This is a genomic window from Lutimaribacter marinistellae (assembly GCF_042648365.1).
GTDB classification, from domain to species: Bacteria; Pseudomonadota; Alphaproteobacteria; order Rhodobacterales; family Rhodobacteraceae; genus Lutimaribacter_A; species Lutimaribacter_A marinistellae.
This window is the reverse complement of record NZ_JBHRXI010000049.1, coordinates 136467-367152: the sequence shown is the minus strand read 5'-3', so window position 1 is coordinate 367152 and position 230686 is coordinate 136467. Positions and strand designations below refer to the sequence as shown.

Below are 230686 nucleotides of genomic sequence, written 5' to 3'. Positions count from 1 at the left end.
AGGGCATGACCATCCGTGCGGGCGTGCGCGAGGCGCAGGAGCGTATCGAGATCGCGCAGTCCTTCCAGAACGCGTTGGGCCAGGTCGGCATCACGCTGGACATCACCGTGGGTACGGCCAAGCAGATCCTGGGCGAGTACCGCGCGCGGGAGCTGGACGTCTACATCGGCGCATGGGGCCCGGATTATCCGGATCCGCATACCAATGCGGGCACCTTTGCCTACAACCCCGACAATTCGGACGAGGCGAATGCCACCGGCCTGCTGGCCTGGCGGAACGCCTGGGATACCGGCGGGCTGACCGACAAGGTGGCCGCCGCCGTGGTTGAAAACGACACCGGCACGCGCACCGAGATGTACCAGGAAATCCAAGCCGAGTTCCGCGAGACCTCGCCCTTCGTGGTGATGTTCCAGCAGATCGAGCAGGCCGGGATGCGCGACAATGTCGAGAACGTGAATTTCGGCGGCGCGACCACCGCGGTCAGCTACTGGCCGATCACCAAGTAAAAGGGCATGGCCAACGTGGACAAAACAGACCGGAGGCGCCTCAGGGCGCCTCTTTCCCCGTGGTTCCGGGGGACGGTGACGACGCTGGGCAGCGTCGCCGTCACCATGCTGGGGCTGCTATTCGTCACCTTCCTGATCGGGCGCGTGATGCCGATCGACCCGGTGCTGGCCATCGTGGGCGAGCGGGCGAGCCAGGAAACCTATGACGCGGTGTACGAGCAGCTGGGCCTCGACAAGCCGCTGCTGGTGCAATTCGCCTATTACCTGTGGGACGTGCTGCATGGCGATTTCGGCGACTCGCTGCTGACCGCCCGCCCGGTTTCCGAGGATATCGCACGCGTTTTTCCCGCCACGCTGGAGCTGGCGACGCTGGGCACGATCCTGGGTGTCGTGCTGGGCGTGCCGCTGGGCGTGATCGCCGCCGTACGGCGCGGCAGCTGGATCGACCAGGTCGCGCGTGTCGTGGCGCTGGTGGGCTATTCGATGCCGATCTTCTGGCTGGGCCTGATGGGCCTGCTGGTGTTCTATGGCATTCTCGGCTGGGTCGGCGGACCGGGCCGGCTGGACATTTTCTATGAAGATATCGTGCCGTCGCGGACGGGGATGATCCTGCTCGACAGCGCGATCGCGGGCGAGTGGGGCGTGTTCCGCAACGCGTTTTCGCATATCGTGCTGCCCGCGACTCTCCTGGGTTATTACTCGCTGGCCTATATCAGCCGGATGACGCGGTCCTTCATGCTGGAGCAATTGAGCGCGGAATACGTCACGACGGCCCGCGTCAAGGGCATGTCGGAACGGGCGGTGGTCTGGGGGCATGCGTTCCGCAACATCCGGGTGCAGTTGATCACGGTGATCGCGCTGAGCTATGCGCAATTGCTGGAAGGCTCGGTTCTGACCGAGATCATCTTTTCCTGGCCGGGCATCGGCAGCTACATCACCACGGCGCTGCTGAGTGCCGACATGAACGCTGTTCTGGGCGGCACGGTGGTCGTCGGGCTGATCTTCATCTGTCTCAACATCCTGTCCGACCTTCTTTACCGTTTCCTGGATCCGAGGGCGAAATGAGCGATATGACATTGCGCCAATGGCTGCTGACCGATGCGCCGACCTCGCGGCGTCATGCGCGGATGGCGAGCTTTTACAAGGGCTGGCTGACGCTGCGCTCGAACACGATGGCGATGATGGGGCTGGGCATCCTCGTGGTGCTGGTACTGGCGGCGCTGTTTGCCCCGGTCATCGCGCCGCATGATCCGTTTGCGCAGGACCTTGGCAACCGTCTGGCCCCGCTGGGCACGCCGGGGCACATCCTGGGCACCGACAGCCTGGGCCGAGACATCCTGAGCCGGCTGATCTATGGCTCGCGCATCACGCTGTACATCGTGGCGCTGGTTGCGCTGCTGGCGCCGGTGGCGGGGCTGCTGGTGGGCACGGTCGCGGGCTATGCGGGCGGCATCGTCGACGCGGTGCTGATGCGGATCACCGATATCTTCCTAGCCTTTCCAAGGCTGGTTCTGGCGCTGGCCTTCGTGGCGGCGCTTGGCGCGGGGATCGAGAACGCGGTTCTGGCGATCTCGCTGACGGCGTGGCCGCCCTATGCGCGGATCGCGCGGGCCGAGACGCTGACCATCCGCTCGGCCGATTACATCAGCGCGGTGCGCCTGCAGGGCGCGGGGCCGATCCGGATCATCACCCGGCATATCTGGCCGCTGTGCATTTCCTCGCTGATCGTGCGGGTGACGCTGGACATGGCGGGCATCATCCTTGCCGCTGCCGGTCTGGGGTTCCTGGGCCTTGGGGCGCAACCGCCGTCGCCCGAATGGGGTGCGATGATTTCCGAGGGGCGGCGCTTCATCCTCGATCACTGGTGGGTGGCGACGATGCCGGGGCTGGCGATCTTTACCGTTTCACTGGCCTTCAACCTGCTGGGCGACGGGCTGCGCGACGTGTTGGACCCGAAGGATGAGGGCAAATGAGCTTGCTGGATGTTGAAAACCTGCGGGTGAAGTTTCCGAACCGTCAGGGCGTGTTCGAGGCGGTGCGCGGCGTGTCGTTTTCGCTGGGAAAAGAACGGCTTGGCATCGTTGGTGAAAGTGGATCGGGCAAGTCGATGACGGGCCGCGCGATCCTGCGGCTGATCCGGCCGCCGGGGATCGTCGAGGCGGATGGCATCCGGCTGGAAGGACGCAACCTGCTGGAGCTGTCCGAGGCCGAGATGCGCAAGGTGCGCGGCGAGCGGATCTCGATGGTGATGCAGGACCCCAAGTTCTCGCTGAACCCGGTGATGCGCGTGGGTGACCAGATCATGGAGGCCTATCTGCTGCACAACCGGTCCTCGAAGGCCGAGGCGCGGCGCAAGGCGATCGAGATGCTGGAGGCGGTGTCGATCCGCGACCCAGAGCGGGTGCTGCGCGCCTATCCGCACGAGGTGTCGGGCGGTATGGGCCAGCGGATCATGATCGCGATGATGCTGATCCCCGATCCGCAGATCCTGATCGCGGACGAGCCGACCTCGGCGCTGGACGTTTCGGTGCAGCGGCAGGTGCTGGGCATCATGGACCGGCTGGTGAAGGAGCGGGGGATGGGGCTGATCTTCATCAGCCACGACCTGAACCTCGTGTCGGAGTTCTGCGACCGGGTGCTCATCATGTATGCGGGCCGGATCGTCGAGACCTGCGCCGCGGACAAGCTGCACGAGGCGACGCATCCCTATACGCAGGGCCTGTTGAACTCGCTGCCGCGCCTGGACGAGCCGAGGCGGCATCTGGAGGTTCTCAAGCGCGATCCGGCCTGGGCCAACGAGACCGCGGCAGAGGAGGGCGGCAAATGAGCGTTGCCTTGCGAATCGAAGGGCTGGACGTTTGGTTCGGCGACGGACGCGACCGGGTCGACGCGGTTCAGGGCGCCGGGTTCGAAGTGGCGACCGGCGAGAGTTTCGGCCTTGTGGGCGAAAGCGGGTCGGGCAAGTCCACCATCCTGCGTGCGATCACCGGGCTGGCGCCGACATGGTCGGGGCTGATCGAGATCGAGGGCAAACGGATCGAGGGTGCGCAGCGCGATCGGGGTTTCTTCAAGACCGTGCAGATGGTGTTCCAGGATCCTTACGCCTCGCTGCACCCGCGCCACACGGTCGACCAGGTCCTGAGCGAGACGCTGTCGCTGCACGGGCTGGGCGATATCGACAAGCGGGTCGTGCGCCTGCTGGACGATGTGGGGCTGGGGTCACGGTTCCGGTTCCGCTATCCGCACCAGCTGTCGGGCGGGCAGCGGCAGCGCGTGGCGATTGCACGCGCGCTGGCGGGTGAGCCGGATATCGTGCTGCTGGACGAACCGACTTCGGCGCTGGATGTGAGTGTGCAGGCCGAGATCCTGAACCTTCTCACCGACCTTCGGGCGGAGCATGGGCTGACTTACTTGATGGTGAGCCATGACCTGCCGGTGATCGGGCACATGTGCGACCGGCTGGCGGTGATGAAGGATGGCCGAATCGTCGAAGTGATGGGCGTCGAGGCACTGCGCCGGGGCGAGGCGCGCGATGCGTATTCGCGCGACCTCCTTGCGGCTTCTGTCGGGGCCTGAGCGTCAGGCGGGCGGGGCCATCGGCCCTGCCTGTTCCACCGCCGCGATATAGCCGGGCTGCTCTTGCAGCCGTTGCCAATAGGCCTGCACCTGCGGATGACCGTCGAGCAGACCCATGCGGTCGAGCATGGCGAGCAGGTACGAGATCTGGATATCGGCCAGCGTCAGGCCGCTGTCGCAGAAGAAAGGCCCGGAGCCGATTTCCTGAGCGATGTAGCCCAGATGCGTGTCGAGCGCTGCCTGTGCCTCTTCGGGGATTTCCTTACCCTGAAAGGCGGGCAGAATCGCGGCCAGCGCCACCTCGGCAAAGGACGCCTCGACATAATCCAGAAGCGATTCGTGGCGCCAGTACGCCTGTGTGCCGCGCGCCGGCTGGTGGCTGTCATCGCCGTATTTCGCAACGAGATAGCGCAGGATCGTGGCCGATTCGGCAATCTTCTGGCCGTCGTCCTCTATCACAGGGGATTTGCCGAGAGGGTGCACGCGGGCCAGCGCCTCGGGCGCGCGAAAGCCCGAGGTGCGTTCGTAATCCACCCGGTTGCAGGGCTGCCCCAGATCGGACAGCAGCCAGAGCACGCGGATGGCGCGGGAATATTGCAGGGCGTGAAGCGTGATCATGGCAGGTACACCGCCTTGGCGTTCACGAATTCTTTCATGCCGAACCCGCCATGTTCGCGGCCATAGCCGGAATCCTTGACGCCGCCGAAGGGCATGTTGGGATCGGCCGCGCCGAAAGAGTTGATGCGCACCATGCCGGTGTCGAATTCGGCGCGGGCCAGTTCGATCGCGCGCTCTTCGTTCTGCGAGAAGATGCCGCCGCCGAGGCCGTAGCGGCTGTCATTCGCGAGGCGCATCGCCTCTTCGTCGTTGCGGGCCCGGATGACGGATGCGACGGGGCCGAAGATCTCGTCGTCATAGGCGGGCATGCCGGGCTTCACATCGCCTAGCACGGTCGCGGGATACCATGCGCCGGGCTTGTCGGGCGCATCGCCGCCGCACAGGAGGGTTGCGCCTGCGGCGAGGCTCTCTTTGACCTGTTCTGCAACCGTGTCGAACTGGTCCTGACTGGAGAGCGGCCCGAGCTTGGTGTCCTGGTCCATGGGGTCGCCCAAAGCGATCTTGTCCATCTGGTTCACGAAGGCCTCGACGAAGGTGTCGTAGACGGCGTCGGTGACGATGAACCGCTTGGCCGAAACGCAGGTCTGGCCATTGTTGTAGAGCCGTCCCATGGTCGAGAATTTGACGGCCGTTTCGATATCGGCGTCGCTGAGCACCAGATAGGCGTCGTTGGAGCCCAGCTCTAGCACGGTCTTTTTCAGCGCGGCAGCGGCCTTGGCGCCGATATGGCGGCCTGCGCCGTCGCTGCCGGTCATGGTGACGCCGCGCACCTTGGGATGCTCGATCAGCTTGTCGCTGGTGTCATGGTCGATGACGATGACCTGAAAGATGTCCTCGGGCAGGCCGGCCTCGACGCAAAGCTCACGCAGGCGCAGGGCGGAGCCGGTGCAGATCTCGGCATGTTTCAGCACGCAGCCATTGCCCGCCATCAGGTTGGCCGCCAGCACGCGGATAGGCTGGTAGAGGGGGAAGTTCCAGGGTTGGATCGAGTAGATCACACCGATGGGCTGATAGGTGACAATGCCGCGCTTGCCCTTGGGGCCGTGGGTGCGCTCCTCGTCGGCCAGAGCCTTGGGACCCTGGTCGGCGGAATATTCGAAGATCTGCGCGCAAAGCTCGACCTCGGTCAGGCCATCCTTGTAGAGCTTGCCGGTCTCGCGCGTCATCAGCTGAGCCAATTCATCTGCACTGTCGCGCAGCTTGGCGGCGATGTTGCGCAGATGCGCGCCGCGTTCGTCATGCGACAGCTTGCGCCAGTCGAGGAAAGCCGCGTGGCAGGCCTCGACCTTTCCGGTCGCCTCGGCTTCGGTCATCTGCTGATAGGTTTCCAGCGTCTCGCCGGTTGCGGGGTTCTTTGTCGTTATCGTGGACATCGGGTTTCCTTTTGCCATTCGCGGGCAAAACGGCCTGTGCGGCGCGATGTTCCAACACAATTTCGAAAACTGTCGTCCTAGGGGATGAGGGACTTGAACCCCCAACCAAAGCGTTATGAGCGCTCTGCTCTAACCAATTGAGCTAATCCCCCAGGAGAGGCCGGCCGGTGGACCCGGCGGCGTCCTCTGCCTATCACGGTGCGCGCCCGCGTCAAGCCTGACCGTTGCATGCGCGCGCGCGATGCACTAACCCGCGCGGGAGCGACAGAGAGGTGGGCGATCCATGACATCGGGGACATCGGGCAAGAACGGCATGACCTATGCCGAGGCAGGGGTCGATATTGACGCGGGAAATGCGCTGGTGGACCGGATCAAGCCGGCGGCCAAGCGCACCGACCGTGCAGGCGTGATGAGCGGGCTGGGCGGGTTCGGCGCGCTGTTCGACCTGAAGGGCGCAGGGTATAGCGACCCGATCCTGGTCGCTGCAACCGACGGTGTCGGAACCAAGCTTCGCATCGCGATCGACACCGGGCTTGTCGACGGCGTGGGCGTGGACCTTGTGGCGATGTGCGTGAACGACCTTGTCTGCCAGGGGGCCGAGCCGCTTTTCTTCCTCGACTATTTCGCGACGGGCAAGCTGGAGACGGACGTGGCCGCACGGATCGTCGAGGGAATCGCCGATGGCTGCGCGGCGTCGGGCTGCGCGCTGATCGGTGGCGAGACGGCCGAGATGCCGGGCATGTACCCGCCGGGCGATTTCGACCTTGCAGGCTTTGCCGTGGGCGCGATGGAGCGTGGTACGGCGCTGCCCGATGGCGTGGGCGAGGGTGACGTGCTGCTTGGGCTGGCCTCGGACGGGCTGCATTCCAACGGCTATTCGCTGGTCCGCCGGCTGGTCGAGCACGCGGGCCTTGGCTGGGACGATGCCAGCCCGTTCGGCGAGGGGCAGGTGGGCGAGGCGCTGCTGGCGCCCACGCGGCTTTATGTGCGCCCGGTCCTGTCCGCGATTCGCGCGGGTGGCGTGCATGGGCTGGCCCATATCACCGGCGGCGGTCTGACCGAGAACCTGCCCCGCGTGTTGCCCGAAGGGCTGGGGGCCGAGATCGATCTTGGCGCGTGGACGCTGCCGCCGGTCTTTGCCTGGATGGCGCAGGTGGGCGGCATCGCCGAGGCCGAGATGCTCAAGACCTTTAATTGCGGGATCGGCATGGTTGTGGTTTGCGCCGCCGATCAGGCCGAGGCGTTGACCGCGCTGCTGGAAGGTGAGGGCGAGACGGTTCATCGCCTTGGCCATGTCGCTGCGGGCGAGGGTGTTCGCTACGCGGGCGCATTGGCGTGAGCCACAAGCGCGTTGCCATCCTGATCTCGGGCGGCGGGTCGAACATGCTGGCCCTGCTGGACAGCATGGTGGGCGACCATCCGGCGCGACCCTGCCTTGTTCTGTCGAACGATCCGGCCGCGGGCGGGCTGGCCAAGGCTGCGGCGCGCGGCGTGCCGGTGGCGGCGGTGGATCACCGGCCCTTCAAGGGCGACAGGGCGGCGTTCGAGGCGGAACTGTTGAAACCGCTCGAAGAGGCGCAGCCCGACATTGTCTGCCTTGCCGGGTTCATGCGGGTTCTGACGGGCGAATTCGTCTCGCGCTTTCAGGGCCGGATGCTGAACATTCACCCCTCTCTCTTGCCGAAGTACCCCGGCCTGCATACCCATTCCCGCGCGCTGGCGGCAGGCGATGCCGAGCATGGTTGCACCGTGCATGAGGTGACCGCGGTGCTGGATGACGGACCGATCCTTGGACAAGCGCGGGTGCCGGTGAAGGCGGGGGACACGCCTGAGGCGTTGGCGGCGCGGGTTCTGGAACAGGAACACCACCTGTACCCGGCCGTGCTGCGACGGTTCGCCGAGGGGCGGCGGGATCCTGTGCACTTGGGGTAACCCCGCGGGCTTTCTTGGGGCGGGTGATTTACTTGTCGGCGGCCTTCGGCCTATGGTTGCGGAACGGACAGTGACGACCTGCGGCAAACGCCGGGCGCCATGACAAGCAAGAACAAGAGCAAGACGCAATCGCCCATATGAAAACAATCACCAAGACCGACGAGCTGGCCGCATTCTGCGAGGCCGCCGCGCATCATCCCTACGTGACCGTGGATACCGAATTCCTACGCGAGCGGACCTATTATTCGAAACTCTGCCTGATCCAGATCGCCCATCCCGGCGGCGGCGAAGACTCGGCCGTGCTGGTCGATCCGCTGGCGGACGGCCTGTCGCTGGATCCGCTTTATGGCCTGTTCCGCGATGAAAGCGTCGTCAAGGTGTTCCACGCCGCGCGGCAGGACCTCGAGATCTTCTGGGTCGAGGCCGGGCTGTTTCCCAAGCCGCTTTTCGACACGCAGGTCGCGGCGATGGTCTGCGGCTTTGGCGAGCAGGTCGGCTATGAGACGCTGGTGCGCAAGATCTGCAAGACCGGCCTCGACAAGACGTCCCGCTTTACTGACTGGTCGCGCCGGCCGCTGACGGATGCGCAGAAGACTTATGCGCTGGCCGATGTCACGCATCTGCGCCAGATCTACGAATATCTTGCGGCGGAACTGGAGAAATCCGGCCGGTCGCATTGGCTGGCCGAGGAGTTGCGGGTCCTGACGAATCCGGAGACCTATGACATCCGGCCCGAAGAGGCGTGGAAGCGGATCAAGACGCGGACCAATTCGGCCAAGTTCCTTGCCGTCGTGCGCGAGCTGGCGCAGTTCCGCGAGAGCTATGCGCAAGAGAACAACGTGCCGCGCAACCGGGTGTTCAAGGATGACGCGCTGATCGAGCTGGCCTCGACCAAGCCACGGACACCCGCCGATCTGGGCGGGTCGCGCCTGCTGTTGCGCGAGGCACGCAAGGGGGCGATTGCCGAAGGGATCCTGGAAGCTGTGACGCGCGGAATCGAATGCCCGCCGGACAAGATGCCCCGGCCCGATACGCGGCGCGACAAGTTGCAGGTGAACCCGGCGCTGGCGGACCTGCTGCGCGTGCTGCTGAAATCCAAGACCGAGAGCGCGGGCGTGGCCGCCAAGCTGATCGCATCGAGCGCGGACCTGGACATGATCGCCGCAGGGGAACGCGATGTGCCAGCGCTGTCGGGCTGGCGCTACGAGGTGTTCGGTGAGGACGCGATGCGGCTGTGCGAGGGCAAGATCGCGTTGGCCGCCAAGGGGCAGAACGTCGCCGTCGTGTTGCTTTAGCGGCGGCGCGTTTCGCGCGCGTTCTGTGCGCCGGAGACGCGGATCGTGGAAATTCCCGCAAGGCTCTGCCGCGAAAGGGTGACGGCGGCCCGGATCGTGCGACTGTTCTGGGTGCCCTGCGGGGTCGGGTCCTCGGGGTAGACGACGCGGAACGTGTAGGCGAGCGTGCCTTCTGCCGCGGTCGGGTCGAGCCGCAATTCGGCATTGAACGCGCCCTGGCGCAGGGCCACGCCGGTGGCGCGGATGATGGCGCCCGAGGGTGTTTGCGCCACTTCCAGCTCGGTGACATTCATGATCGGCTGCGAGCGGTCTTCGGCTTCGGGGCGGCGGAGGAGGTTGGTGCCGGTGCTCTGCGGGATGAGCGGGTTCGTTTCGGCCGAGACGGGAACTGTGTCCACGGGAACCTCGCTGCTGCCGCCGAACCAGTTCGACGGGTTGACCCGCGAGTCGCTCCAGCCACCGCAGGACGAAAGCGCGAATGTCGCCATCAGTAGACCCGTGAAAGCAATGCGCATGGTGTCCTGCCCGTATCCGTTCCTTGTGTCCTTGCCTCGGGTTAGCGCATCAAGACGCGGTTGAAAAGGCGCTTGCGCACTGGACAGGGGGGCGGGTGCGGCATAGGTCACGGGACGACGGCACGCAGATGAAACGGAGACAGCAATGGCCAGCCCTGCCTTTGAGGAAATCGTAGAGGATTTCGAGTTTCTCGACGACTGGGAAGACCGCTATCGCCACGTGATCGAGCAGGGCAAGGCGATGGACCCGCTGGACGAGGCGCTGAAGGTGCCCGCGACAAAGGTCGATGGCTGCGCCAGCCAAGTCTGGCTGCATCCCAAGATCGAGAATGGCGTGTTCCGGTTCGACGGCGATAGCGACGCGATGATCGTGCGCGGGCTGATCGCGGTTCTGCGCAAGCTTTACAACGGGCTGCCGGTGGGCGAGGTGCTCAAGGTCGATGCGCGGGCCGAGTTCGGCCGGCTTGGGCTGAACGATCACCTGTCGGCGCAACGGTCGAACGGGCTGCGCGCGATGATCGAGCGCATCCGGCTTGTCGCCGCGGAAAACGCCTGAACCTTTTACCGGGGCGAGGTCACGCGCGCCCAGCTGGTGAGGGTGGTCTCTAGATCGCCATAGGCGGTGGCGCGCCGTTCGAAGGCCAGACCCAGCTTGTCTGCACAGTCGCGGGCGCGTGCGGTCAGGGCCGGATCGTCCGTCTGGGCGAGGTAGACGAGTTTCTCGTAATTGCCGAAATACATCTCGCGCAGCTGCGGGTGACGGTCGAGGCCGAGCGGTTTCCAGACAAAGGCGTCGAATTGCCGGGCGAGGAAATCGGTGAGGTAGAAGGCCGTCGTTTCATCCTCGGCGCGGGAGGCGAAGAGGTCGTTTCCCTCGAAGAAGGAATAGCAATGCGGCCCGCGCACCATGTCGACGCCGAGCCGTTCGCAGGCCTGTTCCAACAGGCCGCCCGTGCCGCAATCGGCATAGACCACATGGATCGCGTCATATTCGGCACGGTGACGGGTCACGATCTCTTCGACGGCGGCAGGTATCCGTTCGGGGTGGTTATGGAGGATCGCGGGCAGGCAGCGCAGGTCGATATGCGTCCAGCCGTTGCGGGTGCGCAGGTCTAGGATTTCGCGCGCAAGGGCGCCGCAGGCGATCAGCAGGATGCGGCCGCGCCCGTCGGAGATGGTCGTGCCGCTGGTGGTGAGGCTCTGGTCATCGGGAGGTGCGGGGTCGGTCATGATGCACCGTTCTCCCGGGATTGGTGGGGCGCGGTCGGGGCGACCGCGCCGCGGCCCTTGTCAGGTGGCCATCTGGTTGTGCTTGCGCGAGACGAACTGCTTGGCGGTTTCCACCGCGACAGCCGCATCCCGGCAATAGGCATCCGCGCCGATGGCCTTGCCGAATTCCTCGTTCAGCGGCGCGCCGCCGACGAGGACGATATACTCGTCGCGCAGCCCCTGTTCGACCAGCGTGTCGATCACGACCTTCATGTAGGGCATGGTGGTGGTGAGCAGGGCGGACATGCCGAGAATGTCGGGCTGTTCGCTTTCGAGCGCCTCGAGATAATTCTCGACCGGGTTGTTGATGCCGAGGTCGACCACCTCGAAGCCCGCGCCTTCCATCATCATGGAGACGAGGTTCTTGCCGATGTCGTGGATGTCGCCCTTGACGGTGCCGATGACCATCTTGCCGACGCGGGGAGCGCCGGTTTCGGCCAGGAGCGGCTTGAGGATGGCCATGCCGCCCTTCATCGCGTTGGCGGCGAGCAGAACCTCGGGCACGAAGAGGATGCCGTCGCGGAAATCGGCGCCGACGATCGTCATGCCGCCGACCAGCGCCTTGGTCAGGATGTCATAGGGCGCCCAGCCGCGTTCGAGCAGGATGTTGACGCCTTCTTCGATCTCTTCCTTGAGGCCGTCGTAGAGGTCGTCGAACATCTGTTCGACGAGTTCTTCGTCGTTCAACTCGGACAGGATGATGTCTTCTTCTTCCGACATTGGCGCTTTTCCTCAGATTCTTGGCGGGGTTTGTCCCGTCAGGGCCGGTCGTCCCTTCTTTGCGCGAACGTCCGGTTTCGACTGCGTCGATTGCGACACAGACTCGGCTGCAACCGACCTATAGGGGGAAAACGCGCGGATGTGTAATGAGAAATCCGCAGCATGATCTTGGGTTTCGCGCATGTTCCGCCGGTGGTGGCGCGGCGGGATGGATTGCGCGTGTTCCCTGTATGTTCTAGTGTGTCCGTCATGGAGACGAAACCGGCAATCAGGCAGGAGCGGCCGCGCGCACGCGGCGCGCTGAGCAACGCGGCGGGGCGGTTCGACTTGGCGCGTGACGCGGTCGATGACGGTTGGGATCTGCCCGAGGAGGAGGTGCGACTGATGACGGAGGTGCGGGAGGAAGTGGCCCGCAGCATCATCACCTACAACCGGTCGCCGGACCTGCCCTTTGACCGGTCGATCAATCCCTATCGCGGATGCGAGCATGGCTGCGTCTACTGCTTCGCGCGGCCGAGCCATGCCTATCTGGGCCTGTCGCCCGGGCTTGATTTCGAAACCCGGCTGGTGGCGCGCCCGAATGCCGCCGATGTCCTGGCCCGCGAGTTGAGCGCGCGGCGTTACAAGGTTGCCCCGATTGCCATCGGCACCAATACCGACCCCTATCAGCCGATCGAGCGGGACCGGGGCATCATGCGGGCCTGCCTGGAGGTTCTGGCCGCTTTCAACCACCCGGTGGCCATCGTGACCAAGGGGGCGATGGTCGAGCGTGATATCGACATCCTGGCGCCTATGGCTGAAAGGGGGCTGGTGCGGGTGGGTCTGTCGGTCACGACGCTGGACCCCGATCTGGCGCGGCGGATGGAGCCGCGCGCGCCGTCGCCCGCGCGCCGGCTGGCGGCGATCCGGCGGCTGGTGGATGCGGGCATCCCGGTAAGGTTGATGGTCTCGCCGGTCGTGCCGGGACTGACCGACATGGAGATGGAGGCGATCCTTGCCGCGGGGGCCGACGCGGGGGTGGATGCGGCAAGCTGGATCATGCTGCGCCTGCCACGCGAGGTGTCCGGGCTGTGGCAGGAATGGCTGACCGAGCATGCACCGGGCCGCGCCGCCAAGGTGATGGCGCGGCTGCGCGAGATGCATGGAGGGCGGGATTACGACCCCAAATGGGGACACCGGATGCGCGGCGAGGGGGTGTTCGCCGACCTGACCGCCCGGCGTTTTGCGCGGGCCTGTTCACAGCTTGGTCTGGGCAGCGGGTCTGCCCCGCTGCGCTGCGACCTGTTCGCTGTGCCGCCCCGTCCGGGCGATCAGCTATCGCTGTTCTGACCTCAGACCTGGTAGGCGTTCTCGGTCCCGCGCTGGACAAGCATGACGTTGTCGAGGCTGACCGATGCCGCCGCCACGACGGCCGCGGGTTCGCCATTGGCGGTCAGCGTCTGGGTGCCGTCGCCATTGTCGGTCAGGTCGAGCACCGGCTCGTCTTCGCCCGCGTCATAAACGTAGACTAGCGCGTCTTCGCCATCGTCGTAATCATTGATCATAACGACCTCGGTTCCATTGCCGAGCAGGACGAATTCATCCGCGCCCTCGCCACCGGTCGCCTGATCGAGACCGGCGAGGAACAGCACGTCGTCGCCCGCGCCGCCATTGACCTCGTCCGCCTGTTCGTCGCCGGTGATTTCGGGCGAGAGCCCAGCGGGGAGGGTCAGCGGGTCACCGGCCTGAAGGCTGGCACGGGTTGCGGTCAGCTCGTCGAGCGTCAGGCTGCGCGGAAGGTAGTCGCCGGAATAGAGCCGGTCGTCACCATCGCCACCGTCGAGCGTATCGGCGCCTTCGCTGCCGATGACGATGTCGTTTCCATCGCCGCCCGAGACACTGTCATCGCCTTCGTTCGCCTCGACCCAGTCGGTATCGGCGCCACCATCCATGCTGTCGTCGCCCTCGTTGCCGAGCATCAGGTCGATACCCTCTTCGCCCGACAGGCTGTCATCGCCTTCGCCGCCTGCGACGATGTCGTCACCTTCGCCCGCCATGACCGTGTCATCGCCGCCCGCAGCAAGGACATCGTCATCGCCTTCGGCGGTGTCGATGGTTTCGTCGGTCTCATCGCCCTCGACGGTGTCATTGCCGATGAAATCCATGGGCGAGCTGCCCTCGCCATCGGTGTCCTCGGTCATGTCCATATCATCTTCGGTTTCGGATGAACTGCCGGACACGTTGTCCTCGCCATCTGAAACGCCGAGTTCGTAGACGCCGTAAACGGCCAGAGCGCCCAGCAAGCCGAGCAAGTAAATCGGTAACATCTGTCTTCCCCCACTCAATCCGCCGTGGGCCGGGACGATGGAGACAGCAATGGGACAGCATGTCAGGACGCATCGAACCGCAGGCCCGTGTACGGGTACCGGGCGAGCGTAGCACAGTCTTGGCCCTGACGCATGGACCCGCCAGAGCGCGAGAGCGGTTTTTGGGATGCGCAGGAACAGGTTTGCGGAGAAGGCTTTGAAAATTTTAGAAAATCCTGCGGCAGCGTTTCGCAGGTCGCGCGGGGCGGACAGGATGGATGGCGCGTGAGAGTTTCCAGAAGTGAAACAATCCCCATCGGCCACGCCGAAATGTTAAGACCCCGGCCAATCGGTCGGGGTCTGTTCGCAGTCTTCCTGAGAAGACCGAGTCGCCTTAGCGGTCCTCGATGTCGACGTAATCGCGCATGGTCTCGCCGAGATAGAGCTGGCGGGGACGGCCGATCTTGTTCTGCGGGTCCGCGATCATCTCTTTCCACTGGCTGACCCAGCCGACGGTCCGCGACAGGGCGAAGATCGGGGTGAACATCGAGGTCGGGAAGCCCATCGCCTCGAGGATGATGCCCGAGTAGAAATCGACGTTCGGGAACAGCTTCTTGTCGGCGAAATACGGATCCTCGAGCGCCTGCTTTTCCAGCGCCTTGGCGACCTGCAGTTTCGGATTGTCCTCGATCCCCAGCAGATCCAGAACCTCGTCGGCCGACTGCTTCATGACCTTGGCGCGCGGGTCGAAGTTCTTGTAGACGCGGTGGCCAAAGCCCATCAGGCGGAACGGATCGTTCTTGTCCTTGGCGCGGGCGATGAACTCCGGAATGCGGTCGACGCTACCGATCTCTTCGAGCATCTCGAGGCAGGCCTGGTTGGCGCCGCCATGTGCGGGCCCCCAGAGGCAGGCGATGCCGGCCGCGATACAGGCGAAGGGGTTGGCGCCCGAGGACGAGGCCAGACGCACCGTCGATGTCGAGGCGTTCTGCTCGTGATCGGCATGCAGGGTAAAGATCCGGTCCATCGCGCGCGACAGGATCGGGTTGACCTCGTATTCCTCGGCGGGAACGGCAAAGCACATCCGCAGGAAGTTCGACGCATAGTCGAGATCGTTGCGCGGATAGACGAAGGGCTGGCCGATCGAATATTTGTAGGCCCAGGCCGCGATGGTCGGCATCTTGGCGATCAGGCGGATCGAGGCGACCTCGCGCTGCCATTCGTCATTGATATCGGTCGAGTCGTGGTAGAAGGCCGACATGGCGCCGACGACACCGACCATGATGGCCATCGGGTGCGCGTCACGGCGGAATCCGCGGAAGAAATACTGCATCTGTTCGTGCAGCATGGTGTGATGGGTCACACGGGTTTCGAAATCCTCAAGCTCGGCACCGTTGGGCAGGTGACCGTAGAGCAGCAGGAAGCAGACTTCGAGGAAGTGGGACTTCGACGCCAGCTGGTCGATCGGGTAGCCACGGTGCAGAAGCTCGCCCTTTTCACCGTCGATGAAGGTGATGGTGCTGTCGCAGCTTGCCGTCGAGGTGAAGCCGGGATCGTAGGTGAACACGCCCGCGGTGCCATAGAGCTTGCGGATGTCGATCACGTCCGGGCCGGCGGTGGGCGAGAAAATAGGCAGCTCGTATGAATCGCCATCCACGGTCAGCGTGGCTGATTTCTTGCTATCAGTCATTTATGTCCCTTCCTCTTTCGGGCACGGGGAGCGTGGTGCATCCGGAACCGTGCGGGCAGTGCCTGCGCGCGGGGCGCAGGGCGGGTCTTATCCAGGCGGCATGACCCGATCATGAAACCGGGCGGCCTGCTGCCTCAGCCAGCCGGGCGAGGCTTTCTTCGCGCCCCAGCACCAGCATCATGTCGAAGACCGACGGCGTGACCGCACGTCCGGCAAGGGCCGCCCGCAAGGGGCCTGCCAGCTTGCCGAACTTGGTATCCTTCGCCTCGGCGAACGCGTTCAGAGTCTCTTCGAGATCCTGTCGCGTCCAGCTAGCAGTTTGCAACTGCGGCGTCAATTCGCCCAGTATACCATCGGATACCGAAGCGAGGGCCTTGGCGGCCTTGTCGTCGGGTTCAATCGGTCGTTCCGTCAGCACGAAGTGAGCCTTTTCAAGGAGTTCCGGGAAGGTTCGTGCCCGATCCTTGAGGCAATACATCGCACGCTCCAGATCGTCACCTTGCCGTGACGTGAGCGCGGGCAGGCCAGCCGCGGCGCAGTAAGCCCCGATTTCGTGCCGCAGCGCGGCGTCATCGCTAACGGCGATGTGCTGACCGCAGAGATTCTCGAGCTTCTTGAGGTCGAAACGGGCAGGGCTGCGGCCGATCCCGTCAAGGTCGAACCACTCCTGCGCCTGCGCGTCGGTAAAGAACTCGTCATCGCCATGGCTCCAGCCCAACCGCGCAAGGTAATTGCGCATGCCGGCGGCCGGGTAGCCCATCGCCTGGTATTCCTGGGCGCCAAGCGCGCCGTGACGCTTGGAGAGTTTCTTGCCATCGGGGCCGTGGATCAAAGGGATATGCGCCCAGACCGGTACTTCCCACCCCATCGCGTTATAGATAAGCATCTGCCGTGCTGCGTTGTTCAGGTGATCGTCGCCGCGGATCACGTGGGTCACGCCCATGTCGTGATCGTCGACCACCACCGCCAGCATGTAGACCGGCGTGCCGTCAGAGCGCAGCAGGATCATGTCGTCAAGCTGGTCGTTGCGGATGCGCACGTCACCCTGCACCTGGTCGCGGATCACCGTTTCCCCCTCGATCGGGGCCTTGATACGGATCACATGGGGCGCGTCCGGGTGGCTGGCGGGATCGGCGTCGCGCCATGGTGAGCGGAACAGCGTGCTGCGCCCGGCGGCGCGCGCTTCTTCGCGGAAGGCGGCGATTTCCTCCTGCGTCGAGAAACATTTGTAAGCCTTGCCTTCGTCCAGCAACTGGCGGGCGACCTCGGCATGGCGAGGGGCGCGTTCGAATTGCGAGATGACCTCGCCGTCATGGTCGAGACCAAGCCAGCCCATGCCCTGAAGAATGGCCGCCGTCGCCTCGGGCGTGGAGCGTTCACGGTCCGTATCCTCGATCCGGAGCAGGAACTTGCCGCCGCGCCCACGGGCGTACAGCCAGTTGAACAGCGCAGTGCGCGCGCCGCCGATATGCAGGAAGCCGGTGGGCGAAGGCGCGAAACGGGTGACGACCTGGTCGGGCATTGCGTGGATTTACCTTTTGGAAAGGGTGAGCGTTCTACGTTTGGCGCCTGTCTACAGAGGCCGGGGAACCGGGGCAACCATGCAGCTTGTGGCGCGGATCGGGACCGGCCTTCTGGCCCAGCGGGGATACCTGTTTCCTTGGGCGCCGGTTTTCCTCTCGCTGGGGATCGGGGTGTACTTCGCGCTCCGGCAGGAACCGGACATGGGTGCGCTGTGCGGCTTGGGGCTGGCCGCGGGTCTGGGGGCAGGAGCGGCGCTGCGCTGGCCGGGGGCGTTTTCGCCTTTGCTCTGGGCGCTCGCGTTGATGGGTTTCGGGTTCGTCCTCGCGGCGGAACGGGCGCACCGGGTTGGCGGGCCGGTTCTGGGCTTTCGCTATTATGGCCCGGTCGAGGGCCGCGTCGTGGCGCTGGACCGGTCCGCGTCGGACGCGTTGCGCGTCACACTTGACCGGGTGCGCATGGGAGATCTGTCGCCCGAGAAGGTTCCGCGCCGGGTGCGTCTTTCCCTGCACGGACCCGAGGCGCGCCTGGTCCCGGGTGAGCGGGTGATGACCACCGCGCATCTGTCACCGCCGCAAGGACCGGTGGAGCCGGGCGGCTTCGACTTTCGTCGCTACGCGTGGTTCAAATCGATCGGCGCGGTCGGATATACCCGCGTCCCGGTCCTGACAGCCGCAATACCGGAGGGTGGTCTGCGCGTGTTCTCGCTGCGCATTTCGGCGTCGGAACGGATTCGCAGCATCCTGCCGGGGGATGTCGGCGGTTTCGCGGCGGCCGTGACCACCGGTGATCGCAGCGGTGTGGGACAGGCGGCGCTGGAGGCGTTGAGGGCAAGCAACCTGGCGCATTTGCTGGCGATCTCGGGGTTGCACATGGGGCTGCTGACGGGTTTCGTCTTTGCCGCTTTGAGGATCGGGTTTTCCTTGTTTCCGACACTGGCCTTGCGTTTGCCGGTCCGGAAGCTTGCCGCGGTAGGAGCGTTGATCGTCGCTGCGGGGTACCTGGCGCTCTCGGGTGGCAATATCGCGACGGAGCGGGCCTTTGTCATGGTGTCGGTGATGCTGTGCGCCGTCCTGGTCGACCGGCGCGCCATCTCGATGCGGGCGGTCGCAGTCGCCGCGCTGGTGGTGCTGGTTCTGCGGCCCGAGGCGCTGTTGAGTCCCGGTTTCCAGATGTCCTTTGCCGCGACAACGGCGCTGGTGGCTGTGTTCGGCGCGATGCGGGATGCCGAATGGCGGGTCAGCCATGGTTGGCGCGGTGCGGTCTTCGGGTTGGTGATCTCCTCGGCCGTGGCGGGGCTTGCGACGGCGCCGATAGGGGCGGCCCATTTCAATACGCTGTCGCATTTCGGGCTGTTCGCGAACCTGCTTTCCGTGCCGCTGATGGGGTCGATGGTCATCCCGGCGGCGGTTCTGGCGGCGGTGCTGGCGCCCATCGGGTTCGATTGGATCGGACTCGAGATCATGGGGCTGGGCCTGCGCTGGATCCTCGGCGTTGCAGATGTGGTGGCCGGGCTGGACGGAGCGCAGAGCCATGTGGTTGCGCCGGATGCGTGGATTTTGCCGGTCCTGGCGCTGGGGGCGCTCTGGGTCATGTTGTGGCGGGGTCGGCTGCGCTGGATCGGACTGGCGCCTGTGGTCGCTGCCCTGACCTTGTGGCCGCAGGCGGAACGGCCAAGCGTCCTGATCGCGGAAAATGGCGCTCTTGTAGGTGTGATGACCGAGGAGGGGCGGGCGCTGAGCAAGGCGCGCGGCAGCGGGTTTGTCGCCGGTGTCTGGCTGGAGAATGACGGCGATACCGCCGATCAGCCGCGCGCGGCCGCGCGTTGGCCGATGATTGATGACGGTATAGCGAAGATCACGGTGGCGGGCATGGAAATCGTCCATGTCCAGGGAAAACGAGCGGCGCGCGGGCTGACCCACTGCAAGCGAGGCCAGCTGGTTGTCGCGTCGATCCCGCTGTCGTTGGGAGGGGATTGCGACGTGCTGGACCCCAATGCCCTTGACGGGCGGGGCAGTTTTGCACTGGTCGACAAGGGCTGGGTCACGGCGCGTGCGCAGGGTGGCACGCGCCTGTGGAGCCCGCGGGAAAAGCGGGATCAGTAGGTGCGGATCAGCCCGACCAGCCGCCCCTGGATGCGGACCTTGTCCTCGGGGTAGACGCGGGTTTCGTAGGCGGGGTTCGCGGCCTCGAGCGCAATTGAGCCGCCGCGGCGATAATACTTTTTCAGGGTCGCTTCCTGATCTTCGACCAGTGCCACGACGATATCGCCATTGTCGGCAACATCGGTTTCACGGATCACGACGATGTCGCCATCGTTGATCCCGACCTCGATCATCGAGTCGCCCTTGACCTCGAGCGCATAATGCTCGCCCTGGCTGGACACCATCGTGCCGGGCACGGCCACCTGGCGGGAAGCATGGCTGATCGCCTCGATCGGCACACCGGCAGCGATGCGGCCCATCACCGGCAGTTCCAGCGCGTCGATCGTGACCGGCCCGGCATTGGCGGGACGGCCGCCGGCAGGACTATCCGGGCGATCCCCGTCGATGATGCGCGGCTGCACCCCGGTTCCGGCTTCACCGCCAAGGCTCTCGGGCAGTTTGAGGATTTCGATGGCGCGCGCTCGGTGGGCGAGGCGGCGAATGAAACCCCGCTCCTCTAGCGCCGTGATCAGACGGTGGATGCCGGATTTGGAGCGCAGGTCGAGCGCGACCTTCATCTCGTCGAAACTGGGCGGCACACCGTCCGCCTGCAACCGCTTGTGAATGAATTCCAGCAAATCGAGCTGTTTCTTCGTCAGCATTTCAGCACCTTACCGTCCCATGCGTTTACATTTGTTCTACGCATGTTCCTGTTTTGTGTCAACGCCATGCGCGGACAGCTACAACGGTAGGTAGAAAACCGTGTCTCCCGCGTCACGCGGGGGGTCGTTTGGCGGGCGCAGGATCAAGGCATCGGCATCGGCCAGCACGGTCAAGAGCGAGCTGTCCTGGCTGGGAAACGCGGTCAATCCACCAGAACCGATGCAGGCGCGCATGTAGTGCTCGCGCGGGCCGTTCGCGGACAGCGGCTCGGCAAGCTGCCCCTCCTTGAGTTGCGGGTCGGCGGGGACGAAGCCCATCATGCGGCGCAACATGGGAAGAATGAAAATATGGCCGCAAACCATTGAAGATACGGGGTTTCCGGGTAGGCCGACCATGCTGGCGCCGGCAAGGTGGCCCGCCATGAGCGGCTTTCCCGGCCGCATCCGCACCTTGTAAAAAGCGCGGTCCATGCCCAATCCTTCGGCCACCTGCGCCACGAGATCGTGATCGCCAACCGAGGCGCCGCCAATCGTGATCACCAGATCGGCGCCGCGCGCAAGGTTGAGCGCGGTTTCGAGCGAGCTGACGCGGTCGCGGGCGATGGGCAGGATGCGGGTCTGTGCCCCTTCTGCATCGAACAGCGCCTTGAGGCCGAACGTGTTGGACGCGATGATCTGGTCCGGGCCAGGTTCGCCGCCGGGCATCACCAGTTCGTCGCCGGTCGAGATCAGCGCGACTTGCGGGCGGCGCGAAACGGGGACGGCCGGGATGTTCATAGCGGCGAGCAGGGCGATATCGGCGGGGCGCAGGCGACGCGGCGCGCCGATCGTGTCCCCAGCTCTGAAATCGCCGCCAGCGGGGCGGATGTTATCCTTGTCGCCGGGGTCATCGGTTATGGTGATCAGGTTGCCCCTGGCGGTCACATCCTCCTGGATGACGACGAAATCGGCGCCTTCGGGAACCGGCGCGCCGGTGAAGATCCGCACCGCCTGACCGGGACCGACACGACCGGCGAAGCCATGGCCCGCCGCGGATTCGCCCACCAGTTTGAACATGGCGTGAAGCTCTACCTCGGCGCGTTTGACCGCGTAGCCATCCATGGAGGAGGCCGCAAAGGGCGGCTGGTCACGGGTTGCCGAGACGTCCTGTGCCAGAATGCGCCCCGCCGCCTGTGCCAGCGGCACCGTCTCGACCCCGACAGGCGTGGCCAGATCGTAGAGCTTGGCGCGGGCCTCCTCGACCGAGATCATGTCGCCTCGTACCGGCCTGATTTGCCGCCATCCTTCAGGGTGACGCGGATGCCGCCGATTTCCATCGCCTTGTCGGCGGCCTTGACCATGTCATAGACGGTAAGAGCAGCGGTTGAGACGGCGGTGAGCGCCTCCATTTCGACCCCGGTCTGCCCGGTGGTCTTGACGGTCGCCTCGATCCGCACGCCGGGCAGGTCGGGGTCTAGCGTCAGTTCGACGGCGACCTTGGTAACCGGCAGCGGATGGCAAAGCGGAATGAGGTCCGGTGTTTTCTTGGCGCCCATGATGCCCGCAAGCCGCGCCACGGCGAGGACATCGCCCTTCTTGGCGCGCCCCTCGGAAATCAGCGCGAAGGTCTCGGCCGCCATGCGGACATACCCTTCGGCCACGGCCACGCGGGATGTTACCGGCTTGTCCGAGACATCGACCATGTGGGCGTCGCCCTTGGCGTCGAAATGGGTCAGTGCCATCGTGACCTCACATGATGCCCGGAACGAGCGGGTTTTCGAGGATCTTGCGGGTCGCCTCGGTCACGTCGGGCTGGCGCATCAGGGCCTCGCCGATCAGAAAGCAGCGCGCGCCGTACCGGGCGAGGTCGGCCAGATCCTGCGGCGTATTCAGGCCGCTTTCGGAGATCAGGTTGCGATCATGCGGTACCATGCGGGACAGTCTGCGCGTGACGTCGAGTGAGGTCTCGAAGCTGCGCAGATCGCGGTTGTTGATGCCGATCAGAGGGCTTTTCAGGGATTCCGCGCGGTTGACCTCTTCTTGGTCATGCACCTCGATCAGAACGTCCATGTCCCAGTCAAAGGCGGTCTGTTCCAGTTCGGCGGCCTGCTCATCGCTGACCGAGGCGAGGATAATCAGGATGCAGTCGGCGCCCAGAGCGCGCGCCTCGACCACCTGGTAGGGGTCATACATGAAATCCTTGCGCAGGACCGGCAGCGAGCAGGCCGCGCGCGCCTCTGTCAGGAAGCTCTTGTCGCCCTGGAAACTGGGCGCGTCGGTCAGGACCGACAGGCAGGTCGCGCCGCCAGCCTCATAGGCCTGGGCGAGGGTGGCCGGATCGAAATCCTCGCGGATGAGACCCTTGGACGGGCTGGCCTTCTTGATTTCGGTGATCAGGCCGTAGCCCTGTTTCTGGGCCTGAAGCAGCGCCTTGCCGAATGGGCGCACCGGGTCGGCGGCGCGGGCCTCGGCCTCGACCTCGTCCAGCGGCTTGGCGGCCTTGTCGGCTGCGACTTCTTCGAGCTTGTAGGCCTTGATCTTGTCGAGGATGGTGTCGGTCATGCGAAGCCTTGTGTAATGCGGGCGAGAGTTGTGATCTTGTCGCGGGCCTTGCCGCTGTCGATGCTTTCGGAGGCCATGGCCACGCCTTCGCGCAGGTCGGCGGCAGCCTCGGCCACGACAAGCGCCGCGGCAGAGTTGAGCAGCACGGCGTCGCGATAGGCCGAGGGCGCACCGTCAAGCAGCGCACGCAGCGCATCGGCGTTCTGGGCTGGCGTGCCGCCAAGGATGTCCTCGAACGGGTGGACCGGAAGGCCGGCATCCTCGGGATGCAGTTCGACTTCCTTCACCGTTCCATCCTCGAGCGCGGCAACCCAGCTGAGCCCTGCAATGGACAGCTCGTCCGTGCCGTCCGAACCATGCACCAGCCATGCCCGGTCCGAACCAAGAAGACCCAGCGTTTCGGCCATCGGGCGGATCAGATCGCGGCTGAATGCCCCGGACAGCTGCCGTTTGACGCCGGCGGGGTTGGTCAACGGGCCGAGGATGTTGAAGATCGTGCGCGTGCCCAGTTCCTGCCGGGTGGGCATCACATGGGCGGTCGCAGGGTGATGCATCGGTGCCATCATGAAGCAGATGCCGACCTGTTCAAGAACCTTTTCAACCTCTTGCGCGCCGATCATCACGTTGATTCCCATCTGGCCCAACGCGTCGGCGGCACCCGATTTCGAGCTGAGATTGCGGTTGCCGTGCTTGGCCACTGGCACACCTGCGCCCGCGACCACAAAGGCGGTCGCGGTCGAGATGTTGAGCGTACCCTTGCCATCGCCACCGGTTCCGACGATATCCATCGCGCCCTCGGGTGCGCGGACTTTGTTGCATTTCGCCCGCATGACGCCCGCGGCGGCGGCGTATTCGTCGACCGTTTCGCCGCGCGTTCGCAGGGCCATCAGCAGCCCGCCGATCTGGCTGGGCGTGGCTTCACCCGCAAAGAGGATGGAAAAGGCGGCCTCCGCCTCGTCCCGCGTCAGGGATCGGTCGGCTGCGGTGCCGATCAGGGGCTTGAGACGGTCGCTCATGCGGGCACCTTCAATTCGGACAGGAAGTTCTTGAGCAGGTCATGGCCGTGCTGGGAAGCGATGGATTCGGGGTGGAACTGAACCCCGTGAATCGGAAGCTCGCGGTGCTGAAGGCCCATTATCGTCCCATCCTCGAGCTCGGCGGTGATTTCGAGGCATTCCGGCAGGCTCTCGCGGTCGACGATCAGCGAATGATAGCGCGTTGCCTCGAAAGGCGATGGCAGACCGGCAAAGACGCCTTTGCCGTGGTGATGCATCTGGCCCATCTTGCCGTGCACGATCTCGTGGCAGCGCACGACCTTACCGCCAAAGGCCTGGCCGATGGTCTGGTGCCCAAGGCACACACCCAGCACAGGGATGCGTGCCTCGGCTGCGGCATGAGTCAGGTCAAGGCAGATCCCGGCCTGGTCCGGATCACAGGGGCCCGGGCTGAGCAGGATGCCAGCGGGATGCAGGGCCATCGCCTGTTCAACGCTCAGCGCGTCGTTTCTGTGCACCTCCATCTCGGCACCCAGTTCGCCCAGGTAGTGCACGAGGTTATAGGTGAAGGAATCGTAGTTATCTATCAGCAGCAGCATCGCGGCGCCTCGGGTCCATCCGGCATTTCGGGCTGGTGGCGCGTGGCCACGGGAAGGTATATAGTCAGGGCCATACTTGTTCAGGCTTGCGCGGCAGCGTCAAGGGGACGTCCCGAGGGCTGCGTCGCGGGTGTGGCGGACAGGCTATTAACAACAAAAAAACCGAATGGACAGCGAGAGGCAAAAGGCGATGGGCGGATTTCTGGGCGGCGTGCTTGCAGGGCTTGTGGTCGTCGCGGGCGCGGGCGTGTTCTTTTCTCTGACATCGCCGCCGCCGCCGGCGCCGGAAGTTGGCAGCGACACGCCCGAGGCCGAGGCGCCGGAACCGCAACGCGACGGTGCGGCCGACCTGAGCGGTGCCGGTCGCGACGCCGACCTTGTCGAGCTTGCACCGCGCGCCCCCGATCGCGAGGGCGACACCAGCGACAGCCTCGCTGCGCTCGAGGGGGCCGATACCTCGCCGGCCGACAAGCCGCGCGTGGGTCCGGCGACCGGTGCGCTTGACCGTCCGGCCGAGGGGCAGGGCGCCGAGATAGCGGTCGAGACCGATGCGCCCGTCGCGCCACAAGCGCCTGCGGCCGTTCCGGACACGCCCGAGGGCGAGGCGCGGCCCGAAGTCGAGACATCGCAGCCACGCTTGCCCGCAGCCCCCGGTGAACCGCAGGCCGGCAGCGGCTTCGCGGCACCCAGCACCGAGGAGACCGGACCGGCAATCGGGTCGTCGCCCGATACCGCCGTTACACAGGAAGAGGCAGCGGCTGCCAGCGTGCCACAGGCCGAGTCGCAGCCCGAAGTGGATACCAGCCCGGCCCAAGAACCCGCGCCCGCACCGGTAGAGGAGGAAGTGGCCGTTGGGGACGCACCTGCGCCCGAGGCCGCAACCGATGCACCGCGCATGGCGGCGTTGCCACAGGTTGGCGATGACAGCCCGGCCACCACCAGCCCCAGTATCGGGACGCCGGTCGTGCCGCTGACGGAGAGGGGGCGCGCCCCGGAAATCCTGCGTGACCCCGAGGTGAAACCCATCGACGCCCATGCCGCGCCCTTCGAGAATCCCGAAGACAAACCTCTCATGTCGATCCTGCTGATCGATGACCCGGAGTCCCTGGGCGCCGAAGCTTTGGCCGATTTTCCCTATCCGCTGACATTCGCCATCGATCCCGAGGATCCTGCCGCCGCCGAGAAGATGACGCGTCACCGCGCCGCCGGTTTCGAGGTGGCGCTGCTGACCGATCTGCCCGCTGCCGCCACGCCACAGGACGCCGAAACCGCGCTGGCCGTCTGGCTGGACCGACTTCCCGAAACGGTGGCCCTTGTCGAAGGAACAGGCAGCGGGTTTCAGGGCAACCGGGCTCTGTCGGACCAGGTGACGGATATCGCCTCGGGTACGGGGCGCGGGCTGGTGACGCAGGATAGCGGGCTCAATACCGTGCAAAAGCTGGCCGCCCGCGATGGCGTGCCTGCCGCGGTGGTCTTCCGCGATTTCGACGGTGCGGGCCAGACGCCGACCATCATGCGCCGTTTCCTGGACCAGGCCGCGTTCCGCGCCGGGCAGGAGGGGGCGGTGATCATGCTGGGACGCGTGCGGCCCGACACGATCTCGGCGCTGTTGCTCTGGGGATTGCAGGACCGGGCAAGCCGCGTGGCACTGGCCCCGATCTCGGCGGTCCTGACGCGGGACAGCAACGCGGAGTAAGGCGCGCAAGGCGCCCTGCACGGATTTGCCGAGCCCAAGAGTGGGTGACGTTACCGGTTGCCGTCGCCAGTGAAGCGGGCCGCATCCGCCGCGGCCCGACGGATCGCGTTCGATTTGTGCACGGTTTCCATGTATTCGGCCTCGGGGTCGCTGTCATAGACGACGCCGCCGCCTGCCTGGATGTACAGCTTGTGATCCTTGACGATGGCGGTGCGCAAAGCGATGCACATGTCCATGTCGCCGCCCGCGCTGAAGTAGCCGACACCGCCGCCATAAACGCCGCGCTTTTCCGGTTCCAGCTCGTCGATGATTTCCATCGCGCGGACCTTGGGCGCGCCCGATACGGTGCCCGCCGGCATCCCGGCGAAAAAGGCGTCAAGCGCGTCCTTGTCCTCGGCCAGTTCGCCCACGACGTTTGAGACGATGTGCATGACGTGGCTGTAGCGCTCGATGATGAACTGCTCGGTGGGCCGTACCGTGCCGATTTTGGATACGCGCCCGGTATCGTTGCGGCCGAGGTCGAGCAGCATGAGGTGCTCGGCCAATTCCTTTTTATCGGCCAGAAGGTCGGCCTCGTTCGCGCGATCCTCTTCGGGGGTCGCGCCGCGCGGACGGGTCCCGGCGATCGGACGAATCGTGACCTCGCGCCCGAAGACACGCACGAGGATCTCGGGGCTGGCGCCCACGATCTGGAATCCGCCGAAGTTGAAATAGAACATGAAGGGCGACGGGTTGGTGCGCCGCAACGAGCGGTAGAGCGCGAATGGCGGCAGCGGAAAGTCCTGAGTCCATCGCTGCGCGGGAACCACCTGAAAAATGTCGCCTGCGCGGATGTAATCCTTGGCCTTCTCGACCGCTTCCATGTAGCCCTGTTTGGTGAAATTCGACACAGGCTCGGCTACTTCGGCCGCATCGCCGAGGCCGCGGCTTTCGCCGGGCAACGCGCGCTCGAGGTCGCGCACCGCGTCCATGACCCGCTCGGCCGCTTGGGCATAGGCGGCGCGGGCCGACTGCCCGTCGCTGACCCACGCAGGCGAAACCACCGTGACCTCTCCCTTGACGCCGTCGAGCACGGCCACGACCGACGGGCGCAGCATGAGTGCGTCAGGCAGGCCGAGCGGGTCAGGATTCACGTTGGGCAGCTGTTCGACAAGGCGCACCATGTCATAGCCGAGATAGCCGAAGAGACCGGCGGCGGCCTGTGGCAGATCCTGGGGCAGGGCGATGCGGCTTTCGGCCAGCAGCGCGCGCAGGTTGTCCATCGGGTCGCCGGTCTGGGGCTCGAATGCGTCGGGGTCGAACCGCGCGGCGCGGTTGAGCGAAGAGGTCTTGCCGTCGCACCGCCAGATCAGGTCGGGTTTCATCCCGATGATGGAATACCGTCCGCGCACCTCGCCGCCAGTGACCGATTCCAGCATGAAGGCATCGGTCTGTGCGCCGGTAAGCTTCAGCATCAGCGAGACGGGTGTATCGAGATCGGCGGCCAGCCGGGAATAGACCACCTGGTTCTCGCCCGCCTCGTAGGCGCGGGCGAAGCTTTCGAAATCGGGGACGAGCGCCATGTCGGTCCTTTGTCAGAAGTTCGACTGAACCGCGTTCAGCGCCTGCTGGTCGAGCATGGGCTGCGCGCGGCTTTGCGCGGTGCGGGCATAAATGTCGAAGAGGTTCTGTGCCAGCGCCTGGCCCAGCTGTACATCCAGCGCCTGGCGCATCTGTTGCAACTCGTCGGTTTCCGCCGGCGGCAGCACCTCGTCGAGCCTGACGATCAACGCGAGGCCGGGGGCAGGGATCACACGCAGCTCACCCTCTTCCATCTCGAAGATCTCGGCCATGAACCCTTGCGGGACGCCATCCAGAAAGGCGCTGCGCGTCAGGGCGTTCTCGACCTGAACGGGCAGGCCGGTCTCGTTGAAATCACCGGTTTCGGCGAGCGTGCTTCGCAGTGTCTCTGCGCGGTCCACGAGCGCATCGCTGAGGCGCTGCGCTTCGAGCGTGGCGGCAACGGTGTCGCGCGCCGTTTCGAGCGGTTCGGGCCGCGGTTCCAGCTCCTCGTCCAGCCGGATTGCAAAGATCGAACCGTCCTCGAGGAAATCGACCTCGGGGAAGTCGTCAAGCGTGACGGCCTCGGCGGCGCTGCGGAACTCGGCATAGGCGGTGACCCCATCCGAGCTGTCCTCTGTCCAGTCGACCTGTCCCAGCTCCATCGAGGTTTCCTTGGCCAGATCCTCCAGCGTGGCACCACCGGCCAGAAGGTCGTTGATGTCCTCGGCGCGCGCCTCGATCAGGCGGCGGGCCCGTTCGGCGGCAAGCTCGTCACGCAGCTCGTCGGCGACCTGCTCGAACTCGGTGATCTGTTCGGCCAGCACACCATTCACGCGGTATAGCGCCGGACCGAGATCGGAGGGCAGGGGGCCGACCACCTCGCCGACTTCGGCGGCAAAGACACCTTCTGCGGCGTCGCCGAGATCGCGTGCCGTCATATCGCCCATGTCGATATCCGAAAGGTTGAGGCCTCGGTTTTCGACCAGCTGCTCAAAGCTGGAGCCGCCAACCTCGAGCTGGGCCTTGGCACTTTCGGCAGCGTCCTGATCGGCAAACACGAGACGCTCGACAAGGCGGCGGGCGGGCTGGTTGAACTCGGCTTCGCGCTGTTCGTAAAGGCGGCGTACCGACTCTTCGTCAAGTTCCACCTCGTCGATCAGCATCGCGGGCGACAGCAGCGCGTAGGTGATGCGCTTTGTCTGCGGCAGCATGAACCGATCCGTGTTCTCTTCGTAGAACGCCGCAACCTCGGCGTCTGTCGGGGCTGTGATCGGCTCTTCGAGCTGTTCGGCCGTGACCGTCGCCATGGTAAAGCTGCGGCGCGCGCCCACGAATTCCGCCAATGTGTCCGACAGGGTCGAGGGCATGCGCACCCCATCCATCACGGCAGCCTGGATGAGGGTCCGGGCGGATTCCTTGCGCAGATCCTCTTCGAACTCGGTTTCCGAGATACCCGCCTGTTCCAGCTGGAAGCGATAGGATTCGCGGTCGAACTGGCCGTTCGTGCCCTGGAAGGCCGGAATGGAGACGATCTCGCGCTGGAGGTTCTCGTCACCGACGGAGACGCCTAGCTGCCGGACTTCGTTGTCGAGCGAGGCGAGCGCGATCAGCCGGGACAGGGCGATCCGGTCGAGTCCGAGCTCGCGAGCGCGGGTCATCGGCAACGGCTCTCCGATCTGGGCTTCGACGGCGCGGATCTCGCGTTGCAATTCGCGCGCATAGGCATCGACCGAGACCGTCTCGTCGCCCACCTCGGCCACGGTGCGGACGGTTCCCGATAGGTTGACCGCACCGAACCCAGCAAGCCCCAGCATCAATAGACCCATCAGGATCCAGACGAAGGTTTTCGAAAGTGCGTTGACGCGTGCGGCCATGATGCCCCCTTGCCTTCGGCCCGCATTCATCTCGGACCGGGTGTTTTATCGGCGCCCTGTCTACGCTGCGCGCGGACAGGGGGCAAGTTCAGAAGGAGAGGTTTTCGAGCCGCCGGAACAGCGTTTCGATCCCGGCGCGATCAAGATTGGCAAAGGCAACCCGAACCTCGCGCGCGCCACGTGCATCGCCATCGGGCACGAACATCGTGCCGGGCAGCAGAAGGATGCCAGCCTCGGGCACCAACCGGCGCGCCAGCTCATCCGAGGGAATGTCGAAAGGGTGCCGGAAATAGGCGAAATAGGCGCCCAGCCCGAGCAACTCCCACCCCTTTGCTTCGAGTGCCGGCATGCCCTCGGTAATCGCGGCGCGGCGGTCGAGGATCTCGTCCCGCTCGCCGGCCAGCCATTGCGACAGGTTCTGCATCCCCCACAGGGCTGCGAATTGTCCGATCTGGCCGGGGCAGATCGCTACCGTGTCGAGGAACTTCTCGATCTCGGCCAGCAACGCCGGCGAGGTGGCGATGGCGCCGACGCGGTGGCCGGTCAGGCGATAGGCCTTGGAGAAGGAATAGAGGTGGATCAGCGTGTCATCCCAGCCGGGTTGTTGGAACAGGTCATGGGGGGCGCCGCTGCGGCTGTCGAAGTCGCGATAGGTCTCGTCCACGATCAGGCGGATGCCGGTCTCGCGGGCGAGATCGAGGAATGCGCGCACCAGCGCGGCGGGGTATTCGACACCGCCCGGATTGTTCGGCGTCACCAGCGCGATCGCACGCGTCCGGTCCGTGATCAACGCGCGTGCCGCGTCGGGATCTGGCAGAAGATCCGGCCCGGTGGCAAGCGGCACCGCCGAAACGCCCGCCATGTCGAGCCACATTTTATGATTGAAATACCAAGGCGTTGGCAGGATAACTTCATCCTCTTCGCCGGTGATGGCACTGATCGCCGCGGCAAAGGCCTGGTTGCAGCCCGAGGTGATCGCAACCTGCTCCGCCACTACATTCGCGTCGTAATGCGCCGATATCTGCGCCGCGAGTTCGGCACGCAGATCGGAATTGCCGAGGACCGGACCGTAGAGATGCGCGGCGTCCTGCGACATGGTGAAATCCGCCATCGCGCGGCGCATTGCCTCGGGCGGCGGATCGACCGGCGCGGCCTGGCTGACATTGATGAGTGGCCGCTCGGGCGTGAATGTGACGCCCTCAAGCCAGCGGCGCGCCTCCATGACCGGAGGAGCGAAAGTGGTGGCGGTGCGCGTGAGATTCATCGCGGGCATCCTTGTGCCGGAACTATCAGATTGTGCGCCTGCGGCGCGCTCGATCCTGGTGTGGGCGGTCGGCCGCGCGCGATGCTGACCCGTTGTTCAGTCGGTACCGCGATAGGGCTCGACATATTGCAGGGCCATGTCCCAGGGGAAGAAGATCCAGGTGTCCTGGCTGACCTCGGTTATGAAGGTATCAACCATGGGCCGGCCCTTGGGCTTGGCGTAGACCGTCGCGAAATGCGCCTTGGGATACATCTGCCGCACGAGATCCAGTGTCTTGCCACTGTCGACGAGGTCGTCGACGATGAGAATCCCGGTGCCGTCGCCCATCAGTTCGGCATTCGGAGCCTTGAGCACTTCGGCCACGCCCTGCGCCTGATGGTGGTAGGATTTCACGCTGATCGTATCGACGGTGCGGATGTCCAGTTCGCGGCTGACGATCATTGCGGGCGCCATGCCACCCCGCGTGATGGCGACGACCGCGCGCCACCCTCCATCGTCAGGGCCCTGGCCGTCCAGCCGCCAGGCAAGCGCCCGGGCGTCACGATGAATCTGGTCCCAGCTGATGTGGAACCCTTTTTCATGGGGCAGGCGCCCGGTTTCGTTGCCGCTCATGGTTCAACCCTTTTCGATATCGGGTGCGTCGACCGCTTTCATGCCCACGATATGATAGCCGGAATCGACATGCAGGTTCTCTCCGGTCACACCCGAGCTGAGATCGCTCAGAAGGTAGAGCGCCGAGCGGCCGACATCCTCGGTCGTCACGTTGCGGCGCAGGGGCGAGTTCAACTCGTTCCACTTCATTATATAGCGGAAGTCACCGATGCCGCTGGCCGCCAAGGTCTTGAGCGGACCAGCCGAAATGGCGTTCACGCGGATGTTCTTTTTGCCCAGATCCTCGGCGAGATACATCACGCTGGCCTCGAGCGCCGCCTTGGCAACGCCCATGACGTTATAATGCGGAATCACCTGCTCGGCGCCATAATAGGTGAGCGTCACGGCGCTGCCGCCATCGGGCATCATCTTTTCCGCGCGCTGCATGACGGCGGTGAAGGAATAGACCGAGATGTCCATGGTGAGTTTGAAATTCGCACGGCTGGTATCGACATAGCGCCCGCGCAGTTCGGTCTTGTCGGAAAAGCCGATGGCGTGCACGACGAAGTCGAGCTTGCCCCATTCCTTTTCGAGAGCGGCGAACAAGGCGTCGATCGACTCCTCGTCGGCCACGTCGCATGGCAGGACGATCTTGCTGCCCAGTTTTTCGGCCAGCGGGTCGACCCGTTTCTTGAGCGCGTCGCCCTGGTAGGAAAAGGCAAGTTCAGCCCCGGCCTCGGTCAGGGATTTGGCGATTCCCCAGGCGATGGATTTGTCGTTGGCCAGCCCCATGATGAGGCCCCGTTTTCCGGCCATCAACTGATTAGACATGTTCGGATCTCCGCCTGTCGTCGCGTTGTATCGTCGTGGTTTATGCGATTGACCCATGCGCATCAAGCCTGCTGCTCTTGCCGAGGCGCAGGGTGCGGCCTAGGGTTCACAGCGCACACTCACGAGGGACGGGACATGACAGACCGCAGCGGCATTTTTGCCGGCGACGATCCTTTTGCAATTGCACGTACATGGCTGGCCGAGGCCGAAAAGACCGAGCCCAACGATCCAAACGCGATCGCAATGGCCACGGTGGACCCGTCCGGTTTGCCGAACGTGCGTATGGTGCTGCTCAAGGAGATCGAGGACGCGGCATTCGTATTCTATACGAATTACGAAAGCGCGAAGGGCCGCGAGATCGAGGCAGCCGGCAAGGCGGCTTTCGTCATGCACTGGAAATCGCTGCGCCGTCAGATTCGCGTGCGCGGAACGGTGACCCGTGAAGAAGGGCCGCAGGCGGATGCCTATTACAAGTCGCGGTCACTCAAGAGCCGTCTCGGAGCTTGGGCTTCGGCTCAGTCGCGCCCTCTCGACAGCCGCACGACACTGATGGCCGAGGTGGCCAAGGTCACGGCGCAACAGGGTCCCAACCCCTCACGACCGCCGTTCTGGGGCGGGTTCCGCATCACGCCGGTTGAAATCGAATTCTGGGCCGACGGTGCGTTCCGCCTGCATGACAGGTTCGTCTGGCGGCGCGGTTCGGCTGCGGAAAACTGGCGGATCGAGCGGCTGAATCCCTGACATTCACGTCACGTGAAATGCAAGCTGTTGGAAACAATCGTTTTTTAAAGCTTGAACTCTGCCTGCAAAATACTGCACATCAGGAGGCCTGAAACGCAGCCTAATAGCGTGATTGTGACACAGTGCCGAAAGATCTGACCGCGATGAACCGTGTTAAGGGACACGTAAAATGGTTCGACCCCGCCAAGGGCTATGGCTTTGTCATTGCCGATAGCGGGGGAGAGGACATCCTGCTGCACGTGAACGTGCTGCGCAACTTCGGTCAGAGCTCGGTCGCCGACGGCGCCGGGATCGAGATCGTCGTGAACCGGACCGAGCGCGGAGCGCAGGCCGTCGAGGTGTTGACGATCGACCCGCCCGAGCGCGGGGACACTGCGGCGTTGGCCGATTTCGCCGAGCTGGAGCCGGCCCAGATCGAGGCCGCGCCGTTGGAGCCTGCCCGTGTCAAATGGTTCGACAAGGGCAAGGGGTTCGGGTTCGCCAATGTGTTCGGGCGCGACGAAGATGTTTTCCTGCATATCGAAGTGCTGCGCCTGTCGGGCCTTGCCGACCTGCAACCTGGCGAAGCCTTGGCGATCCGCGTGATCGACGGTAAACGGGGACGCATGGCGGTACAGGTTCTGCCCTGGGAGGCCGCGCAAACCAGCTGAGGAGAGCCGCAATGCGCCTGTTGTCGATCGCCCTTGTCCTGTTGTTCACGGCGGGGGTCGCGCAGGCGGAGTGCTCGCCCGAAACGGTGACCATCCGAGACGGCGAGACGGTGCTCAACTTTACCGTCGATGTTGCCGATACCCCGCGCGAGCGGTCGCGCGGCCTGATGTTCGTCGAAGACCTGCCGCGCCAGTCGGGAATGCTGTTCGTCTTCGACCGTCCCCGCGCAGTGACGTTCTGGATGAAGAACACGCTGATCCCGCTCGACATGCTGTTCGTCGACCGGACCGGAGTCGTGCGGCATATCCACCACGAAGCGATTCCCCATGACGAGACCCAGATCGAGGGTGGCGATTCCGTTTTCGCGGTGCTCGAAATCAACGGCGGATTGGCGCGACGCTATAGTTTGACCGTGGGCGCGGAACTGCGCCATCCAGTTTTTTCCGACGGACCGGCTGCTTGGCCCTGTTAGGGCTTTTCAAATCGGATTGCGGTCGCTAGGAAGGCGCACGGTCCGGGGCGTGGCGCAGTCTGGTAGCGCACCTGTTTTGGGTACAGGGGGTCGTGAGTTCGAATCTCGCCGCCCCGACCATCTTCTTCCATCGGTTTTTTCGCCAAAGCGCGGATCTGTCCGCGCGGATGGATTCGTGGGGCCGCTTCGGTTCTGACACAAGATATTGTGGCGCAACTCCCACACTTGTCTTGATCGTCTGGGCCGACAGAGCGCTTTCCGACATTGCGATGGCGACAGGTCTGAACGGTCGAAGTGGCCGACCGACATCGCCGATTCCCCGGGTAATGACGGGTCCACGCAACGCTGGGGATGAACCCACCAGGGGTGTATGGATTTTCGAAACCCGTGCTAAAGCCTGCTGAAAACAAAGGAAAAGGCGTTAACCTTTTCCTCGCTCCCGGTGGGCTGCTCTGGGGATTGCATGTGGAGGAATCGGAGCCGCCGGAGAGCGCAACCACCGCTTGCCATTGGTCAACAAAAAAGAGTCGCGCAGGGGGGTAAAAATTCCGTTGACCTCCTTGGCCGGGATACGCCAGATTGTGTGGGCCGGATGCGCCGATACTAAATCTGGTAGATACGATCAGGTTTCTAACGGCGCGGTTGGGGAAGGCAAAAAGTTTCGAGGAAACCATCAAGATGGGCAGGGTGCGGCCTCGGCTGCGCACAGCTCCGCTGTCTCCAACACGGCCCGCGAGGGCACTCGCATCATGAACGATCCTTCCGGGGTCAACGACCAGGACAGACGCAGGGGCAGCGCAACATGAAGATCGACCGCAAATTCACGAAGGCAGGGCAGGACGCCTATGCGGAACTGGAGTTCGTTTCGGCGACCTCGGAGATTCGCAATCCGGACGGGACCATCGTTTTCCGGCTCGAAGAGATCGAAGTGCCTGCCTCGTGGAGCCAGGTCGCAAGCGATGTCATCGCGCAGAAGTATTTCCGCAAGGCGGGTGTGCCCAGCCGCCTGAAGAAAGTCCGCGAAAAGGACGTGCCCGAGTTTCTGTGGCGCAGCGTGCCGGACGAGGAGGCCGAGATGGGCGGCGAAACCTCGTCCAAGCAGGTCTTTGACCGCCTCGCCGGCGCCTGGGCCTATTGGGGCTGGAAGGGCGGCTATTTCTCGACCGAGGAAGATGCGCGCGCCTATTATGACGAGATGCGCTACATGCTCGCCACGCAGCGCGCCGCGCCGAACTCGCCCCAATGGTTCAATACCGGCCTGCACTGGGCCTATGGCATCGACGGACCCGCGCAGGGCCACCACTATGTCGATTACAAGACCGGCAAGCTCACCAAGTCGAAATCGGCTTACGAGCATCCCCAGCCGCATGCATGCTTCATCCAGGGCGTGCAGGACGACCTGGTGAACGAAGGCGGCATCATGGACCTCTGGGTGCGCGAGGCGCGGCTGTTCAAGTATGGCTCGGGCACCGGCACCAATTTCAGCCATCTGCGCGGCGAGGGAGAGCCCCTGTCCGGCGGTGGCAAATCCTCTGGCCTGATGGGCTTTCTTAAAATCGGTGATCGCGCCGCCGGTGCGATCAAATCAGGCGGGACCACCCGTCGAGCAGCGAAGATGGTGATCGTCGATGCAGATCACCCCGACATCGAAGCCTTCATCCAGTGGAAGGTTCTCGAAGAGCAGAAGGTGGCCTCGATCGTTGCCGGATCGAAGATGCACGAGAAGATGCTGAACGGCATTTTCGAGGCCATCCGCTCTTGGGACGGTGCCGAGGCCGATGCCTATGACCCGGCCGTCAACGACGCTCTGAAAAAGGCGGTTCGCGAAGCCAAGAAGGTGGCAATCCCCGAAACCTACATCAAACGCGTGCTGGATTATGCCAAGCAGGGCCACACCAGCATCGAGTTCCCGACATATGACACCGATTGGGACTCGGAGGCCTACAGCTCGGTTTCGGGCCAGAACTCCAACAACTCCATCCGCGTGACCAACGCGTTCCTGCATGCGGTCGAGAAGGATGCCGACTGGCAGTTAATCAACCGCGTCGACGGACAGGTCGCCAAGACCGTGAAAGCACGCGATCTATGGGAAAAGGTCGGGCACGCCGCCTGGGCCTGTGCCGATCCTGGCATCCAGTTCCACGACACGGTGAACGAGTGGCATACCTGCCCCGAGGATGGCGAGATTCGTGGCTCGAATCCCTGCTCGGAATACATGTTCCTCGACGACACCGCCTGTAACCTGGCCTCGATGAACCTGCTGACCTTCCTCAAGGACGGGAAGTTTCAGGCCGAGGATTACATGCATGCCACCCGGCTGTGGACCCTGACGCTGGAGATCAGCGTGACGATGGCGCAGTTCCCGTCCAAGGAAATCGCGCAACTGTCCTATGATTTCCGCACATTGGGCCTGGGCTATGCCAATATCGGCGGGCTGCTGATGAACATGGGCTATGGCTATGACTCGGATGAGGGACGGGCGCTATGCGGTGCGCTGACCTCGATCATGACGGGCGTGGCCTACGCCACCTCGGCCGAAGTCGCCGGCGAACTGGGACCGTTTGCCGGTTACGAGCGCAACGCCACGCATATGCAGCGCGTCATCCGTAACCATCGCCGCGCAGCGCATGCCGAAACCGACGGGTATGAGCAACTGGCGGTCAAGCCTGTGCCGCTCGACCACGAAAATTGCCCCGACACGCATCTTGTCGACCTCGCCAAGAGCGCATGGGACGAGGCGCTGCGGCTGGGCGAGAAGAACGGATATCGCAACGCGCAGGCAACCGTGATCGCGCCCACCGGCACAATCGGCCTTGTGATGGATTGCGACACCACCGGGATTGAGCCCGATTTCGCGCTGGTGAAGTTCAAGAAGCTCGCAGGTGGCGGCTACTTCAAGATCATCAATCGCTCGGTTCCGGCGGCGCTGGAAAACCTCGGCTATACCTCGGCCCAGATCGAAGAGATCGTGTCTTACGCCGTGGGTCATGGCACCATCGGCAATGCGCCGGGGGTCAACCATACCTCGTTGACCGGTCACGGATTTGGCCCGAACGAACTCGCCAAGGTAGACGCAGCACTGGGATCGGCCTTTGACATCCGCTTCGTCTTCAACCAGTGGACGCTGGGCGAGGAGTTCTGCACTCAGGTTCTGGGCATTCCGCAGGAAAAGCTGAACGACCCGACCTTTGACCTGCTGCGGCATCTGGGCTTTTCGAAGCAGGATATCGACGCGGCCAATGACCATGTCTGCGGAACCATGACGCTGGAAGGCGCGCCGCACCTGAAGGAGGAGCATTACGCGATCTTCGATTGCGCCAATCCCTGCGGGAAAAAGGGCAAGCGGTTCCTGTCGGTCGACAGCCACATTCGCATGATGGCGGCGGCGCAAAGCTTCATCTCGGGTGCCATCTCCAAGACGATCAACATGCCGAATTCGGCCACGATCGAAGATTGCCAGAAGGCCTATGAACTCAGCTGGTCGCTGGGCGTCAAGGCCAACGCGCTCTACCGCGACGGGTCGAAGCTGAGCCAGCCGCTGGCCGCTGCACTGGTCGAGGATGACGACGAAGCCGCCGAGGTTCTGGAAAGCGGATCGGTCCAGGAAAAGGCCGCCGTACTGGCCGAAAAGGTCATCGAGAAAGTGGTGGTCAAGGAACTGATCCGCTCGCATCGCGAGAAGCTGCCGGAACGGCGCAAGGGTTATACGCAAAAGGCCATCGTCGGCGGGCACAAGGTCTATCTGCGGACCGGCGAGTACAAGGATGGCAGCCTTGGCGAGATCTTCATCGACATGCACAAGGAAGGTGCCGGCTTCCGCGCGATGATGAACAATTTCGCCATCGCGGTCTCGGTGGGCCTGCAATATGGCGTACCGCTCGAAGAGTTCGTGGATGCCTTCACCTTCACCAAGTTCGAACCGGCCGGGATGGTTCAGGGCAACGACTCGATCAAGAACGCGACCTCGATCCTCGACTACATCTTCCGGGAACTGGCGGTCTCCTACCTCGACCGGACGGACCTGGCGCATGTGAAACCCGAAGGCGCGACATTCGACGATATCGGCCGCGGCGAAGAAGAAGGCGTGTCGAATGTCAGCGAGGTGAGCGACAGCGCCGCGTCGAAATCGCTGGAAGTGCTCAAGCAGATCAGCTCGACCGGCTACCTGCGCAAGCGTCTGCCGCAGGATCTGGTGGTGCTTCAGGGCGGTATCGATGCCTCCAGCGCGCTGGAAACACTTGTGCCCGAGGTGTCCGTCTCGACCTCGACGACGACCATATCCGCCGCAACCACGTCGATGGACGCCCGCACCAAGGCACGAATGCAGGGCTACGAGGGCGATCCGTGCGGCGAATGCGGAAACTACACGCTGGTGCGCAACGGTACCTGCATGAAATGCAACACCTGCGGGGCGACCAGCGGATGTAGCTGAACAACCGCGCCGGCGATGGCGCGCAGGGGCCGGGAATTCTCTCGGGTGACCGGCCCCGACGAATAGGGTGGGAACGGACTATCGGTTCCTCCCATCCTCACACGGGGCGGGTGCGCTCGTCCCATGCGGCGTCCAGGCCGCAGGCAGAAAACACGGGCAGTCAACGAGGGAGCCTGGACGGCGAGACTGGTTAAGGGGGTCGAACGGCCCCCTTTTTTTCGTGCGCGGGGTCCCGCCGACGGGTGCGAACAGGGATTCAGGCAGCGTCTTGCCGATTTGCGAAAGACACTCGCGCCAAGATCTGCCGCTTTCAGGCTGCACAACCATTGCGGGCGTTGTTTTGCGCATGTGCAAAGCATCCATAGGCTGAACTTGGCTCAAGGCGTTTTGTCTTGCAAAAATGCTCTATTCAAATCGCGAGAGCGGTGCCATCTCATTCTCGTCCGGACAGACAAACCCTCAACACTGGAGTAATCCGATGACATTCACTCGCTTCACCCTCGCCGCCGCAACCGCAGCCCTCGTCGGTTCCGCAGCATGGGCCACCACGGAAGCCGCGGACGCCAATGGCGACGGCATGCTGACGCTGGAGGAAGTGCAGGCCGTTCACGCAGAGATCGACGCGGATGCATTCGCCGAGATGGATACCAATGCCGATGGCATGCTCGACGCCGACGAAATCACGGCTGCCCGCGATGAAGGGCTGATGCCGTCGCAGGAAGGCTGATACGGCCGGATCGGACGCCGCTGCAAACTGCGGCGTCCGATTACTATTTCAAATCAATGGCCTGACGAAGGTTTAAGGCGCCACTCCTCCCACACGAACGGGTAGTTCCAGTCGCATCTGTGAGTGAGTTCGAGATGAGAACGGATCTCGTCCCTTTGTGCTTTCAGATCCGGTGAGAAGAGATGGAACTGGATCTGCAGGCGGTCGATGCGGTCGATCAGGCCCGCCTCGATCAGGGCCGGAAGCAGTTCGTATTCCCCGCCCTCGATGTTCATCTTGGCCAGGCCGACCTTGGTGAGTCCGGCCTCTGCAAAGAAACGCGATGCCGAGATGGTGCGGGCTTCGAAGCTGTGTTCATGCGCGGCGACGGCCGAAGACGCATCGCCCGCATCCGACAGGCGCAGCACGCCATCTTCGTGTGCGAGTGCCGCGTCATGGACGTGAACCCTTGAATTTCCAGCGAATTTTTCGGCGATCTGGCGTGCGAAATCGGGGTGCGGTTCAAACACATGCACGGTGCAGTCGGGACAGGCGGCCAGAATCCGATCTGTCCATTCCCCGCGAAACCCGCCGAAATCCAGCACCGTCGCATCGGGTGGCAGGTCGGAGAAGTCGAAGAGACGGTCGATCGCCTTGTCCTTGCGGAATTGCGTGTATGCCTTGAGGGCCTCGGCTTTCCACGGGTGTCTGAGTTGGTCCAACCAACGTTTCAATGAGGCCATGTTACGCTCCGCTTCTCTTGCCGGTTCTTGTGTAGGCAACCGGTCATTGGCAGGCAAGCCGTGGCGGCACATGCGAATTGACCGTTTTGTACATCGATCCGCCGGGGGATTGACCGTTTTGTACAAGGGGGTACCGATGGGGTTGGGGCGGCGCGCGGCCCCGCCACGGGTCGGGATCGGGCCGCGTCCTGCCGCGACCTGTTCCCGGCTAATGCAGCGGAACACCCTCGACCGTGATGCGGTGCATCAGTCGGCGAAAGCCGTGATAGTCGTTGATCGCCTTGTGCCACGTTGCCCGGTTGTCCCACATGGTGATGTCCCCCTGCTGCCAGCGCACCCGGCACTGGAACTCGGGTTGCCGGCAATGCTCGTAAAGCATGGCCAGGATCGCGTCTGATTCCCCGGGCGTAAGACCCTCGATATGGGTGGTGAAGACCGGGTTCACGAAAAGCCCACGGCGGCCGCTGAGGGGATGGGTGATCACGACGGGATGGCGCGCATCCTGCGTCGCGGCCTCGGCATTGGACAGGCGTCCGCTTCGGGCGGCCTCGCTGTCTTGTGTCGCGGCGCCGAAGGCATGGCGCGACGAATGCATGGCGGTCAGCCCCTCCAGAAACCGGCGCATGACAGGTGAGAGCGCCTCGTATGCGGCGGCCATCGACACGAATAGGGTGTCGCCGCCAAAAGGCGGCATCTCGATGGCGTGCAGGATCGAACCCATGGCCGGCACCTGGTCATAGGAATGGTCTGTGTGCCAGCCCTCGCCAACGGCCTGTTTCTGATCCTTTTCCTTGAGAACCGTCGCGATCTCGGGGTAGCCGTCGACCGGTTTGAAGAAGCGGTTCACGTTGATCGGGCCAAAGCGGCGGGCAAAGGCCAGATGATCGTCCGGCGTGATGGTCTGACCCCGCAGGACAATCACCGCATGTTCCGCGAAAGCGGCCTCGATGTCCGCGAAATCCTCATCCCGGCGCACATCGGCGCCGTGGATTTCCGCGCCCAATCCACCTGTCAACGGTGTGATCTGCATCTCGTCCTCCCACAGCGTGACATGTGAAGGGTAGCAAGGGTTTGGCAGCCGGGAAATCGAATTTGAGCGGGTTGCGGCAGGAACTTCCCCGAGGGCCGGCCTGCGCGTATGTGTCTAGACGCGCTTGAGATCGGTGACCTTGCGCGCGTCATCGGCATTCCCTGTATTCACGGTCGTGGCGGGTTCCATCAACAGAACCTCGCAGATGCCGTCGAGGGCGACGGGACAGTGTTCCACGCCATGCGGCACGATGATGAATTCGCCCTGCTCGATGATCTCGTCGCGGTCGCGAAACTTCATCAACAGGCGCCCCTTGTGAACGAGGAACAACTCGTCCTCGGTCTCGTGGTGGTGCCAGACGAACTCTCCCTCGAACTTTGCCAGCTTGACCATCATGTTGTTGACCTGTCCGGCGATGCGCGGGCTCCAGGTTTCGGTAAACGAGGCAAAGGCGCGATCGAGGTTCTTGGGGGCGTTGGGCGACAGGTGCTGGTTCACCCCGGCCACGTCGCGCTGGATCGAGCGCAGCTGCATCTCGAGCGCGGGGCCGTCGGCGGGATACTCGCCATCGAGCGCGGCGGTTCCGATGGTGAAACCCGCCGCCCCCGAGCGGCGCGCTATCCTGATCTGTTCGCGGGATCCGATGGAACCTGCCATGATCACAGGCTTGTCCACGGCAGTACAGACCGCGGCCATCAGGCCGGTAACGTTCTCGGACGAGCGATAGGCAAGCAGGTCCAGCCCGTGAACCCCGTCGCGCGAGGCCAGATCGATGGCGCTGTCGACCACCTCGTCGATCGAGCCGGTCAGCACGCTGGGGTGGCCTTCGATCCTGCCGGGGAAGGGGAAATAGAGGATGCCGGTGCCTTGCAGCACGGGCAGGACCGCATCGACATTGGTGCCGCCGAGCAGGATGTCGACGCCGATTTCGACCGCGGCCCTGGCGGAGGTCACCTCGCTGTCCCTGTCCAGCGATACCACCTCGAGATAACTTGTCGCGCCCCCGGCCTTGATCGCGGCGTTGAGCTTTTTCAGCCGCTTGAAGGGCAGGCCCACATCCTTGAAGCCGATGTGATGCACCCCGGCGGCGAGGGCCGTTTCTAGGTGCCGTTCGGCCTCTTCGACCGTCTTGTCGTTGCGGGTCAGCATGAAGATGAAACGAAGTCCCATCGGGGTCATTCCTTTTTCCGGGCCGCGATCATTTGTCGGGCGCAGGTGATGGCCGTCAACAGGCTTGCAGCCTCGGCCCTGCCGGTGCTGCACTATCGAAGGCCGGGTCATGATCTGGGCTGGAGCGGAGGAAGGGCAAGCCAAGTGCGATGTTCATGCCATGGTCGAGGACGATGCCCGAGGGGGCGCCCATCTTGATGGCCAGCGGCCTGTTGCTGTCGGGACCGTTGTTCATGCGCCGAACCTACCACGTCGGGACGGGCCATCGATCGATTTGTTCTGACCGGTATTGGTGACATTTGATCACGGGTGAGACGAACGGACATGCCCACCCACGACGATCTGCGCGGCTCGGCTGGGTCCGTGCGGCGGCGACCCACGGGGCCGTAAGCCAGCGCAGCAGCAAGCTGTCGCGGGAGGGATCGACCTATGGGCTGATCCGTCAGCGCAGTCCGGACCTTACCGAAGGCGCGCCGTTTTTCGCCGACTGGTTGGGGGACCCCTTTGCGTCCTTGCGGGCGTAGGGTGGTTCGCACGGGAACAGACCGGGCGCGGCGACGGGGATGACCCTTGCGGCGATCGGTTCGAAATCGGCGCGGAAATGGGCGGTGCTTTTGACAACGACGATCCTTGCCTGCTGCGGCTGCAGACCGAAATGCGTGAACTGCGCGAGGTCGAGGCACTGGTTGCGGATGCTGGTGACCACGACGGTCACGTCGGCCTGCGTATCCTCGACATGCAGAACGCAGGATGGGCCCAGGGTGGCGATACCGCCGCCATACATCGCCCCGCTATAGGCGACGTTGCCATCGCTGATCGTCTGCACCCGGAACCGCCCGGCAAAGGGATGATCGTCGGGCAGGCCCGAGCGCCCGCCGAGCGCGCCCTCGACGATGGCACCCACGCCCGCCGCGTGGGCCTGTTCGGCCAGGAGAGGGTCGTGCATCAGCCCCAGCAGAACCCCCGTGGCGCGCGCGTCGACAAGGGCCCGCAAAAGGCCTGTCGTGTCGGAAGAGGCACCGGCGCCGGGGTTGTCCTGCACATCGGCAAGGATCACGGGTCCGTCGCCTGACATGGTCATCGCCTCGGCCACGGCCTGCGCCGGGCGGGCAAGCGAAGTATCGAACGCATCGCGGGCTGCCTGAAGCCGTTGGAGCGCGGCGTCGGCCTGCGCATCGGCGCGTGCCTGCGACGGGGCATAGGCGAGGACGGACGCGCCGACATCGGGCGTGTCGCCCGCGGTGAAACCGACGGCCATCTCGACATGTTCGTCGGGGTCGTCCGGCAAGGCGGCATAGAGGCCGCGCGCGGGCTCGGCCCCGGTGTTCTGCGCATGCAGTGGGATCAGTATGGAACTGGACCGGAATGCCTTGGCGGGGCGCGAGCCTTTGAGCAGGGGTTGCAGCCGGTGCCAGCAACGGGCGCCGGTTTCGGCCATGTCGAGATGGGGATAGGTTTTGTAGATGCAGATCACATCCGCGAGCTTTGCCATGCGGGCCGAGACGTTGGCATGCATGTCGAGGCTGACGGCGATGGGAAGCGAGGGACCGAGGGCCGCGCGGAGACGCTCCAGCAGGGCGCCTTCGCCATCGGTGTGGCTGTCGGTGATCATCGCGCCGTGCAGGTCGAGAAAGAGCGCGTCGAGCGGTCCGGCACTGCGCAGCCCGTCAAGGATGCGGCCCGCGATCGTGTCGAAGGCCTGATCCGTCACGGGGCCAGACGGCTCGGCCGCGCACCACAGGATCGGGTGTAGCGCTGCGCCTGCCTGCGATGCCGTCGCGGCGAAACCGGCGATGGGAAGGTTCATCCCGCGCGTGCCGGAAATGACGTCGTCCCCGGTCAGCAGCGCGGGCCAGCTGTCGGCCATCTCGAACTCGGCCAGCCCGGCGCGACCGATGCCGAAGCTGTTGGTTTCGTGTTGAAATCCGGCGATGGCAATCCGCGCCATGGCGTATCAGACCGGCGACAGGGCCTGGTCAAGGATCTCGCGCAGCTTGGCGGCGACCACCTCGGGCCTGTGCCGCACGAGCGAGACATGCCCCAGCCCCGGGATTTCGTGAAAGGTGCCGTTGGGGGCGAGATCCGAGACGACCTTGCACATGGAAGGCGCCGTCTGCACGTCCTCGGAGAAGGAGATGACATGGAACGGCACCGGGCAGGTCTTGAGCCCCTCGCGGCAGTCGAAATCGAGGCAGGCCTGCCATTGATCGATGGTGTCCTGCGGGTCGCGGTCGCGGAAGCGTTCGGTATAGCTCTCCTTGATCTGGGCCCAGAGTTGCGGGTCGTGCAGCGCCTTGGCCGGAAAGGCATAGGCGGCGTAATGCGGCGCGAGAAAGTAGTCGGGCAGTTTGATGCCGGCCTTGCGCAAGTCGATTTCGGCCTGCATCCAGTCCCGTGTGAACCCGTCGATATAGGCGGCTGTGCCCATCGGGATGGCAAGGCTGACCTTGTCGGGGAAATCGATGGCTGTGGCCTGCGTGACCAGACCGCCGAGCGACAGCCCGGTCACCACGGCGCGCCCGCCGCAAAAGGCATCGATCACGGCGGCGCAGTCGCGGGCGTAATCCTGCATGCTCCACGGCGGGGGCGGGGCGGTGGTATCGCCCGCGCCACGCGGGTCGTAGGAGATGCAGCGGTACCGGTCAGACAGATGCGCGAATTGCTGCGAATAGGCATCGGCGACCTGGTCGCCGCCGGGCACGAAGACGATATCGGGCCCCGAGCCCTGGATGACGACGCGCATGGTGACGCCGTCATCGGTGGTCAGCGTGTGGAATTCGGCCTTGTCGCCAAAGCCCGGAAATACGGTCATGTCTGTCCTCCTCGGACGGGGTCGTGGGAAACGTGGTTTCCCGGTCTTGGGTCAATCAGGCGTGGGCATGGTCTGCGTCACATGCCGTTTCGCGGGATCGCGAAGGTTCTTTCGCGTTCGAAGATCAGCTCCTCGCCGGACCAGCAGGTGACGCGTGACAGGAGGTGAAACTCGGTCGCCGATGCGGTCTGTTCGGCGAAGCAGTGGATCCTTGCCTGCCAGTCGTCGCGGGTGAAGCTGGCGGTCTGTTCCATCGTCGCCCTTGCCGAAAGCGGGTCGTCGGCGCGGATCGTGTAGCGCCGATCCGAGATGTCGCTGAGCACGGTGCCGATCTCGTCCAGCCGCATGTCCCCCACCGGGCCGAACACGCCGCCGTCGAGGAAGAACCGATGCGTGATCTCTCCGGTGGTCAGGTCGGTGTGGACGGACCGTTCCATTGCACCGTCGCGCACGCGGGTGACGGGGCGCTTGGCGATGGGCTTGTCGGGCTCGGGCAGGGGGCGCAGGGCGGGTGCATCCGTTGCATCGGTCCGGACCGGCAGGTGCAGGGTGGAGGTACCGGGTGCCAGTGTCAGCGTGACCGGTTCCGGCGCGGGCCACAGGATCGGCCAATAGGCCGAGGCGAGTTGTACGACGATGCGGTGACCGGCCAGCACCCGGCAGCCGATGCCGTGAAGCGGCACGGTGATCTGCATCTCTTCGCCGGGGGTCACTGGCGTGGGCGCGGTGTCGCTGTCGCGGTGCGTGAGATTGCAGAATCCCCGGCTCAGCAGGGTTTGCGCGCCATCGGGGGCCTCGTCTATCAGCAGTGCCGCCACGATGCCCTGTGCGCGGTCCGCCGACAGCCGGAGCGTCAGGCGGGCCTGGCCGAGCAGATCCAAAGGCGTGTCGAGCGCCGCGCCCCGGAACTCGAGCGCGCCGCCGGCATCGCCCCTGCAGTCGATCGGCATGTCGCCGGGGATCGCGAAAGAGCACATGTCGCCGCCGGTGGCGCCGAAGCTTTGCGGGGAGCAGATCGAGAGAGCGACCCCGGCCTGTGGCGTGTCGTCCAGCGTTCCGGCGTTCAGGGAGAGTTCTGTCATCGTCACGTTTCGCGACGGCCATGACGGCTCTTCGACCCAGCGGCCTGTGCGCTGTTTGTGCGCGCCGTTCGGGGCGACGCTTTCCTGCATGAAGAAGCGCAGAGGCGGTTCATCCATCAGGCCGGTGTCGACGCCCTTGAGCCAGTGATCCCAGAAGCGGATCGCCTCTGCGACGAAATCGGCCTTGGGTCCGGGAATGCCCTCATGCGGGTAGAGATGCGCCCAGGGCCCCATCATCACCTTGACCGGGCCCTTGAGATGTTCGGCGATGCGAAAGGGCGTGTCGCGGAACAGGTCGGCCCAGCCGCCGAAGAAATAGACCGGGATGTCGACATCGGCATAGGCCTCGCAGATCGAACCGCGGCGCCACATTTCGTCATGGGTTTGATGCTCCAGCCACATGGCAGGCCAGAACTCGGCGCCTTCGAGCCTGCCGCGCCACATGTCCAGCCACCTGTCCGCACCCACGATGGCCGGGTCCGGGGGCATGGCATTGTAGAGTTGCATGATCGAGCCCCACCAGAAATTGTCATTGGCAAGGCAGCCGCCATAGAAATGGATATCTTCGCGCCAGCGATCGTCAGTGCCCATCACCGTGATGATCGCCTTGAGCGCGGGGGGACGGGTCGAGGCGACCTGGAAGGCGTTGTAAGCGCCCCAGCTTTTGCCGAACATGCCGACATTGCCGTCGCACCAGTCCTGTTCCGCGATCCACTGGACCACGGCGTGACCGTCCTGCATCTCTTGGTGGGAATACTCGTCCTCGGCCAGCCCGTCGCTGTCGCCGTAGCCGCGAATGTCGACGCGGATCGAGGCATAGCCCGCCTCGGCGAAGCGGGGATGCATGGATTCGTCGCGCATGCGGGTCCGGTCGCGGCGGCGATAGGGGATGTATTCGAGGATGCAGGGCACCGGGTTGGCACGGGCGCCTTCGGGCAGCCACAGGCGGGCGGCCAGCCGCGCGCCATCGGCCATCGTGATCCAGACGGTTTCGTGTACTTCGATCATGCGGTGGCCTTGCTGACAGGAGGTTTCGCGCCGGGTACGAGCGGAAAGTGGCACGCGACGTCGCCCGAGGGCGGGGGCGTCTGCGCGCACAGGGGCTGCGCCCAGGGGCAGCGGGTGTGGAATTCGCATCCCGAGGGGCGCGACAGAAGCGAGGGCACTTCTGCCGGCAGGGTGATGCGGTCATGCGCCTTGTCTGGGTCCGGTTCGGGATTGGCCGACAGCAAGGCAGCGGTATAGGGATGGCGCGGGGCGGCGAACATGGCCTCGGTCTCGCCGACCTCGACGAAGCGGCCGAGATACATCACCGCCGTGCGGTCGGCCACGTGATGGACCACGTGGAGGTTGTGGGTGATGATGACCATGGCAAGACCAAGACGTTCACGTAGTTCGTTGAGAAGGTTCAGCACCTCACCCTGAACGGAGACGTCGAGCCCGGCGGTCGGCTCGTCCGCGATGATCAGCGCAGGATCAAGGGCGATGGCCCGGGCGACGCCGACGCGCCGGGCCTGCCCGCCGGACAGCTGGTGCGGATAGCGGCTGGCGAAATCAGCCGTCAGCCCGACAAGGGATAGCAGCCGCGCGGCCTCGTCGGTGAGGTTGCGGCCCTCGGCGCCATGAATCCTGTAGGGTTCGGTGATCAGGTCGCCCACGGTCATCCGCGGCGACAGCGAACCCACGGGGTCCTGGAACATCATCGACATGCGTTTGCGGATCGGCTTCATCTGGCCTTTGCCGAGCCCGTCGATGCGCGATCCGTCAAAGACGATCTCGCCGTTGGAGATCTCCTGCAGGCCGTTGATGGCGCGGGCCAGCGTGGTTTTGCCCGAGCCGCTTTCACCGACCAGCGCAAAGGTTTCACCGGGGCGGACGTCGAAGCTGACACCGGCCACGCCGAGAATGGCGCTGCGGGTGGCGAGGCCGCCCACGGGAAAGGACACCTGCACATCGTTGACGGAGAGGATTGGAGCGGTGTTCATGCGTCGACCCCCGTGCCCTCGGCTGCTTGGACAAGGTTGCAGCGGGCGGCATGATCGCGCCCGAGCATCCGTTCCACTTGCGGGCGGTCGCATCCCTCGTGCCGGTCGAGGCAGCGCGCGGCAAAGACACAGCCACTGGGCCTTGCCCGCAGGTCGGGGATTTCGCCCGGAATGGTCGGCAGGATCCTCGTGCGCTGGCTCTGCCTCGCCGGGTCGCAGTCGAGCAGGCGGCGGGTATAGGGGTGGCCCGGGTTCTGGAAGACGTCGCGCACGGTGCCCCGTTCGACCACCTCGCCCGCATACATCACCACCACGTCGTCGCACAGTTCCGCGATCACGCCGAGATGGTGCGAGATGAACATCACCGAGCAGCCGATCTTTTCCTGGAGATCCTTGAGAAGCTCGATCGTGGTGACCTCAAGCGTTGCGTCGAGCGCTGTGGTCGGTTCGTCGGCGATCAAGAGCGCCGGTTCCATCATCAGGGCCATCGCGATGGCGATCCGCTGCTTCATCCCGCCCGAGAACTGGTGCGGATACCGCGCCAGCGCGCTTTCGGCATCGGGGATGCGCACGAGTTTCAGCATCTCGATGGCGCGGGCGGCTTTCTCGGCCTTGGACTGGTCCGAGCGATACTGGATGTTGATCATCTGCTGACCCACCGACAATACCGGGTTGAGCGCGCCCATCGGGTCCTGGAACACCGTCGCGATGCGGGGGCCGCGCAGGTCCTGCATCTGGCGCGGGGACAGGCGTGTCAGGTCCTGGCTGCCCTCGAACAGGATCTGGCCGCTGCGGATTTCGCCATTGTCGGCAAGCAGGCCGAGGATCGCGTTGATCAGGGTGGACTTGCCGCAGCCGGATTCGCCCACGATGCCGACGATCCGGCGTTCGGGAACCTCGAATCCGACCTCCTTCAACGCGTGCAGGGGGCCGTCCTCGGTCGAGAAGAAGACGTTCAGCCCGGATATCGAAAGCGTGCTCATCAGCGTCCTTTCAGGCGCGGGTCGAAGACGTCGCGCAGCGTTTCGCCAAGGAAGGTAAACCCGAGCGTGGTCACGATAATCGGCAGGCCGCCGGCGATGGCGATCCACGGGGTTTCGCGGATCTGGCTGAACCCGTCGTTCAGGATCGAACCCCAGCTTGGTGTCGGCGGGCGCACCCCGAGGCCCAGAAAGCTCATCCCTGCCTCGATCGCGATCACGACGGGGATGTCCATGGAAGCGAGGATCACAAGTGGCCCGATCACGTTGGGCATGATGTGTACGCGCAAAATCCGCGCGGTGGAGGCGCCCATGCTTTGCGCCGCGGTGACGAATTCCGAGGACTTGATGGCGATGGTCTGGGTGCGCACGATCCGCGCATAACCGGGGACGTTCACCAGAACCACCACGATCATCACCGCCGTCAGGGAGGGGCCCACGATGGTGACGAGGGCGAGGGCGAGCATCACGGTCGGAAAGCTTTTCATCGCGTCGAAGAGCAGGATCATCAGGTTGTCGAGCCAGCGCGGCCCGTAGCCGGCGATCAGGCCCAGAACGATCCCGATGGCGAGCGAGATCGCGGTCGAGACCAGCGCGACATAGAGCGCGATCCGGCCGCCGTAGAGAACGCGGGAAAACAGGTCGCGGCCCAGCTGATCGGTGCCCAGCAGGTGGTCGGCGGAGGGCCCGAGGAAGCGGTCGCGCGGGTTGATGCGGGTGGGGTCCCACTGCGTCAGGAAATCGGCAAAGACGGCACCGAACACGACCAGCAGGACGAGGCCGAGTCCGAACACGCCCAGCGGTTCGCGCAAGAGCCGCCGCAGCGAGCGGGCAAACTCGGAAGAATGCCGGACAGGCGGGTTAGAAGTTGCTTCTGACACGGGGGTCCAAGGCTCCGACGATGAGGTCTGCGACGAGGTTCAGCAGAACGAAGATGACGGTTGTGACAAGCACTGCCCCGGTAACGACGGGGAAGTTGCGGGTCAGGATGGCGTCGTAAACCAGCTTGCCCACGCCCGGGCGGGCAAAGACGATCTCGGCGAACACGGCCGAGGACAGCATCTGCCCTATGCCGACGCCGAGAAGCGTGATGGTCGGCAGGATCGCGATGGTCAGTGCGTAACGGTAGGTTATGACGCGATCCGGAAGGCCGAAGGCGCGGGCGGTGCGGATGTGGCTGGCCTCGAGCACCTCGAGCATGGAGGCGCGCACCATCCGGGCAATGTAGCCGACCCACCCCAGGCCCACCGCAAGCGATGGCAGGATCAGGTGCACGAGCTGGTCGCCGATATCGCCGGGCTCGCCCGCGCCAATGGCCGGAAGCCATCTCAGCGTCACGGCAAAGATGAGCAGGGCGTAGATCGCGATGACGAAGGAGGGAACGGCGATGACCGCGACCGACAGGATGCCGACCAGACGGTCCGCAAGGCTGCCGCGGTTGATCGCCGCCCAGCAACCCAGCGGAATTCCCAATGCGACGGACCAGCTGATGCCGCCTGCGATCAGGATCAGGGTATAGGGAAGCTGTTCGAAGACCACGTCGAGCACCGGGCGGCCAGACAGCACCTCTTCTCCGAGGTCTCCGGTCCAGGCACCGCTGAAGAAGTTCCAGAATTGCACCCAGATCGGCTGATCGAGCCCCATCTTGATGCGCAGCGCCTCTTTCATCGCATCCGTGGCGCGCGGGCCGAGGGCGACCGAAGCCGGATCGCCCGGCACCAGGTAGATCATGCAGAACAGCAGGAACATGGCGAGCGACACGATGGCCACGGCCAGCCCCAACCTCTTGACGGCGTAGTTCAGCATCTTGCGGGACCTTCGCAGTTGCAGGGGCGGGCCCGGTGAGGGCCCGCCGGGGTGCCGATCAAGCCGGTTTGAAATCCGACAGCAGGGATTCGCCGTTCGGTTTCAGACCGGGAACGATGCTGTCCTTGTGGATTGCGCCGACGACCTCGTGGGTGAGGAAGACGTAGCAGCCCGACTCGTCCATGAGCGCCTGCATCTTCTTGTAGATCTCGTCGCGCATCGCCGGGTCGGATTCCACGAGACCCTGGTCGTGGAGCTCCTTGTACTCGGCATTGTCGAAACGTTCCCAGTTCCACACGCCGACCTGTTCGGGCGTGAACCATACCGTTGCCCAACTGGGATCGGGCTGCATCGAGAACCGGCTGAGCACCAGCTGAAGGTCCATGAAATAGTCGCCATCCTTGGACCCGAGCGACCAGAAGGTGCCGCTGTCGTTCTGCTTGATCTCGCAGTTCACGCCGATATCGGCGAGGTTGGCCTGGATGACCTGGGCGGCGGTCAGGCGCTCGGACTGGTTCAGGATGTCGAGCGTGACGTTCAGCCCCTCGGCGCCGGCCTCGGCCAAGAGTTCGCGTGCCTTGTCGGGATCGTAGTCGTAGGTCACGCTGTCGCGCGAGCCGGGCAGGCCCGGCGCGATGATGCCGTTGCCCACGGACGCCGCGCCGAAATAGGCCGCGTCGACAACGGTTTCGCGGTCGATGGCATGCTGGATCGCCCGGCGGATGCGCACGTCCTTGAGGGCTTCGTTGTCCTGGTTCATGCCCAGCCAGACATAGGCCAGCGAGGGCTTTTCCAGAACGACGCTGCCCGCAGGCGGGTTTTCCTTGAGACGGGGCAGGGAGGACACGGATGTCCATGTGTAATCAAGGTCGCCCGCCTCGAAGCCGCGTTCGGCGGTGGCGGGGTCTTCGATCGGGATGATGTGGATTTCCTCGAACCCGCCGTGTTCGTGTTTCCAGTCGGGATTGCGCTTGAGAACGGTGCGCTGTTTCGGGACCCATTCGGTCAGCAGGTACTGGCCGGACTGCGCCACCGGGTCGGTGCCGATCTTGCCGCCCAGCTCTTCGACCGCCTTGCGCGACACGATGCAGGAGGCCGGCGTCGGCAGGGTCGTCGTCCACAATGGCACGAACTTGTTCTTGAGGTGGATCAGGCCCGACAGCTTGTCCTTGACCTCGACCTCTTTCAGCGCGGCCCAGTCGCCTGCATAGGGGCTTTCATTCGCGGGGTCGGCGATCCGTTCGATCGAGAACTTGACGTCGTCTGCGGTGACTTCGCCGTAGCCATCGGTAAAGCCCATGCCCTCCTTGAGGGTGAAGGCGATGGTCAGGTCGTCGAGCTGCTCCATCGAGGCCGCGGCGACGGCTTTCCATTCCCACGTGTCGCCGGAAACCGGTTCGATCAGCGGCGGATAGATCGCGCGGATGATGTCATCCTCGGGCAGGGACAGGCGAAAGGCCGGGTCCAGAAGCTGCAGGTCGGAATAGGAGCGGACGGTGAGGATCTTGCCGTCCTGGCTTACCGCCATGTGCGGAAATGCCGTGCTGGCCGCACCGAACGCGGCCGTGCTGGCAAGGAAGGAACGGCGCGTCAGGCCGGAACGTGGTCTTGTTGTCATTGCGGTCTCCCTGGCTTTGTCGACTTGAGTGCTGTCATGTGCCGGTGCGTTTCTTGTTCGCGGCCCGCGCCTTGTCCGGCGGGGTTTCTGTTTCTTCGTGGACCGCGTATTTCGGGATGATGACGGGCGAGTTCACCCAGATCAGGCGAGCAGGCCGGTCGCTCATGTTTCGGGTGCTGTGCAGGATGTCGCCCGGAAAGCTGAAACTGTCGCCGGCGCGGACGGTGATGACCTCGGTCTCGAGCGTCAGAACCAGCTCGCCTTCGAGGACGAGGCCATGCTGCTCGCCGGCGCGGCTGTAGATCTCGTCAGCGACCGCTTCGCTGTGCGGGGCGTATTCGGAAATACCCATGTGGAACGCGCCGCCGAGGGACGAGGACAGGAGTTCGTCGGCATAGCCCGACACCTCGGCCGTTTCACCGTAAAGCAGGTTCAGATTGCGGCGGTTTTCGTGCCGGACGACATAGGTCCTTTCGAGCGGGCCTTCGCCTTCGCGGCGGTTGAAAAACCATTCCTCGGGCACGCCGAGGCCGATGGCGATGCGCGAGATCTTTCCCAGCGTCGGGTTTACGCTGCCGCGTTCGATCGCGCTGAGATGGCTGAGCGAGACACCGGAAGCCTCAGCGAGGTCGGCCAGCGTCATCTGACGGGCCCTGCGCAGTTCGCGCACCTCTGCGCCGAAGGTCGCCATGCTTTCATCCGGCGAAATGTTCGGCTTTTTGGGCTTCTTCGGCGGTTTCACGAATCCCTCCGTGTCATCCTGACGCAGGGGAAGCTTATAGCAATGCAGCCGTTTGAGAAGAAAAATCTTCCAAATTTCCTGTATTCGAAAAATTGACAGGAATTTTCCATTGCTTTCACCAGCGTAGACCGATGCGCAGGGCGTCGTAGATTGCTGCATGGATGTTGCGGGACGAAACCGCATCGCCGATCCGGTAGAGAAGGAAGCCGTCCTTGGGGCCATGCGCGGGGAACAGGTCGCCATCGCCCTGGACCAGCGCGCCATGATCGATTTCGCCGCGATTGCGCGACAATGGCTTGAGATCGAAATACAGATCGTCGAGGGGCAGGATGCCCTGGTTGACGACGACCTGATCGAAACTGCGCGTTTCCTCGTGGTTCGAATAGTCGGTGCCAATGGTCGCGCAGAGCTGGTTGCCGTCGCGCGTGACGCGTTTCAACGTGCGTGCAACCGTGAAAACTGCATCCTTGTCTTGAAGCGCACGCATATAAGGAACGAGGTTCATGCCCATGATTTCAGGCGCAAAACTGCGATCCCGGGTCATTACTTCGACATGGCCGCCCGCTTGCGTCACCACCTCTGCCGCCATGAGCGCAGGGTGGTCGCCCGCATCGTCATAGATCAGGACGCGCCCGGCCGGTTTGGCATCGCCCGAGATCAGGTCCCAGGCCGTGATCGCAAGCTCGTTGCCCGCGTCGAGGATGGTGGTATCGGGCAGGCCGCCGGTCGCGATGACGACCATGTCGGGCGAGAGCGACAGGATATCGTCCCTGTCGGCGAAGACGTTGAACCGAAATTCGACGTCACGCGCGGCGCATTGCGCCATGCGCCAGTCAATGATGCCGATCATCTCGGAACGCCGCCGCGATTGAGCGGTCAGGCGCACCTGTCCGCCGGGATCGGATGCTGCCTCGAATACGGTGACCTGATGGCCGCGCTCGGCCGCCACGCGCGCGGCTTCGAGCCCGCCGGGACCGGCACCTACGACGACGACGCGCTTGGGCGCATCCGAGCGGGGGATTTCATGCGGCAGAGACAGTTCGCGACCGGTCGAGGGGTTGTGAATGCACAGCGCATCCCCCGCCTGGTAGATGCGGTCGAGGCAATAGGTGGCGCCGACACAGGGGCGGATATCGTCCTCGCGCCCCTCGGCGATCTTTTTCACGATCAGCGGATCGGCCATATGCGCGCGGGTCATGCCGACCATGTCCAACAGCCCGGACGAGATAGCATGGCGCGCCGTGGCAACATCGGGAATGCGCGAGGCGTGGAAGGTGGGCATGCCTGTTTCGGCCCGCACCTTGCCCACGAAATCGAGGTGGGGCGCGCTTTTCATGCCCTGCACGGGGATCACGTCGGTCATCGCGGGGTCGGTGTGGATGCGGCCCCGGATCACGTTCAGGAAATCGACCTGTCCCGATGCCTTGAGACGGCGCGCGATCTCGAGCCCTTCATCCTCGGAGATGCCGCCGCTTTCCACCTCGTCCGCGGTATAGCGAACGCCCACGATGAAATCGGGACCGACCCTGTCGCGGATCGCCTGCAGGACATCGAAGCCGAACCGCAGCCGGTGGTCGAGACCGCCACCATAGGGCGGCTCCATCCGGTTGGTCAGCGGCGACCAGAACTGGTCGATCAGATGTCCGTAGGCCTGAAGCTCGATCCCGTCGAGGCCGGCGGCCTGCATGCGTTCGGCGGCATCGGCGTAATCGGTGATGATCCGGGTGATGTCGAAATCTTCGAGCTTTTTCGGAAACGCCCGATGCGCCGGTTCGCGGAAATGCGAGGGCGCGACCGAAGGAAGCCAGTCGCCCTTGTTCCAGCCGGTCCTGCGCCCGAGGTGGGTGAGCTGGATCATCACCGCGCAGCCATGCGCATGGCAGGCATCGGCAAGGCGTTTCATCCATGGCACGACCTCGTCCTTGTAGGCCAGGATGTTGTTGAACACCGGCGGGCTGTCGCGGCTGACCGCGGCCGAGCCTGCCGTCATCGTCAGGGCGACACCGGCCTTGGCGCGGGCTTCGTGATAGGCGCGGTAGCGATCCTTGGGCATCCCGTCTTCGGGGTAGGCCGGTTCGTGCGCCGTGGTCATCACCCGGTTCTTCAGTGTCAGGTGCTTGAGCTGGTAGGGCTGCAGAAGGGGGTCGCTGCTCATCTATTCCGTTCCTCTGCCTGGGGCGTTTTTTGCGAGGCTGCCGTTTTGGGGATGACCACCGGCGAGACCGCCCAGATCAGTTTGCACGTCTTGTCCGAGCGGTTCCGGGCATGGTGCGGGATGCGGGCGTCGAAACTGTAGCTGTCTCCGGGCTTGAGGATCACGGTTTCGTCGCCGATGCGCATCTCCAACTCGCCCTCGAGAACGATCCCGTGGGTTTCGCCCTCGTGGGTCTGCATCCGGTCGTTGGGTGTTTCCGAATGGGGCGCGTAGACCGCGAGACCCATGTAGAACTGCCCGCCGATCGAACTTGACAACAGGCTGTCCTGGTAGCCCAGCGCGCCGGCATCCTCGTCATACAGAACATTGAGGTCGCGCCGGTTCTGGCGCCGCACGACAAAGGCCTGCTCCAGCGGTCCCTTGCCGTTGCGGCGGGCAAAGAACCAGCTTGGCGTGACATCGAGCGCCTGCGCCAGCGTGTTCAGCACGTCGATGGACGGGTTTGCCGCGCCACGTTCGATGGCCGAGATGTGACTGAGCGAGATCCCGGCGATCTTGCTGAGCTGCTTGAGAGTCAGGTCGCGCGCCTTGCGCATTTCGCGTAGCTCGGCCCCAAGCGACGACAGGCTGTGCGCGAGTGCGACAACGTTGTCCGAATCGGTCATGAAACCTCTCTCCGTCAGATGGCACAGCGATGCGGCCAGTGTGCACTCTGTAGAATTTTCCTGTCAAATTCTTTTGTAAGAAAAGTTGTTGCCAAAAATTCTGTAACTCTGTTTGAGTGCGATCAACAGACATCGAAACGACCGTCAGGGGTGAGACTGTGCAAAGCTCTTCGTGCAATGGCCAAACCGGGGTGACGACGACCGAGCATCTTTGGATCGAGATGCCGGATGGCACGCGACTGGCGGCGCGGCTGTGGATGCCCGAGGGTGCCGAGACGGCCGCCGTGCCGGCGATTTTCGAGTACATCCCGTACCGGAAGGCCGACATGGTCCGCGCTCGCGACGAGCGGAACCACCCCTATTTCGCGGCGCATGGCTATGCCTGTCTGCGCGTCGACATGCGCGGGTCCGGAGATAGCGAAGGCCAGATGCCCGACATGTATTCCGAGCACGAGCTGTCCGACGCGCGGCACCTGATCGATTGGATCGCCGCGCAGCCGTGGTGTGACGGAAACGTCGGGATGTTCGGCACCTCGTGGGGAGGAACCGCGTCGTTGCAGGCCAATCTCGACGCGCCCGGCCCGCTGAAGGCCATCATTGCCGTCTGCGCGACGCATGACAGGTACGAAGACGATATTCATCACAAGGGCGGTTGCCTGTTGACGGATACGTTCGAATGGGGCGCGACGCTGCCTGCGATCCTTGGCGCGCCACCCACGCCCAATGTCGGCCCGGACTGGAAGGAGCGGTGGAAAAAGCGTCTAGACAGCCTGAGCTTTCCGGTCGAGGCATGGGTGCGCGAAGAGGCGCGTGGCAACTATTGGCGGCACGGGTCCGTCATTCATCAGGCCGACCGTCTTTCGCGCCCCGTTCTGGCGGTCGGTGGCTGGTCGGACCGCTACTCGAACTCCGTCATGTCACTGGTATCCGCGCGGCCTGACCTGGTCTGGGGCGTGGTCGGGCCATGGGGGCATCATTATCCCGATCATGCCCATCCCGGACCGGGGATCGGATTTCAGCAGCTGGCGCTGGACTGGTGGGACAGCTGGCTGAAACCTGGGCCAAGCGCACCCGACTGGCCGCGCTTGCGCGTCTGGCTGAGGGAGTACGACCCGCCCGCAAACGCGATCGATATCCGCAACGGTCGATGGATCGAGACTGGGCCAGCGGAAACGGTGACACGCCCGCTGACCCTGCATCTGTCGGACGGGACGTTGTCCGAAAAGAGCGCCGGTTCCATAAGGGAAGGGCACATCCCCAGTGACCTGCGCGTTGGCCGGGCATCGGGCGATACCGGGTATTTCGGACGCTTTGGCGGATTGCCCTTGGACCAGCGCGAGGACGATGCGCTGTCGCTGACCTTCGAGACCGCGCCGCTGGAGGAGGACGTCGTTCTTTACGGTGTTGCGACGGCGCAGCTTGTCGTCCGCTCCAGCTCCGCCCTTGGGCAGCTGTGTTTGCGGCTGAACGATGTCACCCCGGATGGGACCTCTGTCCGCGTCGGGCTGTGCGTGCGGAACCTTGCGCTGGATGACGCCCTTGATGCGCCCGAGGTTTTGGCAAAGCCCGAAGACCACACAGTGAACATCCCGTTTCACACCAAGGCCTACAGGTTCGGGAAAGGGCATCGGATACGGCTTTCGGTGACGTCGTCATATTGGCCGATCATCTGGCCATCGCCGGAGGAGGCCACGCTCACCCTGTTGCGCGGTTCGCTGATATTGCCGGTATTCGAGGGCACGCCGGAGAATCTGAAAGCCGACTTTCCCCCGGCACTGGACCTTCCCGTGAAAAAGACACATCGCATCGTGTCGACCCCCGAGCTCCGTCGGTTCCAGAACGAACACCCGCGGGGCGGGTTGCTGAACGGATGGGAGCAGCCCTTTGCCGAGGTATATTGCTCGGAAACCGGCACGGCCTTTGGCTATGCGACCCGCGCGGAGCATGACGTGGTGCGGGGTGATCCCGCCTCGGCCCGGACGAGGTTCGAACACCATGCCCGCTACAGCCGGCCCGACGGTGTCGCCGACATGAAAAGCGCGTTGACCGCGACATGCGATCCCACGTCCTTTTTCCTGAAAGGGACGTTGACCGCGGAGTGGGACGGGGAGAGGATCGCCGAACGAAGCTGGACGGTGTCCATACCGCGCCGGTATGGCTGATCCCGTTTCGGCGACCTTGCCCGGCTGGAGTTGGAGACATGGCAAGACTTGGTTTCATCGGAACGGGGCACATGGCCGGCGCCATGGTCCGGCATCTTGCGCCCAGGGGGCACGAGATCACGGTCACCCATCGCGGGGCAGAGGTTGCACAGGCGCTGGTCACCGAATTCCCTTCAATCACCAAGACCTCTGCCGCCGAAGTGGTCGCGGGGTCGGATATCGTTTTTCTCTGCCTCCGGCCCGAGGTCGCCGCCGAGGCGTTGCAGGATCTGCCTTTCCGCGAGGATCAGCGCATCATTTCGGTCATGGCGGGGATCTCGCGCCAGAGCCTGGCAGAGTGGTGCGCGCCCGCCGCGCAGGTGACCCTGATGCTGCCCATGGAGTTGATCCAGCGCGGGGGATGCCCGATCGTCGTCTGGCCGGAGGCCGAACCGGTCAGGTCACTGTTCGAACCCGAGAACGGCGTTATCGCCGTTGAGAACGAGGCGGACCTGTCGGCATGTTTCGCGGCCACGACGCTCGTTTCGGCCGTTGCCGAGGTGCTGGATGTTGGATCGGGTTGGCTGGGCGAGCGGATCGGGCCGGATGCGGCGCAGGAATTCGTGGGGCGACTGGTGACGGGCATGCTGGACATCCATGCCGACCGGTCCTCTCGCTTTGCGCTTCTGCGCGACAGCCTTGCGACGCCCGGCACGTTGAACATTTCCATGGTGCAGAGGCTGCGCGGCATCGGCCTTGCCGATCATCTGCGCACCGAACTGGACGAGCTGGAGCGTTAGGTGTCCACGCATCGCGGGGCGAGACGCTAGAAGATCGACACGACCCACTTGATGATGACTGCATTGGCCAGGTCGACGAAGAATGCCGAAACCAGCGGAAGGACGATGAAGGCGACGGGCGACGGGCCATAGCGCTGGGTCACGGCCGTCATGTTTGCGATGGCGGTCGGTGTCGCGCCGAGGGCGAAGCCCGCGAACCCAGCCGACAGGACGGCCGCGAAGTAGTCTTTGCCCATCATCCGAAAGACGATCAGGATGATGAAGAGCGTGGCGGCAATCACCTGCAGCAGCATCGTCACGGCAAGGACACTTGCACTGGAGGCCAGTGTCCAGAGCTCCATGCTCATCAACGACATGGCAAGGAAGACCGACAGGCTGAACTCGGAGATCAGGTTCGTCGCGCTGCCGCGCGGGCTGAGTTCGCGTTTCGGGAACAGCAGCGGAAGGACGTTGGTCAGAACGATCCCGCTGATAAGGCAGGGCACGAAGAGTGGAAGCTTGATCCCGGCGGCTTCGAGCGCCTCGAAAACCGAGTATCCGATCGCGATGGCGACGTGAATCCACAGGATGCTCGACATGATCGAAACCTGAGTGATGTCGGAGCCGGTATCGCTTTCGTCACTGGTCGCTGCGGTCGGAACATGCACTGCGGAGGGGGTTTCGGGGACAAGCTTGTTTCTCTGGATGAGAAACCGGGCGATCGGGCCGCCGATGACGCTAGCAAGAATGAGGCCGATCGTTGCGGCGGCAATTCCAAGCTCGGCCGCGCCCTGCACTCCGAAATCGTTCTGGATCGTCGGCCCCCACGCAATCGCCGTACCGTGCCCGCCGATCAGCGACGCAGTGCCAAGCAGGACACTTGCCTGCGGCGCGAGACCGAACAGGCTGGCCCCGATGAGGCCGATGACGTTCTGGACCAGCATGAAGGCGATGGTCAGGCCCAGGAGGATGGCAAGGATCGGCCCGCCCTTTACCAAATCCGAGACGCGGGCGTTGAGGCCGACCGTGGTGAAGAAGTAGACCAGGAGAAAGTCCCGCACGAGCAGGTCATATTCGATTTCGCGCCCGGTCAACCACACGATACCAAGGGCGAAGAGGGCGGCGGCCAATCCACCGCTCACCGGCTCGGGGATGCTGTAGCGCTGAAGAACCGGAAATCGCAGCGTGAGGCGGGCGCCAAGGAAATAGACGACGATCCCGAGCGTGAAGGCGCCGAAACTATCGATCACGATGGGCTCAAGCGGAAGGTCGGCGTTCATGTCATTCCCCTCGATGCGGGTTCTGTCCGGTTGCACTTATTGATCCTAGCAAGGATCACCTGCGGACAGAATGCAACTGCCAGGTTCTTGAACCGGTGGACGGGAAGCACCGCGCAGACGGCGGAGCAGGGCCTGTCCGGCGAGAGGGGCCGGTACGAAGTGTTTGTGCGATGTGGTGAACCGCCATGTGCACAAGACGGATGCAGTGGCGCAGAAAGAGGCCAGAGGCGTCACCCGGACCGAGAGCTGCCAGATGCGATGTCCTTTTCGATCTGTTCGACCAGGGGTTGCATCTTGCATCTTCGAGCGATCTCGACGGCCTCGTGCAGAGTGGCCTTGGCTGCGGCGGTTTGCCCGGTCCGGGTCAAAACCGTTCCAAGCGTGTGGAGCCCGTAGGCCAGGACGCTCTCGTCGCCGGTCTGGCGGGCTTTGGCGATGGCGACGCGGGCCTGATCCTCGGCCTTGCGCATCTCGCCCAGCGCCGCCCAGCAGGCGGCAAGGTGTACCGCTTGCGTGCCACGACCGCCGCTCCCGCTGGTTTCCATGTCCACCGCATGCTGCAGGAGGGGGAGGGCCTCTTCGGGTCGGCCGAGCCGGATCAACGCAAGCCCAAGCGGGGATGCAACCGAGTGGAACCAGGCGAGGTTTTCATCCTCTTTCGTCAGCGACAGGACCGATTGCAACGTGTCGGCAGCCAGTTCGTCACTGCCGTAGCGCAACCAGAACAGCCCTGTGGCGATGCCCGCGAGAATCCGGAAAAACGGCGGGCGATCCTGTGCAAGGTCGTTTTGGCAATCGAGAACTTCGAGTTTCACCTCTTCGAACCGGCCAAGCTCGGCCGCGCACCAGATCAGCCACATGCGCGCGAGGGCATAAGTGACAGGAGACAGGGCAGGATCGGTTTCAGGCCTGTTCCGGAACGCCTCGACCACGGTGTGGGCGGATGCGAAGGCCTGCTCGAACCGACCAAGAGCGGCAAGGATCTGGGCCTGCAGGAACCGCAGTTCGACGGTTTCGTTGTCTTCGCCTTGCGCGCAGTTGTCCGAGACGAGACCGTCGACACGCGCCAGGGCGTCGTGCAGCTGCCCCTGCGCCACGGCATTGCCGATCAAATGACGCCGTACGAGGCGAGACCGTTGGTCATCGCCGATCCGGTCGCAGATCGCCTGCGCCTCGTTCAGGTGTATGTCGATGTCGTGAAACCGCGACTTGGCGAATAGCCCTTCGCGCAGCGTGAGGCGGATGTCGATGGCAAGCTTGTCGACCGCCTCTGTCCGGGTTGGCACGCGGGTCTCTGCCTGCAACGCGTGGCAGAGCATTTCGATACTTTCGGCATAGGCCAGGCGCGCCCCGGCCGTGCGACCTGCCGCGTAGTAGGCGCGGGCGGCCTGTTCGAACAGACCGGCTCGAAGAGCCTGCCGCCCCATCATCGAATTCCGCCCGCGCCCGTGATAGCCGGATTTCAGGAACTCGTAGATCTTGTGATGCAGACGCTGCCGTTCGAGACGCAGTAGGGATCGATACGCCGCTTCGCCCACCACCGGATTGACAAAGGTATAGAGCGTGCTGGGCAGGAAACCGGTTTCGCGCACCAGCCCGCTTTCGATCACGGTGGCGAGCAGGTTCTGCATGTCGTCAGCTCTTATTTCCGTCAGGGCGACAAGCGTGTCGAGGGTTGCCGGCTGCTCGAAAGCGGCGCCGACCTGAAGCAGATACCGAGCACGGTCCGGCAGACGGTCGATCCGCTCTTCGAACAGGTCCGCGACGCTGTCGGGCACGCTCATGCCGCCCGATGTGTCATGGCCGTCAAACGCGCCTTGCCGCTCGGCCATGTGACGGGCGAACTCGGTCAGGAACCGTGGATTGCCTTCGGCGCGGTCCAGAACGCGCTCTAACATCTCAGGGGACACGTCTGAATCGGCCAGGTGGAGCGACAGGAGTTGCCCGGATGTCGGGCGGTCGAACGGCCGCAATTGCATGACCTGACGCACGATGGGTCGGAAATCCGCCATATCCTCGCGTCCGAAGAGGAGCAGCAGCAGGGGGGTGTTTTCCACGATGCTTGCCGCGGCTTTCAGGAAGGTGCGACTGGAGGCGTCGGACCATTGAAAATTGTCGATGGCAATGACCAGAGGTTCTTGCCGGGACAAATTCGTCAGCATCCGTTTCAAGGCTGTCAGGGCCGACAGGCGCCTGTGTTCGACAGTTTGCGGATCGGCCTCGTCGCTTTCCGACAGCAGAAGCCAGTTCACGTCGTCCACATGTTGGGCCAGCCCTTCGTCGAGCTGAACCAGTTTCCGCGCGATGTCCTTTGCGGGGTCGGACCGGTCGCCGGGGTCGATCATCAGAAGCGCCATCACAAGGCGGCGCAGCAGGGCGTTCGGCTCGGCCCGGTCGAGCGACTGGCTGGCGGACAGAGCGACCCGGATGTTGGCGGGTTGCATGTGCTGGCTGAATTCAAGCAGCAGGCGTGTCTTGCCCAGCCCCGCGCCTCCGAGAACCGAAACGATGTCGCCGACCCCGTCCGATAGCTGACGCACGGCGCGGAGGAGGAAATCCATCTCGCGGTCGCGACCGACGAACGGCAATTGCGCGGCTGCTTCCTCGGGCAGCAGGTCATGCGGGTTGCTGCCCACCGAGATCAGCTGAAAGGCGGTGGTACCCTCTAGGGGCCGGACATCGATGGCATGCGCGGCAAGGCGTCGGGTGGCCGCACTGATGAGCGCGGTACCGGGCTGCGCCGCCGCTTCGAGGTGGGCGGCGTTGTTGACGACCTCGCCGATGGCGTCGAGGTTGATGGCCCCGTTCGCCTCGGTCACGTTGACGACCGCGGTCCCCGAACAGAGCCCGACCCGCAGTTGCATCCGGCCGCCATCCGGTGCTTTGAGCTGAGCGGCGGCCGCGAGGACTTCGAGAGCGGCGTGACAGGCGCGATAGGCGTGATCCTCCTGCGCCAAGGGTGCGCCGAAGACGCAGAACATCCCGTCACCCATGACCTTGGCGACAACGCCGCCCGCGGCCTCGATCGCCGGTCGCAGCGCATCGATCGAGCAGGTGAGGAAATTGCTGGCATCCTCGGGGTCGAGACCGGCGACAAGCCGCGTCGATCCCACGATATCCGCAAAAACGACCGTCACATGCTTGCGCGCTTCCCGTGCGGTGCCATTGCTCTGCGTATCGGTCGGGACCGGCCCATTACCTGGCGGTGATGCGTCGACAGGCGCGCCACATCGGTGGCAGAACCGGGCGCCCGGTTGCAGTTCCGTGCGGCAGGCCGCGCATCGCGGAGTCCGCTGTGCCCCGCATCCGGGGCAAAAGCGGGCATCGGCGGGAAGGGCGCTTGCGCAGGATGCGCAGGTTGCGGGGATTTCGGTCTCTGACAAGGCCGTGTCAGGGCGTCAGGTCGAGGGCCTCGACGACCCGCACATACGGGATTTGCGCGGCCTTGTTGACCGCTTCGACATCGGCGGCGCTTTCAGCCTCGAACAGGCACATCGAGCGATCTTCGCCCGGAACGAAGGTGGTGCGGATGTAGCGCACCACGCGACCGTCCTCTGCGAATTGGTTGGAACAATCGATGGCCCGTTTCTGCGCGGCGGCGAGTTGGTCCATCGTGATCCCCTTCAAGTCGCGTTCGACCATGAATACCGACATTTCATCATCCTCCTGCTGACAATCCGGCTGGAGAGAGAGACTAGCAAATCGCGGTTGCGGAAAGAAGCCCGCGACGGGGCGCACGTTGTCACGCGGTCATCCGCCCGCAGTGATCGGCGTTTGCCAAAGAGTGAAAACTTGGGCATTTTTCGCAAATGCAGATGCTGGAGTTCAGCCACGATCCGATACTTGCCGTGATGGCCTGCGCCATGGCCATCGTCGCGGGGTTCACGGGGCTGTCGCTGACCCGCAACATGGCGGCCAAGACCACGTCGCAGCGCAAGATCGCGATTTCGCTGGCCTCTGTCGCGCTGGGGGGCGGCATCTGGTCGATGCATTTCGTGGCGATGCTGGGTCTGCAGATGCCGATCCCTTACTACTATGATGCCGCGATCACGCTGGCCTCGGCCCTGATCGCCATCCTGATCGTTGGCTGTGCCTTGATCCTGTTGCATTTCACAGAGCGCAGCACGCCGATGATCCTGGTCGCGGGCGCGGTGGTGGGGCTGGGCGTGCTGGTTATGCATTATGTCGGCATGGCCGGACTGCAGCTTTGCCGCGCGGTCTACACCGTTCAGGGGGTCGCGTTGTCGTCCGCGGTGGCGATTGCGCTTTGCATGCTGGCGGTGTGGGTGGCCTATCAGCGGCGCACCAACCTGCACATCTTTCTGGCGACGCTGTGCTTCGGTCTGGCTGTCAGTTCGGTTCATTTCCTTGCCATGGCTGGCACCAATTTCGTGGCGGTTCCGCAGCCGGGCGATTTTGGTCCGGCGATGAGCAACGAAACACTGGCCATCGGCGTGATCCTGTCGGGCTTTGTCATCTTCGGGGCGTTCTTGTGGGTGGGGACAACCTATCTCGAAGGGCCGGGCGCGGAAACAACCCCCCAAGATCCGCTGGATGTTCAACCCGTGCCGGTCGACTCGACGCTGCAAATCCCGTGCGAACGAGAGGGGGCCAAGGTTTATGTGTCGCCACGGGAGGTCGCCTTTGTGCGTGCGGACGGACACTATACCCAAGTCTACACCTATAGCGACCGCCTGTTCTGTGCCTGGCCCATCACCGAGGCTGGCAAGCGTCTTTTACCGGCCGGTTTCGTTCAGACCCATCGCAGTTACCTGGTGAACCCGGACAAGGTCGCCCGTTTCGAACGCACTAAGGACAAGGGGCGCTGCACCTTCACCGACACGGATCTTCCGCCTGTTCCGGTCAGCCGATCCAAGCTGAAGGATATCGAGGCGATCCTGTCCGGCCAGATTGGCGCAACTGGTGCGGCATAGGGCGCATTTCGTGCAAAAACCACGAAAACCAATGGAATCCTGAAGCCTGAGCATACTGCGGTATGCACGTTTCTTCCCAGCCAGAACATTACGCAGGGAGGAGCGAGATGATTCCAGCGGCTTTCGAGTATTACCGGCCAAGAGACATTGGTGGGGTGATAGCTCTTCTGGAAGAACATGGAGATGACGCACGCGTCATGGCGGGCGGGCACAGCCTGATCCCGATGATGAAGCTGCGGATGGCGGACGTTGCCCATCTGATCGACTTGCAGGATGTGAGCGGCCTGAACGCGATCGAAGTCGGAAGCGACAGCATCCGCTTCGGCGCGATGGTGACGCAGGCAGAGATCATCGACCATGACGCACTTGCAAGCGCCGCTCCGATCCTGCGCGAGGCGGCATTGCAGATCGCCGACCCGCAGGTGCGTTACATGGGGACCGTCGGGGGCAATGTTGCCAACGGAGATCCCGGCAACGACATGCCGGGCCTGATGCAATGTCTCGACGCCCGGTTCACTCTGGTCGGCCCCGGCGGCGAGCGCAGCGTCGCGGCGCGAGAGTTCTACGAGGCGGCCTACATGACCGCGCGAGAGGACGAGGAGGTGCTGACCGCCATCTCTTTCCCTCTGCCGCGGGGCGGTTACGCCTATGAGAAGCAAAAGCGCAAGATCGGCGATTACGCCACGGCCGCCGCCGCCGTCCAGATCGAAAAGTCGGGCGACACATGCGCCTCGGCCTCGATCGCGATGACGAACCTGAGCGACACGCCCGTGTTTTCATCCGCCGCCGGCGCGGCGCTGGTCGGCACGCAAGTCGATGCCGAGGCCATCAAAGCCGCCGTCAGCGCGATGATGGAGGATATCGACCCGACCGAGGACAACCGGGGCCCGGTCGCTTTCAAGAAACATGTCGCTGGCGTCATCCTGACCCGGGCGATCGAACGCGCCTGGTCGCGGGCCTGACAAGGAGGTCGTCATGCCGAAGAAAATGCACATCACGCTGACGGTGAACGGCAAGGAAGAGGAATTCCTGGCCGAACCGCGCGAGCTGTTGATCTATACCCTTCGTGAACGTCTGGGGATCACCGGCCCGCATATCGGGTGCGAGACCTCGCATTGCGGGGCCTGCACGGTGACCATCGATGGCAAGTCGGTGAAATCCTGTACCATGTTCGCGGCGCAGGCCGACGGCAAGACCGTCACCACGATCGAAGGCATCGGCGCGCCCGACAGCCTGCATCCGTTGCAGGAAGCCTTCAAGGAGCATCATGGCCTGCAATGCGGTTATTGCACGCCGGGCATGATCACCCGCGCGACCAAGCTTCTGGAAGAGAACCCGAACCCGACCGAAGAGGAAATACGCTTTGGCATGGCGGGCAACCTGTGCCGCTGCACCGGCTACCAGAACATTGTCAAATCCATCAAGGCCGCAGCGGCCCAGATGAGCGCAGCCAAGGAGGCGGCAGAATGAAGGACGAAATCGAAAGCCGCGAGGATCGCGTCGCCAACCTGAAAGGCATGGGGTGTTCGCGCAAGCGCGTGGAGGATGCCCGCTTTACCCAGGGCAAGGGCAATTACGTCGACGACATCAAGCTGGACGGCATGCTTTTCGGTGATTTCGTGCGCTCGCCCTATGCCCATGCGCGTGTCGTGAGCATCGACACCGAAGAGGCGCTGAAGGTGCCCGGCGTCCTGGCCGTCCTGACGGCTGCAGACCTGGAGCCGCTTGGGCTGCACTGGATGCCGACGCTGGCCGGTGACAAGCAGATGGTCCTTGCCGATGGCAAGGTGCTCTATCAGGGGCAGGAAGTGGCATTTGTCGTCGCCGAAGACCGTTACGCCGCTGCCGACGGCATCGAGGCGGTCGAGGTCGAGTACGAAGAGCTGCCGGTGATCGTCGATCCGTTTGAATCCCTTAAGTCGGACGTGGTTCTGCGCGAAGACCTGGACCCGAATGCGCCCGGAGCGCACGGCCCGCGCAAGCATCCCAACCACATCTTCACCTGGGAGGCGGGCGACAAGGACGCCACCGAACAGGTCATCAGCGAAGCCGAGGTGGTGGCCGAGGAGATGGTCTATTACCACCGGACACACCCTTGCCCGCTGGAGACCTGCGGCTGCGTGGCGTCGATGGACAAGGTGAACGGCAAGCTGACGCTCTGGGGAACCTTCCAGGCGCCACATGCGATCCGTACCGTCGTCAGCCTGATCTCCGGCATCGAAGAGCACAATATCCGCGTGATCTCGCCCGATATCGGGGGCGGTTTCGGCAACAAGGTGGGGGCCTATCCCGGCTATGTCTGTTCGGTCGTGGCCTCGATCGTGACCGGCAAGCCGGTCAAGTGGATCGAAGACCGGATGGACAACCTGATGACCACGGCCTTTGCCCGCGACTACTGGATGAAGGGCAAGATCTCGGCCACGAAGGAGGGCAGGATCACCGGCCTGTGGTGCCATACCACGGCCGATCACGGCGGGTTCGACGCCTGCGCAGATCCAACCAAGTTCCCGGCCGGGTTCATGAACATCTGTACCGGGTCCTACGACATTCCGACCGCATATCTGGCCGTTGACGGCGTCTATACGAACAAGGCGCCCGGCGGGGTGGCCTATCGCTGTTCGTTCCGGGTGACCGAGGCGGCCTATTTCATCGAACGGATGATCGAGGTCCTTGCGATAGAGCTGAACATGGATGCGGCTGAGTTGCGGCGGATCAACTTCATCAAGGCCGACCAGTTCCCGTACCAGTCCGCGCTGGGGTGGGAATATGACTCGGGCGACTATCATACTGCCTGGGACAAGGCGCTTGCCGCAGTGGGTTACGATGACCTACGGGCCGAACAGGCGCGACGCGTCGAAGAGTTCAAGGCAGGCAAGACGCGCAGGCTGCTGGGTATCGGCCTTACGCATTTCACCGAAATCGTCGGCGCCGGACCGGTGAAGAACTGCGATATTCTCGGGCTGGGAATGTTCGACAGTTGCGAGATACGGATCCATCCGACGGGCTCCGCCATCGCCCGGCTGGGCACCATCTCGCAAGGTCAGGGCCATGCTACTACGTTTGCCCAGATTTTGGCCAGCGAGATCGGTCTGCCGGCCGACAGCATTACCGTGGAGGAGGGCGACACGGACACCGCACCCTATGGATTGGGGACATACGGGTCGCGGTCGACGCCGGTCGCCGGTGCGGCTACGGCGATGGCGGGGCGAAAGATCCGGGCCAAGGCGCAGATGATCGCGGCTTATCTGCTCGAAGTGCATGACGACGACGTCGAATTCGATGTCGACCGGTTCGTCGTAAAGGGCGCGCCCGAGCGGTTCAAGACGATGAAGGAGATCGCCTTTGCCGCGTATAACCAGGCGATACCGGGGATCGAGCCGGGTCTGGAGGCGGTCAGCTATTACGACCCGCCAAACATGACCTATCCGTTCGGGGCCTATATCTGCGTGATGGAAATAGACGTGGATACGGGCGAACATGAAATCCGCCAGTTCTATGCGCTGGACGATTGCGGGACCCGGATCAACCCCATGATCATCGAGGGCCAGGTGCATGGCGGATTGACCGAGGCGCTGGCCATCGCCATGGGACAGGAGATTGCCTATGACGACATGGGCAACGTGAAAACCGGAACGCTGATGGATTTTTTCCTGCCAACCGCGTGGGAGACACCCAACTACACGACCGACCACACCGTCACGCCCAGCCCGCATCATCCGATCGGGGCAAAGGGCGTGGGCGAAAGCCCCAACGTCGGCGGCGTGCCGTGTTTCTCGAATGCCGTGCATGATGCCTTCCGGGCCTTTGGCCTGCGGCAGAGCCATATGCCCCATGATCAGTGGCGGATCTGGAAGACCGCCAACGATCTGGGCCTGCACAGCTAACCGAAAGAGGGGAGGCGCGCGGCAATGCGCGCCTCCGGATCCAGACATGACTTGGACCGATTTACAGACCGCACTGGCCGCCGAAGGCTATGTAGCCTCTGACGACCTGGCGGTAGCGCTGCATCTTGCCCTGACCTTGGGCCGCCCCTTGATGCTGGAGGGTGCAGCAGGCGTCGGCAAGACCGAGGTTGCGCGTACGCTGGCGGCCGCACGCGGCACCCGGCTTATCCGGCTGCAGTGTTACGAGGGACTCGACGCGGCGCAGGCGATCTATGAATGGAACTACCAGCGCCAATTGCTCAGCATCCGGGCCGCCGCCGAGGATGGTCAGACAGGCGAAGCCGTCGAAGAGCGGATATTCTCGCGCGAGTTTCTGTTGGAACGCCCGCTGCTTGCTGCATTGACGCAAGAGGTACCGCCGGTTCTGCTGATCGACGAGATCGACCGCGCCGACGAGGAATTCGAGGCTTACCTGCTGGAGATCCTTGCGGATTACCAGGTCTCCATTCCCGAACTGGGGACGATAACGGCCAAGACGCGGCCCATCGTGATCCTGACATCGAACGGCACGCGAGACCTGTCGGACGCCTTGCGCCGCCGGTGTCTTTATACTCACGTGGATTACCCGGACCGCACCACCGAGTTGAGGATCCTCAAGGCGCGCTGCCCTGAGATCGAAGCGCGACTAGCCGAACAGATCGTGGGGTTCGTTCAGGCATTGCGCAAGGAAGAGTTGGAAAAAACGCCGGGCGTCGCCGAGATGCTGGATTTCGCAGCCGCGCTGATGGGGCTGGGTCTGGCCGATCTGACAGCCGATCCGGCGATCCTTCAGTCGACACTGACGACGCTTCTCAAGACGCAAAGCGATCAGGCAAACATAACGACCGAAGTGGCCCAGCGTATCGCCGGGCGTGCGGCATGAGCAGGGTGACGCGTTTCGCCGGCCGAGACCCCGGGCCCGCTGCGCGCGTCGCCGGTTTCATGGCACATCTGCGCGAAAACGGTTTGCGCCTGGGCGTGGCCGAAGCCGAAGTCGCGCTTGCGGCACTTGGAGCGGTCGAGGCTGCGCAGCCAGAAAACGCGCGTCGCGCCCTGAAAGCGGTCTGTACCGGATGCAAGGCCGATGTCGATATGTTCGACGCCCTGTTCGACAGCTACTGGATGGATGCCGGGCGGGTCCGCACCAGGGTCATGCCGTCACTGTCGGCACCGTCAGGCGACGGTGTGCACTCCTCTCGCGATGCGAAGGGAGAGAGTGCCGCGGGGGCCGGATCTGCAACGGCCCCGGATGGTGGAGAGGGCGACGCCGAAAGCGATGGTGAGGGCAAACTGGTTGCGACCGAGATCCGCAACCTCATGCGCAAGGACCTGCGCGACCTCGTTCGCCCGGAAGAGGTGGCGCAGGCGGAAACGGTGGCTCGCCGCCTGGGTGCGGCGCTGCGCGACCGACGGTCCCGTCGCCGCATTGCCGCGCGCAAGGGCGACAGGATTCATTTCCGCAAGACGATACGGCGGAGCCTCTCGACCGGTGGAGAGCCCTTGCGCCTCTTGCGCAAGCGCCGGCCCGATCGGACCCGCAAGATCGTCGCGCTCTGCGACGTGTCCGGGTCGATGACTGTCTATGCACAGGTTTTCCTAGCCTTTCTTGCCGGTCTGATGCGTGCCGATACCTCAGCGGATGCCTACCTGTTTCATACCCGCCTCGTGCGCATTACCGAAGCCTTGCGGGACAAGGACGCGATGCGTGCCATTGGGCGCATGTCCCTGATGGCCGATGGCTTTGGCGGCGGGTCGAAGATCGGTCCTTCGCTGGGGCGGTTTGCAACGACATATGCCAAGCGCTTTGTCGACGGGCGCAGCGTGGTCCTGATCCTGTCGGATGGCTATGACACCGCGCCACCCGACGAAATCGACGCGGCGCTGGCCAAGCTGAAACAGCGCGGTTGCAAAGTGATCTGGCTCAACCCTCTCAAGGGGTGGGCCGATTATGCCCCGGTCGCCAGCGGAATGGCCGCCGCCCTGCCGCATCTGGACCTCTTTGCCGCAGCAAACACACTGGGCGACCTTGCGGCCCTCGAAGCGGAGTTGACACGCCTATGACCCCTGCAGAGATCCTTCATCAGGACCTGGCGCAGACAGCGCAGGAATTGCGCGCCCGCCAGCAACCGTTTGCCTTTGCAACCATCGTGCGCACGGCCGGGCCGACCGCGGCCAAGCCCGGTGCAAAAGCCCTGTTGAGCGCCGACGGCACGATCGTTCAGGGTTGGCTGGGTGGTGGATGCACGCGCGGCGCTGTCAAGAAAGCCGCACTCGAAGCCCTGCGCAGCGGCGCGCCGCAGCTGGTATCCGTAGCGCCCGAGGATCTTCTGGCCGAAAAGGGCGTCAGTTCCGGCGACACGATCGACGGCACGCGCTTTGCCCGCAACGGCTGCCCGTCGCGCGGCAGCATCGACATTTTCATCGAGCCATGCTTGCCGATGCCGCTGCTGACGGTGATCGGCGCCTCTCCTGTGGCCGAGGCGCTGTCGTCATTGGCTCCGGAGTTCCACTGGTCCGTGGGGTCGGACGTGCCCGCAGACCCCGTGACAAACCAGAACGTCATCATCATCGCCACGCAAGGGCAGGGGGATTTGGCCGCGTTGGAGCGGGCAATCCTGGCCCGCCCGGACCATATCGCCTTTGTCGGGAGCAGGCGAAAATACCGCGCGCTGGCGGAAAAGCTGATCGCCAAGGGCATCGATCAAAAGGAGATCGATGCCGTCCGAGCGCCTGCGGGCTTGGATATCGGCGCGGTGACACCCGAAGAAATCGCCCTGTCGATCCTCGCCGAACTGGTGAAGCTCCGCAGGTCCGAGGTCAAGCGGGAGGGCGAGCGGTGATGCACAAGACAACCCCGACGCCCGCAAAGGCCGGCTATCCGGTCTGACTGAAATTTCATTGCTGTTGAGGACAAGAGAATGGAACTTGCTGACGAAATCCGCATCGATGCCCCCAAGCATCAGGTTTATGATGCGCTGAACGACCCGGAAGTGCTGAAACAGTGCATTCCCGGCTGCGAAGAATTGATCAAGCATTCCGACACCGAGCTGGAAGCCAAGGTCGTGCTGAAGGTCGGCCCGGTCAAGGCGCGGTTCACGGGGAATGTCACCTTGAACACGGAAGGTGCGCCTGATGCCTTTTCATTGACGGGTCAGGGCAATGGCGGCGCGGCTGGTCATGCGAAGGGCGGGGCAGATGTCGAACTGATCGCCGATGGTGACGGAACGCTTCTGAAATACAATGCCAAAGCGGATGTCGGCGGCAAGCTGGCGCAACTCGGCAGCCGCCTGATCCAGAGCACGGCGAAGAAACTGGCCGCCAAGTTCTTTCAGTCCTTCGCCGAAGTGATGGCCCGGGAAGACGCGTGATCCAAGGGGCGTTGAAAGGCTGGCGGCTAGGTCAGTGGCCGCTTGGCCGCGCACGCTTCCAGTAACTGCATCGCCCTTTCGAAGTCCGGAAAGCTTGTCTGCATCTGAATGTCGGCCACCGCTTCGGCCAGCAGTGCGCGCGCAGCGTCGATCTCGCCGTTTTTCAGATACATCGATGCGAGATCATTGGCGGCGCGCAACTCGAAGAGCTTTCCCTTCTTATTATGAGCGGCGGCAATGGCGTTTTCGAGATACCTGCGCGACCTGTCCCGATCCGGATCTGCGCCCATCGCGCAGATCTTTCCGCGAATGCGCAGGAATTCGGCATCCCACCAGTGCCCGCCCGAGCTTCCCCCCAGTTCCGCGGCCCTGTCTACGATACTCCACGCGGTCCCGAGGTCGCCGGTGTCTGCCAATGCCTCGGCATAGCCGGCATCGAGTGGGAAACACCACGCCCCCCAGAATCCTTGCCAGTCGTCGATTGACGCGCGCATGCGGGCAATGCCGTCATCTGTGGCCCCGGTTCGCACCTCGACCCAGCCGATGAAGCCATTGGCAAGGGCAGACGCTTCGGGCGGGACTCTTTTGGCCTCGGCAAGCCCGATCAGGCGGGCGGCGTGGGTACGAATCGCCGCGTAGTCTGACCGCAGCATCATCACGGTAAGGGTGCAAAACAACCCCTCGAGCAGGGTATAGGCATGGTCAAGGTCCAGCGCCTGATCGACCGCGTCATCTGCCAGAACCTTTGCCTGATCGGGATATCCTTTGAGGCACAGGTTCACCGCCCTAAGGTTCAGCGCGCAGAGACCGGGATCATGGCCGCCGTAGTGGTAGGTCATCCAGTGATGTTTGTCCTTCCTGTAGAGCTCCATGCCCTTGCCGGTCGCATCGAGCGCGCCGTCGAGTTCGCCGAGAAGCGAAAGCGAGGCCCATTCGCAATGGTGCCCTTCGAGAACAAGCGCCTCGTCGCCGAGTTCGCGAGCAAGCGCACCCAACTCCTTGGCCAGTTCGCGCATCCGTGTCACCGCGCCAAGCATGAAGTGATAGAACCACAGGCCCCATAATGCCTTGAAACGCTGTTCAAGGGTTCCGTGCGCATCGCCGAGCGCGACGGCTTGGGAGTAGGTTGCAAGCACATCGTCGCTCGCCGGACCCAGAACTTGCACCTGACATGGCCCCATGGCGAGGAGAACGGCGATCTCGCGGCCATCTCGATCAGGTCCGTCCCCGGCTTGGCGCAGGATGTCCAGTGCCATGGAATAGTTTGAAAGGGCCTCGACAAACCCGGAGGTTTCAACAGCCAGGTCCCCAGCGGCGATCCAGTGGTCTATGGCGGCATCTTTCAGCCCGGCCGAGGTGAAGTGATGGGCCACGATCGCGGGATCGGCCGCTGCCGTTTCTGGCATTTCGGTCAGCAGTGTCCGGGCGACCCGTTCGTGAAGCTCTGCGCGCGTCGATCTTAGAAGCGACTCGTAAGCCGCCTCCCGGATCAATGCGTGACGAAACTCGAAGGACGCATGCGCCCCGGCGCCGCGTTGCGAAAGCAGACCTTCTTTTTCGAGAATGGAAAGCGCGTCATCCAATGCCTGATACGGGACATCCGACACCGAGGCGATAAGCCGGAAAGAAAACCGCCTCCCGATCACGGCTCCAACTTGCGCGATGTGCTTGACGGCAGACATACGGTCCAGCCGGGCCGTCAGGGATTCCTGAAGGGTCATCGGGATCGCCTGTGGCATGTGCCTTGCTGCGGCCACGAGCTGTTTACCGTCTTCTTTCAACATGCCCGATTGAAGAACCGACCGTGTCAGTTCTTCGACGAACAAAGGAATACCGTCGGTGCGTCGTTCGATCTGGTCCAGGAAATCCGGAGGCAGGGCGCGCCCTCCGGTCACCTCGAAGATCAACTTTCGTATCCCTTCGGCGTCCAATCGTTTGAGACCGGCAACGGACACATGCGGATCGTCAAGCCAACTTGGTTCGATGTCCGGGCGGCCTGTCAGGACCACGAGCATCGGCAGGCTTCTGGATGCATCGACCAGTCTGTTCACGAATGCCTCGGTCGACGGGTCGATCCAGTGGAGATCTTCCACGATGACCAGCATCGGCCCCTTGGCACTGCGAAGCCTGATCTGGTCCATCAAGCTTTCGAGAATGCGTTCCCGGCGCAACTCCGGATCCGGCTCGATGTCAGAGATCGCCCGAGCGCCCGGCAAACGCAGCAGCGCCGCAAAGACCTCGTACCCGTCATCGAGCAGGATCGCACTCAGCTTTTCCTTGCGCTGCTCGACGCTGTCGTCAAACGCAAAGCCGGCCGCGTGCTCGAGATGGCCGATGACCGGAGCAAAGGCCTTGTCGATGTCGAATTGAGAGCATTGGTACTGGAGGCGAGTTGTTGCATCTGCCGCGATGTCATTCCGCAGGGCTTGAACAAGCCGCGACTTGCCGATGCCGGCCTCGCCGGAAATCAGCACCACCGAACCCTTGCCGGCCCTGACCAAGGCCCAGCGTTCCCGCAAATGATCGACCTCAGGGTTGCGCCCGATCAGATCGGTCATCCGCGCGCCCCGCAGAACATGGAACCGATCGTTGAACCGCGTATCTCGCAGGACGCGCCATGCTCGAAGTGGTTCCGCAAAGCCCGGTATGTCTCGTTGCCCGAGATCCTCATATTCAAAAATATCGCCGACAAGGTCGTGGGCTTCGGCCGAGATCACGATGGTTCCGGGCGCGGCGAGGGACTGCAGGCGCGCGGCGAGGTTGGGGGTCTCTCCGACCACGGCGTCGGTATCGGTCACGGCGCCCCCCTTCATCTCGCCGATGACGACAAGCCCCGTTGCGATGCCGATGCGGACATCGAGGCGCTGGCGTCCGACATCGGGTTCGAGTGCAATCGCACGAACCGAGTCGATGACGGCCTGCGCCGCACGCAAGGCGCGTTCGCAGTCGTTTTCATCTGCTTTCGGAAAGCCGAAATAGGCCAAGATCCCATCGCCCAGCAGTTTGGCCACGTAGCCACCGGCGGTAGAAATCTCTTTCGACACCACGTCGTGGTACCTCTGCATGACCCGGCGTAGATCCTCGGGGTCGAGCGCGGCTGCAAGTTCTGTCGATCCTACCAGGTCGCAGAAAACGACCGTCAACTGGCGTCGCTCACCAAGATGCCTGACCGGCCATTCGGCGGTTCGTTCATCCGGAAGGTCACCGCGCAAGGCCAAATCTTGCAATGCCGCAGCCAGTTTCCGCCGATGGCCAAGCGACAAACCCATCTCGACGAGATCCGTCTCGTTGAGGTGAGGAATTGTCTCGAGGTCAATGTCATTCTCGGCAAAAGCCCGCTCGTATCGGCCGAGGCCGACGCGTTCAAGAAATCGGGCCAGATCACTCATTTCGAGCCTTTGCTTGCGCATGATGGTTTCACGGCCGTGGCCGGACTTCGTGCTCAAAACTCCCGCGATACGCTTGCAGCTTACTCTAGCTTACCGCGTAGCCCCCCGTTTCGTCTATAATGGGCCTGCAGGGGCAGGGTTTGCCTTTAGCATGGGCATCGACATCAATCACGATTGATGCGGGCTCACGAAGGTCTGAGCAAAGGAATGGATGACAGCGAAAAAAGTCAAGGTACACCAAACCAGACCCAGTCGTTGCGAAGACCGGCAGGCCGTGCGCAACAACCACGAATGTGTCTATCTGGTGGATAGTGGCGGAGAGACAGGGATTCGAACCCTGGGTGGGCTTGCACCCACAACGGTTTTCGAGACCGCCCCGTTCGACCACTCCGGCACCTCTCCGCGGGGGTCTGTGAGCGGGGGGTTTAGTCAGGTTCGAACAGGGGCGCAAGGGGGTCTTTGGGAAATTCTCGCGGAATTCTGCCTTGCCCGCGAAAGGCTTCGTTCGGCGGCTATTGTCGTCGGTGCGGGCACGCCCTAGGATTCTTTTCATGACATACGCGCCAACCAGACCGAACCGCCTGATCCTGATGCTCCTGTTCGCTTTGACGGTGCTGGCTGCACCTCTGCGCGCCGCAGATCGGGATCGAATTGACGCCTTCCTTACAACAACGGGCTTTGATGTCGCGCTGGACAGCATTGCATTTGCCTCGGCCTCGGCACCTGACATGCTGGGCATGGAGCCGAACAGTTTCGGTGCCGACTGGACCCGTATCACCGAGGAGGTTTTCGACACCGAAGTGATGCATGGAATCGCGGTCGACATCCTGTCGCAGACGCTCAGCGACGAGGCGTTGAATCATGCTGTCGAGTTCTACGCGTCCGACTTGGGGCAGAGGCTGGTCGTCGCCGAAAACGCCTCCCACATGATCGAAGACGACACGGCCAAGCAGGAAGAGGGCACGGCACTGGTCGCGGAGATGGTCGAGGATGGCGCGGCCCGGCTTGAGATCATCAAACGGATGAACCGGGCCGTCGATAGCGGCGATACGGCTTTGCGCGCGTTGCAGGAGATCCAGCTGCGGTTTCTGCTGGCCGCTGCCGCTTCGGGTGTGATCGAACTGCAGGCAGACCCCGAGGATATGCGCGCCATGCTCAAGCGCAACGAAGGGGCGATGCGACGCGCTTTGCAGGCCTCTGCGCTTGCCGGGGCGGCCTATACCTACCAGGATTTTTCGGATGCCGATCTTGAGGACTATACCGTGGCCTTGGAGCAGCCCCTGATGCAGGAGGTGTACCAACTTCTGAACGCGGTACAGTACGAAATCATGGCGAACCGGTTCGAGATCCTTGCTGCCGAAATGGCGGATCTTCACCCGATGCAGGATATCTGATGCTGCGCGCAACCATTCTGACGATATCAATGTTGTGTGCCGCGAGCGTTGCTCGCGCCCAAACCGATGTCTCGCGTCTGGTAGAGGTCATTCGCCTTGGTGAGGTTGCCGCGATCCTTCACGATGAAGGCCTGCGATACGCGCAGAGCCTTGATGATGCATTGATGGGCGGGCAGGCGGGCACCCAGTTTCATCTGGAAGCTGCCCGGATCTATGACACGGCGCGCATCACAGACAGGATTGCCGACGCCCTTTCGGAGGGAATGACCGAGGAAGAGGTGGAGGAAACCACGGTTTTTTTCGCGACCGAACTCGGTCAATCCATTCTGTCGCTTGAAAACTCGGCGCGCCGCGCGATATCCGATCCCGCCCTCGAAGAACTGGCACGGGCCTATTACGAGGACCTGCCACGGGACGATGCCCGGCTGGTACAGGTTGAGCAATACATTGCCGTGAACGACCTGATCGACCGCAATGTCGAAGGAACGCTGAGCGCCGACTACCACTTCTACCTAGGTATGGCCGAAGCGGGAGATGGTGTGCGCGACGATGGCAGCCTTTTGGCGCAACTTCTTGAGGGGCGCGCGGAAACCGAGGCCGAAACCTCGACTTGGCTGCACAGTTTTCTTCTGTTGGCCTATCAGCCGCTCGCCGCCGAAGAGATGGCCGAAAATATCGCGTTTTCCCAAAGCGACTCTGGCAAGGCATTGAATGCAGCTCTTTTCGACGGCTTCGATCGGCTGTACGACGAAATCTCTTACGACCTTGGCGCGGCGATGGCGCAGGCCATGTCGGCCACCGATCTTTGATCTGTCGACTCCGCGCTTGACAAGCCGCCATATGCGATAGATAAGCCTGCATCCCGGCCGGATTTCCGTGCCGGGTTTCGTTATCATTGGCCCATCAGGGCCTCAATCCACGCCCGATAGGGCGCGCTGTTCGAGGTGGCTGCAAAGCCGAAAACTCCCGTCAGGCGGGGACCACAGAACGCGGCAATGAAAAGGAATGGCACATGTTTGCGGTCCTCAAAACCGGCGGCAAGCAGTACAAGGTTCAGCCCGGCGATATGCTTCGGGTCGAGAAACTGGCTGCGGATGCCGGCGAAACGGTACAATTCAACGACGTGCTGATGGTTGGCGGTGACAGCCCCGTTGTAGGCTCGCCCCTCGTCTCCGGCGCTGCCGTGCAGGCCGAGGTGGTCGACCAGGTCAAGGGCGACAAGGTCATCAAGTTCGTCAAGCGTCGTCGTAAGCACAGCTCGAAGCGCACTGTCGGACACCGTCAGAAGCTGACCCTCGTCAAGATCACCGAGATCCTGTCGTCGGGCGCTGAAAACTCGGGTGTCAAAGCCGCGATTGGTGCTGGTTCGGTTGCCGATGCGCCCGCGTCATCCGCCAAGGCGGACGCGCCTAAAGCCGCTGCACCCGCAGCAAACGACGCAGCTGACGACCTCACAAAGCTGACCGGCGTTGGCCCGGCCGCGGCGACCAAGCTGAACGATGCTGGTATCACCACCTTTGCCCAGCTGGCTGCCTTGTCGGACGAGCAGATTGCTGCTATCGACGCGATCAAAGTGAAGCCCGAGTGGGTCGAGCAAGCCAAAGAGCTGGCCCAAGGCTAATCAAGGCATAGGAGAGAAAGAATGGCACACAAAAAAGCTGGCGGTTCCTCCCGTAACGGTCGCGACTCCGCGGGTCGTCGCCTTGGCGTGAAACTCTACGGTGGTCAGGAAGCCATCGCGGGCAACATCATCGTGCGTCAGCGCGGCACGAAGTTCTGGCCGGGCCAGGGCGTGGGCATGGGCAAGGACCATACCCTGTTCGCGGTGGTCGATGGCGCCGTGACCTTCCACAAGGGCCTCAAAGGCCGCACCTTCGTTTCGGTCCTTCCGCAGGCGGAGGCCGCTGAATAAGCCGTACCCGGTAAGGTTTACCAGAAATCAACGGGGGATCGGCAGAAACTGCCGGTCCCCCGTCTCGTTTCCGGGTTGCCAGACACGAATTGTTTCCCGGCCGGGAGCTTGTGGCCCATGGGGCCGATGTTTATTTCTTCTGCATCCGGGTGGGGATTGGCCCGGAGAGGCATTTCGGAATGTGTTCGGAGGAGGAACACACACATGAAAATCGATACGATCATCAATCAGCCCGTTATCGAAACCGAGCGGTTCGACCTCCGTCCGTTGCGCAAATCCGACAAAGGCCTGGTCGAGCATTACTCCAGCGACGAACGCGTCGCCCGTATGACAACGTCCATTCCACATCCCTTGCCGCCCGGCATGGCCGAAGCATTCGTGACCCGTGCAATGAGCGAGGATCGTGATGAGGACACCTGGGCCATGGACGGGACCAAGGATGGCGGACCGGAGTTGATGGGGGTGATCAGCCTCAAGAAAATGGACCGTAATCAGACCGAGGTAGGGTATTGGGTGGCCCCGATTTTCTGGAACACCGGGCTTGCCTCTTTGGCCGTGCAGGCCCTTGTCGAAGCGAACCCGCTGGACAATGCAACGATGTTCGCGAGTGTTTTTCAGGACAACCCGGCTTCGGCCCGTGTGCTGACGCATTGCGGCTTTGAATATCTCGGCGACGCCGAAAGCTTTTCTGTGGCGCGGGACACCACCGTGCCCACATGGACCTATAGCCGAAAACTCTGACTTGAGGCCGAAGGGGCCTTTGCACTAGGAGACGTGACATGAAATTCCTCGATCTCGCAAAGGTCTACATCCGGTCCGGGGCCGGCGGAAGCGGTTGCACGAGCTTCCGCCGCGAGAAGTACATCGAGTATGGTGGACCCGATGGCGGCGATGGCGGCAAAGGCGGGTCCGTCTGGGCCGAAGCGGTTGAAGGCCTGAACACGCTGATCGACTTTCGCTACCAGCAGCACTTCTTTGCCAAGAATGGCCAGCCGGGCCGTGGACAGCAAAAGACCGGCGCAGATGGTGACGACATCGTTTTGCGTGTGCCCGTGGGCACCGAGATCCTGGACGAGGACCAGGAAACCGTGATCGCCGATCTCACCGAAGTGGGCGAACGCGTTCAGTTGGCCAAGGGCGGAAATGGCGGTTTCGGAAACCTGCATTTCAAGACCTCTACCAACCAGGCTCCGCGCCGGGCCAATCCCGGACAGCCGGGCGTGGACCGCACGATCTGGCTACGTCTCAAGCTTATTGCCGATGTTGGCCTTCTCGGGTTGCCCAACGCGGGCAAATCGACCTTTCTGGCGGCCACATCCAATGCGCGCCCCAAGATTGCGGATTACCCGTTTACCACGCTGCATCCCAACCTTGGTGTCGTGGGTGTGGATAACGCGGAGTTTGTCATCGCCGACATTCCCGGCCTGATCGAAGGCGCACATGAGGGGCGGGGGATCGGTGACCGTTTCCTAGGACATGTCGAACGCTGCGCCGTTCTGCTTCATCTGGTTGATGGCACTTCCGAAACCGTCGCTGAAGATTATCGCACGATCATTCACGAGCTGGAGGCCTATGGCGGGCATCTGGCGGACAAACCTCGTGTGACAGTGCTCAACAAGATCGATGCGCTGGATGCCGAGCGCCTTGCCGAGGCGCAGGCCGAGCTGGAAGAGGCGGTTGGAGGCCCCGTCATGGTGATGTCGGGTGTCGCCCGGGATGGCGTGACCGAAGTTCTGAGAGCCCTGCGGGCGGAGATTGCCGAAGATCGGCTGCGTCACAAACCCGTGGAGGAGGCGCAATCGTGGCGACCCTGACCGCGGCGCGCCGCCTTGTCGTAAAGATCGGGTCGGCCCTGCTGGTCGACCGCGACACCGGAACCTTGCGCTCTGATTGGCTGCGCTCGCTGGCGTCCGATGTCGCTTGGCTCAAGTCCAACGACGTGGACGTTGTTCTGGTGTCGTCCGGTTCGATCGCGCTGGGGCGGGGCGTACTTGGATTGCCGCCCGTTACTTTGCCGCTGGAACAGTCTCAGGCTGCGGCGGCGGTCGGGCAGATCCGTTTGGCACGAGCCTATGAGGAGGCGCTGGCACCGCATGGGATCACCACCGCCCAAGTGCTCGTCACGCTCGAAGACAGTGCCGACCGCAGACGCTATCTCAATTCGCGGGCAACGCTTGAAACCCTCTTGGGATTGGGCGCGGTTCCGATCGTGAATGAGAATGACACGGTCGCCACGGATGAAATCCGCTATGGAGATAACGACAGGCTGGCGGCCCAGATCGCTGTGACGATCGGCGCCGATCAGCTCGTTTTGCTGTCGGATGTCGACGGCTTTTACTCTGCCAATCCCAATATCGATCCCGAGGCAAAACGCTTCGACGTCATCGATGCGATCACGCCCGAGATCGAGGCGATGGCGGGCGATGCCGGAACCGGCTTGTCGAAGGGCGGCATGAAGACGAAACTGCTTGCCGCGCGCACCGCCATTGCTGGCGGCTGCACCATGGCAATCACTGAAGGATCGGCCTGCAACCCTCTGAAAAAGCTCTCAGAAGGGGCCGCGTCAACATGGTTCACGGCCGGAGAGGATCCGCAGGCGGCGCGAAAGCGCTGGATTTCATCGATGAAACCGCGCGGGGAGATCAAGGTGGACACGGGCGCTGCAAAAGCCCTCGCCACCGGCAAAAGCCTTCTTCCAGCCGGTGTGATCGAAGTGACCGGCGAGTTTGGCCGCGGTGATCCGGTTACGATTCTCGACGACACGGCCCGCAAGCTCGGACAGGGCCTGGCACGCTATACCGCGCAGGAGGCTGATGCGATCAAGGGCCGCAAAAGCTCCGAGATCGAGCCGACGCTTGGCTATCCGGGCCGCGCTGCGCTGATACATCGCGATGATATGGCGTTGTGACGCCAAATCGCTAAGCTGACTTCCGACAAAGACACGAGGGGCCACTGACATGAAGGATCTCGACAACATTCCCGCCCTCATGGCCGACATCGGTTCGCGGGCAAAAACTGCTGCGCAGGACTTGTCCTTTGCCGGTGCGGAGGCACGCAAGACGGCGCTTTTGAATGCGGCCGACGCGGTTCTTGCCAAGACCGACGAGATTTTGGCCGCCAATGCGCTTGATCTGGAGTACGGGCGTGAAAAAGGGCTGAGCGCTGCGATGATGGACAGGCTCATGCTTGACGAGGCGCGGGTCGCCGGGATGGCTGCCGGGTTGCGGGCCGTGGCCGAACAGGCCGATCCGGTCGGCGAGGTTCTTGCCGAATGGGACATGCCCTCGGGACTGCATATCCGGCGTGTCCGAACCCCGCTGGGCGTGATCGGCGTCATTTACGAAAGCCGCCCGAACGTTACGGCCGATGCCGGCGCGCTTTGCCTCAAATCGGGGAACGCGGTGATCCTGCGCGGTGGCTCGGAAAGTTTCCACTCCTCCTCCGTAATTCACGCCTGCCTCGTCGAAGGGCTACGCAGCGCCGGCCTGCCCGAAGACGCCATTCAACTGGTGCCGACACGGGATCGCGCGGCGGTCTCTGAGTTGCTGACCATGGCTGATTATGTCGATGTCATCGTCCCCCGTGGCGGCAAAGGGCTGGTGGGCCTCGTTCAGCGTGAGGCACGTGTACCGGTCTTTGCGCATCTTGAGGGGATTGTTCACATCTATGTCGACAAGGACGTCGATCCGCGCAAGGCGCTGGATGTCATGCTCAATGCCAAGACGCGGCGCACAGGAATCTGCGGCGCCGCCGAATGTCTGCTTGTTCATCGGGATGTGGCGGAAACCTTGGGCGCGGATCTGGTACGGGCCTTGCTCGAAAACGGTGTCGAAGTGCGTGCGGAAGGCATTCTGGCAGTCGAGGGAACCGTTCCGGCGGGTTCAGAAGACTGGGGCAAGGAATACCTCGACAGCATTATCGCGGCGAAGCCGGTGGACAGTATCGATGATGCCATTGCGCATATCCGCACCTACGGGTCAAACCACACCGATTGCATCCTGACCGAGGATGACGAGGCCGCCGCCCGGTTTTTCGAGCGTCTGGACAGCGCGATCCTGATGCGAAACGCCTCTACCCAATTCGCCGATGGCGGCGAGTTTGGCATGGGTGCGGAAATCGGCATTGCCACGGGCAAGATGCATGCCCGCGGCCCAGTGGGTGCGGCGCAATTGACGAGTTTCAAATATCTCGTCGATGGTGACGGAACGACCCGCAGCTGATCAGAGGCGGATCGTCAGGGTGCCGTCGCCTGTTTCGACGCGTACCCGACGGTCCGCGGCAGCAGCTTCTCTGGGCAGGAGAGCGAATTGCACCAGCGCCGGCGTAATTCGGGCGGCGCCGCCCGGCGCACTCAACCCCTGCCACAGGTCCGGATCGATCTTCAGCTTTTGGGCTGTCCCGTTCACCGTTAGGCGCCCATCCTCGACCCGGACCGAAGCGGTACCGCCAAATGGCATCGCGGTTTCACAACACTGCAAGGCTAGGAACGCCAGCTTGACGTCGCAGCGAGGTTGCGCCCCGTCAATGTCCCAGCGCGTCTGAACCCGTGATCCGCGGTTCAGATCCGCGAACAACGCCGCGATCTCTGCCGGCCCGACCTGTTCCGCGCCCGCAAGGCCATAGGCGATGCGAAAAAACCGGAGCCGTGCACCGGCATTCCCGACGCTGTCGGAAATCAGTTCCATTTCCGCGCCCTGAACGGCACCCGCCATTTCAAGAAGCTCCAGGCCATTGGTGATAGCGCCGACTGGGCTGATCAGATCGTGACATATGCGCGATCCGATCAAAGCCGCCAGGTTGACGTCATGTTCCCCCATACATACCTCTTCCTCAACGGTTCATTGTCGGGCCGACGCAAGCGGAACGAAGGACCGTCATGACCGATCTCAACGCCATTCTCGCACCCGGCATGTTCGTCCGCCACCCGGAAAACCCCGATTGGGGAATCGGCCAGGTGCAATCGAGCATCAATGGCAGGATCACCGTGAACTTTCCCGATCAGGGCAAGGTCGTCATCGACGGAACCCGGATCACCTTGATGCCGGTCTTTGATCCCTGACAAAGGTTGACAAGGGGTTAACGCCGCCCTGACCGGATGCGGGAGTTGCCATTGACGACACGCCTGCGCTATGCCCCGCGCAGATTGCATGAAACGGGTCGCTGATGTCCGCGCAGGCCACTGGATTTTCCGTCAAACTCGCGCAAAGCGAAGAAGAGCTGCATGCGGCGCAGCGTCTTCGCTATGACGTGTTCGTGCGGGAACTCGGCGGCGGCGGAACCATGGTGGACCACGAGGCGGGGTTGGAGCGCGACCGGTTCGATCCGTATTTCGACCATATGATCTGCGTCGATGACGCGACAGGCAAGGTCATTGGTGTATACCGCCTGCTGCGTGGCGAGGTCGCGGCGGAGTTGGGTCAGTTCTATTCCGAAGACGAATACGACCTTACGCATTTGCGCGACAGTGGCAGGCATCTTCTGGAACTTGGCCGCTCCTGCTTGCATCGGGATTATCGCGGCGGCGTGGCCATGTATCATCTTTGGTCAGGCCTGGCCGATTACGTCGAACGCCATCGGATCGATATCCTGTTCGGCGTTGCGAGCTTTCACGGCACGGATGTTCAGGCCTTGGCGCAACCGCTTTCCCTACTTCACGCAAGGCATTTGGCACCGCCGGAACTGCGTGTACGCGCGCAGCCAGATCACTTCACGCCCATGAACATTGTTCCATCCGAGGAAATCGATCGGATCGCCGCGATGAAGGCCGTGCCTGCCCTGATAAAGGCGTACCTGCGACTTGGCGGTTTCGTGGGCGAGGGTGCTTACGTCGACACGGCCTTCAACACGACCGACATATGTCTCGTTCTAGATACGACCCGCATGAACGAGCGTCAGCGGCGCATCTACAGCAAATGAGCACCTGGTACTCGGAAGCCCCGCCAGACCCGGTCAGGATTGATGGTGCCGGGTGGCTAAGGCTGGTGCTGCGAGGAACCGTTCTGATCCTGCTTATACTTGTTTGCCTCTTCCTGCTATTGGTGGTTCGTCTCGTCGAGCGGCCGATCTTTGGCCTCCATCGACCGTGGACGCCCTTCATCGTGCAATTCGTCTGCCGGAATGCCTTTCGAATTCTGGGTATGACGCACAGGTTACGCGGCGAGGTCATGAAAGGTCCGGGCGCGGTGGTGGCCAACCACTCATCCTGGCTCGACATTTTCGCGCTGAACGCGCGCAAGCGTGTGTATTTCGTGTCCAAGGCCGAAGTTTCGCGCTGGCCGGGCATCGGCTTTCTTGCGCAAGTAACCGGTACACTGTTCATCGAACGCGACCGACGCAAGGCGCGGGAGCAAACCAACCTACTCGCCGAGCGTTTGAAGGCTGGTCAAAAGCTGCTGTTCTTCCCCGAAGGGACATCGACCGACGGTCTTCGGGTCTTGCCGTTCAAGACCACTCTGTTCGCTGCGTTCTTTTCCGACACGCTTCACGACAGCCTTTGGGTTCAGCCCGTATCGGTCGTTTACCATGCCGCACAAGGTGAACCCTCGCGGTTCTATGCGTGGTGGGGCGATATGGATTTCGGACCCCACTTAATGAAGATACTAGCAGCGCGCAAACAGGGCTCGGTTGAGGTGATCTATCATCACCCGGTTCGCGTTGCCGATTACAACGACCGCAAGGCTCTGGCCTCGGCTATGGAAGAGCAGGTGCGCGACGGGCATACGCGTCACTTGGCGCAGGACGAATAGCTCTTGCATCCCTACAAAAGCACGAGTATACGCGCGCCACTCAATCCCGCAGGCGGGGTTTGGGCCTGTTCGGGGGAGACATCCTCGACAGACCGCCGGTTGGAGCAAGTCGCTCTGAACCCCCGCCAAGGCGAAAACCGGAAAGGATAAATTTAGCATGGCTCTTCCCGAGTTCACCATGCGCCAGTTGCTTGAAGCTGGCGTTCACTTCGGCCACCAGACCCAGCGTTGGAACCCGCGCATGTCGCCCTTCATCTACGGCGCACGCAACGGCATCCACATTCTGGACCTGACGCAGACCGTCCCGATGCTCGATCAGGCGCTGCAGGTCATCCGCGACACCGTCGCCAAAGGCGGCCGCGTCCTGTTCGTCGGCACCAAGCGTCAGGCGGCAGCCCCGATCGCAGATGCGGCAGAGAAATCGGCCCAGTACTATATGAACCACCGCTGGCTCGGTGGGACGCTGACGAACTGGCAGACCGTTTCGCAGTCGATCAACCGTCTGAAGAAGATCGACGAGACGATGGAATCCGGTGCCGAAGGCCTGACCAAGAAAGAGCGTCTTGGCATGGAACGCGACCAGGAGAAGCTGCAAGCCTCCCTCGGCGGTATCCGCGAGATGGGCGGCGTGCCTGATCTGCTTTTCGTCATCGACGTCAAGAAAGAAGCACTGGCAATCGCCGAAGCCAAGAAGCTGGGCATTCCGGTTGTGGCCGTGGTCGATACCAACTGCTCGCCCGACGGTGTGGACTACATCATCCCCGGCAACGACGACGCGGCCCGTGCGATCGCCCTGTACTGCGATCTGGCCGCGCGCGCAGCGCTTGACGGCATGACCGCGCAACTCGGCGCCGCCGGCGTTGACCTGGGTGAGCTGGAAGCACAGCCCGAAGAAGAAGCGCTGACCGAAGACGCCCCCGCCGAGGCGTAAGCGTCCGTCACGGAAATGACATACGGGGCAGGGTAGACCTGCCCCGAATCTGAAAGATCTGAGGAGAGCCGACATGGCAATCACTGCTGCACAGGTGAAAGAACTGCGCGAAGCGACCGGCGCAGGCATGATGGACGCCAAGAAGGCGCTGACCGAGACCGATGGCGACTTCGAAGCCGCCGTCGACTGGCTGCGCACCAAGGGTCTGGCCAAAGCCGCCAAGAAATCGGGCCGTACCGCGGCCGAGGGTCTCGTTGCCGTTGAAGTCGATGGTGGCAAGGGCGTCGCCCTTGAGGTAAACGCCGAAACCGACTTTGTCGCCAAGAACGCCGAGTTCCAGGAAATGGTCGGCAAGTTCGCCAAGGCCGCTGCCGGCGTGGACGATGTCGAAGCGCTGAAGGCCGTCGAGATCGATGGCAAGCGAGTCGAAGACGTGCTGACCGACAAGATCGCGACCATCGGAGAAAACATGTCGATCCGCCGCATGGCAAAGATCGAAGGCGAGACCGTCGCCTCTTACGTGCACAACGCTGCCGCCGGCGGCATGGGCAAGATCGGCGTTCTGGTTGCCATGACCGGTGGTGACGAAGCCCTGGGCAAGCAGGTCGCCATGCACATCGCTGCCGTGAACCCGGCGGCGCTGAGCGAGGCCGACATGGACCCCGCCATCGTCGAGAAGGAAAAGCAGGTCCAGATGGACATCGCGCGCGAATCCGGCAAGCCGGAGCAGGTCATCGAGAAGATGATCGAAGGCCGCATGAAGAAGTTCGTCGCCGAATCCACCCTGCTGAACCAGCAATTCGTCGTGAATCCCGACCTCACCGTGGGCGAGGCGGCAAAGGAAGCAGGCGCAACCATCACCGGATTCGTCCGGTTGGAAGTCGGTGAAGGTATCGAAAAGAAAGAAGAAGACTTCGCCGCAGAAGTCGCAAAGGCGGCACAGGGCTGATCGCCCTTCCGCGAATCTTTGTAAACAGTTGAAGCCGGCCGCACCACAAGTGCGGCCGGTTTTCTTTCGGGAGGGTGAGGGACCCCGATAGATGGGGATGGACGGGGCCCCTCGGTGATTCCGGCCGGACCGCGGACCAATACACGGCACCGGCACCGGACAGGGGGTGAGCGCTTCAAAATACCGAAGATCGCCCCCTTATCGTTCCTTGGCCAAAGCCACCACTCACGGAACAGTTAGGATATTGCGAAAAACATCCTCCGGGAGATAGTCATGGATTCCTTACCCTACGTCAATTTGACGTCTCAGACGGAAAATTCCCCTTAACCTTTAGGATCTAAGCCTCGAGCACGAACATCTGGTTTTGCAACGATGCCTTGAGTACCGCTTGTGCCGTGGTTTCCACGGCAAGCGCCTCGCGCGCCAGTCGAAGGTGTTTTTCGACGGTAGCCGAGGTCAGGCCCATGAGCAGCGCGATGTCCTGCGTCGTTTTTCCATCGCCTACCCATTCCAAGGCCTCGCGTTGTCGTTTGGTCAGCGCACGATTGGGGGTGGAATAGGGCAGGGTTAGGATCTTGAGATGGGCCATGTTGTTCATCAACAAGATGTCCTCGCCATGCTCGGACCAGATCTCGTCAACGGCGTCCTGATCAAGCCCTTGGCGGGCGCAAAGTGATATGGCTCCCTTCGACCGGACAGACACAGAGTTGAAGCTTACCGTGTATCCGGCCGTCACACCGTGCTTTCGGTTAAACTCGTACACACGAAACCCGTCCTGGCTCATGGTTTCGCTGGCCATCATGTCACCGATCATCTTCCACCCGGCGGCACCTTCATGCTCAAGTGCCCAGCGGAGCATCGGTGCATGGGAGTAAAGGCCCGAGGCGATGAACCCGTCGACATAAGCTCTTTCGTGATTGCTGAGTATCACGAAGTCTTCGGGATCTCCCAAAGAGGTCGCGGTGCGGTACTTCGTGTAGCCATAGAGCAGGCGGTCGAAACCGAATCCAGCCATCTGCCGGGTATGCGCGTCCCAGAGTTCTTCGAGCGATTTGACGTAGCTGAGAAAATGGAGGTATTCGCGCAGGGTCATGCAGCCCCCTTGGAAAGGTGAACTGCCAAAGCCTCCATGGCCAATAGATAACCGGTTGCGCCGAACCCGCAGATCTGCCCGAGTGAAACGGGTGCAATGTATGAGCGGTGCCGAAACTCTTCGCGCGCGTGGATGTTGGACAGATGCACCTCGACGGTCGGAATCTCCACCGATGCAATGGCATCCATCAGGGCAATCGAGCTGTGCGTATAGGCACCGGCGTTGATAATGATCCCGACGTGCCTGCCACGGGCCGCGTGGATCGCATCAATCAGTTCGCCCTCATGGTTGGACTGAACACAGGTCACAGTGTACCTCAACGTCTGCGCGCGATCGCGGCAAGCGTCTTCAATCATCGCAAGCGTGGTCGATCCGTAGACTTCCGGCTGTCGTGTACCCAGAAGATTAAGGTTCGGGCCATTCAAGACCAGAATATCGCTCATGTAATCCCTCGTCCCATCTATTGATGGTCATACCGAGGGAAGCTTGTGCCTGTCTAGCGCGAAGTCGTGAATACCTGACTTGACAGAAGAGAATTGATGAGGAGAGCCGACTAGTTGGCGAAGATCGTCATTCCAAGCCAGTCAGCCATCAGGGCAGGGGTTTCCTGACCCTCGATTTCGACCGTCAGTTCATGAGTTCGCAGCAATTTGCTCGCTGAACGTTTCTGCACGTCTTTCAGGACGAACCGCCCTCGTACACGGCTTCCCGCGGGAACCGGGGCAAGAAAACGCAGACGATTGCAACCATAGTTCAATCCCATCTCCTGGCCTTCGAAAGGGTCAAACACGTCATAGATAAAGCGGCTGGCGAGCGACAACGTCAGAAAGCCATGGGCGATTGTGCCGCCAAACGGGGTTTCTCGCGCTGCCCGCTCCGGGTCGACATGGATCCATTGGTGGTCAAGCGTGACGCGGGCGAACTCGTCGATCATCGTTTGATCGACGAGTATCCAATTGGACACGCCTACCTCGGTCCCTATTTTCGCGCGCTCTTGTTCCAGCGCTGCATCAATGTGGCCCATCGTTGTGTTTCCCTATGCCTCAACGCCCTTTGAAGATGGGCGAACGTTTTTCGAGAAAGGCGCGAGCGCCTTCGTTGTGGTCCTCGCTCAGCAAGGTACGGATCATGCGATCTGCTTCCAAGTCGAGCGCCGTCCGAAGGTCCATCGCCTGCGCGCGATTGTGGTTTTCTTTCATGTAGCGCAGCGCCATCGGGGCAAATCCTGCGATCTGCCGCGCTACCGCCATTGTCTCCTCTGGCAGGTCCGCATCCGCAACCACACGGTTGAAAAGACCCCATGCAGCACCTTCGCCCGGAAGAATCCGGCGATTCAGGAAATAGATTTCCTTTGCCAACGCCGGCCCGAGGAGACGGCTCAGAAACCAGCTGCCGCCGAAATCGCCTGACAATCCGATGGCGCCAAACGCCGGGTAAAGAAAACCGCTTTCTCCGCAAATCCTGATGTCACAGGCCAGGGCCAGCGACATCCCCGCACCGGCCGCGGGACCGGGCAAGGCGGCAATGGTGGGCTTTGCATATTCATACAGACGAAGGCTGCAATCCTGCTGTGCGTCTTGCAGTGTGCGGATCATCGTTTCGGCATTCGGGCTCTTGCCGTCGCCAAGTTGGGCGCTCATCGCCTCGACATCGCCGCCGGCGCAAAAGGAACCGCCCGCTCCGGTCAATACAAGTACCCAAACCGATTCGTCCCCTTCGGTCGCTACAAGCATGCGCGTGAGGGCAGGCACCATGTCACCGCTCATGGCATTGCGTTTGTCGGGATTGTTCAGCGTTATCGTGGCCACGCCATCGCTGACACTACACAACAGCAGGTCGGTGCCGGTATCGTACTTCATTGCCATTGCATTTCCTTTCCGCCCCGAAGCAGGATGCGCGCAAAAGGCACGGAGGTTTCATGTCCCGCGAATATCGCCAATCCGTCTATGCGCCGCCTGCCGGTGCTGCCGACCTGTTGCTCGTGCGGCATGGAGAGAGCGAACCGGCACGACCGGGCCAAAGCTTTGCCATGATGCAGGGCCACGGCGACCCCGCGCTTCACCCCGAGGGCGAACGCCAGGCGCGCGCCGTGGCGACCCGGCTCAAGGACGAGCCGATCTCGGCAATCTACGTGACGATCCTGCGCAGAACGCACCAAACCGCGGCGCCGTTGGCCGAAGCGCTCGGGATTTCGCCGAGCGTCGAAGCCGATCTGCGCGAAGTCCACTTGGGCGAATGGGACGGGGGCCTCTACCGCATCAAGGCGGCCGAGGGCGACCCGGCTTTCGCTCGCGCTAAGGCCCGCCAGGAGTGGGGCGAAATCCCCGGCGCCGAGACCACTGCAGCGCTGCATGCGCGCGTTCGGTCCGGGCTGTTGCGCATAGCAGCAGCCCATCCCGACGAACGCGTCGCCGTTTTCGTTCATGGCGGCGTGATCGGCGCCGCGATGGCTGTTGCCACGGGCGCGCAACCATTCGCATTCAACGGGGCCGCCAACGGATCTATCAGCCGCATTGTCATCAACGGCGATCAAATGGTTGTCCGAGGTTTCAACGACGTCACGCATCTTTGACACGTCAGTCCAACGTGATGACGACCTTACCCATCGCTTTGCGTTCCTGCATGAGCTCGAGTGCCGCGGGCACCTCGTCCAGTGGGAACCGCGCAGAGATTCGCGGCTTGATCTTGCCCTCGCCATAAAGCTGAAAGAGATCTGCCATGTTCTCGGCATGCCCTTGCGGCTCACGATAGACCGAAGCCCCCCAGAACACGCCGACGATCTGACACCCCTTTAGCAACGTCAGGTTCAACGGGATTTTGGGGATGCCGGCCGGAAACCCAACAACGAGGTAGCGACCTTTCCATGCCATTGCGCGCAGGGCGGGTTCCGCATAGTCGCCGCCAACCGCGTCATAGACCACATCCACACCTTCGCCGCCCGAGAGGGATTTGATTTCCGCCGAAAACGCCTTTTGCGCATCACGATCCATGTCGCGCGAGTAGATCAAAACCTCGTCTGCCCCATGCTCTTTACAGAAATCGGCCTTTTCCTTGGATGAGACGGCGGCGATCACCTTGGCACCGGCCGCCTTGCCTAGCTCGATGGCAGCGATTCCCACTCCGCCGGCCGCGCCGAGGATCAACAGTGATTCCCCCGGCTGGATCGCGGCGCGGTCCTTGAGCGCATGATGCGAAGTGCCGTAAGTGAAGATGAAACAGGCGGCATCCTCATAGGGCATGGCGTCAGGGATCTTCACGGCTGCGGCCGCTTTCAGCGTGAGATGCGTTGCAAACCCGCCGTGGCCGGTCAGCGCCAGCACGCGGTCTCCGGGGCTGAAGCCTTCGACACCGTCGCCCAGGGCCAACACCTCGCCAGCAACCTCGCCACCCGGTGCGAAGGGGCGCGGTGGTTTCATCTGGTAAAGGTCCCGGATCATGAGCGTATCGGGAAAATTCACCCCTGCCGCATGAACCCTGATCAGGATCTCTCCCTTCTTGGGTTCGGGATCAGGCAGTTCAGTCAACTCAAGGGTTTCCGGTCCGCCAGGAGCCGTGCTCAACATCGCTTTCATTTCTTTTACTCCTCCGTCGCGGTGCAGTCGTACCGCGTTTTGACGTGAAGTCTTGGCACCGGTCAGCATGTTGTCAACCATATCTCGAAATGCAATTCTGCTATGCGAAACGGGATATCTGCTTGTGGGAGGAGACATGGCGGAGGAGACCGAAGCGCTTGCCGCGTTCCGTGCGGAACTGCGTTTGTGGCTTGAGGAAAACTGCCCCGAAACCATGCGGGACGGTCACAATGATGAGGGTAGCATCTGCTGGGGTGGAAAGCAGTGGAAATTCACCTCCGAAGACCAGCGTACCTGGCTAAAACGCTGCGTCACCAAAGGGTATACCGTGCCGACGTGGCCGGTCGAATACGGCGGCGCGGGTCTGAGCCGTGAACAAGAGAAAGTCTTTCACCAGGAAATGGCGCGACTGAATGCGCGCTACCCTTTGCAGAGTTTCGGTATCTGGATGCTTGGTCCGGCGCTCTTGCAATTCGGAACCCACGAGCAAAAACTGCATTATCTGCCTCCGATCGCACGCGGTGAAATCCGGTGGTGCCAGGGGTATTCCGAACCCGGCGCAGGATCCGACCTCGCGAGCCTGCAGACGAAATGCGAAGATCAGGGCGACCACTGGCTGGTCAATGGGCAGAAGATCTGGACCTCTTACGCGGACAAGGCCGACTGGATCTTTGCGCTTGTTCGGACGGACCGGGATGCGCCCAAGCACAAGGGCATCTCATTTGTCCTTATCGACATGGCAAGCGACGGTGTCACCACACGGCCGATCAAGCTGATCTCGGGCGTCTCACCTTTTTGCGAAACGTTCTTTGACAATGTGAAAGTGCCCAAGGAACAGGTCGTCGGCGAGGTCAATCGTGGCTGGGACGTGGCCAAGTACCTGCTTACCCACGAACGCGAGATGATCTCGGCCGGCGGCGGATCCATGGGCTCGGGGAGGGCACTGGGGGCCGTGCTGTCCGATAGCGAGACGGGGTTGTCCGATCCGATCCTGCGCGCAGACGCGATGCGTGCCGAGGTTGATGGCCTTGCCGTTGCTCTCACGCTCGAGCGTTACAAGGATCAGGCCGAGGCAGGACAAGGCGCCGGTGATGCATCGGCCATGCTGAAATACATGGGAACCGAGTTGAACAAGCGAAAGCTGGAGCTTGTCGTTGCCGCCGCCGGCGCGGATGCGTTGACCTGGGAAGACGGTCGTGCAGCCAGTTGGCTGCGGACCAAGGCCAATTCGATCGAGGGTGGCACCTCTGAGGTCATGCTGTCGATCATCTCGAAACGCGTGTTGGGACTTCCGGGGTAGGGTCATGGCCAAGCTAGTAAGGACAGACGAGGAAACCATGCTTGCGGATTCCGCACGCGGGTTCCTTGATGAAAACGCCCCCGTCTCGCACCTGAGACGGATGCGGGACGCGGGGCAGATCTTTGACCGGACCCTGTGGAAACAGATGGCCGAGATGGGTTGGACCGGCATCCTTGTTCCCGAAGAGTGCGGCGGATCCGCGATGGGCCACTCAGCAGCATGCGTGCTTGCGGGCGAAATGGGCCGGACGCTGGTTCAAAGCCCGTTCATATCCACAGCGGTCATTGGGGCTACGGTCTATGCTTCGGTCATGGACACGCGCTCTCGCGACGCGTTGGCGGCCATTGCGAGTGGCGACATGATCGTGGCCCTGGCCATGGACGAGAACGCGAAATTCGACCCTGAACGCATTGACACCAAAGCGGAAAAGGTTGGAAACGGCTACAGGATATCAGGAACCAAACGGTTGGTTCTCGGCGGGGTGTCTGCAGATCGGTTGATGGTTCTAGCGCAGACGGAAAACGGCCCGACGCTGTTTGAGATTTCTCCAGACTCACAAGGCGTCGCTCGGGATGGCTTGCAGATGATCGACAGTACGGATGCCGCGGATATCCGGCTTGATGCCGTCGAAGTGGACGGTGATGCCGTCCTCGGTGCGCTGGGTGGTGCCATGGATGTCCTCGAACCCGCATTGCGCGCTGGTCAGGCCGCCTTGGCCGCAGAGATGACCGGATTGGCCGGAGGCGCGATGGCAATGACGGTCGCCTACCTGAAAGACCGCAAGCAGTTCGGCGTGCCGATTGGCGCGTTTCAGGCACTGCAGCACCGCGCCGCGCATCTTTGGTGTGAGTGTGAGGTCACTGCTTCGGCCGTGTTGAATGCCGGTAGGCTGCTGGACGAAGACCCGGATAACGCCCAGATGGCCGTTTCATTGGCCAAGGCACGGGCCACAGACACCGCGCAGTTGGCGGTGCGCGAAGGCGTGCAGATGCACGGAGGAATAGGCATGACTGACGCCTTTGACATGGGCTTTTTCATGAAACGCGCCCGGGTCGCCGCAGAATGGCTTGGCGACTATGGGTACCATGCAAACATCGTCGCGCAAGCGCGTGGATTCTAAGGATTAAACATGACACCCGAAACACTCTTCTCGCTGCCCGGAAAAACGGCACTCGTTACCGGCGGTGCGACCGGGATCGGTCGTATGGCGGCCGAAGCCCTTGTGCGCGCCGGAGCGCGTGTTCTCATCGCGTCCCGCAAGGGTGACGCCTGCGAAGCGGTCGCAGCGGAATTGAACGCGCTCGACGCACCCGGAACAGCCGAAGGGTTCGCAGGGGATGTCGGCAGCGAGTCCGGGATCGATGCCTTGCTGCAAGAGGTGAAAGCGCGGACCGAAACGCTTGATATCCTGATGAATAATTCCGGTGTTACATGGGGTGCGCCGCTGGGACAGTTTCCCCATCAGGCATGGGAAAAGATCATGTCGGTCAATGTTGCCGGCGTGTTCGACTTGACCCAGAAGCTTCTTCCGATGCTTATCGCGTCGGGCAGTGCTGATGACCCGTCGCGCGTCGTCAATGTCGGTTCGGTCATGGGAGAGATACCCATGGGCGACGGGGCGTACAGCTACGCCGCGTCAAAGGCCGCAGTCATGCATATGAGCAAAATCCTGGCCAAGGAATTGTCGGGCAAAAACGTCACTGTTAATTCCCTCGCACCAGGTCCTTTCGTATCGAAGATGACGGCGTTTGCCACCGCGGATGAGAAAGTGCGGGCAAAGGTGGCGCAGGACGTTCCGATGGGGCGGGTTGGACGTGACGAAGATGTGGCTGGTTCCGTGTTGTTCCTGTGCGGTCGTGGAGGGGCCTATGTGACCGGAGCGATCATCCCGATTTCAGGCGGTATCAACGTGATGTCCGGCCACAACATATTTGAAAAAGCACTGCAGTAGAAAGGCTTGGGGATGGAAATTCGTTTTGACGACCGCGTTGCCATCGTCACCGGCGCTGGGACGGGCCTTGGCCGCAGCCATGCCTTGGGGCTGGCCGCGCGCGGGGCCAAACTGGTCATCAACGATCTTGGTGCCGCAACCGACGGATCGGGGCGCAACGAAAGCGCCGCCGGTGCCGTGGTCCACGAGATCCGCAAGGCGGGTGGCGAGGCGATCGCTCATGGGGCGGATGTGTCGAACGAGGCAGAGGTCCAGGACATGGTCGACAAGACCCTCTCGGAGTGGGGACGGGTCGATATCGTCGTGAACAACGCCGGCATTCTGCGCGACAAGAGCTTTGCCAAGATGACGATGGCGGATTTTCGCAAAGTCGTGGACGTTCACCTGATCGGTAGCGCCAATGTAACCCACGCCTGCTGGCCCGTGATGCGAGAGCAGAAATACGGACGTGTGGTGCTCACGTCGTCCGGTTCGGGCCTTTACGGGAATTTCGGGCAGTCGAACTATGGCGCAGCAAAGGCGGCGATGGTCGGGTTGATGAACGTTCTGCACCTTGAGGGCGCGCGCGACAACATCCGCGTGAACACGCTGGCGCCGACCGCCACAACACGCATGACCGAGGACCTGCTGCCATCGGAGGCCGCACAGCTGCTTGCCCCCGAGACGATCACGCCCGGTCTTTTGTTTCTCGTGAGCGAAAACGCCCCATCGCGGGTGATCCTTGGGGCCGGCGGCGGGTGTTTCGCGCAGACCCGAATTTACGAGACAGAAGGGATCGAGTTGGCCAGCGGCGAGATCACGGCGGAAGAGGTTGCCGCTAGCTTTGCCGAGATATCGGACCCCGACGAACAGGCCGAACTGCACGACGCCTTTTCGCAAACACGCAAATATGCCCGCAAGGCCGCAGAGGCACGCGGCATGAACCTCAATTGGGGAGAATGATCATGGCCCGCGACGATTCCCATCTTCCAGAGAAGCTGCGAGGGCTTCGTATCCCGCTTATCGGCTCACCGCTGTTCATCATCTCCAATCCGGATCTAGTGATTGCACAATGCAAGGCGGGCATCATAGGTGCTTTCCCGGCTCTGAATGCGCGCGAGGGCGAAGGCGAGCCGCCATTGCTTGAAGCATGGCTGAAACGGATCACCGAAGAGTTGGACCGCCACAACCAGGACAACCCCGATACCCCTGCCGCGCCCTTTGCCGTGAACCAGATCGTGCACCGGTCGAACGCGCGGCTCGAACGGGATCTGGAAATCTGCGTGAAGTGGAAGGTGCCGGTCTGGATCACGTCCCTTGGCGCGCGCGTCGAAGTCAACGAGGCGGCGCATTCCTGTGGGGGCGTCGTACTGCACGACATCATAAACGACACCTTTGCGAAAAAGGCGATCGACAAGGGTGCTGACGGATTGATTGCCGTGGCCGCCGGCGCAGGCGGACATGCGGGCCAGCAATCCCCTTTCGCCCTGATGCGCGAAATCCGCGCATGGTTCGACGGTCCTGTTGCGCTCTCAGGTGCGATCGCCAGTGGCGAGGCATTGCTGGCTGCCCGCGCCTTGGGCGCGGATTTCGGATATATGGGCTCTCCCTTCATTGCCACGCATGAGGCAAATGCCGACGAGGCTTACAAGCAGATGATCGTCGATTCCACGGCCGAGGATATCGTCTATTCCTCGCTCTTCACCGGAGTTCACGGAAATTATCTCAAGGGCTCGGTGGAACGAGCGGGTCTTGACCCGAACAACCTGCCCGAAGCAGACCCTTCATCGATGAACTTCAGCTCCGGTTCGTCCAAGCCGAAAGCGTGGAAAGAAATTTGGGGTTCAGGCCAAGGGATCGGCGACGTCAAGAAAGTCACGTCCGCCGGAGCCTTGGTCGACAGGATAGCTGGGGAATATGACATCGCCGGTCGCCGCTTGGCCGCAGAGTTTGCGACCTGAAACATGGCCGAACTACTTGTAATACGCCACGCGCAGGCCTCTTTCGGTGCCGACGACTATGACAAGCTCAGCCCCTTGGGCCATCAGCAATCGCAAGTGCTTGGTGATCTGCTGCGCAAGGCAGGATGGGAGCCGGACCGCTTGGTCACCGGCACCCTGACGCGGCAGAAAGAGACCCTCCGTTCCATGGGGTTCGAGGCCGTGCCGGAAGAGCATCCCGGCTGGAACGAATACGATTTCCACGACCTTTTGCGCGTCAAGCATGGTGGCGTGATCCCCGATATGGTCCAGCACGACCGCAAGACACACTTTCGTACACTGAAGTCGGTTTTGCGCGAATGGCAGAAAGGCGGTATCGAAGGTGCCGCGGAAACATGGGCTGCGTTCTCGGCCCGGCTCGAAGCCGCACGCGCATTCGCTACCGACACGGCCGCGCGACGTGTGCTGGTGGTCAGTTCGGGAGGAGCCATCGGCCAACTGGTGGCATCTGCCCTGGGCACAACGCCTGAACAGATGATCGCATTAAATCTGCAGGTCAAGAACACTTCGATGACCCGCTTCGTCTTCAATGCGAGAGCTTTCACCTTGCATGAATTCAACAGCACCCCGCATTTCGCGACGCCCGAAGGCGCTGAATTGCTAACCTACAGCTGAGGAGGCTGCCAATGTCCGACACGCAAAATCTCGACATGGATGCGGTCGATGCTTATCTTGCCCGCCACCTCGAAGGATACCAGGGCCCGCTCGAGGCAAAGAAATTCGACAATGGACAGTCGAACCCGACATTCCTGCTTAAAACACCAACCAGGAATTATGTGTTAAGGCGCAAGCCGCCGGGCACATTGCTGAAATCTGCACATGCGGTCGATCGTGAGTTTCGGGTGCAAAGCGCGCTTGCGCAGACGAATGTCCCGGTCGGAAAGGTGTACTTGCTCTGCGAGGACGACGCGGTCATCGGGTCCGCCTTTTACGTGATGGAACATCTCGACGGGCGCAATTTCAACGAGCCGACGATGGAGGGAGAAAGCAACGAAACCCGTGCCGCCGTCATTGACGAGATGAACCGTGTACTTGCCGAATTGCACATGGTCGACATCGATGCGGTTGGACTGTCTGACTACGGCCCGCCGGGAAACTATTTCGAGCGTCAGATCGGTCGCTGGACCAAGCAATACCGAGCTTCGGAAACAGCGGCAATCCCGGCCATGGACGCGTTGATAGAAGCGCTGCCTGATGCGATGCCCGAAGATGATGGCCAGCGAACGCTGGTGCATGGAGATTACCGCATCGACAACATGATTTTCGCAAAAGACAGCCCTCGTTGCCTTGGCGTGCTGGACTGGGAGTTGTCGACGATCGGCCACCCATATGCTGATCTTGCAGCGGTAATCATGCAATGGCAGATGCCGCCGGGCAAGGAGGGAAGGGGCCTTGCGGATATCGATCGTGCCGCGCTTGGCCTGCCCAGCGACGAAGAGTTCATCGCACGGTATTGCGAGCGCCGCGGCCTGCCCGGGATTGACCGTTTCGGTTTCTACCTTGCCTTCACCTTTTTTCGCATGGCTGCGATCATCCAGGGCGTCTACAAGCGCGCGCTGGATGGCAACGCGTCGAACCCCGAGCGGGCAAAACGCCTTGGTCAGTTTGTGGACGTGTTCGCCGAAAACGGTCTGAAAGCACTGAAAGGGTAGGCAATGATCAGCCCGGACCTGCCCGAGGACCCGAAGGATCGTAACTTCGTCACCGCGCTCGCCCGAGGGCTGGACGTCTTGCGCTGCTTTGAGCCGGGTGAGACGCGGCTGACAAACCTCGATCTGTCTCTAAGGACCGGATTGCCGCGACCGACGGTCTCGCGCCTCACTTACACCTTGTGCCGCTTGGGCTATCTCGAGCAGGAACGCGAAGGGGGCGCATACACGCTGGGTGTTGGCGTCCTGAAGCTGGGGTTTGGTGTGTTGGCCGGCCGCGACATTTGCGATCGCGCGCGCGATGTTCTCCGTGATCTGCGCAGCGGTCCCAATTCCTACATCACTGCCGGGCTGGGAGAACCCTATCGCGCCGAGATTGTCTATATCGCGGTGCATCGCTCGCGCGAGGACGTTGCCCTAGCCATGCATGTTGGCGCGCGCTTGCCTCTGTTCCGCTCGGCAATGGGACGGGCGGTTCTGGGCGCAATGTCCCAAGATGAGCGGGAGCATGCGATCCGTGCAGGGTGCGATGACCAAGGCCTGAACGAGGCGGAGCTGAGGGACACGGCAGAAAGGGCAGCAAACGAATACGCGAACCAAGGGTTCTGCACCAGCTACGGTGATTGGCGGCGCGACGTGAACGCGGTAGCTGTGCCCGTGCGCTCGCTGAACGGCAGTCGCATCTGGGGGCTCAACGCGGGTGGACCCAGCTTTCATGTCAGCCGAGAAGAGCTGGAGCACCACTACGTCGGCGAGTTACGGAAAGCCGCAGAGATACTTGGCCTCAATCCCGGTCAGGCGTCGGACAGTTCGACCTCAAGCTCATAAATCGCTTCCTTGCCGAAATACGGCTCGTCACCAAGAAATATCATGGGCGCCCCGAAAACACCGCGCTCGACTGCGGCTTCGGTGGCCTTGAGCAAAGCTTGTTTCACTTCGGCACTTTGTACGGCCTCCATTACTTCGCGTGCGGGCAAGTTACGCTCCCGAAGAACATCCGTGATGACCGAAGGGTCGTCCATTTTCTGTCCGTGGACCCATATCGCGTCGAACACCGCGTTGATGTAGTCACCCTCCCAAGGCTTGCCTTGCGCGTGCATGGCGCCACGCATCAACGACAGCGTATTGATGGGAAAATGCGGGTTCATATAGAACTTGATCTCGTGCCTTCTTGCGAACCTCTGCGTTTCGCGTTGATAATACGCGAGCTTGTGCCGGATGCCGCCGAAAGCCTCCATCGGGCTTCGATTTCCGGTTGCCTTGAACACACCTCCCAACAAGATCGGCTTGTAGGCTATGGAGACGCCCAAGCGCCGGGCGAGGGGCGGCAAGGCCTGATGCGCAAGATAGGCATTGGGACTGCCGAAATCGTAGTAGAAATCGAGTGTCTTGCTCACCGTGTCGCCTCCTCGTTGGGTCCACCGCCTTAAAGAGCCAGTGCTTTTTGAAGTGCCGGGCGCGATTTCAGGCGCTCGACATATGGTGGCAGGTTTGGCTTGTCGGAAAAATCTGCCCCCAGGCGTTCGGCGACGATGACAGAATGCCCGGTCATTATGTCGGCTGCCGAGAACTCTCCTGCAAGGTAGTCCCGGTCCGCCAACCGCTTGTTCACCGCCATCAGCATCTGGTTCAATAGTTTCGTCGCTCGTTTCACATTGAGTTCGGTGCGACGTTCCGGTGGCAGCAGGACCGTTTCGACAACGATGCTGTTGATCGGGGGCATGATCATGCCCTCACAATAGTGCAGCCACTGAAGATAATCGGCAAAGGCCGGCGTGCCTGTCGGGGGTTGCAGCTGTCCGTGGCCGTAGATCGCGAGGATGTACTGAACGATGGCGCCGGATTCGAAGATGCGGATCTCGCCATCTTCGAGCGCCGGAACGCGCCCCATCGGATGGATGTCGAGATAGTCAGGCTCTCGCATTGCCTTGTCGCCGAGCGTAAATCTCTCGATCTCGTAATCGAGCCCCAACTCCTCCAGGAGCCAGGCGATTCTGACTGCGCGGCTGTTTGGCGCAAAATAGAGTTTCATGGGGCCTCCCTGCCGCAATGCTCTGGCGCGGCTGTCTTCCGACGCCGCGCGCCGTCAACCTATGGGCGACACCTTGGCCCTGTCAACGGAGGAACCGTGCCGGACAATTCGCGGAGGAACCCAAGGTCACATTGCAATGAACGTCTTGGGGTCTCGACGCATCCGAGCTTGCGCGGTTAGGCTTCGAACAAGCAACGAGATGGGGGAAATCGAATGACAGAAAAGACATGGTTGGAGCGGCGGGATCACTCCGATGGAGTCACCGAAATCTGCCTACAGCGCGCACCGGTCAACGCGCTATGCCCCGAGTTTCTCATGGATTTCGCGCAGATGGTCGAGGACCTTGAACGCGACTCGACCGTTGGTGCGATCGTCATCACCAGCGATTTCAAGGTTCTGTCGGCGGGCCTCGACCTGAAAGAGGCGCAAACCTATGACCTCGAACAGCAGCAGGCTATCGTCCACGGACTGAACATGGGCTTCTTGGCTCTCTTTTCATGCCCGAAGCCCACCGTGTGCGCGGTCAACGGCGCGGCCATTGCCGGCGGCCTGTTCTTCGTACTGGCCTCGGATTTGCGTGTCGCGCACCCATCGGCAAGGCTTGGCCTTGCCGAGGTCAGGGTCGGAGCTGATTTTCCGGTCGGCCCCATGGAGATTGCGCGCTCGTCCCTCGACCCGAACACCCTGCGCCGCCTGATGCTAACGGGGCATCCCATGTCGGCAGAGGACGCGTTGCGTTTTGGAGTAGTGGACGTGATAGACGAGAAAACTCGCGAGCGTGCGCTCGTCGAGGCGGCACGGCTCGCCCAGAACCCACCGGGGACCTATGCCGCGATCAAACGCCAGATCCGGAACGCCACCATCCAAGACATCGAACGTGCCGCAGCCCATGGTGCGAATGCACCAAAAGGCGGCTGGTTCAACGATGAAACCCGCGCGGCCATGGCGCGCATGATCGGGTGAGATGCGTATTCCTACGTAATTCCATCCCTTCGGGTCAGCGGTGAGACTTGTACGCAGGTCTGGCGGATGAGGAGGACACCCCGAATGAATGACACCAGCGTTGCGCGGCTCGATCCTGCGCGCATGCAACGTATCGCGGACTGGATGGAGCGATATGTCGAGGCTCGAAAATATGCTGGCAGCGCAATCCTCGTCTTTGAAGGCGGGACAGAGCGCTATTTTCATGCGTGTGGCCTTCGTAGCATCGAACAGGGCCTGCCATGGCAACGGGATACCGTGGCGCGGATCTATTCGATGACCAAACCGGTCACCTCTCTTGCCGTCATGATGCTGGCTGAACGCGGACTGTTTCACCTCGATGCGCCGCTATCGCAGTTCCTGCCTGCATTTGCAGATCTGCAGGCGCTGGTGCCGGGGGCCGAGCGGATCGATCAGACCGAACCCGCCAACGCCCCAACCTTGCATCATCTTTTGACGCATACTTCTGGTTTGAGCTATCCGTTCAATCCCGGTGTGCTTGCTCACGAGATGGACGAGCGAAAGATCATGTTCAATCCCAATCAGGGGATTTTGGCGGACATGGTGGATCGCGTGGCAGAACTGCCCTTGGCGTTCCAACCGGGCGCTCATTGGGAGTATTCGGTCGGAATCGATGTTCTTGGCCGCGTTGTCGAGGTGGTCTCCGGAAAGTCTCTTGGCCAGTTCTTTGCCGAGGAGATTTTCGCGCCCTTGGGGATGAGCGAGACCGCGTTTCGCGTGCCCGAAGGAACTGGCGACCGTTTTGCATCGCTCTATACCCCGCTTGCCGGAGACGCGATGGCTTTGAACGCGGCCAAGGCAGGCGGCGAGTCGTTGCGCCTTGTGGACTCCGTCGGAGACTCGTCCTTTGAAACGACGGACATGCATTCCGGCGGTGGTGGCTTGGTCGGCACGATTGACGATTACATGCGTTTCGCCGAGATGCTGCGCCTTGGTGGCGTTTTGGACGGGCAGCGTATCATCGGTTCGTCTACGCTCGACTTCATGATGCGCAACCATCTTCCCGGCGATATCGCTTCGATGGGTCCGCAAAGCTTTGCCGAGCAGCCCATGGATGGCGTAGGCTTCGGGCTTGGCGGCGCGGTGGTTATCGACCCGGCCCGCTCACGCACACCGGGCTCGATCGGTGATTTTAGCTGGGGTGGCATGGCTTCGACCTTTTTCTGGGTAGATCGCGAGAAGGATCTGTCGGTCGTGTTCTTCACCCAATTGTCACCGTCGAGTTCTTATCCCTCCCGCGCCGAATTGAAGGCGCTTGTTCACGGAGCTCTTGCTTGATGTCAGATCCCCGCCCTGTTCTTTGGACCCCCAGTGTCGAACGCGCCGAGGCAAGCCGCATGGCAGAGTTCATGCGCTGGCTCGAGTCGGAAAAGGGCCTGTCCTTTGACGATTATAACGGCCTCTGGCGATGGAGCGTTGAAGACCTCGAAGGGTTCTGGCAGGCGATTTGGGAATTCTTCGACCTGAAGGCGAGCGCGCCGCATACCCGGGTTCTTGCAAAACGCAGCATGCCCGGGGCCGAGTGGTTTCCCGGCGCAAAACTCAACTTCGCCGAGCAAATGCTGCGGCAGACCGAGAAAACACCCGATGGCCCGGCGTTGATCGTTCGGTCCGAAACCTTCGGCCGCAAGGAACTGAGCTGGCAGGAACTGTCGGAGCAGGTCGCCAGCGTGGCCGCCACTCTCAAAAAGATGGGCGTGGGGCAGGGCGATCGTGTGGTGGCCATTCTGCCCAATACCGAAACCGCGATGATCGCCGCACTCGCGACCATGAGCCTTGGCGCCATCTGGTCGCTCTGTGCGCCCGATATGGGCCATGTCGCCATCCTCGACCGTTTTCGCCAGATCGCGCCCAAAGTGCTCATCGCGCAGGACGGTTATGTGCATGCCGGTCGAATGGTAGATCGACGAGACGTGATCGAGACGATCCGGAACGGGCTGCCTACGGTCGAGCGAACCATCATCGTGCCTGTAGCCGGAGATCTGCCGCACGGCACAACCGACTGGAGCACGCTGACCACCGGGAAGGCCGGGCTGGAGTTCGTGCAGGTCGAATTCGACCATCCACTTTGGGTCGTCTATTCCTCGGGGACGACCGGCAACCCGAAACCCATCGTTCACGGCCATGGCGGTGTTCTCATCGAAGGTGCCAAAAAGTCTCTTCACCTCGACCTGCGCGCCGAGGACAGGTTCTGCTGGCTGACATCTTCGGGGTGGATTATGTGGAATGCGCAATTGTCGGCATTGGGGCAGGGCGCAACGATCATACTGTATGACGGCGCTCCGAACCATCCTGACATGCTGGCAGTCTGGCGGTCTGTTTCCGAAGAGCGGGCGAATTACTTCGGCGTGGGCGCAGCCTATATCACGGTCTGCGCCAAATCCGGCATTCGTCCGCGTGATGAGCTGGATCTGTCGGCATTGCGGGCCGTAGGCGCGACCGGGTCACCGCTGACCTCGGATGGCTACGATTGGATCTACGATGCCGTCGATCCAGATATCTGGCTCGCGCCGATCTCGGGCGGCACGGATATCTGCGGCGCTTTTGTCGGCGGCAACGTCATGCTGCCAGTGCGGGCGGGTGAGATGCAATGCCGGTACCTGGGCAACGCCGTCCGCAGTTTCGACCCCGACGGCCGCGAGCTGATCGGCGAAGTGGGTGAGCTTGTCTGTACCGAGCCGCTGCCGTCGATGCCCCTGTTTTTCTGGGGTGACGACGACGGGTCGCGCCTGCACGAGAGCTATTACGATACCTATCCCGGCGTCTGGCGGCACGGTGATTGGATCGAGATTACGCCCGAGGGTGGGTCGGTCATCTATGGCCGGTCGGATGCCACGATCAACAGAAAGGGCCTGCGATTGGGCTCTTCCGAGATCTATCAGGCTGTCGAGGGTCTCGACGAGATACTCGACAGCCTCGTCGTGGACCTGGAATTCCTTGGCCGCGAAAGCTTCATGCCACTGTTCGTCGTGACCGCTACCGGGCTGGAACTCGACGATGCTTTGCGCGAGAAGATCGCGAATGCCATTCGACAGTCGGTTTCGGCACGTTTCGTTCCCAATGAAATCGTGCAAGTGGCCGAGATCCCACGCACACTCTCCGGCAAGAAGTTGGAGGTTCCCGTCAAGAAACTGCTATTGGGCGGTGACCCGGGAACTGTGGTCAACCGCGACTCCATGGCCAACCCTGATAGTTTCGAAACATTCATCGCGTATGCAAAAGCGCGAGAGGCAAAGGAAAACGCATGACTGACGCCGAAGAGCGCCTGCTGGATCTGCTCGACATCGAGCGCCTTGAGGTTGACCTGTTCCGCGGTACGGGCGCGGGGGGCGAAACACCAAACCGGATCTATGGCGGGCAGGTCATCGCACAGGCACTTGCCGCGGCCTATCGAACGGTAGACGATCGGTTGTGCCATTCCCTGCATGCGTATTTCATCCGGCCCGGCGACCCGTCTATCCCGGTTGTTTACGAGGTGGATCGGTCGCGCGATGGCGGTTCATTCACCACAAGGCGCGTGGTCGCCATTCAGCATGGCCGGCAGATACTCAACATGTCGGCTTCCTTTCATGTCGAGGATGAAGGGTGGGATCATCATCATCCGATGCCCAAAGTTCCGGCGGCCGATACCCAACCGACAAGGAACGAGTGGTATGGGAAATTTGTTGACCGAATTCCAGAGGGTTACCAAGGAGAGTTCATGCGGCCTCGTCCAATCGACATCCGCGAGGTCGAACCGCGTGACCTGTTCGACCCCGATCCAACCGAAGACCGCAACCATCTATGGTTCCGCATGATGGCAGCCGAGGGAACGGACCCAAAGACGCAGCATATTCTGCTGGCCTATGCGTCGGACATGGCGTTGCTGTCCTCGGCGCTCAGGCCGCACGGGCTGAGTTGGTTTCGCGGCGATGTGAACGGCGCCAGCCTGGACCACGCGATGTGGTTCCATGCGCCGATCCAGTTCCAGGACTGGCACCTTTACACGATGGAATCGCCCTGGGCCGGTCGCGGGCGAAGCTTCAACCGAGGCTCAATCTACGCACAAGATGGCACGCTGGTGGCATCCGTCGCGCAAGAGGGGTTGATGCGCCGCCCGCGAAAGCGAACTTAAAGTTCGCCGCCGAACTGCTTGTTCAGCTTTCGCATTCCGCCAATCCAACGATCGTAATCCGCAGTCTTCATGCGGATGTAGTCGAGAACCTTGGGGTGCGGCAGGACAAGGAATCGTTCCTCTCGCAAGGTTTCCACACAAGCGTCTGCAACCGCTTCCGGCTCCAACATACCATCGATCGCGGCCACCGACTCTTCGTGACCCGCTGTCATGGCCGAACGAACCGCTTGCGGGCACAAGACCGAAACCTTAATGCCTTTATCTCCGTAGGTCAGGGCCAGCCATTCGGCCAGGCCAACGGCGGCATGTTTCGTTACCCCATAGGGTGCGGCACCGACTTGGTTCAACAGCCCCGCAGCCGAGGAAGTGTTCAGGAGATAGCCGCCGCCGCGGGCGATCATCTTGGGCACCATGTGACGCGCAGCCCAGACATGTGACATCACGTTGATCTCCCAGATGCGCTGCCATTCCGCGTCCGGCACTTCGACCCCTCCGGCAGTCAGGATCCCGGCATTGGAACAAAACAGGTCTATCGGTCCAATACGATCCTCGGTGAAATCGATCAACTCCTTGATATCGGCCTCACTGCCAACGTTGCACGCGCGACCAATACCGCCGATCTTGTCGGCCACCTCTTGCGCGCGGTCGCCGTCAAGGTCAGCGCAGACGACGCGCGCCCCCTCGGATGCGAAGCGTTCGGCCATGCCGCGACCAATTCCGCCGGCAGCACCGGTGATCACGACGATCTTGTCTTTCAGTTCCATATCAGTCCTTTACGTCCACATGTTCGACCCGCCACAGACGGTCAACGCCTGTCCGGTCATGTACCTGCTTGCATCCGAGGCCAGGTAGACCGCCAGCCCTCGGAAGTCTTCTGGTTCACCAAGACGGCGCAGCGGTATATCATTGCTGATCCTTTGCTCCACGCCCGGATCCTCCCAGAGTTTGCGCGCGAATTCCGTTCGCACAAGGCCGGGGCAAATCGCGTTCACGCGGATTCCGCTTGGCCCGTATTCGACTGCAAGATTTCGCACGAGGCCAATCAACGCCAGTTTCGACATGCCATATGTTCCAAGCGTCGTGGAGGCTTTGAAGGCCCCGATCGAGCTGGTGAACATCATGGAACCAGACCCTTTCGCAATCATGTCCGGCGCGACGAGACTTGCCAGCCAGAGATTTGATTGCACATTCGCCTGCATCGTTTTTTCATAAGCTTCATCAGAGATTTCCGACGTCGGACCGAAATACGGATTTACCCCGGCATTCCCAACGAGGATGTCGATAGCACCGGCTTGGTCGCGAGCGGCCTCGACAAGGCGGGCGATGTCGTCCTTTTTCCCGACGTTTGCTGCAATCGGGACGGCACGGCCGGTTTGCTTCGCGTTGATCGCTGCGGCAGCGCGGTCCAGATCCTCTTGCGTACGGGAGGAGATCACGACCGTCGCGCCGTGTTCAGCCAGCGCCTCGGCCATTGCCAGTCCCATGCCACGAGACGCGCCCGTCAACAAGGCGACACGTCCGGTAAGGTCGAACATCATGTTGTTTTCTCCATGTCGGCGATGCTGCTGGCGCGAATAGCGCGCCGGTCAATCTTGTCCGTGGCGCCGCGGGGCAGGGGCTCTGCCTGGACCCAGATGCGCTCGGGTATTTTAAACTTGGCAATTCGCCCGCTCAGGAACTCTGCAATGGTGTCACACGTCAACTGCGTTCCTGGGGGGGCTTGAATTGCCGCGCCGACCGTTTCTCCCAAGCGTGGATGCGGAATGGGAAACACGCACGCCTCCAGAACATCGGAATGATGGTGCAGAGAGCCCTCGACGTCGAGGCAGGCGATGTTCTCGCCGCCTCGGATGATGATGTTCTTCTTGCGATCGACGATGGTAATCAACCCCTCGGCGTCAATCTTGGCCAGATCGCCAGTTCGCAGCCAGCCGTCCTGCATGGTTTCTGCCGTCGCCTCTGGTTGATTGATGTAGCAGCGCATGTTGGTCACGCTCTTGACGGTCATTTCCCCGACTTCACCCGGCGCAACGTCTCGGCCCTGATCGTCGACAAAGCGGACTTCTTGCAGCGGTGGGTATAGTCGTCCGGCCACGTCAGGATTCTCGCGATATTCCGGCCCCGACAAACCTATGCCAAGCGCGTTGGTTTCGGTCATTCCCCAACCAGTAGCAGCCTCGGCCGCGGGAAAAGTCTCGTGCAGTTCGGCAACTTGCGCCGCTGGTCGCTTCGCCCCTCCAGACACCATTTGGGTAAGCGTTTTCAATTTCTTTCCAGCGCTTTGAGCGGCGATCCTAAGATCCGCAGACTGAGTTGGAACACCGACAAAGCGCGTTACTTCTTCCTGCTCGATCAAGCGGATTGCAGCCTCAGCATCCCATTTTTCCATCAGAACGACCTTGGCACCGGCCGCGATGCTCAAAAGAAAACTCGGATGCGTTGCTGTTACATGAAACAACGGCGTCGTTATCAGCGTCACGGGACGCACCGACGGTGCGTCGGACGGGTCTGGTGGCGTTACCATCGGGGCGATCACGGCCTGCAGTAACCACGTATACACCGCGTTCATGGCACCTCGGTGCGTTAGCACCACGCCCTTTGGAAGGCTGGTCGTACCCGAGGAATACATGATGGCAAAATCTGAATCAGGGTCTATGCGATAAGTGGGCACCGAAGGTGCTTCATGTCGCAGGAAACTGTTTTGAAAAGAATTTTCCGGGTCCTGAGTTTCGACGTCGTAGAGAACGAGACTATGCTCGGATTGACGCAGTCGGTCCATTCGGGCGGTGTCAGCGAAAACAATGCGTGCGCCGGTATCTTCAAGCGCAAAATCAAGTTCATCACGCATCCACCAGGCGTTCAGGAACACGACAACGGCGCCAAGCGAAGAAATCGCCATCATGAGGATGAGCATCTCCGGACAATTTCGCATCGCCAAGGCCACGCGTTTCCCGTCGCGAACACCATGCTCATGATACAGCGCACGCGCGACACCATCGACATCGCGACAGAATTCGTCATAGGTCCAACGCCGCACCCCATGTACGAGGAAATCGGCGGCACCGTCGCCCTGAGCCTCACGGCTTGCCGACAGTAGATTCCGCAAGTCCTGCGGAATGTTAGTGAACACGGGGTATTCGACACCCCGAATGCACTCGGTTCCAGTGGCAAAGACGGGGTTTGTCGCCAATACATGGGCGACCGCGTCCTGAGCCGACATAGCCATACGCGTTCCTCCCATCGCGGTCCGACCTCGGTTGAGGGAGACTAGTATGGCGGATGCGCCGTGCCAAGCCAGCCGGTCAGAATGACGTAAGGCTCTGTTTTGGTACGCATGTAATTTTTACATAATCATGATTACACACTTAATCCTGATCGATTACCTAAATGGTGTCATGCCGCCTTTGACGACGTCAGACTGGTCCAAGCGTCATATTGAGACAGGAAGACCTGCCCCGTCATCCCATCAATGAAGTGGCTCGTTTGCAGCCGATCCATAACTGGACCCTTCACTTCACTCAGGTGCAACGTGACACCCATATCATGGAGGCGTTCGTTTATCGCTTCGAGGGATTCCAGCGCACTCAGATCGATCTCGTTGACGGCCGAGCACATCAGGACGACATGGCGGATATCTTCGCGGCTGCGATGAACACGTGCAAGGATCAGGTCCTCCATCCTGCGCGCATTTGCGAAGTATAGGTTTTCGTCGATGCGCAGTGTCAGGATGGTCGGATCCGTCTTGACCCTATGCCGGTAGATGTTTCGAAAATGCTGACTGCCGGGTACGAGGCCTACTTCGGCAACATGAGGGCGCGAGGTTTTCCAAAGGAACAAGAGCAGAGAGATCGCCACGCCACTTGCAACGCCAACCTCGACGCCAAAGCCGAGCGTCAGGACGATGGTCGCGAAAACGGCCGAGAAATCTGCCTTGGAGTAGCTCCACGCCCTTGTCAGGATCGAAAAGTCGACCAGGCTCAACACGGCGACGATGATTGTCGCTGCAAGAGTGGCCTTGGGCAGGAAATAAAGCAGCGGCGTCAGGAACATAGCTGCGAACAACAGGCCGACCGCTGTGAACGCGCCGGCGGCTGGCGTTTCGGCACCGGCATCGAAGTTAACCACCGAACGCGCGAAACCTCCCGTCACAGGATAACCGCCCGATACAGCTGAAGAGATGTTCGACGCCCCAAGCGCGATCAACTCCTGGTTCGGATCGATGCGCTGCTTGCGTTTCGAGGCCAGCGTTTGCGCGACAGACACGCTTTCGACATATCCGATGATCGAAATGAGGACGGCCGGACCGGCCAAGGCCTGGATCAGGTCAAGCCCGAACGTGGGCAGACCCAAAGGCGGCAGTCCCGTTGGCACTTCTCCGACCACGGACACACCTTGGCCTGGCAGGTTCGCGATCCAGGCAACCAATGTCGTTCCGATCACGGCAAAGACCGGCCCGACACGTGCAAGCGTTGCGGCCCGGCCAGCATCCATTCCCATGCGGTTCCGCAGAAAACGGGCCATCCCGTTGCGCACCCAGAACAGGAACGCCAGAGCAAGAACACCAATGATGAGGGTTGGATAGTTGATCTGGCCAAGTTTGGCGCCAATCGATCCGATCAATTCCGGCAAGGCGTGGCCATGCGCGTCGACGCCCAGAATGTGCTTCAACTGGCTTATGGCGATGAGAATGCCGGATGCGGTGATAAACCCGGCAATAACCGGATGGGACAAGAAGTTCGCGATGAATCCCAGCCGCAAGACCCCCATCGCCAGAAGGAAAAGGCCGGACAATAATGCAAGCAGCCCTGCAGCAGCAACGTATTCCGTGGTTGTATCAAGACCCAAGGGTGCCAGCGCAGACGCTGTCATAAGTGAAACAACGGCGACCGGCCCCACGGCAAGCGAACGGCTTGTTCCGAAACTGCCATATGCGACCAAAGGCAAAATCGAAGCATAAAGCCCGACTTCTGCCGGTAGTCCAGCGAGCAGCGCATAAGCCAACGACTGCGGGATCAACATGATTGTTACGATGACAGCGGCAGTCAGATCGCCGGTGAACTGTGCCTTGGAGTAACTGCGGCCCCAATCAAGAACCGGCAGAACGCCACGGATGGCACGTCCTGCGGCCTTTCCAAAATCCAAGGTGTTCATATCTGTCCCCTGCCCTTCATCCGTACTTTGCCGCCAACACATTCACTTTGATGAATACATATGGTGGGCGTGACGCAATGTGAACCCCAAAAAGAAAATGACGCGCCCTGTTTGCAAGGCGCGTCATTTACGTTGATTTGGTTCGAGCTTAGTAGAAGGCCTGCAGTCCGGTTTGCGCCCGTCCGAGGATCAGCGCATGTACGTCATGCGTACCCTCGTAGGTGTTGACCGTCTCGAGATTGACCATGTGGCGGATGACCTGGAATTCCAGGCTGATCCCGTTGCCGCCATGCATGTCGCGCGCCATACGGGCAATATCCAGCGCCTTGCCGCAATTGTTTCGTTTGACGATCGAGATCATCTCGGGCGCTGCGTTGGCTTCATCCATCAGGCGCCCCACACGCAGGCTGGCTTGCAGACCCAACGAAATCTCGGTTTGCATATCCGCGAGCTTCTTCTGGAAGAGTTGCGTTTGCGCCAAGGGGCGGTTGAATTGCGTCCGGTCCAAGCCGTACTGGCGGGCCGCATGCCAGCAACACTCGGCGGCACCCATCGCACCCCAGCTGATTCCGTAGCGTGCGCGGTTCAAGCATCCGAACGGGCCTTTCAGTCCCTGTACGTTCGGCAAAAGCGCATCTTCACCGACTTCCACGCCGTCCATGACGATCTCGCCGGTGATCGAGGCACGCAGCGACATCTTGTTTGCAATCTTTGGGGCCGAAAGGCCCTTGGTGCCTTTCTCAAGGACAAAGCCACGGATCTTGCCATCATGCGCGTCGGACTTGGCCCACACGACAAACACGTCAGCGATCGGCGCGTTGGAAATCCACATCTTGGACCCGGTCAGACGATATCCGCCATCGATCTTTTCTGCGCGCGTCTTCATGCTCGCCGGATCGCTGCCCGCATCAGGCTCGGTCAGGCCGAAACAACCGATCCATTCGCCGCTCGACAGCTTGGGCAGGTACTTCTTGCGCTGTTCCTCGCTGCCATAGGCATAGATCGGATACATGACCAGCGAGCTTTGCACGGACATCATCGAACGGTAGCCCGAGTCGACGCGCTCAACCTCGCGGGCAACGAGACCATAGGAGACGTAACCCGCGCCGAGCCCGCCATACTCCTCGGGAATGGTTGTCCCCAGAAGCCCCATTTCGCCCATTTCGCGAAAGATTTCCGGATCGGTCTCTTCGTTCTCGAACGCGCTGGTGACGCGCGGCTGCAGCTTTTCCTGGGCATACGCCTTGGCGCTGGCAGCGATCATGCGCTCATCTTCGGTCAACTGATCGGACATCCGGAAAGGATCTTCCCAGTCGAAACGGCCCAGATCGGGCGCATCCTTGGCGCGCAGAGCCGGCTTGGTGTTTTGAACGTTCATCGGTGAGCCTCCTCAATGCCGAGTTTGTGAGACTATACCTCGACAAATCCGCAATTAACATCGAGACTTCCTCAGCAAATCATGCAAAAAAGTCATACATGATCCCATCGCGCCGTTTGTTGCCGTCTATTTCTGCCCTGTCCGCGCTTGAAGCACTGGACCGGCTTGGTTCGGCCTCTGCCGTGGCCGAGGAGATGGCACTGACCCAAAGTGCCGTCAGTCGACAATTACAGGGGCTGGAGCGCCAACTGGGCGTTGAATTGGTCAAACGTGATCGCAAAAGGCTGTCCCTGACACAGGCCGGTCAGGACTATGTTGTCCAGATCCGCACGGCGCTGTCGCAGATCGCCACGGCATCCCTGTCGCTGCAGGTGGCGCCCTTGGGCGGCACATTAAACCTTGCGATCCTTCCGACATTCGGAATGCGATGGTTGATGCCACGTCTACCCGAGTTCACGCGCCTGCATCCAGATGTCACGATCAACATGTCCACTCGCCTGCGCCCCTTCTCTTTCGCGTCCGAGCCGTTCGACGCCGCGATCCATTTTGGCACACCAGACTGGCCGGGCACCGAGGCTCTGCTACTGCGGACCGAGAAAGTGCTGCCCGTGTGCGCGCCGGGGCTGTTGCCGCATGGCGCTCCTCGAAATCCCGCAGACCTCTTGAAACTGCCGTTACTTCACATCCAGACCCGTCCGACGGCCTGGGCAGACTGGTTCGCCGCGATGAAGGTAACGACCCGCGCGCCGCTGCCCGGCATGATGCATGACCAGTTCTCGACCATCACGCAGGCAGCTCTGCATGGGCTCGGCTTGGCCTTGATGCCGGACTATCTCGTTGAACAGGACCTCGCCACGGGCAGGCTGGTTGCCGCGCACCCCGATGCGGTCGAGGCGCGCGGCGCCTATTACCTGGTTTGGCCTCAGACCCGGTCGGCAGATGAAACGCTGCGGCTGTTTCGCCATTGGCTCGCAAGCCAGGCACAAACCGAAGACGGTTTACCGCGCTGAGAGTTCAACCGAGTGCGTAGCCCGCGCCACGAACCGTGCGAACCGGATCGTTACCACCATGCTGCGTCAGCGCCTTGCGCAGCCGACCGATATGGACATCAACGGTGCGCGTATCGACATATATGTCGCGACCCCAAACCCGGTCGAGCAGTTGCTCGCGGCTCCAGACACGGCCCGGCTTTTCCATGAAAGTGGACAAAAGCCGGAACTCGGTTGGTCCCAGTTTTAACGGCTTGTCCGCACGGCTCACCTTGTGGGTTTCTGCATCCAGAACAATATCGTCAAACTCCAGCCGCAACCCGACCGTCGAAGGACGCACGCGGCGTAGCTGCGTGCGAACTCGTGCCATCAATTCGACGACAGAGTATGGCTTTACGACGTAATCATCAGCCCCGGTTTCCAGTCCACGGACCTTGTCCACTTCCTCGGACCGGGCCGAGAGCATTATGATCGGAATGCCACGTGTGTCAGGACGCGTCTTGAGCCTGCGACAGACCTCAATCCCGCTGAGGTTGGGCATCATCCAGTCAAGCACGATGATGTCGGGCGCCCCCTCCTCCACGAGGAGGAGTGCCTCTTCACCGTTCTCGGCTTTCAATACGCGAAACCCTTCGGCTTCGAGATTGTAACCAAGCACTTCACGCTGAGCCAATTCGTCCTCGACCACAAGAACGCTGGGTTGATCGGCAGACATGGCGCGTTCCTCAGATCATTTGCGAGGTGTTGTCGGCTTTGGGCCTCGCATCGGTCGGTCGATCCCCGGTGACAAGATAAATCACCTCTTCCGCGATCGCGGTCACGTGATCGCCCATGCGTTCCACGTTCTTGGCGATGAAGTGCAGATGCATGCAAGTCGTGATCGAGCGCGGATCCTCTGCCATGAAGGTCAGGATTTCGCGGAACAGACCGTTGTACATCTGGTCGACGTCACGGTCGCGTTCGATCACGTCCTTTGCAATGTCGGCATCGCGCTGGATATAGGAATCAAGCGCGTCCTTGAGCATGATCTCGACCTCACGCGCCATCCGGCGAAGGCCGGGTGCCATTTCCTTGACGGTCTGGGCTTCGGCGATGACCGAAGTACGCTTGGCGATGTTCTTGGCATAGTCGCCGATGCGCTCGAGGTTCGATGCAACCTTCAAAGCCGACAAAACAAGCCGCAAGTCGCGCGCCGTCGGCGCACGCAGCGCGATGACGCGGGCCGTTTCCTCGTTTATCAGGTCTTCGAGGGCATCAATTGCCTTGTCACCCGCGCGAACGGTTTCGGCCAATTCGACATCGCGGGTTTCCAGCGATTTGGCTGCGCTCATGATCGCAGCTTCGACCAGCCCGCCCATCTTCATGATATGGGCTTGCACGGTTTCCAGGTCGCGGTCGTAGACCGACAGGATGTGTTCAGTAGACATAGCAGCCTCTCTCGTGCTTAGCCGATACGGCCGGTAATGTAGCTTTCCGTCCGGGGATCCACCGGATTTGTGAAGATCTGACCGGTTTCGCCGTATTCGACAAGGTTGCCCAAATGGAAGAAGGCAGTCTTCTGGCTGACGCGCGCGGCTTGCTGCATCGAGTGGGTGACGATGACGACCGAGTAGTTTTCGCGCAGCTCGTCGATCAGCTCTTCGACCTGGCCGGTGGCTATCGGGTCGAGGGCCGAGCACGGCTCATCCATCAACAGCACCTCGGGCTCTGTCGCCACGGCACGCGCGATGCACAGGCGCTGCTGCTGCCCCCCCGAAAGGCCGGTTCCTGGCGCGTGAAGGCGGTCCTTCACTTCGTCCCAGATCGCACCGCGACGGAGGCTTTTTTCAACGATTTCGTCCAGTTCGGCCTTGTTCTTTGCAAGGCCGTGGATCCGGGGGCCATATGCGATGTTGTCATAGATCGACTTGGGAAACGGGTTGGGTTTCTGAAACACCATCCCGACCTTTGCGCGCAATTGTACCGGGTCGACGTTCTTGTCGTAGATGTCCTCTCCATCCAGCATGAAATCCCCTTCGACGCGCGCAACGTCGATTGTGTCATTCATCCGGTTTAAGCACCGCAGGAACGTGGACTTGCCACAGCCCGAGGGGCCGATGAAAGCGGTTACGGTCTTGTCCTCGATCTGGACGTTCACGTCCTTGATTGCATGGGTGTCACCGTAATAAACTTGGCAGTCACGGCAATCGAACTTGATCTCTTTCTGGTCCACTTTCATCTCCGCGGTGTGGGGCGCGTCATACATGTCTCTACCCTCGTTTGGGCGCGATTACCAACGACGCTCGAATCGGCGGCGCAGGATGATCGCGATGATGTTCATCGTCAGCAGGAAGGCGAGCAGGATGATGATTCCGCCCCAGGCCTTTTCGTAGAAGCTGACATCGGCCCGTGCGGCCCAAGTGTAGATCTGGGCAGGCATGGCCGAGTTGGGTTCGGTGAAACCGGCAAGGAAACCGTCCGGGTAGCCGCGTGCCACGAAGCCTACCATACCGATGAGAAGCAGCGGCGCCGTTTCACCCAAGGCCTGTGCGAGGCCGATGATGGTTCCGGTCAGGATTCCCGGCATGGCCAATGGCAGAACGTGGTGGAAAACGGCCTGCATCTTGGATGCTCCGACACCAAGCGCGGCGTCCCGGATTGAGGGCGGCACCGACTTGAGCGAGGCGCGCGTCGAGATGATGATCGTAGGAAGTGTCATCAGTGTCAGCACCAGGCCACCGACCAAAGGCGCGGATTGCGGCAAGTGCATGAACTGGATGAAAACTGCGAGGCCAAGAATACCGAACACGATGGACGGGACCGCTGCCAGATTCGAGATATTCACTTCGATGAGGTCAGTGAACTTGTTCTGCGGCGCGAATTCCTCGAGGTAGATCGAGGCCGCGACGCCAATTGGCAGCGACAGGAACAAAACGACCAGCATCATGAAGAACGAGCCCACAACGGATGCACCGATCCCTGCACCTCCGGGGTTGTCCACGCCCGAGTCGGCGCCGGTGATGAAGTTCCAGTTGAAGGCCTGCTTGATGATGCCGGCCTCTTCCAGAGCATCTACGAGATCGAGGTCGCTCACCTGAAGGAAACGGCTGTCCACCAGCGTGTCGCGTGTCACCCGCCCCTTGAAGTAGCCGTCGACCCGGCTCGACGCTGCCAGTTGAAAGGAAACCTCCTCGCCCAGCTGGTCGGGGTTGGCCTGATAGTAGCTGCGGATCGTTCCGCCGACCTTACCAAGCAGGCGTTCAATGGCTGCCTCGTCGAACTCCGCCGCAATTCCCCGGGCGGTAAGGCGTTCCTGCAACTCGGCAATGAAGAGGTCCGAATAGGCCCGTGTCTTGAACAGTTGGCCTTCGGCCTCTTCGAACTGCGCTTCGGTCAGTACGAATTCGATGTCGACGACCGCTTTTGTAAAGGCTGGCACCCCAGAACGGATAATCGACACGAAAAGAACGGCCAGGAAAAAAAGACCGATGAGGATTGCGCCCAACCCATAGGCGCGGAAACGCTTTTCCGCTGCATTGCGACGCTTTGTTCGCTTGTCGATCTGGGCGAGCGAGCCGGAGCGGCTTTCGGGGGCCGCGCTGTTCATGCTTGCGTCGGTCATTCGTACTGCTCCCGGTATTTGCGCACGATGTAAAGGGCGAAGACATTCAGGCCCAAAGTGAGGATGAAGAGCGTCATGCCGAGCGCAAAGGCAACGAGAGCCTCCGGCGAAGCGAAGTCCGCATCGCCCGTCAACTGGCTGACAATCTTGGCTGTGACAGTTGTCATCGCCTCGAAAGGATTGAGGTCCAGCCGGGCGGCAGCGCCCGCGCCCAAGACGACGATCATGGTCTCGCCGATTGCCCGGCTGGCGGCGAGCAGGATGGCACCGACGATCCCCGGCAAGGCTGCCGGCAGAACGACTTGGCGGATCGTTTCGGACTGAGTCGCACCCAGCCCGTAGGAGCCGTCGCGCATGGCTTGGGGTACGGCGTTGATGATGTCGTCCGACAGCGACGACACAAAGGGGATCAGCATGATGCCCATCACCAAGCCTGCGGTCATGACCGAAGTGCCCGACTGCATCCACCCCAAACCCTCGTCGCCAAAGACTTCCATCAACAGCGGACCGACGGTCAGCAGGGCAAAAAGACCGTAAACGATGGTCGGGATACCCGCGAGAACCTCGATCAGCGGTTTTGCCACGGCGCGAAGCCCGGGGCGTGCATATTCACTGAGATAGATGGCGGCGAACAGGCCGATGGGAACAGCGACCAGAAGTGCCACGATCGAGATGTAGAAGGTACCCCAAAGAAGCGGCACGATGCCCAGGTCCGAGGCACCACCGCGCCCGGAGAAGCTCGGCGCCCAGTTGAGGCCGAAAAAGAACTCAGAGGCCGGGTACAAGCGGAAGAACTCGATCGTGTTGAAGACGAGCGACAGAACGATCCCAACCGTGGTCAATACCGCGATGGACGCCGCTGCGATCAGCAGCGCGCGGACGCCTTGTTCTACGACATTCCGAGCGCGGAACGCGGCCCGCGACTCTCGCAGGCCATAAAGCGCCCCAAGCACCGCCAAGACTATGACCGCGATGGACATGATAAGGTAACCGGTACTGTTGAGGACGCGGTATTCCTGCGCTGCACGCAAGACTGGTTGTGTGATACGCGAGGTGACGATCTGGCCTGCTTCTTGCAGTCTGGTGGTTACATCCGCGAAATCGGCACGGGCGTTGCGGGCAAAGTCCTCGGTCATCAAACCAGCTGATACAGCATTGTCCATTCCGGCCGCCGTGCGGCGCACCTCGGCCATGACAAGGCCCATCGAAGAGCCTTCGGGAATGGCGCTGTCGGGGATCATGTTCGAAACGGTATTGCTCACGTAGAGCGGCTGGACCAGCAGCCAGACCACGAGCAAACCGAAAGCCGGCACGATCGCCTTGAGCGCGACGTTCCAGCCGTAATATCCAGGAAGGGAGTGCAAACCTCGGCTGTCGCCACCCGCACTCTGAAGCGCGCGGTGCCGTCCGACAAGGAAACCCGCGGCCGCGATCGCAAGTACGATCAAGATGAGCCAGAAAATCGGCATGGCGCCCCCAAGTATTCGATAGAGGAAGTTTCAGAAGGGTAAGGGAGCGACGCGCACGCCGCTCCCCATCATTCGGGCGGTGGCCCGAATTACATGTTTTCGCCCATGGTTACTTCGTTGGCGATCATTTCCTGTGTGGCTGCCAGCTCGGGGTCGGCAACCAGGCCATAGTTGGAAAGCGGGCCGGAGGAGCCGGCAATCTCGTCAGCAACGAAGAACTGCGCGTATTCCTTCAGGCCCGGGATCACGCCGATATGCGCTTTCTTGACGTAGAAGAACAGCGGACGCGATACGGGGTATTCGCCGGTCGAGATGGTCTCGGTCGAAGGCGAAATACCGGACATGGTCGCGACCTTGAGCTTGTCGAGGTTGTTCTCGTAAAACGCCAGGCCAAAAACGCCAACGCCGTTCGGGTTGGTGTCGATGCGCGACAGGGTTTCGGTGTAGTCGCCGTCGATATCGACCGACTTGCCGTCCTGACGAACGTCGAGGCATGCATCCTCGGCCGCATCCTCGTCCATGCCGCCTTCCATCATGGCTTCCATTGCGCCAGTGGATTCGCAGCCGGCCAGCAGAACCTTGTCTTCAAACACTTCACGGGTGCCGTGCTTGGTGCCGGGGATGAACATGGCGATCGGTGCATCGGGCAGCTCGCCGTTGAACTCGGTCCAGCTCTCGTAGGTGTTTTCGACCAGTTCGCCATCTTTCAGAACCTTGGCGCCGATGGCGTTGTAGATGTCCGCCGGCTCGAACGCGGTGAATGCGGGGCCCGACTGCTGGCTGGCGAAGACGATGCCGTCATAGCCGATGCGCACTTCGATGATGTCGGTAACGCCGTTCTCGGCACACGCCTTGATCTCTTTTTCACGGATCGCACGCGATGCGTTTGCCACGTCGATGGTGTTCTCGCCAACGCCTTCGCAGAAACGCTTCAGACCAGCAGAGGAACCGCCCGACTCGACGACGGGGGTCGGGAAATCGGTGTTGTCACCGAACAGTTCCGCAACGATCGAGGCATAGGGCAGCACGGTCGACGAACCGGCGATCTGCACATTGTCACGGGCTGCAGCAGCGGTTGCCGAAACGGCGGCGATTGCCAGCGCCGAAGCCGACAGTTTCACAAAAGACATTCCAGTCTCCTTGGTTGAGTGAATTGGTCGATCACCCCCAGCGATGATCTCACGCCACGGGTAGTGACGATCGGTGAGGCTTTTGTGTCATGTACGTAACAGGATTATGACAAAGTGAGTCTTGCCGTTAAGTCAGCAAAATTAATTTTGCTCGACCGGCAGGATAACAGTGAAGGCTGCGCCCTGCCCCAGCTCGCTCTCTACCCTCAGCCTGCCCCTGTGTCGGTTCACGATATGCTTGACGATGGCAAGGCCCAGACCGGTGCCGCCCAATTCGCGGGAACGATGATTGTCGGCGCGGTAGAAACGTTCGGTCAGCCTGGGCAGATGCACCGGGTCAATTCCCGCACCGTGGTCGCGTACCTGTACGCGTGCGCCTGGCCCTCGCAGGGCTGGGTCACGTTCAGCCGTGCTCACGATGATCTCAACACGCCCGCCGCTTGCACCATATTTCAAGGCGTTCTCCAGCAGGTTCGTGAAGACCTGCCGCAGTTGGTCGGCGTCTCCGTTCACAATCACCTGTTCGGCCGGCGCGTCCAACGTCAATTCGACACCTGCGCTTTGGGCAAGTGGCCTTAGCGAGGCCGAGGTCGATTCGAGCAGCGCGCGCAGATCGAGTTGTTCGCGCGGACGCACGCGCTCTTCGCTTTCGACGCGATTGAGAGAAAGCAGATCCCCCACCAATCGGTTCATGCGGCTGGCCTCCGCTTCCATGATTTCAAGGAAACGATCACGCGCCTTTTCGTCATTTCGGGCCGGGCCGCGAAGCGTCTCGATGAATCCCATCAATGCGGTGAGCGGTGTGCGAAGCTCGTGGCTGACATTGGCGACGAAATCCCGTCGCATCTGTCCGGCCTGCTCCATATCGGTCACGTCGACGAAGCTGATGAGAACCGCGCCACCAAGAACGGCGCCAATGCCGCGGACATATCGGCAGGACACGTCGAAGGTCGTGTCCTGCGCCCCGTCATTTGCAAGGTAGCGTGTGCGCACCGGACCCTTGATGCGCAGGCTTTGCTCGATCGCTTCGATTAGCTGCGGCTGGCGCAGATAGGTTGCGAAATGACGGCCCGTGATCTGCTGCCCCAGCAGGGTCAAGGCCTCGGCATTTGCGGCGATGATACGTTCGGATTGATCGACAAGCAGGGCCGGCAGCGGAACGGCCGCCAAGAGGTCGTCGATCAGTTCCTGGGTCATCTCCACCTCCGCACTACGGGTCGCCTCCGTGACTTACCGTCCGCGTGTAACGATCATGCGGACATGGCCTCGGATACAGCGAGTTCGAACACTTCTTTCAACTTTTCCGGGTCTTCCAGACCCACGGAGACTCGGAAGAAGCCTTCGGAAATCGCGAGTTCACGCCGCTCCTCCGCGGTCAACGCCCGGTGAGACGAGGAGGCGGGATGCGACAGCGTGGTGCCCACGTCACCGAGGGTCGGCGCAAAGCTCAACCCCTCTGCGGCGCGGGTAAAAGCGTTGGCCGCTGCGCGCCCTCCTTCAAGTTCAAAGCTGACCATGTTGCAGCCCTGCCCCTTCAGCAATGCGTCACCTCGGGTCCGGTCAGGGTGATCGTCCCGGGTCGGATAGAGAACACGTTTTACACCCGACAGCCCTGAAAGGTGGTCGGCCAGTGCAATCGCCGTACTTTGCGCCCGATCGAACCGCAGATCGAAGGACAGCATGCCGCGTTCCGCCAGCCAACAGTCGAAAGGGCTCGGCGTCAGGCCGGTCGTGACCGAGAAAACGCGCAGACGTTCATTGAGGGCCGGTTCGCGCGCCACAACGTAGCCAAGCATTACATCGGAATGTCCGGCAAGCAGCTTCGTGATGGAATGAATCACGATATCCGCGCCGTGATCGAAGGGCCGAAAAGCGCGCGGCGTGGTGAAGGTGTTGTCGACCGCAAAAAGAATGCCGCGTTCCCGACAGAGCTCGGCAAGCCCGTCAATATCGGCCACCCTCAAGGTCGGGTTGGATACGACCTCGACCAGGATCATACGTGTCTCGGGCCTGATATGCGCAGCGACCGCCGCCACATCGCCAGGATCGGCCAGAGAAGTGGCGATGCCTAGACGCGGCAGATCTTCTTTCATCATCCGCAGCGACCGGCCGTAAAGCTGGTTGCCGCCGATCACATGGTCGCCCGCTTTCAGGATACCCAAAAGGGCGGCTGTTACCGCGGCCATTCCCGACCCTGTCACCCAGCCACCTTGAACACCTTCCATCGCATCCAGTCGCTTTGCGACGACATCAGCGTTCGGGTGACCCTCGCGGGAATAAGTGTATCCGTGCACCCTGCCCTCATACTGGTCATCAAGCGCGTCAGGGGTGTCGCTCGCATAGACAACGGAGGGGCTGAGCGGCGTTACGACCGGACGGCTGGCGCTTTCGGGCAGAGGGTCAGGCCGGATGATCGAGCCCTTGGAATTGCGGTTCATTTTACCTCACGCATGGTTTCGCGGAATTTCCGCATGTTCTCGCGGTAATAGACGGCGCTCATCTGGATGCGTTGCGCCTGCGCGGCATCGATCTCGCGAACCACCTTGCCGGGCGCACCCATGACCAGAGAATTGTCCGGGATCACCTTGTTTTCAGTAACGAGGGCACCGGCACCGATCAGGCAGTTCTTTCCGATCTTGGCACCGTTCAGGATGATCGCACCCATACCTATCAACGTGTTGTCGCCGATCGTGCAGCCATGCAGCATGACCTTGTGCCCGATGGTGCAGTCACGTCCGATGGTCAGCGGATAACCGGCATCAATATGCATGACGCAGTTTTCCTGCACGTTCGATCCTTCGCCGACGCGGATCTCTTCATGATCTGCGCGGATCGTCACCCCGAACCAGACCGATGCGCCGGCTTCCAGAACGACCTTGCCAACCAGGTTGGCGTCCGGCGCGACCCAGGTATCGTCGTGTATCCGTGGAACGTCGTCCCCAAGTGCGTAAATGGTCATGTCAACTCCTCGAACTCGGCCTGAAGGGCGCGCACGTGATCTGTCAGATGCGGCTGCTGGATACGCTTCAGGCGGGTGGCCGTGATAATGGTTTTCAACGCAGCCTCGGTCGCATCCAGATCATCGTTGATCAGAACATGATCATAGCTGCCCCAATGGCTGATTTCGTCCCAGCTTTTCTGCATGCGACGCTGGATGGTTTCGGCGTCGTCCTGCGCGCGGCTTTCCAGCCTGCGCCGCAATTCCCGAATCGAAGGCGGCAGAAGGAAGATCGACAGCGTATGCTGCCCCAAGCCGGAGTTGCGAATCTGCTGTGCGCCTTGCCAGTCAATGTCGAACAGCACGTCTTGCCCTGAATTGATCGCATCTTCGACGGGTCCGCGTGGTGATCCGTAAAAATTGCCGAACACATGCGCGTGTTCCAACATGCGGTCTTCTTTCACCGCCGTCTTGAACTGTGGCTCGGTATAGAAGTGATAGTCGTTGCCATCCACTTCGCCCGGACGAGGAGCACGCGTGGTCGCGCTCACGGAGAACACGATCGACGGGTCCCAAGCGCGCAGTCGTTTCGCCAAAGTCGACTTTCCCGCCCCGGATGGCGAAGAGAGAATTATGAGAAGTCCGCGCCGGTCCGCCATATCAGTCACTCCACGTTCTGAACCTGTTCACGCATCTGGTCGATCAGCGCCTTGAGGTCCAAACCCGCAGCGGTCAGTTCCGCGTTCTGAGCCTTGGAACACAAGGTGTTGGCCTCACGGTTGAACTCCTGCATCAGGAAATCCAGCTTGCGTCCCACCGCACCTCCCTGATCGAGCAAGGCACGCGCGGCATCCACATGGGCGCCGAGCCGGTCGATCTCTTCCGTGACATCAGCCTTTACCGACAGCAGCGCCAATTCCTGCGCCACGCGATCGGGTTCGGCCCCGTCGGCATTTTCAAGCACACGTGCAAGATTGGCGCGCAAGGTCGCGGCCATCTGCGGTCGGCGCGCCTCGGCGAGTTCAGCTGCTTTTGTTGTCAACGTTGCGATGCGCGAAAGTTGATCGCGGAGTATCTCCTCCAAGGCGCGGCCTTCCGTCTCGCGCATTTCAACAAAGCTTTCCAGCAATGCCGGAAATTCAGCCTTTAGTTGCGTCACCAACGGTGCAGGGTCCTCGTCACCGCTACCAACCTCCATGACACCGCGCAAAGCAATGAGATCGGTGGCGCGTGATGGGGCGAGCGGGATCTTGCGGCGTGCAGCTTCGGCCTCGACCTCGCCCAAGGCGTCGAGAACCGACGAAAGGGCGGCGCGGTTCAGCGACACCTCGGCCCCGGCTTCGATCCTTGCAAGGCGCAACGACAAGGTCACGTTGCCTCGGGAAACGGCCTTACCGATCTCCGCGCGCAGCGCGGCCTCCAGCCCTTCGAGCCAGTCGGGTGCGCGCAGCCGCATATCCAGCCCCTTGGCGTTGACCCCACGCAACTCCCAGTTCCATTGGAAACTGCCATACGCACCCTTGGCAGACGCAAAACCCGTCATGGACCGGATCATTCGATCCCTCCCGCTTCTGCTCCGCACGGTCCATCCGCCCGGTTGCCGCACCTAATGCCATCACGCCGCAGGGGGCAAGCCCGTGAAGACACTGTTTCACAACCTGAGCAGTTAACCATTCATTAACGAAAAGCTCCAATTTTGCGAAAACCCGTGGCACCTTAGGTTTCAGGTAACCATCCAGGATCGGCTGGTTGCCTGAGGGGGCGGACACAGCGGGGGAATGTAACGATGAAGGCTAGCGAACGACCTGCCACCAATCGGCTGGCAACTGAATTCGATGAGGGGAATGTCGTTTTCATGGACCGTTTTCGGACTGGGAAAGGCTTGTCGCCTATCCGGCAGGCAGAGGCCTACTGGCAAGCACTTCGCCACGATGGCGATATCCCGCGCCGTTCGGATGTCGATCCAAGAGGGCTCGGGAACATCCTGTCAGACTGCTTTATCCTTGAGAGGATAGCCCCCGGAATTGCGCGATTTCGTCTTGCCGGCCAGACTCTCAACAGCCTTGCGGGGATGGAAGTGCGCGGTATGCCACTCACCGCCTTTTTTACACCTTCCGGCCGGCGGGAGATCAGTGCCGTTCTGGAACATGTGTTCGACGCACCCGCAATTGCCCAATTGTCGCTTGCCGCTCACACCCGCATGGGACGTCCTCTCGGCGAGGCGCGGATGGTGCTGTTACCGTTGAGGTCTGATCAGGGAGAGGTCAGCCGGGCCTTGGGTGTCATGCTCTGCGACGGGATCAGAGCGACACCGCTTTGCCATTTGTCGATCACGCAGACCGACCTGAGAAAACTTGGCAAGCCCGCCCGGGAACAAGCCGAACCAATTCTGCGAACAGTTGTGGCGGGGTTTTCTGAAGACCAGAAACCTTTGGTTCGGCCAGCCCTGCGGCTTGTATCGTCCCAAGACAACTGATCGAAGAACCGCGGCGACAAGGAGCGCCGCCGCGGAACATCACTTACCCTGCCGCACGTTTTTGGCGGCCACGGTAAAGCTTGGAAAGCTCTTCGGCCACGAGGAAGGCCAACTCAAGCGACTGGCTGGCGTTCAAACGCGGATCACACGCCGTGTGATAGCGTGCCGAAAGCCCCTCTTCGGTCACGGCACGTACACCACCCGTGCATTCGGTCACGTCCTGTCCCGTCATCTCGAAATGTACGCCGCCCGGAATGGTGCCCTCGGCCTCGTGGACCGAAAAGAACTCCCGTACTTCGCCAAGAACCGACTGGAACTGCCGGGTTTTGTAACCTGTGGCCGACTTGATCGTGTTTCCGTGCATTGGGTCGCAAACCCAAGTGACCTTGGCCCCTTCTTCCTCTACCGCTCGGATCAGTCGCGGCAGATGCTCGGCCACCTTCCCGACACCGAAGCGCGCGATTAGGGTCAATCGCCCTTCTTCGTTGTTCGGGTTCAGCTTTGCCATCAGGGCCTTCAGGTCATCGGGTGTCGTGCTCGGCCCGCATTTCAATCCGATGGGATTGAGAACACCACGACAGAACTCGACGTGCGCACCATCCGGCTGACGTGTCCGGTCGCCAATCCAGATCATGTGCCCGGAGCCGGCCAGCCAGTTGCCCGAAGTGGAGTCGAGCCGCGTCAGTGCCTCTTCGTACTCCAGCAACAGACCTTCGTGGCTGGTGTAGAATTCCACGGTCGAAAATTCATGCGTGGTGTCCGCGGAAATACCCGCCGCATTCATGAAATCGATCGTGTCCTGAATGCGGTCGGCGATCTCGGAATACTTGCGCACGTCCTGTTCATCGGTGAAACCGAGGGTCCAGGAATGCACGCGGCTCATATCCGCGAAACCGCCCGTAGAGAAAGCGCGCAACAAGTTCAGTGTCGCCGCTGCCTGCGTGTAGGCCTGCAGCATCTTGTTCGGATCAGGAATCCGCGCCTCGGGCGTGAATGCCAGGTCGTTGATGATGTCACCGCGGTAGCTGGGCAGTTCGACGCCCTCGACAACTTCGGTCGGCGCACTGCGCGGCTTGGCGAATTGCCCGGCCATACGACCAACCTTAACCACAGGCACCTTGGCACCATAGGTCAGCACCATGGCCATCTGCAGCATCACCTTGAACGTGTCGCGGATCGCGTCCGCGCTGAACTGCTCAAAGCTTTCGGCGCAATCGCCGCCCTGCAACAGGAATGCCTCGCCACGGCCTGCTGCGGCAAGATGCGTTTTCAGACGACGCGCCTCGCCGGCGAATACAAGCGGCGGGTACTTGGCGAGCTGGTTTTCGACACGCGCCAAAGCGTCCGCGTCGGTATACTCAGGCATCTGAACCCTCGGCTTGGTGCGCCAGGTCGATTTCTGCCACTCGCTCATTTCTCTCGTCTCCGCTGAGAAGGTTTCAGGGGGCTTCTATACAAAATGGCGTCCCAAGTGACCATACGTGATTTGCGCCTCTTGACGTCGGAAACAAGCTTTGAGCAAGGTGATCGGCACAGCGTCGGAATGCGCATGCTGTTCTTTGACCAGGGGACGTCCGGACATGAAAGAGCAACGTCGAACTGTCGATGTAAAAACCAATCCGGACAAACCACGTCGCTTCGTCTTCGTGCTTCTCGACAACTTCACGATGCTTTGCTTTTCCGCCGCGCTGGAGAGCCTGCGCATCGCCAACCGCATGGCGGGGCGTGAGCTGTATTCCTGGCGGCTGGTTGGCGAAGGCGGTGACCTGATACGCTGTTCGGCAGGTACCGCATTCAAACTGGACGGAGACCTCGACGAGTTATCGCGCGAGGATACGATTCTCGTGTGCGGCGGCATCGACGTGCAGAAGGCCACCACAAAGCGCCTGCTTGGATGGCTCCGGCGCGAAGCGCGCAAGGGGCTGGCGATGGGCGGTTTGTGCACCGCTGCCTATTCTCTGGCCAAGGCCGGGTTGCTTGATGGCAAGCGCGCCACGATTCACTGGGAGAACGCGGACAGCTTTGCCGAGGAATTCGAGGAGGTGAACCTGACCAAATCGGTGTTCCAGATCGATGGCACGCGGATGACAACCGCCGGAGGAACCTCTTCCATCGACCTGATGCTCAAGATCATTGCGGATGATCATGGCGAAGACCTTGGAAATGCGGTCGCCGACCAGCTGATCTATTCCACGATCCGGACGGATCAGGACACACAGCGCCTCTCTACACCCACCCGGATCGGAGTACGCCATCCCAAGCTGAGCCAGGTCATCCAGATGATGGAAAAGAACATCGAGGAACCCATCAGCCCGTCCATCCTCGCCAAGGATGTCGGCATGTCGACCCGGCAGCTTGAGCGTCTGTTCCGGCGCTATCTCAACCGTTCGCCCAAACGCTATTACATGGAACTGCGCCTGCAAAAAGCGCGCAACCTTCTGATGCAGACAGACATGAGCGTGATCAACGTGGCCCTCGCCTGCGGATTCGCATCGCCGTCGCATTTCTCGAAATGCTACCGCGCGCATTACAACACGACGCCGTATCGCGAGCGCGGAACACAGGCAGCGCGCCTGTCAGTATGATCCGTACGCGCCGCCTGCTTCTGCGCTCCGGTCGCTCCGACGACCTCGACCCACTGCACGAGATCTTCTCGGACCCGCGCGCCATGCGCTACTGGGACCGACCGCCACATACCGAACTTTCCGAGACCCGCAGCTTTCTCGAGAGATTCATGACCGGGCCGTCAGACGACCGCTTCGAGTTCATCCTCGATCTCGACGGGCGGTGTATCGGCAAGGCTGGCGTGTGGGGCGCGCCGGAAATCGGCTATATCCTGCAACCGGACCTTTGGGGCCGAGGCTTGGCACATGAAGCCTTATGTGCTGTTCTCCCTCGCGCGTTCGAGCGGTTCAGCGATCTTCCTGAACTTACCGCTCAGATCGACCCTCGAAACACCGCCTCAGAGAAACTTCTGCGAAAGCTCGGCTTTCGCCAGACGGCTTATGTCGAACAGAACTTTCTGTATGGCGAGAATGAGTGGTGTGACAGCGCGTATTTCGCCGTCACGCGAGAAGAATTGCAAACCTAATTCGCAGGCGTAATACGGAAAACAGCGCCTTGGCCCTCGGATGCGAACCAGATTGCGCCATCGGGGGCTTCGACCACGTCGCGGATCCTCAGGGTCTCGTCGGCTTCGATCCTTTCGACCTCTCGCAAAGGGCTGCCGGAAAGACGTGAGATCATGTCGAACTTCAGAGACCCGACAAGAAGGTCACCCCGCCATTCCGGCCAAAGCTTACCGGAATAGACCGTCATGCCCGAAGGCGCGATGGAAGGGTCCCAATAGAACTCGGGCTGCTCCATGCCCGGCTTGGATGTACCCTCTCCGATCTTTGCTCCGGAATAATGACGACCGTAGGAGATGACCGGCCAGCCGTAATTATATCCCTTTTGAACCCGATTGACCTCATCACCACCACGCGCGCCATGCTCGACGACCCATAAACCGCCTCTTTTGTCGAAGGATGCGCCTTGTGGATTGCGATGGCCAAAGCTCCAGATTTCCGGTTGCGCGCCCGATTGCCCGGTGAACGGGTTGTCCGACGGCACGGTTCCATCTCGATTAACCCGGATGACCGATCCGTTGTGGCGGGACAAGTCCTGTGCCGATGGTCGATCTCCGCGTTCACCTATCGTAACGAAGAGTTTCCCGTCCGGCGCCTCGATGACCCGGCTTCCGAAATGGCGGCCACCGGAGTTCCCTGAGCTTGCTTCGAAAATCGTGCGCGCATTCTCCAGCCGAGCGCCCTCAGTGCTGAGACGCGCGACCGCAACGGCAGTGGCCGCTCCGTTGGAATGGTCCTTGGCGTAGGTCAGAAAAATCTCTTGGGTTCGGGAGAAGTCGCGTGGAACCATGACATCAAGAAGCCCGCCCTGCCCGCGCGCCCAGACGCGCGGCACACCGGAGACTGTTTGTGTCTCGCCATCGCGCCACAGCAACAACTCACCCGACAATTCCGTTACCAGTACGCTACCGTCGGGAAGAAAATCGATGGCCCATGGAACGTCCAGCCCATCGATCACCCGCTCTACACGAGCAGGCCCCGCGTCCGTCGAAATCGTCTGTGCCTGAACAATTCCCGTCCAGGCGAAAAGGATCAGAACTACGAGTATTCGCATGACCGCCTTCCTTTACTGCGCCTTTATGAAGTGGTCCGAACGGGTCGGATTCCAACCCGATTTGAGGGCTTTCAATAACACTTTTCTTTTCTCAACACTCTGCATAGGGTCGGTTCAGAACGAAATCGTTCCAACAAGGGAGTACCTCATGAAAAAGCTTCTTACGGCAACCGCCGCGACCGCGCTGCTGGCAAGCTCGGCCTTCGCGGGCAGCCACAGCAAGGAAGTCAAGATCGGCATCATCCTGGGCTTCACCGGCCCCATCGAATCGCTGACGCCTTCCATGGCCGATGGCGCGGAACTGGCGATGAAGGAAGTCACCGATAGCGGCATGCTGCTCGATGGTGCATCAGTGACCCCCGTTCGCGCAGACTCGACCTGCATCGACGCGGGCGCAGCGACAGCCGCCGCCGAGCGCCTCATCACATCGGACGGCGTTTCCGGCATCGTCGGTGCAGACTGCTCGGGCGTGACCGGTGCGATCCTGTCGAACGTTGCCGTTCCGAACGGCGTGGTGATGATTTCGCCGTCGGCAACTTCGCCTGCATTGTCGGATGCCGAGGATAATGGCCTGTTCTTCCGGACCGCCCCGTCCGACGCACGCCAGGGTGCGGTGATTACCGAGATCCTGATGGATCAGGACATAAAGGAAGTCGCGGTGACCTACACCAACAACGATTACGGAAAGGGTCTCGCCGACAGCTTCCAGCAAGCGTTCGAAGCGGCGGGCGGCACGGTGACCATCTCGGCTGCACATGAAGACGGCAAGGCGGACTATTCGGCCGAAGTCGGTGCGCTGGCTTCTGCCGGCGGCGATCGTCTGGTCGTTGCGGGTTATGTGGATCAGGGTGGTTCGGGCATCGTGCGCGCTGCGCTCGACTCGGGCGCATTTGATACATTCCATTTCCCCGACGGTATGGTTTCGGAGAAACTGCTCGAGAATTTCGGAACCGAGATCGACGGCTCTTCGGGTGCGCATCCCAGCCCGTCCGAAGAACTGTCCAACGCCTATGCCGAGCTTGTTGACGGCGCGTTCGATTCGACCTCGCCCTTTACGCCGGAATCCTATGACGCCGCCGCGCTGATCATGCTTGCAATGCAGGCTGCCGGTTCGATGGATTCGGGCGATTACAAGGACAAGGTGATGGAAGTCGCCAACGCTCCGGGCGAACAGATCGGCGTCGGTGAACTGGCCAAGGGTCTGGAAATCCTCAAGAACGGCGGTGACATCGACTATGTCGGCGCAACCGGCGTCGAGCTGATCGGACCGGGCGAAGCCGCGGGCAACTATCGCGAAATCGCCTACGAAGGCGGCGACGATACGACCGCCGGATATCGTTGATCCAAGCGAATCCTTGAAATCGAGCAGCCCGGGCCTTGTGTCCGGGCTGTTTCAATGACAAAAGGCCGCACCTTTTTCGGAAGGCAAGGACCAACACCAACAGGACCGCCGACAAAAAACGGGCGGCTTCGGGGGAAGACATGATCGTCGTCGAAGACGTGCACAAGCACTTCGGCGGGTTCCATGCGGTGGACGGGGCATCGCTGGAAATCGCCAAGGGTTCCATTACCGGCCTTATCGGACCGAACGGAGCCGGCAAGACCACTCTGTTCAACGTGATTGCCGGCGTGCTGGAGCCGACCAGCGGACGGGTCACCATGGATGGCGAAGACATCACTGGCCTGCCGCCACATGAACTTTTCCACAAGGGGCTGCTGCGCACATTTCAGATCGCGCATGAGTTCAGCTCGATGTCCTGCCGCGAGAACCTCATGATGGTACCCGGCGCTCAATCCGGTGAAAGCCTTTGGAACACGTGGTTCGGCCGCAAGCGGATCGCGAACGAAGAGCGCGCACTCGCCGCAAAAGCCGATGAGGTGCTCGAGTTCCTGACCATTTCGCACCTTGCCGATCACAAGGCCGGCCAGGTTTCCGGTGGCCAGAAAAAGCTGCTGGAGCTTGGGCGGACAATGATGGTTGATGCCAAGATCGTCTTTCTGGACGAAGTTGGCGCTGGCGTTAACAGAACGCTTTTGAACACAATCGGTGATGCTATCATCCGGCTCAACGAAGAACGCGGCTACACCTTCGTCGTGATCGAGCACGATATGGATTTCATTGGACGGCTCTGCGACCCAGTGATCTGTATGGCCGAGGGCAAGGTTCTGGCCGAAGGTACACTCGAAGAGATCAAGGCCAACGAGCAGGTGATCGAGGCGTACCTGGGAACCGGTCTCAAGAACAAGGATCAGTTGGAGGCCGGCGCATGAGCGATAGCGACAATCCCTATCAGGACGGGCGCGGCAACAAGGACCGATCGATCACCAACACTCATGGCGTGGGCACGATGACCCCTGCACACCGCAAAAGCGGTGCTACATCGCGCGTCGAGGGCGGGCCGTTCCTGATCGGCGATACGATGACCGGCGGGTATGGCAAAGGTCCTGATATCCTGCATGAGTGCACCGTCGCCGTAGATCCCGGTGAGATCGCCGTGATCGTCGGGCCGAACGGTGCGGGCAAGTCGACTGCGATGAAGGCCATCTTCGGGATGCTTGATGTTCGCTCCGGCTCGGTTCGACTGGACGGCGAAGACATCACGCAACTGTCGCCTCAGGACCGAGTGACCAAGGGCATGGGTTTCGTCCCGCAAACCTCCAATATCTTCACTTCGATGACGGTCGAGGAAAATCTTGAGATGGGGGCTTTCATCCGCCGCGACGACATCACGGGGACCATGGAGCAGGTCTATGAGCTGTTCCCGATCCTGAAAGAGAAACGCCATCAACCGGCTGGTGAGTTGTCCGGCGGGCAGCGTCAGCAGGTCGCCGTGGGCCGAGCGTTGATGACACAGCCCAAGGTCCTGATGCTAGACGAACCAACCGCTGGTGTTTCACCCATCGTGATGGATGAGCTATTCGACCGTATTATCGAAGTCAGCCGAACAGGGCTGCCGATCCTGATGGTCGAGCAGAACGCGCGCCAAGCCCTTGAGATCGCGGACAAAGGCTATGTGCTTGTGCAAGGCCGCAACGCATATACCGGGACCGGCAAGGAACTCTTGGCCGACCCCGAAGTGCGCAAATCCTTCCTGGGGGGCTGAGACATGGATTTCCTCAACGCCCTTGTGGCGCTTTCCAACTTCGTACTTATCCCCGGCATCGCATATGGTAGCCAGCTTGCCCTTGGCGCGCTTGGCGTGACGCTAATTTACGGTATCCTGCGCTTCTCGAATTTCGCGCATGGCGACACCATGGCGTTCGGTGCAATGATCGCCGTTCTGGTGACCTGGTGGTTTCAGGCGATGGGCATTGGCCTCGGGCCACTTCCCACCGCGCTTCTCGCCCTGCCCTTCGCCATTCTTGGCTGTGTCGCTTTGCTGCTGGTCACGGACAGGCTGGTCTATCGTTTTTACCGCGAACAGAAGGCAAAACCGGTGATCCTTGTGATCGTATCGATGGGCGTGATGTTCATCATGAACGGCCTTGTCCGATTCATCATTGGACCAGACGACCAACGGTTTGCGGATGGCGAACGGTTCATCATTTCCGCCCGGGATTTCAAACAGATGACCGGGTTGGACGAGGGCCTTACGATCAAGACAACACAAGGTATCACCGTCATCGTGGCCGTGATTGCCGTGGTGCTGCTGTTCTGGTTCCTGAACAAGACCCGCACCGGCAAATCGATGCGCGCCTATTCCGACAACGAGGACCTCGCCCTTCTGTCGGGTATCAACCCCGAACGGGTGGTTATGTACACGTGGTTGATCGTGGCCGCCCTCGCCACCACTGCCGGTGTGCTTTACGGGCTGGACAAAAGCTTCAAACCCTTTGTCTATTTCCAGCTCCTTTTGCCGATCTTTGCGTCGGCCATTGTCGGGGGCCTCGGTTCACCGCTTGGGGCGATTGCCGGAGGGTTCATCATCGCCTTTTCCGAGGTGACCATCACCTATGCGTGGAAAAAGGTGCTGCAGTATATGGGTGCGGAGCCTTCAGGCCTCGTGCAGTTGCTGAGCACTGACTACAAGTTCGCCGTCAGCTTCGTGATCCTGCTGATCGTGCTTCTGTTCCGCCCGACGGGCCTTTTCCGGGGGAAATCGGTATGAGCGCACCAATGAAGAACACGCTTCTGTTCGCCTTTGTGGCTGGTCTGATCGTTTTGACCGGTTTCATGCAAAGCTGGAACTCGGCACTGCTGATCATGAATATGGGTCTGATCTCGGCGATTATGGCCATCGGTGTGAACCTTCAATGGGGGTTTGCAGGGCTCTTCAACGTGGGCGTCATGGGCTTTGTCGCGCTTGGCGGCCTTGCGGTGGTCCTGGTTTCGACCGACCTGCGCCCTGAAGCGTGGGCGGCAGGCGGTTGGGGAATTATCCTTGCCCTGTTGCTCGGTGCAGCGACGGTCGTCGCAGCGGTTCTGGTGTCGCAACGCGTACCTAAGGGCGCGGCACGCACGCTTGCGATGCTGGCCGTCTTGATTGGCGGATTCTTCCTTTATCGTGCGGTATTCGATCCGAACGTTTCCGCTGTTGAGGCGATCAACCCGGCCGCAGCAGGCAACATCGGGGGTCTTGGCCTTCCGGTCTTGCTAGCGTGGCCCGCCGGTGCGTTGCTGGCAGCCGGTGCGGCCTGGCTGATCGGAAAAACCGCACTCGGTCTGCGGTCTGACTACCTTGCCATCGCGACTCTGGGTATCGCGGAGATCATCATTGCCGTCCTCAAGAACGAAGACTGGCTGGCCCGTGGGGTCAAGAACGTGATCGGCCTGCCCCGCCCCGTTCCGTACGAAATCGACCTGCAGGGAGATGCGGGTTTCGTCGAACGTGCGGCGGGCATGGGGCTCGACCCTGTTACCGCTTCGACCCTCTACGTCAAAGTCGGCTATTCCGTTCTGTTCCTGATCGTGCTGCTCATCCTCCTCTGGATGGCGCAGATGGCGCTCAAGAGCCCCTGGGGCCGTATGATGCGCGCGATCCGCGACAACGAGGTTGCGGCCGAGGCGATGGGCAAGGACGTAACCCGCCGTCATCTTCAGGTCTTCGTTCTGGGGTCAGCGATCTGCGGGATTGCTGGTGCCATGATGACCACGCTTGACGGTCAGTTGACGCCCGGCAGCTACCAGCCGCTGCGTTTCACCTTCCTGGTTTGGGTGATGGTGATCGTGGGGGGCTCTGGCAACAACTTCGGTGCCGTTCTGGGGGCCATGCTCATCTGGTTCCTGTGGGTACAGGTTGAGCCGATCGGACTGTGGGTCATGCAGCTGATAACGTCAGGCATGGCCGAAGACAGCGCATTGCGTCTTCACCTCATCGATAGCGCAGCGCATATGCGATTGCTGACCATGGGAGTGATACTTCTATTGGTCCTGCGTTTCAGTCCGAGAGGCCTGATACCCGAAAAGTGAACCATAACGGGCCAGAGTTCATAAGGAGCTCTGGCCCATCATACTTTTCAGCCTTCGACGGTTTTGGCTTTGGCGGATATCATCGGCCCTTGAATAGTCCGCCCAATATACCGCGCACAATCCGGCGGCCTGTTGTGCCTTTCAGTTCCTTGATGACCGCTTCGCTGAGCGCGCTTCCGAATGTGTCGCGCGTCACCTCTCGCCTCGAAGAGGAACGCTGGACACGTGTGCCGCTATAGCGCCTTGCCGCCGAGTACTCTCGAACGGCGGCGACCTCTTCCTCGTATGAGGCTTCGGCCTTTTCGGCCTCTGATGCCGCGTTCTCGGCTCGCTTGGCCAGTATCTCGTATGCGGAATGCCGATCCACAGTGGCATCGTATTTTGCCGCGAGTTCCGAGGCAGCCAGGACTGCGCGCCGCTCCTTCTCGGTGATTGGACCAAGTTGCGAGGATGGCGGGCGGATCAAGGTGCGCTGAACGATCCCCGGCACGCCCTTTCTCTCCAGCATCGACGTCACGGCTTCGCCAACCCCGACCTCGCGAATGGCGACTTCAGTATCGAAATCGGGGTTCTCGCGATAGGTTTCTGCCGCGCGGGCAAGGTTACGCCGATCCCGCGCAGTGAATGCCCGTAGAGCATGCTGAACCCGATTGCCCAACTGACCTAGAATATCCTCGGGGATGTCCGCTGGCGACTGACTGATGAAGTAGACGCCAACGCCCTTGGACCGGATCAGTCGCGCAACCTGCTCGACCTTGTCCACCAAAGCTTTGGGGGCATCCTCAAACAGCAAATGCGCCTCGTCAAAGAAAAACACGAGGCGAGGTTTGTCAGGGTCTCCGACCTCTGGCAGATCTTCAAACAATTCCGACAAAAGCCAAAGCAGGAATGTGGCGTACAGCCTGGGTGCGCGCATGAGTGTGTCAGCGGCGAGAATGTTGACCATCCCACGTCCGTCCGGGTCCACGCGCATGAGGTCGTTCAGGTCGAGCGCGGGTTCCCCGAACAAACGGTTGCCGCCCTGATTTTCGATCACCAGAAGCCGTCGCTGGATCGCTCCGATCGACGCGGTCGAAATGTTTCCGTAACGCAAGGACAGGTTCGCGCGGTTCTCGCCTACCCAGACAAGCAGGGCTTGCAGATCCTTGAGATCGAGCAAGGGCAAACCTTCTTCGTCGGCGAGGCGAAAAGCTATGTTCAGGATCCCCTCCTGCGCCTCGCTCAATTCCAGAAGCCTTGCCAACAGCAGCGGCCCCATTTCGCTTACGGTCGTACGCACGGGGTGTCCTTGCTTGCCGAACAGATCCCAAAAGGTGACCGGGCTGGCGCGATAGGTATAGTCTTGGAACCCGATCGTTTCCGCACGGGACTTGAATGCCTCGTGCAGTTTGTGGCTTTCCGAACCTGCCAGGGCGAGTCCTGAAAGGTCCCCTTTAACATCTGCGAGAAACACTGGCACGCCTGCTTCGGAAAATCCTTCTGCGAGAATCTGGAGCGAGACTGTCTTGCCGGTTCCTGTTGCGCCAGCTATCAGCCCGTGCCTGTTCGCGTATTTCAGAGCCAACCCTTGCGGTTGACCGTAATCTGGTCCACCGCCGCCCAGAAATATCTTTTCGTCCATTACCTTACGCCTCGAATTTGAACGTTCCGAGCGGAGCATACAAACTTAACCTTTGGCTGCGATAGTCGAAACGTTCCCGGTGCGAAGGTGCCGTTCCGGGGATGAACTTCCTCCCTGTCAGACTGGCCGTGCCTCTGGGCACGGCTTTTTTCATGGGGTTATGCGCATAGCGCCCCGATAATGGTCGCAAATTTTGTGTCTTGGCTGTTGACCGATGCCACGCCCTTGCGTAACGTTCTGCCAATAACTAAGTCGGCCAGTCCGACGGGGAGACACATTCGTAAAAGGGAGCCGAGAACCGGCTCCCTTTTTCTTTTGAAGCGGCTACACGAGGTCACCCGAGGTTCGGTCACTTTTTGCCGCTGTCCGGCAAATGACCCTGACAGGGCGTGCGCTGCGTGCTAGAGCAATTGCGAATTCACACGGGATCGAAGAGGCATCAATGTTCAAGACCCTGACCCCTCTCTGCACTATCGCGCTTCTGGCCGCGACCCAGCCATTGCTGGCGCAAGAGACCACAAACACCGAGCAGGCACAGACCGAAGAGAGCCAGACGCAGGAAAGCACTACCGAGCAAGCCCCTGCAAAAACGGCGGACGAGCTTTTGGACCTCGGCACGCCTGAAGGTCCGCAACTTGGCGAACGCTACTCGAAAGAGAAATTCGGCGACTGGGATCTAGCCTGTATCAAGACCGAGGCAGAACAAGACCCCTGCTCGCTTCTCCAGATCATGGCAGACAGCAATGGCAACCCGATGGCCGAAATGTCCCTGTTCCGGCTCGAAGAGGGTCAGGTAGCTGTGGCTGGCGCTACGATCATCGTTCCACTCGAAACCCTGCTCCCCGCGCAGTTGACGATGTCGATCGATGGTGGCCCGGGCAAGCGGTACAATTACTCGTTCTGCAACCCGATCGGCTGCGTCGCGCAGATCGGCCTGACCGAGGCCGACATCAACGCCATGAAGCGCGGTGCCGAGGCGACCTTGACCCTCGTGCCGGCACCGGCGCCGGATCAGAAAGTTACCATGACACTGTCCCTGACAGGTTTCACCGCAGGCTACGACGTCGTGGATGTTGTTGCAAACTAAGCAAAATTTATCACACGCAGTACGGCCGCCTCGGAAAAGGGCGGCCGGTTTCGTCTGTATCTATCAGATGCGTTTGACCGCAAGAACAGCGTTCAATCCGCCAAATGCAAATGCATTGGACAGTGCGTACTCAACCGGTACTTCACGTGCCTCGTTCGGCACGACATCCAGTGCACATTCAGGATCGGTTTCTTCATAACCAATGGTAGGCGCGACAACACCATCGCGTACAGCCATTATGCAGGCCAGAAGTTCGACCGCTCCGGTTCCACCTATCAAGTGGCCATGCATGGATTTTGTGGACGAGATCAGAAGATTGTCTGCGTGAGGGCCGAATACATCCGCAACGGCGGCGCATTCGGTTTTGTCATTGGCCGCCGTACCCGTGCCGTGGGCATTGATATAGCCGACCTTCCCCGCGTCGATACCGCCATCGGCCAATGCCCCGGCCATGGCCCGCGACGCACCCTGCTTTGAGGGCATGACGATATCGGCCGCGTCCGAGGACATCGCATATCCCACGACCTCGCACAGGATGTCCGCCCCACGCGCCTTGGCGTGCTCGTATTCTTCAAAGACGAAAACACCGGCGCCTTCGCCCTGAACCATGCCGTTGCGATTTGCACTGAAGGGTCGGCATGCGTCCTTGGACATCACGCGCAGACCTTCCCACGCTTTGACCCCGCCAAAGCACAGCATCGATTCCGACCCGCCCGTCAGCATTGCCGGGGCCGCGCCCGAGCGCACCATTTGAAACGCCAGGGCCATTGCATGATTTGACGATGCGCAGGCGGTAGAGACGGTAAAGCTCGGACCCTTGAGGTTGTATTCCATCGACACGTGGCTCGCGGCCGCGTTGTTCATCAGTTTGGGAACGACGAAGGGATGAACGCGGTTCTTACCTTCCTCGTAAACAGCACGGTAATTGTCGTCCCATGTCGATACACCACCGCCCGCTGTTCCCAGCACGACACCTGATCGCGCTGCCGTATCACCGTGAAACTCGATGCCCGATTGCTCGATCGCTTCTTTGGCCGCTGTAAGCGTGAACTGGGTAAATCGATCATAGAGAGTCATCTGCTGCCGGTTGAAGCGGCCTTCGGCCTCGAACCCTCGGACCTGCCCGCCAATCCTGATGGCGAGGCGGTCGACATCTCGGAAATCCAGCTCGGCAATTCCGCAACGCCCTTCACGCATCGCTTCAAGTGTGTCGGGAACTGAGTGACCAAGAGCGTTGATCGTTCCCGCTCCAGTGATGACGACCCTTTTCATCTGCCTGGATCAGCCCTGCTGTTCCGAGACAAGCCGTTCGATTCCATCGATAATCGCGCCCACGGTCGAGATATCAAAATCGCTGGCTGTCGGCTCATTGGCATTGAAGGGAATGGAAATGTCGAACTCCTCTTCGATGGCAAAGATGCTCTCCACCAACCCAAGGCTATCGATGCCCAAATCCTCAAGCGTGCTTTCGCGCGTTACGTCCGTCGGTTCAAGGACGGCCTGCTCCGCAATGATTGCGATGACGCGATCGCTGATGCTCATTTGTTATTCCCACTTCCTGATCTGTCGGTGATTTAATCGCTCGACCCGGATTTGAAAACTGCCTTTTTGAGCGCTTCTATGTCACGAGCAAGACGCGGCAGGCGGCGCTGTGCCTTGTAGATCTCTGTGTGGTTTTCCATTTTCACGGCCGGATACCCCATCACAACCCTCCCCTTGGGGACGTTCGACAGGATCTTGGTGCCGCCAGCCGCGATCACGCCATCACCAATGAATATGTTGTCGACTACGCCCACCTGCCCGCCGAGAACCACGTTGTTGCCAATCTCGACAGACCCGGAGACGCCGCATAAACCACAGAACAGGCAATCGCGCCCGGCGCGTACGTTGTGGCCAATGTGAACCAGGTTGTCGAGCTTACAGCCATCGCCGATGACGGTGTTGCGGATCGTGCCATTGTCGATAGTCGAGTTTGCACCAACCTCGACATCGTCACCGATTTCAACCGCGCCTATGGAATGGATTCGCAGCCAGCTTTGAGCCCTTGCATCCGCCTGGTCGCCCATGGTCTTTCGTACATTCTCGACGCCTGAAACCTCGGGCGTGACAAAACTGAACCCGTCGGCGCCGATCCGCGCGCCAGGCTGGGCCACGAACCGTTTGCCGACGCGAACACGTGCCCCGATGCTGACCATCTCGCGGAGTACGGCACCCTCTCCCAGTTCCGCATCCATCCCGATCGTCACATGCGGACCGATGACAGCCCCTGCCCCGATCCGGGCTCGCGCACCGATCACGGCGAGCGGGCCGATAGCACACCCTTCGTCGATGACGGCGGTTGGATCGACAACGGCAGACGGATGGATACCAGGCTCTACGCCCTGACCGCGATCCATGAGCGCCGTCAAACCAGCCATGGCCATGCGCGGACGAGGCGCAAAGATTACTGCGTCAAGGCCTAGCTCTTGCCATTCCGCGCCGGGCCAAAGGATCGCGGCACGCGCCTGACCCCGACCAAGGGCATCCGCATATTTGGGCGACATGGCCAAGGCTATTTCGGAAGGGCTCGCATCTGCCGGCTCCGCCGCGCCCGAGATAGTCAGCGCAAGGTCACCTGCGGCCTCGGCATCTATCGCGTGGGCCAATTCCTGGATCGTGATTTGCATGGGGCCCTCCGCTAAGGGGTTGCTTGCCCCGGTCCTTACATCCGAACCGCTGGAAGAGTCACCCCCGCGGCGCTCAGCGCCTCCCAGATTTTGGCGTCACGCTCGTATACGTCGCGGCGATACTCGGCCTGCCCCCGCTCACCAATCCAGGCAGTGCGATAAATCAGGTGTACCGGAACCGGTTGCTCGAGATTGACCCGTGTTTCACGACCGCTATCCAACACCCGGTGAAAAAACGCTTTTGGGTCCTCTTCCTGCCGGGCAAGAAGCGCATAGGCGAATTCGAAAGGCTCCGCCAAGCGAATGCAGCCATGCGAATAAGCGCGGACGTCGTGAGCAAACAGATGCTTCTGCGGCGTATCATGGAGGTAAATGTTGTACTGGTTCGGGAACATGAATTTCACGAGGCCAAGCGCGTTGTTCTTTCCCGGAGGCTGGCGCATCGCGAAAGGGAAACTGCGGGCCGAATAACGCGAGAAGTTGTGGTTACGGCTGACGCGACGCCCACGACTGTCCGTGATTTCGAGATGTCCCACCGCGCGTGGATTGCGGCGCAATTTGGGAAGGTATTCCTTGGTGACGATCGAACGCGGTACATACCAGCTCGGGTTGATAACCATATGCTCCATAACGTCCGAGAACTCGGGGCTGCGGCGGTCCTCGGTGTTCTTGCCGATCACCGCACGGGTCTGAAAGGTGACTTGCCCATGATCGACGATTCGTGCTGAGAAATCGGTCTGGTTGACAAGGATATGCCGCTCTCCGCGTTCGCGCGGCAGCCAGCGTTCACGTTCGAGCGCGACCAGAACCGACTTCAGCCGCTCTTCCGGGCCAATATTGACGGCCGTTATCGTTGACGGTCCAGCCACGCCGTCGGTTTCCAGACCGTTTGCTGCTTGGAATGAAAGCACCGCGCGGCGCAAGTCATCATCGTAGCGTGCAACCGAGCTGCGTGGAAGAAACCCCATCGCGATGAGGCGATCGCGCAATGCAACCACGGCAGGCCCCGAGTTACCCGGCTCCAATTTCTCCACCGGGACCCGCGCGCCCCAACCGCCTTGTGCGATCTGGCCTTCAAGCCGCATCTTTTCCTTCAACAACGCGCGATATTGCATAGAAGCCGGAGCCAGCGCGCGCAAATACTGTATGGGCTCGGCCTTTGAGAATTCGGCAAGCAGACGCGCGGCATCTGGACGATCGACCTCGCGCTTGAGGCCGCCGTCTACCCTTGCAGGTACCAATACACCCGAGCGCAAATCAGTTGCATATTCAACGAAGGCGCGGCTGAGCATGGCTTCGACAAGGCCCAGGTCGCGCACCGTGCGCGCATCGCGCATTTCCGCAAGTAGGCGATCCACCGGGTAGCGCCCCGCCGGAAGGCCCTGAAGTCCTGCCGTTTCCAACGCCTCGAACAATGCAGCGCGCCTTGCGCGATGCACGTCGTCCTCACCGGTCCACAACGGCGCATAGCCTGTCTGACGGTAGAAAGTGGCAATCGCATCGTCGACGGAAGCCGATTCTGCCACGGCTTGCTTGAAGGCAGTCACCTGTGCCGAGGCCGGGGCGCCAGCGACGCCTAGCGAAAGAGCCAAGAGGCAGGATGACAGGGCGAGGGCGTTGGCCCGCTTGAGAAAGAGCTTCATGAACAAACCTTGGAACGTGTTGGGCGGATGCATTTAACCTAACTCACGATCATCATTCGAGGTTTCAGCCGGGTCCATTCACATTGTCATGAGAAGGCCAGAAACGCGCAACCTGATGCCGCGCTGCATCGCCCGTTCAAAATCGACTGAAGAGCAAACAAACTGCTTGCGGGTTCCTGCGCAGCTTTTTGGCATTTGCGCAAGTTTTCGCCGAAATTTCCCCCTAGACAAATACCCTAGGAACTAAAGCTTGGTTCGCAAAACCCGCTATGCCATACCGTCTGCATCTGGGGATGGATGTTAATAAAGGGCACGTAACATCGTGCCATGGCAGGAATACGTACGGGACTACGAACTCTATGGAACAGTTGAAATCTGCGGGTATCACCCGCCGGGCACTCCTTGGTGCCTTCGCGGCAACCGCTGTGGCAGCGGCGCCAACATACTCGAACGCAGCCGGGTTCCTTCGCGGAGGCGGCGACATTCGGCGCCTCAAGATGTATTCGGGACGGACCGGCGAACGGATCGATATGATCTACTGGATCGACGGCGACTACATCAAGGACGCTGTGACCGAGATCAACAATTTCATGCGCGACTGGCGCACCGATGACGTGAAGGCCATTGATCTCCGCACAATCGACATCCTGACAGCGGCACATGGCCTGCTCGACGTGAACGAGCCCTACATGCTGCTTTCCGGCTACAGAAGCCCCAAGACCAACGCGATGCTTCGTTCGCGTTCACGTGGCGTAGCAAAAAACTCTCTGCATCTCAAAGGCCAAGCAGCCGACGTTCGCGTATCTTCGCGCTCGGTCAGCCAAGTAGCCAAGGCTGCCATGTCATGCCGTGCCGGCGGGGTCGGACGCTACTCGCGGTCTAACTTCGTTCACATGGATTGTGGCGCAGTACGCTCTTGGGGCGGCTGATCCTGGACTGAAGACGCACTCACGGTTCACCTATCGAAAGACCCTCGCGCAGTTCCCACTGCCCGGGGGTTTTTCGTTTCTCACTGCCACATGATCATCTGGACGTTGCCGCAAGGATCGGTGACAGTCGCGTCACACCCAAGAACAACACTGGCGGAGGACGTGCCATGGCGGAACTGGCTGACCGGATCTCGGCGGGGCGCGGCGATCAGCCGGCGGACCTTGTCCTGCGCGGCGGAACCGTCTTTGATGTTGTCACCGGCGCCCGGATCGATGGAGACGTTGCGATCTACGACGGCTTGATCGTAGGAATTGGCGCAGAATACGAAGCGGTACAGATCGAAGACGTCAGCGGTCTAATCCTTGTACCGGGTTTCATCGATACGCATCTGCATATCGAAAGCTCTCTGGTGACACCGTTTGAATTCGATCGATGCGTAACGCCGCGCGGCATCACAACCGCCATCTGCGACCCACATGAAATTGCAAACGTAATCGGCGTGGACGGCATTCGCTATTTCCAAGAGGCAAGTCGGCACACGCTGATGGATATCCGGGTGCAACTGTCTTCCTGTGTGCCTTCGACCCATATGGAAACCGCAGGGGCCGAAATCACCGCCGGAGATCTGACATCTCTCATGGGCCATGCCTCTGGAATCGGGTTGGCCGAATTCATGAATTATCCCGGTGTGATTAACCGCGATCCCGCTTGCCTCGAAAAACTCTCTCTGTTTCAGGGCGGTCACATTGATGGTCATTGCCCGCAATTGTCTGGCCGTGACCTGAACGCATATGTCGCTGCAGGAGTCCGCACAGAGCATGAGGCGACAACCGCTGAGGAAGCAATTGAAAAACTGCAGAAAGGCATGCGCGTACTTATTCGCGAGGGATCAGTTTCCAAGGATCTGGACGCCCTCGCCCCGGTTCTGAGCGATGTGACATCGGCCTATATGTGCCTATGTACGGACGACCGAAATCCGCTCGATATCGATGAGTACGGACATCTCGATTACATGATCTCGATGCTGATTGCCAAGGGGTGCTCTCCGCTCGCTGCTTATCGCGCCGCGTCGCTCTCTGCGGCCGAAGCATTCGGCCTCAAGGATCGTGGACAGATTGCGCCGGGCAAACGCGCCGACATCGTCGCGATAGGTTCCTTGCAAGCCTGTGATGCCCAAGCTGTCTGGTGCGCGGGCCGCCGCGTGGATCACGCCGCCTTCGATGCGCGGCAGTTCGTTCCACCTGTTGGATTACATTCCGTCAAGGCTCCTCACCTGCGATCAGAGAATTTTCGTGCCCGCGCCAACCGACCGGAAACCGACGTGATCGGAATCGTCGAAGGTAAAATCATAACGGAGCATCTGCGAGAAGACATCGAAGTTTTGGATGGCGACAAGAGGCCAGATCCCGAACGTGATCTGGCCCGTATCGCGGTGATCGAACGCCATGGCAAGAACGGAAACATCGCGACGGGTTTCGTGCGCGGCTTCGGGATCGGCGGTGGAGCCATCGCGTCCACGGTCTGCCACGACCATCACAATATCGCCTGTGTCGGCATCGATTATGCCGACATGGCGTTGGCCGCCAACCGGCTATCCGAAATCGACGGTGGGTTCGTCGTATCCCGTGATGGTGAGGTCATCGCCGAGCTCGCTCTGCCCGTGGCCGGTCTCATGTCACTTGCACCATTCGAAGAGGTCCGCGATAGGTTGAAAACGCTGCGCGACGCAGCCCGATCCCTTGGCGTCACGCTCGAAGAACCATTCCTTCAGCTAGCTTTCCTCGCGCTTCCAGTCATTCCAGCATTGAAGATCACCGATCGCGGAATGGTGGACGTAACCCGATTTGAAATCATTTCAGGTTAGCAAGTCTGGGAATACTCTTATGCTGATATGGAAGCCCACGAATATCAATCCGCCGAGCTCCTTAACGAATTTGCTTAGAGGCGATCGTGACGGAAATTGCCACGCGTTGACCCGTAATCTCGAGCACCATGTTTTAGGTTTGCAGGATTAAAAATAGCGGCGATGCTGCCTAGCAAAGTGATGCGACGGGAAAACCGACCCTCAGCGACCAGATTCTGATTTTCTGGCGCACCTGAGAGGATTCGAACCTCTGGCCTCTGCCTTCGGAGGGCAGCGCTCTATCCAGCTGAGCTACAGGTGCGTCCGGTTTTGCTACCGGTCTTTGGCGACCGGTGCAACCGCAAAAACATCACGCGAACAGATCATGCGCAAGCTCAAGTGCGTCGATCAGCACGTCAACTTCGTCCCGCGTATTGTAAAGACCAAAGCTCGCACGACAGGTTGCAGTAACACCCAAGTGATCCATCAACGGACCCGCGCAGTGATGGCCTGCCCGAACCGCGACTCCCTTCTTGTCGAGGATGGTGGAAATGTCGTGTGCATGCGCGGCGCCATCCAGCGTGAAGGAGAATATAGCGGCCTTGTCGGGTTGGGTGCCTTGCACTTGCAGCCAGTTGAGCCCGGCAAAACGCTCCATTGCATAGTCGCGAAGCCCCGCTTCATGTGCGGCGATGTTCTCCATACCCAGATCCATCATGTAATCCAGCGCCACGCCCAGACCGATTGTTTGAACGATCCCGGGGGTACCGGCCTCGAACTTCATGGGTGGATCGTTGTAGATCACTTCGTCCTTGTGCACCTCGCGGATCATATCTCCACCGCCGATGAAAGGGCGCATCTCGGCCATTCGCTCCTTGCGGATGTAGATCGCCCCGGACCCTGAGGGACCGTAAAGTTTGTGGCCGGTGATGGCGTAGAAGTCGCAGCCGATCTCGGACAGGTCAACCGCCCCATGCACGGCGGCCTGCGAACCATCGACCAGAACCGGCACGCCCTTGGTGCGTGCACCCTCGCAAATCGCCTTTACATCAACCACGGTGCCGAGAACGTTCGAACAATGCGTTATCGCCACCAACTTGGTTTTGGGTCCGATGGCGTCGATTACGGCTTGTGGGTCGAGTGCTCCTGTCGCGTCCACGTCGACCCATTTCAGATTCACGCCCTGCCGTTCGCGAAGAAAGTGCCACGGAACGATATTCGCGTGGTGTTCCATGACGCTCAGGACAATCTCGTCGCCCGCCTGCAAGTGCGGCATCGCCCAGCCATAGGCGACCAGGTTGATACCCTCGGTCGTGCCCGAGTTCAGAACAATCTCGTCCTCCGATCCTGCGTTCAGGAACGTGGCGACTGTGCCGCGTACGGATTCGTACTTTTCGGTCGCGAGGTTCGACAAGTAATGCAGGCCACGGTGAACATTCGAATACTCTTCGGCATAGGCGCGGGTCACCGCATCAATGACGACCTGCGGCTTTTGTGCCGACGCGCCATTGTCGAGATATGTCAGCGGCTTGCCGTTCACTTCTCGAGAAAGGATCGGGAAGTCGGCCCGGATTTTCGTGACGTCATACATAAGCAGCAGATCCCGTGATCGGTGCGCCGGCGAGCGACAAAAGAACGAATAGCACAAAGGCTATGGCGAAGACCGAGACGATCAAGACCCCCGCAGCGCGCCAGATCGACCCAAGCCGATGTGCCTGGTCGATGAAGTGCAGGAAAATGTAGAGCCCCAGCAGAGCGGCCGCCAAGGCAAGCAGTGCCGACAGGATTGGCACAGTAAGCAAAAGAACGAAGCTGGCGGCCTGCACGACAACGCGCAAGAACTGCATCCAGACCATTAGGGCCATCACTTCATTGAAGGTACCCTGCCCGCCCATCCAGCGCCCAACGCGGTGCAGCGAGATGATCGTCAATATCAGACCACCACCCACTATGGCGGCGTATGCCCCCAACCCTGTTCCCACGCCGGGCAACATTCCATCGACCGGTGGAAAAACCACGTTGATTGCCGCCTGTATCGTGGTGTTCAACACAACGGCCAGCGCCAAGGCTAACCACAACACCTCGCGCGGGAACTCCATGGCCATTATCTGCCGCGCAGCCGAGGCCGGATCGGTCACCGTGGTAACCGCAAGCGTGCGCCAAAAGGCGAAATTCATTCGGCGGGCCTTTCTGCTTGCCTCAATCCTGAAAACCAGAACCAGCCAAACACCACGAGCCACAAAATGCCAACCCCGGAAAGCGCGGGTCCCGGGCCAACGAAACCGGCGAGCAGCCCGTGGAGCAAAAGAAGCGGAGCCGAAGCCAGCAGCGCCCAGAACAGGGCGAGGCGTGCTCCGTACCAGCTTCCTCGGCCCCCGGCGATGCGGGCGACCAGATGGCTGAGTGCCGCTACACCGTACAGGATAAGCGGTGCGATGATCAGCCACGCCAGAAGCGTCCCTCCCAAAAGCATATTGAGTTCCTGCCCCGACAGGTGAGCCTCTCGCGACAGGCGCGGCATCTGCGAAATGAATACCAATGCGCAGGCCGCCATCAGGATCGCCAACGCGCGGTCTTCTCGCTGTCCTGCCGACAACAAGCGTCGGATAACCGCTGCAGGTCCACGATAGGTAGCGACAATGTCCTGGGTGACCGCCATCAGCCCCGCCGGTCCAGCCAGCCTTGCAGACGTGTGACGATGTCTTCGGCGATCGCCTGATCTTCGATTTCCTGCACAGCTTCGGCAAGGAAGGCGAGGGTCAGCATGTCGGTCGCCTTCTTCTCTGGCACGCCACGCGAACGTAGGTAGAAAAGCGCCGTTTCATCGATCGCACCCGAGGTCGAGCCGTGCGAACACGCGACGTCATCGGCATAGATTTCCAGCTCAGGCTTGGCAAGGAACTGACTGTCCTCATCGAGCAACAGGGACTGGCTGATCTGGTAGCCGTCCGTCTTTTGCGCACCTTCTTTCACAAGGATCTTGCCTTGGAACACTCCGGTGGCCCCATTACGCAGGACCTTTTTGAAAACCTGGCGGCTTTCGCAATTCACAGCGTCATGCGTGATAAAGACGGTATCGTCGTGATGGAAATCGCCGTCACCAACGCAAGCGCCCGCGACATGGGCAATCGCGTCATCCCCGGTCAGTTCAACGACCTGCTCATTTCGGGTCAGGACGCCATTTACGGTCAGAGTAAACGATTTGTAGACCGACTCCTTGCCGAGACGGGTAAACATATGCGTGACCGCCCGACGCTCGTGGTCGCGACCTTGGGCCCGGACGTGATGAAGCGTACCCCCGTCTGCGATATCCACTTCGATACTCTTGTTGAACCGCGAGGCCGCGGGTCCATTTTCCAAGATCGTCGCCTCGGCACCGGATTCGACCCGTACAACATGGTGCAGAGTTGCGTCCGATTTATCGTCCTTGTGGATATAGATCAGGCTGATCGGCTTGCTCACCTTGCCCGTCACGTGGATTGCCACGCCATCCGTTGCGAAAGCGGTGTTGAGAGCGGCGAGAGGTCTTTGCACCGGATTATGCCCACGCGCCTCCAGAACCCCGTAAAGATCACGCGCCCAGTGGATATCCTTGCAGCAAATATCCTCGATCCGGTCGATGCGTACACCTTCCATATCGAGATCGTCAGAGGCTTTGGCATCAAACACGCCATCGACGAAAACGATCTTCAGCCGGTCAAACGCACCGAACATGGGGCTTTCGTCGTTTTCGAACACGGCCGCACTTGGCGCTTCAGGCGCCACCAACGTGTCGGGACGCGTGTACTTCCAATATTCATCACGACGCGAGGGCAAACCCATCTCGCGCACCCGCGCCAGTGCGTCCTCGCGCGCCTGGCCAAGGCAACCACCCTGCGGCAGTGACATCGCGGACAACCGCGCCTCGGTCGCGTCCTGTTTCACCTGCGGCAAAGCCATCACTGCACCTCTGCCAGAATGTCGCCATACCCGTTATGCTCGACCTCAAGCGCGAGGTCGGGCCCACCGGTCTTAACGATGCGGCCGTCTGCCATGATGTGCACAACGTCCGGTTTGATGTGATCGAGCAGGCGCTGGTAATGGGTAATCACCAGAAACCCGCGACCAGCATCGCGCAAAGCGTTCACGCCGTCGGCCACCAGCTTCATCGCATCCACGTCAAGACCGGAGTCGGTCTCGTCCAGAATGCACATCTTGGGTTCAAGCATCGCCATCTGCAGGATTTCGTTGCGCTTCTTCTCACCGCCTGAAAAGCCGACATTGACCGGCCGCTTGAGCATCTCTGCATCGATCTTCAGAGCTTTTGCCTTTTCGCGGACCAGCTTGAGGAAATCGGAGGCGGACAGCTCTTCCTCGCCGCGCGCCTTGCGCTGTGCATTCACGGCGGTGCGCAAGAAAGTCATGTTGCCCACACCGGGGATTTCCACCGGATATTGGAATGCAAGAAAAATACCGGCGGCAGCACGCTCTTCGGGTTCCATCTCCAGCAGGTCCTGTCCGTCGAGCTCCGCCGCGCCGTCAGTCACCTCGTAACCATCCCGTCCGGAAAGCACATAAGACAGCGTCGACTTTCCCGAGCCGTTCGGCCCCATGATCGCGTGCACCTTGCCAGCCTCGACGGTCAAGTCGACACCTTTGAGGATTTGCTTGTCCTCTTCTTCAAGTTTGACGTGCAGGTTTTTGATTTCCAGCATTTTTTCCTCTTTGGATTCAGGCCTGTGCGCGGTCGCGCGGCGTTTGGTCGAACGCGCGGAAATGCGCGGGGAATGTTGAAAGAAGGTCCTCGCGCGCACGCGCAATGCCTTCGGCATGAGCAATGGTGTCCCCATCGCGCAAATTGCGCAGCAGGTCGGGAACATCTTCGATCAGAAGTGGATTGACCATCGAACGCGCGATCGATGCTGCGTAATCATGGTACTTGAGAAGGGCCTGTTCTCCCGGTGCAAGCCATGTCGAAGGGACGCCACAGGCATCCGCCACGATCAGCCCGTGCAGGCTGGCCGCGATCACATGCCGGGCCGAGGCAATTCGGCGGCAGACATCCAACGCATCGCCGCGCGGGTCCACAAGCTCGATGGCAGGCTCCGACTGTATCAACAACGAGAGCGCCGGATCGTCAATCATGGAGTGATGTGGAACCAGCACCACGCGATCCTGTCGCTCGGGCAACGGTCCGATGACTTTGTCGGCCAGAAGTCCGGGATCGCCAAAGAGACGGGGCTGAAGCCCCAGGAGGGCAGCGGTAACCGGTCCGCGCACGAGCGCAACATCGACAAATTTCAGGAAGTCGCGCGGCACGGAGTGGAGCAATCCGGCACCCCAGATCACCGGCCGGTGTCCGTCCTTTGGTGCCTCTTGGTACTTTCGGCGCATCACCTGGATCAGCGAACCGATGGCCAACAGATCGCAACTCATCGGCCCCGAATGCACGACTTCACGCCCCGACACGGACTCGACTACTAAGGCAGACAGAGCATCGCCGAAATTCGGTACCCCCTTCCACCAGAAAAGGCGCAATGGCGCGTTATGATCGGGCGCGATCTGCATCAATCCAGTACGACTGCCGTTCCACTCATCGAGACCATGAGCATCGACTCGCCCACCACTTCGTAATCCAGGTCGACACCGACAACGGCATTGGCGCCCTTTTCGCGCGCTTGCTCTTCCAGTTCCGAAAGCGCGATCTCGCGCGCATCGCGCAGCTTTGCCTCGTAAGCACCGGAACGGCCACCGATCACATCCGTTACCGACGCAAAGAAGTCCCGCACCACGTTGGCGCCCATGATGGCCTCGCCCACAACGATGCCGCGGTAATCGGTGATCCGCCGTCCTTCGACGCCCGGGGTAGTCGTTACGATCATTCTCGTCTCCAATCTTCGACTCTATGGCAGGGTCATGAAATGGATCACTCGATCCAGACGGTCGCCGGGAACGGGCGTAGGCTCTACATGGAAGACCCCGACGCGCCCCACGACCAGCGGCGTCCCGATAAAGCTTTCCACCTCGTGCATCCACTTGCGCCGGGTGTAGTCGTCAAACAGAAGAGTTACCGGGCGCGTGATGTTAAACGCGGTTGCCAAGGCGCATCCCACGCGAAACCGTCCGTCTACCAGCACCACGTCCGGGTGCGGCCTGCCCGAAGCCTTCCAGACGCCCAGCGGATAATTCGCATAATCCCGCCATCGTTCCGCCGAGACCGGATGGCCCCAATCATGGGTCTCACCGATGTTCACCCACTGGATGTCAACGGTGCTGTCCTGCGACGGCGGGTTCTCGGCGAACCACTGTTTCATCATCCTTGCCCATCCGCGGTCGCTTTCGACCGAGGTGATATGCTTGTCCTCGAACTCGGCCGCGAGTGCCGTCGACCCGCCCGAGCCATATTCCAGAATGACAGACGCCTCGCGATAGGCCGTGCGCAAAACTTCCGCCTCTTCTGGCGGCATGGTCAGCGTCGGGCGTTTTATACTTGATGGGGCGACCGTCATATCCGGGTCCAGCTCGGTGCGGGCGGGATCAGCCCACCGACCCTTCGAGCGAAATGGCGACAAGCTGCTGCGCTTCCATGGCGAACTCCATCGGCAATGCCTGCAGAACGTCCTTGCAGAAACCGTTGACCACCAAGGCCACCGCCTCTTCCTCGTCCATTCCGCGCTGACGGCAATAGAACAGCTGATCGTCGTCCACCTTAGAGGTCGTCGCCTCGTGTTCGACACGACTCGAGTTGTTGCGGACCTCGATGTAGGGCACTGTATGCGCCCCGCATTTGTCGCCGATCAACAGACTGTCGCACTGGGTATAATTACGGCTTTCCTTTGCCTTCGGGTGCATCGACACCAATCCGCGATAGGTGTTCTGCGCCTTGCCCGCGCTGATCCCCTTGGAGACGATACGTGACTTGGTCCGCTTGCCCAGATGAACCATCTTTGTGCCGGTGTCAGCCTGCTGCATGTTGTTGGTGATTGCGATCGAGTAGAATTCGCCCTGGCTGTCATCACCGCGCAAAATGCAGGACGGATATTTCCATGTCACGGCAGAGCCCGTTTCGACCTGCGTCCACATCACCTTGGACCGGTCGCCACGGCAATCCGCGCGCTTGGTCACAAAGTTATAGATACCGCCCTTGCCATTCTCGTCGCCGGGGAACCAGTTTTGCACCGTGGAGTATTTCACCTCGGCGTCTTCCTCGACGATGATCTCGACCACCGCCGCGTGAAGTTGCGCGGTGTCGCGCTGCGGCGCGGTGCAACCTTCAAGATAAGAGACATACGATCCCTTGTCAGCTATGATCAGCGTCCGCTCGAACTGTCCGGTGTTCTCGGCATTGATGCGGAAATAGGTCGACAACTCCATCGGACAGCGCACGCCCGGAGGCACGTAGACGAACGAACCGTCGGAAAAAACTGCACTGTTCAGAGTGGCATAGAAATTATCAGAAACCGGAACGACGCTGCCCAAGTATTTCTTTACCAATTCAGGGTGTTCGCGGATCGCCTCGGAGATCGAACAGAAGATAACGCCATGCTTCTTCAACTCCGCCTGGAAGGTCGTACCGACCGAAACGGAATCGAATACCGCGTCCACCGCGACCTTGCGGCCTTCGGCAGGTGCGTCTTCGGCGCCCTCGACACCGGCAAGGATCATTTGCTCTTTGAGCGGAATGCCCAGCTTTTCATAGGTCGCCAGCAGCTTGGGGTCGACCTCGTCGAGCGATTTCGGCTTCACCTCCATCGATTTGGGCCGGGCATAGTAATACTGATCCTGAAAGTCGATCTCGGGATAGTCGACCATCGCCCAATCGGGTTCTTCCTTCTGGAGCCAGCGCTCGTAGGCCGCCAACCGCCAATCCGTCATCCACTCAGGCTCGTCATTCTTCTGCGAGATCAGCCGCACGATGTCCGGCGTCAGCCCTTTCGGGGCGTATTCCATCTCGATCTCGGTTTCCCAGCCATATTTGTAGGTGCCGACCTCGCGGACCGCATCCACGGTTTCCTGATCGACGCCTTCTTTCACCTGGGTCTGGTCCAATGCGGCCATGACTACCCTCCATTCAGGTCACGCGACGCGCGCGCGGTGCCTCTTTTCTTTCGTCAGCCACGTTTCCGCGAAACGCAGCACTTCTTCTTCGGTCGTCCCGAGCCCCAGCGAAACGCGGATTGCGCTCGCGGCTGTCCGGTCGTCAAATCCCATGGCGGTAAGAACCGCGCTGGCTCGCACCTTGCCACTCGAACAGGCACTACCAGCGGAAATAGCAAAGCCTGCAAGATCCATCTGCATGACTTGCGTCTCTCCTTTCCACCCAGGGGTCGCGAAACACAAGGTGTTCGGAAGCCGGTTGGCGCCTTTCCCGACAAAAATAGTCTCTGGCGCCCCTGCCTCAAGAGCACTTTCTAGAATATTTCTAAGTTCGGCAACGCGTTCCCATATACCATCGGACAGATCACCTGCCGCAGCCTCGGCCGCTGCACCAAAACCGGCAATGCCGACCAGGTTTTCGGTACCAGAGCGCCTCCCCATCTCCTGACCACCGCCGCGAATCTGAGCGACAAGGTCGGTGCCGCGCGGCATGACAAGCGCGCCAATTCCTTTCGGCCCCCCCAGCTTGTGAGCCGAGACGAGCGCCATACCAGCCCCCATCCAATTGAACGCGACAGGCAGTTTGCCGAATGCCTGCGTGGCATCGGTCATAGCAATACCCGTGGGCAAATCCTGGACAATTCCCGTCTCGGAATTGGCGAGTTGCAGGGTTGAATTCGCTGGTTCAGCGACCGAAACCCGTCCTTGCGCATCAACTGGCAAGTCCTCGACAGTCCAAGCCCTTACGGCATCATGCTCAACCGCAGCGCCATGAAGGCCACGTCCGGCCAAGGCCAACGCAGCGGCCTCGGTCGCGCCCGAGGTAAAGATCACATCGGCCCCGTCCGCGCCAAAGGCCGAGGCGATTTGCGCGCGGGCCTTTTCCACGATCGCCTTGGCAGCGCGCCCTTCTGCATGCACCGAGGATGGATTGCCCGACACATCCATCGCGTCAATCATCGCCGCGCGCGCTTCGACCCGTAGCGGTGTGGTCGCATTGTGATCGAGGTACACTCGCTGCATCACGCTGTCCTGCAACTGATAAACCGCGCCATCAATCCGCATCCACCACTGCGAACAGGTTGGGTACGGCAGGACAAGGAGCGAGCTCGTTTTCGATCACGTCCGAAAGACGGGCCTGGTGAAGGAAAACGTAGACATGTGCACTCAACGATTGCCACAGCCTGTTGGTCAGCGATTGCGCCCGGCTGCCGGACGCCCCACCAGACGCGCCGGCCCCCTTGTGCATGGCATCTACCGTTTCATCGACCGCGGCCAGCACTTCGACCACGCGGATCTCTGTCGCCGGTCGCGCCAAGCGATAGCCACCACCTGGTCCACGCACGGAAACGACTAGGTCTGCCCGCCGCAACTTGACGAACAATTGCTCGAGATACGGCAGGGAAATCGACTGCCGCGCCGAAATCTCACCCAAGCTGACCAGCGTATCCTGAGGCTGAAGCGCAATATCTGCCAACGCGACCATCGCGTAACGTCCCTTCGTCGACAGCTTCATTGCCAGCCCTCATCTCTTTGACATGCGCCAGAACATTGACCTCGGCACCGCCAATGCGTATCTCGCTCGGACAGTGCTGCCCATCCGAGCGCCGAAATCAGATTAGAACCGTTCTAAGGTACCTTACGGATAACGTCAAGAATATCCGCCCGGCACCCAAGACGAAAAACAGGACCAGACGCCGACATGCCCGAGGTGATATTTCCCGGACCCGAAGGCCGCCTCGAAGGCCGCTACCACCCGCAGAAGGAAAAGGATGCTCCGATCGCGATCGTATTGCATCCGCACCCACAATTCGGCGGGACGATGAACAACAAGGTCGTCTACAACCTGCATTACGCATTCTACCAAATGGGGTTCACCGTCCTGCGCTTCAACTTCCGTGGCGTGGGCCGCAGCCAGGGTGAGTACGATCAAGGCGTGGGAGAATTGTCTGATGCCGCGTCGGCGCTCGATTACCTGCAATCGATGAACTCGAACTCCAAGCATTGCTGGGTCGCGGGCTTCTCCTTCGGCGCTTGGATCGGCATGCAGTTGTTGATGCGCCGCCCTGAGATTACCGGGTTCATCTCGGTCTCCCCTCCTGCGAACATGTATGATTTCTCCTTCCTTGCGCCCTGCCCATCCTCTGGCCTGATCATCAACGGTTCGGCGGATCGCGTGGCACCCCCTGCCGACACACAGGCGCTGGTCGGCAAACTGCAGGAACAAAAAGGTATCACCATTACCCACGAAGAGGTCGAAGGCGCCGATCACTTCTTCCAGAACCAGCACATGGAAACCCTGATTGGCTCGGTCAGCGATTACGTCAAGCGACGCCTGACGGAGTCATCGCGCTGATGGCTGGAACCATCGAGACCCTCGCCGCGAAACTGGCGGAGGATACGATGAAAGTCATGGATGAAACCGGAGAGGATCGCCTGTACGTCGAGGTCGGAAATGTTCTGGCCGCGGCGTCCCAGTCGCTTGAAGAGGCATACCTAACGGAGATACGTGTGCGCCTCGCCGAGCGAACCGCTCGGCGATTCCTCATCGGCAAGGCCCGGGAACTGATGGCACAGCGCAAGGAAAGCAAGCCGGCAACCTAGGCCTTTGTGAATTTTTGGTATACCTTTGTATGCCGTATTCCAATCCATCGGTGTCTTCGCTAAATCGGGTCCATAAACCGTTCATCAGCGAAAGGCCGATCCGATGACCAAGATCAAGGTGGACAACCCCATCGTCGAGATGGATGGCGACGAGATGACCCGCATCATGTGGGATTTCATAAAGCAGAAACTGATCCTGCCCTATCTCGACATCGACCTTCTTTATTACGATCTCGGCATCGAAGAGCGCGACCGCACGGACGATCAGATCACGGTCGATGCTGCCGAAAAGACGCGCGAGGTCGGCGTCGCCGTCAAATGCGCGACCATCACGCCGGATGAGGCCCGCGTCGAGGAATTCGGCCTCAAGCGCATGTATCGCAGCCCGAACGGCACGATCCGAAACATTCTGGGTGGCGTGATCTTTCGCCAACCGATCATCTGCAAGAATGTGCCCCGCCTCGTACCCGGCTGGACAAAGCCAATCGTTGTCGGCCGCCACGCCTACGGCGATCAATATCGGGCAACGGATTTCCACTTTCCCGGTGCGGGAAAAATCACCCTGAAATTCGAGGGTGCCGACGGCGAAGTGATCGAAAAAGAGGTGTTCGCCGCACCCGAAGCCGGCGTGGTCATGGGCATGTACAACCTCGACAAGTCGATTACCGATTTCGCCCGAGCCTCGCTGAATTACGGGCTGAACCTCGGCTGGCCGGTCTACCTGTCGACCAAGAACACGATCCTCAAGGCCTATGACGGTCGCTTCAAGGACATCTTCCAGCAGGTCTTCGAGGCTGAGTTCAAGGAAGCGTTTGAGGCCAAGGGTATCTGGTACGAACACCGTCTGATCGACGACATGGTGGCGAGCTCGCTGAAATGGTCAGGCGGTTATGTCTGGGCCTGCAAGAACTACGACGGCGACGTGCAGTCCGACACGGTCGCACAGGGATTTGGTTCGCTCGGGCTCATGACTTCTATCCTGATGACCCCGGACGGTAAGATCGTGGAGTCCGAGGCGGCCCATGGAACCGTGACCCGGCATTACCGCCAGCACCAAAAGGGCGAGGCAACCTCGACAAACTCGATCGCTTCGATCTTTGCGTGGACCGGCGGGCTGAAACACCGCGCGAAACTTGACGAAAACACCGCTCTTGCCGCATTTGCAGCCACTTTGGAACGGGTAGTGGTGGACACCGTCGAATCCGGCCACATGACCAAGGATCTTGCCTTGCTGGTTGGGCCTGATCAGGGCTGGCTGACCACGACCGGTTTCCTGGAAAAAATCGACGAAAATCTCAACAAAGCTCTGGTCGGATAGACAAAAATAGGGCGCCGAAAGGGATCCTTCGGCGCCCGATCCATTTCAAATTCACATCGACAGCGCCCAGCCCGCTACGGTGACAACGGTCGAGAGAGCAACGATCATCTTGGTAAAGCGTGTCATGAAATCATTCCTTTTATCAAATAGCTACCAGCTTAGTCTGATCGGGCCTTCGGGATAACTGGGAAAAAACCGATCCACGCTCCCCTTTTGCCGCATCGGGACGGGTGGCGTCTGCGAACTGCATCACACTGCGCAAGGAATTCGAACCGTGCCCCTGACTTATGCATTTCTCCTGATCGCCGGGATTGCCGAGACGATCGGCACCACCGCGCTTCAGGCCAGTCAGCAGTTTACCCGCTTCTGGCCTTCCGTTCTTGTCGTGTTCGGCTATGGCGCGGCGTTCTGGTTTCTGTCGCTGACATTGCGTGAACTGCCCGTGGGCATCACTTATGCCATCTGGTCCGGGCTGGGGATCGTGTTGATTTCCGTCATCGGCTTTATCGTTTTCGGCCAACGGCTGGATGCTCCCGCGCTTTTGGGCCTCGGCCTCATCATCACGGGAATCGTGGTGATTCAGGTCTTTTCGAAAAAGGCAGGTCATTGAGCCGCGGGGCGATGCAAGGCGCAATTTGCTGGACCTTGCGGCCACGGCCCTGTATGGCCGCCGCAACTTCTCCCTTTTCCTGTACAGGCTGACCTATGGATCTGCGCAATATCGCAATCATCGCCCATGTCGACCACGGCAAGACAACGCTCGTCGACGAGCTCTTGAAACAATCCGGCGCCTTCCGCGAAAACCAGGCCGTTGCCGAACGTGCGATGGACAGCAACGATCTGGAACGCGAGCGCGGCATCACAATTCTGGCCAAAGCCACCTCGGTCGAGTGGAAAGAGACGCGCATCAACATCGTCGACACGCCCGGCCACGCCGATTTCGGCGGCGAGGTCGAGCGCATCCTGTCGATGGTCGACGGTGTCGTCCTGCTGGTCGACGCGGCAGAAGGCCCGATGCCGCAAACCAAGTTCGTCACCTCCAAGGCACTGGCCCTCGGTCTGCGCCCCATCGTGGTTCTGAACAAGGTCGACAAGCCGGATGCCGAACCCGACCGCGCGCTGGACGAGTGCTTTGACCTCTTCGCCAACCTCGGCGCCGATGACGACCAGCTGGATTTCCCGTCGATGTATGCGTCAGGCCGATCCGGCTGGGCCGACATGGAGCTTGACGGTCCGCGCAAGGATCTCTCGGCGCTATTCGACCTGATCGTCGACCACGTACCCGCGCCGAAGCAGCTTGCCCACAAGGAAGAGCCGTTTCGCATGCTGGCGACCACACTTGGCAACGACCCGTTTATTGGTCGCATACTGACCGGCCGGGTCGAAAGTGGGACGCTCAAGACGGGCGACAGCCTGAAGGCCCTCAGCCGTGATGGAACGCTGATCGAGAACTTCCGGGCAAGCAAGATCCTCGCGTTTCGTGGCCTCGGGCAACAACCGATCGACCAGGCCGAAGCGGGCGACATCGTCACCATCGCCGGCATGACCAAGGCCACCGTTGCCGACAGCCTTGTTGCCCCGCAAGTCGCCGAAGCGCTGCCGGCACAACCGATCGATCCGCCGACGATCACCGTTACCTTCGGGATCAACGACAGCCCACTCGCAGGCCGCGACGGCAAAAAGGTGCAAAGCCGCGTAATCCGCGACCGCTTGATGAAAGAGGCGGAATCGAACGTTGCCATTCAGGTCACCGACACCCCAGGCGGCGAGGCGTTCGAGGTAGCCGGCCGCGGCGAATTGCAGATGGGCGTATTGATCGAGAACATGCGTCGTGAGGGGTTCGAGCTTTCCATCTCGCGCCCGCAGGTTCTTCTGCGCGAGGAAGACGGGCAGAAACTGGAGCCCATCGAAGAAGTCACCATCGATGTCGATGACGAATACTCGGGCGCGGTGATCGAAAAGATCACTGGCGCGCGCAAGGGTGAGTTGGTCGAGATGAAGCCGGCAGGCGCTGGCAAGACCCGCATCATCGCGCATGTCCCGTCGCGCGGTCTGATCGGTTACCACGGAGAGTTCCTGACCGACACGCGCGGCACCGGCGTTCTGAACCGCGTGTTCCATGGCTGGGCGCCCCACAAAGGCCCGATCCCGGGCCGTCGCGCCGGCGTTTTGATCTCGATGGAAAAGGGCCAGTCGGTTGCTTATGCGCTCTGGAACCTCGAAGAGCGGGGCCGCATGTTCATCGGCCCCCAGGCCGACGTGTACCAAGGCATGATCATCGGCGAACACTCTCGCGACAATGATCTCGAAGTGAACCCGCTCAAAGGCAAAAAGCTCACCAACGTCCGCGCTTCGGGCTCGGATGATGCCGTGCGCCTCACGCCGCATGTCCAGTTCAGCCTCGAGGAGGCCATCGCCTATATCGACGACGACGAACTGGTCGAAGTGACACCCAACGTCGTCCGCCTGCGCAAGCGGTTCCTTGATCCTCATGAACGCAAGCGGATGTCCAAGGCGGCATCCTGATCACGAAAAAGGGCGCCCAACAGGGGCGCCCTTTACTCTTCCACGATTTCAAAACCTTCAGTCCGAAGTTTCGACCACCATCAATTCCCGTTCGGACGCGCCGCGCGCGTGGCTCAACGCCTCTTGGTATTCGGGCGAGTTGTAGCAGTCCACAGCCGCCTCGACCGACGGGAAACGTGCAACCACGTTGCGTGGCCGTTCCTTGCCTTCCAACTGCACGAAACGTCCGCCACGGGCGATGAACTCTCCGCCATGTTTGGCGATAGCCGGTCCTGCCAGTTCGGCGTATTTGCCATAGGCATCGGCATCGGTGACCGTAACATGCGCAATCCAGAGTGCACCCACTTTAACCTCCCATCGCGGCTTCGGCCGCCTTGATTGCGGCGTCGGCGTTTCCGGCATCCTTGCCGCCGCCCTGCGCCATATCAGGACGGCCGCCACCGCCCTTGCCGCCGAGTTCTGCCACGGCGGCCTTGACCAGATCAACAGCGGACACCCGACCGGTCAAATCATCGGTGACGCCAGCAGCCACCGCCGCTTTACCGCCGGTATCCGCGATCAGAAGGACCGCCCCAGAGACCACGCGCGCCTTCATCTCGTCGATGAGCGCGGGCAGGTCCTTGCCCGTGACACCCGACAGAACCTGCGCTATGAATTTAATACCATTGACCTCGCGCGCCTCGGGACCGGCCTGGCCGCCACCCGACATCGCCAGCTCGCGCCGCAGCTGGGCAACCTCGTTCTGCAACGCCTTGCGTTCGTCGAGCAGGGCCTTGATCCGCGCGGGCACATCGTCCGGCTGGGCCTTCAGTTCCGCAGCGACCTCGGAAAGGCGTGCCGCCTGCCCGGACAGGTGGCGCATCGCCTCATCCCCGGTCAAAGCTTCGATCCGCCGCACACCCGCGCTGCTGGCGCTATCGCCCAGCAGGACAAAAGCGCCGATATCTCCGGTGCGGGTTACATGCGTACCCCCGCACAGTTCGATCGAATAGGTCTGACCGTCGCTGCCCTTGCCCGTCGCCGCCCGACCCATCGAAACTACGCGTACCTCTTCGCCGTACTTCTCGCCGAAAAGGGCTTGCGCACCGATAGCGCGCGCGTCGTCCGGCGTCATGATCCGTGTCTCGACCGGTGCGTTCTGACGAATATAGGCGTTGACGTCCCGTTCAACCGAAGCCAGTTCATCGGCGCTCAACGCCTTGGTATGGCTGAAATCGAAACGCAACCTTTCTTCAGCGTTGAGCGAACCACGCTGCGCGACGTGATCGCCCAAACACTCACGCAGCGCTTCGTGCAGCAGATGGGTCGCGGAGTGATTGGCGCGGATCGCCGTGCGCCGCGCGTGATCGACTTCGAGCTGCGCCGCATCGCCAGTCCGCACCGTGCCTTCGACAATTTCGGCGAAATGGATGAAAACCCCGGCAGATTTGCGTGTATCCGTTACGCGGGCAACGCCGCTTTCCGTCCGGATCGTTCCGGTATCGCCAACCTGCCCCCCCGCTTCGGCATAGAACGGGGACTGGTTTAGCGCGATCTGAACCGACGCACCCTGCCCCGCTTCCTCGACGCGATCTCCATCCAGAACCAGTGCAAGGATCTGCCCTTCGGCGGATTCGGTATCGTAGCCAAGGAAATCGGTCGCGCCCTTTTCGTCGGCGATATCGAACCAGACGGTCGCATCAGCCGCCTCGCCCGAACCGGCCCATGCGGCACGCGCCTTGGCCTTCTGCTCAGCCATGGCGGCGTCGAACCCTTCGATGTCGACCTCACGCCCCTTTTCACGCAGCGCGTCCTGTGTCAGGTCAAGCGGGAAGCCGTAGGTGTCATAGAGTTTGAAGGCCGTCTCGCCCGGAAGACGCGTACCTTCCGGCAAAACGCCCAACTCGTCATCAAGAAGCCTCAGACCACGATCCAGGGTCGCCTTGAACCGCGTCTCTTCCAGTTTAAGCGTTTCCTCGATCAGCGCCTGCGCCCGACCAAGCTCGGGATAGGCCGCGCCCATCTGGCGTACCAGCGCCGGGACCAGGCGATGCATCAACGGATCTTTTGCGCCCAACAAATGCGCATGGCGCATCGCGCGACGCATGATCCGGCGCAGAACGTAACCCCGACCGTCATTCGACGGCATCACCCCGTCGGCCATTAGGAAGGAGGTTGACCGCAGGTGATCGGCGATGACCCGGTGATGCGTCTTGCCTGGGCCGTCCGGGTCGGAAGAGGTCGCATCTGCGCTGGCCTCGATCAGCGAACGCATCAGGTCGGTGTCGTAATTGTCGTGCTTACCCTGCAATAGCGCTCCAATCCGTTCCAGCCCCATGCCGGTATCGATCGACTGCATGTCGAGCGGTCGCATCGAGCCATCCTCGAACTGCTCGTTCTGCATAAAGACGACATTCCAGATCTCGATGAACCGGTCGCCATCCTCCTCCGGGCTGCCCGGAGGTCCACCCCAGATATGCTCACCATGATCGTAAAAAATCTCGGTGCAGGGTCCGCAAGGGCCGGTCGGGCCCATCTGCCAGAAATTGTCACTGGTCGCGATGCGGATGATCCGATCCTCCGGAACGCCCACCTTTTTCCAGATTTCGAACGCCTCGTCATCGGTGTGATACACGGTGGTGTACAACCGCTTGGGATCAATGTCGAAATCGCGTGTCACCAATTCCCAGGCAAATGGAATCGCCTCTTCCTTGAAGTAATCACCGAAGGAAAAGTTGCCGAGCATCTCGAAAAACGTGTGATGCCGAGCGGTGTAACCGACATTGTCGAGATCGTTGTGCTTGCCACCCGCCCGAACACATTTCTGCGCGGTCGTTGCGCGGTTGTAATCCCTATGTTCCACCCCGGTGAAGAGGTTCTTGAACTGAACCATGCCCGAGTTGACGAACATCAGCGTCGGGTCGTTGCGCGGCACCAGCGGCGACGAATCGACGACTTCGTGACCGTTACGGGCAAAAAAATCGAGAAAGGTGGATCGGATATCGTTCAGCGTGGGCATCAGGGGCACTTCCGGACCGGCATTATCATGTTCTCGCAGGGTTTATCCCCGCGCTTGTCCGGTGTCCACAGCACAGCGCCACCTACAAAGAAACAAGGGCGGCTCTCTGAGAGCCGCCCTTCAAGTTGAATGCCCTGATTGGCCTAAGCTTCAAGGATGTCGTCGTCTTCACCAGCAGCCATGTCGAAATCCAGCCCGTGCGCGGCCCGAATCTTATCCTCGATCTCCAAGGCAACGCGGCTGTTTTCACGGAGATAGGTCTTGGCGTTCTCACGGCCCTGTCCGATACGTTCGTCGCCGTAACTGAACCAGGAACCCGACTTGTCAACCACGCCAGCTTTCACGCCAAGGTCCAGCAACTCGCCCATTTTGGAGATTCCCTCGCCGTACATGATGTCGAACTCGACCTGTTTGAACGGGGGAGCAACCTTGTTCTTGACGACCTTGACCCGCGTCGCGTTTCCCACGACTTCGTCGCGATCCTTGATGGCCCCGATACGCCGGATGTCAAGACGGACCGAAGAATAGAACTTCAGCGCGTTGCCACCGGTCGTGGTTTCCGGCGAGCCGAACATCACGCCGATCTTCATCCGGATCTGGTTGATGAAGATCACCATGCAGCGCGACCGGTTGATCGACGCTGTCAGCTTCCGCATGGCCTGACTCATCAGGCGGGCCTGCACCCCGACGCTGGAGTCACCCATATCGCCCTCGAGTTCCGATTTCGGAGTCAGCGCCGCAACCGAGTCGACCACCACCATGTTCACGGCCCCAGAGCGAACCAGCGTATCGGTGATTTCCAGCGCCTGCTCCCCCGTGTCGGGTTGCGATATCAGCAGTTCGTCCAGATCGACACCTAGCTTCCGGGCATATTGAGGGTCCAGAGCGTGTTCCGCATCGACGAAGGCGCAAACACCGCCGCGCTTTTGCTGTTCGGCAATACAATGGAGCGTCAAGGTCGTCTTGCCCGAGCTTTCCGGCCCGTAGATCTCGACAATCCTGCCCATCGGCAGTCCGCCAATGCCCAACGCGATATCCAGACCGAGCGAACCCGTTGAGCTGGCCTCGATTTCTGGCATCACATTGTCGCCGCCCAACTTCATTATCGAGCCTTTGCCGAATTGGCGCTCGATCTGGGCCAGCGCGCTGTCGAGCGCCTTTTGCTTGTCCGCGTTCTGCTTGCTGCTCATACTCAAAAGATCCGCCATAGTCCTGTCCTTACCTTTTGTGTCACACCCGGATCGGGGCGGCAATCGCTGCTTTGTTCGCCTCTTGTTCTTTATGCGACCAAAAGGTGAACATTTCAAACAAATTCTTCGCGTTCAAGCTTTGCGGAATTGAGTTAAGGAAAGGTTTCCGGCACTGTGCAGCGGAACGAATAACTCGCAAAGGACGTGCAAGTGCTTGTCTTCTTTAAGGAACGTCTCGTGCTGCTTTCCGTGCCCAAGACCGGCACGACCGCGTACCAGACAGCCTTGAGAGCGCGCGCGGATATCGTCGTGTCGGATCCTCCGGAACTGAAACATGCACCGATCTATCGTTATGATCGCTTCTTTCGGCCAATTTTCGAAAAGATGTTCGGTGTCGAGATGGAGATCATGGCAGTCGTTCGCGATCCGGTGGACTGGCTGGGAAGCTGGTACCGGTATCGACAACGGCCCTTTTTGCGCGGAAGGCCCAAGGCGACACACGATATCAGCTTTGACGAGTTCGTACTCGCGTACCTTAGGGGCAAACGTCCAACTTTTGCCAACGTTGGCAGCCAGGCTCGTTTCCTGACTCCCCGCCCGGGTGGCGCACCGGCCCGTCATGTCTTCCGTTACGAGAACCAAGACGGCATCCGGAGTTTTCTGGAAGAACGTTTGCAGACCGATATCTACCTGCAACGAGAGAACGTTTCGCCTGAAATGACGCTCGAACTCTCCAAAGATGTGGAGGAAAAGTACCGGCGCAAATGCCCTGAAGAGTTCGAACTACACGCCTCCGCTCGGTGAGGACGCGGAGCGTACCGACTAAGTTCAATGCAGTTGTTGCTGCACCGTCTCGGTCAGTTGACTGAGAGAGAAAGGTTTCGGCAGGAACACAGAATTGGGGATCTCTGGCTCTGCCTCCCGGAAAGCGCCCTCTGCATAACCCGAAACGAAGACAACCCGGGTTTCCGGCCTACGCTCCAGCGCGCGCCTGACCCAGCTGGGACCATCCAATCCCGGCATCACGACATCGGTCACGAAGACATCTACTTCGAGTTCCTTGTCTTCGAGAAGGTCCAGAGCCTGCTCGGCCGACTCAGCTTCGAGAACCGTGTATCCTCTCAAACGCAGCGCGCGAGATGCGAAAGCGCGCACCGGCGCCTCATCCTCCACAAGCAGAATGACACCCTCTCCAGAAGTCGCCACAGACCTTGGCGGCAGTGCCTGTTCGGGGGCGGATTTCCCAACAGTAGGTGAAGCCGCCGGAAAATAAAGCGTGAACTCCGAACCGACCCCTTCGACACTGTCGACAAAAATGAAACCGCCAGTCTGTTTCACGATGCCGTAGGCCGTAGAAAGGCCCAATCCGGTGCCCTCTCCCGTCCGCTTGGTAGTGTAAAATGGCTCAAAGATCTTGCGGAGCATATCAGCCGGAATCCCCGTGCCCTCGTCAATTACCTTTACCGTGACCCAATCACCGGGCGACAGGGTGGCCCGGTCGCGCATCATTGGTTCGGTCAAGGAAACCACTTCGGTCTCGATCCGGATCTCTCCTCCATAAGGCATGGCGTCTCGAGCATTCACTACGAGGTTCATCAGCACTTGTTCGAGTTGACGCTTGTCCGCGCGAACCTGCTTGAGAACGGGATCGTGGCTCAAGGTCAGCGTGATCTTTTCACCGACTAGTCGATTGAGCAGATGTGTGAGGTCGGCCAACGTGTCGCGCAGATCAAGTGCTTCGGGGCGCAGCGTCTGCTTGCGAGAGAACGCCAGGAGTTGACCGACCAGAGCGGCAGCCCTGTTGGCATTCTGATTGATCTGAACCAGATCACCGTAATCCGGGTCGCCTTGGTCATGTCGCAGCAACAGCAAGTCACAGTGGCCGGAGATCGCCGTCAGAAGATTGTTGAAGTCATGCGCGACGCCACCAGCGAGTTGGCCAACTGCCTGCATCTTCTGGCTTTGTACGAATTGTGCCTCAAGGCTCTTCAACTCGGTTGCATCAGCCAGGACCGCAAGCAGACCAGTCTCGCCATCATGGGTGATCCGGTTGAGCGTGACCTGCACGAACACCTCCCGATCCTTGCGAACAAGGCGCAGGAACTCGGACCGCGGGCCGCTGGTTCCGCTCATGGTTTCGCGCAACCAATCTGGAACCGGTCGTCCCAACCCCTCCATCATCGCGTTCAGATTTTTTCCTCCGGCGGCATCGCCCAGCATTTCAGCTGCTTGTGGATTGATGTCGCGCACAGTCCCGTCTGGCGCCAAGCACATCATGGGAACAGGTAGTGCGCTCAGATCGAGTTCTTCTCGGGGAGCATCATCTCCACCGAATGGAACGAGGAGGATTTCGCGCCGGGCGGGGTTTCCTGCCATCTCAATGACGATGGTATGGCGGACACCAGACGCGGTGGACACCTGATTTACACCGCTCTCTTTTATGGGCAACTTGGTAAAAAGCCGATCAAGAGATTTGACTCGACTACCAACAAACTCCCGCGCGGCCTCGTTCATGTAGAGCACGGCACCGCTCCGACCGACAGTCAGCAATGGCAGTGGCAGGCTCTCGGCCCGACTCGAAACCGGTTTTTCCTGAATGTCCTCGATCCGCCAAAGCAGTGCACCATCGTCAAGAAGAAGCACCGTCATACGGACATGCCCACGACGCGCGACAACATCCTCGCGCGCATTCCCCTCCCGTCGGGCACGGGCCTGCAAGCGATAAAGAACAGCGGTGGGGTTCGCAAAGAGGGAGCGCAACGTCGAAGCCAAGGTTTCCTCGGGTTCGGAGGCAAAGCGTTTATTCGCAGCAGAGTTGCGCGCACAGATTCCGCCCGCGTCGTCTGTGATGAAACTGGGTGTGGCATCGTTTTCGATAAAACCGGAAAGGAATCCGCGGGCGCGCTTCGCCACACGCTTTGCCTGCCATTCGTGTAAAACCAACCCTACGGCAACAACCATCATCGAGGCACCTGCAGCGATAAGCGCCTGTCCGACCAAAGGCGCGAATCCCCCCATTGAGCCCAGTGCCGCAAGCGCGCCTCCGGCCAGTAATGCGGCAACAATCCGAGCACCGAAGGGTGGGCGCGCGGCAAATCGAGGCAGGCTTGAGGCGGTATGATCGGTCACGAAAACACGGCTCCGGCAGCAGAATCAAAGGAGACTGTCACGCATCGCCGGTTAATCACGACTTAAATTTCAGACGAAACGCAGTTCACTCTACCCAAGGTTGCTAGTCTGGGTGGGCATTTCGCGTCAAGTGTGCAGTATAGAACCCGTCCGTCCCACGGCTGACATGCCACGCACGTTCGAGGAGCAAAGACCAGTTCAGATCTTCAAGGAAGCCCCTGATCTGGTTGCCATTCTCAACGTTCAACATCGAACAGGTAGCATAGGCCAAAAGCCCGTCCGGGGCCACGAACTGGGAGGTCTCGTGCAGAATGGCCGCTTGGGTTTCAACAAGATCTGCCAATCGTTCCGGGCTCAGCAACCACTTGCCCGCCGGAGCGCGGCGCCACGAACCGCTGCCTGAACAAGGCACATCAATAAGCACGACATCGAAGCGATCGGCGGCGCAAAGCTCGGAGCCGTGAATGTAAGTGACATCGACACCGGCACGAGCAGCCCTTTCCGGCAAGTCCTTCATCCGTGCGGCATTCGCATCGTGCGCAAACACCTCGACGCCATCGACCGCAGCAAGCGCCAAGGTCTTGCCGCCACCACCGGCGCAGAAATCCAGAACACGCATCCCCGGGGCCAACGGCAGGGCGGCTACGACTGCCTGGCTTGCAGCATCCTGCAACTCGACCAGCCCGTCACGATAAGCCCGGGAACCGTTGATGCGGCGCGCGCCTGCGATGACCTCCAGCGCCGTACTGCAGGCAGGATGCGGCCGGGTTTCGACACCGTCTTCGTGCAAAGCGGACTTTGCATTCGGGACATCGGCCTTGCGCAGATTCACCCGCAAATGCACCGGGGCACGATGGCGCAGGGCCTCGGCCTCCGTCTCTGTATCGTCGCCGAGACTGTCACAGAACTCTGGCCAGAGCCAATCGGGGATGTCGCCCGCTTCTGCACCGGGATTGGGCTTGCGGCCCGCCGTCGCCTCAACTTGCGCCAATGGAGCCGGCGCATGTCCCTCGCCTGAGAAGAATTCGTCGACCGATGCTCCGGCTGCGCGCAGTGCGCCAATCATCAGTCGACGACCGTCTTCGCCTCCGCCTAGCGCCGCAAAGGATCGGCGGCAGCGCAATGCATCGAACACGTGGTCGCGGATCGCCGCACGATCCTTGGACCCAGCAAAACGTGACCGTCGTGCCCAGATAGTCAATGCCTTCTCGGCAGGCGCGCCACCCCCGATTTCGTCGAGGATCTCGATAGCGGCCGCGATCCGTGCCCCGGGTGTCATGACTTACATGATCCGGTAATTCGGGCTTTCACGCGTGATCTGAACGTCGTGGACGTGGCTTTCCTTTAGTCCGGCCCCGGTAATTTTGACAAACTCGCAGTTCTTGCGCATTTCTTCGACCGTCGCGCAACCGGTATAGCCCATCGCTGCGCGCAATCCCCCGACGAGCTGGTGAATGACTGTAGTGGCGGTTCCCTTGTACGGTACCTGCCCCTCGATCCCTTCGGGCACCAGCTTGTCGCTGGCTGCATCCTTCTGGAAGTACCGGTCGGCAGAACCGCGCGCCATAGCCCCGATGGAGCCCATGCCGCGATAGGATTTGAAGGACCGCCCCTGGTAGAGAATGACCTCGCCGGGAGACTCGTCGGTTCCCGCGATCATCGACCCTACCATCGCGCAGGACGCGCCCGCGGCGATTGCCTTGGCGAAATCGCCCGAGAACTTGATGCCTCCGTCAGCGATCACCGGCACATCACCGGCGGCTGCCGCGCAATCCATGATCGCCGTCAGTTGAGGCACACCGACGCCGGCAACCATGCGTGTCGTGCAGATCGAACCGGGACCGATCCCCACCTTTACGGCATCGGCACCCGCATCGATCAATGCCCGTGTAGCCTCGGCCGTGGCGACATTGCCCGCTATGATCTGCACTTCGTTCGATAGCTGCTTCGCCCGTTTCACCGCGTCAATCACACCCGCACTGTGGCCATGCGCGGTATCGATCACCACGATATCGACACCGGCATCGATCAGCTCGCCGGTCCGTTCGAACCCGGAGTCACCCACCGAGGTCGCCGCGGCCACTCGCAACCGGCCCAACCTGTCCTTGCAGGCGGTCGGGTTGAGCACCGCCTTCTCGGTATCTTTGAGCGTCAGCAGTCCGGTCAGCTTGCCCGCCCCGTCCGACACGAGGAGTTTCTCGATCCGTCGCGCCTTCATCAGCGATTTCGCTTCTTCAAGATCAGCCGGCTCGCGCAGCATCGCCAGATCGTTCGAGGTCATCATGACGTGAACGGGCGTATCGTCCGAGGTGGCAAAGCGCATGTCGCGGTTGGTGACTATGCCGACAACGTGACCCTTGTCGTCAACCACAGGGAATCCGGTGAAATTGTAACGCTCGATCAGCGCCTTCGCGTCGGCCAGTGTCTGATCGGGGCGCAGGGTCACCGGGTTGTAGACGATACCGCTCTCGAATCGTTTGACCCGGCGCACTTCTCTCGACTGCTCGGCGACGGTCAGGTTCTTGTGGATCACCCCGATGCCACCGGCCTGCGCCATGGCGATTGCCATGCGCGATTCCGTGACTGTGTCCATGGCCGAACTGAGCAAGGGGATATTCAGCGAGATCTCTCGCGTCACGCGCGTCGAGGTATCCGCGGTCGAAGGCAGGACCGAAGAGGCCGCCGGAACCAGTAGAACGTCATCAAAGGTGAGAGCCTCACGAATCTGCATCATCGAACCCCATGCAAAACCCCGTTTGGCGGTGACCCTATGGCATGGATCGCAGAGGAGCGAAAGCCCCCTCTGCACCGCAGCACAGGCAGGGGCCGCGAAAACGACGCGTGCAAGCACAAAGGTGCCGCTCGGTGGCCTTTCCCTTTGCGTCCAGTCGCATATGTTGCCGGCCAAACGCCCGCGAACCAAGGATACGTCAAATGAGCACCGACCCCCTCGTCGTCTTTACTCCTTCTGGAAAACGTGGCCGCTTCCCTATCGGCACCCCGGTTCTGACGGCGGCTCGGCAGCTAGGCGTCGACCTCGATTCGGTCTGTGGGGGTCGCGGGATATGCTCGAAATGCCAGGTTACGCCCAGTTATGGCGAGTTCCCGAAACACGGTGTGACCGTGCGCGAGGGCGCGCTGTCAGACTGGAATAAGGTTGAGGCGCGGTACGACGAAAAGCGCGGGCTGAAGGCAGGTCGCCGCCTTGGATGTCAAGCGACCGTGCAGGGCGACGTGGTGATCGACGTTCCCCCGGAAAGCCAGGTCCACCGGCAAGTTGTGCGCAAGGCAGCAGCGGCGCGCGCCATCGTGATGGACCCCGCAACGCGGCTCTATTTCATCGAGGTGGAAGAGCCGGACATGCACGAACCCACGGGCGATCTCGAACGCGTTGCCCGCGCACTCCGCGAGCAGTGGCAAATCGAAGCCGTGACCGCTGACCTTTCGCTGATGGCCAAGCTGCAACCGGTCCTGCGTAAGGGAAAATGGCAGGTCACCGTCGCCCTGCACAAGGGACACATGGACAGCACGCCCCGGATCGTCGAAATCTGGCCCAGACTGCACGAGGCGGGCCTTTTCGGTCTTGCCATCGACCTCGGCTCCACCACGATCGCGGCCCATCTCACCAATCTGGATACGGGCGAGGTGATTGCGTCCTCCGGCCTCATGAACCCGCAGATCCGGTTCGGCGAAGACCTCATGAGCCGCGTCTCCTATGCGATGATGAACCCGGGCGGCGATGCCGAAATGACCCGCGCCGTGCGGGACGCCATCAACGATCTGACCCGCTCCATCGCGCAAGAGGGCGGGATCGACCCCGCGCTGATCGTCGAGGCGGTGTTCGTGTGCAACCCAGTCATGCATCACCTGCTGCTGGGTCTCGACCCGGTGGAACTGGGCCAGGCTCCCTTTGCGCTGGCAACCTCCGAAAGCCTCTCGCTCCCGGCACGGGACATGGGTCTCGACGCCATGAACCCGCGCGCGCAGGTCTATATCCTGCCCTGTATCGCGGGCCATGTGGGCGCGGATTGCGCCGCCGTCGCGTTGTCCGAGGAACCCGGCAAGTCCGATGACCTCGTCCTGATCGTCGATGTCGGCACCAATGCCGAGATCCTTTTGGGCAACACGACCCGCGTTCTGGCCTGCTCGTCCCCCACCGGCCCCGCGTTCGAGGGGGCGCAAATCAGCTCCGGCCAGCGCGCGGCCCCTGGCGCAATCGAACGGATCGAGATCGACCCCGCCACCAAGGAGCCGCGTTTCCGCGTCATCGGCTCCGATAAATGGTCTGACGAGGACGGCTTCGACGAAGAGATCGCCACAACCGGCATTACCGGCATCTGCGGGTCCGGCATCATCGAAGCGGTAGCCGAGATGCGCATGGCGGGCCTTCTTGACGAGTCGGGCCTGATCGGCTCGGCCGAGCAGACCGGCACAGTCCGCAGCATTCCCGAAGGCCGCACGCATTCTTACCTGATCCACGATGCCAGCGCCGAAGGCGGCCCGCGTATCACGGTCACACAAGGCGATATCCGCGCCATCCAGTTGGCGAAATCCGCGCTATATGCCGGCGCGCGCCTGCTGATGGACGAGATGGGTGTCGACAAGGTCGACCGGGTCGTGCTTGCCGGTGCATTTGGAGCGCATATCTCGACCAGGCATGCCATGGTGCTCGGAATGATCCCGGATGCGCCCCTTGCCAAGGTCACCAGCGCGGGCAACGCGGCCGGAACCGGCGCGCGGATCGCATTGTGCAATATCGGCGCCAGGGCCGAGATCGAGCGCGTGGTGCGCCAGATCACCAAGGTCGAAACCGCGATCGAACCCAAGTTCCAGGAACACTTCGTGGCCGCCAACGCCATTCCCCACAAGACTGATCCGTTCCCCGAACTCGCACAGGTCGTGACTCTGCCCCGGCCCTCCTTCAACACCGGCGGCGATGATGAAAAAGGTGGTCGGCGTCGCCGCCGGCGGGCATAGTCGGCCCAAAAGCGGGAGGCGGCATGCGGATCGAGAACCAGGAACAGGCAGAATATTGGGGCCGTTCGGCCTCGGGTGCGAAATGGCTGACGCTTGAAGAGCAGCTCGACGCCGCCCTCGGGCCCGTGGCCGATCTCGTGCTGAACCGGGCCGCTCTAACCCATGGTGAACGCGTTCTGGATGTCGGCTGCGGGACCGGTGCCACGACCCTGATGGCAGCACGCGCTGTCGGTCCTTTCGGCCATGTACTCGCCGCCGATATCGGAGAACAACTCGCGGCCCGGGCACGCGACCGCATCGCCGCGGCTGGCCTGTTGAATGCCGAGATCCGACTGTGCGACGCCCAGATCGAAGAGTTCGAGCCGCACGGGCGCGAGGCCATCATCTCGCGCTTCGGGATGATGTTCTTCTCGGATCCGGTCGCGGCCTTTTCCAATCTCGCCGAGGCACTGGCTCCCGGCGGCCGCATGGTCTTCGCCGCCTGGGGACCGCTCGAAGGCAATCCGTGGTTTCGCATTCCTTTCATCGCCGCAACAACACGCTTGGGACGCCCGCCCAAGACCGACCGGAATGCACCCGGGCCACTGGCTTTTCACGATATCAACCGCGTTCTTGGTCTGATGGAGGCGGCAGGATTGTCAGAAGCCGAGGCCACGACGGAAGAGGTCTCGCTTACGCCGGTCGGCTCTACCGCCGATGCTGCGGCCCTTCTCACACGCGTCGGCCCCGCCGTACGCGTGATCGACCATTTCGGAGGCGGCGCAGAAGATGCACGAGCCATCGAAGCGGATGTCGAATCCGCGATAACACCATTCGAAGAGGCCGGAGGCGTGACCGTCCCGGCGACCATCAACCTCTATTCGTGGCGGAAACCGGCCTGACACGCTGTTCCGGCACCCCGTCCTCGATCAGCCAATCAGACCGTATCGGCAGTTGAAACCGGGCAGCTGCAATAAGGTTGCGAATGCGACCCAGCGATCGATAACCGGTCCCTTTGACTACGATCAGGTCACCCGCCCGCATTTCTGAGCGAAGCAGTTTCGCTGCGTCTTCAATATCCTCGTAGACTTTTGTCGGAACTACTCCTTCGATCTCCTCCGCGAGGGCACTGGCCAAAGGACCGATTCCCACGAACAAGTCGATGCCGGCGCCGATCACATCAGGCGCCAACCCGCGATGGAGCGCCTCCTCATCATCACCCAAATCTAGCATGTCTCCCGCAACCAGAACCTTGCGCACCGGTTGACGTTGCCGAAGATATGCAAGTAGCGCCCGCATCGAGTCGGGAGTACTGTTTTGCGCATCGTCGATGTACTCGACGAACTCTCCCCGGCCGCCAGGGTTCAGTCTCCAGCGGGCTCCTCTCTGCACATGGGGATGCTGAAAGCCCCGCATCGCTTCAGCGACGTCGTGCAATGGCATCCCAAGCAGCCGGGCAATGGCCAACACGAATGCCGCGGCATGCGCATAGCCAACACCGGGTTGAGGCACGTCTACGATGATCTGCTGTCCGTCAACCGCGATTTCGGCCTTGGTTCGACGAGCCGTTATCGAGCAAGACTCCAAACGCGCAAAGGCATCGGCGTCTTCGCCAACGACAAAGACCTCGCGTCCAAGTCGGGTACCGGTTTGCAAGGCCAGTGCAGCTACTGACGGGCCGACCAGTACGGGATAGTCACCGCGCGCCGCCCAGAGAACCTCGGCCTTCTCGCGCAAGATTGCCTCCTTGGATGGAAAGTTTGCCCGGTGCGAATGGCCCACATGAGTCAAAACGGCGATATCAGGCGTAACCATCGGTGCCGTTTCGGCCAGAGCTCCCGGCAGCGAGGTGCCTAGCTCGACCGAACAGAACTGCGTTCCGGGCGGGATCGAGGCAAGCGTCGATGCAATTCCATTCGGCCCGTTGGAGTTGGCCAGTGTCTTGGTCGTCGGCCCGAAAAAGGCGAATGTCTGGTGCAGCAGGTCCTTGGTCGTCGTCTTCCCATGGCTGCCGGTCACACCGATCAGAGCCCGTTCCACCCGGTTCCGGCCAATCTCGGCCAGGCGGGTAAAGGCCTCGAACCTGTCCGGCACCTTCAGGATAGGAGCGTCCGTCCGGAACCCTTCCAGCGGCTCATCGGTGATCGCGAGGGTCGCACCGCGAAACAGCGCCCGCTCGATCGCTTCGTTCAGAACGGGCGGTTCATCTTCGACGATCGGCACCTTTGGTACGAAACGTGGAATGAAAAGCGCACCCGGGCTGACCTGGAACGCGTCAAACTCGACATATTCGATTGGACCGACATGACAGGGCAAAGCGTCCTCGGCGAGGCTCAATGCCCGGACGAGGCTCTCCCCCGTCCACAAGGGACGACGATGCAGCATGGTAGCGTGAGGTTTCATGCCATTTCCCCTTTGGTCGGCCATGGGGGCTGGCGGCCCGGCACACCGTCTTCGATCAGCCAGTCCGACGTCACAGGTACCTGGTTGACCGGGGGTGCGAGCCTGAGCCTCAACCGCATGAGCCCCGCTGCGCCAGCTCCTTTCAGCGCGATCAGGTCACCGGCGCGCACGAGCTTCGGCAAAGCAGCCGCGGCAGTCTCGGCGTCGTCGTAGCTGTGAACCTCGATGTCGGCCGCCAAGCTCGTCGCCAGTGCACCGGTCATCGGCCCAACGGTTATCAACGCGGCTACACCTGCGGACCGCAAGGCAGGGGCCAGAGCCATATGCAAATCTGGTGCTTTGTCGCCCAGTTCGGCCATGTCTGCGAGCACAAGCACCAATCTTTTTGGTGCGCGTTTCTGCAGTGTTTCTAGCAGCGAAGCAATTGAGTCCGGGGTTGCGTTCTGGCTGTCGTCTATCACTTCGACGAACGTGCCTTTCCCTCTGACGTTTACGCGCCATCGCGCGCCTCTCTGGGTGAACGGGTGTTGGAATGCTGCGAGGTAAGGTATCGCCGCATCCGGATCATGACCAAGCACTGCCAGCGCGCCAAGCGTGAAGGCCGCCCCCCATGCATAGGCCGCGCCCGGCTGCGGAATCTCGACCCGGTGCAAACGACCGGCCACCTCGATCTCGGCTCGGGTGGCCCGAGCAGTCACCTCGTAGTCGGCCAACCGGACGAAATCGCCGGGATTGCCTCCCACGACATGGGTCTGCACGCCCATGCGTTTCAGCAAACGGTCACCGGCCTCATCCATTTCTACAGCGACACCTCCAACAAGTGCGGGCCCACCCGATGGTAGCGCAGCGAGCACCTTGGATTTCTCGCGAAAGATGTCGTAACGCGACGGGTAATTGCCCTGGTGCGCCTGGGTGATCGTCGTCAGTATGCCGAGGTCGGGGTTTATGTGATCAAGCTTGTAATCGACCGTATCCGGATGGGTCGCCGCCACTTCGACGACGGCATGCGCGCATCCGTGGGGGATGGAGCTCAGAGTCGCCGGAATCCCGTTGATCCCGTTGTAATTCCGCCAGCCCCGCACAGTTGGTCCAAAAAAAGACAATACCTGGCCCAGCATGTCCTTGGTTGTCGTTTTGCCCATGCTCCCAGTCACGGCCACCATTGACCCTGCCAACCGCGCCCTGCCACATTCGGCAAGTCGCAACAGTGCAGCGCGCCGGTCGGGCACTGTCAGGATCGGTGCATGCGAAGGAAACCCATCGAGAACCTCGTCCGTCAGGGCGGCCGCGGCTCCTCGAAAAAGGGCTTTGTAGATCTCGGTGTTCTGGTCTGGATCGGGTAGGTCGAATTCCCGCGTACGCGGCACGTAGAGCGCGCCCGGGCCGCACCGAAACGAGTCGACCTCGACGGATTCGACCACCACGGGACGCTTTCCCTTCAGTTGCGATGGATCCAACCCAAGGTCGCGAACCAGGTCCTCGCCGGTCCACAGAATACTCCGAAACTCCGTCACTTTCTCTGCCCTGCCCCGTGATGTTGCGGTCTGCGGACAGACTACCCGGATGCCCGAGTGGTACAACCATCGCGGTCCACTCCATTGTCAAACAATCGCCGCGTACGGGATGATGCTTGTTGACGCCAGCAGTACCATGACATAATCAAATCCAGCCTTGGCGGGTATGGTGAAAAGGTATCACGCGAGCTTCCCAAGCTTAAGTTACGGGTTCGATTCCCGTTACCCGCTCCAAGCAAACCTCCAAAAATCAGACCGGCCTTCGAGCTGCATCGGATGCGGCCCCAAGAAAGTCGCTAAAGCCACTAAGTCAATGCTGAAGAGCCTGAAGCGCTGAAGTAACAAAAGCACTTTGGACTGGCGTTGTGCCCGTCCGTCTTCGCAACAATTTGCGCAGAGGGACGTGATGATCGAAAGAGCTGATCGCAAAGCCTAAAGAACATCGAGCGACACAGGCATCAACGCCTGGTCAATCAAACCAAAGGCGGCGCAAACACGTCATAACGCACCATTTGTAACAGTTACGAGCAACGGCTGAACAGCTCGAAATTTGTTCTTTGAACGAGGAGGTCCTAACCCTTCATTGGCTTTGATACCCTCCGATTTTGGGGGGCACATCAAGAGATCATGCCAAGAGGCAAACCAAGGGTTACATTCGATATCCATGTTTTCGAAAGACATATCAAACCGTGTTGATCGGACTGACTAAGCGGTTGTTCAAGGGTGGTAACATCCTCAGCACCGACCGATACAGGCAGCCAGCACGGGGTCGGCTGCTTTCCTGGGTTACACCGCATGCACTCCTAAGCCGCGCGGTCGAGGATGGTTTTGAGAGCTGCATCCGCGAACTTTAGGGTGCCGTACTCATGCGCCCATTTGCCGACGAGACGTGAGGCGCAGAAAGCGTCTGCGACCTCAGATGTCGAGTGGCGGATCAATAGGCTGGCTTGCATGGCCAGCGTGATCCACAACATCGGATTCGAGCGCCTCGGCAAAGCTGTCGAAGTGTTGATCGGCCCCCTTGGCCAGGTTGATCTCATCAAACAAGGCATCGACAGTGCCTTTGGTCTTCACCTCGCGCATGACGTCCAACGCCATGACGGCCGACATTCCTTCCCAGACACTGTTCATAGGGGCTTCACGATAGAGCCGCGCGACGGGTTGTTCTTCGACAAACCCCATGCCGCCGTGACATTCCAACGCTTCCAGCGTGACCGAGCTGATACGACGGCACTTCCAGTGTTTGGCGATGGGGACAAGGATCCGGTTGAGGTGCTGTTCGGCGTCGCTCACTTGAGCATTATTGGCGGTTCTTGCCACACGCACGCCCAGCAGCATTGCGGCTTCGGCCTCGACGGCGAGGTCGGCCAGCGTGTTGCGCATCATCGGCAGATCCCGAATGGTCGCTCCAAAAGCCTGACGATGGGACGTATGGTGGACGGCGAGGTTCAACGCATGACGCATCATCCCCGCCGACGCCGTGGCAAAGTCCATGCGGATGTAATGCGTGTTGTTCTTTATGAAGGCGCGGATACCGTGCCCGTCCTCGCCTATCCGATAGGCAAGCGCATTGTCGAAATCGATCTCGGACGAGGCATTGGAACGATCACCCAGCTTCTAGTTGAGACGCTGCACCCGGATGGCGTTGCGCGCGCCATCGGGCAGCGTACGCGGTGCCAGAAACAGGGTCACACCGGCCCGGGTTTGGGCGGCCAGCAGGATGAGGTCTCCCATCGGCACGGAACAGGAGTACTGGTGCCCCGTCGACAGGTACTCGCGGTCGTTTCCAGTCGGCACGGCGCGAGAAGTGTTCGCACGTGGGTCCGAACCGCCCTGCTTTTCAGTCATCGACATGGCCGTTGTCACTGACTGCTTCGGATCGGCGGGAATGGGCTGCGGGTCGTAGCCGGTCGAAAGAAACTTATCGAACCACTGGTTCCCGATCTCGGGATCGCTCCGCAACAGCCGCACGATGGAAAAGCTCATTCCAGTAGGACACATGACTCCGGCCTCGGCCTGGTAACACATGCAGGACATCGCGGCCCGCGCCACCTGCGGGCGCTTTTCAGTGGTGGTCCAGGGCAGTCCATGACCCTCGGTTTTCGTCGCCGCGCCCATAAGCTCATGATAGGCTGGGTGGTAGTCAACAAATTCGATCCTCCGGCCAATTCGGTCATGGTTCTTCAGATCCGGTAGGCGTTCATTGGCGAGCCTTGCCAACTGCTGAATGCGCGCGCTTCCCGTCACCGCACCGCAATTGCTGAGTTTCTCGTCCGCCCACCCGGCCTCGTGCTGGTGAACGGCCGCTTTCGGGATAGCGTCATCGTCATAAAGACTTCGCTGGGAAACTTCAGGCGGCATGTTTTCGACGCCATGTGTCGTGAATCCGCGCCCCGCGTTGGGCCGCGGCAACCCGTACACGTAGTCGTTGCTTTGATCGTGGTCGTTTATTCGGGTTCTCCTCCCCATGGTCCGGTGATCGTTTGAATTCCAACAGCGTGTCGGCAGAAATTCAGGATTTCCGATCGAAGCTGCAGACCGCTGTCGGCCGACAGGGCCGCTTCGGAAACCATTGGAACACAAGGGCATCGACCAAAAGTCCGAGGACACATGCGGCGGAAATGCGCGCTTTCTCGGGACGAAACGCGCCGTTTTGAAGGCCGCCGGCGATGATCCGTTCGAACTCGTCGATGAACAAGGCGTGAGTTTTCTGTCGTACTTCGTCGACCTCAGCCGCCACGGGTTCCGCGATCACTGCGTAGGCTTTGATGGGGCCCTGCAGGGCCCGGCGCGCAAAGGTGTCAACGGCGCTAGAAAAACGGTGCTCTTCTGTGCCTTCTCCCTCGGCGATTGCGGCAATGACGGCGATCTCCTCTTTGGCAATGTCATTGAAGACTTCGACGTAGAGGTCGGTGATCTTGCCAAAATGCGTATACACCGACCCCACTGCGACGCCGGTCCCGGCGGCCGCTTTGTTCAGGGTGCAATTTGTCCAACCGCCCTGCTCCACCAAACCGCGCGCAGTGCGCAGGATCCGTGATCGCGTTTCCTAGCGCTTTGTTTCCACGAACTGGGTTTTTCGGTATGCCAATATTTCAGTCCCGTCTCATTTCTTTGTCGAAATGGCCCCCTTTTCGATGGCCCGTCAGTTTTGGCCCTGCGTCGAAAGGAACACCGCCACCAGAACACTGCATCGTCACCACTGAAGAAAACGGGCGTATCCCACTCATTTTATTAGAAAAATATGATTCTCTGGAAATCATTCGCTACGGCTCTGCACGCAAGACGACGTGAGAATTCGGGATCGTTGCAGAAAGCAATCTCCAGCGCACACTTCTGCTCGGTTCGTCGCTCTGGCCCGTTAGCTGGGAAGTTGTCGAAACAACCTTGGATCAACCGTAGCTGCGGCCAGGACACCGCCCCAAAGCGCACCGGGTATTCCCGGGGTAAGCACATCCTGACCGGCGAGAAACAGCCCCGGGACAGGCGTACGCGTTTGCAGCACTTCACTCATCAATCGTTCAGGCGTCGTGTCGATACCGTAGAACGCGCCCTTGTGATGCCCGGTGATTGAACGGGTTGTCAGGGGCGTGGACAGATTGCGAAACACGACGAGCTTGGCCAGTTCCGGGAAATAGACCTCGAACAGCGCAAACATCGCGTCCTCGACCCTTTTTTTGAATTTTTGGTAGTCTTTGCCCCGCGAATCCGGCTCCATCTCGGCCCATTTTTCCACCACGGACCAGTCAACCCATGCAACGATTTCGCCTGCGTATTTCTGCGCCGGACCGGGATCATGACCGGGATCCTTCAACGATGCGAAGGACACGAACAGGCCCGGCGGTGGCGTGTCAGGCGCGCCATCCCAGACGACATCGACCTTCCCGCCCGGATAAATCCAGTGGTTCGAACGCGTGGCGCCTGCCCGCTGGACATCCCCCTCGAAGCCCACGAATAGGCTGAAATGCGCGACGGAGTGCGGCAAAGCCCGGATCGCTTGGATCCAGTCCTGATTCCCGCAGTGTGCGGAAAGCAAGTTGTTTACGGTCTCACGCGCCCCGATATCCGAGACGACGGTATTCGCATGAATATCCTCCCCCTTTGTCGTTCGCACACCCACTACCCTGTCGCCACGAATCAACAGCCTATCGACCTTTGTGTTTGCCCGCGCTGCGCCGCCGGCTTTCGTGATCGTCGGCAGGATATGATCAGCGAAAGAAGCGCCACCACCCTTGGGATACCAAGCGCCGCTTTGCAGATAGGCTCCGGTAATCAACGCATGCATTGCAAAGCTTGCCTTACCGGGCCTGCCGCCGTGATCGAACCATTGCGCAGCAAAGGCTGCGGCCAGAACCGGATTGTCAGTGATTTCGTCAATCACGTCCTGTGTCGTCCGTTTGCACCATCGTTCGATTGCGTGGCCGTGCCACCACTTCAGAACCGTTCCAGCGAACTCGGGCATTGCGCGGGTTGAGGTGACTTTGAGAACAGCATCCCGCCCTTCCTTCAGCGCGGCGATCCAAGCATCGACAGCCTCTGCTTCTTCGGGGAACCGGTCCTTGAGATCACGTGAATAGGCCTCATAAGGTCGGGACAAGGCCAGCGGTTCGGCGTCGCCGATATGCAAAGTGTCATATATTGCGCCCATCGAGGCCAACTCGATCGGTGTATCCGACAACCAGTTCAGAATGCGACGTTCTCTATCATCTGGTGCGACACAATTGAGATAGTGAATACCCGCGTCCCAACTGAAGCCATCGATAGTGAAGCTATGGCTCAGGCCACCCAGCGTATTGTATTGCTCCAGCAGAAGGACCTTGTACCCGATCTTCGACAAAGCGGCAGCGGCAGCCATACCGCCAATACCAGAGCCGATTACGATTGCGTCCCAGTCGGTTTTGTCAGTGTCCGCCATGCCCGGTGCCTCTACATCTATCGGATCAAGAAATGGCTCTCCGCAACGCTCCAATAACATGTTGGCCAAGAGCTGCCTTGATAGCGATCAAGCGACTTGGGGGAAGGCGTTAGTACCTGACAAACGTGACCGGATGGGTCGACTACGAAACTTGACCATTACCCCTCGGGAACACCTGCTCGGCGCAGGCCTTCCAGGAACCCTTGATGCCGGGAATGGGTGGCTGGTGGCATGCTGTCGACAACGCGCCTTATTGTAAGGCCGGGATAGCTATGCATAAGCGCTTCGACCGCCTCGTCGGCCTCTTCGCGTCGGCCTGCATTGGCACAAAAACTGGCAAGGTCGCGATAAGCCCAAGTGACACCGGGCCCGGCGGTCAGCCCCAGTTTCACAAGCTTGATGGCGTCGTCGTATTCACCAAGCAATCCCTTGGCATAGCCCCGGCCAAATTGGATGTTGAACAGGAAAGGGTCGCGCGGGCTCAGATCTTCGGCGCGATCAAACGCGGCAAGACCTTCGGCAACTTCCCTGAGATACACGTGGTTCCACCCCAAACGCATCCAGCCCCAGGCTGAATTGGGATCAAGAAGCAGCGCCCGTTCAAGCAATGCTCCGGCGCGTTCGTGGTCGAGCCCGGTCATGCCCAATGCCGCAGCGATGGCAACCAGTGACGGCGCGTGCTCCCCTGCCGATAGCACAGCTTGCTCGGCATCCGATTGCGCGTTTTCCCGCGACTGTAGCGGTGTTTCGCTCCACATGTATGTTGCTTGTTGGGCAAAAGCCCAGGCGCGAAAGGCCTGTGCGCGAGAGTCACCCGGATCCCGCTTCATGGCAGACGTCAAAAGCTCGATCGCGCGTTCGTTCTCCTCCCGTCTATGGGCCCAAAAATGCGGGAAAGCACTCATGTAAAGCTCGTAGGCTTTGCGCTCCATCGGCGCCACGGCCCGAGCAGCAGCTATTTCTGATGCCCGGATCGAAGGTGAAATCGCACCTGCAACATGCGAGGCGATCTTGTCCTGAAGGTCGAACAGGTCCGTCAGTTCGTCATCATAGCGCTGCGACCAAAGGTTCGCTCCCGATATCGCGGAATTCAGTTGTACGGAAATCCGTACACGTGTGCCTGACCGGCGTATGGCACCCGTGACGACGTAACGGGCCCCAAGTTCGCGCCCAACCTTGCGGACGTCAACAATGCGTCCTTTGAAGCTGAAGGCCGATTGCCGTGCGATGACGGAGATGTCGCCGACACTGGACAGGGCCGAGGTGATCTCGTCCACCACGCCATCGGCAAAGAACTCGTCTTCGCCCCCGACTTCCTGGAAAGGCATCACAACGACGGCCGGGAGTTTCGCCGAACTTGCAATAATGTCGCCCGGGTTTTCTCCAATGACCCAGGCTTCGATCGGTTCGGGAATGTTTTTGACCGAAACCTCGCCAATTGGGTTCAGCACAACATCCACGCGACCCTTCACTTGGTCCCACGCTGCCCGTGACAGGCAAATTCCACCTACCGGGGCGATCGCCTCAAGCCTTGCCGAGACATTCACGGCATCGCCAAGAATGTCATTCTCCAGAACGACCACGTCACCGACATGCACCCCGATCCTGAACCGCAGCCGTTCCTCTTCCGGTCGATCTGTGTCACGGCTTTCCATTGCTTCCTGAATGGCAAGCGCCGTGCGCATCGCCTCGACCGGCGACTGAAACTCCGCCAGGAACCCGTCACCCATGGTCTTGACGACACGCCCACCAGACTGACGAACCAGGGGCTTCACAACCTCCGACCAGATCGTACGAAGACGAGAAACCACGCCTTCTTCGTCGGCGGTCATCAGGCGAGAATAGGCCGCCAGGTCGGCGGCGATGATGGTGGTCAGTTTCCTGATCGTCAAATCTCCCCGGAGGTCTCTGGTTACCTTGCGGCATATGCCGTCGGTCGGCAACAACAGGCTGTTCAAGCATGGACCTCAATACTTTTCTGCCCAGTCGAGGCCGGCTTTGTAGGGAGGCGGTTTGCCACCCCAGCCGCGCCACGGATTGAGACTGTCATTGGTCGACTTCACGGTCGGTGATCGAAATCCGCCAGCCTCACTCATTGGCTGGCGGAAGGATCATCTCTTTTCAGCGTCCTTGGCAGGCGAGCCAAATCGCATCCAGAAGGGTTTGTGTCGCGATGCTTGCCTCGGCACTCGCGGCGAAGGCACGCCGATCTCCGCCTGCGACCATCTCGGCAAAGTGCTGGATCATAAGGGTGTCCTGAGAGGTTTTCGAAGGCGTCTCCACAAATTCAAAGGCAGCACGATCAGCCATGCCTGCGCGGTGCGTGTATCCGGCCGGAATATCCGCGTTATTGAATGCGAAACTGTCGTTCCAATCCAGAACGAAGTCGTCCATCGTGATCATGCCTCTGGTCCCTAACAGGCTCAAATCCATGATCGCGGTTCCTGCCGTGTAACCAACGTCAAAGGTCGAGGCTTCTCCGCTTTCGAAACCGACGAGGCCCGAGACGCGGATTACGGCGCCCGTCGCGGCATCGAATTCCGGCACAACGGCGATCTTGTCAAACTTGCCCGCGGGCCGCAGATACTCGACAATCGCCCGCATCGAATACCAGGCCATGTCGCCCACAGCGCCCATCGGCTCCTGCGAAAGATCGAAGCGGATGTTCTCGCGGTCATCGAACGGGAAGTAGAAGGTCGTATGCAACGATTTCGTTTGTCCGATCTTCTTCGGCGCGGCCGCAAGGATCGCCGCAGTCCGTGGGTGGTGGACGAAATGCGTGGCGTCCATGAACAGAACACCTTTTTCAGCTGCCGCGTCCGTCATGCGCTTTGCCGAGCCTGCATCGAGAAGAGGCTTGTCGACGAGGACATGCTTGCCGGCATTTATTGCCGCAAGCGCAACGGCCTCCTTGGCCGAGGTTGGCGTTGCGACATAGACAGCGCTGACATCCTCACGTGCCAAAAGAGTATCAATCCCCTCGACCGCCTCCGTTCCCGGCCGTTCAGCAACAAACTGCCTTGCATTGGCCAGCTTGCGGCTCGACACAGCGCTAAGCCTCGCACCTTGGGCTGCGACGATCGCGTTGGCCACGATCCCCGCGATGAAGCCGGTGCCGACGACACCGAATCCGAGTTCCGACATGTTTGGTTCTCCTGTCAAAAAACGATCAAGAAATCTGTTGCAGCGGGTGCACTTCGCCGTTTGCAAACGCCCCGTTCCCGATGCGGGCATTGAACGATTGGATGGCCTCTCCGGCCATGTGGGCTTCCCACGACTCCCTCGTTTTCCATTCCTCCACAAAGATCAGGACGTCGGGGTCGTCGGTGCCACGAAACAGGTCATAGCTCAGGCACCCGGCTTCTTTCCTCGTGTCCTCGACCAGTTGCTTCATGTGATCGACAAGGCGGTCAGCCTGCCCGGGGGTGGCCACCATCCGGGCGATGATCTTCAGTGTTTGGTCCATTTGTGCATCCTCTTTTGTTGGCTGAGGCTCACTTAGGACTTGGCAAAGCAATCAAGAAATTGATTGAATGGGGCTCAGAAATCGATCTCCCGGGTATCATGAAATACGACCTGAACCTGCTGGCCGTCTTTGACGCGATCATGCAAGAGCAGAACGTAACCGCCGCAGCCAGTAGGCTGGGGCTTTCGCAATCCGCGGTCAGCGCGGCCTTGGCGAGACTGAGAGCAGCTTTCGACGACGAGCTTTTCCTGCGCGCCTGATATGGCGTTGTACCCACGGAAAAGGCGCGTTCGATGGCTCCGGAAATCTCCGAAGCCTTGGACAAGCTACGGCATGTCTTCGAGGAAAGGCCCAGATTCAACCCGGCTACGGCGCGGCGAAACTTCCGGATTGCTGCGAGCACCTATTTCGAATGCGTTGTGATTCCAGCCTTGATGGCGCGCGTCAACTCGATCGCACCACAGGTCAGTCTGGCTGTCGAACCATTGGGCCCAGACCTCGATTCCAGGGCGCTGGCGGCAGGCGAGTTCAACCTCGCGCTCGGACGCTTTGACAACGCCCCCGAAAGCCTTGTGATCACTCCGCTCATGAAGGACGGGTTTGTTTGTCTCGTGCGCAAAGACGTCCTTCCCGGTCAAAGCGCCGTAACCCGAGAACAGTACGAGAGTTTGCCCCACGTCGCCATCTCGCTGCCCGGGAAATGGCGCACGGGTCTTGGTCATACGCTAGGTTCGGTCGGCCTGAAGCGCCACGTCGCCTTGACCGTGTCGCATTTTCTCGCAGCTCCATTAGCAGTAGCGGAAATCGGCGGGATCGTGACACTTCCAGCGCGGGTCGCAGAAATCTTCAGGAACGATCCGAACTTTCGGCTTCTGCCGCCGCCTGTCGATCTAGGGAAGTTTCCAATGCAAGTTGCATGGCACCCCCTGCATCGCGCCGATCCCGGTCATGTCTGGCTAAGGGACGTGATAAACGAAGTGTGTCGTTCGGTCTGATTATATGCACATCAGATGGTTAAAGAGCCGAGCCGTCCCGACCTCGAAGCGCGCAGAAAGATTGACGGCCTCTGTACTCGCGCGCCCGCAACTCCCCCAAGGCCATCTTTCCCGACAGAGCAATTCGAGGATTACCAGAAAAAGCGGGAAAACCGGTTCGCGCAACTCGATCTTGTTCTCGGCATTGACGCTGCCGATCACATTGTCACTCTCGTAGAGTTCACAGGCATAATTCGCCAGCAAATCGACCGCTATGATACCGCTCTGATCACCAAAGAGGTCGTCCGGTTTGACAGCCGCGTCCCTGCCGCCACCTTCGACGAACTCACTCTTCGTGGCACCGGGCACCAGCACCTTAGTGCGAAGCGGTTTGCCCGCAGCCTTGGCGGATGCGGCCATGCATTCGTTAAACGATGAGGCGTAGAATTTCGTTGCGCAACGGGTGATTGCCCGAACGAACTGGTTGTGGCCACCCACCGAAGAGACGTTTACGAGCGTTCATCTTCGTCCGAATGGACCTTTGCAAAGTACAGCGACAGTTCGGTCTAGGCTCTGACAATCAGGTTAATTGTCGAGGCCGGGTTGTTGGTAAGCACGCTCAAATCACGCGTGGCCATCGTCCCATAGCGTTTGGCAGGCTTACCAGGAGCTGAAAGGTCGTTCATGTCGACGATCACATCGACGTCTTGCCGCTCCATGACACTATCCCTGATCTCATTCAATTCGACTAAATGCCAAGCGGCCATTATCAGGTTGCGGCCTTTCGCAGTGGATTTCCATGCGAGCGCCTTACCGATGCCAAGGCTTGTGCCGGTGTTTGCAAGGTATTGCATGTATTTCTCCAGTACGTGCAGCGCATTTCAGTATTCGAACGCACCCCGGATGGGATGCCTGTTCTGGGGATTGCGGATCCATTCCAGCCATTCACAAGCATTTCGGGGTCCGGGCGAGCGCAGAGACCATTCTCGATGCCGAAAACATCCAAGCGGCGCTTGTCATTGAACGCGAAAAAACCGCGCTCGGCGAAGTTGCGATCGGGTTCCTGCTCTAACCGCAGAACGGAGATGTAAAGGCCAAGCCCGGCCATGACGGGTTCCGACAGGCTGCGCAAAAGCGGAAAAATGTCGCCCAGCTTTTCTCGGTGCCGGACATGATGCTTGGCCCTGTCAGTTGCGATCCGACCAGTTCAACATCCGCCGACCTGTCTTTCGTTCTGCCGTCGAGGGCAAGCCGGGCCGGATCTCGAAGCATTGCAGGAATAGGCAAACCTTCGGCAGGAATGAGGCTGTGAGCACCTTGACCGGACGACTATTTCTCTGGCCGAGGCGGCGTCAAATGAATGCAGACGCGGGTAAACCCCTCTTCGTACTCGCCCCTCCGACCTGCCGTCCGAACGACAAGCCTACGACATCACGCAAACGTCACTCGTAAGCCCAATTCCTAATCCAAAGAGGTAGAACGATGAAAGAAGATCGCAGAAACGCCATCAAGAGCATTACCGGACTGTCCGCGGCGGCCGTCATGGCCCCCGCCGTCGTGGCCAACGCCCAGGAAACCACACCAACGCAGGTCTCCGCCGACGATCAGGCGGCGCCCAAACCAAAGACAAGCAATCCGCAGCGTATTCTTGTAACCGGCGCGGGCAGCGGTCTAGGCCTTGGAACAGCGATCGGCTTGGCCGAAAACGGGCACAAGGTGATCGCCAGTGTCGAGATCTGGCCACAGGTAACGCTGGTCAAGAAAGCCGCCGAAAGCGCGGGGGTCGAGATGGACATCATCAAGCTCGACGTGACGGACAAGCAGGATCGTGAATACGCCGCGAGTTTTGACATCGATATTCTGGTCAACAACGCTGGCATCGGTGCCACCGGTCCGATCGCGGAAATCGACGTCAACTATTTCCGCGAAGTGATGGAGGTGAACACCTTCGCCGCCATCGAGCTGACCCAGCTATTCGCCCGACGGTTCGTGGAACGGAAATCGGGCAAGATCGTTTTCGTGTCTTCCGTCGCTGGACTCACGACCTTCCCGTTCCTTTCCCCCTATCACGCGTCCAAGTTCGCGTTGGAGGCCGCCGCACAATCCTTCCACAACGAACTGTCCCCACTGGGCGTGCGTGTCTGCACGATCAATCCCGGTCCCTATGACACGGGCTTCAACGACCGGATGTATGACGTCGTTGACCAATGGTACGATCCGAAGGTGAACTTCACACCGGAACAGCCCATCCGGGACATGCAGGCCTCGATGGCCGAGCCGGGTTTCCAGCTTGATCCGCAGGGCATGATTGACATGATAGTAAAGGTCATCCCGATGCAGGATAAGCACAAGTTCCGCGTCATGCTGCCGGAAGACTTCATCGGGTTTTCGAAGGACTACCAGAACAATCTGTGGGAAATCGAGGTCTGAGGCCCGCCATCACGCGCAGCTTGTACAAAAACAGGAAGGTTCCCCAGAACGGGGAACCTTCGACAGGCATTTCCGGGAAGATATCTGTTTTTCAGCCGAGGAAAGGGCGTGCATGGTTGAAACCCTGTGGTGCGCATGCCCAGTTCAAGCAAAACTCGGTGGTGCAGGATGAGTTACGAAGACAAGTTCCAGACGCTCAGGGAGATTTACAGCTTTCCCGATTCAGCCGGAGTTGTGGAGACATGGCTCAAGAGCGTGCGTTTTTTCTGGGCGACCAAGCCGGTGCCGCGCGCGCCGCTGCTCTATGGCTCAGGGATGATCGTGATCGGCCAAGGTCACAAGATCGGGTATCTGAACGGCTCCGAGTTCCGTTATGACAAGGATCACTACCTCGTGTCGAGCGTACCCACGGCGATCGAATGCGAAACCCATGCCAGCAGGGAGAATCCGATCCTCGGGATATTCATCGACATCGACACTTCCAAGCTGCATCAACTGATCGAGAAGGTCGAACAACATGCGCCGGCCTCTGTACCGGGAGAACGCGACATCTATTCCGGCATCGAACCCGTCAGGATGGACCGTGAAATGCAGAAGGTCGTTGAACGGCTCTTGATCTGCCTTAAGTCGCGCCTCGATTGCGACGTGCTGGGCGCGTCCTTGGTCGAGGAGATCACCTATCGCGCTTTGCTGGGCGGCCATGGCAAGGCGCTGGCCGCACTGACGGAACAGGAAACCCATCACGCCCGCGTGGCGCAGAGCCTTGCCCACATCCACACGCATTACATGAACAGCATCTCTGTCGAGGATCTGGCGCGAGAGGCCAATATGAGCGCCTCTTCCTTCCATCGCGCCTTCAAGACGGTAACGGGCGAAAGCCCGCTGCAGTACCTCAAGAAAGTCCGTCTGAACAAGGCGCGGTTCCTGATCGTGCGCGAAGGTCTTCGCGTCGGCAGCGCGGCCAACCAAGTGGGATATGAGAGCGTCTCCCAGTTCAGCCGGGAGTTCAAACGGTACTTCGACGTGGCACCAAGCGCTGCGCAAAGCGGCGCCTATGCCGAGATGTTTCGGTAGGCTAAGGCCAACAGAGGGCTTGCGCCAACCCTTCATCGGTCGCGGTTTCGTCCGGGTCAGACTCGCGGCCTAATATGCCCACGGGGAGAATTTGGCAGTTTTCCGGTAGAATCGAATAATCCTGTGGTATCGTAGGTTTGGAATACGTGCCTTGCTGCAGGATTTTTTGCCATGAACCGAATTTCACTTATTGCCATCATCGCCGCCTCACTTTCGGTATCACCCGCCGCGGCCCAATTCCTTCCTTCCGAGCAAAGCCTGCAGGGGCTTTATCCGGGCGACACCTACTCTCCCTTCGCGCAGCGTGCCTTTCCCAGCCAGGTCTTTTGGGGCGACACGCATTTGCATACGTCGCTTTCCCCCGATGCAGGATTGTTCGGCAACACGCTGGGGGTAGACGAAGCCTGGCGCTTCGCACGAGGCGAGGAGGTGACATCGGCCACCGGCCTGCCTGTCAAACTGGGAAGGCCGCTCGACTGGATGGCGCTGACCGATCATTCCGACATGATGGGTTTTGCCACGGGCCTGTTCAACGGCGACCCGGCCATCACGAGCAGCGAACAGGGAAAGGGATGGTACGACGCGTTCCAGCAGGGCGGCGATGCTGCAACCGCCGCAGCGCTTGACCTGATCACCAACTTTTCGCAAGGCACGCTGGATCCTGCATTGGTCGAGGCCTACTCGCCTGGCTCCACCGCCTATGGCAGCGTCTGGCAAGAGGTCGTCGATGCCGCCGAGCGGTATAACGAACCGGGGCATTTCACCGCGTTCATCGCCTATGAGTGGACGTCCCTTGTGGCGGGCAACAACCTGCACCGCAACGTGATCTACCGCGACGGCGCGCGCCGCGCCGAACAGATGATGCCGATGGTCACCCAGCCTCCGGTAGGTTCGACCGACCCGCTCGAACTCTATAAATGGATGCAGAATTACGAGGACAAGACCGGCGGCAACGTTCTGGCACTGGCGCATAATGGCAACCTGTCGAACGGCATCATGTTCCCGGTCGATGAACAATACACAGGTCGTGCGATCGACGAGACCTATGTCGAGCAGCGTGCGAAGTGGGAGCCTCTCTACGAGATCACCCAGATCAAGGGCGATGGCGAAACCCACCCTGCCCTGTCGCCTGAAGATCAATTTGCCGACTACGAGACATGGGACGCTGGTAATCTTGACCTGAGCGAGGCGAAAACCCCTGACATGCTCAAGGGTGAGTACGCGCGCGAGGCCTTGAAGCAAGGCTTGGGCCTCGAGGTGAAGCTGGGCACCAACCCTTACAAGTTCGGCTTTTCCGGCGCCACTGACAGCCACACCTCGCTGTCGACCGCGGAAGAGGACAATTATTTCGGCAAAGCGGCCTCGGCCGAGCCGTCGTTGACACGAGTGACCCACCCCTTCACCGAGACTGAGAACGGTATCTTCCCCGGCTGGTCCCTCGTCGCCTCCGGCTATACCGGCGTCTGGGCAACCGAGAACACGCGCGAGGCCCTGTGGGACGCGATGGCCCGCAAGGAGGTCTATGCAACCACCGGCCCCCGCATGATGGTGCGTTTTTTCGGCGGATGGGAATTTGACGACAATGATCTGCGCTCGCGCGCACCTGCCTTCGCAGGCTACGAAAAGGGTGTACCGATGGGCGCTGACCTGCGCCCGGCGCCGGGGCCTGATGCCGCGCCCAGTTTCATGGTTTACGCGTTGCGCGATCCGATCGGCGCGAACCTCGATCGCATCCAGATCGTCAAGGGATGGCGGACACCCGATGGCACATTACAGGAAAAGGTTTATGACGTCGCCTGGTCGGACGGGCGTGAACCGGATGGGAACGGCGTGCTGCCTGATGTCGGCACGACGGTTGATATCGAGGCAGCCAACTGGACCAACACGATCGGTGCTTCGGAGCTTGCCAGCGTATGGACCGATCCCGATTTCGACCCAACGGCATCGGCCTTCTACTACGCGCGAGTGATCGAGATACCGACACCGCGCTGGGTACTCTACGACAAGGTGCGGCTTGGGTCGGAAATCCCAGAGGAAGCGGCGCTGACAGGTCAGGAGCGGGCTTATACCTCGCCCATCTGGTACACGCCGTGAACGCCTCGCTTCGTGCACTCCTCCCGCCGGTCGCCGCGCTCTTTCTGGCGGCACCGGCGCTGGCCTGCACGGTCTGTCTGGAAAGACCGGAAAAGACGCTCGCCGACCGCGTGCTGAATGGCGATGGGGTGGTCATCGCCCGAGAAGACCCCGAGGATCCGTTCCACTATCGCCCGGTATCTATAATCCATGGCACGGTTGCGGGTGTCGATATCCCCTTTCTGGTCGACAGCACGACCCGGCGCCGATTGAGTTCGAACCCCGAAAACGGGGTATTGATGGTACGAGAGGGACAAATCTGGACGAGGGCCGGCTTTGCCGATGCCGAATGGCGCGAAGTGGTCGGTCGGATTATCGCCAGCCGAGACGAATGGGACAATAATCCGGAAGCACGGTTCGCGTATTTCGAGGAACTGCTTCATGGCCAGAACGCATTCCTGCGTCACATCGCTGTCGATGAGTTGAGCCGCGCCCCTTATGGCCAGATCCGCAGCATGCGAGAGCCTATTCCGGGTCAGGTTGCCCGGCAGGCCTTGTCGGACAAGTCACTGCTTCCCTGGCGCGGCTTCTTTATCTTAATGTTGGGAATGAGCACCGAGCCCGATCACCATGAGATTGTCAGAGAGCGCATGGCTACGGCAAAACGCTACAGCCTCGGCAAGGAGTTCGAACCATGGGCGACGGCGTTTGTCGAAGTTGATGGTGCCCATGCTGTTGAATGGCTGATCAGCGGATGGTTCGAAGCCCCGGGGGCAAGCACCCAAGAACTCAGAGCGGTCACAGCGGCCCTGACCGCGCATGCGCGGTATGGTGATCCAGCCTTGCGGGAAGAGATACTCGACGCACTCGGCGCCTTGCCACGGCAACGCCCGGACGTGGTCGGGACTGTCGCAACAGCCTTGGCCGAGATCGGTGATTTCTCGCGCGGCGAGGCTATCAGGTTGGCAGTGCGACGGGACACATTGCGGCGAACCGGGGTCGAGATCGCGCCCGAAGAACTGTTCGCCGCATCAAGTTACGTCTATCGTGCGCGTCAGGCGAATAAAACACGAGCGCTGGAACAACAGGAGTCCGAAGGATGAACAGATCCCTTGTCTTTGCCGGCATCGCGCTGGTTCTGGCGGCCCAGACGGCACAAGCCCACACCGGTGAGGGCCTTCAAGGCGGTCTGGTCAGCGGTCTGACACATCCACTGTTCGGGTGGGACCACGTCGTCGCGATGGTGGCCGTGGGCCTCTGGGGGGCGTTTCTGGGCCGGCCTGCGATCTGGATACTTCCAGTGGTCTTTCCCGTGGTCATGGCGCTTGGCGGGGCGCTCGGGGTTCGCGGCATGCCGCTTCCAGCGGTTGAGACCGGCATTGCAATGTCGGGCGTTGTTCTGGGCCTTATGGTGGCGCTTGCGGTCAAGGCGCCGCTTTGGGTCGCGGCGATAATTGTCGGTGTGTTTGCCGTGTTCCATGGCCACGCGCATGGGACCGAGCTACCGGGGGCCGCAAACCCTTATGCCTATGCTCTGGGCTTTGTCGCATCAACCGGGTTCCTGCATCTTGCAGGGATCGGTTTTGGAGCCCTCACCCTTCGGCCTTGGGGCACCTATGCGGTCCGGGCTGCCGGGGTCGTCATCGCTGCGGTTGGCGCGGCCTTCCTGACCGGCGTGGCCTGAACGCGGCCCTTTGGCGCGTCGGCAAATGGTTGCGGTACGGACGCGGCCATGACCTAATGGGAACCACAGCCATATCTTTGAAATTCCCATGATTTCTTTTCTACGCGAACCGCTCTTGCACTTCTTCGTTCTGGGCGCCTTGATTTTCGGCCTCTTTGCGGTGTTCGACGATACACCACCGCAGGTCGCGTCGAACGCCATAATCGTCAACGAGAATGACGCGCAGCGACTGATCGACGAATTCGAAGGTGTCTGGAGACGTCCGCCCTCTGAACAAGAGTTGGAGGCACTCATAGACCAGTTCGTTCGCGAAGAAGTCTATGTCCGAGAGGCCGAAGCGCTTGGCCTTGACCAGAACGATGCCGTCATCCGGGGTAGGCTACAGACGAAAATGGAGTTTCTGACCGAGAGCGGGGCCGAAGCGGTTCAGCCGGACGACGCCACTTTGCAGGAACATCTCGAAGAGAACAGTGACAAGTTCACCCTGCCCGGACTTATCGCTTTCGAGCAGGTTTTGCTGGCGGAGACGGCCGACGACGATGCAATTCGCACCGCACGCGACGAACTGTCGAAGGGAATATTCCCAGAGCGCTATACCCGTGCAAGCCTGTTGCCCACGTCGATCAGGTTGAGCCCGCGCCGCGTGGTCGACGGGACATTTGGAACCGGGTTCTTCGAAACGCTGGAGGGGTATCCTGTCGGCGACTGGGCAGGGCCGCTCGAGTCGTCATATGGGATGCATCTTGTCCGGGTAAAGGATCGGCGCGAAGGCCGTCTGCCCGAACTGGCCGATATCCGAGGCCGGGTCGAGCAAGATTGGCGCGTTGCCTTCACCGAGGAGTTGCGGCTCGAACGGTACCGTGCGCTTCTCACGCGCTACGAGGTCGAAAGACCAAACGCGGCAGAGGTTCTTGGGCAATGATCCTCCGGGCAGTGTTTCTTCTTGTCTTTGCACTGACCACACTGTTCTCCACACCCGACGCCTCGGCGCATGCGCTTGAACCGGGGTATCTCGAACTCGACCATGTAGGCGGCGATGAGTGGCGGGTGACATGGCGAAAACCGCAGGTCGGCGGAGAGCCGATGCGCATTGATGCGCTGCTACCCGAGGCCTGTGACCCACGCAGCGGCCCGGATCCTGCATTTGACGGGCGTGCCTTTCTGACTGGCTGGATAGCAACCTGCCCGGGCGGCCTGGCAGGGCAGACCGTCGTTATCGAGGGGCTGGAGCGCACGCGCACCGATGTCCTTCTCAGGTATACGCTGGGGCCAGACGAAAGTGCGCAGACCGCGCGTTTGACCGCCGCCTCGCCCAGCCTGACCATCCCCGAAAAGCAGGGTTGGATCGGGATATTCGGCAGCTACTTTTCCTTGGGCGTCCATCACATCCTGATGGGTGTGGATCATCTGCTGTTCGTGCTGATGCTGTTGCTGCTGATCCGCGAATGGCGTCCGCTGTTGGCCGCGGTGACCTCGTTTACCATAGCGCACAGCTTTTCTCTGGCTGCGGCAAGCTTCGGCTGGATCATCGTACCTGCACCGCCGGTTGAGGCGATCGTCGCCCTGTCCATCACGTTCCTCGCGGCCGAGTTGTTGCATCCAGAAGGAGACAAGAAACGACTCTCCGAAAGATACCCTTGGGTGGTTGCCTTTGCCTTCGGGCTTCTGCACGGTCTCGGCTTCGCCCGTGCCTTGATAGAGGTTGGGCTGCCCGAGGGAGATGTGCCGCTGGCGCTGCTCGCTTTCAATGTCGGGGTGGAGGCAGGACAAATCCTGTTCATCGTCGTTGCACTTGCACTCGGCGCGGCGATCTCTCGGCTTTATCCGGCAGTGGCATACGTCTTTGGCAACTCTGCCCGCGCAGGCCTTCGCATACTTGCCTATGCGGTGGGAGCCATGTCGGCCTTCTGGGTGATCGAGCGCGTGGCGGGTTTTGTCGCATGAAACGGATACCCTTTGCGCTTGCCGCGCTCTTGGCGCCATCCCAGGCTCTGGCGCATGACGCGTTTGGTGATCTCGGCCCGTTTTACGCCAGTTTCCTTCATCCCGTTGTGGACCCGTTGCAGGCGGCGCTGCTCACAGGCGCCGCTGCCTTGCTTGCCCGCAGGCCCGAAACAGAGGTTCGCCTGGCCCTCCCTCTTTTCATTTTTGCGGGTGTCATCGCATATTTGGCGAACACTGGTATCGACTATGCAGTTCTTCCGGTCATTGCCGCATTCGTTGCGATGATCGTCGGAAGCGCCGCGGCTTTGCCCCAGAATTTCCTGCCCGGTTGGATCGTTCTCGGGGTGGTGACACTTGCAGGAGCCATTGCGGGGCTATTGCCTGACCCGCTGCCCGATGCACTTGGAGGTATCCTGCCCCATCTCGGCACGATCCTCGGTCTCGCAGTGCTGACTACCCTGGCTTGGATCACATTGGACGCCGCGGCCCGAAGGTTCACAGCCCTCGTGCCGGCGATTACCGGTTCCTGGGTGGCGGCCTTATCGATCTTTGTCGTCGCCCTGACCGCCTGAACGCCGTATCATTCATCATCAAAGTGCTCGTCGATTGGCGTTGATAGCCAGTTCGCAATCAATTCAGCATGAACACCACGATTGGCGGTCCAAACCTCTCCATCCTCGAAGCCGAAATGATGAAGACCAACCAACCTGCCCTGCGCATCCAGGATAGGTGCGCCGGAGGATCCACCAGCCGTGTCGCAAGTGTGGGTGAAATCCGTTCCCGGCCCCCGTCCGTCGACCAACGGGTCGTTCACCGTGCAATCGAGGATCGAAATCTGTTTTGGCTGGCTGCCTGGATGCTGGATCACCATCAATGGCGCTGAAAGATCTTCACCAGGCGCGGAGATGTCGATCGTGCCGAACGCTTCTCCTGGCGGGGAGTCGAGTTCGATCACACTGGCATCCAGCTCGAAATTGACCTTGGCTTCGTCGACCGAGACACAGCGACGTTGAGGACCGATACCCAATCGTCCGTTCAGATCGTATTCGTAGCCAAACACCACTGTGGTCGTCGCGCAAACCGAGGGCGTACTGACGCAATGCTCGTTCGTCAGCAGGCGGTTGGAATCAATCAGGAAGCCCGAACATGTCCGCGCCCTGCCCCCTTCGATGAATGACAGAAAAGCGACCGGACCGGCCATGGCCCGTGCTGCCTCGGGTACTTCGGGGCCATTGATTGGCTGCAATTGATTTTCGCCGTAAACCGAATATGGCGTCAACTTGCTGCTCTGAATGGCCACGCTATCGAGGATCAGAACACTTTCCGGAGAAGGTTCGCTTTCCGACAAAAACAGGAGACGCAGCTTGCCGAACGGCATCAGGGGCGACCACTGACCGTCGCGCCCAAGCGCGGCAACATCTATTTCGAATTGCTGGTCCAACGGGCCGCTAAGCACGATACGCGACCTTTCCGGAAACGCCGGCCCTTCCGTTTTGAAGAGAACCCTGAGGTAATCGGCACCGGGCAGGTTCAGCTCGTCAGACCAAAGGACAGGCAGATCCCCCCATTGATCCGCGCCTATACGAATATCCCGAGTATCAACACGGCCGTCGACGAACGCTTCGAGCGATGGTGCTTGTTGCGCGTGGGCAGCCCCGCAAGACAGGGCGAAAAGAAGGGCAAATCGTTTCATCGGTCAAACAATGGCGATGTGTAGTCGCGGATGTCACGGAACTCGAACTCCACATCGGTTGGGCGTCCGGTCTCATCCCGTGTCTGGACGCGAACCTTTGCCGACAGAGTGTCTATCAGGCAGGACGGATCCCGCACCAACGTCCCGTAACGACTGCCGAGATCACCGCCCTCATGCTGGAACATGAAATGGCGGCCCTTGGCGTCGTTGAACGACAGACGCCGCAGGTCATACCATTTGTGAAACTTGTCCTGATCCGAAGGTGAAACACAAACGAAATCCCTGGGGGCTTCCACGACCTGTCCAGTTATCTCGCGCCCGTCGAAAAGAACGAATTGCGCATCCCGGATCCGGATTGCGCGGTCCACGTTGAGACGGCCGTATTTGACCGACTTAGATAGGCCTGGAAAGAAATCGGCGGAATACAAAAGCCTGTCCTTGACCACGCGGGGCGACAATTGTCCGCCGCCCAGGTCGTCGCCGTAAATGAATTCTCCGGCAGCGAAAATCAGCGACGCGGCAGCGGTTACTTGAGGGGCAGCGAACGACGTGCCCTTTTGCCGCGCGAACCGATTGCGCGTAACGGTCGTCAGAACACCTTCGGCAGGGGCGCCAAGGTCGAAATCGGGGCTGCTGTTCGATCCGGCCGTCTGGCTGCGCCACAAGCCCGGGCTATCCATGTTTGTGTCAAGGCCGACGACGGTCAGCACGTTACCGAGGTCGTTCAGGCACGCGGGATAGATCCGGCAGTTTTCCCTAGACAATTCAAGCCCGTCATTGCCGGCGGCCGCAACGATAAGCAGACGGTCTTCGTGAATGTCCATCGCGTTGGCAATGTCCTGCGGATTGGCAAGTTGCGGACGGATCCCAAAACTGAGATTGGCGACACGCACGTCTCGCGGAATATCTCTTTGGATCTGGTCGATCAGGGCCGCGATCTGTTGGTCGGCGACAAGATCCTTGTCGAAGGCCAGCAGCCAAAGCTGCGCATAAGGGTTCAACCCGACGGTTCCCTTGCCATTGCGTTGCGAGCCGATCACCCCGGCGACTGCCGCGGCATGGTCGGCATTGCTGATCGCCGTCTGGTCGATGCTGTCGCAACCATCTTCGTCGAGCAGCGGAATCTCGGTGCCATCATGCGCCCGCATGATCGGCAAGTCGCAATGACCCGAAGTCAATGGGGCGTCGATCACCAGAACACTAACTGGTTGTTTGTAAGGTTCGCCAAGCTCCTTGTGGTTTCCGTAAGGGTGCTTGATGATCTTGAACAGGTCCATCTGATGCTGGACGAACGGCTCGTCTTCAAGCCATTGTAGATCTACCCTCCCGACCGGTGCGAGGTTTCCCTGGATGGTCTCGATGGCAATATCGGTCAGTGACGCCTCGTCGGACCTTTTCAACCATCCCGGCTCGAAATTCTCCGGCCCGTTGAACGTTATTGGTTCGGCACCTTTGGTGCCAACACCGATCTCGGCCAATTCGGACAGTCGTTTCGATGTGAAATCGGGCCGGAAGAACAATGTCGTTTCAAGATGCAGCACCGGGACCGTGACCCGTGTTTGCACCTTTGGCGCATTCAACAGGCGTGGATTGTACTGCTCCACCACTTCCTGGCAGCTCTTGTTCCAGGCCGAGCAATCCATCGAAGCGACAGGCTCGAAACTCTGTGTTGTCCATCCTTTCGGTGCGGTTCGGCGCTGGAGTGTGGTCACGGACTCAAAGGCATATGCGGGGATCTTCAGGGTCTCTCCGCCTTGCAGCCGCCAGTTGCCACGCGTCGGCCGATAGCCCCCGACATGTGCGGTGAGATCCCCTAAGATCTTCCATGATGCGGCGCTGCGTTCCCTTCGGCAATGGGACGGATTCAGATCGCACATCATCGCATCAAGCGTTAGAGGGAAATGTGCGCCATGCATCGCGCCTTCGACGCGTAGCAACGTCTCCACGTAGGGTGGAGATCCTATCTCCACCTCGCGCAAGTTCAGGTTCGCGGAATTGTACAGGCTCAAATACAGCCGTTCGATCTCGATGGAGAGCTCGGCAGGCGTTTCCGCCCGCGACCGCCAGTCCAGCGTGATTTCGGGCACCGCCATCTGGGCTTGCACAGCGCCGGCGCTCACTGCTGCAATCAGGGTGAAGAATGCTCGCAACATGGTCCTTCTCCTGTTTGATCCGCCTCCTAAGGCTGTGTCCACGTGATCGTTACCGAGGCTTCGGACTCCGAGTATCCATGCACCCCGACCGAGGCTAGCGACCGGCCAGCCGGAACCTCGAAATCACATGTTTCGTTGGCGCCGATCGTATAGGGACGACAGTCGTAACTCGAAATCAGCGCCGGACCGTCCAGCTTGACGTAGAGATCGGGATCGCCGCTGCCCGACATCGTCGCGGTAAAGCGTGTACCGGGTACGACAGGCAATTGTGTGACCATCTGCATGTCTCCCCGCGCCAGGGTAAATGGCCCATAGCTTTCGGTGAGGGGCACGTTCAAGCCACCTGGCGGGGTACAGATCGAGGTATCAATCGCGAAACCGTCTGCCGGTCCATACAGGCAGGCAACGCCGCTGCGATCCATCGCGGTCAGCGTCAGCGACCAGTCGCCCATACCGTTACATTGCGGGTAATGCATGACCGAGAAGGCATCGTAATCGGTCACGCCGCGCCAATCGTTATCCTCGAAACACACGCCCGCCTCGGGTCGGGTATGTTCGTGGCGACCGCCGATCACATGGCCCAGTTCATGGCGTAAGATGCCTCTGAGTGTCAGGTTGCCGTTCGGGTCCAGTGCAAACGAAGAGGGGTCGATCACGACACTGCGATCCGGCCGCGGATCGTTGGGAAAGAAGGCAGCAGCAAGGAACTGCCCCCCGGCATTGACCGGACGAACATCGAACAGAACCCGGTCATTGGAGTTGTTGCAGTCGCCATCCTCGGCGGGCATGTAGATGAAATCGAGGTTGGCCACCGCCTCCCAGGCTGCGGCAGCGGCCTGCATGTCGCCTACGACCAGCGGATGGCGGCTGCCGAAACGCGTACTGACGCAATAGGTCAGCCGCAGCCGTTCCATCGGATCCCAGATCTGGTCAAGCCCCCCCACGGTGATCACCGAAAACTCGGGCGTGCCAGCGTCCGCAGGTGCCCTGACGGGCGCGTTCTTGACGTTACTCTCCCAGAATTCCCTCAGGAGTTTCTCGTTGCGGATGGGCGTGTCGCCGTTGACATAGTATTTCCCTGTCTCCTCGACGTAAACGGTCTGATCCCGGAACTCCTCGAAACTCAGCCCCTCGCTGGCCTTTCGCGCTTCCTCCGCTAACCTGCCGAGTTCTTCGGCGCCCTCGTCGGGGGCAAGCGATTGCGCGACAAGCGGCGCTGCAAGCGTGAGACACATGAAAAAGGCAATCGGGCGTTGCATGGCATCAGGTCCTTGTTCTGGGTCGGGTTCTTTGTCTTCCGGTGATCGCTATCCTTGGAAAATTTCTTCGTAGATCGGGTGTTCTGCGAAAAAGCGGTCGAGCCGCTCGCGCTGCTTGCCGTTCCGGTCGAGGCCCAGGTACCGGGCTGCATTGCCGCCCATGACGCGCTCCACGTCATCCGCGTCGAGGCCGAGTTCGTCGAAGGCTGCAAGCACACCTGCAAGATAGGCGGGGTGTTCTGGTACCCGGCCAATCATCGACCAGTCGGACCCGTACATCATCCGCTCGACCATGTCCGGACTACGGCGCAGAAGACTGCCAGCCTTTGCCATCACGCGCGGCCTGGCCGGATTGTCCGGGTTTGCCGCTTCGGTCCAGAAGCTGACGTCGTAATAGAGGTTCGAGAATTCCGTAACCATCCGGGCAAGCGTTTCTTCCCAGTCGTCTTGCTGGACGAGCGGGTCGAACCCGGCTGTTTCGTTGAAACCCCCGAAATGAGCGAGGTTAAGTTGCAAGTCCCGATAGCTCTCTTCCTGCATCAGCTTGCGCCATCCCGCAGGGTCGGCCATCGCGCCGGTGCCTGGCCCGGCGGCAACAGAATTGTTGGCATGTGCCTTGATCGGAACCTCGTTCGCGACGCACCAGTCGTAAAGCGCGCGTAGTTCCGGGTCTAGGGCAGCAGCCCCCCCACGCGGAGCCCGGGGGACCCAGGACAAACTGCCGGTATTGCCGGTCGGTCGAAATCCCATTGGCGGATAGAGTTTTACCCCCATGAAACCCTTTTCAAGCACTGCCAGCTTGACGTGCCTCAGCGGATCGACGGACGGGTCGTCTTCGCGTTCCAATGCGGCCCGCAGTGGGCAGAACGGCGCGAACGGCAAGATCAGCGCCTTGTCATAGCTTCGGGCGATGCGCGAAACGACCTCGATCTGATTGGCGATGGGGGTGACGCGTTCTTCGGTCACGAACCAGGCCCCGAAATCCACCAGAGAAGGCGAAAAGATGCGGATTAAACCCGGACCACCATACAACCGGTCGAGTTCGGCAAGGATGTCGAGGCGCGATCTTGTCAGCAGTCCGACCCAACGGATTGTCTGCATGAACTCGGAACGGTGGATGTATTCGCGTTCCTCCAGTGTCGTAAGTCCCTCGGCTTGCCCCGTCTGATAGATCCGCGCTGCCAGCGCCCTGCCTTGCGCGTTGGGGGTGCGAAGCGTTGTCCTGATGTCAGGCGCGCCCGTTTCACGCGCAATCCGGTCGAGAATCGTGAATTCCGCAGGACGTGAAGTTGTAAGCCCTGCCGTAGCGCGACCGGCCTCGTTGCTGAACCTCGCGATACCCTCGGCCACGTTGCGCTCGTCTCGTGCCACGATATCAACCGACGCCGCGGGATCGGGTTCGGTTTCCAGCCTGTCCAGTTCCTGTTGCGCCGTGGGTGTGTTCGTCAGAAGGATGAATTTCAGAAGTTTCAGAAAGGCATCGGATGTCATGTCCCGGTCAACCGGTGCATGCGGATCCCGGATGATGGTCTGCTTCAGAAATCCGACGACCGGGACATCCCGGCCGTTGAAGAAATGGGCGTGAATGTCGATGGCCGTGCGCGAGACTTCGGGTTGGAAAAACCGCCGAACCCTGCCGCAACCGGACATGCCGACCATCGTGGCTGCCCCGATCGTGCCCAGAAATGTTCGACGTTCAAACATCTTACCCCCGAAAACAGGTCCGTTGCGTATGGGCCCATGGGTTCGAAACAGAGGCAGCGGGAGCTGCCGAAAATGAAATGCTTAAGTAATCTATGGGTGTGATTGATAGCACACCACAACCAAAATTGGAACCCGCCCGTGGCGGTGATCGCATTGCCGTCGTTGAAGGGATAGTTGCGATCGGGGCGATCAGGCCTCGAAAGTTACCTGCCCACCCATGATGGTCATCCGCGCCCCTGCCTTGTCGAGGTCGTTGGGATCCATGATTGTCAAATCGTGACTCATGATCGCGATGTCCGCCATCATGCCAGGTATCAGGCGCCCTTTCCGGCCTTCGTTGAATTCCACCCAGGCATTGTCGGTAGTATAGGATCTCAACGTATCCATCAGGGTCTGGGTTTGGTTCCGCCACGGCGCCGGCATCTCGATCGGCGCGACCGCGGCCTTGACGGTCGGCATGACATCTACCGGGATCACCGGCCAGTCGGTCGAGAAGATGATCCTTGCGCCGCTGTCGCGAAGGTCCTGCCATGCATACGCCGTCGGGATCTGGTGATCATGCAGCATGCGCCCAACACCATCGGGCGGAAAGAACCCGCCGAACGGCGCGTGGCCGGGTTGAAACGACGCGACGACCCCAAGCTCGGCGAAGCGCGGTAGATCGTCGGGATGCAAGACCTCGATATGTTCGACGCGATGGCGGCTGTCACGGCGGCCATTTGCCCGGATCGCCGCCTCGTAACCATCAAGCGTCTGGCGGATCGCGGCGTCGCCGATAGCGTGAACGGCGATCTGCAGGCCCATGGCATCTGCCCTGATGCAGGCATCAATGAAATGGTCACGCTCGAAAACTGCATCTCCAACGGTATCCAGCCCCGGATAAGGTTGTAGCATCAACGCGGTCGAGCTTTCCACGACCCCGTCCGCGAACATCTTGACGCGATTGCACCAGACCCGGTCAGAGGTATACCGCCTACGCATCTCGTCCGCTTCCGAAAACCGGTCAAGCGGGTCTTGCGTCTTAAAATGAAAGGGAACCTCTGTCCTGCACAACAGGTCGCCTTCGTCGTCGATCTCCTGCAGCAGGTCGAGCGTGTAGAAATTGCCATCCATGTTGTGAAGGCCCGTAATGCCGTGGCTCGCGCAGTGTTGCAGGCCGCGCCGAATGGCATCCTTGTCCATAGCACGCTCTGCTAGCGTGGCGGCAGGAACAGGGTCGGCCCCGGTGACCAGGCCCAAAAGGTCGCGGCCTCCATGACGTGTCAGGGCCAGAATCGGGGCATAGGCACCGGGTTCCCGCAACTCACCATTGGCCTTGCCGTCGTCGCCCATGATGATCTCGGCGCCCTTTTCGACAGCGCCTCCATCGAGAAGACCTGCAAGTTCCAGTGCGGCGGTATTGGCCCAGATCGTATGGTGGTCCGGCGCGAACATGGCAAAGGGACGGTCGGGAAGAACCTTGTCCAGATCATGCCGCGTGACCAGCGCACCGGTTCCCAGGATCATGTAATCGGCCTGTACCGCGAAAACGATCCGATCGTCAGCGCATTGCAGCGACCAGTCACGCACCTTGCGGGTCAGCGCGTCCAGCCCGACCACGCCATGCAGGTCCAAGTATCCAAGTTCGACCGATCCCCCGAAAAGATGGACGTGGCTGTCGATGAACCCCGGTAGAACCGTGGCACCGCCCGCATCCACGACGCGTGTCGACGGCCCCGCCATCTGCCTGATTTCGAGTGTTTCGCCTACTGCGAGGATGGCACCGGCCCGGATTGCCAGGGCCGAAGCCGTCGGACGCGCCTCGTCAAAGGTGATCAGACGACCGTTCAGAATGACGATATCAGGATGCATGGCGCGTCTCCGACCGAAAGCGGGCGGGCTCGGAGGCCCGCCACGAGGTTCATTTCTGAAGTTCAGTCCAGATCGCGGTATAGATCTTCTGCGCTTCCGGTGGGCAGGTTTTGGACACAACGCCTGCGCCCTTCAACTCTTCCGGCACCACGACCTCGGGTGCGCTTGCCATGATCGGATCGAGGTATTCCTCGGATCCTTTGATGCCGTTCGCATAGCGGGCAAAGTTCGACAGCATCGCCGCGTTTTCGGGATCCATGATGAAATTCAGGAAGAGCTTTGCGTTGTCGACATTCTGCGCGTCGGCAAGGATGGCCGCGTTGTCCATCCACACGGGATAACCCGTTGCCGGATAGCCGAAGGCGATCTCTTCGTTTTCCAGCCGCGCGCGCAGGCTCGCACCGTTCCAGTTGACGCCCGCACCAAGGTCGCCCTTAGCGTATTTCTCGATATTGCCGTAATCCATCGACAGCCAGTGCTGCTTGGCCTCGACCAGCTTGTCGCGAACCTTTTTCAGCACTTCCTTGTCGGTCGTGCACTGCTCGCCGCCCATGTAGTAGATGGTGGTCGACATGACATCCATCATTTCTGGCACGACGTTGATCTTGCCCTTCAACTCCTCCGGCGGATCAAGGAAGATCGCCGCCGTGTTGATGTCGCCATCGTAGAGCCCGGTGTTTACCGTCAGACCAACCGTGCCCCACTGCCACGGAACGGTGTAGTTCCGGCCAGGGTCGAACTCGACATCGACCCAAACCGGGTCCATGTTCTTGAAATTCTCCATCTCGTTGGGCTTCGACTCCATCAACAGCCCTTCGGAGATGAAGATCGGAATGTAAGTCCCTGAAGGAACGACAATATCGAATCCGTGACCGCCGGCCTTGATCTTGGCGAGCGCCGTGTCGTTGCTGTCGTAATCGGTGATCGTGACCTCGATGCCGTGTTCCTTCTCGAACTTCTCGATCATTTCGGGGCTGGTATAGTTGCCCCAGTTGTAGATGTTCAACTCGCCCTCGGCGAGCGCCGGGACCCCGGTGGCAGCTGCCATGACTGCCAGTGTCAGCTTGAGTTTCATTTTATCCTCCTGTTGGTTTCTTTTTGGTCCGGCTGAGGAAATAGAACGCCACCACCATCACGACCGAGATGGCCAGCAGGACCGTGGAAATCGCGTTCACCTCGGGGGTCACGACGCGGCGCATCTGCCCGAGCATGTAGGTGGGCAAAGTATCCTGCCCGGCCGATTTGACGAATTCGGTAATCACCACGTCATCGAGCGAGATGACGAATGCCAGCATTGCACCTGCAAGGATGCCCGGCCAGAGCTGCGGCAGCGTGATCCGGCGGAACACCCGCCAGGGCGTGCCGTAGAGATCCATCGCGGCCTGCTCCAGGTTCAGGTCCATGCCCTGCAACCGCGCCCGGATCGGCATGTAGGCGAAGGGCAAACAAAAAGCCGAATGCGCAAGGATGAGATAGCCAAGCCCGGTATAACCCGTCTGGACCTTGATCATCGCGAAAAAGATCAGGAGTGCGACCGCCGTCACGATCTCGGGAACCATCAGCGGCTGGTTGATCATGGCAAAAACGAACGTGTAGCCGCGAAATCGTTCTTGGCGCGTCGTGGCAAGGGCTGCCAGCACGGCGCAGGAGGTGGAAATCAAGGCGGCCCAGAAGGCGATGATCAGCGACCGGATCGTGGCCGCCTGAACCTGTTCATTTTCCCACGCGCTGACATACCAACGCCAGCTGAACCCCTCCCAGATGGCAATGCTTTCGCCTTGGTTGAACGAATAGATGACGAGCAATCCGATTGGCAGGTAGAGCACCACGAAGCACAGGATCGCCATGGTGGCAAATCCGGTCTGGCGTCGCACGTCAAAGGGCTTAGCTGCCATGCCGCCCCTCCTCCTCGCCTGCGGCGCGCACGTAGAACAGCAACGCAACCATCACGATAGCCAAGAGTGTCAGTGAAAGCGCAGCGCCCAAAGGCCAGTTGCGTCCCTGACCGAATTGAAGCTCGATCAGGTTGCCCAGCATCAGTTGCTTGCCGCCGCCCAGAACACGGGGCGTGACATAGGCCCCGAGGCTGGGCACGAAAACAAGGATCGATCCCGCGATGACCCCCGGCTTGGCCAAGGGAAAGATGACCTTGCGCAGGACACGCCATCGTGTGGCATACAGATCGTATCCCGCCTCGACCAAGCTGAAATCAAGCCGTTCGAGCGAGGCGTAGATGGGAAGAACCATCAGCGGCAGATACACGTAAGCCATTCCAAGCAGGATCGCGAATTCGGTGAACAGCATCTGGATCGGCTCGTCGATGATACCGATTGCGATCAACAGCGTGTTCACCGTCCCTTCGTTTCGGATCAGTTCCGCAATCGCAAAGGTTCGGATCAGCAGGTTTGTCCAGAACGGGATGATGATGAGAAGCATCCAGAGATCGCGCCTTTCCTTGGGGCGCGTCGCGATGAAGTAAGCCGTTGGAAAGCCAAAGACAAAGGCCAGTGCAGCCGTCATCAGAGACAATTTGACCGAGCGCCAGAAAATCGACAGATGCGCATCGGCCAAGCTCAATTCGTCGGTAAAGAAATCCCGTTCGAACACGACCGAGAACCAGCCCTGTGCCGACGGCTCCCAGATGACGCCGCCGTAATCCCCAGGCGTCAGAAAGGAATAGATCAAGACGATCAGCAAGGGACCCGACGCCGCGAGCGTCAGGATCGCAAGGGCCGGTGCCAGCAGCAGCCACCGTGCTCGGGATGCCCGACGGGCGGTGACTTGGGCGGCATCGGTCATGGCTTCAATCTCTCAGAACCTGGCCGACGCCGGGGGGAACCTTGACCCCGACACTATCGCCGATGGCCCAACCTTGCGCCTGATCCGGTTGGTTCTGCCTGCGCAGGACAAAGGCACCGGCCTGGTCCAGATCGACATGATAATGCGTGTCGGTTCCGAAATAGACGATGTTGCTGAGAACCCCGCGCAAAGGTGCATCATCGGGCGGCGCAAGTTGCGCATGCTCCGGGCGCACGGCAAGCGTGGCCGGCCCGGGCGCGATTTCTGACTGCGGTGCCCTCACCTCGACCTCGGCCCCGGAGGCAAGACGTACCTGCGCGCTTGTCCCCTGAGCGGACAGAAGGGTTACGTCAAGAAAGTTTGTATCACCGATGAAATCGGCCACGAACCGTTCCGCCGGATGGTCATAGATGTCCCGTGGGCCGCCGAATTGCCGGATCTTGCCCGCGTTCATCACGGCGATCCGGTCGGACATGGTCAGCGCCTCTTCCTGGTCGTGCGTGACAAAGACAAAGGTGATCCCGGTTTCGGATTGCAGCCGCTTCAGTTCAAGCTGCATATCCTTGCGCAACTTGAAGTCCAGCGCCGAAAGCGGTTCGTCAAGCAGCAGAACCTTTGGCCGCGGGGCAAGCGCCCGCGCAAGCGCGACGCGTTGCTGTTGTCCGCCCGAGATTTCCGAGGTCTTTCGCCCGGCCATTTCGGTCATACGAACCAGTGTCAGCATCTGTTCGACCGTCGATGACACTTCGGCCCGAGGCCGGTCCAGCATTTCGAGGCCGAACGCGATGTTCTGCGCCACCGTCATGTGGGGAAAAAGCGCGTAGTTCTGAAACACGGTATTGACCGGACGCCGGTAGGGCGGCAACGACAACAGGTCGTCACCATCCAGCCGAACACTTCCGCGGGTCGGGTCGATGAAACCCGCGATCACGCGCAGCAGCGTGGTCTTCCCGCATCCCGACGGCCCAAGCAGCGTAAAGAACTCATTTTCGCGTATGGTGATCGAAACATCGTCGAGTGCGGTAAACGGGGCTCCGCGGCCGGTGAAGATCTTGCTAACGCTGTCAATTTCGATCATGCGGGGTCCCTTGCCCCGGAGCGCACCGGGATGGTCGTCCGTATTGAAGTGAGATTGGCGCGAGCCGACGCTTCGATCAAGCGTTTTGAGAGCGCTCGCGCCTCAGACACGGATACGCAGCCGTTTTCCACCTGTGGCAGGGATGCGCGCACATTGATCGGGCAGGTTGCGCACGGGGTAGCGGATCAGCCCGCGTCAGGGTAACACTTCGGGTTGAAACGGCTTGTTCCGGCCTCGTGCCGATGGCCGAGACGGAAACAGGGATACCTAGAAATGCGCGCGATTACCCGACTCCTCCCCGCCCTTGTCCTGCTGGGCGCCTGTACCGAAACCTACACCGGAACGCCGACAGGAGAGGTCGCCGATTTGACCGAAGTGCCAGACCAAGTGGTGCAACTGGCCGCGCCCGGCCAGGACCTGTCCGGCCTGCGGATCATGCCCGAGGACGGCTGCTATTGGTATCGCTACGTTGGCCCGGTCGAAACGACATATCTGCCGCTTCGCACCGTGGATGGCCGTCCGATCTGCGCCCGCGCCTGACGGGACGTGTCAGCTTACGGCGGTCACGCCGTCTTCGGCAGGGTAAAGATGGGCGGTCGCGCCCGTCTCGACCTGCTCGTAAAGCCCGATGATGTGGGGCATCGCCATACGTACGCAGCCGGAACTTGCTCGTCCGCCAATAGATCGCGGATGCGGTGTACCATGGATCCGGAGATACGTATCGCGGCTCCCCTTGTAGAGGTAGAAGGCACGCGACCCCAGCGGGTTGTCAGGACCACCGGGCATCCCGCCCGCATGCTGGGCATAAAGATCGGGATCACGGCGGATCATATTGGCGGTCGGTGTCCACCGCGGCCATTTCGCCTTGCGACGGATCGAGAAGGTTCCCGGCAGATATAGATCGCCACGCGCAATCGCGACGCCGTAACGCATCGCCGAGCCGTCCGGCTGAATGTGATACAGGTAGCGCGCCACCGCATCGACATGCAAATCGCCCGGCTTCAACGCCCGGTTCGTCTCGACACGCACCGGCAAGAAACGAGGGTGCAAGCCCCATGGGTTCGACGTTGCGGGATCGTATCCGGCCGGGGTCACCAAAGCGTCCCACTCCGCCCATTGGTCCGGAGAGGCATGGGCGATGCCGTTCCCAAGGATAGGAGGGGAAAACATCGCAAGCGTGGTGGCGACGAAATGGCGTCTGGTCAACATCGGGGCAGCTCCAATCACTCTCGACCTCTAGTACACCAAACAATCGAACCGAAGAACAGGTCCATTCACGAAAACGTGGCCGAAAGGCACCCGCTAGGCGACGAACCGCGCCGGAGACAGAGCGGCCAAGCAGGCGGGATCGATTGAGGCAACACGTCCGGTCACAAGGTCAGCAGTTAACCGGGCCATCGCCGGGGCCGTCTGCACACCATAACCTCCCTGCCCCGCAAGCCAGAAAAAACCATCCGTATGCGGGTCATACCCGACCACAGGCGTTCGATCCGGTGCAAAGGTTCGCAGCCCGGCCCAGCTATGCTCCACACGATCGACCGTTACGGTCACCGCCTGTTCGAAACGATGCAGCCCTTCGGCCAGCACCATGTCGTCTACCCAGGCATCCTGTGGCTCCACGGGGTCTTCATCGGCCGGACTGACCATGAGCTTTCCCGCTTCGGGCTTGGCGTACCAGCTCTCGGCCGCATTTGCCACGACAGGCCAGCGGCGCGGATCATGCCCAGCCGGAGCCGGCAGGATAGCGGCCGAGCGTCGTAGCGGTTGCAACTTTGGGTCTACCGCTCCGGCCATCTCACCGACGATCCCTGACCACGCACCTGCCGCGTTTACCACGCATGCGCCTTCGTAGAGGTTACCGCCTGCGCGCACCTGCCAAGCGGGTCCGGACTTCTCGATCCACTCAACCCTTGCACCTGTAACGACACGACCACCGCGCCTCTTCAGAAGGCGCATGTAGCCGGAGAGCATGCGGTTCACGTCGATATCCTGCGCATCCCATTCGATGACCGCCGCAGCAATCCTGTCCGCCCGCAGAATAGGCACCAACTCTTGCGCTTCGTGCGCGGTCAACCGCTCCAACCCCGTTGCACCATCCGCATATTCATCGAGCGCGGGCAGTTCCACGTCCGTCGCGATGATCAGTTCACCACGCGGCGACAGCAGGCTTCGATCGCTGACACCTTCAGGTGCTTCAAGGAGCGGTGCGGCGGCGGCATTGAGTTGGCGCAGCGTTGCGTTGCCATAGTTGCGGATGAAAACCGCAGCCGACCGTCCGGTAGAGTGATAACCCACCTGCGGCTCGGCCTCCAGCAGCAGAACCGACGCGTCGGCCGCCAACTCTGCAGCGGCGCTGACACCGGCGATACCTCCACCGATCACGATCACGTCCGCCTTGCTCATATGGCCCCCTGTTGTTCCGCTAGAATACATGTCGCGTCTTGATCGATTCACGACCAAGACACTCAGTATGCCCAGAAAAACAACAGTAGTGCCACCGACGCAAGACCTCGACGCGCAACCGCTTACTCCGTTCGCGCGCGCAGGCTGTCGATCAATTCCTGGTCCACGTCGAGATGTTGGCGCGCCGCATCAAGCGTCTTGCCGTCAAGATGCTGGGGATCCAGGTCAACGCCATGCGAAAGCGCCTTGACCACCTTTTTCATCGCAGTCACGCGCGCATAACGTTTGTGGTTTGCAGGAATGAGGTTCCAAGGCGCGTAATCGGTCGATGTCTTTGCGAACATCTCTTCGATCGCCTCGGCATAGGCGTGCCACTTGGTGCGGTTGCGGAAATCCTCGTAGGTCAGCTTCCACTGCTTCATAGGGTTCCGCAGACGCTCTTCGAAACGATGCATCTGCTCGTCGGGCGAGATGTGGAAGAACAGCTTGACCACGCGCGTGCCGTCATCCACCAGCATCCGTTCGAACTCGTTGATCTCCCTGTATCCCTGACGCCAGCGCGACTCCGGGGTGAACCCTTCGACGCGCTCGACCATGACCCGACCATACCAGCTCCGGTCAAAGGCCGAAATCGCCCCGGCCGGCGGCAGCCTTTCCCAGAAGCGCAACAGATGATGCCGGTTCAGGTAATAGTTACGCGGAGCACCGATCGGCCAGACCTTGAAGCTGCGCGGGTCTAGCGCTTGGCTGATCCGGCGGATCGTGCCGCCCTTGCCAGCCGCGTCCCAGCCCTCGAAAACGATCACCGCCTTGTGGCCATGAAACAGATAGGCTTGTTGAATACGCGCCAATTGCTGCTGCAAGGCGAATAGCTTGAGCTGGTACTTGTCCTTGGCGATCTTGCGGGTCAGGTCTGCATCGGACAGCGAAGGGGGTGTTTTCTGGAGCATGGCGTTCCGGTCGTTGCTGTAGAGTCTGCAGCGACTTTTGCGGGCAATTCACCGCCACGCCATGATCTGCGTCATGTTTTCGTTACAATGAGGCATCCGGAACGAAAAAGGCCGGGCGCTTGTCCCGGCCAATTCCAGTATCTCGACAGGTCAACCCGCGCGGCGTCTGCGCCCACCACCACGACGACCGCGGGCTTCGCCGCCCTCGCCCTCGGCCTCGGGCGCCTTGTTGAAGCGGATCCAATCGCCGCCATGCGGGTCATTGTTGGTCAACAGGTTGGCGGCGCGGATGGCTTCCATCTCCTTGCCCGGCCGCGATTTCGTTGACCCGAGACCAAAAAGTTGCACGAAGGTTTCGTCATCCATGCCCTCGGGCAGGACGATCCCCGCCGCGGTGACCTCGGCCTTCTTCTCGGCGATCTTCTTTTGCGTCACCGGCAGGGCAACCGGGTTCATGATCGCACTGGTCATGCCCGCCCCCATCGCCATCGGAAGAAAGGCGTTGTTGATTCCGTGACGGTTCGGCAACCCGAACGAGATGTTGGACGCACCGCAGGTGGTGTTCACGCCCAGTTCCTCGCGCAGGCGGCGTACCAGCGCAAAGACCTGGTTGCCGGCCGTCGCCATGGCACCGATTGGCATTACCAGCGGGTCGACCACGATGTCGTGGGCGGGGATGCCGAAATCGGCTGCGCGCTCGACGATCTTCTTGGCCACGGCAAAACGCACATCGGGATCCTCGGAAATGCCGGTATCGTCGTTCGAGATCGCGACCACCGGCACGTTGTACTTCTTGACCAGCGGCAGGATCTGCTCAAGACGTTCTTCTTCGCCGGTGACCGAGTTCAGCAGTGGCCGGCCCTCGCAGACCTCCAGTCCCGCCTCGAGCGCACCAGGAACCGAGCTGTCGATGCACAAAGGCACGTCGACAAGACCCTGCACCAGTTCGATGATCTTGCGCATCAGCGGCGGTTCGGTCTCGTTGGGATTCGGGTTCGAGTTGTAAACCACGCCCGCGTTGATATCGAGCACGGTCGCCCCAGCGGCGACCTGCGCAAGTGCGTCCTTTTCGACGGTCGAGAAATCGCCCGCCTCAAGCTCCGCCGCCAGCTTCTTGCGCCCGGTCGGGTTGATGCGTTCGCCGATCACGCAGAACGGTTGATCGAAGCCGATGATCGCGGTCTTGGTTTTGCTTTCTACGATGGTCTGCGTCATAGATCGGTCTTTCTGCCCAGGGGGATCGGGGGCGTTCAGGTTGCGTTTGCAGGCCGGGCGCTTTCGCCCCCGTTCTCGATGGCCCAATTGGCATTCGTCTTGATCCCGCCCAGCGGGAAGAAATGCACGTTGGTGATGTTGAAATCGGGGTTTGCCGCCTTGTGTTCGGCCAGTGCGGAAACGACGTCGGTCGGCTCGTAGGGCAGCAGCAGCTTGGACACGTCCATCGCCCGTTTCTGCAGGACCTTCAGCGAAGGCCCGACACCGCAGGCGATGGCGAACTTGATCAGCGTTTGCAGCTTGGCCGGGCCCGCGATGCCGATATGGATCGGCAACGTGATGCCTGCCTCCTTGAGCGCGTTGGCCCAGGCAATGATCGGCTTGGCGTCAAAGGCGAATTGCGTTGCCAGCGCCATCTCGGCGTCGGTGCGCTCGGAAAACGCCTGTTTCCAGCGCAACGCATCCTCGACGTTTTGAAAGCTTCCGTCGGGATCGATGTCTCGGTTGCCTTCGGGATGGCCTGCAACGTGCAGCCGCTTGAAGCCGGCCTTGTCGAAAAGGCCCGTGTCCATCAGCTGCATCGAGCTGTCAAACGCGCCATGGGGCTCGGCCACGCCTCCGGCCAGCAACAAGGCCTGTTCGACCCCGGCTTCGCCTTGGTACATGGCGATCCAGTTCTCGAGCGTGGCCTTGTCCTTGATGATCCGCGCGGGAAAATGCGGCATCACGGGGTAGCCTTCGCGCGCAAGCCGCCGCGCCGTTGCGACCATGTCGCCAATCGGCGTCCCCTCGATATGGGCGATGTAGACGCGGGTGCCTTCGGGCAGCAGGTCGCGAAAGCTCTCCACCTTTTCAGCGGTGCGCGGCATTACCTCGATCGAATAGCCCTGCAAGAAGGCTTCGACGGCGGGGTTGACGGTGCGGGGTTCAGCCGCGTCGCGTTTCTTGAAATTCAGCAAAGCCATCACGGCCTCCCATAAAGACTTGGGACTCATGCCCAGCCGTCATTGTCGATCAGCGCCTTGATGCGGCTTTGATCGTACTCCGTATCGAGGCGTACCGCCTCGGCCTCGGCTATTTCGGCGGGTTCTCCCTCCTTGGCGTAGGGGGCCGCCTTGCGCCATTCGGCAAGATAGGCATCCGTGTCCCGCGCCCCAACCTTCATCGCCGCGCGATCGATGGCCTGCTCGAACCGTTCGGGCAGAACCTTCTTGGCGCCGCGGCGCCCCTTGCCCACGATGACCTGAGCCGGGATGTCGCGCCAGTAAACGATGGTTACGTCGGGCATTGCGGATGATTCCTCCTTCACCGATGCTTGCGGTTCTAGACCTCATACGGGGGCCGGGCGGGTCGGATTTCGACATACCCTCGGCGTGAAGCGACCTCGGCTCGGCATCTGCCGCGCGCGCCGTTGCCCGAGGGGTACTCCGAAATGCCGGTCGATGCTTCCCCGAATTCTTCAGAACGATGATGAATCGCGTGCAACTGGACGAAAAACCCCGGCGAATTGCTCCGCCGGGGTCAGTAACCGGTCGTTCACGCGGTCAAAGGTCAGCCGACAAGGCCACCATCCTCACGCGTTACGGCGATGATCGCCGAGCGCGGCACGGAAGAGCCGCCTTCGGGCCAGTGGCTGTCGCCCTTTTCGCCCGGGTGCTGGATGCCGACGAACATGGTGCGGCGATCCGGCGACCAGGTCAGGCCGGTAACCTCGCATTCCTTGGGTCCGGTCAGGAACCGGCGGACTTCGCCGGTAACGGGGTCGCCTGCCAGCATCTGGTTGTTGCCATGGCCGGCAAAATCGCCGTCGTTGCCATAGTTGCCATCCGTCTGGATCCAAAGCAGGCCGTTGCTGTCAAAGGCAAGACCATCGGGCGAGTTGAACATGTTCGCCTCGGTGATGTTGTCGGACCCGGCATATGCGTCGGAATGAACGGTCGGGTTGCCTGCCAGCAGGTAGAGATCCCACTCGAACCCGGCGGCGGTGTGATCGCCACCCTGCGGACGCCAGCGCACGATCTGGCCATAGTGGTTCTCGGCGCGCGGGTTGGGGCCCATGGCCGGGGTCTCGTCACCGCCCGCGTTTGGCTTCACACCACGGTTCTTGTTGTTCGTCAGGCAGCAATAAACCTCTGCCATGTTCGGGTTGGCGGCGATCCATTCAGGCCGGTCCATCGTCGTCGCGCCGACTGCAGAGCCTGCCATGCGGCTGTGCACGGCGATCTCTGCCGCGTCGGCCATGCCGGTGGTCTCAGGCGTCAGATCGATCCACTCGCCCGTTCCGTCTTCGCCAAACTTCGCCACGGACAACGTCCCCCTCTCAAGCAGTTCGTCCGTCGGCGCGCCGGGTGCATAAACACCCTCGGACACGAAACGGTAGAGGAACTCGCCACGTTCGTCATCGCCCATGTAGACCACGACGCGACCGTCATTGGCGATGACGACCTCGGCGTTTTCGTGCTTGAAGCGGCCCAGTGCGGTCAACTTGCGCGGGGTCGAGTTCGGATCCGTCGGGTCGATTTCGACGACATAGCCTGCCCGGTTCGGCTCATTGGGGTTCTTGGCGACGTCGAAACGGTTGTCGATCTTGGCCCATCCATAGCCCCAGTCATTGGTGCTGATGCCATAGCGCGACATCTCGGGCGTGATGCTGACGGGCTTCTGGTCCTGGACCGTCTCGCTCGACGAGAAGTAGCCGTTGAAGTTCTCTTCGCAGGCAAGGTACGTGCCCCAGGGCGTGACCCCGTTTCCGCAGTTGTTCCAGGTGCCAAGGGTGCGCGTGCCCGAAGGATCCGCGTCGGTCTTGACCAGATCATGGCCGGCGGCGGGTCCGGTCAGCACCATCTCGGTCTGGGGTGTGATGCGGCGGTTAAAGGGGCTGTCCTTGACGATCTTCCAGGCGCCGTCCTCGCGGGTGATTTCGACCACCGAGACACCATGCGCCATCATGCCCTTGGCGATGTCGTCATCGCTCGCGGCCTTGCCATCGGGGTTGTTGCCCCAGATGATGCCGCGGTTCGTGTATTCGTTGTTCACGACCAGCAGCATGTGGCCCTCGTGCATGAACACGTCCATGCCGTCGGTATTGTCGCCAAAGGCCCGTTCCTGGCTGGCGGCTGAACCGCGGGTGTCATGATCGAACTCGGGCGCATCCGACCACATCGGGTCTCCCCAGCGCACCAGAACCTCGGCCTTGTAGCCCGGAGGAACGATGACGTCGTCGGCGGTCGAGGTGGCGATAGCGTCGAACGCGAAACGGTTCGGAGCGGCCTTGGCGCCCGAGGGCAACACCGTGCCGCCAAGCGCCGCGAAACCGCCAAGGGCCATGACCCCGCCGAGGAAGCCGCGACGCGACAGCGCCTTCTCGACCACGCGGTCGAAATCGCATGTTTCCGGCCGCGGGTTCACGACCTCGTCGAATTCGTCAAAGGAAAGGGTGCGTTCGTCTTTCATGTCTCGCTCCGAAGCTAGCTGGATACTGTACCCGCAGAGGCCGGCTTGGCGCTGTGCGGGGGCCGGAAGGTCGTCGCACGGGATTGTAAAACAACCATGACGAAGAAAGCCAGTTTCGGGTGAAAGCACTTGCACGGGCCGGGTCCCGCGCCTACTCTCGGATCAACTCGAAATCGGAGGGCGTGTGTCATGGCGCCCAAGCGTCCCAAGGGTGCGGGCGCGTTCCCGAAAGCGGTTGAAAGCCCCGCGCCGTCAAGGCCGGATCCTGATGCACTTTATGCGGCACTCGATCTTGGCACAAATAGCTGCCGGATGCTGATCGCCCAACCGAAGGGCAGCGGCATTCACGTGGTCGACAGCTTTTCGAAGTCCGTTCAACTGGGCTCGGGGCTGGAACGGACCGGGCGCCTGTCCCGGTCGTCGATGTCGCGCACCATTCAGGCGCTGCGCATCTGTCAACAGAAAATCAAGCGAAACAAGGTACATAGGATGCGCCTTGTCGCGACAGAGGCGTGTCGTCGGGCGCGTAACGCCCGAGACTTCATCCGCCAGGTCAAGCGTGAGACGGGGTTGACGCTGGAAATCATCGAGCCGGAGGAAGAGGCGCGTTTGGCGGTCATTTCCTGCGCTCCGCTCGTCTCGACCCGGACCGAGCAGTTGCTGGTCGTCGACATAGGTGGCGGGTCGACGGAATTGGTGTGGATCGATCTGTCGTCGGTTCCCCGGCGCGACCGGCCTGCCGCGATCATGCGGTTGCATGCCGGGTTCCACCCGCCCGAAAGCCCGTTTCCCGCGGCCAAGGTCGTGGACTGGATCAGCGTACCGTTGGGTGTCGCAACGCTGCGCGACCAGTTCTCGGATGTCGAGGACGACTCGGCCCGGTTTGCGCTAATGTCTTGGTTTTTCGAAGAAAACCTTGCCGACTTTGCCCCCTACAAAGACGAGCAGCTGCGCGAGGGGTTCCAGATCGTAGGGACATCCGGCACGGTCACGACGGTGGCGGCCTCGCATCTTGGGCTGAAGCGGTATGACCGGACCAAGGTCGACGGGTTGCGCATGACGAGCGATCAGATCGACAAGGTGATCCGGTCTTACCTGGACATGGGACCGCAGGGGCGCAGGCGTGATCCCCGGATCGGCGAGGACCGGCACGCGCTGATCATGTCAGGGGCTGCGATCCTTCAGGCGCTGCTCAGATGTTGGCCGACAGACAGGCTTTCGGTGGCTGACCGGGGGCTGCGGGAGGGGCTGCTCTATGCCCAGATGAGCGCCGATGGCGTGCTGGAGGACGGGCCGTTCTGAGGGTTTTGACCGTTTTGTACATCGCTCGGGGGCGGGTTTGTCCGTTTTGTACATAATGATCCGTTAAGATCCCCTGCCCTTTTCGTCCACTCTTCGGCGCCGACCTGGCGGCGACTTCCGGTTCGCCGGACCGCGTGCTAGGACGCCGCAGACGCCGGGCGCATCCGGGTTGTTGCGGCGGAGAACGCATGTCATGGATTGGGCCCACCTCGTTCGAGAATTCGTGACCCTGCTGGTGGTGATCGACCCGATCGGGACGATCCCGGTCTACCTGTACGCCGTCGCCGGGGTGCCGGCCCGCTTGCACCGCCGGTTTGCCCTGCGGGCCGTCGCGATTGCGGCGGTGGTGCTGCTGCTTTTCCTTGTCGGCGGGCAGGTCGTTCTGGAGACGCTGGGCCTGCGGCTGGGATCGTTCCAGATCGCCGGTGGAATCGTCCTGTTCCTGTTCGCGATGACGATGGTGTTCGGCGAGTCGAAGGCGCAGACCGAGATCGCCGAGGCGCAGCGTGTCGATGATGGCGCGCACCTGTCGGGCGCGGTCTTTCCGCTGGCCATGCCGTCCATTGCATCGCCCGGTGCGATGCTGGCCATCGTGATCCTGACCGACAACAGATCGAACACCTTGGCCGAGCAGGCGCTGACCGCGGGGTTGCTGGTGGGTGTTCTGGCCCTGACGCTGGTCCTGTTGCTGGCGGCATCGCTGATCCATCGGCTGATCGGCGATACGGGGGCGTCGGTCATCTCGCGGGTCATGGGCATCATCCTTGCCACGATCGCTGTGGATTCGGTGCTGGGCGGGTTCGACGCGCTGGGCATACTGGACGTTTCGACCGCCTTTTGATCGCGGCGCGGCTGGACCCGTGGCAAGCGCGATCTAGCTCGCCTGTCATGCGACATCTTCTTGCGACCATCCTGTTATGCCTTGCGGCGCTGGCCCATGCCGACGACTGGGACGCGCTCGACCAACCCGGCGCATTCGCGCTGATGCGCCATGCGCTGGCGCCGGGTACGGGCGATCCTGCGAATTTCGAGATCGGGCGATGCGAGACGCAGCGCAACCTCGATGCACAGGGCCGTGCGCAGGCCGAGACCATCGGCGCGGCGTTCCGTGACAGGGGCATCGCGTTCGATGCCGTCTGGTCCAGCCAGTGGTGCCGGTGCGAGGAGACGGCAGAGCTGTTGGACCTTGGCACCGTCGAGCTTGTGCCGGCCTTCAACTCGTTCTTTGGCAACCGTTCGCGCGGTCCGGCACAAACGCGCGAGGCGCTGGACCTGATCGCGGCGCAGACGGGACGCGTGATGATCGTGACGCACCAGGTGAACATCACGGCGCTGACCGGGGAATTTCCGCGCTCGGGCGAGGTGTTCGTGGTACGACCGGCGGGTGACCGGCTTGACGTGATCGGCAAAATCCTCATATCGCCGTAACCTTGCCCCGCACGAGGGCGCGCGGTATCCAAGGCAAAAGAGGATCGGGCCATGGCCAGGAACACATCAGGGCGCGGACAGCGCGATCTCAAGGTCAAGGTAAAGACCGCGCGGGGCCGCAAGCTGAGCTCGACCCGGTGGCTGGAGCGGCAGTTGAACGACCCCTACGTGAAACGCGCGCAGGCCGAAGGCTATCGCGGGCGCGCGGCGTTCAAGATCCTCGAACTTGACGACAAGTACCGGTTCCTTGTGCCCGGTGCGCGGGTGGTCGACCTGGGATGCGCCCCCGGCGGCTGGTTGCAGGTGGCGGTGAAGCGGGTGAACGCGCTGGGCGAGAAACAGGGCAAGCGCGTGGGCACCGTTCTGGGCGTTGACCTGCAGGAGGTGGAGCACGTTCCCGGGGCCGAGGTGCACCAGCTCGATTTCATGGAGGACGATGCCGACGAGAAGGTGAAGGGCTGGCTGGGCGGCCGGGCCGACGTTGTGATGTCGGACATGGCGGCGGCCTCGTCGGGGCACAAGCAGACCGACCACCTGCGCATCATCGCGCTGTGCGAGACTGCGGCGCATTTCGCCTTTGACGTGCTGGAGCCGGGCGGCACCTTCGTGGCCAAGGTTCTGGCGGGCGGCGCCGAGGGCGATTTGCAGAAGCTGCTGAAGCAGAAGTTCGAGAAGGTGGCGAACGTCAAACCGCCGGCATCGCGATCGGACAGTTCCGAGAAATTCGTGGTCGCGACCGGGTTCCGCGGCTAGGCTCGGCACGGGGCGGCCCTGCCCCATCACGCCGACAGCACAGGAGCGCGCCATGGCGACGGCCGATCAGATTCCGACGAATTCGGGCTTTCACGCCAAGAGTACCGCCGACGAGGTTCTTGCCGGTATCGACCTGACCGGAAAGAAGATCATCGTGACCGGCGGCTATAGCGGTCTTGGGCTGGAGACGGTGCGCAGCCTTGCAGGCCGGGGGGCGTCCGTCCTTGTACCCGTGCGCAGCCCGGAGAAGGCGCGCGAGAGCCTTGCGGGAATCGAGGGCGACGTGAGCACCGCGCCGATGGACCTGGGCGACCTTTCCTCGGTGCGGGCGTTTGCCGCCGGGGTCCGTGACAGCCATTCCCGGCTGGACCTCCTGATCAACAATGCGGGGATCATGGCCTGCCCGCTGGCGCGGGTCGGGCCGGGATGGGAGTCGCAGTTCGGTGTGAACCACATGGGCCATTTCGCGCTGACCAGCGAATTGATGCCTCTGCTGCAAGCCAGCGATGGCGCGCGCGTGGTTGCGCTGTCCTCGACCGGGCACAAGATTTCGGACATCCGCTGGGACGATATCCAGTACGAGCACAGCGATTACGACAAGTGGCAGGCCTATGGGCAGGCCAAGACAGCCAATGCCCTGTTCGCCAACGGCCTGTCGCGGCGGTTGCGTGACAGCGGCGGGCTTGCCTTCTCGGTCCATCCGGGCGGGATCTTTACCCCGCTTCAGCGCCATCTGCCGCAGGAGGAAATGATCGCGCTTGGATGGCTCGATGAAAACGGCGAGCCGTCGGAAATGGCACGGCAAGGCTTCAAAACGCCGGAACAGGGGGCATCGACCACGGTGTGGGCGGCGACCTCGCCCCTGCTGGAGGGCAAGCCGGGCGTCTATTGCGAGAATTGCGACGTTGCCAGCGTCATCGATCCCGACAGCCCCTATGCACGGTTCATGGGCGTGAACCCGCATGCCTGCGACGACGCGGCGGCCGAACGCCTGTGGGAGATCAGCGAAAAGCTCCTCTCGAACGCCTAGCGGCGCGGCATCTGCGGCAGCTTTTGCGGCCGGAAGGAAGCCAGCGCGCGGTCCTGCAAAAGCATCGCGGTGCCAAGGTTGAGACCGGGCCGCCATCGGGTGGCGGCATGCACCCGTTCGGCGGCATGCTGGTGGGCGAGCAGGCGAAACAGGCGGGCGCGGCGGATCGTCGGATCAGGTTGGTGCATCGTGAACTCTCCGGGGCAGCGAAACGGGAGATCATGCGGTTATGCCTGCCGAAGCTGGACAAAGTGAGGCGGAACCGGGGCGGTGATGGGTCTCAGGCCCCTGCCCCCTGTTCGCGCTTGATCGCCTCGTAGATCCTGATCGGGGCGATGCCGATCAGCTCGCTGATCTCCTGCGCCACGGAGATCGCCTCCTGCACCTTGGTCGCAATGGTCAGCGGTGCCTGAACCTTGCCGGAATGCAGCGCCATGACGAAATACCGCTCGCAGGTTTCGTCCTGCAGCAGGTCGCAGAGCCGTTGCAGGATCGGGTGGTTCTCGGCGGGGTGCGCGGCCGGTTGCCTGGCGTCGAAGAAGCGGTCCGTTCCCAAAAGCGGCTCGGACGCTCCGCCATAGGCCGATTTGCGGATCATGTAGCCGACGATCGAGCAGCGCGCCATGATCGACATCTCCATCGAGCAGCCGGACTGGCGCAGCGCCACGGAGAAGGCATTGAGCCCGTCGGTGACCTGGTCTGCCGCGCTGCCCTCGGTCAGGCGGTCCAGCCCACCGGCGTAGAAGCTGCGGTCGATGCCGGTGCGCGCGATGAAGGCGTGCACGAAGGGCATCTCGCTGGAGGACGCGCCGTCGAGCTCATAGGCGATCACGTCGGCGGTTGCGCCGTATTGGCGACAGACGGCGTCGTAGAAACGCGCCGCACAGATCATCAGTGTGCCGTTGAGTGTGGGGCTTTTGGGCTGTTTGCCGAGAAGCGCGATCAGGTTGTCATTGCCAAAGCCGGCCCGGTCCGCGGCCTCGAGCAGCCACAGCGATTGCCTGGCGGTTTCGTTCCCGGCGGCGGCGGCCTTGTACCAGCAATCGGCGGCGACATCGAAATCATAGGGCGAGACCGCACCCATGCCCCAGAGAACCGACAGGTTGTAGGCGGCGGCGGCGTGGCCGGCTTGCATCGCTTCGGAAAAGCTCTGGCTGGCCTCGGCCATTTCCCCGGCTTTCAGGTGGCGCAGCCCCTTGCGATAGGCCTGTTCCGCGGGATCCTTCTTACCAAACAGTGAGATGACCGCCATGAAGACCCCTTTCGAACCGATTGAAAACACGTCCTTTGGCGGTATGCGGACAGCATGGTCCAACTGTGGCGATCACGGGGCGGTTTTGCGGAACGGGGATTTCCGGTGGCCTTGTCGAAGCTTGCGGCGCGCCTGTCCGAACCCTTTCCTTTACACGCGGCCATGCGCGGGATTAGGGTGGTCATACCAGCCGGCTTTCGGAATACGGGAAAACCGGCCATGCCAAATGGGCTCGCCCTGCGCTTGGGCGGCGCTGCTTGACCGTTCCGGACACGCACAGGAGATTTCCATGCACAGGACTGCCCTGCTCTTTTCCGTCTGCGCGGCCATTGCCTCGCCTGTCGCGGCACAGGACAGCTCCGCCGACAGCACGCCCAATGCCGTGCTGATCCGCGGCGCGAGCATCTTTACCGGCTGTTCGCCCGACCTGATCGAGGGTCAGGATGTTTACGTCGCGGGCAACATGATCTCACGTATCGGCACCGACCTGGAGCCGCCCGAGTTTGCGAAGGTGATAGAGGCGGATGGCCATGTGCTGATGCCCGGCCTCATCGACGCGCATTGGCACGGAGTTTACGCGACGGCGACGATCGGCCAGTTGATGACGACCAGCGAAGGGTACTGGAACCTTCTGACGGCGGTTGCGCAGCGCGACACGCTTTATCGTGGGTTCACGACCGTGAGGGACACGGCCGGCCCGATGTTCGACATCGCCCGCGCGACGGATGAAGGCCTGATCGAGGGGCCAAGGGTCTTTCCCTCGGGCCCGGCCATTTCGCAGACATCGGGCCACATGGATTTCCGGATGACACGGGACGTGCCTGCGACGCCCGACAAGCTGAATTCGCTCGAAACCTCGGACATGTTCTATATCGCCGACGGCGTGCCCGAAGTTCTGAAGCGGGTGCGCGAAAACCTGATGCAGGGCGCGACGCAGATCAAGCTGATGGCGGGCGGCGGCGTGACATCGAGCTACGATCCCATCCACACGATGCAATACACCAAGGCCGAACTGGAGGCGGCGGTCGAACAGGCGGAGAACTGGGGCACCTATATCCTGACCCACGCGATCAATGACGAGGCGGTGAACCATTCGCTCGACGCCGGTGTGAAGAGCATCGAGCACGGCCACATGTCGACCCGCGAAACGCTGGAGCGGTTCATCGAAGAGGATGCCTGGCTGAGCATGCAGCCCTTCCTTGACGACGAAGACGCGCCGCAGCTGAACGAGTTCCAGAAGGCCAAGTACAAGTTCGTCACCGACGGGACCGATTTCGTGTACCGCACGGCCAAGGAACTGGGCGTGAAGATCGCCTTTGGCACCGATACCCTGTTCAGCGCGGACCTCGCCAAGCGCCAGGGCGCGCAACTGGCCAAGTTGCAGACCTGGTTCACACCGTTCGAAGCGCTGAAGATGGCCACTTGCGACAATGCCGAGCTGTTGAAACTGTCCGGCCCGCTGACGCCCTACCCGATGGGTGCGCTGGGCGTGATCGAGGAAGGTGCCTATGCCGATCTGATCCTCGTTGACGGCAACCCTTTGGAAAACCTGGACCTTGTGAGCGATCCCGACGGCAATTTCGACGTGATCATGAAAGATGGCGTGATCTACAAGAACACGTTGGACTGACCCGCCTCAGGGCTGCAGGCGGGTCGCCAGGTCGGCAAGACCGGGATGGTCGGGGATGCGGGCCAGCCCTTCGCGCAGGACGCGGCGGGCGGCGTCCGGCCCCTCGGTCACTTCGGCGAGACGGACGAGCATGGGCCATGCCTCGGCGCGTTGGGGATCGAGGGTGACGACCTCGCGGAAGGCGCGTTGCGCCGCCTGAGCGTTGCGCATGGTCAGGGCCATGCCGCCCAGCACGAGATGGGTTTCGGGGAAATCGAGCCGGTTTGCCAGGGCGCGCTGCCATTCGGTCATGGCCTCGGCTGCGATCGCGCGCTGGCTGGGGCTGAGCGCCTGTTGCGGGACGGTCAGGATCTGTTTCGCGGCGGCCTCGCGGACCGAGCGCATCGGGTCCTGCAAAAGCGGCATGAGCCGCGCGATACGTTCGGGCACGGGCGCGGCCGCTTGCAGCGCGGCAACCTGCCCGCGCACCAGCGGGTCGGGATCAGCGGCGAGGTCGGCAGCGGCCTCGACCAGGGCGGGGTCGGCCACGGGTTGCAGCAGAAAGAGCGCGGTGGCCCGCACGATACCCGGCTGATCGGTGTCGGCGGCGAGCAGGCGCAGGTCGGTCGTGGCCAGCTGCGGGTTTTCGCGCCCCGCTGCCAGCACCTGACCGTAATGCGGCCCGCGGTTCCGGCTGTCGGGGAACCATTCGGCGATGCGTTCGGCGGCCCATTCCGGCGTCTCGCCCGTATGACAATCGGTGCAGGCTTCGGGGCTTCCGGTTTCCGCTGCGAGATCGGGGCGCGGGATGCGAAAGGAGTGATCGCGCCGCCCGTCGATGCCCATGTAGGTGCGTTCGATCATGTGGCAGGTCCGGCATTGCGCGCCGTCGCTGTCGGCCGGGTGGTGGTGATGGTCGGGCGTGTCATATTCCTGAAGCGCGAGTGTCGGGAAATCGGGGTTGCCCGCCTCGGAATGGCACTGGGTGCAGATCGCGTTGCCGGTGGCCTTGAGGTCGGGGCTGTGCGGCTCGTGGCAGTTCATGCAGCCAACGCCCTGCGCGTACATCTTCGACTGCAGGAAAGAGCCGTAGACATAGACCTCGTCCAGGATCTGCCCGTCGGCATGGTACTGGCCCGGACGCAGCAGCGCGAGCGTGTAGGCATCGTGGAAGGCCGTGCCGGGCATCGGGTTGCCGTCGAGCATCGCCTCGCGCCGGGAATGGCAGGTGGCGCATTGCTGGATCTCGGCCTCGGTGTCGCCCTTTCCCCATGACATGGTGAAGCCGTATTCGTCGAGATGGTCTGCCGGTGCCTTGCCGGTTGTCCATTCGATATGGGCGGAGCCGGGGCCGTGGCAGGCCTCGCACCCCACCCCGATCTCGACCTGGGTGGAGCGGTAGCGGCGGGTCTGAGGGCCGTAATTCTTCTCATAGCCGGTGGCGTGGCATTCGGCGCAGCGGGCGTTCCAGTTCTTGTAGGGGCCGGTCCAGTGCAGCCCGTCATCGGGCGGCAGGTGCTGGTCGGGATAGAGGTGATACCAGGTCTGCGTTTCGACATCCCACGTGACATCGAAGCTTTGCAGACGACCGGGTTCGGTTTCGAACAGGTATTGCTGCAGCGGCGCGATACCCACGACGGAATGCAGCGGATAGGTGGTGGTCGTGCCGTCATTCTCGGTCACGCGGGCCGAAACCTCATCGCCTTCGCGGGTAAAGGTCACCTCCATCCCGTCATGGGCGAAGGTGGTGCCATCGAAATCCGCCAGCATCGTGTCGGTGCCCGGTTCGGTCCAGGCCAGCGCATGATGCGAGCGCGACCAGTCGGCGGCGGCGTCCTCGTGGCAAGCGGTGCAGCCCTCGGACCCGACATAATCGGGCGTCTGGGCTGCGGTGGTGGAGGCAAACAGGAACAGGGTCAGCCCGAGGGCGCGTGAGAGCATGTGATCAGCCATCCACCGGTTGAGGCGCGCGCACGCCGAGATCCATGAGCGCGCCGTTGTACTCCGCGCCCAGAATGAGGATCACGGCGTAGGAGTAAAGAAAGATCAACGCCGCCATCGCGCCCGCAAGCCCCGCATAGGTTGCCGAGTAGGTGGCGAACTGGCTGATGTAATAGGAGAAGACCCAGCCCCCCGCAGCCCAGAGCGCCAGTGTCAGCAGCACGCCGGGCAGTATCTGCATCAGCGAGTGGCGCCGCGTCGGCAGCAGCAGATGCGACAAAAAGACCAGCGCCACAGGCATCATCACGGCAAAGATCCATTGCAGCCGTTCGATCGATATCCAGTCAGGAGCCTCGCCCGGCAGACGCTCGGTCACGAGATTCGAGTAGAAGGGCAGAACCAGCTCGACCGCGGCGGTGAAAAGGAGCGCGCCACCGCCGGCAAGCACGAGCCCGATGCAGAGCAGGCGCGATTTCCAGAACGGCATGTCATCCTGGTCGTGATAGGCCTGCGTCATGGCGACACGCACCGCATCGACCCCGTTCGAGGCGAAATAGACCGCAAGCAGGCCACCCAGCGTTATGGTCCCGGTGCCCGGCCCGCTGACCACGGCGTTTAGTTCGTCGAGGATGGGGCCCGCGACCTCTTCTGGCCAGGCACCAAAGACCAGCGCGATGACGTCATCCGTCAGGTAATCCTGTGACAGGGCGCCGGCGAGGGCCACGGTGAACAGCATGAACGGGAACAGCGCCAGCATCAGCGACATGGCGACATGGCTGGCCATCACGAAGCCCTGCTTTGCCGAGAACCGTTTCGCGGCGATCAGCAGCGCCTCGACATGGCGGGGAAGGGTCGGATTCGCGCGCGGCATGAATCGAGACTAGACCGGGGCGCGATCCGAACAAAGCCCCGCACGGATCGCAGCAGCGGGGCGTTGCATCCCGCCCCCGTGCCGGTGCAGCATTGCAGGGAACCGAGCAGCGAGGACAGCGCCCCGGATGGATACGCCGCCATCAGTCGACAAGACCGACCAATCCGCCGATCCCGACGGCCTGCCCGGCCGGATCCGTCCGAGCCTTGCCGTGACGCGCGACGTGGCGTTGATCGGTGCGGTGGCGATCTGGGGCCTGTGGGCCGGATCGGGATTCCTGGTGCCGCTGGTGGTCGCGCTGCTTTTGTTCGTGCTGATCATCGCGGTGGCCGACCGGGCGCAGGAGCTGGTACCGATGCCGGGATGGGTCGCGAGCCTGCTGGGCGCGGCGGTCGTGATGGCGGGGCTGTCGCTGGTCTTCTACATCCTTGCCAGCCAGGCCACGAGCTTTGTCCGGGTGACGGCGGGCTACGAGACCGAGATCGACGATGCGATGCACCGTCTGGCCGCGCTGCTGGGCAACGAGTTGGCGGCTTTCCTGCGCGACACGATCGTCGAGATCGACATGGGCGCATTGGCGCGCAGCAGTTTCGGCGGGGTGACGTTTCTGTTCAATTCCTTCATGCTGATCGTGCTTTACATCGGGTTCCTGCTGGCCGAGCGGCTGGCCTTCAGGCACAAGATCGCGATGGCCGCCGCCAGTCCGCTGCTGGGCGCGGAACTGACGATGATGACCGATGCGATCTCGGTCAGTCTGCAGCGCTACGTGGGGGTCAAGACATTCGTCAGCGCCGTCACGGCCGGGATAAGCTATGCCGTGTTCAGGTTCCTGGGGCTGGAGTTTCCCGAGACCTGGGCGGTACTGACCTTTGCGCTGAACTTCATCCCCTCGATCGGGTCGATCATCGCGGTGATCTTTCCCGCGCTGGTGGCGCTGTTGCAGTTCGAGACGCTGACCCCGTTCATCATCATCGTGCTGGGCTGCGGCACGATCCAGTTCGTGATCGGCAATTTCGTCGATCCGGCGATGCTGGGCCGGACGCTGAACATGTCGACCTTCATGGTGATGGTGGCGCTGACCTTCTGGTCGACGCTCTGGGGCGTGATCGGCGCATTTCTGAGCGTGCCGGTAACGGTGTGCATCCTGATCGTGATGAGCCATGTGCCCGGTCTGCGCCCCGTGGCGATCCTGATGAGCCAGGACGGCCGGCTGGAGTCGGGGCCGCCGCGCAGATGAGCGCGCTGTTCATCGGGTCCGAGATCTATCGCGGGTCGAGCTATGGCCGGGCGCATCCGCTGGCCATCCCGCGCGTGCCGACTGTGATCGACCTTGGCCGCGCGCTGGGCTGGCTGCCGCGCGAGGTCTACCGCGTGAGCCCGCGCGCGAAACCCGTCGCGCTGCAGGCGTTTCACACGCCCGACTACGTCGCGGCGTTGCAGGCGGCGGAGGCCGCGCAGGAGGTCAGCCCCGAGGTTCGCGCCCGGCACGGTCTTGGAACCTTGTCGAACCCGGTCTTTGCCGAGATGTATCGCAGGCCCGCGACCGCCGCTGGCGGGTCGATCCTGGGGGCCGAGCTGATCGCGCAGGGCGGGCACGTCTACAATCCCGGCGGCGGTACGCATCACGGGTTCGCAGATCGCGCGGGCGGGTTCTGTTACCTCAACGACCCGGTGCTGGCGATCCTGCGCCTGCGGGCGCTGGGGATGCGGCGCATCGTTTATGTCGACATCGACGCCCACCATTGCGACGGGGTCGAGGCGGCGTTTCACGGCGCCGGGGACGTGCGGCTGATCTCGGTTCACGAGGCGGCGCGCTGGCCCTTTACCGGAGCGCTGGAGGACGAGGCCGGCGGCGCGGCGATCAACCTGCCGGTTCCGCGCGGGCTGAACGATACCGAGTTCGCGATGCTGCTGGAGGAGGTCATCCTGCCGGCGACCGAAGGGTTCCGCCCGGATGCGGTGGTTCTGCAATGCGGGGCGGATGCAGTGACCGAAGATCCGCTGTCCCGGCTAACGCTATCGAATCGCAGTCATTTCGCGACGGTGCGGGCGCTCAAGGCGATCGCGTCCCGCCTGTTGGTGCTGGGCGGGGGCGGGTATAACCCGTGGTCGGTGGCGCGCTGCTGGACCGGGGTCTGGGCAAGCCTTGCGGGTCACGCGATTCCGGATCGCCTGCCGGACGCGGCCCAGCAGGTTCTGCGCAGTTTGCGTTGGTCACGTGCGGCGGGCCGCAACCCGCCGGATCACTGGTTCACCACGATCGAGGACGCGCCGCGCGAGGGCCCGGTGCGCGAGGAAATCCGCGCGATGGTCCGATTGGTGCTGCCCCGGTTGGCTTAGGCTTGGCAGGCGGATAGCAGCCGGGACCGGTCGAGCACACGGATACGGCCATAGCCCTGTTCGACCATGCCGGCCTCGGTCAGGACTCGCAGCTTGCGTTGCAGGGTCGGCAATGAAACCGCGACCATCGCGGCAAGATCTTCCTGGTTGACGTCGAGCCAGCCGCCGGGCGTGTCGAGGCGTTCGTCCAGCATCAGCAGGCGCAGTTCCAGCCGGTGATCGGCATTTGCAACGGCGAGGTTGGCCATCAACCGCAGGGCGAGTTCCATGTTGGAATGGGTCAACGCGTAGAAATCCGCGTAGTAACGTGGCGTCTCGCGGACCATGCGAATGATGTGACCGGCGGGAATGTACAGTGTTTCGGTGTCGCGCAGCGCGGTGACCGTGACCAGCCGGGTCTGGTCGGACAGCATGGCCAGATCACCGATCCAGAAGCCCGCACCGTCATGATGGGCGGTGAATTCCTCGCCATTGTCCGCCGGGATCGAAACCGCAACCGCGCCACTGAGAACCCCAAAAAGCCCCAACGCCGGGTCGCCGTAATGGTACAGCGTATCGCCCTTGTCGAAGCGGCGCGGCTGCGCGCCTGCAAGCAGCGCCCCGCGAAAGTCTGACGGCCGTTCGGACAGCCAGCCGCGCGTTTCCAGCAAGCCGCCGCCGATGGGTTTGGAAAGAGCCATGTTTTTGGACCAATCAAATCATCTGATACGTTCTTATACCGGAAGGGTTGTACGCTCCACCCCATCCGATGCCACACTGTCCGAGTCTCGGGATGGTTGTGCTGCCGGTCACATAGTTGAACTGCGCTCTGCCGGTGAGCGGCGGGTGCCGAATTGATTTCAGGGAGGTATAAAGTGTTCTCCACAACCAACTCGAAACAGGGGCTTTCCGGCTTCGCGCGGCTTGCCGCCGCGGGTGCCACGCTTCTGACGCTTGCAGGCGCGGCCTGGGCGCAGGACGCGGAAAAGCCCAACATCCTGGTGATCTGGGGCGACGATGTCGGCCAGTCCAACATCTCGGCCTATACGATGGGCCTGATGGGCTACGAGACGCCGAATATCGACCGGATCGCCGAAGAAGGCATGATCTTTACCGATTACTATGGCGAGCAGTCCTGTACCGCGGGCCGGTCGTCTTTCATCATGGGACAGTCGGTGTTCCGCACCGGCCTGTCCAAGGTCGGTCTGCCCGGCGCCGAGGAAGGCATGCAGGTCGAGGACCCGACCATTGCCGGAATGCTCAAGGCCGAAGGCTATGCCACTGGCCAGTTCGGCAAGAATCACCTGGGCGACCGGGATGAACACCTGCCGACCAATCACGGCTTCGACGAGTTCTTTGGCAACCTTTATCACCTGAACGCCGAGGAAGAGCCCGAGAACGAGGATTACCCGGCAAGCCCCGAATTCCGCGAGCAGTTCGGCCCGCGCGGCGTTATCAAGTCGAGCGCGGATGGCGAGATCGAGGATACCGGCCCGCTGACAAAGAAGCGCATGGAAACGGTGGACGAGGAAACCGTCGCCGCGGCCATCGACTTCATCAAGCGCAAGGAAGAGGAAGGCGTTCCTTGGTTCGTGTGGTGGTCGGGCACCCGGATGCATTTCCGCACCCATGTGAAGGACGAGATGCGCCAGCGTGCCGACGAGATCGCCGGTCGTCACGTTGACGAATACTCGGCCGGCATGATCGAGCACGACATGCATATCGGCGAGTTCCTGGCCGTTCTCGACGAGCTGGGCATCGCGGACAACACCATCGTGTTCTACTCGACCGATAACGGCCCGCACATGAACACCTGGCCCGATGCGGCCATGACGCCGTTCTGGGGTGAGAAGAACACCCAGTGGGAAGGCGCGTGGCGGGTTCCGGCGATGGTGCGCTGGCCCGGCAAGATCGCAGAAGAAACCGTGTCGAACGAGATCGTGCATCACATGGACTGGTTCCCGACCTTTCTGGCGGCGGCTGGCAACGAGACGGTCAAGGAAGACCTGATGGCGGGCCTGACCAACGAGGCGATGGGCCGCGACTACAAGGTGCATCTGGACGGCTACAACATCCTGCCGATGCTGACCGGCGAGACCGACCAGAGCGGGCGTGACGAGATCTTCTACTTTACCGATGACGGCGACCTTGCCGCGCTTCGGTTCCGCGACTGGAAGATCACCTTCCTCGAGCAGAAGGCCTGGGGCACGTTCCGGGCATGGATGGAGCCGCTGACGCCGTTGCGCGTTCCGCTGATCACCAACCTGCGCCGCGACCCCTATGAGCGCGCCTATCGCACGTCGAACACCTATTACGACTGGATGCTCGACCGTGCCTACATGCTGGTGCCCGCGCAGGCCTATGTGGGGCAGTTCCTGGAGACCTTCCAGGAGTTCCCGCCACGGCAGGAGGCGGCCTCGTTCAGCCTGGACAAGGTGATGGAGCAGCTGACCAACCCGCCGGGCACGCCGTAACGCGGCCTGCCTGAGCCTTTGCGAAATTCAGGGGCGGGGTCCGGTTCGGGTCCCGCCCTTCTTGTTACAGCGGAGTAGACCATGAGACTTGTTGCACTTGCCGCCGGGCTGATGACCGCCCTGCCCGCCCTTGCCGATGACCTGCCGTCGTGGCGCGATACCGAGGCCAAGGCGCGGATCATCGAATTCGTCGAGACCGTGACCGATCCGGACAACGCCGATTATGTCACCCCGGCCAGACGGGTCGCGGTGTTCGACAATGACGGCACGCTGTGGGCGGAACAGCCCGTCTATTTCCAGCTGCTGTTCGCGCTGGACAGGCTGGAACAGATGGCCGAGGCGGACCCGTCGATCGCGAACACCGCCGCGTTGCAGGCCGCGGCCGCGCGCGACATGCAAACCCTGATGGAGGGCGGCGAAGAGGCCCTGATCGAGGTGGTGAACGCCACCCATACGGGAATGACTGTCGAGGCGTTCCAGGATGCCGTCGCCGACTGGCTGAAGGTCGCGCGCCACCCCGACACGGGCCTGCCCTTTGACCGGATGACCTATCAGCCGATGGTGGAGTTGCTGCGCTATCTGCGCGACGAGGGATTCACCACGTACATCGTCTCGGGTGGCGGTTTGCATTTCATGCGCGTTTTCGCCGAGGAGGCGTATGGAATACCTCCGAACCAGGTGCTGGGCACCTACGGCGAGACCGAGTACCGGATGGGCGAGGCCGCGCCGGAGATCGTCAAGACGACCGGGCTGTCCTTTCTGGACGACAAGGCCGGCAAGCCGGTCAATATCGAGCGCGTCCTGGGCCGCCGTCCGATCCTGGCGGGCGGAAACTCGGACGGCGATTTCCAGATGATCGAATGGACGACTGCCGGCGATGGTGCGCGGCTGGGGCTGATCGTGCATCACACGGATGCCGAACGGGAATATGCCTATGACCGCGAGAGCCATGTCGGGCGGCTGGTCGACGGGCTGGACAAGGGTCCGGACATGGGCTGGCTGATCGTGGACATGGCCAAGGACTGGGAGCGCATCTATACAGGTCAGAAGTGATACCGATGGAGGCAGGTAATGGGCATGTGGACCTTTCTGGT

212 protein-coding genes, 5 tRNA genes and 1 pseudogene (1 of these 218 running past the window's edge) are annotated in these 230686 nt (G+C 61.4%); 96 read left to right on the top strand and 122 right to left on the bottom strand.

Features of this window, described 5'->3' with window-relative positions; genetic code table 11:
* The 5 genes in view from ACFORG_RS23090 to ACFORG_RS23070 are tightly spaced (at most 6 nt apart) and all read left to right on the top strand, a layout consistent with a single transcriptional unit that may run on beyond the window.
* Positions 1-506, top strand: partial view of an ABC transporter substrate-binding protein gene (locus ACFORG_RS23090; protein WP_386737952.1) — the final stretch only. It extends 1096 nt beyond the left edge of the window; only the last 506 of its 1602 coding nucleotides appear in the window; the start codon falls outside the window, past its left edge; the stop codon is at positions 504-506.
* Positions 507-512: 6 nt separating this feature from the next.
* Positions 513-1571, top strand: a complete 1059-nt coding sequence (locus ACFORG_RS23085; protein WP_386737951.1) for an ABC transporter permease — start codon at positions 513-515, stop codon at positions 1569-1571.
* Positions 1568-2479, top strand: coding sequence for an ABC transporter permease (locus ACFORG_RS23080; RefSeq protein ID WP_386737950.1), 912 nt, complete (start codon positions 1568-1570; stop codon positions 2477-2479). Before ACFORG_RS23085 ends, ACFORG_RS23080 begins: the two co-directional genes overlap by 4 nt.
* Positions 2476-3333, top strand: a complete 858-nt coding sequence (locus tag ACFORG_RS23075; RefSeq protein WP_386737949.1) for an ABC transporter ATP-binding protein — start codon at positions 2476-2478, stop codon at positions 3331-3333. Before ACFORG_RS23080 ends, ACFORG_RS23075 begins: the two co-directional genes overlap by 4 nt.
* On the top strand, positions 3330-4082 hold the full coding sequence (locus ACFORG_RS23070; RefSeq protein ID WP_386737948.1) for an ABC transporter ATP-binding protein: 753 nt from the start codon (positions 3330-3332) through the stop codon (positions 4080-4082). The genes ACFORG_RS23075 and ACFORG_RS23070 overlap by 4 nt, the downstream gene beginning before the upstream one ends.
* Positions 4083-4085: 3 nt before the next feature.
* Here ACFORG_RS23070 and ACFORG_RS23065 read toward each other — a convergent pair whose 3' ends face one another.
* The 3 genes from ACFORG_RS23065 to ACFORG_RS23055 form a co-directional block, all read right to left on the bottom strand.
* Positions 4086-4700 (bottom strand): glutathione S-transferase family protein, encoded by a 615-nt coding sequence (locus ACFORG_RS23065; RefSeq protein ID WP_386737947.1) that lies wholly within the window; start codon positions 4698-4700, stop codon positions 4086-4088.
* The gene (locus ACFORG_RS23060) at positions 4697-6073 is read right to left on the bottom strand and encodes an NAD-dependent succinate-semialdehyde dehydrogenase (protein ID WP_386737946.1); all 1377 of its coding nucleotides are present in this window, start codon (positions 6071-6073) and stop codon (positions 4697-4699) included. The genes ACFORG_RS23065 and ACFORG_RS23060 overlap by 4 nt, the downstream gene beginning before the upstream one ends.
* 78 nt (positions 6074-6151) lie before the next feature.
* Positions 6152-6225 (bottom strand) — tRNA-Met (locus ACFORG_RS23055).
* Positions 6226-6356: 131 nt separating this feature from the next.
* Between ACFORG_RS23055 and purM the strand changes: the two genes are divergently transcribed.
* The 3 genes from purM (at position 6357) to rnd (ending at position 9300) form a co-directional block, all read left to right on the top strand.
* Entirely contained in the window at positions 6357-7412 is a 1056-nt protein-coding gene (gene purM / locus ACFORG_RS23050) for a phosphoribosylformylglycinamidine cyclo-ligase (RefSeq protein WP_386737945.1), read from the top strand.
* The gene (purN, locus tag ACFORG_RS23045) at positions 7409-8005 is read left to right on the top strand and encodes a phosphoribosylglycinamide formyltransferase (protein ID WP_386737944.1); all 597 of its coding nucleotides are present in this window, start codon (positions 7409-7411) and stop codon (positions 8003-8005) included. The genes purM and purN overlap by 4 nt, the downstream gene beginning before the upstream one ends.
* 137 nt (positions 8006-8142) lie before the next feature.
* Positions 8143-9300, top strand: coding sequence for a ribonuclease D (gene rnd, locus ACFORG_RS23040; RefSeq protein WP_386737943.1), 1158 nt, complete (start codon positions 8143-8145; stop codon positions 9298-9300).
* On the opposite strand, the gene ACFORG_RS23035 is transcribed toward rnd, so the two are convergent.
* Positions 9297-9815: a hypothetical protein gene (locus tag ACFORG_RS23035; RefSeq protein WP_386737942.1), complete on the bottom strand. Its 519-nt coding sequence runs from the start codon at positions 9813-9815 to the stop codon at positions 9297-9299. The two genes, rnd and ACFORG_RS23035, sit on opposite strands and share 4 nt — an antisense overlap.
* Before the next feature lie 145 nt (positions 9816-9960).
* Here ACFORG_RS23035 and ACFORG_RS23030 point away from each other — a divergent pair, with 145 nt between their 5' ends.
* Positions 9961-10371 (top strand): SufE family protein, encoded by a 411-nt coding sequence (locus tag ACFORG_RS23030; protein ID WP_386737941.1) that lies wholly within the window; start codon positions 9961-9963, stop codon positions 10369-10371.
* Positions 10372-10376: 5 nt separating this feature from the next.
* On the opposite strand, the gene ACFORG_RS23025 is transcribed toward ACFORG_RS23030, so the two are convergent.
* Both ACFORG_RS23025 and ACFORG_RS23020 read right to left on the bottom strand, forming a co-directional pair.
* Complete coding sequence (locus ACFORG_RS23025) at positions 10377-11045, bottom strand: DUF1638 domain-containing protein (protein WP_386737940.1); 669 nt, start codon at positions 11043-11045, stop codon at positions 10377-10379.
* Positions 11046-11105: 60 nt separating this feature from the next.
* Positions 11106-11804 (bottom strand): corrinoid protein, encoded by a 699-nt coding sequence (locus tag ACFORG_RS23020; RefSeq protein WP_386737939.1) that lies wholly within the window; start codon positions 11802-11804, stop codon positions 11106-11108.
* 249 nt (positions 11805-12053) lie between these two features.
* On the opposite strand from ACFORG_RS23020, the gene ACFORG_RS23015 reads away from it, so the two are divergent.
* Positions 12054-13133, top strand: a complete 1080-nt coding sequence (locus ACFORG_RS23015) for a PA0069 family radical SAM protein (protein ID WP_386737938.1) — start codon at positions 12054-12056, stop codon at positions 13131-13133.
* A gap of 2 nt (positions 13134-13135) precedes the next feature.
* Here the strand turns inward: ACFORG_RS23015 and ACFORG_RS23010 are convergent, their stop codons facing one another.
* The 3 genes from ACFORG_RS23010 to gltX form a co-directional block, all read right to left on the bottom strand.
* On the bottom strand, positions 13136-14110 hold the full coding sequence (locus ACFORG_RS23010; RefSeq protein ID WP_386737937.1) for a calcium-binding protein: 975 nt from the start codon (positions 14108-14110) through the stop codon (positions 13136-13138).
* A gap of 373 nt (positions 14111-14483) precedes the next feature.
* Entirely contained in the window at positions 14484-15779 is a 1296-nt protein-coding gene (gene gltA / locus ACFORG_RS23005) for a citrate synthase (protein WP_386737936.1), read from the bottom strand.
* Between the two features lie 109 nt (positions 15780-15888).
* Positions 15889-17301, bottom strand: a complete 1413-nt coding sequence (gene gltX, locus ACFORG_RS23000) for a glutamate--tRNA ligase (protein ID WP_386737935.1) — start codon at positions 17299-17301, stop codon at positions 15889-15891.
* Positions 17302-17380: 79 nt separating this feature from the next.
* Here gltX and ACFORG_RS22995 point away from each other — a divergent pair, with 79 nt between their 5' ends.
* Positions 17381-19405 carry a ComEC/Rec2 family competence protein gene (locus ACFORG_RS22995; protein WP_386737934.1) on the top strand — a complete coding sequence of 675 codons (2025 nt, stop codon included), beginning with the start codon at positions 17381-17383 and terminating at the stop codon, positions 19403-19405.
* Here the strand turns inward: ACFORG_RS22995 and lexA are convergent.
* The 6 genes from lexA to ACFORG_RS22965 all read right to left on the bottom strand — a co-directional run bounded on the left by lexA (position 19399) and on the right by ACFORG_RS22965 (position 24241).
* Positions 19399-20106, bottom strand: coding sequence for a transcriptional repressor LexA (gene lexA, locus ACFORG_RS22990; RefSeq protein ID WP_386737933.1), 708 nt, complete (start codon positions 20104-20106; stop codon positions 19399-19401). The two genes, ACFORG_RS22995 and lexA, sit on opposite strands and share 7 nt — an antisense overlap.
* Positions 20107-20184: 78 nt before the next feature.
* Entirely contained in the window at positions 20185-21357 is a 1173-nt protein-coding gene (locus ACFORG_RS22985) for a molybdopterin molybdotransferase MoeA (RefSeq protein WP_386737932.1), read from the bottom strand.
* Entirely contained in the window at positions 21354-21827 is a 474-nt protein-coding gene (moaC, locus tag ACFORG_RS22980; RefSeq protein WP_386737931.1) for a cyclic pyranopterin monophosphate synthase MoaC, read from the bottom strand. Before moaC ends, ACFORG_RS22985 begins: the two co-directional genes overlap by 4 nt.
* Positions 21828-21834: 7 nt before the next feature.
* Positions 21835-22647, bottom strand: coding sequence for an indole-3-glycerol phosphate synthase TrpC (gene trpC, locus ACFORG_RS22975; RefSeq protein WP_386737930.1), 813 nt, complete (start codon positions 22645-22647; stop codon positions 21835-21837).
* Complete coding sequence (trpD, locus tag ACFORG_RS22970; protein WP_386737929.1) at positions 22644-23663, bottom strand: anthranilate phosphoribosyltransferase; 1020 nt, start codon at positions 23661-23663, stop codon at positions 22644-22646. Before trpD ends, trpC begins: the two co-directional genes overlap by 4 nt.
* Positions 23660-24241, bottom strand: a complete 582-nt coding sequence (locus tag ACFORG_RS22965; RefSeq protein WP_386737928.1) for an anthranilate synthase component II — start codon at positions 24239-24241, stop codon at positions 23660-23662. The genes trpD and ACFORG_RS22965 overlap by 4 nt, the downstream gene beginning before the upstream one ends.
* A gap of 190 nt (positions 24242-24431) precedes the next feature.
* Between ACFORG_RS22965 and ACFORG_RS22960 the strand changes: the two genes are divergently transcribed.
* Complete coding sequence (locus ACFORG_RS22960; RefSeq protein WP_386737926.1) at positions 24432-25937, top strand: divergent polysaccharide deacteylase family protein; 1506 nt, start codon at positions 24432-24434, stop codon at positions 25935-25937.
* Positions 25938-25987: 50 nt separating this feature from the next.
* Here ACFORG_RS22960 and trpE read toward each other — a convergent pair whose 3' ends face one another.
* The 5 genes from trpE to fabI all read right to left on the bottom strand — a co-directional run bounded on the left by trpE (position 25988) and on the right by fabI (position 32039).
* Positions 25988-27499: an anthranilate synthase component I gene (gene trpE / locus ACFORG_RS22955; protein WP_386737925.1), complete on the bottom strand. Its 1512-nt coding sequence runs from the start codon at positions 27497-27499 to the stop codon at positions 25988-25990.
* Positions 27500-27511: 12 nt separating this feature from the next.
* Entirely contained in the window at positions 27512-29353 is a 1842-nt protein-coding gene (locus ACFORG_RS22950; protein WP_386737924.1) for a peptidyl-prolyl cis-trans isomerase, read from the bottom strand.
* 88 nt (positions 29354-29441) lie between these two features.
* Positions 29442-30617 (bottom strand): aminotransferase, encoded by a 1176-nt coding sequence (locus ACFORG_RS22945; protein WP_386737922.1) that lies wholly within the window; start codon positions 30615-30617, stop codon positions 29442-29444.
* Positions 30618-30713: 96 nt separating this feature from the next.
* A complete protein-coding gene (gpt, locus tag ACFORG_RS22940; RefSeq protein WP_386737921.1) occupies positions 30714-31229 on the bottom strand; it encodes a xanthine phosphoribosyltransferase in 516 nt (171 codons plus the stop codon).
* A 3-nt stretch (positions 31230-31232) separates the two neighbouring features.
* Positions 31233-32039, bottom strand: a complete 807-nt coding sequence (fabI, locus tag ACFORG_RS22935) for an enoyl-ACP reductase FabI (protein ID WP_386737920.1) — start codon at positions 32037-32039, stop codon at positions 31233-31235.
* A gap of 135 nt (positions 32040-32174) precedes the next feature.
* Between fabI and pdxH the strand changes: the two genes are divergently transcribed.
* The 6 genes from pdxH to ACFORG_RS22905 all read left to right on the top strand — a co-directional run bounded on the left by pdxH (position 32175) and on the right by ACFORG_RS22905 (position 39062).
* On the top strand, positions 32175-32780 hold the full coding sequence (gene pdxH / locus ACFORG_RS22930) for a pyridoxamine 5'-phosphate oxidase (protein ID WP_386737919.1): 606 nt from the start codon (positions 32175-32177) through the stop codon (positions 32778-32780).
* A 143-nt stretch (positions 32781-32923) separates the two neighbouring features.
* Positions 32924-33430: a cold-shock protein gene (locus ACFORG_RS22925; RefSeq protein WP_386737918.1), complete on the top strand. Its 507-nt coding sequence runs from the start codon at positions 32924-32926 to the stop codon at positions 33428-33430.
* Positions 33431-33441: 11 nt separating this feature from the next.
* Complete coding sequence (locus ACFORG_RS22920; protein WP_386737917.1) at positions 33442-33903, top strand: DUF192 domain-containing protein; 462 nt, start codon at positions 33442-33444, stop codon at positions 33901-33903.
* Between the two features lie 43 nt (positions 33904-33946).
* A tRNA-Pro gene (locus ACFORG_RS22915) sits at positions 33947-34023 on the top strand.
* A gap of 682 nt (positions 34024-34705) precedes the next feature.
* A complete protein-coding gene (locus tag ACFORG_RS22910; protein ID WP_386737916.1) occupies positions 34706-38335 on the top strand; it encodes a vitamin B12-dependent ribonucleotide reductase in 3630 nt (1209 codons plus the stop codon).
* A gap of 478 nt (positions 38336-38813) precedes the next feature.
* Complete coding sequence (locus ACFORG_RS22905) at positions 38814-39062, top strand: hypothetical protein (protein WP_386737915.1); 249 nt, start codon at positions 38814-38816, stop codon at positions 39060-39062.
* 53 nt (positions 39063-39115) lie between these two features.
* Here the strand turns inward: ACFORG_RS22905 and ACFORG_RS22900 are convergent, their stop codons facing one another.
* The 15 genes from ACFORG_RS22900 to ACFORG_RS22830 form a co-directional block, all read right to left on the bottom strand.
* The gene (locus ACFORG_RS22900) at positions 39116-39784 is read right to left on the bottom strand and encodes an FkbM family methyltransferase (RefSeq protein WP_386737914.1); all 669 of its coding nucleotides are present in this window, start codon (positions 39782-39784) and stop codon (positions 39116-39118) included.
* Between the two features lie 208 nt (positions 39785-39992).
* Positions 39993-40814: a TauD/TfdA dioxygenase family protein gene (locus ACFORG_RS22895; RefSeq protein WP_386737913.1), complete on the bottom strand. Its 822-nt coding sequence runs from the start codon at positions 40812-40814 to the stop codon at positions 39993-39995.
* Between the two features lie 114 nt (positions 40815-40928).
* Positions 40929-41984, bottom strand: a complete 1056-nt coding sequence (locus ACFORG_RS22890; RefSeq protein WP_386737912.1) for a cupin domain-containing protein — start codon at positions 41982-41984, stop codon at positions 40929-40931.
* Positions 41985-42039: 55 nt separating this feature from the next.
* Positions 42040-42219: a 4-hydroxythreonine-4-phosphate dehydrogenase PdxA gene (locus ACFORG_RS22885; protein WP_386737911.1), complete on the bottom strand. Its 180-nt coding sequence runs from the start codon at positions 42217-42219 to the stop codon at positions 42040-42042.
* A 207-nt stretch (positions 42220-42426) separates the two neighbouring features.
* On the bottom strand, positions 42427-43932 hold the full coding sequence (locus ACFORG_RS22880; RefSeq protein WP_386737910.1) for a M81 family metallopeptidase: 1506 nt from the start codon (positions 43930-43932) through the stop codon (positions 42427-42429).
* Positions 43933-43938: 6 nt separating this feature from the next.
* On the bottom strand, positions 43939-44796 hold the full coding sequence (locus ACFORG_RS22875) for an alpha/beta fold hydrolase (RefSeq protein ID WP_386737909.1): 858 nt from the start codon (positions 44794-44796) through the stop codon (positions 43939-43941).
* Between the two features lie 77 nt (positions 44797-44873).
* Complete coding sequence (locus tag ACFORG_RS22870) at positions 44874-46886, bottom strand: CocE/NonD family hydrolase (protein WP_386737908.1); 2013 nt, start codon at positions 46884-46886, stop codon at positions 44874-44876.
* Complete coding sequence (locus ACFORG_RS22865) at positions 46883-47863, bottom strand: ABC transporter ATP-binding protein (protein WP_386737907.1); 981 nt, start codon at positions 47861-47863, stop codon at positions 46883-46885. Before ACFORG_RS22865 ends, ACFORG_RS22870 begins: the two co-directional genes overlap by 4 nt.
* A complete protein-coding gene (locus tag ACFORG_RS22860) occupies positions 47860-48846 on the bottom strand; it encodes an ABC transporter ATP-binding protein (RefSeq protein ID WP_386737906.1) in 987 nt (328 codons plus the stop codon). Before ACFORG_RS22860 ends, ACFORG_RS22865 begins: the two co-directional genes overlap by 4 nt.
* Positions 48846-49724: an ABC transporter permease gene (locus ACFORG_RS22855; RefSeq protein WP_386737905.1), complete on the bottom strand. Its 879-nt coding sequence runs from the start codon at positions 49722-49724 to the stop codon at positions 48846-48848. The genes ACFORG_RS22860 and ACFORG_RS22855 overlap by 1 nt, the downstream gene beginning before the upstream one ends.
* The gene (locus ACFORG_RS22850) at positions 49705-50649 is read right to left on the bottom strand and encodes an ABC transporter permease (protein WP_386737904.1); all 945 of its coding nucleotides are present in this window, start codon (positions 50647-50649) and stop codon (positions 49705-49707) included. Before ACFORG_RS22850 ends, ACFORG_RS22855 begins: the two co-directional genes overlap by 20 nt.
* Positions 50650-50707: 58 nt before the next feature.
* Complete coding sequence (locus ACFORG_RS22845) at positions 50708-52267, bottom strand: ABC transporter substrate-binding protein (RefSeq protein WP_386737903.1); 1560 nt, start codon at positions 52265-52267, stop codon at positions 50708-50710.
* A 34-nt stretch (positions 52268-52301) separates the two neighbouring features.
* On the bottom strand, positions 52302-53009 hold the full coding sequence (locus tag ACFORG_RS22840) for a helix-turn-helix domain-containing protein (protein WP_386737902.1): 708 nt from the start codon (positions 53007-53009) through the stop codon (positions 52302-52304).
* 115 nt (positions 53010-53124) lie between these two features.
* Complete coding sequence (locus ACFORG_RS22835) at positions 53125-55164, bottom strand: oxidoreductase (protein WP_386737901.1); 2040 nt, start codon at positions 55162-55164, stop codon at positions 53125-53127.
* Positions 55161-55829 (bottom strand): helix-turn-helix domain-containing protein, encoded by a 669-nt coding sequence (locus ACFORG_RS22830; RefSeq protein WP_386737900.1) that lies wholly within the window; start codon positions 55827-55829, stop codon positions 55161-55163. Before ACFORG_RS22830 ends, ACFORG_RS22835 begins: the two co-directional genes overlap by 4 nt.
* 191 nt (positions 55830-56020) lie before the next feature.
* Here ACFORG_RS22830 and ACFORG_RS22825 point away from each other — a divergent pair, with 191 nt between their 5' ends.
* Positions 56021-57991, top strand: coding sequence for a CocE/NonD family hydrolase (locus tag ACFORG_RS22825; RefSeq protein WP_386737899.1), 1971 nt, complete (start codon positions 56021-56023; stop codon positions 57989-57991).
* Between the two features lie 38 nt (positions 57992-58029).
* Complete coding sequence (locus tag ACFORG_RS22820; protein WP_386737898.1) at positions 58030-58770, top strand: NAD(P)-binding domain-containing protein; 741 nt, start codon at positions 58030-58032, stop codon at positions 58768-58770.
* A gap of 26 nt (positions 58771-58796) precedes the next feature.
* On the opposite strand, the gene gltS is transcribed toward ACFORG_RS22820, so the two are convergent.
* The 4 genes and pseudogenes from gltS to ACFORG_RS22800 form a co-directional block, all read right to left on the bottom strand.
* The gene (gltS, locus tag ACFORG_RS22815; RefSeq protein WP_386737897.1) at positions 58797-60029 is read right to left on the bottom strand and encodes a sodium/glutamate symporter; all 1233 of its coding nucleotides are present in this window, start codon (positions 60027-60029) and stop codon (positions 58797-58799) included.
* A gap of 230 nt (positions 60030-60259) precedes the next feature.
* Positions 60260-63166: an ATP-binding protein gene (locus ACFORG_RS22810; protein WP_386738087.1), complete on the bottom strand. Its 2907-nt coding sequence runs from the start codon at positions 63164-63166 to the stop codon at positions 60260-60262.
* Positions 63167-63265: 99 nt separating this feature from the next.
* Positions 63266-63412 (bottom strand): annotated as a pseudogene (locus ACFORG_RS22805) (double zinc ribbon domain-containing protein); the annotation flags it as partial.
* Positions 63413-63419: 7 nt separating this feature from the next.
* Positions 63420-63683, bottom strand: a complete 264-nt coding sequence (locus tag ACFORG_RS22800) for a DUF4242 domain-containing protein (protein ID WP_386737896.1) — start codon at positions 63681-63683, stop codon at positions 63420-63422.
* Between the two features lie 161 nt (positions 63684-63844).
* On the opposite strand from ACFORG_RS22800, the gene ACFORG_RS22795 reads away from it, so the two are divergent.
* The 8 genes from ACFORG_RS22795 to ACFORG_RS22760 all read left to right on the top strand — a co-directional run bounded on the left by ACFORG_RS22795 (position 63845) and on the right by ACFORG_RS22760 (position 72254).
* A complete protein-coding gene (locus tag ACFORG_RS22795) occupies positions 63845-64963 on the top strand; it encodes an MHYT domain-containing protein (protein ID WP_386737895.1) in 1119 nt (372 codons plus the stop codon).
* Positions 64964-65070: 107 nt separating this feature from the next.
* Positions 65071-65925 (top strand): FAD binding domain-containing protein, encoded by an 855-nt coding sequence (locus tag ACFORG_RS22790; RefSeq protein WP_386737894.1) that lies wholly within the window; start codon positions 65071-65073, stop codon positions 65923-65925.
* Positions 65926-65938: 13 nt separating this feature from the next.
* Positions 65939-66433 carry a (2Fe-2S)-binding protein gene (locus ACFORG_RS22785; RefSeq protein ID WP_386737893.1) on the top strand — a complete coding sequence of 165 codons (495 nt, stop codon included), beginning with the start codon at positions 65939-65941 and terminating at the stop codon, positions 66431-66433.
* Entirely contained in the window at positions 66430-68847 is a 2418-nt protein-coding gene (locus ACFORG_RS22780; protein ID WP_386737892.1) for an aerobic carbon-monoxide dehydrogenase large subunit, read from the top strand. The genes ACFORG_RS22785 and ACFORG_RS22780 overlap by 4 nt, the downstream gene beginning before the upstream one ends.
* Positions 68848-68893: 46 nt before the next feature.
* Complete coding sequence (locus ACFORG_RS22775; protein ID WP_386737891.1) at positions 68894-69769, top strand: AAA family ATPase; 876 nt, start codon at positions 68894-68896, stop codon at positions 69767-69769.
* Positions 69766-70947 carry a vWA domain-containing protein gene (locus tag ACFORG_RS22770; protein ID WP_386737890.1) on the top strand — a complete coding sequence of 394 codons (1182 nt, stop codon included), beginning with the start codon at positions 69766-69768 and terminating at the stop codon, positions 70945-70947. The genes ACFORG_RS22775 and ACFORG_RS22770 overlap by 4 nt, the downstream gene beginning before the upstream one ends.
* Complete coding sequence (locus ACFORG_RS22765; RefSeq protein ID WP_386737889.1) at positions 70944-71726, top strand: XdhC family protein; 783 nt, start codon at positions 70944-70946, stop codon at positions 71724-71726. The genes ACFORG_RS22770 and ACFORG_RS22765 overlap by 4 nt, the downstream gene beginning before the upstream one ends.
* Before the next feature lie 78 nt (positions 71727-71804).
* On the top strand, positions 71805-72254 hold the full coding sequence (locus tag ACFORG_RS22760) for a CoxG family protein (protein ID WP_386737888.1): 450 nt from the start codon (positions 71805-71807) through the stop codon (positions 72252-72254).
* Positions 72255-72280: 26 nt separating this feature from the next.
* On the opposite strand, the gene ACFORG_RS22755 is transcribed toward ACFORG_RS22760, so the two are convergent.
* Together ACFORG_RS22755 and ACFORG_RS22750 are read right to left on the bottom strand one after the other, a co-directional pair.
* Complete coding sequence (locus ACFORG_RS22755) at positions 72281-75643, bottom strand: ATP-binding protein (protein WP_386737887.1); 3363 nt, start codon at positions 75641-75643, stop codon at positions 72281-72283.
* Positions 75644-75955: 312 nt separating this feature from the next.
* Positions 75956-76045, bottom strand: a tRNA-Ser gene (locus ACFORG_RS22750).
* Positions 76046-76194: 149 nt separating this feature from the next.
* Between ACFORG_RS22750 and ACFORG_RS22745 the strand changes: the two genes are divergently transcribed.
* The 8 genes from ACFORG_RS22745 (at position 76195) to ACFORG_RS22710 (ending at position 83169) form a co-directional block, all read left to right on the top strand.
* Positions 76195-77037: a DUF2059 domain-containing protein gene (locus ACFORG_RS22745; protein WP_386737886.1), complete on the top strand. Its 843-nt coding sequence runs from the start codon at positions 76195-76197 to the stop codon at positions 77035-77037.
* The gene (locus tag ACFORG_RS22740) at positions 77037-77846 is read left to right on the top strand and encodes a DUF2059 domain-containing protein (RefSeq protein ID WP_386737885.1); all 810 of its coding nucleotides are present in this window, start codon (positions 77037-77039) and stop codon (positions 77844-77846) included. The genes ACFORG_RS22745 and ACFORG_RS22740 overlap by 1 nt, the downstream gene beginning before the upstream one ends.
* Positions 77847-78049: 203 nt before the next feature.
* On the top strand, positions 78050-78658 hold the full coding sequence (locus ACFORG_RS22735) for a 50S ribosomal protein L21 (RefSeq protein WP_386737884.1): 609 nt from the start codon (positions 78050-78052) through the stop codon (positions 78656-78658).
* Between the two features lie 21 nt (positions 78659-78679).
* The gene (gene rpmA, locus ACFORG_RS22730; RefSeq protein ID WP_386737883.1) at positions 78680-78949 is read left to right on the top strand and encodes a 50S ribosomal protein L27; all 270 of its coding nucleotides are present in this window, start codon (positions 78680-78682) and stop codon (positions 78947-78949) included.
* A gap of 204 nt (positions 78950-79153) precedes the next feature.
* Positions 79154-79690, top strand: a complete 537-nt coding sequence (locus ACFORG_RS22725; RefSeq protein WP_386737882.1) for a GNAT family N-acetyltransferase — start codon at positions 79154-79156, stop codon at positions 79688-79690.
* 38 nt (positions 79691-79728) lie between these two features.
* A complete protein-coding gene (gene obgE, locus ACFORG_RS22720) occupies positions 79729-80763 on the top strand; it encodes a GTPase ObgE (RefSeq protein WP_386737881.1) in 1035 nt (344 codons plus the stop codon).
* A complete protein-coding gene (proB, locus tag ACFORG_RS22715; RefSeq protein WP_386737880.1) occupies positions 80751-81857 on the top strand; it encodes a glutamate 5-kinase in 1107 nt (368 codons plus the stop codon). Before obgE ends, proB begins: the two co-directional genes overlap by 13 nt.
* A 49-nt stretch (positions 81858-81906) precedes the next feature.
* Entirely contained in the window at positions 81907-83169 is a 1263-nt protein-coding gene (locus ACFORG_RS22710; protein WP_386737879.1) for a glutamate-5-semialdehyde dehydrogenase, read from the top strand.
* Here ACFORG_RS22710 and ACFORG_RS22705 read toward each other — a convergent pair whose 3' ends face one another.
* Positions 83170-83766, bottom strand: a complete 597-nt coding sequence (locus ACFORG_RS22705) for a histidine phosphotransferase family protein (protein WP_386737878.1) — start codon at positions 83764-83766, stop codon at positions 83170-83172.
* Positions 83767-83825: 59 nt separating this feature from the next.
* Between ACFORG_RS22705 and ACFORG_RS22700 the strand changes: the two genes are divergently transcribed.
* The 5 genes from ACFORG_RS22700 (at position 83826) to tsf (ending at position 87575) form a co-directional block, all read left to right on the top strand.
* Positions 83826-84008: a DUF3553 domain-containing protein gene (locus tag ACFORG_RS22700; protein WP_386737877.1), complete on the top strand. Its 183-nt coding sequence runs from the start codon at positions 83826-83828 to the stop codon at positions 84006-84008.
* A 104-nt stretch (positions 84009-84112) separates the two neighbouring features.
* Complete coding sequence (locus tag ACFORG_RS22695) at positions 84113-84865, top strand: GNAT family N-acetyltransferase (protein WP_386737876.1); 753 nt, start codon at positions 84113-84115, stop codon at positions 84863-84865.
* Positions 84862-85695 carry a lysophospholipid acyltransferase family protein gene (locus tag ACFORG_RS22690; RefSeq protein WP_386737875.1) on the top strand — a complete coding sequence of 278 codons (834 nt, stop codon included), beginning with the start codon at positions 84862-84864 and terminating at the stop codon, positions 85693-85695. Before ACFORG_RS22695 ends, ACFORG_RS22690 begins: the two co-directional genes overlap by 4 nt.
* A 157-nt stretch (positions 85696-85852) precedes the next feature.
* Complete coding sequence (rpsB, locus tag ACFORG_RS22685) at positions 85853-86626, top strand: 30S ribosomal protein S2 (RefSeq protein WP_386737874.1); 774 nt, start codon at positions 85853-85855, stop codon at positions 86624-86626.
* Between the two features lie 73 nt (positions 86627-86699).
* Complete coding sequence (tsf, locus tag ACFORG_RS22680) at positions 86700-87575, top strand: translation elongation factor Ts (RefSeq protein WP_386737873.1); 876 nt, start codon at positions 86700-86702, stop codon at positions 87573-87575.
* A gap of 337 nt (positions 87576-87912) precedes the next feature.
* Here the strand turns inward: tsf and ACFORG_RS22675 are convergent, their stop codons facing one another.
* The 4 genes from ACFORG_RS22675 to ACFORG_RS22660 all read right to left on the bottom strand — a co-directional run bounded on the left by ACFORG_RS22675 (position 87913) and on the right by ACFORG_RS22660 (position 90533).
* Positions 87913-88668, bottom strand: a complete 756-nt coding sequence (locus tag ACFORG_RS22675; RefSeq protein WP_386737872.1) for a LuxR family transcriptional regulator — start codon at positions 88666-88668, stop codon at positions 87913-87915.
* Entirely contained in the window at positions 88665-89111 is a 447-nt protein-coding gene (gene aroQ, locus ACFORG_RS22670; protein WP_386737871.1) for a type II 3-dehydroquinate dehydratase, read from the bottom strand. Before aroQ ends, ACFORG_RS22675 begins: the two co-directional genes overlap by 4 nt.
* 110 nt (positions 89112-89221) lie before the next feature.
* Positions 89222-89692 (bottom strand): MaoC family dehydratase, encoded by a 471-nt coding sequence (locus tag ACFORG_RS22665; RefSeq protein ID WP_386737870.1) that lies wholly within the window; start codon positions 89690-89692, stop codon positions 89222-89224.
* 19 nt (positions 89693-89711) lie between these two features.
* Positions 89712-90533: an enoyl-CoA hydratase gene (locus ACFORG_RS22660; protein ID WP_386737869.1), complete on the bottom strand. Its 822-nt coding sequence runs from the start codon at positions 90531-90533 to the stop codon at positions 89712-89714.
* Positions 90534-90586: 53 nt separating this feature from the next.
* Here ACFORG_RS22660 and ACFORG_RS22655 point away from each other — a divergent pair, with 53 nt between their 5' ends.
* Positions 90587-91240 (top strand): histidine phosphatase family protein, encoded by a 654-nt coding sequence (locus ACFORG_RS22655; RefSeq protein WP_386737868.1) that lies wholly within the window; start codon positions 90587-90589, stop codon positions 91238-91240.
* 4 nt (positions 91241-91244) lie between these two features.
* Here the strand turns inward: ACFORG_RS22655 and ACFORG_RS22650 are convergent, their stop codons facing one another.
* Positions 91245-92240, bottom strand: a complete 996-nt coding sequence (locus ACFORG_RS22650) for an NADPH:quinone oxidoreductase family protein (protein WP_386737867.1) — start codon at positions 92238-92240, stop codon at positions 91245-91247.
* 136 nt (positions 92241-92376) lie between these two features.
* On the opposite strand from ACFORG_RS22650, the gene ACFORG_RS22645 reads away from it, so the two are divergent.
* From ACFORG_RS22645 to ACFORG_RS22610, 8 genes are read left to right on the top strand one after another with little or no spacing between them, the layout of a single operon-like run.
* Positions 92377-93540 carry an acyl-CoA dehydrogenase family protein gene (locus ACFORG_RS22645; protein ID WP_386737866.1) on the top strand — a complete coding sequence of 388 codons (1164 nt, stop codon included), beginning with the start codon at positions 92377-92379 and terminating at the stop codon, positions 93538-93540.
* 4 nt (positions 93541-93544) lie between these two features.
* Positions 93545-94660 carry an acyl-CoA dehydrogenase family protein gene (locus ACFORG_RS22640; protein WP_386737865.1) on the top strand — a complete coding sequence of 372 codons (1116 nt, stop codon included), beginning with the start codon at positions 93545-93547 and terminating at the stop codon, positions 94658-94660.
* A 9-nt stretch (positions 94661-94669) separates the two neighbouring features.
* Positions 94670-95491: an SDR family NAD(P)-dependent oxidoreductase gene (locus ACFORG_RS22635; protein WP_386737864.1), complete on the top strand. Its 822-nt coding sequence runs from the start codon at positions 94670-94672 to the stop codon at positions 95489-95491.
* 12 nt (positions 95492-95503) lie between these two features.
* On the top strand, positions 95504-96433 hold the full coding sequence (locus ACFORG_RS22630; RefSeq protein WP_386737863.1) for an SDR family NAD(P)-dependent oxidoreductase: 930 nt from the start codon (positions 95504-95506) through the stop codon (positions 96431-96433).
* Positions 96430-97431: an NAD(P)H-dependent flavin oxidoreductase gene (locus tag ACFORG_RS22625; protein WP_386737862.1), complete on the top strand. Its 1002-nt coding sequence runs from the start codon at positions 96430-96432 to the stop codon at positions 97429-97431. Before ACFORG_RS22630 ends, ACFORG_RS22625 begins: the two co-directional genes overlap by 4 nt.
* 3 nt (positions 97432-97434) lie before the next feature.
* A complete protein-coding gene (locus ACFORG_RS22620; protein ID WP_386737861.1) occupies positions 97435-98085 on the top strand; it encodes a histidine phosphatase family protein in 651 nt (216 codons plus the stop codon).
* Between the two features lie 11 nt (positions 98086-98096).
* Complete coding sequence (locus tag ACFORG_RS22615; protein ID WP_386737860.1) at positions 98097-99122, top strand: phosphotransferase family protein; 1026 nt, start codon at positions 98097-98099, stop codon at positions 99120-99122.
* 3 nt (positions 99123-99125) lie between these two features.
* The gene (locus ACFORG_RS22610; protein WP_386737859.1) at positions 99126-99947 is read left to right on the top strand and encodes an IclR family transcriptional regulator; all 822 of its coding nucleotides are present in this window, start codon (positions 99126-99128) and stop codon (positions 99945-99947) included.
* Here the strand turns inward: ACFORG_RS22610 and ACFORG_RS22605 are convergent.
* Complete coding sequence (locus tag ACFORG_RS22605; RefSeq protein ID WP_386737858.1) at positions 99914-100516, bottom strand: 2-hydroxychromene-2-carboxylate isomerase; 603 nt, start codon at positions 100514-100516, stop codon at positions 99914-99916. The genes ACFORG_RS22610 and ACFORG_RS22605 overlap by 34 nt on opposite strands.
* Before the next feature lie 29 nt (positions 100517-100545).
* Positions 100546-101151 carry a glutathione S-transferase family protein gene (locus ACFORG_RS22600; protein ID WP_386737857.1) on the bottom strand — a complete coding sequence of 202 codons (606 nt, stop codon included), beginning with the start codon at positions 101149-101151 and terminating at the stop codon, positions 100546-100548.
* A 213-nt stretch (positions 101152-101364) separates the two neighbouring features.
* On the opposite strand from ACFORG_RS22600, the gene ACFORG_RS22595 reads away from it, so the two are divergent.
* The 4 genes from ACFORG_RS22595 to ACFORG_RS22580 all read left to right on the top strand — a co-directional run bounded on the left by ACFORG_RS22595 (position 101365) and on the right by ACFORG_RS22580 (position 106267).
* Entirely contained in the window at positions 101365-102114 is a 750-nt protein-coding gene (locus tag ACFORG_RS22595; RefSeq protein WP_386737856.1) for an enoyl-CoA hydratase/isomerase family protein, read from the top strand.
* An 84-nt stretch (positions 102115-102198) separates the two neighbouring features.
* Positions 102199-103431: a serine hydrolase domain-containing protein gene (locus ACFORG_RS22590; RefSeq protein ID WP_386737854.1), complete on the top strand. Its 1233-nt coding sequence runs from the start codon at positions 102199-102201 to the stop codon at positions 103429-103431.
* Positions 103431-105401 (top strand): acetoacetate--CoA ligase, encoded by a 1971-nt coding sequence (locus ACFORG_RS22585; protein ID WP_386737853.1) that lies wholly within the window; start codon positions 103431-103433, stop codon positions 105399-105401. The genes ACFORG_RS22590 and ACFORG_RS22585 overlap by 1 nt, the downstream gene beginning before the upstream one ends.
* A complete protein-coding gene (locus tag ACFORG_RS22580; RefSeq protein WP_386737852.1) occupies positions 105398-106267 on the top strand; it encodes an acyl-CoA thioesterase in 870 nt (289 codons plus the stop codon). The genes ACFORG_RS22585 and ACFORG_RS22580 overlap by 4 nt, the downstream gene beginning before the upstream one ends.
* Here ACFORG_RS22580 and ACFORG_RS22575 read toward each other — a convergent pair.
* The 5 genes from ACFORG_RS22575 to ACFORG_RS22555 all read right to left on the bottom strand — a co-directional run bounded on the left by ACFORG_RS22575 (position 106264) and on the right by ACFORG_RS22555 (position 112796).
* Positions 106264-107031, bottom strand: coding sequence for an SDR family oxidoreductase (locus tag ACFORG_RS22575; RefSeq protein ID WP_386737851.1), 768 nt, complete (start codon positions 107029-107031; stop codon positions 106264-106266). The two genes, ACFORG_RS22580 and ACFORG_RS22575, sit on opposite strands and share 4 nt — an antisense overlap.
* A 9-nt stretch (positions 107032-107040) precedes the next feature.
* Positions 107041-107805, bottom strand: a complete 765-nt coding sequence (locus ACFORG_RS22570; protein WP_386737850.1) for an SDR family NAD(P)-dependent oxidoreductase — start codon at positions 107803-107805, stop codon at positions 107041-107043.
* Positions 107802-109493, bottom strand: a complete 1692-nt coding sequence (locus ACFORG_RS22565; protein WP_386737849.1) for a class I adenylate-forming enzyme family protein — start codon at positions 109491-109493, stop codon at positions 107802-107804. Before ACFORG_RS22565 ends, ACFORG_RS22570 begins: the two co-directional genes overlap by 4 nt.
* 167 nt (positions 109494-109660) lie before the next feature.
* The gene (locus ACFORG_RS22560; RefSeq protein ID WP_386737848.1) at positions 109661-111418 is read right to left on the bottom strand and encodes a SulP family inorganic anion transporter; all 1758 of its coding nucleotides are present in this window, start codon (positions 111416-111418) and stop codon (positions 109661-109663) included.
* Between the two features lie 148 nt (positions 111419-111566).
* Positions 111567-112796 (bottom strand): acyl-CoA dehydrogenase, encoded by a 1230-nt coding sequence (locus ACFORG_RS22555; protein WP_386737847.1) that lies wholly within the window; start codon positions 112794-112796, stop codon positions 111567-111569.
* 98 nt (positions 112797-112894) lie between these two features.
* Between ACFORG_RS22555 and ACFORG_RS22550 the strand changes: the two genes are divergently transcribed.
* Complete coding sequence (locus ACFORG_RS22550; protein ID WP_386737846.1) at positions 112895-113806, top strand: LysR family transcriptional regulator; 912 nt, start codon at positions 112895-112897, stop codon at positions 113804-113806.
* 4 nt (positions 113807-113810) lie between these two features.
* Here the strand turns inward: ACFORG_RS22550 and phoB are convergent, their stop codons facing one another.
* From phoB to ACFORG_RS22495, 11 genes are all read right to left on the bottom strand, one after another.
* Positions 113811-114500: a phosphate regulon transcriptional regulator PhoB gene (gene phoB / locus ACFORG_RS22545; protein WP_386737845.1), complete on the bottom strand. Its 690-nt coding sequence runs from the start codon at positions 114498-114500 to the stop codon at positions 113811-113813.
* A 10-nt stretch (positions 114501-114510) separates the two neighbouring features.
* On the bottom strand, positions 114511-115212 hold the full coding sequence (phoU, locus tag ACFORG_RS22540) for a phosphate signaling complex protein PhoU (protein WP_386737844.1): 702 nt from the start codon (positions 115210-115212) through the stop codon (positions 114511-114513).
* A gap of 17 nt (positions 115213-115229) precedes the next feature.
* Positions 115230-116003, bottom strand: coding sequence for a phosphate ABC transporter ATP-binding protein PstB (pstB, locus tag ACFORG_RS22535; protein ID WP_386738086.1), 774 nt, complete (start codon positions 116001-116003; stop codon positions 115230-115232).
* Between the two features lie 51 nt (positions 116004-116054).
* Positions 116055-117386, bottom strand: coding sequence for a phosphate ABC transporter permease PstA (gene pstA, locus ACFORG_RS22530; RefSeq protein ID WP_386737843.1), 1332 nt, complete (start codon positions 117384-117386; stop codon positions 116055-116057).
* Complete coding sequence (gene pstC / locus ACFORG_RS22525; protein ID WP_386737841.1) at positions 117383-118855, bottom strand: phosphate ABC transporter permease subunit PstC; 1473 nt, start codon at positions 118853-118855, stop codon at positions 117383-117385. The genes pstA and pstC overlap by 4 nt, the downstream gene beginning before the upstream one ends.
* 89 nt (positions 118856-118944) lie before the next feature.
* Entirely contained in the window at positions 118945-119985 is a 1041-nt protein-coding gene (locus ACFORG_RS22520; protein ID WP_386737840.1) for a substrate-binding domain-containing protein, read from the bottom strand.
* Positions 119986-120126: 141 nt separating this feature from the next.
* Entirely contained in the window at positions 120127-121182 is a 1056-nt protein-coding gene (locus tag ACFORG_RS22515) for a sensor histidine kinase (protein WP_386737839.1), read from the bottom strand.
* Positions 121183-121235: 53 nt separating this feature from the next.
* Positions 121236-122423 carry a trans-sulfuration enzyme family protein gene (locus ACFORG_RS22510; protein WP_386737838.1) on the bottom strand — a complete coding sequence of 396 codons (1188 nt, stop codon included), beginning with the start codon at positions 122421-122423 and terminating at the stop codon, positions 121236-121238.
* Positions 122420-122944 (bottom strand): gamma carbonic anhydrase family protein, encoded by a 525-nt coding sequence (locus ACFORG_RS22505; protein WP_386737837.1) that lies wholly within the window; start codon positions 122942-122944, stop codon positions 122420-122422. The genes ACFORG_RS22510 and ACFORG_RS22505 overlap by 4 nt, the downstream gene beginning before the upstream one ends.
* A complete protein-coding gene (gene gmk / locus ACFORG_RS22500; RefSeq protein ID WP_386737836.1) occupies positions 122941-123582 on the bottom strand; it encodes a guanylate kinase in 642 nt (213 codons plus the stop codon). The genes ACFORG_RS22505 and gmk overlap by 4 nt, the downstream gene beginning before the upstream one ends.
* 5 nt (positions 123583-123587) lie before the next feature.
* Positions 123588-124478, bottom strand: a complete 891-nt coding sequence (locus ACFORG_RS22495) for a YicC/YloC family endoribonuclease (RefSeq protein ID WP_386737835.1) — start codon at positions 124476-124478, stop codon at positions 123588-123590.
* Between the two features lie 231 nt (positions 124479-124709).
* Between ACFORG_RS22495 and ACFORG_RS22490 the strand changes: the two genes are divergently transcribed.
* Complete coding sequence (locus ACFORG_RS22490) at positions 124710-125399, top strand: PAS domain-containing protein (RefSeq protein ID WP_386737834.1); 690 nt, start codon at positions 124710-124712, stop codon at positions 125397-125399.
* A gap of 43 nt (positions 125400-125442) precedes the next feature.
* Here ACFORG_RS22490 and ACFORG_RS22485 read toward each other — a convergent pair whose 3' ends face one another.
* Complete coding sequence (locus tag ACFORG_RS22485) at positions 125443-126813, bottom strand: class II 3-deoxy-7-phosphoheptulonate synthase (RefSeq protein WP_386737833.1); 1371 nt, start codon at positions 126811-126813, stop codon at positions 125443-125445.
* A 166-nt stretch (positions 126814-126979) separates the two neighbouring features.
* Between ACFORG_RS22485 and ACFORG_RS22480 the strand changes: the two genes are divergently transcribed.
* Both ACFORG_RS22480 and ACFORG_RS22475 read left to right on the top strand, forming a co-directional pair.
* Positions 126980-127984 carry a GlxA family transcriptional regulator gene (locus ACFORG_RS22480; protein ID WP_386737832.1) on the top strand — a complete coding sequence of 335 codons (1005 nt, stop codon included), beginning with the start codon at positions 126980-126982 and terminating at the stop codon, positions 127982-127984.
* On the top strand, positions 127981-128490 hold the full coding sequence (locus ACFORG_RS22475; protein ID WP_386737831.1) for a GNAT family N-acetyltransferase: 510 nt from the start codon (positions 127981-127983) through the stop codon (positions 128488-128490). The genes ACFORG_RS22480 and ACFORG_RS22475 overlap by 4 nt, the downstream gene beginning before the upstream one ends.
* On the opposite strand, the gene ACFORG_RS22470 is transcribed toward ACFORG_RS22475, so the two are convergent.
* Entirely contained in the window at positions 128487-129581 is a 1095-nt protein-coding gene (locus tag ACFORG_RS22470) for a PQQ-dependent sugar dehydrogenase (protein WP_386737830.1), read from the bottom strand. The two genes, ACFORG_RS22475 and ACFORG_RS22470, sit on opposite strands and share 4 nt — an antisense overlap.
* A 148-nt stretch (positions 129582-129729) precedes the next feature.
* On the opposite strand from ACFORG_RS22470, the gene ACFORG_RS22465 reads away from it, so the two are divergent.
* The 5 genes from ACFORG_RS22465 (at position 129730) to ACFORG_RS22445 (ending at position 134991) form a co-directional block, all read left to right on the top strand.
* Positions 129730-130923, top strand: coding sequence for an ABC transporter substrate-binding protein (locus ACFORG_RS22465; RefSeq protein ID WP_386737829.1), 1194 nt, complete (start codon positions 129730-129732; stop codon positions 130921-130923).
* Between the two features lie 140 nt (positions 130924-131063).
* Complete coding sequence (locus tag ACFORG_RS22460) at positions 131064-131852, top strand: ABC transporter ATP-binding protein (protein ID WP_386737827.1); 789 nt, start codon at positions 131064-131066, stop codon at positions 131850-131852.
* Positions 131849-132685 (top strand): ABC transporter ATP-binding protein, encoded by an 837-nt coding sequence (locus tag ACFORG_RS22455; protein WP_386737826.1) that lies wholly within the window; start codon positions 131849-131851, stop codon positions 132683-132685. The genes ACFORG_RS22460 and ACFORG_RS22455 overlap by 4 nt, the downstream gene beginning before the upstream one ends.
* A 3-nt stretch (positions 132686-132688) precedes the next feature.
* Entirely contained in the window at positions 132689-133690 is a 1002-nt protein-coding gene (locus ACFORG_RS22450; RefSeq protein ID WP_386737825.1) for a branched-chain amino acid ABC transporter permease, read from the top strand.
* Positions 133687-134991, top strand: a complete 1305-nt coding sequence (locus tag ACFORG_RS22445; protein ID WP_386737824.1) for a branched-chain amino acid ABC transporter permease — start codon at positions 133687-133689, stop codon at positions 134989-134991. The genes ACFORG_RS22450 and ACFORG_RS22445 overlap by 4 nt, the downstream gene beginning before the upstream one ends.
* Before the next feature lie 79 nt (positions 134992-135070).
* On the opposite strand, the gene ACFORG_RS22440 is transcribed toward ACFORG_RS22445, so the two are convergent.
* Positions 135071-136612 carry a helicase HerA-like domain-containing protein gene (locus ACFORG_RS22440; protein WP_386737823.1) on the bottom strand — a complete coding sequence of 514 codons (1542 nt, stop codon included), beginning with the start codon at positions 136610-136612 and terminating at the stop codon, positions 135071-135073.
* A 442-nt stretch (positions 136613-137054) separates the two neighbouring features.
* On the opposite strand from ACFORG_RS22440, the gene ACFORG_RS22435 reads away from it, so the two are divergent.
* The gene (locus ACFORG_RS22435; protein WP_386737822.1) at positions 137055-137699 is read left to right on the top strand and encodes an invasion associated locus B family protein; all 645 of its coding nucleotides are present in this window, start codon (positions 137055-137057) and stop codon (positions 137697-137699) included.
* A gap of 63 nt (positions 137700-137762) precedes the next feature.
* Here the strand turns inward: ACFORG_RS22435 and ACFORG_RS22430 are convergent, their stop codons facing one another.
* The 4 genes from ACFORG_RS22430 to ACFORG_RS22415 are packed head-to-tail and all read right to left on the bottom strand — an operon-like array spanning position 137763 to position 142008.
* Positions 137763-138971, bottom strand: coding sequence for a beta-ketoacyl-[acyl-carrier-protein] synthase family protein (locus ACFORG_RS22430; RefSeq protein WP_386737821.1), 1209 nt, complete (start codon positions 138969-138971; stop codon positions 137763-137765).
* A gap of 9 nt (positions 138972-138980) precedes the next feature.
* Positions 138981-139241, bottom strand: coding sequence for an acyl carrier protein (locus ACFORG_RS22425; protein WP_386737820.1), 261 nt, complete (start codon positions 139239-139241; stop codon positions 138981-138983).
* 32 nt (positions 139242-139273) lie between these two features.
* Positions 139274-140365, bottom strand: coding sequence for a UDP-3-O-(3-hydroxymyristoyl)glucosamine N-acyltransferase (gene lpxD / locus ACFORG_RS22420; protein WP_386737819.1), 1092 nt, complete (start codon positions 140363-140365; stop codon positions 139274-139276).
* Positions 140366-140400: 35 nt separating this feature from the next.
* Complete coding sequence (locus tag ACFORG_RS22415; RefSeq protein WP_386737818.1) at positions 140401-142008, bottom strand: L,D-transpeptidase family protein; 1608 nt, start codon at positions 142006-142008, stop codon at positions 140401-140403.
* A 359-nt stretch (positions 142009-142367) separates the two neighbouring features.
* On the opposite strand from ACFORG_RS22415, the gene ACFORG_RS22410 reads away from it, so the two are divergent.
* Together ACFORG_RS22410 and ade are read left to right on the top strand one after the other, a co-directional pair.
* Positions 142368-142937, top strand: coding sequence for a YcbK family protein (locus ACFORG_RS22410; RefSeq protein ID WP_386737817.1), 570 nt, complete (start codon positions 142368-142370; stop codon positions 142935-142937).
* A gap of 167 nt (positions 142938-143104) precedes the next feature.
* A complete protein-coding gene (gene ade / locus ACFORG_RS22405; RefSeq protein WP_386737816.1) occupies positions 143105-144802 on the top strand; it encodes an adenine deaminase in 1698 nt (565 codons plus the stop codon).
* 224 nt (positions 144803-145026) lie between these two features.
* Here ade and ACFORG_RS22400 read toward each other — a convergent pair.
* The 12 genes from ACFORG_RS22400 to ACFORG_RS22345 all read right to left on the bottom strand — a co-directional run bounded on the left by ACFORG_RS22400 (position 145027) and on the right by ACFORG_RS22345 (position 154373).
* Positions 145027-145103 (bottom strand) — tRNA-Arg (locus ACFORG_RS22400).
* A gap of 48 nt (positions 145104-145151) precedes the next feature.
* Positions 145152-146372 carry a cysteine desulfurase gene (locus tag ACFORG_RS22395; protein ID WP_386737815.1) on the bottom strand — a complete coding sequence of 407 codons (1221 nt, stop codon included), beginning with the start codon at positions 146370-146372 and terminating at the stop codon, positions 145152-145154.
* Positions 146365-146958 carry a Yip1 family protein gene (locus ACFORG_RS22390; protein WP_386737814.1) on the bottom strand — a complete coding sequence of 198 codons (594 nt, stop codon included), beginning with the start codon at positions 146956-146958 and terminating at the stop codon, positions 146365-146367. Before ACFORG_RS22390 ends, ACFORG_RS22395 begins: the two co-directional genes overlap by 8 nt.
* Complete coding sequence (locus ACFORG_RS22385) at positions 146955-147440, bottom strand: YIP1 family protein (protein WP_386737813.1); 486 nt, start codon at positions 147438-147440, stop codon at positions 146955-146957. Before ACFORG_RS22385 ends, ACFORG_RS22390 begins: the two co-directional genes overlap by 4 nt.
* A complete protein-coding gene (gene sufD / locus ACFORG_RS22380; RefSeq protein WP_386737812.1) occupies positions 147440-148720 on the bottom strand; it encodes a Fe-S cluster assembly protein SufD in 1281 nt (426 codons plus the stop codon). The genes ACFORG_RS22385 and sufD overlap by 1 nt, the downstream gene beginning before the upstream one ends.
* Entirely contained in the window at positions 148720-149475 is a 756-nt protein-coding gene (gene sufC / locus ACFORG_RS22375; protein ID WP_386737811.1) for a Fe-S cluster assembly ATPase SufC, read from the bottom strand. Before sufC ends, sufD begins: the two co-directional genes overlap by 1 nt.
* Before the next feature lie 16 nt (positions 149476-149491).
* The gene (locus tag ACFORG_RS22370) at positions 149492-150328 is read right to left on the bottom strand and encodes a polysaccharide pyruvyl transferase family protein (protein ID WP_386737810.1); all 837 of its coding nucleotides are present in this window, start codon (positions 150326-150328) and stop codon (positions 149492-149494) included.
* On the bottom strand, positions 150328-150642 hold the full coding sequence (locus ACFORG_RS22365) for a heavy metal-binding domain-containing protein (RefSeq protein ID WP_386737809.1): 315 nt from the start codon (positions 150640-150642) through the stop codon (positions 150328-150330). The genes ACFORG_RS22370 and ACFORG_RS22365 overlap by 1 nt, the downstream gene beginning before the upstream one ends.
* 21 nt (positions 150643-150663) lie before the next feature.
* Positions 150664-151269 carry a hypothetical protein gene (locus tag ACFORG_RS22360; protein WP_386737808.1) on the bottom strand — a complete coding sequence of 202 codons (606 nt, stop codon included), beginning with the start codon at positions 151267-151269 and terminating at the stop codon, positions 150664-150666.
* Positions 151270-151297: 28 nt separating this feature from the next.
* The gene (sufB, locus tag ACFORG_RS22355) at positions 151298-152818 is read right to left on the bottom strand and encodes a Fe-S cluster assembly protein SufB (protein ID WP_386737807.1); all 1521 of its coding nucleotides are present in this window, start codon (positions 152816-152818) and stop codon (positions 151298-151300) included.
* Positions 152819-152836: 18 nt separating this feature from the next.
* Positions 152837-153880 carry a cysteine desulfurase family protein gene (locus ACFORG_RS22350; protein WP_386737806.1) on the bottom strand — a complete coding sequence of 348 codons (1044 nt, stop codon included), beginning with the start codon at positions 153878-153880 and terminating at the stop codon, positions 152837-152839.
* Positions 153881-153911: 31 nt separating this feature from the next.
* A complete protein-coding gene (locus ACFORG_RS22345; RefSeq protein WP_386737805.1) occupies positions 153912-154373 on the bottom strand; it encodes a Fe-S cluster assembly transcriptional regulator IscR in 462 nt (153 codons plus the stop codon).
* A 186-nt stretch (positions 154374-154559) separates the two neighbouring features.
* Between ACFORG_RS22345 and ACFORG_RS22340 the strand changes: the two genes are divergently transcribed.
* The 5 genes from ACFORG_RS22340 (at position 154560) to typA (ending at position 159305) form a co-directional block, all read left to right on the top strand.
* Entirely contained in the window at positions 154560-155213 is a 654-nt protein-coding gene (locus tag ACFORG_RS22340; RefSeq protein ID WP_386737804.1) for an alpha/beta hydrolase, read from the top strand.
* Complete coding sequence (locus tag ACFORG_RS22335) at positions 155213-155461, top strand: hypothetical protein (protein WP_386737803.1); 249 nt, start codon at positions 155213-155215, stop codon at positions 155459-155461. Before ACFORG_RS22340 ends, ACFORG_RS22335 begins: the two co-directional genes overlap by 1 nt.
* Positions 155462-155564: 103 nt before the next feature.
* Positions 155565-156779 carry an NADP-dependent isocitrate dehydrogenase gene (locus tag ACFORG_RS22330; protein ID WP_386737802.1) on the top strand — a complete coding sequence of 405 codons (1215 nt, stop codon included), beginning with the start codon at positions 155565-155567 and terminating at the stop codon, positions 156777-156779.
* 280 nt (positions 156780-157059) lie between these two features.
* Complete coding sequence (locus ACFORG_RS22325; protein ID WP_386738085.1) at positions 157060-157389, top strand: DMT family transporter; 330 nt, start codon at positions 157060-157062, stop codon at positions 157387-157389.
* 95 nt (positions 157390-157484) lie between these two features.
* Positions 157485-159305 (top strand): translational GTPase TypA, encoded by a 1821-nt coding sequence (gene typA / locus ACFORG_RS22320; protein WP_386737800.1) that lies wholly within the window; start codon positions 157485-157487, stop codon positions 159303-159305.
* Between the two features lie 57 nt (positions 159306-159362).
* Here the strand turns inward: typA and ACFORG_RS22315 are convergent, their stop codons facing one another.
* From ACFORG_RS22315 to recA, 3 genes are all read right to left on the bottom strand, one after another.
* Positions 159363-159650, bottom strand: coding sequence for a DUF1330 domain-containing protein (locus tag ACFORG_RS22315; protein ID WP_386737799.1), 288 nt, complete (start codon positions 159648-159650; stop codon positions 159363-159365).
* A gap of 1 nt (position 159651) precedes the next feature.
* Entirely contained in the window at positions 159652-162303 is a 2652-nt protein-coding gene (alaS, locus tag ACFORG_RS22310) for an alanine--tRNA ligase (RefSeq protein WP_386737798.1), read from the bottom strand.
* A 143-nt stretch (positions 162304-162446) separates the two neighbouring features.
* Complete coding sequence (recA, locus tag ACFORG_RS22305) at positions 162447-163511, bottom strand: recombinase RecA (RefSeq protein ID WP_386737797.1); 1065 nt, start codon at positions 163509-163511, stop codon at positions 162447-162449.
* A 192-nt stretch (positions 163512-163703) separates the two neighbouring features.
* Here recA and ACFORG_RS22300 point away from each other — a divergent pair, with 192 nt between their 5' ends.
* Positions 163704-164297: a gamma-glutamyl kinase gene (locus ACFORG_RS22300; RefSeq protein ID WP_386738084.1), complete on the top strand. Its 594-nt coding sequence runs from the start codon at positions 163704-163706 to the stop codon at positions 164295-164297.
* Positions 164298-164321: 24 nt separating this feature from the next.
* On the opposite strand, the gene ACFORG_RS22295 is transcribed toward ACFORG_RS22300, so the two are convergent.
* From ACFORG_RS22295 to guaB, 3 genes are all read right to left on the bottom strand, one after another.
* The gene (locus tag ACFORG_RS22295; protein WP_386737796.1) at positions 164322-166622 is read right to left on the bottom strand and encodes an ATP-binding protein; all 2301 of its coding nucleotides are present in this window, start codon (positions 166620-166622) and stop codon (positions 164322-164324) included.
* Between the two features lie 103 nt (positions 166623-166725).
* Positions 166726-167901: an RsmB/NOP family class I SAM-dependent RNA methyltransferase gene (locus ACFORG_RS22290; RefSeq protein WP_386737795.1), complete on the bottom strand. Its 1176-nt coding sequence runs from the start codon at positions 167899-167901 to the stop codon at positions 166726-166728.
* A 3-nt stretch (positions 167902-167904) separates the two neighbouring features.
* Positions 167905-169353 carry an IMP dehydrogenase gene (gene guaB / locus ACFORG_RS22285; protein WP_386737794.1) on the bottom strand — a complete coding sequence of 483 codons (1449 nt, stop codon included), beginning with the start codon at positions 169351-169353 and terminating at the stop codon, positions 167905-167907.
* A gap of 203 nt (positions 169354-169556) precedes the next feature.
* Here guaB and ACFORG_RS22280 point away from each other — a divergent pair, with 203 nt between their 5' ends.
* Both ACFORG_RS22280 and ACFORG_RS22275 read left to right on the top strand, forming a co-directional pair.
* Entirely contained in the window at positions 169557-171599 is a 2043-nt protein-coding gene (locus tag ACFORG_RS22280; RefSeq protein WP_386737793.1) for an ASKHA domain-containing protein, read from the top strand.
* A gap of 23 nt (positions 171600-171622) precedes the next feature.
* Positions 171623-172480 (top strand): class I SAM-dependent methyltransferase, encoded by an 858-nt coding sequence (locus tag ACFORG_RS22275; protein WP_386737792.1) that lies wholly within the window; start codon positions 171623-171625, stop codon positions 172478-172480.
* Here ACFORG_RS22275 and ACFORG_RS22270 read toward each other — a convergent pair.
* Positions 172449-173981, bottom strand: coding sequence for a UDP-N-acetylmuramoyl-tripeptide--D-alanyl-D-alanine ligase (locus ACFORG_RS22270; RefSeq protein ID WP_386737791.1), 1533 nt, complete (start codon positions 173979-173981; stop codon positions 172449-172451). The genes ACFORG_RS22275 and ACFORG_RS22270 overlap by 32 nt on opposite strands.
* Positions 173978-175495: a Mur ligase family protein gene (locus tag ACFORG_RS22265; protein ID WP_386737790.1), complete on the bottom strand. Its 1518-nt coding sequence runs from the start codon at positions 175493-175495 to the stop codon at positions 173978-173980. The genes ACFORG_RS22270 and ACFORG_RS22265 overlap by 4 nt, the downstream gene beginning before the upstream one ends.
* A 160-nt stretch (positions 175496-175655) precedes the next feature.
* Between ACFORG_RS22265 and ACFORG_RS22260 the strand changes: the two genes are divergently transcribed.
* Positions 175656-175729 (top strand) — tRNA-Gly (locus ACFORG_RS22260).
* Positions 175730-176410: 681 nt separating this feature from the next.
* On the opposite strand, the gene ACFORG_RS22255 is transcribed toward ACFORG_RS22260, so the two are convergent.
* The 7 genes from ACFORG_RS22255 to ACFORG_RS22225 all read right to left on the bottom strand — a co-directional run bounded on the left by ACFORG_RS22255 (position 176411) and on the right by ACFORG_RS22225 (position 183876).
* Positions 176411-177028: an acyl-CoA dehydrogenase family protein gene (locus tag ACFORG_RS22255; protein ID WP_386738083.1), complete on the bottom strand. Its 618-nt coding sequence runs from the start codon at positions 177026-177028 to the stop codon at positions 176411-176413.
* 84 nt (positions 177029-177112) lie between these two features.
* Positions 177113-177856 (bottom strand): hypothetical protein, encoded by a 744-nt coding sequence (locus ACFORG_RS22250; RefSeq protein ID WP_386737788.1) that lies wholly within the window; start codon positions 177854-177856, stop codon positions 177113-177115.
* A gap of 151 nt (positions 177857-178007) precedes the next feature.
* Entirely contained in the window at positions 178008-178526 is a 519-nt protein-coding gene (locus tag ACFORG_RS22245; RefSeq protein WP_386738081.1) for a TetR/AcrR family transcriptional regulator, read from the bottom strand.
* A gap of 330 nt (positions 178527-178856) precedes the next feature.
* Positions 178857-180410 (bottom strand): phytoene desaturase family protein, encoded by a 1554-nt coding sequence (locus ACFORG_RS22240; protein WP_386737787.1) that lies wholly within the window; start codon positions 180408-180410, stop codon positions 178857-178859.
* A gap of 158 nt (positions 180411-180568) precedes the next feature.
* The gene (locus ACFORG_RS22235) at positions 180569-182302 is read right to left on the bottom strand and encodes an adenylate/guanylate cyclase domain-containing protein (protein ID WP_386737786.1); all 1734 of its coding nucleotides are present in this window, start codon (positions 182300-182302) and stop codon (positions 180569-180571) included.
* 229 nt (positions 182303-182531) lie between these two features.
* Positions 182532-183554, bottom strand: coding sequence for a Gfo/Idh/MocA family protein (locus tag ACFORG_RS22230; protein WP_386737785.1), 1023 nt, complete (start codon positions 183552-183554; stop codon positions 182532-182534).
* 25 nt (positions 183555-183579) lie between these two features.
* Positions 183580-183876 carry a putative quinol monooxygenase gene (locus tag ACFORG_RS22225; protein WP_386737784.1) on the bottom strand — a complete coding sequence of 99 codons (297 nt, stop codon included), beginning with the start codon at positions 183874-183876 and terminating at the stop codon, positions 183580-183582.
* Between the two features lie 98 nt (positions 183877-183974).
* Here ACFORG_RS22225 and ACFORG_RS22220 point away from each other — a divergent pair, with 98 nt between their 5' ends.
* Entirely contained in the window at positions 183975-184136 is a 162-nt protein-coding gene (locus ACFORG_RS22220; protein WP_386737783.1) for a LysR family transcriptional regulator, read from the top strand.
* A gap of 33 nt (positions 184137-184169) precedes the next feature.
* Positions 184170-184871 carry a LysR substrate-binding domain-containing protein gene (locus ACFORG_RS22215; RefSeq protein ID WP_386737782.1) on the top strand — a complete coding sequence of 234 codons (702 nt, stop codon included), beginning with the start codon at positions 184170-184172 and terminating at the stop codon, positions 184869-184871.
* Here ACFORG_RS22215 and ACFORG_RS22210 read toward each other — a convergent pair whose 3' ends face one another.
* On the bottom strand, positions 184872-185270 hold the full coding sequence (locus tag ACFORG_RS22210; RefSeq protein WP_386737781.1) for a hypothetical protein: 399 nt from the start codon (positions 185268-185270) through the stop codon (positions 184872-184874).
* A 146-nt stretch (positions 185271-185416) separates the two neighbouring features.
* Positions 185417-185704, bottom strand: a complete 288-nt coding sequence (locus ACFORG_RS22205) for a hypothetical protein (RefSeq protein WP_386737780.1) — start codon at positions 185702-185704, stop codon at positions 185417-185419.
* Positions 185705-186332: 628 nt separating this feature from the next.
* Between ACFORG_RS22205 and ACFORG_RS22200 the strand changes: the two genes are divergently transcribed.
* From ACFORG_RS22200 to ACFORG_RS22165, 8 genes are all read left to right on the top strand, one after another.
* The gene (locus ACFORG_RS22200) at positions 186333-187280 is read left to right on the top strand and encodes an SDR family oxidoreductase (RefSeq protein ID WP_386737779.1); all 948 of its coding nucleotides are present in this window, start codon (positions 186333-186335) and stop codon (positions 187278-187280) included.
* Positions 187281-187448: 168 nt separating this feature from the next.
* Complete coding sequence (locus ACFORG_RS22195; protein ID WP_386737778.1) at positions 187449-188354, top strand: AraC family transcriptional regulator; 906 nt, start codon at positions 187449-187451, stop codon at positions 188352-188354.
* 171 nt (positions 188355-188525) lie between these two features.
* Positions 188526-190448: a DUF3604 domain-containing protein gene (locus ACFORG_RS22190; protein ID WP_386737777.1), complete on the top strand. Its 1923-nt coding sequence runs from the start codon at positions 188526-188528 to the stop codon at positions 190446-190448.
* Entirely contained in the window at positions 190445-191530 is a 1086-nt protein-coding gene (locus ACFORG_RS22185; protein WP_386737776.1) for a hypothetical protein, read from the top strand. The genes ACFORG_RS22190 and ACFORG_RS22185 overlap by 4 nt, the downstream gene beginning before the upstream one ends.
* Complete coding sequence (locus tag ACFORG_RS22180) at positions 191527-192111, top strand: HupE/UreJ family protein (RefSeq protein ID WP_386737775.1); 585 nt, start codon at positions 191527-191529, stop codon at positions 192109-192111. The genes ACFORG_RS22185 and ACFORG_RS22180 overlap by 4 nt, the downstream gene beginning before the upstream one ends.
* Positions 192112-192199: 88 nt before the next feature.
* Positions 192200-193033 carry a peptidyl-prolyl cis-trans isomerase gene (locus ACFORG_RS22175; RefSeq protein ID WP_386737774.1) on the top strand — a complete coding sequence of 278 codons (834 nt, stop codon included), beginning with the start codon at positions 192200-192202 and terminating at the stop codon, positions 193031-193033.
* The gene (locus ACFORG_RS22170) at positions 193030-194055 is read left to right on the top strand and encodes a HupE/UreJ family protein (RefSeq protein ID WP_386737773.1); all 1026 of its coding nucleotides are present in this window, start codon (positions 193030-193032) and stop codon (positions 194053-194055) included. The genes ACFORG_RS22175 and ACFORG_RS22170 overlap by 4 nt, the downstream gene beginning before the upstream one ends.
* Positions 194052-194627, top strand: coding sequence for a hypothetical protein (locus tag ACFORG_RS22165; RefSeq protein WP_386737772.1), 576 nt, complete (start codon positions 194052-194054; stop codon positions 194625-194627). The genes ACFORG_RS22170 and ACFORG_RS22165 overlap by 4 nt, the downstream gene beginning before the upstream one ends.
* A gap of 8 nt (positions 194628-194635) precedes the next feature.
* On the opposite strand, the gene ACFORG_RS22160 is transcribed toward ACFORG_RS22165, so the two are convergent.
* From ACFORG_RS22160 to ACFORG_RS22120, 9 genes are all read right to left on the bottom strand, one after another.
* Positions 194636-195433: a trypsin-like serine peptidase gene (locus tag ACFORG_RS22160; protein ID WP_386737771.1), complete on the bottom strand. Its 798-nt coding sequence runs from the start codon at positions 195431-195433 to the stop codon at positions 194636-194638.
* Positions 195434-195744: 311 nt separating this feature from the next.
* Positions 195745-197901, bottom strand: a complete 2157-nt coding sequence (locus tag ACFORG_RS22155) for a S8 family peptidase (RefSeq protein WP_386737770.1) — start codon at positions 197899-197901, stop codon at positions 195745-195747.
* 26 nt (positions 197902-197927) lie between these two features.
* Positions 197928-199160, bottom strand: a complete 1233-nt coding sequence (locus ACFORG_RS22150; protein WP_386737769.1) for a hypothetical protein — start codon at positions 199158-199160, stop codon at positions 197928-197930.
* 48 nt (positions 199161-199208) lie between these two features.
* A complete protein-coding gene (locus ACFORG_RS22145) occupies positions 199209-200864 on the bottom strand; it encodes an amidohydrolase family protein (RefSeq protein WP_386737768.1) in 1656 nt (551 codons plus the stop codon).
* Between the two features lie 189 nt (positions 200865-201053).
* Positions 201054-202715 carry an amidohydrolase gene (locus ACFORG_RS22140; protein WP_386737767.1) on the bottom strand — a complete coding sequence of 554 codons (1662 nt, stop codon included), beginning with the start codon at positions 202713-202715 and terminating at the stop codon, positions 201054-201056.
* Positions 202716-202764: 49 nt separating this feature from the next.
* A complete protein-coding gene (locus tag ACFORG_RS22135; RefSeq protein WP_386737766.1) occupies positions 202765-203790 on the bottom strand; it encodes an ABC transporter substrate-binding protein in 1026 nt (341 codons plus the stop codon).
* Between the two features lies 1 nt (position 203791).
* On the bottom strand, positions 203792-204610 hold the full coding sequence (locus ACFORG_RS22130; protein ID WP_386737765.1) for an ABC transporter permease: 819 nt from the start codon (positions 204608-204610) through the stop codon (positions 203792-203794).
* Positions 204600-205514 carry an ABC transporter permease gene (locus ACFORG_RS22125; RefSeq protein WP_386737764.1) on the bottom strand — a complete coding sequence of 305 codons (915 nt, stop codon included), beginning with the start codon at positions 205512-205514 and terminating at the stop codon, positions 204600-204602. Before ACFORG_RS22125 ends, ACFORG_RS22130 begins: the two co-directional genes overlap by 11 nt.
* Before the next feature lie 4 nt (positions 205515-205518).
* Positions 205519-206592, bottom strand: a complete 1074-nt coding sequence (locus ACFORG_RS22120) for an ABC transporter ATP-binding protein (RefSeq protein WP_386737763.1) — start codon at positions 206590-206592, stop codon at positions 205519-205521.
* A 273-nt stretch (positions 206593-206865) separates the two neighbouring features.
* Here ACFORG_RS22120 and ACFORG_RS22115 point away from each other — a divergent pair, with 273 nt between their 5' ends.
* The gene (locus tag ACFORG_RS22115) at positions 206866-207132 is read left to right on the top strand and encodes a hypothetical protein (protein ID WP_386737762.1); all 267 of its coding nucleotides are present in this window, start codon (positions 206866-206868) and stop codon (positions 207130-207132) included.
* 9 nt (positions 207133-207141) lie between these two features.
* Here ACFORG_RS22115 and ACFORG_RS22110 read toward each other — a convergent pair whose 3' ends face one another.
* From ACFORG_RS22110 to ACFORG_RS22080, 7 genes are all read right to left on the bottom strand, one after another.
* Complete coding sequence (locus tag ACFORG_RS22110) at positions 207142-207801, bottom strand: L,D-transpeptidase (RefSeq protein WP_386737761.1); 660 nt, start codon at positions 207799-207801, stop codon at positions 207142-207144.
* A gap of 93 nt (positions 207802-207894) precedes the next feature.
* The gene (locus ACFORG_RS22105) at positions 207895-208995 is read right to left on the bottom strand and encodes an NAD(P)/FAD-dependent oxidoreductase (RefSeq protein ID WP_386737760.1); all 1101 of its coding nucleotides are present in this window, start codon (positions 208993-208995) and stop codon (positions 207895-207897) included.
* A gap of 122 nt (positions 208996-209117) precedes the next feature.
* Positions 209118-209945 (bottom strand): polyphosphate kinase 2 family protein, encoded by an 828-nt coding sequence (locus tag ACFORG_RS22100; RefSeq protein WP_386737759.1) that lies wholly within the window; start codon positions 209943-209945, stop codon positions 209118-209120.
* A 150-nt stretch (positions 209946-210095) separates the two neighbouring features.
* Complete coding sequence (locus ACFORG_RS22095) at positions 210096-211160, bottom strand: methyltetrahydrofolate cobalamin methyltransferase (RefSeq protein WP_386737758.1); 1065 nt, start codon at positions 211158-211160, stop codon at positions 210096-210098.
* Positions 211161-211195: 35 nt separating this feature from the next.
* A complete protein-coding gene (locus ACFORG_RS22090) occupies positions 211196-212125 on the bottom strand; it encodes a methylenetetrahydrofolate reductase (protein WP_386737757.1) in 930 nt (309 codons plus the stop codon).
* A gap of 26 nt (positions 212126-212151) precedes the next feature.
* The gene (locus tag ACFORG_RS22085) at positions 212152-212448 is read right to left on the bottom strand and encodes a virulence factor (protein WP_386737756.1); all 297 of its coding nucleotides are present in this window, start codon (positions 212446-212448) and stop codon (positions 212152-212154) included.
* Between the two features lie 263 nt (positions 212449-212711).
* A complete protein-coding gene (locus ACFORG_RS22080; protein ID WP_386737755.1) occupies positions 212712-214613 on the bottom strand; it encodes a PhoX family protein in 1902 nt (633 codons plus the stop codon).
* 189 nt (positions 214614-214802) lie between these two features.
* Here ACFORG_RS22080 and ACFORG_RS22075 point away from each other — a divergent pair, with 189 nt between their 5' ends.
* The 5 genes from ACFORG_RS22075 (at position 214803) to ACFORG_RS22055 (ending at position 219126) form a co-directional block, all read left to right on the top strand.
* On the top strand, positions 214803-215915 hold the full coding sequence (locus ACFORG_RS22075; protein WP_386737754.1) for a Ppx/GppA phosphatase family protein: 1113 nt from the start codon (positions 214803-214805) through the stop codon (positions 215913-215915).
* A gap of 193 nt (positions 215916-216108) precedes the next feature.
* The gene (locus tag ACFORG_RS22070; RefSeq protein ID WP_386737753.1) at positions 216109-216756 is read left to right on the top strand and encodes a MarC family protein; all 648 of its coding nucleotides are present in this window, start codon (positions 216109-216111) and stop codon (positions 216754-216756) included.
* 47 nt (positions 216757-216803) lie between these two features.
* The gene (locus tag ACFORG_RS22065) at positions 216804-217343 is read left to right on the top strand and encodes a histidine phosphatase family protein (RefSeq protein WP_386737751.1); all 540 of its coding nucleotides are present in this window, start codon (positions 216804-216806) and stop codon (positions 217341-217343) included.
* Positions 217344-217394: 51 nt separating this feature from the next.
* Positions 217395-218096, top strand: a complete 702-nt coding sequence (locus tag ACFORG_RS22060; RefSeq protein WP_386737750.1) for an RlmE family RNA methyltransferase — start codon at positions 217395-217397, stop codon at positions 218094-218096.
* Positions 218097-218148: 52 nt separating this feature from the next.
* Positions 218149-219126: an SDR family NAD(P)-dependent oxidoreductase gene (locus ACFORG_RS22055; protein WP_386737749.1), complete on the top strand. Its 978-nt coding sequence runs from the start codon at positions 218149-218151 to the stop codon at positions 219124-219126.
* On the opposite strand, the gene ACFORG_RS22050 is transcribed toward ACFORG_RS22055, so the two are convergent.
* Together ACFORG_RS22050 and ACFORG_RS22045 are read right to left on the bottom strand one after the other, a co-directional pair.
* On the bottom strand, positions 219123-219314 hold the full coding sequence (locus ACFORG_RS22050; RefSeq protein WP_386737748.1) for a hypothetical protein: 192 nt from the start codon (positions 219312-219314) through the stop codon (positions 219123-219125). The two genes, ACFORG_RS22055 and ACFORG_RS22050, sit on opposite strands and share 4 nt — an antisense overlap.
* Before the next feature lie 92 nt (positions 219315-219406).
* Positions 219407-220378 carry a hypothetical protein gene (locus ACFORG_RS22045; protein WP_386737747.1) on the bottom strand — a complete coding sequence of 324 codons (972 nt, stop codon included), beginning with the start codon at positions 220376-220378 and terminating at the stop codon, positions 219407-219409.
* A gap of 289 nt (positions 220379-220667) precedes the next feature.
* Here ACFORG_RS22045 and ACFORG_RS22040 point away from each other — a divergent pair, with 289 nt between their 5' ends.
* Complete coding sequence (locus tag ACFORG_RS22040; RefSeq protein WP_386737746.1) at positions 220668-222008, top strand: metal-dependent hydrolase family protein; 1341 nt, start codon at positions 220668-220670, stop codon at positions 222006-222008.
* A 6-nt stretch (positions 222009-222014) separates the two neighbouring features.
* On the opposite strand, the gene ACFORG_RS22035 is transcribed toward ACFORG_RS22040, so the two are convergent.
* The gene (locus ACFORG_RS22035) at positions 222015-223928 is read right to left on the bottom strand and encodes a cytochrome c3 family protein (RefSeq protein ID WP_386737745.1); all 1914 of its coding nucleotides are present in this window, start codon (positions 223926-223928) and stop codon (positions 222015-222017) included.
* Positions 223929-223932: 4 nt separating this feature from the next.
* Positions 223933-224799 (bottom strand): YihY/virulence factor BrkB family protein, encoded by an 867-nt coding sequence (locus ACFORG_RS22030; RefSeq protein WP_386737744.1) that lies wholly within the window; start codon positions 224797-224799, stop codon positions 223933-223935.
* Positions 224800-224926: 127 nt separating this feature from the next.
* Between ACFORG_RS22030 and ACFORG_RS22025 the strand changes: the two genes are divergently transcribed.
* The gene (locus tag ACFORG_RS22025) at positions 224927-226036 is read left to right on the top strand and encodes an AI-2E family transporter (RefSeq protein WP_386737743.1); all 1110 of its coding nucleotides are present in this window, start codon (positions 224927-224929) and stop codon (positions 226034-226036) included.
* On the top strand, positions 226033-227139 hold the full coding sequence (locus ACFORG_RS22020; RefSeq protein ID WP_386737742.1) for an acetoin utilization protein AcuC: 1107 nt from the start codon (positions 226033-226035) through the stop codon (positions 227137-227139). The genes ACFORG_RS22025 and ACFORG_RS22020 overlap by 4 nt, the downstream gene beginning before the upstream one ends.
* On the opposite strand, the gene ACFORG_RS22015 is transcribed toward ACFORG_RS22020, so the two are convergent.
* The gene (locus ACFORG_RS22015; protein WP_386737741.1) at positions 227136-227819 is read right to left on the bottom strand and encodes a Crp/Fnr family transcriptional regulator; all 684 of its coding nucleotides are present in this window, start codon (positions 227817-227819) and stop codon (positions 227136-227138) included. The two genes, ACFORG_RS22020 and ACFORG_RS22015, sit on opposite strands and share 4 nt — an antisense overlap.
* Before the next feature lie 246 nt (positions 227820-228065).
* On the opposite strand from ACFORG_RS22015, the gene ACFORG_RS22010 reads away from it, so the two are divergent.
* Both ACFORG_RS22010 and ACFORG_RS22005 read left to right on the top strand, forming a co-directional pair.
* Positions 228066-229592 (top strand): arylsulfatase, encoded by a 1527-nt coding sequence (locus ACFORG_RS22010; RefSeq protein ID WP_386738080.1) that lies wholly within the window; start codon positions 228066-228068, stop codon positions 229590-229592.
* A gap of 81 nt (positions 229593-229673) precedes the next feature.
* On the top strand, positions 229674-230645 hold the full coding sequence (locus tag ACFORG_RS22005; protein ID WP_386737740.1) for an HAD family hydrolase: 972 nt from the start codon (positions 229674-229676) through the stop codon (positions 230643-230645).
* Positions 230646-230686: the final 41 nt, after the last annotated feature.

Coding starts and splice junctions, on each gene's coding strand:
- ACFORG_RS23085 (WP_386737951.1), top strand. CDS start 513: ATGGCCAACGTGGACAAAACAGACCGGAGGCGCCTCAGGGCGCCTCTT.
- ACFORG_RS23080 (WP_386737950.1), top strand. CDS start 1,568: ATGAGCGATATGACATTGCGCCAATGGCTGCTGACCGATGCGCCGACC.
- ACFORG_RS23075 (WP_386737949.1), top strand. CDS start 2,476: ATGAGCTTGCTGGATGTTGAAAACCTGCGGGTGAAGTTTCCGAACCGT.
- ACFORG_RS23070 (WP_386737948.1), top strand. CDS start 3,330: ATGAGCGTTGCCTTGCGAATCGAAGGGCTGGACGTTTGGTTCGGCGAC.
- ACFORG_RS23065 (WP_386737947.1), bottom strand. CDS start 4,700: ATGATCACGCTTCACGCCCTGCAATATTCCCGCGCCATCCGCGTGCTC.
- ACFORG_RS23060 (WP_386737946.1), bottom strand. CDS start 6,073: ATGTCCACGATAACGACAAAGAACCCCGCAACCGGCGAGACGCTGGAA.
- purM (WP_386737945.1), top strand. CDS start 6,357: ATGACATCGGGGACATCGGGCAAGAACGGCATGACCTATGCCGAGGCA.
- rnd (WP_386737943.1), top strand. CDS start 8,143: ATGAAAACAATCACCAAGACCGACGAGCTGGCCGCATTCTGCGAGGCC.
- ACFORG_RS23035 (WP_386737942.1), bottom strand. CDS start 9,815: ATGCGCATTGCTTTCACGGGTCTACTGATGGCGACATTCGCGCTTTCG.
- ACFORG_RS23030 (WP_386737941.1), top strand. CDS start 9,961: ATGGCCAGCCCTGCCTTTGAGGAAATCGTAGAGGATTTCGAGTTTCTC.
- ACFORG_RS23025 (WP_386737940.1), bottom strand. CDS start 11,045: ATGACCGACCCCGCACCTCCCGATGACCAGAGCCTCACCACCAGCGGC.
- ACFORG_RS23020 (WP_386737939.1), bottom strand. CDS start 11,804: ATGTCGGAAGAAGAAGACATCATCCTGTCCGAGTTGAACGACGAAGAA.
- ACFORG_RS23015 (WP_386737938.1), top strand. CDS start 12,054: ATGGAGACGAAACCGGCAATCAGGCAGGAGCGGCCGCGCGCACGCGGC.
- ACFORG_RS23010 (WP_386737937.1), bottom strand. CDS start 14,110: ATGTTACCGATTTACTTGCTCGGCTTGCTGGGCGCTCTGGCCGTTTAC.
- gltA (WP_386737936.1), bottom strand. CDS start 15,779: ATGACTGATAGCAAGAAATCAGCCACGCTGACCGTGGATGGCGATTCA.
- gltX (WP_386737935.1), bottom strand. CDS start 17,301: ATGCCCGACCAGGTCGTCACCCGTTTCGCGCCTTCGCCCACCGGCTTC.
- ACFORG_RS22995 (WP_386737934.1), top strand. CDS start 17,381: ATGCAGCTTGTGGCGCGGATCGGGACCGGCCTTCTGGCCCAGCGGGGA.
- lexA (WP_386737933.1), bottom strand. CDS start 20,106: ATGCTGACGAAGAAACAGCTCGATTTGCTGGAATTCATTCACAAGCGG.
- ACFORG_RS22985 (WP_386737932.1), bottom strand. CDS start 21,357: ATGATCTCGGTCGAGGAGGCCCGCGCCAAGCTCTACGATCTGGCCACG.
- moaC (WP_386737931.1), bottom strand. CDS start 21,827: ATGGCACTGACCCATTTCGACGCCAAGGGCGACGCCCACATGGTCGAT.
- trpC (WP_386737930.1), bottom strand. CDS start 22,647: ATGACCGACACCATCCTCGACAAGATCAAGGCCTACAAGCTCGAAGAA.
- trpD (WP_386737929.1), bottom strand. CDS start 23,663: ATGAGCGACCGTCTCAAGCCCCTGATCGGCACCGCAGCCGACCGATCC.
- ACFORG_RS22965 (WP_386737928.1), bottom strand. CDS start 24,241: ATGCTGCTGCTGATAGATAACTACGATTCCTTCACCTATAACCTCGTG.
- ACFORG_RS22960 (WP_386737926.1), top strand. CDS start 24,432: ATGGGCGGATTTCTGGGCGGCGTGCTTGCAGGGCTTGTGGTCGTCGCG.
- trpE (WP_386737925.1), bottom strand. CDS start 27,499: ATGGCGCTCGTCCCCGATTTCGAAAGCTTCGCCCGCGCCTACGAGGCG.
- ACFORG_RS22950 (WP_386737924.1), bottom strand. CDS start 29,353: ATGGCCGCACGCGTCAACGCACTTTCGAAAACCTTCGTCTGGATCCTG.
- ACFORG_RS22945 (WP_386737922.1), bottom strand. CDS start 30,617: ATGAATCTCACGCGCACCGCCACCACTTTCGCTCCTCCGGTCATGGAG.
- gpt (WP_386737921.1), bottom strand. CDS start 31,229: ATGAGCGGCAACGAAACCGGGCGCCTGCCCCATGAAAAAGGGTTCCAC.
- fabI (WP_386737920.1), bottom strand. CDS start 32,039: ATGTCTAATCAGTTGATGGCCGGAAAACGGGGCCTCATCATGGGGCTG.
- pdxH (WP_386737919.1), top strand. CDS start 32,175: ATGACAGACCGCAGCGGCATTTTTGCCGGCGACGATCCTTTTGCAATT.
- ACFORG_RS22925 (WP_386737918.1), top strand. CDS start 32,924: ATGAACCGTGTTAAGGGACACGTAAAATGGTTCGACCCCGCCAAGGGC.
- ACFORG_RS22920 (WP_386737917.1), top strand. CDS start 33,442: ATGCGCCTGTTGTCGATCGCCCTTGTCCTGTTGTTCACGGCGGGGGTC.
- ACFORG_RS22910 (WP_386737916.1), top strand. CDS start 34,706: ATGAAGATCGACCGCAAATTCACGAAGGCAGGGCAGGACGCCTATGCG.
- ACFORG_RS22905 (WP_386737915.1), top strand. CDS start 38,814: ATGACATTCACTCGCTTCACCCTCGCCGCCGCAACCGCAGCCCTCGTC.
- ACFORG_RS22900 (WP_386737914.1), bottom strand. CDS start 39,784: ATGGCCTCATTGAAACGTTGGTTGGACCAACTCAGACACCCGTGGAAA.
- ACFORG_RS22895 (WP_386737913.1), bottom strand. CDS start 40,814: ATGCAGATCACACCGTTGACAGGTGGATTGGGCGCGGAAATCCACGGC.
- ACFORG_RS22890 (WP_386737912.1), bottom strand. CDS start 41,984: ATGGGACTTCGTTTCATCTTCATGCTGACCCGCAACGACAAGACGGTC.
- ACFORG_RS22885 (WP_386737911.1), bottom strand. CDS start 42,219: ATGAACAACGGTCCCGACAGCAACAGGCCGCTGGCCATCAAGATGGGC.
- ACFORG_RS22880 (WP_386737910.1), bottom strand. CDS start 43,932: ATGGCGCGGATTGCCATCGCCGGATTTCAACACGAAACCAACAGCTTC.
- ACFORG_RS22875 (WP_386737909.1), bottom strand. CDS start 44,796: ATGACCGTATTTCCGGGCTTTGGCGACAAGGCCGAATTCCACACGCTG.
- ACFORG_RS22870 (WP_386737908.1), bottom strand. CDS start 46,886: ATGATCGAAGTACACGAAACCGTCTGGATCACGATGGCCGATGGCGCG.
- ACFORG_RS22865 (WP_386737907.1), bottom strand. CDS start 47,863: ATGAACACCGCTCCAATCCTCTCCGTCAACGATGTGCAGGTGTCCTTT.
- ACFORG_RS22860 (WP_386737906.1), bottom strand. CDS start 48,846: ATGAGCACGCTTTCGATATCCGGGCTGAACGTCTTCTTCTCGACCGAG.
- ACFORG_RS22850 (WP_386737904.1), bottom strand. CDS start 50,649: ATGCTGAACTACGCCGTCAAGAGGTTGGGGCTGGCCGTGGCCATCGTG.
- ACFORG_RS22845 (WP_386737903.1), bottom strand. CDS start 52,267: ATGACAACAAGACCACGTTCCGGCCTGACGCGCCGTTCCTTCCTTGCC.
- ACFORG_RS22835 (WP_386737901.1), bottom strand. CDS start 55,164: ATGAGCAGCGACCCCCTTCTGCAGCCCTACCAGCTCAAGCACCTGACA.
- ACFORG_RS22830 (WP_386737900.1), bottom strand. CDS start 55,829: ATGACCGATTCGGACAACGTTGTCGCACTCGCGCACAGCCTGTCGTCG.
- ACFORG_RS22820 (WP_386737898.1), top strand. CDS start 58,030: ATGGCAAGACTTGGTTTCATCGGAACGGGGCACATGGCCGGCGCCATG.
- gltS (WP_386737897.1), bottom strand. CDS start 60,029: ATGAACGCCGACCTTCCGCTTGAGCCCATCGTGATCGATAGTTTCGGC.
- ACFORG_RS22800 (WP_386737896.1), bottom strand. CDS start 63,683: ATGTCGGTATTCATGGTCGAACGCGACTTGAAGGGGATCACGATGGAC.
- ACFORG_RS22795 (WP_386737895.1), top strand. CDS start 63,845: ATGCTGGAGTTCAGCCACGATCCGATACTTGCCGTGATGGCCTGCGCC.
- ACFORG_RS22790 (WP_386737894.1), top strand. CDS start 65,071: ATGATTCCAGCGGCTTTCGAGTATTACCGGCCAAGAGACATTGGTGGG.
- ACFORG_RS22785 (WP_386737893.1), top strand. CDS start 65,939: ATGCCGAAGAAAATGCACATCACGCTGACGGTGAACGGCAAGGAAGAG.
- ACFORG_RS22780 (WP_386737892.1), top strand. CDS start 66,430: ATGAAGGACGAAATCGAAAGCCGCGAGGATCGCGTCGCCAACCTGAAA.
- ACFORG_RS22775 (WP_386737891.1), top strand. CDS start 68,894: ATGACTTGGACCGATTTACAGACCGCACTGGCCGCCGAAGGCTATGTA.
- ACFORG_RS22770 (WP_386737890.1), top strand. CDS start 69,766: ATGAGCAGGGTGACGCGTTTCGCCGGCCGAGACCCCGGGCCCGCTGCG.
- ACFORG_RS22765 (WP_386737889.1), top strand. CDS start 70,944: ATGACCCCTGCAGAGATCCTTCATCAGGACCTGGCGCAGACAGCGCAG.
- ACFORG_RS22760 (WP_386737888.1), top strand. CDS start 71,805: ATGGAACTTGCTGACGAAATCCGCATCGATGCCCCCAAGCATCAGGTT.
- ACFORG_RS22755 (WP_386737887.1), bottom strand. CDS start 75,643: ATGAGTGATCTGGCCCGATTTCTTGAACGCGTCGGCCTCGGCCGATAC.
- ACFORG_RS22745 (WP_386737886.1), top strand. CDS start 76,195: ATGACATACGCGCCAACCAGACCGAACCGCCTGATCCTGATGCTCCTG.
- ACFORG_RS22740 (WP_386737885.1), top strand. CDS start 77,037: ATGCTGCGCGCAACCATTCTGACGATATCAATGTTGTGTGCCGCGAGC.
- ACFORG_RS22735 (WP_386737884.1), top strand. CDS start 78,050: ATGTTTGCGGTCCTCAAAACCGGCGGCAAGCAGTACAAGGTTCAGCCC.
- rpmA (WP_386737883.1), top strand. CDS start 78,680: ATGGCACACAAAAAAGCTGGCGGTTCCTCCCGTAACGGTCGCGACTCC.
- ACFORG_RS22725 (WP_386737882.1), top strand. CDS start 79,154: ATGAAAATCGATACGATCATCAATCAGCCCGTTATCGAAACCGAGCGG.
- obgE (WP_386737881.1), top strand. CDS start 79,729: ATGAAATTCCTCGATCTCGCAAAGGTCTACATCCGGTCCGGGGCCGGC.
- ACFORG_RS22710 (WP_386737879.1), top strand. CDS start 81,907: ATGAAGGATCTCGACAACATTCCCGCCCTCATGGCCGACATCGGTTCG.
- ACFORG_RS22705 (WP_386737878.1), bottom strand. CDS start 83,766: ATGGGGGAACATGACGTCAACCTGGCGGCTTTGATCGGATCGCGCATA.
- ACFORG_RS22700 (WP_386737877.1), top strand. CDS start 83,826: ATGACCGATCTCAACGCCATTCTCGCACCCGGCATGTTCGTCCGCCAC.
- ACFORG_RS22695 (WP_386737876.1), top strand. CDS start 84,113: ATGTCCGCGCAGGCCACTGGATTTTCCGTCAAACTCGCGCAAAGCGAA.
- ACFORG_RS22690 (WP_386737875.1), top strand. CDS start 84,862: ATGAGCACCTGGTACTCGGAAGCCCCGCCAGACCCGGTCAGGATTGAT.
- rpsB (WP_386737874.1), top strand. CDS start 85,853: ATGGCTCTTCCCGAGTTCACCATGCGCCAGTTGCTTGAAGCTGGCGTT.
- tsf (WP_386737873.1), top strand. CDS start 86,700: ATGGCAATCACTGCTGCACAGGTGAAAGAACTGCGCGAAGCGACCGGC.
- ACFORG_RS22675 (WP_386737872.1), bottom strand. CDS start 88,668: ATGACCCTGCGCGAATACCTCCATTTTCTCAGCTACGTCAAATCGCTC.
- aroQ (WP_386737871.1), bottom strand. CDS start 89,111: ATGAGCGATATTCTGGTCTTGAATGGCCCGAACCTTAATCTTCTGGGT.
- ACFORG_RS22665 (WP_386737870.1), bottom strand. CDS start 89,692: ATGGGCCACATTGATGCAGCGCTGGAACAAGAGCGCGCGAAAATAGGG.
- ACFORG_RS22660 (WP_386737869.1), bottom strand. CDS start 90,533: ATGGCAATGAAGTACGATACCGGCACCGACCTGCTGTTGTGTAGTGTC.
- ACFORG_RS22655 (WP_386737868.1), top strand. CDS start 90,587: ATGTCCCGCGAATATCGCCAATCCGTCTATGCGCCGCCTGCCGGTGCT.
- ACFORG_RS22650 (WP_386737867.1), bottom strand. CDS start 92,240: ATGAAAGCGATGTTGAGCACGGCTCCTGGCGGACCGGAAACCCTTGAG.
- ACFORG_RS22645 (WP_386737866.1), top strand. CDS start 92,377: ATGGCGGAGGAGACCGAAGCGCTTGCCGCGTTCCGTGCGGAACTGCGT.
- ACFORG_RS22640 (WP_386737865.1), top strand. CDS start 93,545: ATGGCCAAGCTAGTAAGGACAGACGAGGAAACCATGCTTGCGGATTCC.
- ACFORG_RS22635 (WP_386737864.1), top strand. CDS start 94,670: ATGACACCCGAAACACTCTTCTCGCTGCCCGGAAAAACGGCACTCGTT.
- ACFORG_RS22630 (WP_386737863.1), top strand. CDS start 95,504: ATGGAAATTCGTTTTGACGACCGCGTTGCCATCGTCACCGGCGCTGGG.
- ACFORG_RS22625 (WP_386737862.1), top strand. CDS start 96,430: ATGATCATGGCCCGCGACGATTCCCATCTTCCAGAGAAGCTGCGAGGG.
- ACFORG_RS22620 (WP_386737861.1), top strand. CDS start 97,435: ATGGCCGAACTACTTGTAATACGCCACGCGCAGGCCTCTTTCGGTGCC.
- ACFORG_RS22615 (WP_386737860.1), top strand. CDS start 98,097: ATGTCCGACACGCAAAATCTCGACATGGATGCGGTCGATGCTTATCTT.
- ACFORG_RS22610 (WP_386737859.1), top strand. CDS start 99,126: ATGATCAGCCCGGACCTGCCCGAGGACCCGAAGGATCGTAACTTCGTC.
- ACFORG_RS22600 (WP_386737857.1), bottom strand. CDS start 101,151: ATGAAACTCTATTTTGCGCCAAACAGCCGCGCAGTCAGAATCGCCTGG.
- ACFORG_RS22595 (WP_386737856.1), top strand. CDS start 101,365: ATGACAGAAAAGACATGGTTGGAGCGGCGGGATCACTCCGATGGAGTC.
- ACFORG_RS22590 (WP_386737854.1), top strand. CDS start 102,199: ATGAATGACACCAGCGTTGCGCGGCTCGATCCTGCGCGCATGCAACGT.
- ACFORG_RS22585 (WP_386737853.1), top strand. CDS start 103,431: ATGTCAGATCCCCGCCCTGTTCTTTGGACCCCCAGTGTCGAACGCGCC.
- ACFORG_RS22580 (WP_386737852.1), top strand. CDS start 105,398: ATGACTGACGCCGAAGAGCGCCTGCTGGATCTGCTCGACATCGAGCGC.
- ACFORG_RS22575 (WP_386737851.1), bottom strand. CDS start 107,031: ATGGAACTGAAAGACAAGATCGTCGTGATCACCGGTGCTGCCGGCGGA.
- ACFORG_RS22570 (WP_386737850.1), bottom strand. CDS start 107,805: ATGATGTTCGACCTTACCGGACGTGTCGCCTTGTTGACGGGCGCGTCT.
- ACFORG_RS22565 (WP_386737849.1), bottom strand. CDS start 109,493: ATGGCTATGTCGGCTCAGGACGCGGTCGCCCATGTATTGGCGACAAAC.
- ACFORG_RS22560 (WP_386737848.1), bottom strand. CDS start 111,418: ATGAACACCTTGGATTTTGGAAAGGCCGCAGGACGTGCCATCCGTGGC.
- ACFORG_RS22555 (WP_386737847.1), bottom strand. CDS start 112,796: ATGAACGTTCAAAACACCAAGCCGGCTCTGCGCGCCAAGGATGCGCCC.
- ACFORG_RS22550 (WP_386737846.1), top strand. CDS start 112,895: ATGATCCCATCGCGCCGTTTGTTGCCGTCTATTTCTGCCCTGTCCGCG.
- phoB (WP_386737845.1), bottom strand. CDS start 114,500: ATGTCTGCCGATCAACCCAGCGTTCTTGTGGTCGAGGACGAATTGGCT.
- phoU (WP_386737844.1), bottom strand. CDS start 115,212: ATGTCTACTGAACACATCCTGTCGGTCTACGACCGCGACCTGGAAACC.
- pstB (WP_386738086.1), bottom strand. CDS start 116,003: ATGAAAGTGGACCAGAAAGAGATCAAGTTCGATTGCCGTGACTGCCAA.
- pstA (WP_386737843.1), bottom strand. CDS start 117,386: ATGACCGACGCAAGCATGAACAGCGCGGCCCCCGAAAGCCGCTCCGGC.
- pstC (WP_386737841.1), bottom strand. CDS start 118,855: ATGCCGATTTTCTGGCTCATCTTGATCGTACTTGCGATCGCGGCCGCG.
- ACFORG_RS22520 (WP_386737840.1), bottom strand. CDS start 119,985: ATGTCTTTTGTGAAACTGTCGGCTTCGGCGCTGGCAATCGCCGCCGTT.
- ACFORG_RS22515 (WP_386737839.1), bottom strand. CDS start 121,182: ATGACCCAGGAACTGATCGACGACCTCTTGGCGGCCGTTCCGCTGCCG.
- ACFORG_RS22510 (WP_386737838.1), bottom strand. CDS start 122,423: ATGAACCGCAATTCCAAGGGCTCGATCATCCGGCCTGACCCTCTGCCC.
- ACFORG_RS22505 (WP_386737837.1), bottom strand. CDS start 122,944: ATGACCATTTACGCACTTGGGGACGACGTTCCACGGATACACGACGAT.
- gmk (WP_386737836.1), bottom strand. CDS start 123,582: ATGGCGGACCGGCGCGGACTTCTCATAATTCTCTCTTCGCCATCCGGG.
- ACFORG_RS22495 (WP_386737835.1), bottom strand. CDS start 124,478: ATGATCCGGTCCATGACGGGTTTTGCGTCTGCCAAGGGTGCGTATGGC.
- ACFORG_RS22490 (WP_386737834.1), top strand. CDS start 124,710: ATGAAGGCTAGCGAACGACCTGCCACCAATCGGCTGGCAACTGAATTC.
- ACFORG_RS22485 (WP_386737833.1), bottom strand. CDS start 126,813: ATGAGCGAGTGGCAGAAATCGACCTGGCGCACCAAGCCGAGGGTTCAG.
- ACFORG_RS22480 (WP_386737832.1), top strand. CDS start 126,980: ATGAAAGAGCAACGTCGAACTGTCGATGTAAAAACCAATCCGGACAAA.
- ACFORG_RS22475 (WP_386737831.1), top strand. CDS start 127,981: ATGATCCGTACGCGCCGCCTGCTTCTGCGCTCCGGTCGCTCCGACGAC.
- ACFORG_RS22470 (WP_386737830.1), bottom strand. CDS start 129,581: ATGCGAATACTCGTAGTTCTGATCCTTTTCGCCTGGACGGGAATTGTT.
- ACFORG_RS22465 (WP_386737829.1), top strand. CDS start 129,730: ATGAAAAAGCTTCTTACGGCAACCGCCGCGACCGCGCTGCTGGCAAGC.
- ACFORG_RS22460 (WP_386737827.1), top strand. CDS start 131,064: ATGATCGTCGTCGAAGACGTGCACAAGCACTTCGGCGGGTTCCATGCG.
- ACFORG_RS22455 (WP_386737826.1), top strand. CDS start 131,849: ATGAGCGATAGCGACAATCCCTATCAGGACGGGCGCGGCAACAAGGAC.
- ACFORG_RS22450 (WP_386737825.1), top strand. CDS start 132,689: ATGGATTTCCTCAACGCCCTTGTGGCGCTTTCCAACTTCGTACTTATC.
- ACFORG_RS22445 (WP_386737824.1), top strand. CDS start 133,687: ATGAGCGCACCAATGAAGAACACGCTTCTGTTCGCCTTTGTGGCTGGT.
- ACFORG_RS22440 (WP_386737823.1), bottom strand. CDS start 136,612: ATGGACGAAAAGATATTTCTGGGCGGCGGTGGACCAGATTACGGTCAA.
- ACFORG_RS22435 (WP_386737822.1), top strand. CDS start 137,055: ATGTTCAAGACCCTGACCCCTCTCTGCACTATCGCGCTTCTGGCCGCG.
- ACFORG_RS22430 (WP_386737821.1), bottom strand. CDS start 138,971: ATGAAAAGGGTCGTCATCACTGGAGCGGGAACGATCAACGCTCTTGGT.
- ACFORG_RS22425 (WP_386737820.1), bottom strand. CDS start 139,241: ATGAGCATCAGCGATCGCGTCATCGCAATCATTGCGGAGCAGGCCGTC.
- lpxD (WP_386737819.1), bottom strand. CDS start 140,365: ATGCAAATCACGATCCAGGAATTGGCCCACGCGATAGATGCCGAGGCC.
- ACFORG_RS22415 (WP_386737818.1), bottom strand. CDS start 142,008: ATGAAGCTCTTTCTCAAGCGGGCCAACGCCCTCGCCCTGTCATCCTGC.
- ACFORG_RS22410 (WP_386737817.1), top strand. CDS start 142,368: ATGGAACAGTTGAAATCTGCGGGTATCACCCGCCGGGCACTCCTTGGT.
- ade (WP_386737816.1), top strand. CDS start 143,105: ATGGCGGAACTGGCTGACCGGATCTCGGCGGGGCGCGGCGATCAGCCG.
- ACFORG_RS22395 (WP_386737815.1), bottom strand. CDS start 146,372: ATGTATGACGTCACGAAAATCCGGGCCGACTTCCCGATCCTTTCTCGA.
- ACFORG_RS22390 (WP_386737814.1), bottom strand. CDS start 146,958: ATGAATTTCGCCTTTTGGCGCACGCTTGCGGTTACCACGGTGACCGAT.
- ACFORG_RS22385 (WP_386737813.1), bottom strand. CDS start 147,440: ATGGCGGTCACCCAGGACATTGTCGCTACCTATCGTGGACCTGCAGCG.
- sufD (WP_386737812.1), bottom strand. CDS start 148,720: ATGGCTTTGCCGCAGGTGAAACAGGACGCGACCGAGGCGCGGTTGTCC.
- sufC (WP_386737811.1), bottom strand. CDS start 149,475: ATGCTGGAAATCAAAAACCTGCACGTCAAACTTGAAGAAGAGGACAAG.
- ACFORG_RS22370 (WP_386737810.1), bottom strand. CDS start 150,328: ATGCAGATCGCGCCCGATCATAACGCGCCATTGCGCCTTTTCTGGTGG.
- ACFORG_RS22365 (WP_386737809.1), bottom strand. CDS start 150,642: ATGATCGTAACGACTACCCCGGGCGTCGAAGGACGGCGGATCACCGAT.
- ACFORG_RS22360 (WP_386737808.1), bottom strand. CDS start 151,269: ATGACGGTCGCCCCATCAAGTATAAAACGCCCGACGCTGACCATGCCG.
- sufB (WP_386737807.1), bottom strand. CDS start 152,818: ATGGCCGCATTGGACCAGACCCAGGTGAAAGAAGGCGTCGATCAGGAA.
- ACFORG_RS22350 (WP_386737806.1), bottom strand. CDS start 153,880: ATGCAGCGAGTGTACCTCGATCACAATGCGACCACACCGCTACGGGTC.
- ACFORG_RS22345 (WP_386737805.1), bottom strand. CDS start 154,373: ATGAAGCTGTCGACGAAGGGACGTTACGCGATGGTCGCGTTGGCAGAT.
- ACFORG_RS22340 (WP_386737804.1), top strand. CDS start 154,560: ATGCCCGAGGTGATATTTCCCGGACCCGAAGGCCGCCTCGAAGGCCGC.
- ACFORG_RS22335 (WP_386737803.1), top strand. CDS start 155,213: ATGGCTGGAACCATCGAGACCCTCGCCGCGAAACTGGCGGAGGATACG.
- ACFORG_RS22330 (WP_386737802.1), top strand. CDS start 155,565: ATGACCAAGATCAAGGTGGACAACCCCATCGTCGAGATGGATGGCGAC.
- typA (WP_386737800.1), top strand. CDS start 157,485: ATGGATCTGCGCAATATCGCAATCATCGCCCATGTCGACCACGGCAAG.
- alaS (WP_386737798.1), bottom strand. CDS start 162,303: ATGCCCACGCTGAACGATATCCGATCCACCTTTCTCGATTTTTTTGCC.
- recA (WP_386737797.1), bottom strand. CDS start 163,511: ATGGCGGATCTTTTGAGTATGAGCAGCAAGCAGAACGCGGACAAGCAA.
- ACFORG_RS22290 (WP_386737795.1), bottom strand. CDS start 167,901: ATGACACCCGGGGCACGGATCGCGGCCGCTATCGAGATCCTCGACGAA.
- guaB (WP_386737794.1), bottom strand. CDS start 169,353: ATGCAGATTCGTGAGGCTCTCACCTTTGATGACGTTCTACTGGTTCCG.
- ACFORG_RS22280 (WP_386737793.1), top strand. CDS start 169,557: ATGAGCACCGACCCCCTCGTCGTCTTTACTCCTTCTGGAAAACGTGGC.
- ACFORG_RS22275 (WP_386737792.1), top strand. CDS start 171,623: ATGCGGATCGAGAACCAGGAACAGGCAGAATATTGGGGCCGTTCGGCC.
- ACFORG_RS22270 (WP_386737791.1), bottom strand. CDS start 173,981: ATGAAACCTCACGCTACCATGCTGCATCGTCGTCCCTTGTGGACGGGG.
- ACFORG_RS22250 (WP_386737788.1), bottom strand. CDS start 177,856: ATGCCGCCTGAAGTTTCCCAGCGAAGTCTTTATGACGATGACGCTATC.
- ACFORG_RS22240 (WP_386737787.1), bottom strand. CDS start 180,410: ATGGCGGACACTGACAAAACCGACTGGGACGCAATCGTAATCGGCTCT.
- ACFORG_RS22230 (WP_386737785.1), bottom strand. CDS start 183,554: ATGTCGGAACTCGGATTCGGTGTCGTCGGCACCGGCTTCATCGCGGGG.
- ACFORG_RS22225 (WP_386737784.1), bottom strand. CDS start 183,876: ATGGACCAAACACTGAAGATCATCGCCCGGATGGTGGCCACCCCCGGG.
- ACFORG_RS22220 (WP_386737783.1), top strand. CDS start 183,975: ATGAAATACGACCTGAACCTGCTGGCCGTCTTTGACGCGATCATGCAA.
- ACFORG_RS22215 (WP_386737782.1), top strand. CDS start 184,170: ATGGCTCCGGAAATCTCCGAAGCCTTGGACAAGCTACGGCATGTCTTC.
- ACFORG_RS22210 (WP_386737781.1), bottom strand. CDS start 185,270: ATGGCCGCATCCGCCAAGGCTGCGGGCAAACCGCTTCGCACTAAGGTG.
- ACFORG_RS22205 (WP_386737780.1), bottom strand. CDS start 185,704: ATGCAATACCTTGCAAACACCGGCACAAGCCTTGGCATCGGTAAGGCG.
- ACFORG_RS22200 (WP_386737779.1), top strand. CDS start 186,333: ATGAAAGAAGATCGCAGAAACGCCATCAAGAGCATTACCGGACTGTCC.
- ACFORG_RS22195 (WP_386737778.1), top strand. CDS start 187,449: ATGAGTTACGAAGACAAGTTCCAGACGCTCAGGGAGATTTACAGCTTT.
- ACFORG_RS22190 (WP_386737777.1), top strand. CDS start 188,526: ATGAACCGAATTTCACTTATTGCCATCATCGCCGCCTCACTTTCGGTA.
- ACFORG_RS22180 (WP_386737775.1), top strand. CDS start 191,527: ATGAACAGATCCCTTGTCTTTGCCGGCATCGCGCTGGTTCTGGCGGCC.
- ACFORG_RS22175 (WP_386737774.1), top strand. CDS start 192,200: ATGATTTCTTTTCTACGCGAACCGCTCTTGCACTTCTTCGTTCTGGGC.
- ACFORG_RS22170 (WP_386737773.1), top strand. CDS start 193,030: ATGATCCTCCGGGCAGTGTTTCTTCTTGTCTTTGCACTGACCACACTG.
- ACFORG_RS22165 (WP_386737772.1), top strand. CDS start 194,052: ATGAAACGGATACCCTTTGCGCTTGCCGCGCTCTTGGCGCCATCCCAG.
- ACFORG_RS22160 (WP_386737771.1), bottom strand. CDS start 195,433: ATGCCGTTCGGCAAGCTGCGTCTCCTGTTTTTGTCGGAAAGCGAACCT.
- ACFORG_RS22155 (WP_386737770.1), bottom strand. CDS start 197,901: ATGTTGCGAGCATTCTTCACCCTGATTGCAGCAGTGAGCGCCGGCGCT.
- ACFORG_RS22150 (WP_386737769.1), bottom strand. CDS start 199,160: ATGCAACGCCCGATTGCCTTTTTCATGTGTCTCACGCTTGCAGCGCCG.
- ACFORG_RS22145 (WP_386737768.1), bottom strand. CDS start 200,864: ATGTTTGAACGTCGAACATTTCTGGGCACGATCGGGGCAGCCACGATG.
- ACFORG_RS22140 (WP_386737767.1), bottom strand. CDS start 202,715: ATGCATCCTGATATCGTCATTCTGAACGGTCGTCTGATCACCTTTGAC.
- ACFORG_RS22135 (WP_386737766.1), bottom strand. CDS start 203,790: ATGAAACTCAAGCTGACACTGGCAGTCATGGCAGCTGCCACCGGGGTC.
- ACFORG_RS22130 (WP_386737765.1), bottom strand. CDS start 204,610: ATGGCAGCTAAGCCCTTTGACGTGCGACGCCAGACCGGATTTGCCACC.
- ACFORG_RS22125 (WP_386737764.1), bottom strand. CDS start 205,514: ATGACCGATGCCGCCCAAGTCACCGCCCGTCGGGCATCCCGAGCACGG.
- ACFORG_RS22120 (WP_386737763.1), bottom strand. CDS start 206,592: ATGATCGAAATTGACAGCGTTAGCAAGATCTTCACCGGCCGCGGAGCC.
- ACFORG_RS22115 (WP_386737762.1), top strand. CDS start 206,866: ATGCGCGCGATTACCCGACTCCTCCCCGCCCTTGTCCTGCTGGGCGCC.
- ACFORG_RS22110 (WP_386737761.1), bottom strand. CDS start 207,801: ATGTTGACCAGACGCCATTTCGTCGCCACCACGCTTGCGATGTTTTCC.
- ACFORG_RS22105 (WP_386737760.1), bottom strand. CDS start 208,995: ATGAGCAAGGCGGACGTGATCGTGATCGGTGGAGGTATCGCCGGTGTC.
- ACFORG_RS22100 (WP_386737759.1), bottom strand. CDS start 209,945: ATGCTCCAGAAAACACCCCCTTCGCTGTCCGATGCAGACCTGACCCGC.
- ACFORG_RS22095 (WP_386737758.1), bottom strand. CDS start 211,160: ATGACGCAGACCATCGTAGAAAGCAAAACCAAGACCGCGATCATCGGC.
- ACFORG_RS22090 (WP_386737757.1), bottom strand. CDS start 212,125: ATGGCTTTGCTGAATTTCAAGAAACGCGACGCGGCTGAACCCCGCACC.
- ACFORG_RS22085 (WP_386737756.1), bottom strand. CDS start 212,448: ATGCCCGACGTAACCATCGTTTACTGGCGCGACATCCCGGCTCAGGTC.
- ACFORG_RS22080 (WP_386737755.1), bottom strand. CDS start 214,613: ATGAAAGACGAACGCACCCTTTCCTTTGACGAATTCGACGAGGTCGTG.
- ACFORG_RS22075 (WP_386737754.1), top strand. CDS start 214,803: ATGGCGCCCAAGCGTCCCAAGGGTGCGGGCGCGTTCCCGAAAGCGGTT.
- ACFORG_RS22070 (WP_386737753.1), top strand. CDS start 216,109: ATGGATTGGGCCCACCTCGTTCGAGAATTCGTGACCCTGCTGGTGGTG.
- ACFORG_RS22065 (WP_386737751.1), top strand. CDS start 216,804: ATGCGACATCTTCTTGCGACCATCCTGTTATGCCTTGCGGCGCTGGCC.
- ACFORG_RS22060 (WP_386737750.1), top strand. CDS start 217,395: ATGGCCAGGAACACATCAGGGCGCGGACAGCGCGATCTCAAGGTCAAG.
- ACFORG_RS22055 (WP_386737749.1), top strand. CDS start 218,149: ATGGCGACGGCCGATCAGATTCCGACGAATTCGGGCTTTCACGCCAAG.
- ACFORG_RS22050 (WP_386737748.1), bottom strand. CDS start 219,314: ATGCACCAACCTGATCCGACGATCCGCCGCGCCCGCCTGTTTCGCCTG.
- ACFORG_RS22045 (WP_386737747.1), bottom strand. CDS start 220,378: ATGGCGGTCATCTCACTGTTTGGTAAGAAGGATCCCGCGGAACAGGCC.
- ACFORG_RS22040 (WP_386737746.1), top strand. CDS start 220,668: ATGCACAGGACTGCCCTGCTCTTTTCCGTCTGCGCGGCCATTGCCTCG.
- ACFORG_RS22035 (WP_386737745.1), bottom strand. CDS start 223,928: ATGCTCTCACGCGCCCTCGGGCTGACCCTGTTCCTGTTTGCCTCCACC.
- ACFORG_RS22030 (WP_386737744.1), bottom strand. CDS start 224,799: ATGCCGCGCGCGAATCCGACCCTTCCCCGCCATGTCGAGGCGCTGCTG.
- ACFORG_RS22025 (WP_386737743.1), top strand. CDS start 224,927: ATGGATACGCCGCCATCAGTCGACAAGACCGACCAATCCGCCGATCCC.
- ACFORG_RS22020 (WP_386737742.1), top strand. CDS start 226,033: ATGAGCGCGCTGTTCATCGGGTCCGAGATCTATCGCGGGTCGAGCTAT.
- ACFORG_RS22015 (WP_386737741.1), bottom strand. CDS start 227,819: ATGGCTCTTTCCAAACCCATCGGCGGCGGCTTGCTGGAAACGCGCGGC.
- ACFORG_RS22005 (WP_386737740.1), top strand. CDS start 229,674: ATGAGACTTGTTGCACTTGCCGCCGGGCTGATGACCGCCCTGCCCGCC.